Source organism: Cypionkella sinensis, assembly GCF_042646385.1.
Taxonomy (GTDB): domain Bacteria; phylum Pseudomonadota; class Alphaproteobacteria; order Rhodobacterales; family Rhodobacteraceae; genus Cypionkella; species Cypionkella sinensis.
In genome coordinates this window covers 1,235,385-1,461,598 of the sequence record NZ_JBHRTO010000001.1, presented here as the reverse complement: position 1 = coordinate 1,461,598, position 226,214 = coordinate 1,235,385, and the positions used below count along the sequence as shown (strand labels likewise).

214 protein-coding genes, 3 tRNA genes and 1 other RNA gene (2 of these 218 cut by a window edge) are annotated in these 226,214 nt (G+C 61.6%); 115 read left to right on the top strand and 103 right to left on the bottom strand.

From position 1 onward, the window contains the following. Positions 1-87, bottom strand: partial view of a multiple monosaccharide ABC transporter ATP-binding protein gene (gene mmsA, locus ACFOGH_RS07265; protein ID WP_380072403.1) — the 5' portion only. The gene continues 1,443 nt to the left of window position 1, outside the view; only the first 87 of its 1,530 coding nucleotides appear in the window; its start codon is at positions 85-87; its stop codon lies off the left edge, out of view. A gap of 52 nt (positions 88-139) precedes the next feature. Then, entirely contained in the window at positions 140-1,216 is a 1,077-nt protein-coding gene (gene chvE / locus ACFOGH_RS07260; RefSeq protein ID WP_380072402.1) for a multiple monosaccharide ABC transporter substrate-binding protein, read from the bottom strand. A 143-nt stretch (positions 1,217-1,359) separates the two neighbouring features. Here chvE and ACFOGH_RS07255 point away from each other — a divergent pair, with 143 nt between their 5' ends. Next, positions 1,360-2,304: a LysR family transcriptional regulator gene (locus ACFOGH_RS07255; protein ID WP_380072401.1), complete on the top strand. Its 945-nt coding sequence runs from the start codon at positions 1,360-1,362 to the stop codon at positions 2,302-2,304. A 216-nt stretch (positions 2,305-2,520) separates the two neighbouring features. On the opposite strand, the gene ACFOGH_RS07250 is transcribed toward ACFOGH_RS07255, so the two are convergent. From ACFOGH_RS07250 to ACFOGH_RS07235, 4 genes are read right to left on the bottom strand one after another with little or no spacing between them, the layout of a single operon-like run. Next, entirely contained in the window at positions 2,521-3,012 is a 492-nt protein-coding gene (locus ACFOGH_RS07250; RefSeq protein ID WP_380072400.1) for a gluconokinase, read from the bottom strand. Beyond that, the gene (locus ACFOGH_RS07245) at positions 3,009-3,758 is read right to left on the bottom strand and encodes an SDR family oxidoreductase (protein WP_380072399.1); all 750 of its coding nucleotides are present in this window, start codon (positions 3,756-3,758) and stop codon (positions 3,009-3,011) included. Before ACFOGH_RS07245 ends, ACFOGH_RS07250 begins: the two co-directional genes overlap by 4 nt. 36 nt (positions 3,759-3,794) lie before the next feature. After that, a complete protein-coding gene (locus tag ACFOGH_RS07240) occupies positions 3,795-4,214 on the bottom strand; it encodes a globin domain-containing protein (protein WP_380072398.1) in 420 nt (139 codons plus the stop codon). Between the two features lie 9 nt (positions 4,215-4,223). Then, positions 4,224-6,593, bottom strand: a complete 2,370-nt coding sequence (locus ACFOGH_RS07235; RefSeq protein WP_380072397.1) for a DUF1989 domain-containing protein — start codon at positions 6,591-6,593, stop codon at positions 4,224-4,226. Between the two features lie 121 nt (positions 6,594-6,714). On the opposite strand from ACFOGH_RS07235, the gene ACFOGH_RS07230 reads away from it, so the two are divergent. The 5 genes from ACFOGH_RS07230 to ACFOGH_RS07210 all read left to right on the top strand — a co-directional run bounded on the left by ACFOGH_RS07230 (position 6,715) and on the right by ACFOGH_RS07210 (position 12,902). After that, a complete protein-coding gene (locus tag ACFOGH_RS07230; protein WP_380072396.1) occupies positions 6,715-7,557 on the top strand; it encodes an EamA family transporter in 843 nt (280 codons plus the stop codon). Between the two features lie 83 nt (positions 7,558-7,640). Then, positions 7,641-8,891 carry a sarcosine oxidase subunit beta family protein gene (locus tag ACFOGH_RS07225; protein ID WP_380072395.1) on the top strand — a complete coding sequence of 417 codons (1,251 nt, stop codon included), beginning with the start codon at positions 7,641-7,643 and terminating at the stop codon, positions 8,889-8,891. Between the two features lie 273 nt (positions 8,892-9,164). Continuing rightward, positions 9,165-9,452 (top strand): sarcosine oxidase subunit delta, encoded by a 288-nt coding sequence (locus ACFOGH_RS07220; RefSeq protein ID WP_380072394.1) that lies wholly within the window; start codon positions 9,165-9,167, stop codon positions 9,450-9,452. Further along, positions 9,449-12,346 (top strand): sarcosine oxidase subunit alpha family protein, encoded by a 2,898-nt coding sequence (locus ACFOGH_RS07215; RefSeq protein ID WP_380072393.1) that lies wholly within the window; start codon positions 9,449-9,451, stop codon positions 12,344-12,346. Before ACFOGH_RS07220 ends, ACFOGH_RS07215 begins: the two co-directional genes overlap by 4 nt. Further along, positions 12,339-12,902 (top strand): sarcosine oxidase subunit gamma, encoded by a 564-nt coding sequence (locus ACFOGH_RS07210; RefSeq protein ID WP_380072392.1) that lies wholly within the window; start codon positions 12,339-12,341, stop codon positions 12,900-12,902. Before ACFOGH_RS07215 ends, ACFOGH_RS07210 begins: the two co-directional genes overlap by 8 nt. A 305-nt stretch (positions 12,903-13,207) precedes the next feature. Here ACFOGH_RS07210 and ACFOGH_RS07205 read toward each other — a convergent pair whose 3' ends face one another. Continuing rightward, positions 13,208-14,218, bottom strand: coding sequence for a GlxA family transcriptional regulator (locus tag ACFOGH_RS07205; RefSeq protein ID WP_380072391.1), 1,011 nt, complete (start codon positions 14,216-14,218; stop codon positions 13,208-13,210). An 81-nt stretch (positions 14,219-14,299) separates the two neighbouring features. Between ACFOGH_RS07205 and ACFOGH_RS07200 the strand changes: the two genes are divergently transcribed. Then, positions 14,300-14,959, top strand: a complete 660-nt coding sequence (locus ACFOGH_RS07200) for a helix-turn-helix domain-containing protein (RefSeq protein ID WP_380072390.1) — start codon at positions 14,300-14,302, stop codon at positions 14,957-14,959. Positions 14,960-15,148: 189 nt separating this feature from the next. Here ACFOGH_RS07200 and ACFOGH_RS07195 read toward each other — a convergent pair whose 3' ends face one another. The 11 genes from ACFOGH_RS07195 to ACFOGH_RS07145 form a co-directional block, all read right to left on the bottom strand. Continuing rightward, positions 15,149-16,189 carry a heme-dependent oxidative N-demethylase family protein gene (locus ACFOGH_RS07195; RefSeq protein ID WP_380072389.1) on the bottom strand — a complete coding sequence of 347 codons (1,041 nt, stop codon included), beginning with the start codon at positions 16,187-16,189 and terminating at the stop codon, positions 15,149-15,151. A gap of 11 nt (positions 16,190-16,200) precedes the next feature. Further along, on the bottom strand, positions 16,201-17,166 hold the full coding sequence (locus ACFOGH_RS07190; RefSeq protein WP_380072388.1) for a PDR/VanB family oxidoreductase: 966 nt from the start codon (positions 17,164-17,166) through the stop codon (positions 16,201-16,203). Further along, a complete protein-coding gene (locus ACFOGH_RS07185) occupies positions 17,163-17,771 on the bottom strand; it encodes a dimethylamine monooxygenase subunit DmmA family protein (RefSeq protein WP_380073975.1) in 609 nt (202 codons plus the stop codon). The genes ACFOGH_RS07190 and ACFOGH_RS07185 overlap by 4 nt, the downstream gene beginning before the upstream one ends. Positions 17,772-17,889: 118 nt before the next feature. Next, positions 17,890-19,029: an aminomethyltransferase family protein gene (locus ACFOGH_RS07180; protein ID WP_380072387.1), complete on the bottom strand. Its 1,140-nt coding sequence runs from the start codon at positions 19,027-19,029 to the stop codon at positions 17,890-17,892. A 185-nt stretch (positions 19,030-19,214) separates the two neighbouring features. Next, the gene (locus ACFOGH_RS07175) at positions 19,215-20,981 is read right to left on the bottom strand and encodes an APC family permease (RefSeq protein ID WP_380072386.1); all 1,767 of its coding nucleotides are present in this window, start codon (positions 20,979-20,981) and stop codon (positions 19,215-19,217) included. Between the two features lie 195 nt (positions 20,982-21,176). Then, entirely contained in the window at positions 21,177-21,449 is a 273-nt protein-coding gene (locus tag ACFOGH_RS07170; protein ID WP_380072385.1) for a hypothetical protein, read from the bottom strand. Further along, positions 21,446-22,105: a hypothetical protein gene (locus tag ACFOGH_RS07165; protein ID WP_380072384.1), complete on the bottom strand. Its 660-nt coding sequence runs from the start codon at positions 22,103-22,105 to the stop codon at positions 21,446-21,448. The genes ACFOGH_RS07170 and ACFOGH_RS07165 overlap by 4 nt, the downstream gene beginning before the upstream one ends. A 52-nt stretch (positions 22,106-22,157) precedes the next feature. Then, positions 22,158-23,582, bottom strand: a complete 1,425-nt coding sequence (locus tag ACFOGH_RS07160; RefSeq protein ID WP_380072383.1) for an APC family permease — start codon at positions 23,580-23,582, stop codon at positions 22,158-22,160. Positions 23,583-23,584: 2 nt separating this feature from the next. Next, complete coding sequence (locus ACFOGH_RS07155) at positions 23,585-23,758, bottom strand: hypothetical protein (RefSeq protein ID WP_380072382.1); 174 nt, start codon at positions 23,756-23,758, stop codon at positions 23,585-23,587. Between the two features lie 9 nt (positions 23,759-23,767). Beyond that, positions 23,768-24,148: a hypothetical protein gene (locus ACFOGH_RS07150; protein ID WP_380072381.1), complete on the bottom strand. Its 381-nt coding sequence runs from the start codon at positions 24,146-24,148 to the stop codon at positions 23,768-23,770. Beyond that, positions 24,149-24,439, bottom strand: a complete 291-nt coding sequence (locus ACFOGH_RS07145; protein ID WP_380072380.1) for a hypothetical protein — start codon at positions 24,437-24,439, stop codon at positions 24,149-24,151. Positions 24,440-25,010: 571 nt separating this feature from the next. Here ACFOGH_RS07145 and ACFOGH_RS07140 point away from each other — a divergent pair. The 5 genes from ACFOGH_RS07140 to ACFOGH_RS07120 all read left to right on the top strand — a co-directional run bounded on the left by ACFOGH_RS07140 (position 25,011) and on the right by ACFOGH_RS07120 (position 30,392). Next, a complete protein-coding gene (locus ACFOGH_RS07140; RefSeq protein WP_380072379.1) occupies positions 25,011-25,907 on the top strand; it encodes a class II glutamine amidotransferase in 897 nt (298 codons plus the stop codon). Between the two features lie 2 nt (positions 25,908-25,909). After that, entirely contained in the window at positions 25,910-26,602 is a 693-nt protein-coding gene (locus ACFOGH_RS07135) for a GltB/FmdC/FwdC-like GXGXG domain-containing protein (RefSeq protein WP_380072378.1), read from the top strand. A gap of 7 nt (positions 26,603-26,609) precedes the next feature. Then, positions 26,610-27,935, top strand: coding sequence for an FMN-binding glutamate synthase family protein (locus ACFOGH_RS07130; protein WP_380072377.1), 1,326 nt, complete (start codon positions 26,610-26,612; stop codon positions 27,933-27,935). Between the two features lie 87 nt (positions 27,936-28,022). After that, a complete protein-coding gene (glnT, locus tag ACFOGH_RS07125) occupies positions 28,023-29,330 on the top strand; it encodes a type III glutamate--ammonia ligase (protein ID WP_380072376.1) in 1,308 nt (435 codons plus the stop codon). A gap of 294 nt (positions 29,331-29,624) precedes the next feature. After that, positions 29,625-30,392: a type 1 glutamine amidotransferase gene (locus tag ACFOGH_RS07120; RefSeq protein ID WP_380072375.1), complete on the top strand. Its 768-nt coding sequence runs from the start codon at positions 29,625-29,627 to the stop codon at positions 30,390-30,392. Positions 30,393-30,534: 142 nt separating this feature from the next. On the opposite strand, the gene ACFOGH_RS07115 is transcribed toward ACFOGH_RS07120, so the two are convergent. Next, entirely contained in the window at positions 30,535-31,878 is a 1,344-nt protein-coding gene (locus ACFOGH_RS07115) for an NAD(P)-binding domain-containing protein (protein ID WP_380072374.1), read from the bottom strand. A 224-nt stretch (positions 31,879-32,102) separates the two neighbouring features. On the opposite strand from ACFOGH_RS07115, the gene speB reads away from it, so the two are divergent. Next, a complete protein-coding gene (gene speB / locus ACFOGH_RS07110; protein WP_380072373.1) occupies positions 32,103-33,062 on the top strand; it encodes an agmatinase in 960 nt (319 codons plus the stop codon). Between the two features lie 6 nt (positions 33,063-33,068). Here the strand turns inward: speB and ACFOGH_RS07105 are convergent, their stop codons facing one another. Both ACFOGH_RS07105 and ACFOGH_RS07100 read right to left on the bottom strand, forming a co-directional pair. Then, on the bottom strand, positions 33,069-33,353 hold the full coding sequence (locus tag ACFOGH_RS07105; protein ID WP_380072372.1) for a DUF1330 domain-containing protein: 285 nt from the start codon (positions 33,351-33,353) through the stop codon (positions 33,069-33,071). Continuing rightward, positions 33,353-34,030, bottom strand: a complete 678-nt coding sequence (locus ACFOGH_RS07100; protein WP_380072371.1) for a GntR family transcriptional regulator — start codon at positions 34,028-34,030, stop codon at positions 33,353-33,355. Before ACFOGH_RS07100 ends, ACFOGH_RS07105 begins: the two co-directional genes overlap by 1 nt. A gap of 106 nt (positions 34,031-34,136) precedes the next feature. On the opposite strand from ACFOGH_RS07100, the gene ACFOGH_RS07095 reads away from it, so the two are divergent. From ACFOGH_RS07095 to ACFOGH_RS07075, 5 genes are read left to right on the top strand one after another with little or no spacing between them, the layout of a single operon-like run. Beyond that, positions 34,137-34,739: an amino acid synthesis family protein gene (locus tag ACFOGH_RS07095; protein WP_380072370.1), complete on the top strand. Its 603-nt coding sequence runs from the start codon at positions 34,137-34,139 to the stop codon at positions 34,737-34,739. Beyond that, positions 34,711-35,529 carry an alpha/beta fold hydrolase gene (locus tag ACFOGH_RS07090; RefSeq protein ID WP_380072369.1) on the top strand — a complete coding sequence of 273 codons (819 nt, stop codon included), beginning with the start codon at positions 34,711-34,713 and terminating at the stop codon, positions 35,527-35,529. Before ACFOGH_RS07095 ends, ACFOGH_RS07090 begins: the two co-directional genes overlap by 29 nt. Continuing rightward, positions 35,526-36,440 (top strand): flavin reductase family protein, encoded by a 915-nt coding sequence (locus tag ACFOGH_RS07085; RefSeq protein WP_380072368.1) that lies wholly within the window; start codon positions 35,526-35,528, stop codon positions 36,438-36,440. Before ACFOGH_RS07090 ends, ACFOGH_RS07085 begins: the two co-directional genes overlap by 4 nt. 9 nt (positions 36,441-36,449) lie before the next feature. Next, positions 36,450-37,487 (top strand): LLM class flavin-dependent oxidoreductase, encoded by a 1,038-nt coding sequence (locus tag ACFOGH_RS07080; RefSeq protein ID WP_380072367.1) that lies wholly within the window; start codon positions 36,450-36,452, stop codon positions 37,485-37,487. Between the two features lie 9 nt (positions 37,488-37,496). Next, the gene (locus ACFOGH_RS07075) at positions 37,497-38,960 is read left to right on the top strand and encodes an aldehyde dehydrogenase (protein WP_380072366.1); all 1,464 of its coding nucleotides are present in this window, start codon (positions 37,497-37,499) and stop codon (positions 38,958-38,960) included. Between the two features lie 9 nt (positions 38,961-38,969). Here the strand turns inward: ACFOGH_RS07075 and ACFOGH_RS07070 are convergent, their stop codons facing one another. Both ACFOGH_RS07070 and ACFOGH_RS07065 read right to left on the bottom strand, forming a co-directional pair. After that, positions 38,970-40,364: a sensor histidine kinase gene (locus ACFOGH_RS07070; RefSeq protein ID WP_380072365.1), complete on the bottom strand. Its 1,395-nt coding sequence runs from the start codon at positions 40,362-40,364 to the stop codon at positions 38,970-38,972. Continuing rightward, a complete protein-coding gene (locus tag ACFOGH_RS07065; RefSeq protein ID WP_380072364.1) occupies positions 40,361-41,038 on the bottom strand; it encodes a response regulator in 678 nt (225 codons plus the stop codon). Before ACFOGH_RS07065 ends, ACFOGH_RS07070 begins: the two co-directional genes overlap by 4 nt. Before the next feature lie 76 nt (positions 41,039-41,114). Between ACFOGH_RS07065 and ACFOGH_RS07060 the strand changes: the two genes are divergently transcribed. The 4 genes from ACFOGH_RS07060 (at position 41,115) to ACFOGH_RS07045 (ending at position 45,245) form a co-directional block, all read left to right on the top strand. Next, positions 41,115-42,179: an ABC transporter substrate-binding protein gene (locus ACFOGH_RS07060; RefSeq protein ID WP_380072363.1), complete on the top strand. Its 1,065-nt coding sequence runs from the start codon at positions 41,115-41,117 to the stop codon at positions 42,177-42,179. A gap of 114 nt (positions 42,180-42,293) precedes the next feature. Next, positions 42,294-43,238: a Bug family tripartite tricarboxylate transporter substrate binding protein gene (locus ACFOGH_RS07055; RefSeq protein WP_380072362.1), complete on the top strand. Its 945-nt coding sequence runs from the start codon at positions 42,294-42,296 to the stop codon at positions 43,236-43,238. Beyond that, complete coding sequence (locus ACFOGH_RS07050) at positions 43,235-43,726, top strand: tripartite tricarboxylate transporter TctB family protein (protein WP_380072361.1); 492 nt, start codon at positions 43,235-43,237, stop codon at positions 43,724-43,726. The genes ACFOGH_RS07055 and ACFOGH_RS07050 overlap by 4 nt, the downstream gene beginning before the upstream one ends. 1 nt (position 43,727) lies before the next feature. Beyond that, positions 43,728-45,245: a tripartite tricarboxylate transporter permease gene (locus tag ACFOGH_RS07045; protein ID WP_380072360.1), complete on the top strand. Its 1,518-nt coding sequence runs from the start codon at positions 43,728-43,730 to the stop codon at positions 45,243-45,245. 147 nt (positions 45,246-45,392) lie between these two features. On the opposite strand, the gene ACFOGH_RS07040 is transcribed toward ACFOGH_RS07045, so the two are convergent. The 9 genes from ACFOGH_RS07040 to ACFOGH_RS07000 form a co-directional block, all read right to left on the bottom strand. Then, positions 45,393-45,468, bottom strand: a tRNA-Phe gene (locus ACFOGH_RS07040). A 109-nt stretch (positions 45,469-45,577) separates the two neighbouring features. After that, complete coding sequence (locus ACFOGH_RS07035) at positions 45,578-45,754, bottom strand: DNA gyrase inhibitor YacG (protein ID WP_380072359.1); 177 nt, start codon at positions 45,752-45,754, stop codon at positions 45,578-45,580. Further along, positions 45,751-46,776 (bottom strand): ribonuclease E/G, encoded by a 1,026-nt coding sequence (locus tag ACFOGH_RS07030; RefSeq protein WP_380072358.1) that lies wholly within the window; start codon positions 46,774-46,776, stop codon positions 45,751-45,753. The genes ACFOGH_RS07035 and ACFOGH_RS07030 overlap by 4 nt, the downstream gene beginning before the upstream one ends. Then, a complete protein-coding gene (locus ACFOGH_RS07025) occupies positions 46,773-47,348 on the bottom strand; it encodes a Maf family protein (RefSeq protein WP_380072357.1) in 576 nt (191 codons plus the stop codon). The genes ACFOGH_RS07030 and ACFOGH_RS07025 overlap by 4 nt, the downstream gene beginning before the upstream one ends. A 60-nt stretch (positions 47,349-47,408) precedes the next feature. Continuing rightward, complete coding sequence (infA, locus tag ACFOGH_RS07020) at positions 47,409-47,627, bottom strand: translation initiation factor IF-1 (protein WP_054005112.1); 219 nt, start codon at positions 47,625-47,627, stop codon at positions 47,409-47,411. Between the two features lie 390 nt (positions 47,628-48,017). Next, complete coding sequence (locus ACFOGH_RS07015) at positions 48,018-48,902, bottom strand: carbon-nitrogen hydrolase family protein (RefSeq protein WP_380072356.1); 885 nt, start codon at positions 48,900-48,902, stop codon at positions 48,018-48,020. 201 nt (positions 48,903-49,103) lie between these two features. Then, the gene (locus ACFOGH_RS07010) at positions 49,104-49,700 is read right to left on the bottom strand and encodes a GNAT family N-acetyltransferase (protein WP_380072355.1); all 597 of its coding nucleotides are present in this window, start codon (positions 49,698-49,700) and stop codon (positions 49,104-49,106) included. Continuing rightward, positions 49,697-50,104, bottom strand: coding sequence for a ketosteroid isomerase-related protein (locus ACFOGH_RS07005; protein WP_380072354.1), 408 nt, complete (start codon positions 50,102-50,104; stop codon positions 49,697-49,699). The genes ACFOGH_RS07010 and ACFOGH_RS07005 overlap by 4 nt, the downstream gene beginning before the upstream one ends. 118 nt (positions 50,105-50,222) lie before the next feature. Continuing rightward, positions 50,223-51,059, bottom strand: coding sequence for an SDR family oxidoreductase (locus ACFOGH_RS07000; protein WP_380072353.1), 837 nt, complete (start codon positions 51,057-51,059; stop codon positions 50,223-50,225). Between the two features lie 102 nt (positions 51,060-51,161). Between ACFOGH_RS07000 and ACFOGH_RS06995 the strand changes: the two genes are divergently transcribed. Next, positions 51,162-51,524: a winged helix-turn-helix transcriptional regulator gene (locus ACFOGH_RS06995; RefSeq protein WP_380072352.1), complete on the top strand. Its 363-nt coding sequence runs from the start codon at positions 51,162-51,164 to the stop codon at positions 51,522-51,524. 119 nt (positions 51,525-51,643) lie between these two features. Here ACFOGH_RS06995 and ACFOGH_RS06990 read toward each other — a convergent pair whose 3' ends face one another. The 4 genes from ACFOGH_RS06990 to ACFOGH_RS06975 form a co-directional block, all read right to left on the bottom strand. Continuing rightward, complete coding sequence (locus ACFOGH_RS06990) at positions 51,644-52,099, bottom strand: arsenate-mycothiol transferase ArsC (protein WP_380072351.1); 456 nt, start codon at positions 52,097-52,099, stop codon at positions 51,644-51,646. Continuing rightward, complete coding sequence (locus ACFOGH_RS06985) at positions 52,099-52,578, bottom strand: UPF0262 family protein (protein ID WP_380072350.1); 480 nt, start codon at positions 52,576-52,578, stop codon at positions 52,099-52,101. The genes ACFOGH_RS06990 and ACFOGH_RS06985 overlap by 1 nt, the downstream gene beginning before the upstream one ends. Then, on the bottom strand, positions 52,575-53,885 hold the full coding sequence (hisD, locus tag ACFOGH_RS06980; RefSeq protein ID WP_380072349.1) for a histidinol dehydrogenase: 1,311 nt from the start codon (positions 53,883-53,885) through the stop codon (positions 52,575-52,577). Before hisD ends, ACFOGH_RS06985 begins: the two co-directional genes overlap by 4 nt. 207 nt (positions 53,886-54,092) lie before the next feature. Next, positions 54,093-55,100, bottom strand: coding sequence for a GlxA family transcriptional regulator (locus ACFOGH_RS06975; RefSeq protein ID WP_380072348.1), 1,008 nt, complete (start codon positions 55,098-55,100; stop codon positions 54,093-54,095). Between the two features lie 185 nt (positions 55,101-55,285). Between ACFOGH_RS06975 and ACFOGH_RS06970 the strand changes: the two genes are divergently transcribed. Further along, the gene (locus ACFOGH_RS06970) at positions 55,286-56,068 is read left to right on the top strand and encodes a sulfite exporter TauE/SafE family protein (protein WP_380072347.1); all 783 of its coding nucleotides are present in this window, start codon (positions 55,286-55,288) and stop codon (positions 56,066-56,068) included. Positions 56,069-56,181: 113 nt separating this feature from the next. On the opposite strand, the gene metG is transcribed toward ACFOGH_RS06970, so the two are convergent. The 3 genes from metG to ACFOGH_RS06955 form a co-directional block, all read right to left on the bottom strand. After that, positions 56,182-57,900, bottom strand: coding sequence for a methionine--tRNA ligase (metG, locus tag ACFOGH_RS06965; RefSeq protein WP_380072346.1), 1,719 nt, complete (start codon positions 57,898-57,900; stop codon positions 56,182-56,184). Between the two features lie 64 nt (positions 57,901-57,964). Next, positions 57,965-58,504 (bottom strand): cytochrome b, encoded by a 540-nt coding sequence (locus ACFOGH_RS06960; RefSeq protein ID WP_380072345.1) that lies wholly within the window; start codon positions 58,502-58,504, stop codon positions 57,965-57,967. Positions 58,505-58,520: 16 nt separating this feature from the next. Next, a complete protein-coding gene (locus tag ACFOGH_RS06955) occupies positions 58,521-59,081 on the bottom strand; it encodes a YceI family protein (protein ID WP_380072344.1) in 561 nt (186 codons plus the stop codon). A gap of 150 nt (positions 59,082-59,231) precedes the next feature. Here ACFOGH_RS06955 and ACFOGH_RS06950 point away from each other — a divergent pair, with 150 nt between their 5' ends. The 3 genes from ACFOGH_RS06950 to ACFOGH_RS06940 are packed head-to-tail and all read left to right on the top strand — an operon-like array spanning position 59,232 to position 61,300. Beyond that, positions 59,232-60,275, top strand: coding sequence for an aldo/keto reductase (locus ACFOGH_RS06950; RefSeq protein WP_380072343.1), 1,044 nt, complete (start codon positions 59,232-59,234; stop codon positions 60,273-60,275). Between the two features lie 12 nt (positions 60,276-60,287). Next, positions 60,288-60,821, top strand: coding sequence for a hypothetical protein (locus ACFOGH_RS06945; RefSeq protein WP_380072342.1), 534 nt, complete (start codon positions 60,288-60,290; stop codon positions 60,819-60,821). Then, positions 60,809-61,300, top strand: a complete 492-nt coding sequence (locus ACFOGH_RS06940) for a lipocalin family protein (RefSeq protein WP_380072341.1) — start codon at positions 60,809-60,811, stop codon at positions 61,298-61,300. Before ACFOGH_RS06945 ends, ACFOGH_RS06940 begins: the two co-directional genes overlap by 13 nt. Here the strand turns inward: ACFOGH_RS06940 and ACFOGH_RS06935 are convergent. Continuing rightward, on the bottom strand, positions 61,294-62,154 hold the full coding sequence (locus ACFOGH_RS06935; RefSeq protein WP_380072340.1) for a helix-turn-helix domain-containing protein: 861 nt from the start codon (positions 62,152-62,154) through the stop codon (positions 61,294-61,296). The two genes, ACFOGH_RS06940 and ACFOGH_RS06935, sit on opposite strands and share 7 nt — an antisense overlap. A gap of 107 nt (positions 62,155-62,261) precedes the next feature. On the opposite strand from ACFOGH_RS06935, the gene ACFOGH_RS06930 reads away from it, so the two are divergent. The 14 genes from ACFOGH_RS06930 to recN all read left to right on the top strand — a co-directional run bounded on the left by ACFOGH_RS06930 (position 62,262) and on the right by recN (position 77,351). Continuing rightward, positions 62,262-63,179 carry a fatty acid desaturase gene (locus ACFOGH_RS06930; protein WP_380072339.1) on the top strand — a complete coding sequence of 306 codons (918 nt, stop codon included), beginning with the start codon at positions 62,262-62,264 and terminating at the stop codon, positions 63,177-63,179. Positions 63,180-63,351: 172 nt separating this feature from the next. Further along, positions 63,352-64,515 (top strand): peptidoglycan glycosyltransferase FtsW, encoded by a 1,164-nt coding sequence (locus tag ACFOGH_RS06925; protein ID WP_380072338.1) that lies wholly within the window; start codon positions 63,352-63,354, stop codon positions 64,513-64,515. After that, positions 64,515-65,594, top strand: a complete 1,080-nt coding sequence (locus tag ACFOGH_RS06920; protein ID WP_380072337.1) for a UDP-N-acetylglucosamine--N-acetylmuramyl-(pentapeptide) pyrophosphoryl-undecaprenol N-acetylglucosamine transferase — start codon at positions 64,515-64,517, stop codon at positions 65,592-65,594. The genes ACFOGH_RS06925 and ACFOGH_RS06920 overlap by 1 nt, the downstream gene beginning before the upstream one ends. A gap of 9 nt (positions 65,595-65,603) precedes the next feature. Then, positions 65,604-67,028 (top strand): UDP-N-acetylmuramate--L-alanine ligase, encoded by a 1,425-nt coding sequence (murC, locus tag ACFOGH_RS06915; RefSeq protein WP_380072336.1) that lies wholly within the window; start codon positions 65,604-65,606, stop codon positions 67,026-67,028. Continuing rightward, positions 67,025-67,291, top strand: coding sequence for a DUF2484 family protein (locus ACFOGH_RS06910; protein WP_380072335.1), 267 nt, complete (start codon positions 67,025-67,027; stop codon positions 67,289-67,291). Before murC ends, ACFOGH_RS06910 begins: the two co-directional genes overlap by 4 nt. Further along, positions 67,291-67,533 carry a DUF2484 family protein gene (locus ACFOGH_RS06905; RefSeq protein ID WP_380072334.1) on the top strand — a complete coding sequence of 81 codons (243 nt, stop codon included), beginning with the start codon at positions 67,291-67,293 and terminating at the stop codon, positions 67,531-67,533. Before ACFOGH_RS06910 ends, ACFOGH_RS06905 begins: the two co-directional genes overlap by 1 nt. A 48-nt stretch (positions 67,534-67,581) precedes the next feature. Next, positions 67,582-68,523, top strand: coding sequence for a UDP-N-acetylmuramate dehydrogenase (gene murB, locus ACFOGH_RS06900; protein WP_380072333.1), 942 nt, complete (start codon positions 67,582-67,584; stop codon positions 68,521-68,523). Positions 68,524-68,566: 43 nt separating this feature from the next. Then, positions 68,567-69,487, top strand: coding sequence for a D-alanine--D-alanine ligase (locus ACFOGH_RS06895; protein ID WP_380072332.1), 921 nt, complete (start codon positions 68,567-68,569; stop codon positions 69,485-69,487). Further along, positions 69,475-70,377: a cell division protein FtsQ/DivIB gene (locus ACFOGH_RS06890; protein WP_380072331.1), complete on the top strand. Its 903-nt coding sequence runs from the start codon at positions 69,475-69,477 to the stop codon at positions 70,375-70,377. The genes ACFOGH_RS06895 and ACFOGH_RS06890 overlap by 13 nt, the downstream gene beginning before the upstream one ends. Next, entirely contained in the window at positions 70,374-71,708 is a 1,335-nt protein-coding gene (ftsA, locus tag ACFOGH_RS06885; RefSeq protein ID WP_380072330.1) for a cell division protein FtsA, read from the top strand. Before ACFOGH_RS06890 ends, ftsA begins: the two co-directional genes overlap by 4 nt. A 213-nt stretch (positions 71,709-71,921) precedes the next feature. Then, positions 71,922-73,562, top strand: a complete 1,641-nt coding sequence (gene ftsZ, locus ACFOGH_RS06880) for a cell division protein FtsZ (RefSeq protein ID WP_380072329.1) — start codon at positions 71,922-71,924, stop codon at positions 73,560-73,562. A 201-nt stretch (positions 73,563-73,763) separates the two neighbouring features. Then, positions 73,764-74,681, top strand: coding sequence for a UDP-3-O-acyl-N-acetylglucosamine deacetylase (gene lpxC / locus ACFOGH_RS06875; RefSeq protein WP_380072328.1), 918 nt, complete (start codon positions 73,764-73,766; stop codon positions 74,679-74,681). Between the two features lie 126 nt (positions 74,682-74,807). Beyond that, the gene (locus tag ACFOGH_RS06870) at positions 74,808-75,662 is read left to right on the top strand and encodes an outer membrane protein assembly factor BamD (RefSeq protein ID WP_380072327.1); all 855 of its coding nucleotides are present in this window, start codon (positions 74,808-74,810) and stop codon (positions 75,660-75,662) included. 51 nt (positions 75,663-75,713) lie between these two features. Further along, positions 75,714-77,351: a DNA repair protein RecN gene (gene recN / locus ACFOGH_RS06865; RefSeq protein WP_380072326.1), complete on the top strand. Its 1,638-nt coding sequence runs from the start codon at positions 75,714-75,716 to the stop codon at positions 77,349-77,351. Between the two features lie 67 nt (positions 77,352-77,418). Here the strand turns inward: recN and ACFOGH_RS06860 are convergent, their stop codons facing one another. The 3 genes from ACFOGH_RS06860 to ACFOGH_RS06850 form a co-directional block, all read right to left on the bottom strand. Continuing rightward, the gene (locus tag ACFOGH_RS06860; protein ID WP_380072325.1) at positions 77,419-78,057 is read right to left on the bottom strand and encodes a DUF1638 domain-containing protein; all 639 of its coding nucleotides are present in this window, start codon (positions 78,055-78,057) and stop codon (positions 77,419-77,421) included. Beyond that, entirely contained in the window at positions 78,048-78,203 is a 156-nt protein-coding gene (locus tag ACFOGH_RS06855) for a hypothetical protein (RefSeq protein WP_380072324.1), read from the bottom strand. Before ACFOGH_RS06855 ends, ACFOGH_RS06860 begins: the two co-directional genes overlap by 10 nt. 118 nt (positions 78,204-78,321) lie before the next feature. Then, positions 78,322-79,017 carry a corrinoid protein gene (locus tag ACFOGH_RS06850; protein ID WP_380072323.1) on the bottom strand — a complete coding sequence of 232 codons (696 nt, stop codon included), beginning with the start codon at positions 79,015-79,017 and terminating at the stop codon, positions 78,322-78,324. A gap of 177 nt (positions 79,018-79,194) precedes the next feature. Here ACFOGH_RS06850 and ACFOGH_RS06845 point away from each other — a divergent pair, with 177 nt between their 5' ends. After that, positions 79,195-80,256, top strand: coding sequence for a PA0069 family radical SAM protein (locus ACFOGH_RS06845; RefSeq protein ID WP_380072322.1), 1,062 nt, complete (start codon positions 79,195-79,197; stop codon positions 80,254-80,256). Between the two features lie 90 nt (positions 80,257-80,346). On the opposite strand, the gene bmt is transcribed toward ACFOGH_RS06845, so the two are convergent. Together bmt and ACFOGH_RS06835 are read right to left on the bottom strand one after the other, a co-directional pair. Beyond that, positions 80,347-81,363, bottom strand: a complete 1,017-nt coding sequence (bmt, locus tag ACFOGH_RS06840; RefSeq protein ID WP_380073974.1) for a betaine--homocysteine S-methyltransferase — start codon at positions 81,361-81,363, stop codon at positions 80,347-80,349. A gap of 206 nt (positions 81,364-81,569) precedes the next feature. Beyond that, positions 81,570-81,884 carry a DUF1476 domain-containing protein gene (locus tag ACFOGH_RS06835; protein WP_380072321.1) on the bottom strand — a complete coding sequence of 105 codons (315 nt, stop codon included), beginning with the start codon at positions 81,882-81,884 and terminating at the stop codon, positions 81,570-81,572. 205 nt (positions 81,885-82,089) lie between these two features. On the opposite strand from ACFOGH_RS06835, the gene ACFOGH_RS06830 reads away from it, so the two are divergent. The 7 genes from ACFOGH_RS06830 to ACFOGH_RS06800 all read left to right on the top strand — a co-directional run bounded on the left by ACFOGH_RS06830 (position 82,090) and on the right by ACFOGH_RS06800 (position 91,551). Further along, positions 82,090-82,854: a phosphoribosylaminoimidazolesuccinocarboxamide synthase gene (locus ACFOGH_RS06830; protein ID WP_380072320.1), complete on the top strand. Its 765-nt coding sequence runs from the start codon at positions 82,090-82,092 to the stop codon at positions 82,852-82,854. A gap of 181 nt (positions 82,855-83,035) precedes the next feature. Beyond that, a complete protein-coding gene (gene purS, locus ACFOGH_RS06825) occupies positions 83,036-83,275 on the top strand; it encodes a phosphoribosylformylglycinamidine synthase subunit PurS (RefSeq protein ID WP_380072319.1) in 240 nt (79 codons plus the stop codon). Between the two features lie 126 nt (positions 83,276-83,401). Further along, on the top strand, positions 83,402-84,439 hold the full coding sequence (locus ACFOGH_RS06820; RefSeq protein WP_380072318.1) for a zinc-dependent alcohol dehydrogenase family protein: 1,038 nt from the start codon (positions 83,402-83,404) through the stop codon (positions 84,437-84,439). A 132-nt stretch (positions 84,440-84,571) separates the two neighbouring features. Beyond that, a complete protein-coding gene (gene purQ, locus ACFOGH_RS06815) occupies positions 84,572-85,240 on the top strand; it encodes a phosphoribosylformylglycinamidine synthase subunit PurQ (protein ID WP_380072317.1) in 669 nt (222 codons plus the stop codon). Positions 85,241-85,286: 46 nt separating this feature from the next. Next, positions 85,287-87,050, top strand: coding sequence for an ATP-binding protein (locus tag ACFOGH_RS06810; protein WP_380072316.1), 1,764 nt, complete (start codon positions 85,287-85,289; stop codon positions 87,048-87,050). Positions 87,051-87,057: 7 nt separating this feature from the next. After that, positions 87,058-88,386, top strand: coding sequence for a sigma-54-dependent transcriptional regulator (locus ACFOGH_RS06805; protein ID WP_380072315.1), 1,329 nt, complete (start codon positions 87,058-87,060; stop codon positions 88,384-88,386). A gap of 423 nt (positions 88,387-88,809) precedes the next feature. After that, complete coding sequence (locus ACFOGH_RS06800; RefSeq protein ID WP_380072314.1) at positions 88,810-91,551, top strand: Rne/Rng family ribonuclease; 2,742 nt, start codon at positions 88,810-88,812, stop codon at positions 91,549-91,551. Between the two features lie 61 nt (positions 91,552-91,612). On the opposite strand, the gene ACFOGH_RS06795 is transcribed toward ACFOGH_RS06800, so the two are convergent. Next, positions 91,613-91,843, bottom strand: a complete 231-nt coding sequence (locus tag ACFOGH_RS06795; protein ID WP_380072313.1) for a sulfurtransferase TusA family protein — start codon at positions 91,841-91,843, stop codon at positions 91,613-91,615. Between the two features lie 137 nt (positions 91,844-91,980). Between ACFOGH_RS06795 and ACFOGH_RS06790 the strand changes: the two genes are divergently transcribed. The 3 genes from ACFOGH_RS06790 (at position 91,981) to ACFOGH_RS06780 (ending at position 95,344) form a co-directional block, all read left to right on the top strand. Next, the gene (locus ACFOGH_RS06790; protein WP_380072312.1) at positions 91,981-92,721 is read left to right on the top strand and encodes a cytochrome c biogenesis CcdA family protein; all 741 of its coding nucleotides are present in this window, start codon (positions 91,981-91,983) and stop codon (positions 92,719-92,721) included. Positions 92,722-92,783: 62 nt separating this feature from the next. Further along, the gene (locus tag ACFOGH_RS06785; protein ID WP_380072311.1) at positions 92,784-94,004 is read left to right on the top strand and encodes a hypothetical protein; all 1,221 of its coding nucleotides are present in this window, start codon (positions 92,784-92,786) and stop codon (positions 94,002-94,004) included. Beyond that, entirely contained in the window at positions 94,001-95,344 is a 1,344-nt protein-coding gene (locus tag ACFOGH_RS06780) for a cytochrome P450 (protein WP_380072310.1), read from the top strand. The genes ACFOGH_RS06785 and ACFOGH_RS06780 overlap by 4 nt, the downstream gene beginning before the upstream one ends. Positions 95,345-95,387: 43 nt before the next feature. Here the strand turns inward: ACFOGH_RS06780 and ACFOGH_RS06775 are convergent, their stop codons facing one another. From ACFOGH_RS06775 to ACFOGH_RS06735, 9 genes are all read right to left on the bottom strand, one after another. Continuing rightward, a complete protein-coding gene (locus ACFOGH_RS06775) occupies positions 95,388-95,579 on the bottom strand; it encodes an N-(5'-phosphoribosyl)anthranilate isomerase (RefSeq protein WP_380072309.1) in 192 nt (63 codons plus the stop codon). A gap of 61 nt (positions 95,580-95,640) precedes the next feature. Further along, positions 95,641-95,859 (bottom strand): ribbon-helix-helix domain-containing protein, encoded by a 219-nt coding sequence (locus ACFOGH_RS06770; protein WP_380072308.1) that lies wholly within the window; start codon positions 95,857-95,859, stop codon positions 95,641-95,643. Next, positions 95,856-96,044: a DUF4169 family protein gene (locus tag ACFOGH_RS06765; protein WP_380072307.1), complete on the bottom strand. Its 189-nt coding sequence runs from the start codon at positions 96,042-96,044 to the stop codon at positions 95,856-95,858. Before ACFOGH_RS06765 ends, ACFOGH_RS06770 begins: the two co-directional genes overlap by 4 nt. Beyond that, a complete protein-coding gene (gene fumC, locus ACFOGH_RS06760) occupies positions 96,044-97,438 on the bottom strand; it encodes a class II fumarate hydratase (protein WP_380072306.1) in 1,395 nt (464 codons plus the stop codon). The genes ACFOGH_RS06765 and fumC overlap by 1 nt, the downstream gene beginning before the upstream one ends. A gap of 90 nt (positions 97,439-97,528) precedes the next feature. Beyond that, positions 97,529-98,083 (bottom strand): class I SAM-dependent methyltransferase, encoded by a 555-nt coding sequence (locus tag ACFOGH_RS06755; protein WP_380072305.1) that lies wholly within the window; start codon positions 98,081-98,083, stop codon positions 97,529-97,531. A 25-nt stretch (positions 98,084-98,108) separates the two neighbouring features. Next, positions 98,109-98,567, bottom strand: coding sequence for an SspB family protein (locus tag ACFOGH_RS06750; RefSeq protein WP_380072304.1), 459 nt, complete (start codon positions 98,565-98,567; stop codon positions 98,109-98,111). A 63-nt stretch (positions 98,568-98,630) separates the two neighbouring features. After that, the gene (gene chrA / locus ACFOGH_RS06745; RefSeq protein WP_380072303.1) at positions 98,631-99,872 is read right to left on the bottom strand and encodes a chromate efflux transporter; all 1,242 of its coding nucleotides are present in this window, start codon (positions 99,870-99,872) and stop codon (positions 98,631-98,633) included. A 78-nt stretch (positions 99,873-99,950) separates the two neighbouring features. Further along, positions 99,951-100,308, bottom strand: a transfer-messenger RNA (tmRNA) gene (ssrA, locus tag ACFOGH_RS06740). Between the two features lie 147 nt (positions 100,309-100,455). Further along, positions 100,456-101,505, bottom strand: a complete 1,050-nt coding sequence (locus ACFOGH_RS06735) for an ABC transporter substrate-binding protein (RefSeq protein WP_380072302.1) — start codon at positions 101,503-101,505, stop codon at positions 100,456-100,458. Positions 101,506-101,931: 426 nt separating this feature from the next. On the opposite strand from ACFOGH_RS06735, the gene ACFOGH_RS06730 reads away from it, so the two are divergent. The 5 genes from ACFOGH_RS06730 to ACFOGH_RS06710 all read left to right on the top strand — a co-directional run bounded on the left by ACFOGH_RS06730 (position 101,932) and on the right by ACFOGH_RS06710 (position 107,541). Continuing rightward, a complete protein-coding gene (locus ACFOGH_RS06730) occupies positions 101,932-103,164 on the top strand; it encodes an aminotransferase class V-fold PLP-dependent enzyme (protein WP_380072301.1) in 1,233 nt (410 codons plus the stop codon). A gap of 119 nt (positions 103,165-103,283) precedes the next feature. Then, positions 103,284-104,735, top strand: a complete 1,452-nt coding sequence (locus ACFOGH_RS06725) for a cryptochrome/photolyase family protein (RefSeq protein ID WP_380072300.1) — start codon at positions 103,284-103,286, stop codon at positions 104,733-104,735. Continuing rightward, positions 104,735-105,964: a class I SAM-dependent methyltransferase gene (locus ACFOGH_RS06720; protein ID WP_380072299.1), complete on the top strand. Its 1,230-nt coding sequence runs from the start codon at positions 104,735-104,737 to the stop codon at positions 105,962-105,964. Before ACFOGH_RS06725 ends, ACFOGH_RS06720 begins: the two co-directional genes overlap by 1 nt. Positions 105,965-105,991: 27 nt before the next feature. Next, positions 105,992-106,432, top strand: a complete 441-nt coding sequence (locus tag ACFOGH_RS06715; protein ID WP_380072298.1) for a TrgA family protein — start codon at positions 105,992-105,994, stop codon at positions 106,430-106,432. Next, positions 106,408-107,541, top strand: a complete 1,134-nt coding sequence (locus ACFOGH_RS06710) for an NUDIX domain-containing protein (RefSeq protein ID WP_380072297.1) — start codon at positions 106,408-106,410, stop codon at positions 107,539-107,541. The genes ACFOGH_RS06715 and ACFOGH_RS06710 overlap by 25 nt, the downstream gene beginning before the upstream one ends. A gap of 53 nt (positions 107,542-107,594) precedes the next feature. Here ACFOGH_RS06710 and ACFOGH_RS06705 read toward each other — a convergent pair whose 3' ends face one another. Genes ACFOGH_RS06705 through ACFOGH_RS06695 form a run of 3 tightly spaced genes read right to left on the bottom strand, consistent with a single transcriptional unit; the run spans position 107,595 to position 110,855 of the window. Then, positions 107,595-108,755 (bottom strand): Gfo/Idh/MocA family protein, encoded by a 1,161-nt coding sequence (locus tag ACFOGH_RS06705; protein ID WP_380072296.1) that lies wholly within the window; start codon positions 108,753-108,755, stop codon positions 107,595-107,597. 3 nt (positions 108,756-108,758) lie between these two features. Next, positions 108,759-109,814 (bottom strand): sugar phosphate isomerase/epimerase family protein, encoded by a 1,056-nt coding sequence (locus tag ACFOGH_RS06700; protein ID WP_380072295.1) that lies wholly within the window; start codon positions 109,812-109,814, stop codon positions 108,759-108,761. Positions 109,815-109,823: 9 nt separating this feature from the next. After that, positions 109,824-110,855 (bottom strand): LacI family DNA-binding transcriptional regulator, encoded by a 1,032-nt coding sequence (locus ACFOGH_RS06695; protein WP_380072294.1) that lies wholly within the window; start codon positions 110,853-110,855, stop codon positions 109,824-109,826. A gap of 330 nt (positions 110,856-111,185) precedes the next feature. Here ACFOGH_RS06695 and ACFOGH_RS06690 point away from each other — a divergent pair, with 330 nt between their 5' ends. From ACFOGH_RS06690 to ACFOGH_RS06645, 10 genes are all read left to right on the top strand, one after another. Then, positions 111,186-112,415: an ABC transporter substrate-binding protein gene (locus ACFOGH_RS06690; RefSeq protein ID WP_380072293.1), complete on the top strand. Its 1,230-nt coding sequence runs from the start codon at positions 111,186-111,188 to the stop codon at positions 112,413-112,415. 69 nt (positions 112,416-112,484) lie between these two features. Then, on the top strand, positions 112,485-113,378 hold the full coding sequence (locus ACFOGH_RS06685) for a carbohydrate ABC transporter permease (protein ID WP_380072292.1): 894 nt from the start codon (positions 112,485-112,487) through the stop codon (positions 113,376-113,378). Next, positions 113,371-114,288: a carbohydrate ABC transporter permease gene (locus ACFOGH_RS06680; RefSeq protein WP_380072291.1), complete on the top strand. Its 918-nt coding sequence runs from the start codon at positions 113,371-113,373 to the stop codon at positions 114,286-114,288. Before ACFOGH_RS06685 ends, ACFOGH_RS06680 begins: the two co-directional genes overlap by 8 nt. A gap of 3 nt (positions 114,289-114,291) precedes the next feature. Continuing rightward, positions 114,292-115,374: an ABC transporter ATP-binding protein gene (locus ACFOGH_RS06675; RefSeq protein ID WP_380072290.1), complete on the top strand. Its 1,083-nt coding sequence runs from the start codon at positions 114,292-114,294 to the stop codon at positions 115,372-115,374. A 2-nt stretch (positions 115,375-115,376) separates the two neighbouring features. Beyond that, complete coding sequence (locus tag ACFOGH_RS06670; RefSeq protein WP_380072289.1) at positions 115,377-117,764, top strand: beta-mannosidase; 2,388 nt, start codon at positions 115,377-115,379, stop codon at positions 117,762-117,764. 9 nt (positions 117,765-117,773) lie between these two features. Then, the gene (locus tag ACFOGH_RS06665) at positions 117,774-118,523 is read left to right on the top strand and encodes a sugar phosphate isomerase/epimerase family protein (protein WP_380072288.1); all 750 of its coding nucleotides are present in this window, start codon (positions 117,774-117,776) and stop codon (positions 118,521-118,523) included. Between the two features lie 10 nt (positions 118,524-118,533). Next, a complete protein-coding gene (locus tag ACFOGH_RS06660; protein ID WP_380072287.1) occupies positions 118,534-119,667 on the top strand; it encodes a Gfo/Idh/MocA family protein in 1,134 nt (377 codons plus the stop codon). Between the two features lie 54 nt (positions 119,668-119,721). Continuing rightward, entirely contained in the window at positions 119,722-121,305 is a 1,584-nt protein-coding gene (locus ACFOGH_RS06655; RefSeq protein WP_380072286.1) for a glycoside hydrolase family 43 protein, read from the top strand. Positions 121,306-121,359: 54 nt separating this feature from the next. After that, positions 121,360-122,028 (top strand): GntR family transcriptional regulator, encoded by a 669-nt coding sequence (locus ACFOGH_RS06650; RefSeq protein WP_380072285.1) that lies wholly within the window; start codon positions 121,360-121,362, stop codon positions 122,026-122,028. A 120-nt stretch (positions 122,029-122,148) separates the two neighbouring features. Then, positions 122,149-123,534, top strand: a complete 1,386-nt coding sequence (locus ACFOGH_RS06645; RefSeq protein WP_380072284.1) for an aspartate aminotransferase family protein — start codon at positions 122,149-122,151, stop codon at positions 123,532-123,534. Between the two features lie 291 nt (positions 123,535-123,825). Here ACFOGH_RS06645 and ACFOGH_RS06640 read toward each other — a convergent pair whose 3' ends face one another. Next, positions 123,826-124,362, bottom strand: a complete 537-nt coding sequence (locus tag ACFOGH_RS06640) for a hypothetical protein (RefSeq protein WP_380072283.1) — start codon at positions 124,360-124,362, stop codon at positions 123,826-123,828. A 199-nt stretch (positions 124,363-124,561) separates the two neighbouring features. Between ACFOGH_RS06640 and ACFOGH_RS06635 the strand changes: the two genes are divergently transcribed. The 7 genes from ACFOGH_RS06635 (at position 124,562) to ACFOGH_RS06605 (ending at position 133,278) form a co-directional block, all read left to right on the top strand. Beyond that, entirely contained in the window at positions 124,562-125,170 is a 609-nt protein-coding gene (locus tag ACFOGH_RS06635) for a hypothetical protein (protein WP_380072282.1), read from the top strand. A gap of 196 nt (positions 125,171-125,366) precedes the next feature. Then, positions 125,367-126,401, top strand: coding sequence for a cysteine synthase A (locus ACFOGH_RS06630; RefSeq protein WP_380072281.1), 1,035 nt, complete (start codon positions 125,367-125,369; stop codon positions 126,399-126,401). Further along, positions 126,398-128,965: a DUF3772 domain-containing protein gene (locus tag ACFOGH_RS06625; protein ID WP_380072280.1), complete on the top strand. Its 2,568-nt coding sequence runs from the start codon at positions 126,398-126,400 to the stop codon at positions 128,963-128,965. Before ACFOGH_RS06630 ends, ACFOGH_RS06625 begins: the two co-directional genes overlap by 4 nt. Continuing rightward, positions 128,962-129,684, top strand: coding sequence for an alanyl-tRNA editing protein (locus ACFOGH_RS06620; protein ID WP_380072279.1), 723 nt, complete (start codon positions 128,962-128,964; stop codon positions 129,682-129,684). The genes ACFOGH_RS06625 and ACFOGH_RS06620 overlap by 4 nt, the downstream gene beginning before the upstream one ends. A gap of 243 nt (positions 129,685-129,927) precedes the next feature. Then, a tRNA-Ser gene (locus ACFOGH_RS06615) sits at positions 129,928-130,017 on the top strand. Positions 130,018-131,734: 1,717 nt separating this feature from the next. Then, positions 131,735-132,046, top strand: coding sequence for a helix-turn-helix domain-containing protein (locus ACFOGH_RS06610; protein WP_380072278.1), 312 nt, complete (start codon positions 131,735-131,737; stop codon positions 132,044-132,046). Beyond that, on the top strand, positions 132,043-133,278 hold the full coding sequence (locus ACFOGH_RS06605; protein ID WP_380072277.1) for a type II toxin-antitoxin system HipA family toxin: 1,236 nt from the start codon (positions 132,043-132,045) through the stop codon (positions 133,276-133,278). Before ACFOGH_RS06610 ends, ACFOGH_RS06605 begins: the two co-directional genes overlap by 4 nt. A 108-nt stretch (positions 133,279-133,386) precedes the next feature. Here the strand turns inward: ACFOGH_RS06605 and ACFOGH_RS06600 are convergent, their stop codons facing one another. Further along, positions 133,387-134,598: a hypothetical protein gene (locus ACFOGH_RS06600; protein WP_380072276.1), complete on the bottom strand. Its 1,212-nt coding sequence runs from the start codon at positions 134,596-134,598 to the stop codon at positions 133,387-133,389. 337 nt (positions 134,599-134,935) lie between these two features. Between ACFOGH_RS06600 and ACFOGH_RS06595 the strand changes: the two genes are divergently transcribed. Continuing rightward, complete coding sequence (locus ACFOGH_RS06595) at positions 134,936-135,346, top strand: XRE family transcriptional regulator (RefSeq protein ID WP_380072275.1); 411 nt, start codon at positions 134,936-134,938, stop codon at positions 135,344-135,346. A 613-nt stretch (positions 135,347-135,959) separates the two neighbouring features. Here the strand turns inward: ACFOGH_RS06595 and ACFOGH_RS06590 are convergent. Both ACFOGH_RS06590 and ACFOGH_RS06585 read right to left on the bottom strand, forming a co-directional pair. Next, complete coding sequence (locus tag ACFOGH_RS06590; RefSeq protein ID WP_380072274.1) at positions 135,960-137,228, bottom strand: tyrosine-type recombinase/integrase; 1,269 nt, start codon at positions 137,226-137,228, stop codon at positions 135,960-135,962. A gap of 134 nt (positions 137,229-137,362) precedes the next feature. Beyond that, positions 137,363-137,446, bottom strand: a tRNA-Tyr gene (locus tag ACFOGH_RS06585). A 142-nt stretch (positions 137,447-137,588) separates the two neighbouring features. Between ACFOGH_RS06585 and rlmB the strand changes: the two genes are divergently transcribed. Both rlmB and ACFOGH_RS06575 read left to right on the top strand, forming a co-directional pair. Beyond that, positions 137,589-138,374: a 23S rRNA (guanosine(2251)-2'-O)-methyltransferase RlmB gene (rlmB, locus tag ACFOGH_RS06580; protein WP_380072273.1), complete on the top strand. Its 786-nt coding sequence runs from the start codon at positions 137,589-137,591 to the stop codon at positions 138,372-138,374. A gap of 282 nt (positions 138,375-138,656) precedes the next feature. Continuing rightward, positions 138,657-139,100 carry a CoA-binding protein gene (locus tag ACFOGH_RS06575; protein WP_380072272.1) on the top strand — a complete coding sequence of 148 codons (444 nt, stop codon included), beginning with the start codon at positions 138,657-138,659 and terminating at the stop codon, positions 139,098-139,100. Between the two features lie 51 nt (positions 139,101-139,151). Here ACFOGH_RS06575 and ACFOGH_RS06570 read toward each other — a convergent pair whose 3' ends face one another. The 3 genes from ACFOGH_RS06570 to ACFOGH_RS06560 all read right to left on the bottom strand — a co-directional run bounded on the left by ACFOGH_RS06570 (position 139,152) and on the right by ACFOGH_RS06560 (position 140,725). Further along, positions 139,152-139,391, bottom strand: a complete 240-nt coding sequence (locus ACFOGH_RS06570) for an Ada metal-binding domain-containing protein (RefSeq protein WP_380072271.1) — start codon at positions 139,389-139,391, stop codon at positions 139,152-139,154. Continuing rightward, positions 139,382-140,254 (bottom strand): DMT family transporter, encoded by an 873-nt coding sequence (locus ACFOGH_RS06565; RefSeq protein WP_380072270.1) that lies wholly within the window; start codon positions 140,252-140,254, stop codon positions 139,382-139,384. Before ACFOGH_RS06565 ends, ACFOGH_RS06570 begins: the two co-directional genes overlap by 10 nt. Positions 140,255-140,332: 78 nt before the next feature. Next, complete coding sequence (locus ACFOGH_RS06560; protein ID WP_380072269.1) at positions 140,333-140,725, bottom strand: DUF2147 domain-containing protein; 393 nt, start codon at positions 140,723-140,725, stop codon at positions 140,333-140,335. 132 nt (positions 140,726-140,857) lie between these two features. Between ACFOGH_RS06560 and hisA the strand changes: the two genes are divergently transcribed. From hisA to ACFOGH_RS06545, 3 genes are all read left to right on the top strand, one after another. After that, positions 140,858-141,577 carry a 1-(5-phosphoribosyl)-5-[(5-phosphoribosylamino)methylideneamino]imidazole-4-carboxamide isomerase gene (gene hisA / locus ACFOGH_RS06555; protein WP_380072268.1) on the top strand — a complete coding sequence of 240 codons (720 nt, stop codon included), beginning with the start codon at positions 140,858-140,860 and terminating at the stop codon, positions 141,575-141,577. A gap of 99 nt (positions 141,578-141,676) precedes the next feature. Beyond that, complete coding sequence (hisF, locus tag ACFOGH_RS06550; protein ID WP_380072267.1) at positions 141,677-142,438, top strand: imidazole glycerol phosphate synthase subunit HisF; 762 nt, start codon at positions 141,677-141,679, stop codon at positions 142,436-142,438. After that, positions 142,435-142,743: a phosphoribosyl-ATP diphosphatase gene (locus tag ACFOGH_RS06545; protein ID WP_380072266.1), complete on the top strand. Its 309-nt coding sequence runs from the start codon at positions 142,435-142,437 to the stop codon at positions 142,741-142,743. Before hisF ends, ACFOGH_RS06545 begins: the two co-directional genes overlap by 4 nt. Positions 142,744-142,896: 153 nt before the next feature. On the opposite strand, the gene ACFOGH_RS06540 is transcribed toward ACFOGH_RS06545, so the two are convergent. The 3 genes from ACFOGH_RS06540 to hisB form a co-directional block, all read right to left on the bottom strand. Continuing rightward, positions 142,897-143,802 carry a glutaminase gene (locus ACFOGH_RS06540; RefSeq protein ID WP_380072265.1) on the bottom strand — a complete coding sequence of 302 codons (906 nt, stop codon included), beginning with the start codon at positions 143,800-143,802 and terminating at the stop codon, positions 142,897-142,899. Beyond that, positions 143,803-144,441, bottom strand: coding sequence for an imidazole glycerol phosphate synthase subunit HisH (hisH, locus tag ACFOGH_RS06535; protein WP_380072264.1), 639 nt, complete (start codon positions 144,439-144,441; stop codon positions 143,803-143,805). 66 nt (positions 144,442-144,507) lie between these two features. Next, a complete protein-coding gene (gene hisB / locus ACFOGH_RS06530) occupies positions 144,508-145,095 on the bottom strand; it encodes an imidazoleglycerol-phosphate dehydratase HisB (RefSeq protein WP_380072263.1) in 588 nt (195 codons plus the stop codon). 137 nt (positions 145,096-145,232) lie between these two features. On the opposite strand from hisB, the gene ACFOGH_RS06525 reads away from it, so the two are divergent. Beyond that, the gene (locus tag ACFOGH_RS06525; protein WP_380072262.1) at positions 145,233-146,606 is read left to right on the top strand and encodes a phosphomannomutase; all 1,374 of its coding nucleotides are present in this window, start codon (positions 145,233-145,235) and stop codon (positions 146,604-146,606) included. A gap of 125 nt (positions 146,607-146,731) precedes the next feature. Here the strand turns inward: ACFOGH_RS06525 and ACFOGH_RS06520 are convergent, their stop codons facing one another. After that, entirely contained in the window at positions 146,732-148,255 is a 1,524-nt protein-coding gene (locus tag ACFOGH_RS06520) for a UxaA family hydrolase (RefSeq protein WP_380072261.1), read from the bottom strand. 52 nt (positions 148,256-148,307) lie between these two features. On the opposite strand from ACFOGH_RS06520, the gene ACFOGH_RS06515 reads away from it, so the two are divergent. Then, positions 148,308-149,039, top strand: a complete 732-nt coding sequence (locus tag ACFOGH_RS06515) for a GntR family transcriptional regulator (protein ID WP_380072260.1) — start codon at positions 148,308-148,310, stop codon at positions 149,037-149,039. Between the two features lie 122 nt (positions 149,040-149,161). Here the strand turns inward: ACFOGH_RS06515 and ACFOGH_RS06510 are convergent, their stop codons facing one another. Beyond that, positions 149,162-150,181, bottom strand: coding sequence for an aldo/keto reductase (locus ACFOGH_RS06510; protein WP_380072259.1), 1,020 nt, complete (start codon positions 150,179-150,181; stop codon positions 149,162-149,164). 92 nt (positions 150,182-150,273) lie between these two features. Here ACFOGH_RS06510 and ACFOGH_RS06505 point away from each other — a divergent pair, with 92 nt between their 5' ends. The 4 genes from ACFOGH_RS06505 to ACFOGH_RS06490 are packed head-to-tail and all read left to right on the top strand — an operon-like array spanning position 150,274 to position 154,203. Beyond that, a complete protein-coding gene (locus tag ACFOGH_RS06505; RefSeq protein WP_380072258.1) occupies positions 150,274-151,083 on the top strand; it encodes a BtpA/SgcQ family protein in 810 nt (269 codons plus the stop codon). Beyond that, complete coding sequence (locus tag ACFOGH_RS06500) at positions 151,083-152,168, top strand: M42 family metallopeptidase (RefSeq protein WP_380072257.1); 1,086 nt, start codon at positions 151,083-151,085, stop codon at positions 152,166-152,168. The genes ACFOGH_RS06505 and ACFOGH_RS06500 overlap by 1 nt, the downstream gene beginning before the upstream one ends. Beyond that, positions 152,165-153,658 (top strand): FGGY-family carbohydrate kinase, encoded by a 1,494-nt coding sequence (locus ACFOGH_RS06495; RefSeq protein WP_380072256.1) that lies wholly within the window; start codon positions 152,165-152,167, stop codon positions 153,656-153,658. The genes ACFOGH_RS06500 and ACFOGH_RS06495 overlap by 4 nt, the downstream gene beginning before the upstream one ends. After that, entirely contained in the window at positions 153,655-154,203 is a 549-nt protein-coding gene (locus ACFOGH_RS06490) for a 6-phospho-3-hexuloisomerase (protein WP_380072255.1), read from the top strand. The genes ACFOGH_RS06495 and ACFOGH_RS06490 overlap by 4 nt, the downstream gene beginning before the upstream one ends. 175 nt (positions 154,204-154,378) lie before the next feature. On the opposite strand, the gene rbsK is transcribed toward ACFOGH_RS06490, so the two are convergent. The 3 genes from rbsK to ACFOGH_RS06475 are packed head-to-tail and all read right to left on the bottom strand — an operon-like array spanning position 154,379 to position 156,866. Next, positions 154,379-155,311 (bottom strand): ribokinase, encoded by a 933-nt coding sequence (gene rbsK / locus ACFOGH_RS06485; protein ID WP_380072254.1) that lies wholly within the window; start codon positions 155,309-155,311, stop codon positions 154,379-154,381. Position 155,312: 1 nt separating this feature from the next. Beyond that, complete coding sequence (locus ACFOGH_RS06480; protein ID WP_380072253.1) at positions 155,313-155,768, bottom strand: RbsD/FucU family protein; 456 nt, start codon at positions 155,766-155,768, stop codon at positions 155,313-155,315. A gap of 45 nt (positions 155,769-155,813) precedes the next feature. Next, positions 155,814-156,866, bottom strand: coding sequence for an ABC transporter ATP-binding protein (locus ACFOGH_RS06475; protein WP_380072252.1), 1,053 nt, complete (start codon positions 156,864-156,866; stop codon positions 155,814-155,816). Positions 156,867-157,114: 248 nt separating this feature from the next. On the opposite strand from ACFOGH_RS06475, the gene ACFOGH_RS06470 reads away from it, so the two are divergent. From ACFOGH_RS06470 to ACFOGH_RS06455, 4 genes are all read left to right on the top strand, one after another. Further along, positions 157,115-158,752 carry an ABC transporter substrate-binding protein gene (locus ACFOGH_RS06470; RefSeq protein ID WP_380072251.1) on the top strand — a complete coding sequence of 546 codons (1,638 nt, stop codon included), beginning with the start codon at positions 157,115-157,117 and terminating at the stop codon, positions 158,750-158,752. A gap of 85 nt (positions 158,753-158,837) precedes the next feature. After that, the gene (locus ACFOGH_RS06465; RefSeq protein ID WP_380072250.1) at positions 158,838-159,950 is read left to right on the top strand and encodes a carbohydrate ABC transporter permease; all 1,113 of its coding nucleotides are present in this window, start codon (positions 158,838-158,840) and stop codon (positions 159,948-159,950) included. Continuing rightward, a complete protein-coding gene (locus tag ACFOGH_RS06460) occupies positions 159,947-160,882 on the top strand; it encodes a carbohydrate ABC transporter permease (RefSeq protein WP_380072249.1) in 936 nt (311 codons plus the stop codon). The genes ACFOGH_RS06465 and ACFOGH_RS06460 overlap by 4 nt, the downstream gene beginning before the upstream one ends. Then, positions 160,882-161,337 (top strand): RbsD/FucU family protein, encoded by a 456-nt coding sequence (locus ACFOGH_RS06455; protein WP_380072248.1) that lies wholly within the window; start codon positions 160,882-160,884, stop codon positions 161,335-161,337. Before ACFOGH_RS06460 ends, ACFOGH_RS06455 begins: the two co-directional genes overlap by 1 nt. 70 nt (positions 161,338-161,407) lie before the next feature. Here ACFOGH_RS06455 and ACFOGH_RS06450 read toward each other — a convergent pair whose 3' ends face one another. From ACFOGH_RS06450 to ACFOGH_RS06425, 6 genes are all read right to left on the bottom strand, one after another. After that, positions 161,408-162,223 (bottom strand): ATP-binding cassette domain-containing protein, encoded by an 816-nt coding sequence (locus ACFOGH_RS06450; RefSeq protein ID WP_380072247.1) that lies wholly within the window; start codon positions 162,221-162,223, stop codon positions 161,408-161,410. After that, positions 162,216-163,085, bottom strand: a complete 870-nt coding sequence (locus ACFOGH_RS06445) for an ABC transporter ATP-binding protein (RefSeq protein WP_380072246.1) — start codon at positions 163,083-163,085, stop codon at positions 162,216-162,218. The genes ACFOGH_RS06450 and ACFOGH_RS06445 overlap by 8 nt, the downstream gene beginning before the upstream one ends. Next, entirely contained in the window at positions 163,082-163,933 is an 852-nt protein-coding gene (locus ACFOGH_RS06440; protein WP_380072245.1) for an ABC transporter permease, read from the bottom strand. Before ACFOGH_RS06440 ends, ACFOGH_RS06445 begins: the two co-directional genes overlap by 4 nt. Then, complete coding sequence (locus ACFOGH_RS06435; protein WP_380072244.1) at positions 163,926-164,936, bottom strand: ABC transporter permease; 1,011 nt, start codon at positions 164,934-164,936, stop codon at positions 163,926-163,928. The genes ACFOGH_RS06440 and ACFOGH_RS06435 overlap by 8 nt, the downstream gene beginning before the upstream one ends. A 107-nt stretch (positions 164,937-165,043) precedes the next feature. Further along, positions 165,044-166,564 (bottom strand): ABC transporter substrate-binding protein, encoded by a 1,521-nt coding sequence (locus ACFOGH_RS06430; RefSeq protein ID WP_380072243.1) that lies wholly within the window; start codon positions 166,562-166,564, stop codon positions 165,044-165,046. Between the two features lie 33 nt (positions 166,565-166,597). Then, positions 166,598-168,163, bottom strand: a complete 1,566-nt coding sequence (locus tag ACFOGH_RS06425) for a phytoene desaturase family protein (RefSeq protein ID WP_380072242.1) — start codon at positions 168,161-168,163, stop codon at positions 166,598-166,600. 99 nt (positions 168,164-168,262) lie between these two features. Between ACFOGH_RS06425 and ACFOGH_RS06420 the strand changes: the two genes are divergently transcribed. From ACFOGH_RS06420 to ACFOGH_RS06370, 11 genes are all read left to right on the top strand, one after another. Next, positions 168,263-169,051 (top strand): cyclase family protein, encoded by a 789-nt coding sequence (locus ACFOGH_RS06420; RefSeq protein WP_380072241.1) that lies wholly within the window; start codon positions 168,263-168,265, stop codon positions 169,049-169,051. Positions 169,052-169,054: 3 nt separating this feature from the next. Continuing rightward, positions 169,055-170,626, top strand: coding sequence for a phytoene desaturase family protein (locus ACFOGH_RS06415; RefSeq protein WP_380072240.1), 1,572 nt, complete (start codon positions 169,055-169,057; stop codon positions 170,624-170,626). Continuing rightward, entirely contained in the window at positions 170,623-171,093 is a 471-nt protein-coding gene (locus tag ACFOGH_RS06410; protein ID WP_380072239.1) for a MarR family winged helix-turn-helix transcriptional regulator, read from the top strand. Before ACFOGH_RS06415 ends, ACFOGH_RS06410 begins: the two co-directional genes overlap by 4 nt. Continuing rightward, positions 171,094-173,238 carry a thiamine pyrophosphate-dependent enzyme gene (locus ACFOGH_RS06405; protein ID WP_380072238.1) on the top strand — a complete coding sequence of 715 codons (2,145 nt, stop codon included), beginning with the start codon at positions 171,094-171,096 and terminating at the stop codon, positions 173,236-173,238. Continuing rightward, positions 173,235-174,761 (top strand): indolepyruvate oxidoreductase subunit beta family protein, encoded by a 1,527-nt coding sequence (locus ACFOGH_RS06400; protein WP_380072237.1) that lies wholly within the window; start codon positions 173,235-173,237, stop codon positions 174,759-174,761. The genes ACFOGH_RS06405 and ACFOGH_RS06400 overlap by 4 nt, the downstream gene beginning before the upstream one ends. Positions 174,762-175,188: 427 nt before the next feature. Then, the gene (ytfQ, locus tag ACFOGH_RS06395) at positions 175,189-176,157 is read left to right on the top strand and encodes a galactofuranose ABC transporter, galactofuranose-binding protein YtfQ (protein ID WP_380072236.1); all 969 of its coding nucleotides are present in this window, start codon (positions 175,189-175,191) and stop codon (positions 176,155-176,157) included. A gap of 97 nt (positions 176,158-176,254) precedes the next feature. Continuing rightward, positions 176,255-177,772, top strand: a complete 1,518-nt coding sequence (locus tag ACFOGH_RS06390) for a sugar ABC transporter ATP-binding protein (RefSeq protein WP_380072235.1) — start codon at positions 176,255-176,257, stop codon at positions 177,770-177,772. Beyond that, positions 177,769-178,767 (top strand): ABC transporter permease, encoded by a 999-nt coding sequence (locus tag ACFOGH_RS06385; RefSeq protein WP_380072234.1) that lies wholly within the window; start codon positions 177,769-177,771, stop codon positions 178,765-178,767. Before ACFOGH_RS06390 ends, ACFOGH_RS06385 begins: the two co-directional genes overlap by 4 nt. Beyond that, positions 178,767-179,744 (top strand): galactofuranose ABC transporter, permease protein YjfF, encoded by a 978-nt coding sequence (gene yjfF, locus ACFOGH_RS06380; RefSeq protein ID WP_380072233.1) that lies wholly within the window; start codon positions 178,767-178,769, stop codon positions 179,742-179,744. The genes ACFOGH_RS06385 and yjfF overlap by 1 nt, the downstream gene beginning before the upstream one ends. 1 nt (position 179,745) lies before the next feature. After that, complete coding sequence (locus ACFOGH_RS06375) at positions 179,746-180,480, top strand: FadR/GntR family transcriptional regulator (protein WP_380072232.1); 735 nt, start codon at positions 179,746-179,748, stop codon at positions 180,478-180,480. Between the two features lie 3 nt (positions 180,481-180,483). Beyond that, a complete protein-coding gene (locus ACFOGH_RS06370) occupies positions 180,484-181,479 on the top strand; it encodes an aldose epimerase family protein (protein WP_380072231.1) in 996 nt (331 codons plus the stop codon). Here the strand turns inward: ACFOGH_RS06370 and ACFOGH_RS06365 are convergent. The 5 genes from ACFOGH_RS06365 to ACFOGH_RS06345 form a co-directional block, all read right to left on the bottom strand. After that, positions 181,458-183,011, bottom strand: a complete 1,554-nt coding sequence (locus ACFOGH_RS06365; protein ID WP_380072230.1) for a CRTAC1 family protein — start codon at positions 183,009-183,011, stop codon at positions 181,458-181,460. The genes ACFOGH_RS06370 and ACFOGH_RS06365 overlap by 22 nt on opposite strands. Positions 183,012-183,014: 3 nt before the next feature. Continuing rightward, the gene (locus tag ACFOGH_RS06360; protein WP_380072229.1) at positions 183,015-184,313 is read right to left on the bottom strand and encodes a vanadium-dependent haloperoxidase; all 1,299 of its coding nucleotides are present in this window, start codon (positions 184,311-184,313) and stop codon (positions 183,015-183,017) included. A 51-nt stretch (positions 184,314-184,364) separates the two neighbouring features. Then, positions 184,365-185,123 (bottom strand): ATP-binding cassette domain-containing protein, encoded by a 759-nt coding sequence (locus ACFOGH_RS06355; RefSeq protein WP_380072228.1) that lies wholly within the window; start codon positions 185,121-185,123, stop codon positions 184,365-184,367. 11 nt (positions 185,124-185,134) lie between these two features. Continuing rightward, positions 185,135-186,490 carry a sugar ABC transporter permease gene (locus ACFOGH_RS06350; protein WP_380072227.1) on the bottom strand — a complete coding sequence of 452 codons (1,356 nt, stop codon included), beginning with the start codon at positions 186,488-186,490 and terminating at the stop codon, positions 185,135-185,137. A 197-nt stretch (positions 186,491-186,687) separates the two neighbouring features. Continuing rightward, positions 186,688-187,713 (bottom strand): substrate-binding domain-containing protein, encoded by a 1,026-nt coding sequence (locus tag ACFOGH_RS06345; protein ID WP_380072226.1) that lies wholly within the window; start codon positions 187,711-187,713, stop codon positions 186,688-186,690. A 213-nt stretch (positions 187,714-187,926) separates the two neighbouring features. Between ACFOGH_RS06345 and ACFOGH_RS06340 the strand changes: the two genes are divergently transcribed. After that, positions 187,927-189,204 carry an ROK family transcriptional regulator gene (locus tag ACFOGH_RS06340; protein WP_380072225.1) on the top strand — a complete coding sequence of 426 codons (1,278 nt, stop codon included), beginning with the start codon at positions 187,927-187,929 and terminating at the stop codon, positions 189,202-189,204. A 60-nt stretch (positions 189,205-189,264) separates the two neighbouring features. Here ACFOGH_RS06340 and ACFOGH_RS06335 read toward each other — a convergent pair whose 3' ends face one another. Beyond that, positions 189,265-189,423, bottom strand: coding sequence for a hypothetical protein (locus ACFOGH_RS06335; protein ID WP_380072224.1), 159 nt, complete (start codon positions 189,421-189,423; stop codon positions 189,265-189,267). 290 nt (positions 189,424-189,713) lie between these two features. Between ACFOGH_RS06335 and ACFOGH_RS06330 the strand changes: the two genes are divergently transcribed. Beyond that, the gene (locus ACFOGH_RS06330; RefSeq protein ID WP_380072223.1) at positions 189,714-190,178 is read left to right on the top strand and encodes an RrF2 family transcriptional regulator; all 465 of its coding nucleotides are present in this window, start codon (positions 189,714-189,716) and stop codon (positions 190,176-190,178) included. A 174-nt stretch (positions 190,179-190,352) separates the two neighbouring features. Here ACFOGH_RS06330 and ACFOGH_RS06325 read toward each other — a convergent pair whose 3' ends face one another. The 5 genes from ACFOGH_RS06325 to ACFOGH_RS06305 all read right to left on the bottom strand — a co-directional run bounded on the left by ACFOGH_RS06325 (position 190,353) and on the right by ACFOGH_RS06305 (position 195,942). Beyond that, a complete protein-coding gene (locus ACFOGH_RS06325; protein WP_380072222.1) occupies positions 190,353-192,416 on the bottom strand; it encodes an oxidoreductase in 2,064 nt (687 codons plus the stop codon). Positions 192,417-192,506: 90 nt separating this feature from the next. Then, positions 192,507-193,451 carry a LysR substrate-binding domain-containing protein gene (locus tag ACFOGH_RS06320; protein WP_380072221.1) on the bottom strand — a complete coding sequence of 315 codons (945 nt, stop codon included), beginning with the start codon at positions 193,449-193,451 and terminating at the stop codon, positions 192,507-192,509. A gap of 107 nt (positions 193,452-193,558) precedes the next feature. Further along, entirely contained in the window at positions 193,559-194,230 is a 672-nt protein-coding gene (locus tag ACFOGH_RS06315; protein WP_380072220.1) for a DUF1028 domain-containing protein, read from the bottom strand. A gap of 143 nt (positions 194,231-194,373) precedes the next feature. Beyond that, positions 194,374-194,790, bottom strand: coding sequence for a RidA family protein (locus ACFOGH_RS06310; RefSeq protein WP_380072219.1), 417 nt, complete (start codon positions 194,788-194,790; stop codon positions 194,374-194,376). Between the two features lie 18 nt (positions 194,791-194,808). Then, positions 194,809-195,942: an aromatic ring-hydroxylating oxygenase subunit alpha gene (locus ACFOGH_RS06305; RefSeq protein ID WP_380072218.1), complete on the bottom strand. Its 1,134-nt coding sequence runs from the start codon at positions 195,940-195,942 to the stop codon at positions 194,809-194,811. A gap of 240 nt (positions 195,943-196,182) precedes the next feature. Here ACFOGH_RS06305 and ACFOGH_RS06300 point away from each other — a divergent pair, with 240 nt between their 5' ends. Continuing rightward, entirely contained in the window at positions 196,183-197,430 is a 1,248-nt protein-coding gene (locus ACFOGH_RS06300; RefSeq protein WP_380072217.1) for a flavin-containing monooxygenase, read from the top strand. Between the two features lie 297 nt (positions 197,431-197,727). Here ACFOGH_RS06300 and ACFOGH_RS06295 read toward each other — a convergent pair whose 3' ends face one another. Next, positions 197,728-198,747 (bottom strand): ACP S-malonyltransferase, encoded by a 1,020-nt coding sequence (locus tag ACFOGH_RS06295; RefSeq protein WP_380072216.1) that lies wholly within the window; start codon positions 198,745-198,747, stop codon positions 197,728-197,730. Beyond that, positions 198,744-200,924: a dehydrogenase E1 component subunit alpha/beta gene (locus tag ACFOGH_RS06290; RefSeq protein ID WP_380072215.1), complete on the bottom strand. Its 2,181-nt coding sequence runs from the start codon at positions 200,922-200,924 to the stop codon at positions 198,744-198,746. Before ACFOGH_RS06290 ends, ACFOGH_RS06295 begins: the two co-directional genes overlap by 4 nt. Before the next feature lie 203 nt (positions 200,925-201,127). Here ACFOGH_RS06290 and tpa point away from each other — a divergent pair, with 203 nt between their 5' ends. The 11 genes from tpa (at position 201,128) to ACFOGH_RS06235 (ending at position 216,222) form a co-directional block, all read left to right on the top strand. Next, the gene (gene tpa, locus ACFOGH_RS06285) at positions 201,128-202,510 is read left to right on the top strand and encodes a hypotaurine--pyruvate aminotransferase Tpa (protein WP_380072214.1); all 1,383 of its coding nucleotides are present in this window, start codon (positions 201,128-201,130) and stop codon (positions 202,508-202,510) included. A gap of 240 nt (positions 202,511-202,750) precedes the next feature. Beyond that, positions 202,751-204,211, top strand: a complete 1,461-nt coding sequence (gene pdxR / locus ACFOGH_RS06280) for a MocR-like pyridoxine biosynthesis transcription factor PdxR (protein WP_380072213.1) — start codon at positions 202,751-202,753, stop codon at positions 204,209-204,211. A gap of 64 nt (positions 204,212-204,275) precedes the next feature. After that, positions 204,276-204,668, top strand: a complete 393-nt coding sequence (locus ACFOGH_RS06275) for a hypothetical protein (protein ID WP_380072212.1) — start codon at positions 204,276-204,278, stop codon at positions 204,666-204,668. Positions 204,669-204,780: 112 nt separating this feature from the next. Beyond that, positions 204,781-206,553, top strand: a complete 1,773-nt coding sequence (xsc, locus tag ACFOGH_RS06270; protein WP_380072211.1) for a sulfoacetaldehyde acetyltransferase — start codon at positions 204,781-204,783, stop codon at positions 206,551-206,553. After that, positions 206,553-207,293 carry a TSUP family transporter gene (locus tag ACFOGH_RS06265; protein ID WP_380072210.1) on the top strand — a complete coding sequence of 247 codons (741 nt, stop codon included), beginning with the start codon at positions 206,553-206,555 and terminating at the stop codon, positions 207,291-207,293. Before xsc ends, ACFOGH_RS06265 begins: the two co-directional genes overlap by 1 nt. Continuing rightward, positions 207,294-208,364 (top strand): acetate/propionate family kinase, encoded by a 1,071-nt coding sequence (locus ACFOGH_RS06260; RefSeq protein WP_380072209.1) that lies wholly within the window; start codon positions 207,294-207,296, stop codon positions 208,362-208,364. It abuts the gene before it with no gap. A 149-nt stretch (positions 208,365-208,513) separates the two neighbouring features. Next, positions 208,514-211,297: a molybdopterin-dependent oxidoreductase gene (locus ACFOGH_RS06255; protein WP_380072208.1), complete on the top strand. Its 2,784-nt coding sequence runs from the start codon at positions 208,514-208,516 to the stop codon at positions 211,295-211,297. Next, positions 211,294-212,031, top strand: coding sequence for a 4Fe-4S dicluster domain-containing protein (locus tag ACFOGH_RS06250; protein WP_380072207.1), 738 nt, complete (start codon positions 211,294-211,296; stop codon positions 212,029-212,031). The genes ACFOGH_RS06255 and ACFOGH_RS06250 overlap by 4 nt, the downstream gene beginning before the upstream one ends. After that, a complete protein-coding gene (locus tag ACFOGH_RS06245) occupies positions 212,031-212,900 on the top strand; it encodes a dimethyl sulfoxide reductase anchor subunit family protein (protein ID WP_380072206.1) in 870 nt (289 codons plus the stop codon). Before ACFOGH_RS06250 ends, ACFOGH_RS06245 begins: the two co-directional genes overlap by 1 nt. Before the next feature lie 9 nt (positions 212,901-212,909). Continuing rightward, complete coding sequence (locus ACFOGH_RS06240) at positions 212,910-213,782, top strand: phosphotransferase (protein WP_380072205.1); 873 nt, start codon at positions 212,910-212,912, stop codon at positions 213,780-213,782. A 7-nt stretch (positions 213,783-213,789) separates the two neighbouring features. Further along, the gene (locus tag ACFOGH_RS06235; protein WP_380072204.1) at positions 213,790-216,222 is read left to right on the top strand and encodes a GcvT family protein; all 2,433 of its coding nucleotides are present in this window, start codon (positions 213,790-213,792) and stop codon (positions 216,220-216,222) included. Here ACFOGH_RS06235 and ACFOGH_RS06230 read toward each other — a convergent pair whose 3' ends face one another. The 11 genes from ACFOGH_RS06230 to ACFOGH_RS06180 form a co-directional block, all read right to left on the bottom strand. Beyond that, the gene (locus ACFOGH_RS06230) at positions 216,223-216,537 is read right to left on the bottom strand and encodes an L-rhamnose mutarotase (protein ID WP_380072203.1); all 315 of its coding nucleotides are present in this window, start codon (positions 216,535-216,537) and stop codon (positions 216,223-216,225) included. A gap of 2 nt (positions 216,538-216,539) precedes the next feature. Then, entirely contained in the window at positions 216,540-217,349 is an 810-nt protein-coding gene (locus ACFOGH_RS06225; RefSeq protein WP_380072202.1) for a sugar phosphate isomerase/epimerase family protein, read from the bottom strand. A 1-nt stretch (position 217,350) separates the two neighbouring features. After that, positions 217,351-218,400, bottom strand: a complete 1,050-nt coding sequence (locus tag ACFOGH_RS06220) for a Gfo/Idh/MocA family protein (protein WP_380072201.1) — start codon at positions 218,398-218,400, stop codon at positions 217,351-217,353. A gap of 1 nt (position 218,401) precedes the next feature. Next, entirely contained in the window at positions 218,402-219,118 is a 717-nt protein-coding gene (locus ACFOGH_RS06215) for a FadR/GntR family transcriptional regulator (protein WP_380072200.1), read from the bottom strand. Continuing rightward, entirely contained in the window at positions 219,115-220,065 is a 951-nt protein-coding gene (locus tag ACFOGH_RS06210) for an ABC transporter permease (protein ID WP_380072199.1), read from the bottom strand. The genes ACFOGH_RS06215 and ACFOGH_RS06210 overlap by 4 nt, the downstream gene beginning before the upstream one ends. Further along, entirely contained in the window at positions 220,062-221,072 is a 1,011-nt protein-coding gene (locus ACFOGH_RS06205) for an ABC transporter permease (RefSeq protein WP_380072198.1), read from the bottom strand. The genes ACFOGH_RS06210 and ACFOGH_RS06205 overlap by 4 nt, the downstream gene beginning before the upstream one ends. Further along, positions 221,072-222,565 carry a sugar ABC transporter ATP-binding protein gene (locus ACFOGH_RS06200; RefSeq protein WP_380072197.1) on the bottom strand — a complete coding sequence of 498 codons (1,494 nt, stop codon included), beginning with the start codon at positions 222,563-222,565 and terminating at the stop codon, positions 221,072-221,074. The genes ACFOGH_RS06205 and ACFOGH_RS06200 overlap by 1 nt, the downstream gene beginning before the upstream one ends. Before the next feature lie 57 nt (positions 222,566-222,622). Then, a complete protein-coding gene (locus tag ACFOGH_RS06195) occupies positions 222,623-223,663 on the bottom strand; it encodes a rhamnose ABC transporter substrate-binding protein (RefSeq protein WP_380072196.1) in 1,041 nt (346 codons plus the stop codon). A gap of 70 nt (positions 223,664-223,733) precedes the next feature. Then, a complete protein-coding gene (locus ACFOGH_RS06190) occupies positions 223,734-224,687 on the bottom strand; it encodes a C-terminal binding protein (RefSeq protein WP_380072195.1) in 954 nt (317 codons plus the stop codon). After that, a complete protein-coding gene (locus tag ACFOGH_RS06185) occupies positions 224,684-225,463 on the bottom strand; it encodes an acetoacetate decarboxylase family protein (RefSeq protein WP_380072194.1) in 780 nt (259 codons plus the stop codon). The genes ACFOGH_RS06190 and ACFOGH_RS06185 overlap by 4 nt, the downstream gene beginning before the upstream one ends. Then, a protein-coding gene (locus ACFOGH_RS06180; protein WP_380072193.1) for a mandelate racemase/muconate lactonizing enzyme family protein crosses the window boundary here: on the bottom strand, positions 225,460-226,214 show its 3' portion. Its footprint extends 373 nt past the window's final position; the window shows 755 of its 1,128 coding nt (coding positions 374-1,128); its start codon lies beyond the right edge, outside the window; it ends in the stop codon at positions 225,460-225,462. Before ACFOGH_RS06180 ends, ACFOGH_RS06185 begins: the two co-directional genes overlap by 4 nt.

The window sequence follows — 226,214 nt, the reverse complement described above, 5'->3', positions numbered from 1 at the left end:
CGGTGCGACGCTGAGCGACACGTTGTCCAACGCCCGCACGCCCGGGAAGACCTTGCTGATCCCCCGCATCTCCAACAATGCTGTCATGGTTTCCTCCCGAAAGCCCGTGCCCGCCCGGATAGGCGGGCACGAGTTAAGCTTACTTCAGCTGATCAGCGGTGTAATAGCCCGAAGTGACCAACACAGCTTCGTAGTTGCTGACGTTGACCGGCTGGCTTTCCAGCAGATAGGACGGCACGACTTTCACGCCGTTGTCGTAGGTTTTGGTGTCGTTGATTTCCGGCTCGGCGCCCGAGAGAACGGCGTCGACCATCTTGACGGTGACTTTTGCCAGCTCGCGGGTGTCCTTGAAGATCGACGAATACTGCTCGCCCGCGATGATCGACTTGATCGACGGGATTTCGCAATCCTGGCCGGTGACGATCGGCATCTTCAGATCGCCCGAGCCATAGCCCACGCCCTTGACCGAGGACAGAATCCCGATCGACAGACCATCATAGGGCGACAGCACGCCGTGCAGCACCTTGTCGCCATAGTTCGACGACAGCAGGTTATCCATGCGGGCTTGTGCTACGGCAGCATCCCAACGCAGGGTGCCGACCACCTTCATGCCGGTCTGGCCCGAGGGGATCACGATCTCGCCCGAGTCGATCATCGGCTGCAGCACCGACATTGCGCCATCGTAGAAGAAGAAGGCGTTGTTGTCGTCGGGCGAGCCGCCGAACAGTTCGACATTCCACGGCTTGGTGTCGGCGAAACGCTCTTTCAGGCCTTCCACCAGGCTGGTGGCCTGCTGCACGCCGACTTTGAAGTTGTCGAAGGTGGCGTAGTAGTCGACCGAGCCGGAATCGCGGATCAGACGGTCATAAGCGATGACCTTGATGCCAGCTTTGTTGGCAGCATCGAGCGCGTTCGACAGGGTGGTGCCGTCGATGGCCGCGATCACCAGCGCCTTGACGCCGTTGGTGATCATGTTTTCGATCTGTGCCAACTGGTTCGGGATGTCGTCTTCTGCGTATTGCAGATCGGCGGTGTAGCCCGCTGCGGTGAACTGATCCACCATCGACTTGCCGTCCGAGATCCAGCGTGCCGAGGACTGCGTCGGCATCGCGATGCCGATGGTGCCCTTGTCTTGCGCGAAAGCCGGCAGACCGAACACGCTTGTTGCAGCCGCAGCGCCGCCCAGCGCCAGAAGCGCCCTTCTTGAAACTTGCATTCTCTATCCTCCCAAGCAGCACATTGGCTGCGATAACCCGACGGCTGGCGAAGGCGGACCCTCCCAAGACCGTGCGGCACTCTTGCAACAGCGATTTATATCGGTCAAATGATGAAATCTTATATACACATGGCGGGAATGATATGCCAAAACCTCTGAGCGCCGATCTTCTGGCACAGCGTGGGTTGAAACTGAGCCATCTGCGGCTGATGGCGGCTTTGGCCGAAAGCGGGCAGATCAGTCTGGCGGCGGGGCAGATCGGCACGACGCAGCCTGCCGCCTCGCGCCTGCTGGCAGAGGTGGAGCGCATCGTCGGCACCCCGGTGCATCAGCGCACCGGGCGCGGGATGAGCCTGACGGCGGTGGGGCAGGCGCTGGCCGCCCGCGCCCAGCGTATCCAGATGGAGTTGCGCGATGCCGCCCGCGATATGAGCGAGGTCGCGTCGGGCAGCGCGGGGCATGTGCGGATCGGGTCTGTGACCGGGCCTGCCATTGACCGCGTGCTGCCGACGCTGCGCAACGCGCGGCTGACCGCACCGCAGGTGACGGTCGAGGTTGTGGTGTCGCCCTCGGATCTTCTGTGTGAGCAACTGCTGGCAGGGCGGCTGGATTTTGTCATTGGCCGTCTGCCCGAAGGCCCCAGCCGCGATTTGTTCACACTCGCCCCGATTGCGACGGAGCCTGTCAGTCTGGTGGTGCGCAAGGGGCATCCCTTGGCCAATCATCCGAACCCGACACCGCAAGACCTGCTGGCCTATGACTGGGTGATGCCGCCGCCCGAATCCTTGCTGTCACGCGCCGTCCACGCCCGCCTGCGCGCCAGCGGCATGCCCAGCCCGCCGCAACGGCTGTCTACCGCGTCGTTCCTGCTGATCTTCGCCTTGCTCCAGCAATCCAACGCCATCGCGCCCTTGGCCCGCGCCGTTGTCACCAGCTTTTCGGCGCATCCTGACGCGCCCTATGTCGAACTGGCGGTTGATCTGGGGATCGAGGTGGAAACCTTCGGCCTTGTCACCCGCGCCGATGCGATCCTGCCGCCGGTTGCAGCGCGGTTGGCGCGAGAGATACAGAACATGGTGATCGTGTAACGAGCCTTCGCCAGGTGGAGCAGCCAAGCAAACTGTCCAGGCCCGGAATCAAGGCGCGAATGCGCCGCCGGGCAGCGCCCGACCGCCCCCTCGGGCGGGCGCTATTGCCATGTCTCGCTTAGAACTTCTGGCGGATTTCTTGAGGCATAAAGCGCCTAGAATTTCTGTGGCTCGCCCACCCGGCGGTCGGGCGCTGCCCTGTGGGGCATTGGTTCGTCAGCCGCCAGACATTCCCCGCAGCTTGCCAACAATCTCGTCCACCACGTCCGCCAATGGCTGATCAATATCCACCGCCACCGCCCGCTCATCCGGCCCCGGCGCCTCTAGCGTGGCGAATTGGCTGTCGAGCAGGGCGGGGGGCATGAAATGGCCTGTGCGCGCGGCCATGCGGGCCTCGACCACTGCGCGCGATCCGGCCAGATGCACGAAGAAAACACCGCCGCCGGCCTCTTGGTCGATCAGCGTGCGGTAGCTGCGCTTCAGGGCCGAGCAGCCCACAATCCCCGGCGCGGTCAGCGCCTGACCCACCAGCCGCAGCCACGGCCAGCGGTCGTCATCGTCCAACGCTTCTCCGCGTGCCATCTTGGCGATGTTCTGGGCCGGGTGCAGATCGTCGCCATCGCCGTAGGGCAGGGCGATGGCTTGGGATAGTGCCTCCCCGACCGAGGATTTACCGCAGCCGGAGACCCCCATCAGGATGATCTTCACAGCGAGACCGTGATGCCGCCGTCCACATGCAGGCATTGGCCGTTCACGAAACTCGATGCCGCCGAGGCGAGAAACACGCAGGCCCCCACCAATTCCTCCACCCGGCCCCAGCGCCCGGCGGGGGTGCGTTTGATCAGCCAGTCGTTGAAGGCGGGGTCGGCGATGAGGGCGGCGTTCAACGGCGTTTCAAAATACCCCGGCGCAATCGCATTGCATTGCAGCCCGTGCTTGGCCCAATCGGTTGCCATGCCTTTGGTCAGGTTGCCGACAGCGCCCTTGGTGGCGGTATAGGGTGCAATGCCGGGCCGCGCTAAAGCGGTCTGCACCGAAGCGATGTTGATGATCTTGCCCGCGCCGCGCGCGATCATGTGGCGGGCGACGGCTTGGCCGACGTTGAACACACTGGCGACATTGGTCTGCAACAGGCGTTGGAAGGCGTCTTCGGGGAAGTCTTGCAGCGGGCCGCGATGCTGCATGCCTGCGTTGTTCACCAGAATGTCGATCGGGCCGATGGCGGCCTCAAACCCATCGACCGCCGCGCGCGCGGCTTTGTAGTCGGTGACGTCAAACACCAGCCCGCGCGCGCCCGGCACCTGCGCCACCGCCGCATCAAGCCGCGCCTGATCGCGGCCGTTCAGCACCACTTCGGCCCCCGCCTCGGCCAGCCCCTTGGCCAGCGCAAAGCCGATGCCCTGTGACGCCCCGGTGATCAGCGCCCGCTTGCCCGTCAGATCAAACAGCTTCATTTTGTTCCCCTTTGCCAGCCCGCAGTTATGTTGGCGCTAACTGCGGCTGTCAATCTCGGGCGGTGTCGTGGTGGCGGGGCGGTTGATCAGCGCATGGGCGGCGCTCTGGAAGGCCGCGAACACTTGGGCCCGCACGGGTTCGGGCACGCCGGTATCGCGCAGGGCCTGCGCCATGCAGGCCAGCCAATCTGCGGCGTCTTCGGGGCGGATCGGCACATGGCCGTGCTGATCCTTCAGGTTCAGCGCGCCGGGGCGCAGCATGTAATCGCGTCGCCCGCCGAGAAATCCGCAGAGAAATTCGAACTGAGCGGCGCGCACATGCGCGATGCCATGGCCACGAAAATGCAGGTGCAGGATGTGCCTCCCCGCAGGCGCGGTCTCGATCAGGTCGTAGAAGCGGTCCACCAGCGCGCGCAGCACCGCCTCGCCGCCCATGCGGTCGATGACCGAGGTCATGCCCCACCCTCAGGATTGCGGGCGGGTTTTCTTTGGATCATAGGCCGAGGTTGCCGTCACTATCGCGGGCAGGCGTTTCTGCTGTCCGTCAAGCTTACCGACCTCTACCGCCGTGCCTGCCGCGGCATGGGCGGAGTCGATGCGGGCGAGGGCGATGTTCTTGCCCAACAGCGGAGAGCGCATGGCCGAGGTGACAACGCCGACCTGCGCGCGCCCGATATAGATGCCATCGCCGTGGCCAACATCGACCGCCGCATCAATCTCTAACCCGACAAACTTGTCACGCGGGTTTTCCTTGCGGCGGATCAGCGCGTCACGCCCGATGAAATCATCGGTTTTCGATTTCAGGGGCACGGTAAAGCCGATGCCAGCCTCGAACGGGTCGGTCTGGTCGCTGAAATCATAGCCGGCAAAGATCAACCCGGCCTCGATCCGCACCATATCGAGCGCCGCCAGACCCATCGGGCGCAGGCCCTGATCGGCACCGTTTTCCCAGACCGCATCCCAGACCGCCGCGCCATCTTTCGGGTGGCAGAAAACTTCATAGCCCAATTCGCCGGTGTAACCTGTGCGCGACACCACGACTGGCGCGCCGTTCGGGCCGCCGAGGCGACCGATGGTCAGGCGGAACCAGCCGAGTTCGGCAATCGTCGGCTGATGCGGGGCGGTCCAGATCATTCGCTTCATGATCTCGCGGCTGTTCGGCCCCTGCACGGCCAGATTGTGCAACTGATCGGTGGATGAGCGCACCATCACCTTCAGTCCCAGCTTTTCCGCCTGTTCGCGCAGCCAAATGCCGGAATAATCATCACCGCCGATCCAGCGGAACTGATCTTTCCCCAAGCGGAACAGGGTGCCGTCATCAATCATGCCGCCGTGTTCATAGCACATCGCGGAATAGACCACCTGACCGATGGAAAGCTTTTTCACATCGCGCGTCAGGCAATAGTGCAGCAGGACTTCGGCATCGGGGCCGGTGACTTCGAACTTGCGCAGGGGCGACAGATCCAGCACCACGGCCTTTTCGCGGCAGGCCCAGTATTCTTCAATCGCGCCGTTGCTGGAATAGGTCTGCGGCAGCCAGTAGCCCTTGTATTCCACCAGATTGCGGGTTTTCTCGGCAATGCGGGCGTGGAAGGCGGTTTCCTTGGTCATCACAGGCTCCGATTTCGGGGTGGGGCGGTAGGCGATGGACCGCTGGAAAGTCTCGGCACCGTCGTAGGTGCGCACGTGGATATCCGACAGATACCAGCCATTCGCGGGCGAGGTATCGTCGGGGCAGGCAGAGTTGACGCAGACCAGATCGGTCAGCGCGCGCAAGAGAACGTAGTCGCCGGGGCGCGACCATGGCTCATCCGCGATCAGCACGCCATGGGCGTCGATGTTGGTGTTGAAGAACATGTTCACCGCCATCCAGCCGGGGCGGGCGGTCACACCATGCGGGGCGAGGGCGTGGTTGAAATTGTCCGAGCAGTTGACATGGCCGGGATAGCCGATGTCGTCATAGTATTTCGACGCACAGGCCATCGCAAAGGCGTCGTGGCGGCCAACGGTATCCTGGATCACCTCGACCAGCGGCAGCCAATCCTGATCATAGTATTTCGCGTGCAGGCCAGGCATCGAATAGGCATGGCCCATCAGCGTGCGCGAGGTGGTCACATCCAGCGGATGTTCCAGCCCCTTATCCAGCTTGCGGGCAGAAAAGCATTGGAAATCCGTGCATTGGCGGCCTTCGACATCAATGATCTGGATATAGTCGCCTGCCTTGACGAAGTAGCTTTCCGCCGTTGCCGATTTGACGCGCAGATCCAGCACTGGGGTGGCCAGCGGATCGGGGAGTTCTGGTTTCTGCACGCCCAGCACGGTGGAGCGTTGCACGCGCACGCCGATCGGCGTCGCGGTATCCTGTGCGTCGGGCGACATCGCGCCACCGGGGGCGGCGATGATCAGCACGCCGTCGCGGGTAGCGGTGAAGGACTCGGTGTCGCCTGCGGGCGAGTCTGCGCCGAACAGGGCGACTGCGCGGGCGTCTGCAAGGTTGATGCCGCGCCGCTCGATCCCCAAACGCAGGCCTGCGATCCCGGGGGCGCGAGATTCGGCCAGCAGGGCCTTGAGGCCCGCCGCATCGGCATTTCCGTTGGTGCCCAGCATCCCCGGATCAACCCGGCCTGTGGCGTCTGCTGCCACCAGCTCGGCCCGCTGGCCGCCTTCAAGGTTGACCACCGTGACCTGATCGCCGGTGTTCAGCCGGATCAGCCATCCACCGCCGCCCGGCACCTCGAACCGTTCCAGCCCCATGCGGGTGCCGAAGGGTTCAGGCGTGAGGATCTGGCTGGGGCGCGGCGGGCCGGGGCGCACTGTCGGGTATGAGTCGAGCATCGGAGCCTCACTTTTTGCATACACGGCAAATTTGTTTCTTTTGAAGAATATCGCGGATCAGGAATTGCGCAAGCGTTTTGCGCGGCTAACCTGCGGAGTGACCTAACAGCGGAGGACCCTTGTGCAATCGCTTTTCCTTGGCCTGACGGCGGCGCTGCTGTGGGGGCTGCATGACTTTACCGTGCGCAAGATCGGCGCGAAAGCCGATGCGGCGGCGCTTTACCTGATTGTGCTGGTCGTCGGCGCGGTTTTGCTGATGCCGCTGGCGCTGGGCGCGGGCGGGTGGGAGACGCTGACGCCTGCCGTGCTGGGCCTGTGTGCTGCGGCGGGCGTGGTGGCGGCGGTGGCGGGTTATGGGCTCTATCGTGCTTTTGCGATTGGCCCGGTGCGGCTGGTGGCGCCCATCTGCGGCGCGTTTCCGCTGCTGTCGGTCGGATATGCGGTGGCGCGCGGGGCCGAGGCGGGGCCGATGGTCTGGCTGGGGGTGATTGCGGTGGTGGGCGGTATCGCGGTGGTGGCGCGAGGCGAGACGGCAGAGGGTGAGGGTGCGCCCCGTGCAGCGGTGGCTTGGGCGCTTATGGCCTGTGTCAGCTTTGCCGCGACCTTTGGGCTGTTGCAGGCAGCGGCAGAACAGGCAGCGGATTTGCCGGTATCGCTGATCTCACGTCTGGCGGCCTGTGCGGCGATGCTGATCTGGGTTGTCGTGCAACGCATTGATTTGAAACCGGCCTTGGCGCTGTGGCCGACGCTGTCGCTGATGGGCGCGCTGGATGTGACCGCGCTGACGGCTGTCACCGTGGCGGGCGGCTTTGCGCGGCCCGAGTTTGCCTCGGTCGCGGCGTCGATCTTTGGCATTGTCACCATCCTGCTGGCGTGGCGCTTTTTGGGCGAAGCGTTGAAGCCGCTGCAATGGGCTGGGGCGGTGGTGGTGTTCGCCGGGATCGCCATCTTGGGGCTTGTCTGAAATGAAAGGTTGCTTGTCGGAAATGAAAGCAACTATCGGGGCGCTTCGCGTCATATTCCTGTCAAGAAAGACATGAGGGCGAAATGCGCTATTCGGGTTTCAAGGTAATTGCCGAGGCTTTGACCGGGCATAAGGGTTGGAAACCAGCATGGCGTGATCCGGCCCCGCAGGCGGCTTATGATTACATCATCGTCGGCGGTGGTGGGCATGGCTTGGCCACGGCCTATTATCTGGCCAAGGAATTTCAGCAGGCGCGGATTGCGGTGTTGGAAAAGGGCTGGATCGGTGGCGGCAACGTCGGGCGCAACACCACGATTGTGCGCTCAAACTATCTGCTGGATGGCAATGAGCCGTTCTACGAATTCTCGATGAAGCTGTGGGAGGGGTTGGAGCAGGACTTCAACTACAACGCCATGGTCAGCCAACGCGGCATCATCAACCTGTTTCACACCGATGCGCAGCGCGATGCGGCGACGCGGCGCGGCAATGCGATGATCATGCACGGCGCGGATGCGGAATTGCTGAACAAGGAACAGGTGCGGGCGATGTATCCGTTCCTGAACTTTGAAAATGCCCGCTTCCCGATCAAGGGCGCGCTGATGCAGCGTCGCGGTGGCACAGTGCGGCATGATGCGGTGGCCTGGGGCTATGCGCGCGGCGCGGATTCTCGCGGTGTGGACATCATCCAGAACTGTGAAGTCACGGGGATGCGGATTGAAAATGGCCGCGTGCTGGGGGTGGAAACCTCGCGCGGGTTCATTGGCGCGAAGAAGGTCGGCGTGGCGGTGGCGGGATCGTCGTCAAAGGTGATGTCGCATGCCGGGATGCGGTTGCCGATGGAAAGCCATGTGCTGCAAGCCTTTGTGTCCGAGGGGTTGAAGCCGCTGATCGACGGCGTGATGACCTATGGCGCGGGGCATTTCTATGTCAGCCAGTCTGACAAGGGCGGATTGGTGTTTGGCGGCGATATTGATGGCTATAATAGCTATGCCCAACGCGGCAACCTGCCGGTGGTCGAGGATGTGGCCGAGGGCGGCATGAGCCTGATGCCGATGATTGGCCGCGCGCGTCTGCTGCGGATGTGGGGCGGGATCATGGATATGTCGATGGACGGCAGCCCGATCATCGACAAGACCCATATTGACGGCCTCTATTTCAACGGTGGCTGGTGCTATGGCGGCTTCAAGGCGACCCCCGCCAGCGGCTGGGCCTTTGCGCATCTGCTGGCCAAGGATGCCCCGCACAAGACCGCGACGGCCTACCGTTTTGATCGTTTCGCCAAGGGCCTGATGATCGACGAAAAGGGCCAGGGTGCCCAGCCGAACTTGCATTGAGGGCGTGATGCAACTGATGCGCATCATGTGCCGCTCTTTGCTCGATTTGTCCCGCGACAAATCGGGCCGCGCCTGCCTGCCCCCGGCAGGCGCGTTTCTCGCGCCCGCCCAGTCAGGCGCGCCCCGATTTCCCAAACGCAGGGTTTACGCACTACGCCCCTTGGCCAACGGCCTCCGGCCTTTTGGCCAACGCACCGGCAAACTCTGCCCCGCAGAGTTTGCTGTCGGTGCGGCCCCCACCTTCACAACGTTGTCGCCCGCAAGGAGCCTGACATGATCATCCATCACCCCCTTCTCGGCCCGCGCGACAGCCAAGAGTTCATCTACCTCGGCGATGCCGCCCTGATCCACCGCCCCGATGGCATGGCGGAAGGCGCGTTGGAGCGTTTTGTCGATTACACCTATCTGCGCGACAACCCCGCCGGGGTTCACCGCGAGCTTTGGTATCACGAGCAGGGCGACCGATCGTGGCTGGTCGTCACCCGCAACACTGTCACCCATGAAATCACCGCAGTCGAGATGGCGCGTGACGTCGCCCGCAAGGAAGGCCGCAGCAAATGAGCCGTATCTCTGGCGGTCAGATCGACCGCAGCAAAACCCTGCGCTTTCAGTTCGACGGGCAAAGCTTTACCGGCCATCCCGGCGATACTTTGGCCTCGGCGCTGTTGGCGAACAATGTGCGCCTGATGGGGCGCAGCTTCAAATACCACCGCCCGCGCGGGGTGATCGCTGCTGGGTCGGAAGAACCGAACGCGATTGTCGAGTTGCGCACCGGCGCACGGCAGGAACCCAACACCCGCGCCACGGTGATCGAGCTGTTTGACGGGTTGAGCGCGCAAAGCCAGAACCGTTGGCCGTCGCTGAAATTCGACGCGATGGCGATCAATGATCGCCTGTCGCCGTTCTTTGCCGCAGGGTTTTACTACAAGACCTTCATGTGGCCGGCAGCCTTCTGGGAAAAGCTTTACGAGCCGATCATCCGCCGTGCCGCTGGTCTGGGCAGCCTGTCGAAACAAGACGATCCCGATGCCTATGACAAAGGTTTCCTGCATTGCGACCTGCTGGTGATCGGCGCTGGCCCCGCTGGCCTGTCTGCCGCATTGACCGCAGGTCGGGCAGGGGCGCGGGTGATCCTCGCCGACGAAGATTTCCGCATGGGCGGGCGTCTCAACGCCGAAACGCTGGAGGTCGGCGGGGCTGCGGGGGCCGATTGGGCGGCACAGGCGGTGCTGGAACTGGCATCGCTGCCGAATGTCCGCCTGATGACCCGCACCACGGTGATCGGCGCTTTCGATCACGGCATCTATGGCGCGGTTGAGCGCGTCTCGGACCACCTTGCCACGCCACTTCCCGGAAAACCACGTCAAATCCTGTGGCGCATTTACACCAAGCGCACGATCCTTGCAGCTGGAGCCATCGAGCGCCCGATTGCGTTTGAGAACAACGACCGCCCCGGCATCATGCTCGCGGGGGCGTTGCGGGCCTATGCCAACCGCTGGGGCGTGGCCGTGGGCGAAAGCGTTGCTGTGTTCACCAACAACGATGACGGGTTGCGCACGGTCGCTGACCTGAAAGCCAAAGGCCTGAACGTCGCCCTGATCGACGCCCGCCAAGGCGATGAGGTGATTGATTCCGCAGGCCGTCTGGGCCTGAAAAGCATCACAGTGCGTCGCGGCAATGGCCGCACCGAAACCCTGCACGTTACCGCGCTGGGCGTTTCGGGCGGCTGGAACCCCAACCTCAACATCGCGTCGAACCATCGTGGCCGCCCGGTTTGGGATGATCAGATCGCGGCCTTCATCCCCGCGCCGGAAAGCATCGCGGGCCTGTCGGTTGTGGGGGCCGCTGCAGGCGCGTTCTCGACCCATGCCGCGCTGAGCATGGGGGCCACCCATGCCACCGCGGCCCTCGCCGATCTTGGCATCACTGCCCATGCCGATACGCCAATGGCCGAAGATGCGCCCCTGAACCTGAAGCCGGTCTGGTATGTGCATTCCGGCAAGGGCCGCGCTTGGGTTGATCCGCAGAATGACGTGACGGTCAAGGATGTGAAGCTGGCCAAGCAGGAAGGCTTCATCTCGGTCGAACATCTGAAACGCTACACCACGCTTGGGATGGCGACCGATCAGGGCAAGACCGGCAATGTCTTGGGCCTTGCGGTGATGGCCGAACTGACCGGCAAGACCATCCCCGAAACCGGCACAACGATCTATCGCCCGCCTTATACTCCGGTGGCGATGGGCGCTTTGGGGGGCCGTGCGCGGGGCGAAGATTTCAAACCCACACGCCAGACCCCCAGCCACAAATGGGCCGAGGAACAAGGTGCGGTGTTTGTCGAGGTTGGCTACTGGCTGCGCACCCAATGGTTGCCGCGCAAGGGCGAGACCACCTGGCGGCAATCGGTGGACCGTGAAGTGCTGCAAACCCGCAAATCGGCGGGCATCTGCGACGTGACCACCTTGGGCAAGATCGACATTCAGGGCACCGATGCGGGCCTGTTCCTTGACCGGGTATATGCCAATAACTTCGCCAGCCTTGCGGTCGGCAAGACCCGCTACGGCTTGATGCTGCGCGAAGACGGCATGGTGATGGACGATGGCACCACCGCGCGGATGGGTCAGAATGAATATGTGATGACCACCACCACCGCCAATGCGGTGCCGGTGTTCCGGCATCTGGAGTATTGCCGCCAAGTGCTGTGGCCGGATCTGGACGTGCAACTGATCTCGACCACCGAGGCTTGGGCGCAGTATTCGGTCGCTGGCCCCAATGCACGGAAATTGCTGCAAAAACTGGTGGATCAGGATATCTCTGACGCGGCCTTCCCCTATATGGCCTGCGGAAATATCACCGTGCAAGGCACCCGCGCGCGGCTGTTCCGCATCAGTTTCTCGGGCGAATTGGCCTATGAGATCGCGGTGCCGACCCGCTATGGCGATGCGATGATCCGCGCCTTGGTCGAGGCTGGGCGCGAGTTTGACGCGGTGGTTTATGGCACCGAGGCGCTGGGCGTGATGCGTGTCGAGAAAGGCCACGTGGCAGGCAATGAGTTGAACGGGCAGTCGAGCGCGCTGAACATGGGCCTTGGCAAAATGGTGTCGAAGAAGAAAGACGCCATCGGCATGGTGCTGTCACAGCGCGAGGGCATGACTGCCCCGAATGGCTATCGCCTTGTCGGCGTCAAACCTGTGGACCCGGCGCAAAGCCTGACCGCTGGGGCGCATTTCCTTGCCAAAGGGGCCGAGGCGGTGGCGGCCAACGATGGTGGCTGGCTGACCTCGGTGGTCTATTCGCCGCATCTGGGGCATTCCATCGGCCTCGGCTATCTGAAATCCGGGGATAGCCGGAAGGGTGAGCGGCTGCGCAGCGTCAACCTGCTGGCGGGCACGGATGTTGAAATTGAAATCGTCAGCCCGCATTTCTTTGATCCGGAAGGGGAGCGTCTCCGTGGCTAATCCGTTGAAACCCCTCACCGCCTTGGGATCGCCCACCGCGCAATCCGACACGATCGGCGCGGTCACGATCACCGAAAACCCCAATACCGCGCTGGCCTCGCTCGCATCCCGTCTGGGGCGCGAGGCCGAGGTGGTAAGCCTTGCGGCCAGCGCTGGCATCCCGCTGCCAGGGCCCGGTCGGGCCGAGGCCGCTGCGACCTATGCAGCACTTTGGCTTGGGCCAGAGCAGTGGATGGTCGAAGCCCCCGTTGCCACGCATGAGGACATCACGGCGATCCTGAAGCCGATCTTCGGCGAGGCCGCTTCGATCACCGAGCAAACCGATGCTTGGGTGCGCTTTGACATCACCGCCAGCGATCTGCCGGGGTATTTCGAGCGGCTGAGCAACTTTGACCTCGCCCGCGCCGGGGCAGGGGCCGCCACCCGCACCGTGATCGACCATCTGGGCTGCTACATCATCCGCCGCAGTCAAACGCTGGTCAGCCTGCTGGGGCCGCGTTCCTCGGCGCACAGCCTGCATCATGCGCTGGTGACGGCGGCCAAGGCGATCTTGTAGGGATTCGTTTCGGCGCAAAGCGCGCATCGGAGTGCCGAAGATTGATCCCGGACAATCTGGCGAAGGCCATCGCCTTCGCCAAGCGGTGCGAGGGCCGCTGAAACCGCCGGGCCCCAAAGGCCCGGCCAGCGCCCGACCCGCCGATGGCGGGCGCTTCTCGCCCGCCGGGTCGGGCGCTGGCCTCTGCGTTCTCTCGCTGACGTGACTACAGGATCGAGCCGCACGCGCGGGCGGGGAAACGCAATGCGTTTCCTGTTTCCGCCCGGACTTTGGGCGCACTCAAACGGGTGACTCGCCATGCCACCCTAATCGTTTGGCGGCATAGCCCCCGCCAGCCCCCGCAAGCCCACCAACCGCCGCCGCTCGTCATTCGGGTTCACGCCAAAGGCCTCGGCGTAGTGTTTGGTCATCGGGGTCGAACTGGCATAGCCCACCGATTGCGCAATCTCGCGGATGCTTTGGGTCGAATAGAGCACGCGCTGGCGGGCTTTCCGCAACCGCATCAGGCGGTAATATTTCAGCGGGCTTTGCCCGGTCGCCTGCTTGAAGCACCGCTCCAGATGGCGTTCTGACATCGCCAAAGCCTCTGCCACATCGGCGATCTGCAACGGGTCTTCGATATGCTCGGCAAAGATGGTGATTGCGGCGCGCACGGTGTCGGGCAGCAGATCATCGGTGCCGCCCTGCTTTTGCACCGGCACCTTTTGCGCGGCATCCTCGGTGCGCACAAACGGATGCTGGAACCAGCAGGCCACTTCCGTCATCGTATCGCGGCCCAAGCGTTCCTCGATCAGCCGCAGCATCAGATCGAACACCGCACCTGCGCCCGAGGCGGTGTAGCGCCGCCGATCCCGCAGGATCACGGCTTGGCTGGCTTGCATATCAGGAAACTCGGTCTTGAACGCCGCCTCATAACACCAATGCACCGAAACCGCGTGCCGCTCCATCACGCCGGAGCGCACCAGCGGAAAGATCCCGCCGGAAAACCCGCCCAGCACCACGCCAGAACGATCCAGCCAGCGCACCTGCGCATTGCCGCGCTTGGGGTTCTGGAACTGCGCGGTGGGGGCCGATAGGAAGAACAGATAGTCCAGCCCCACCGCATCTTGCAGGGTGACATCGGGGTCAAACCGCACCTCGGCCGAGGACCGGATCGGGCTGGCCGCCTCGCCAATCAACTGCCAGGAAAATTCGCGCCGACCAGTGATTTCGTTGGCGGCGCGCAACGGCTCGATAGCCGAGGTCAGACAGGCCATCGGAAAGCCGGGGAACAGCAAAAAGCCAAGGTTGGCGGCGGTATCGCGGTGTATGTTCATCGCAGCCGATTTTCTGTTGAGTGGGCTTCTGTTTCACGGTAGTAAACAAGCGTAAGAGTGATCGCAGACAGAGCCGTTTTCATGGACAACACCGCAGACGACCCCATCCTGCCCCGCGCGAAACCGGCGTTTGACCAGGACCCGCACCGCGTCCGCGAATTGTCCGAGCGCAATCTGGAAATGGCCATCGGGCGATCCGTCCGTGCATTTCGGCGGGCACAAGGCATGACGGTGGCCGATTTGGCCGGCGTCACCGGGCTTTCCATCGGCATGTTGTCAAAGATCGAAAATGGCATCACATCGCCCTCGCTGACCACGCTGCAAATCCTGTCACACGCGTTCTCCACGCCCGTCACCTCGTTCTTCCGTGGCTTTGAGGAACGCCGCGAGGTGCAGCATGTCAAGGCCGGGGATCATATCGAGATCGAGCGCCGTGGCACCCGCGCGGGGCATCAGTATCACTTGCTGGGCCATATCGGATCGAACGATTCCGGCGTGCTGGTTGAACCCTATCTGATCACGCTGACCACCGAGTCCGACACATTCCCGGCGTTTCAGCACGACGGGATCGAGCTGTTGTATATGCTGGAAGGTGAGGTCGAATACCGTCATGGCGATCAGCTTTTCCATTTGAAGCCGGGGGATAGTCTGTTCTTCGACGCCGATGCCCAACATGGCCCTGAAGTTCTGGTCAAACTGCCCGCGCGCTATCTGTCGATCATCTCCTACAAGCAGGCCTGAGTTATCCTGATCGCCCGAACCGAAAGAAAACGCTTCAGTGGAGCGTTTTCCGGTTCGTTGCCCATAAGCCTGAAAGGCGTTGGGCAAGTGGCGATGTGCCACAAACCGTGGGGATGAAAATCGGGGCGCGCCTGCCGGGGCGAGGCAGGCGCGGCCCGATTTGGCGCGGGCCAAATCGGGCAAGGGCGGTCATTCCGGCGCAAAGCCGGGGCTGGTCGGCAAGCCATCGTCAAACTGCGCCAGATAGTCCAGCATCAGCGGCTTGTTGCGGATAAAGCCCTTGTAGGTCGCCAACTCATCCGGGATGGTCTGCACAACCCGATGCATCCGCCGTGCCCATTTCGGCACCGTCACCAGATCCTGAAAGCTGATCAGATAGCAGCGGATCGGGAAGGCGATAGCGTTGGAGCGCGGCAGGCGGTGCAGCGTCTGCAACTCGACCCGCAGATGCTGACGGCGGCCCACCGTCTCGGGCGTCATCGTGGTTTTCGACGGGCCCCATTTCGGATAATTCTCGGGGCTGGTGTCCAGCAGCGGATCCACCGTCATCGTCCAGTTGAACCGCCGCACCGGCACGCCGTGCTGCAACTTCAGCAGGAACTTCAACGCCCGATCAAAAATCCCCAGCTGATGCGCCAAGGGCACCGGGGCGTGCCATTGCTTGAAGCTCATGCCGATGTCGAAATCCAGGCTCCAATCGGCCTGCGTCGTCACCATCCCGGCTTCGATCCACAGATCCTCATCACGCTGATCTTGCAGGGTAAAATCGCCCTGCGTCTGCCGGGTGATGTATTCCATCGGCCCACACGGCAGGGTCGAGGCATCAAGGAAGGTGAACTTCTGCTCAATCTGCAAGGGCCGGTTGACCCAATGCCACTGATTGCCGTCCTTGGTCAGCGAAAACCAGTGCGGATAATCCAGCGCCTTGCTTTCCATGATCAACTCCAGCAGATCCCAGCCCGCCAGTTCCATATGCGGCAGGCTTTGGCAGCGCAAAGGATCATCCGCCAGCACCTGCGCGCGGTCGCGCATTTCCGAGACGTAATGCTCGTCCACATCGAACATATGCTCGAACACCGAGCCGACCGGCCCCGGCACATGCGGCTCCATATTCACCGAATACATGTAATTGTCTTCGGGGAAGGGGAACGGGAAGCGTTTGATCGCGCGTTCCGAGTTGCGATAGGTGAAATCGCCGCGAAAGGTTTCGTCGTTGAAATCCAGTGACATGCGTGTCCCCCTTATCTGTCCAGCACAAGGCCCGCACCGCGAAACCGCGAGACGCAGGGCATGATCTTGGTATTGCTGGCTTTTTGTTCATCGGTCAGCCAGTGGTCGTTGTGTTCGATATGGCCGTCGCAGCGCAGAACATCGGTCTCGCATTGCCCACACGCGCCGCCCCGGCACAGGTAGGGCGCGTCCACGCCCGCAGCCTCGATCGCCTCGAGCAGCGATTGGTTCGGCTGCACGGTGATGCTTTTTCCCGAAGCCGCAAGGGTCACATCAAACGCCTGACCCACGGGGGGCGCGAGGAATTCTTCCGAATGCACCGCACGATCCGGCCAGCCCATCGCCTTTGCTGTGGCATGAACCCAAGCGATCATCCCCTTCGGCCCGCAGACATAGACATGCGTGCCAAGCGGCTGGGTTTTCAACAGGTTGGCAAGCTCGATCTTTTCGTCAAACTCGTCATGATAGACATGCACGCGGGGCCCGTAATGGCGGCGCAGGTGATCAACATAGGCCCCAAGCGCGGGCGAGCGCACGGAGTAATGCAATTCGAACCGCCCGCCCATCGCCTCTAGCTGCGCCATCTGCGCCACGAACGGCGTGATACCGATGCCGCCCGCGATCAGCAGGTGTTTCTTGGCGCGCGCATCCAGCGGAAACAGGTTGACCGGCTGGCTCAGCACCATCTCCATCCCCGGCCGGACATGGTTGTGCATGTAAAGCGAGCCGCCCCGGCCCGCCTCGTCGCGCCGCACCGAGATTTCATAGCCGCTGGTTTCGCCCGGAGAACTCATCAGCGAATAAGGGTTCATCCGGCGGGTGCCATGGTCGTCCATCTCGACCACCACATGCGCGCCACCGGAAAACACCGGCATCGCACCGCCGTCACGGCGCTGAAAGCGAAAGCGTTTGATCAGATCATTGACCTCAACCACCTCGGCCACCACCACCGGGATTTTGGGCGCACCGACACTCATTTGAAGCGCTCCACCGCAGCCGGAACCAATCCGGGGTCTTCCGCATCAATATTCACGCCCTGAAATGCCGCCAACCGGCGCGAGAAATGGTCGCGCACGAACAGGCTTAGCCCGCAATGGCTGCACACGAAGGGATCAAGCGTGACATTCTCGGTGATGCCCTTGCAATGCACGCATTGCACCCGGCGTGCCAAGGATCCGCGATGCTCCATCTGCACCGCCTCGTAGGGCAGCCCCGCGGCCTGCGCGCAAGCCGCGACCTGCGCCATCAGCCCCTCGGTGCCAGCGGCGTAAATCTGCATCCCCATATGGCCATCGGCCAGAACCTTGGTCAGCCGGGGCAGGGCGGCGGCAAAGCTGGGCGCGCGGTGAAATTGCGCAACCCCCAAGGCCTGCAGCGCAGAGGTCTGATCGTAGCCGTTCACACCGGGAATATAGATGACATGCGCGCTGGATTTCAGCGCTGGCGCTGCGGTCAGCACATCACAGACAGCACCCGCACCTTCGCCATCGGCCACGAACAGATGCGCAGACCCCACGCCCGGTGTCAGCACGCCGTAAACCGGGCGGCTTGGAATAGCTGGCTCAAACTCGGTCTTGGTCATCGTCACGTCAACCCTTGCGTATGCTAGCGACTTCATCTTGGTCTAAATACTCCCGCCGGAGGCTCCTGAGGCTCGCGCCGGATGCCTCCGGCGGGAGTATTTTTGCCAAGATGAAGCCTTAGCCCTTTGCCGTCCGGCGTTTCTTTTCCACATCGAAGAACGGCATCGCGTGGGTGGTGGCGGCAAACTCGCCGTGGGTGGCGCAGTTGACCACCAGCTTGGTGCCGTTGTTGGCGCAATCCACCGGCAGGCGGGCGATGGCGATGGTCCAGTCGTTCAGCGGCGAATACATCGCTTGGGTGACGACGCCGACCTTCTTGCCGTCCTTGAACACCGGCGCGCCATTGCCGGGAACATTCTTGCCTTCCAGCTTCAGGCCCCAGATTTTGAAGCGTTCTTTGCCCTTCAGGCGGTAATGTTCTTCCGCGCCGCGAAAGCCCTGCTTGCCGGGCGAGACGGTGAAATCGAGGCCGAGTTCCCACAGGGTATCGCCGGGGCCTTCGTTCTCGAACGGATACATCTCGGAATTGTCGAAGGGGAAGAACAGCAGGTAGGACTCGGTGCGCAGCATGTCGAGGGTGGTAAAGCGGCAGGGGATGATCCCCATGTCTTTTCCTTCCTCAAGGATGCGATCCCAGATCATCGGCGCATCTTGGCCGCGACAGAAAATCTCATACCCCCGCTCGCCGGTATAGCCCGTGCGCGAGATCATCACCGGCTTGCCAAACAGCGAGGTCTGCATCTGGCTGAAATAGGCCAGATCGCGGATACCCGGCACGTGCTTGGCGAGGTAATCCACCGCCAGCGGGCCTTGCAGCGACAGATCGTGCAGGTTGTCATCAAACCGCACTGACACATCGCGGCCTGCAGCGGCCATGGTCAACTGCTCAAAGCCTTGGCCCGAGCCATGCACCACCATGAAAGCATTCGGCCCGGTGCGGTAGATCACGCAGTCATCGACGAACTTGCCGGCATCGTTCAGCATCGTGGCGTAAACCGACCGCCCCGGCATCAGCTTTTCCATGTTGCGGGTGGTGGCACGTTCAATCACGTGGCTGGCGGCGTGACCGACGATATGCACTTTCTTCAGCCCGGAGACGTCCATCAACCCGGCCTTGGTGCGGATCGCCATATATTCGGCATCCGCGTCGCCCTTTTCATACGACCATGCCGTGCCCATGCCCGACCAGTCTTCCAGATTGGACCCCAATGCGCGGTGACGGTCAGCGAGCGTTGAGAATCGCCAGGAATTTGTCATGGTGCCCCCCTAGAGCGGTTTTGTTTGCTGGCAACAGTCTGCGACCGGGTTTTGCTAAAATCAACCTTCTTGTGCAAAATTATTTCCTGACAGGGAATTTTCTGGGCGGGTCTGCGCCAAAATCAAACGGGCGGCCCGATGACCGCCCGTTTGCCTAAATCATCAGCATTTTCAGGCCGGCAGCGTTAGCTTGGCAGCACGAAGAACCAGTTTGACCACAGCACCATCGCCGCACCCGCAACCAGCGCCAGATAGGGCAGCATCCCGGCCTTGCGCGGCCCCAGATCGCCGTGATCGGTCAGGCCCAGATCCTCCATCGCCTCTTTCGGGAAGTGGCCTTTGTCTTGCACATAGTGGCGGAACCAGAACACCGGCAGGATCAGGGCGGCAAACACCAGCCCTGACCACAGGGCGTTCTCATAGCCCCAGACCTTCGCCCCTGCGCCAAGGAACAGCGCGTTGACGAAAGCCAGCACGGTGTTGACGCCGATCAGCCAGTTAGGCGCCTTCCACGGGCGGTTCAGATGGCCTGAGTCGATGCGGTGAATCCAGCCCGCGTTCAGGTTCAGGAAGTTGAACAGGATGTAGCCGACGTTGGAAATCGCCAGCACGTAGAAATAGCCGCCGGCATCTGAGGCCAAAGCCAGCAGGATGACGTTGAAGCCAAAATCCGTCCACATCGCCCCAACCGGCGCGCCGTGTTCGTTGGTTTTCACCAGATATTTCGGCAGCCAGCCATCGCGCGAGCCTTGATAGAGCGTGCGCGACGATCCGGCCATGGCCGTCATGATCGCCAGAAACAGCGCCATGATCATCAGGATCACGAAGATCTGGATGAACACCGGATTGCTGCCCACCATCGCGCCCAAAGCCGCAGCCACGCCGGTGCCATCAACGATGCCGGTTTCCAGCATACCGCCCAGACCGTAGACGCCCTGGAACGAGAACGGGATCAGGAAGAAGAACACGATGCACAGAAGCCCCGAATAAAAGATCGCCCGGAATGTATCGCGCTTGGGGTCTTTCAGCTCGGCCGTGTAGCAGACGGCGGTTTCAAAGCCGTAGGTCGACCACGCGGCGATATACATACCGCCCAGAAACAGCGTCCAGCCGCCGATGTTCCACTCACCATTCACGCCCGAATAGGCGGCGGTGGGGGGCACGATGCCGGTGACGTTCATCGTGTTGATCTCGCCGGTGATGATCGGGATCAGGCCGACCAGCAGCAACGGGATCAGCACGATCACCGCCAGCACCTTCTGCGCACTTGCCGTGGCGGCGATGCCGCGGTGCTGGATCGCCAGCATGATCAGCATCAGCACAACGCCAATCACGAAGGTCGAGTTGAAATGCAGCGTGCCGAGACCGGGGACGTTCAGGGCATAAGCCTCCCACACGCGGAAGGCCGGGGTCAGGGCTGCCACGCCATCGGCACTGGCCACGGCTTGAATCGCAGCCTCGGGCGTCACACCGGGATTGGCGGCGATGTAATCGACCACCGATTGTGTGGTGGCGGTATAGTCGGCCATATGGGCTGCGACCCAAGCCACCACCTGCGGCGCGGTATCCAGCGGGATCGGGAACAAGGCGTTCAGGATATAGCCCGCCGCGATGGCGCAACCCAAGGACAGCACGGGCGACCAGGCAAACCAGTTGCACCACACCGACAATGGCGCGATCAGCTTGGAATAGCGCAGCCAAGCGGTGGCCCCATAAACGGATGTGCCGCCGGATTTATTCCCGAACATGCCCGCCATCTCGGCATAGGTGAAGCTTTGCGAAAAGCCCATGATCATCGACAGCATCCACACCACGAAGGCGGCTTGCCCGGCCACCCCCGCGATGCCGCCGATGGAAAACAGCACAAGCGGCGGCACCCCTGCGGCGACCCAGAAGGCGCCCTTCCAATTCAGCGTGCGATGCAGATCGCCCGCTTTGCTTTCAGTTGACATGAAGTTTTCCTTTATCCCTGTTGCTGCCCGGCCTTCAGATGGCCCGGTCGTTCGGTTTCAGTTGCGTCACATTGTAGCGGCTCTGGCCGTGCGCAAAGCAATATTTCACCTGAGGGGAATAATTTTTAACTTTCGGTTGTATGTGAATCTCGAATCTGCCGTTTCCGCCAGCCGGAGTGCCGTAAAATCTGGCGATCAGCCACGCGCGCCGTGCCGCCAGACCTCGAATCGGATGCGCGCGGTCTTGTAGGCATCCATCATCGCCAGCGCCCAGACGAACAATCCCCCCGCAAGCTTGCCGACCAGCGTGACCTCTGGGGCGGCGGTTTTCAGGGTGAACGCGCCCAAGAGGATGATGAAGAACACAAAGGTCAGCCCGCGGATCGGCTGGCGGTTCAGCACTTGGCCAGATCCCGGCAGGATCGTTGCGGCCAGCAAGACCAGATGCGGGTTTGGCGGTTGGCTCATGGCAAGTCCTTCAGATCATCGCGCAAGCGCAAAAGCGCATTCAGCAGCGGTTGCAACAGGGCAGGGGGCAGCGGGCTGCGGCCCATCTCGGCATCGCGGAAGGCCAGATAGCGGGTGCGGTCGGCCTCTTCGGCCAGCCAGACCAGCCGCAGGCCTTTCGGCGCGATCACCAGTTCTTTCAGCAGGTCGGGGCTTAACCGCCGCAGATGATCCAGCACCAGATCGGCGGGCGGGGCGGCTTCGGGCGCATCGCTGCGGATGGCGCAATCTTCGGGGAAACCGGCGGGCAGGGTGATCTGATGCGGCAAATCGCGGAAGTTGCTGAAGGGCTCGACCCCGCGCGGGCGCAGCATCACGTCCAGCGTGGCGCGCGCCGCCGTCGGCTCGGCCAATGTCACCAGCAGCCACAAAGCGGGCAGTTTGCGATAGGTCAGCGTGTCGGGCACCACTTGCAGATCAAACAGCGCGCCCTGATGGCGGCCCGACAGGCGCGGAAATCCGGTGGGGGCGGTGGCGATCAGGGGGGCGTCGAACAGGCCTGCGACATCGGCGAAATACTGGCCGCGCAAGGCCAGACGCGTGGCACTTTGCCCGCGTAGCCGCAGGGCAATGCCAAGGCCCATCGCAATCACCAAAGCCCAGATCAGAAAGGTCATGCTTTATCCTGAAAAAATCCGGCCCGCAGAGGCTGCGGGCCGGAAGCTGTTGTCAGTATCCGCGCGGGCGCGGCCAAGGCATCGTGAACTGATCGGCGCGTTTCACAAAGCGATAGCGCCAGAAGTGGAACCACAGCGACACCACGATATAGAACCCGATCATCGCGATTAGCTGCGTGCCATAGCCCAGGAACACCGCGAAATACGTCACAGAACACAGCAGGATCAGCGAAATCGCAGGCAGCGGATGCAAGGGATGCTCATAGCCGCGCTTGATCGTGTCGAGCGGCCATTTCTTGCGGAACATGATCATGTTGATCGGCATGAAGGTGTAACCGAGCAGCCCCGACAGGATCGAGAAGGTGATCACCTGATCCAACGGCGCGCCCAAAGCGAAGATCAGCGCGATCGGCACCAGAAAGATGATCGCGCGGTAGGGCGTGCGGTAGACCGGATGCACCGCGCCAAACCACGCGGGCAGATAATGGTCACGCCCCATCGAGAACCATGCGCGGCTGGCGTCGTTGATACAACCATTGGCGCTCGCCAAAGTGGCGAACAACGTGCCAATCCCCAAAAGCCAGACCAGCGCGCTTGATCCCGAAATCTGCGCAGCCGAGAACAAGGGGGCCACCGCGCCGTTCACGCCGTCCCCCAGATATTCCCAAGGCAGCAGGCCGGAACAGACATACCAGGTCAACGTCGCTGCAATCAGCAGCGTCATGATCCCGGCAAGCGTGCCAAACGGCAGCGACCGCGCCGGCGAGCGGACTTCCTCTGCCGCCTGCGTGGTGCCTTCGATCCCCAGATAATACCACAGACCAAAGTGCATCGCCGCAAGGATGCCCAACCAGCCATAGGGCAGGGATGCCTGACCGCTCATCAGATCCTTGTGCAGCATCTCTCCGGCACCCAGCAGGGGCGAAGTGGCCAGAAAGATCACGATGATCGCCGTAAAGGCAAAAGCGGTGATCACCAGATTGAACGTCAGCGTCGCCAAAACGCCGCGATAGTTCAGCCATGCCAGAAACATGATCGCGAGCACAATGAACGGCCGCTGATCCAGCCCGCCCTCATGCCCTGTCATGCCCGCCACGGTATCCACCAAGAACCCCAGCGTGATCGCATTGCCAGCCTCAAGCATCGTATAGGCGAACACCAGATAAAGCCCGACGTTGAACGCCATCAGCGGCCCGATGATATGCTTGGCCTGAGTATATTGGCCCCCGGCGGCGGCGACGGTCGATGTCACCTCCGAGTCGATCATCGCCACGCAGGAATACAAGATCCCCGCAAACCAGCAGGCGATCAGCGCGGCATAAGCCCCGCCTTTGCCCACCGCAAAGTTCCACCCCATATACTCGCCCACCAACACGATGCCGACGCCGAGCGCCCAGACATGCGCAGGCCCCAACACCCGCAAGAGGCCCATCGACTGGCCGTGCGCTGTGTGGTCCACGTCTTCAGAATGTGCCATCCTCAGCCCTCCAGCCGGTGTTTTTCGGTCATCGCTTCCAACTCGCCCTCACGCGACGAGGTCAGCATTTCCTCGGAATAGGTGGTGTCCACCTTGATCCAGTCGATGACAATCAGCAGGCCGAACAGCGCCGACAGGCCCCAGGCGGCGTATTCGATGTAGTTCCAGGTATCCATCATGCGCCCCTATTTCTCGCCAAACTTCTCGGCGATGACTTCGCGGTATTCCTTGTCGGACAGCCGGATCATCATCACGAAATAGCCCACGATCACGATCACCATCACCGCCAGCGACATCCAGCTGAAGCTGTAGTCATAGCGCGCGGTGATGATGTCATGCGCCGAGGCTGCATCTGGGAAGCCCAGCTTGTTCCACTGCGCTACCATGATCTCGTTTTGGCCAAGGCTTTCCCATGTCGGGTTTTCCACCGGCACCGGCAGCTTGGCCGAGCCTGCCATCTTCAGCCACAGCGGCACGAACAACGCGCCGACCGACAGCACCACCAGCACGATCACGTCAATGATCTGGCCCAGCTTGCTTTGAACAGGGGGGATATAGCGTGCCATCTATTTCCCCTTTGCCGCGCGGGCGGCATCCAGAAACTTGATGTCCAGCCCATACATGAAGTCGCGGTCCTCGCGGTAATGCCGCAGCATCGCCATGATCGCGGCGGTGTTGTAGATCAACACCAATGTCCCGCCGATCAGCAGCATCACCCGTGCGCCACCCGAAGGTGCAAGCCCCCAGGTGCCCCACATCACAAACCCGATAGCCAACCAAAGGCCGATGACAAAAGCCCACGCAACCCGCGTGTCGCTTTGGTGCATCGCCTTGATCCGTGTGTTCAGATCAGACAAAATTTCCTCCCAAGTGGCCCCCTCCACCTGCGCGCGCTTAGGGCCATAGCGCGGCAGTCGCGGCGGTTTTTGTCCGCCTGTATTCTTTGGTGTGAATTTTATTTTCTGACAGGAAACACTGCCCGCGACATTCTGTCAAAGCATTTGATGAAAGAATGGGCGAAATGATAACTTTGGCTTTCAGTGGACTGGACGGGAAAAGCAAACTCTCCAGTGGAGAGTTTGCCCCGGCCATGTGGAAACGGATCGGGTAAACCACTTAAGCACCACTGGCAGAGGGCAGCGCCTGACCCGGCGGGCGAGAAGCGCCCGCCGAGGGCGGGGCGGGCGCTGCCCGGGGGCTTTTGGCCCCCGGGGGGCAAGTTGCCACGTTCCGACTTTGGCCACTGCAAGCGCATTGGCCAAACTCAAGCCTAGGACCACAGCTCTTCGCTTGAGGCTTCACGCCTCCGCCCACAAAACCAGCAAAATGAAAATCATTACCCACGGTGAAAAAAAGTTTCTTCACAGTTGACGAAGTTTTTTGCCGTGATAGCCTTGCACCATATCCACACGACAAGGAGTCGTCGCCATGTGCGGAATCGTCGGGCTTTTCCTGAAAGACCCCAAGCTGGAGCCTCAACTGGGGGCGATGCTGACTGATATGTTGATCACCATGACGGATCGCGGCCCCGACAGCGCCGGGATCGCGATCTATTCCAACAGCAAGGTGGGCCACGGCAAACTCACCGTGCAATCCGCCACCCCGGATACAGATTTCAAGAACCTCGACGCCGATCTGAAAGACGCGCTTGGCGCGCCGGTGTTGATGCTGGTGAAATCCACCCATGCTGTGCTTGAAGTGCCTGCGGGTCAACTCGACGCCGCCCGGTCGGCGATTGCCAAACTGCGCCCCGGCATCAAGGTGATGTCGTCGGGCGAAGGCATTGAAATATATAAAGAAGTCGGCCTGCCCAAAGATGTGGCTGCCCGCTTTGAAGTGGCCAAGATGCATGGCACCCACGGCATCGGTCACACCCGTATGGCCACCGAATCCGCCGTCACCACCATGGGCGCGCATCCGTTCTCGACCGGGGCGGACCAGTGCCTTGTGCATAACGGCTCGCTGTCGAACCACAACGGTGTGCGCCGCGTGCTGAAACAGGCGGGTATGACGTTTGAAACCGAAAACGACACCGAAGTCGGCGCGGCTTTCGTCAGCCACAAATTGCAACAGGGCGAAAGCCTCGGCAATGCGCTGGAAGCCACCCTCACCGATCTTGACGGCTTCTTCACCTTCGTCGTTGGCACCAAAGACGGCTTTGGCGTGGTGCGCGATCCGATCGCCTGCAAACCTGCCGTGATGGCCGAAACCGACCAATACGTTGCCTTCGGGTCAGAATACCGCGCCCTCGTCAACCTGCCGGGCATCGAGACCGCCCGCGTCTGGGAACCCGAGCCCGCCACCGTTTACTTCTGGGAACGCTGAACATGCAGACTTTCGATCTTGAAGCGCAGGGCCTGCGCGCGCTGAACCAAGCGCTTCACAACCTCAAAGACGCCAATACCAACGAAACCGCGTGGGAAGTTATCAATCCCAAGGGTAGCCATGCGATTGCCGTCGGCGTTGATGCCCCCATCGACATCACGGTGCGCGGTTCGACCGGCTATTACTGCGCGGGCATGAACAAACAGGCGACGATCCGCGTCAAAGGCTCGGCTGGCCCCGGCGTGGCCGAGAACATGATGAGCGGCACTGTGATCATCGACGGCGACGCCAGCCAATACGCCGGTGCCACCGGGCGCGGCGGATTGCTGGTGATCAAGGGCAATGCAAGTTCGCGCTGCGGCATCTCGATGAAGGGCATCGACATCGTGGTGCATGGCAACATCGGCCATATGTCCTGCTTCATGGCGCAATCCGGCAACATTCTGGTGCTGGGCGACGCGGGCGATGCTTTGGGTGACTCGCTGTATGAGGCGCATCTGTTCGTGCGCGGCTCGGTCAAATCTTTGGGCACCGACTGCATCGAAAAAGAGATGCGCCCCGAGCATCTGGAAATCATCGCCGATCTCTTGAAGCGCGGCGAGGCCGAGCATCTGGCCAAGCCCACTGATTTCAAACGCTACGGCTCGGCCCGCAAACTCTACACCTTCAACATCGACAACGCGTCGTCCTACTGAGGCATATATGAGCGATTTTCCCCATACCCCGCCAAAGCAAAGCTGGACCTATTCCAACGACGTGAACGCCGAAATCCGCCGCGCCGCCGCGACCGGGATTTATGACATCCGCGGTGGTGGCAGCAAACGCCGCCTGCCGCATTTTGATGACCTCTTGTTCCTTGGTGCCTCGATCTCGCGCTATCCGCTGGAAGGCTACCGCGAGAAATGCGCCACCGACGTCTGGCTTGGCACCCGTTATGCGAAAAAGCCGATCCACCTCGACATCCCCGTGACCATTGCAGGCATGTCGTTCGGCGCTTTGTCCGGCCCCGCCAAAGAAGCCCTTGGCCGTGGCGCAAGCGCCGCAGGCACCTCGACGACCACCGGTGACGGTGGGATGACCGAAGAAGAACGCGGCCATTCGAAATCCCTCGTTTACCAATACCTCCCCTCCCGCTACGGCATGAACCCCGACGACCTGCGCCGCGCTGACGCCATCGAAGTCGTGGTTGGCCAAGGGGCAAAACCTGGCGGTGGTGGTATGCTCTTGGGGCAAAAGATCTCTGACCGCGTTGCCAAAATGCGCAACCTTCCCAAAGGCATCGACCAACGATCCGCCTGCCGTCACCCCGACTGGACCGGCCCGGATGATCTGGAAATCAAGATCATGGAGATCCGCGAGATCACCGATTGGGAAAAGCCGATCTACGTCAAGATCGGCGGCGCGCGCCCCTATTACGACACCGCCCTCGCCGTGAAAGCTGGCGCTGACGTGGTGGTGCTGGACGGGATGCAGGGCGGAACCGCTGCCACGCAGGACGTGTTCATCGAAAACGTCGGCATGCCGATCCTCGCCTGTATCCCGCTGGCGGTGAAAGCGCTGCAAGACCTTGGCATGCACCGCAAAGTGCAACTGATCGTCTCGGGCGGTATCCGCACCGGCGCAGACGTGGCCAAAGCCATGGCGCTCGGCGCTGACGCCGTCGCCATCGGCACCGCCGCCCTGATCGCACTGGGCGACAACGACCCCCGCCTTGAGGCCGAATACAACAAACTCGGCACCACCGCAGGCGCTTACGACGATTGGCACGAGGGCAAAGACCCCGCCGGCATCACCACCCAAGACCCCGAGCTGTATAGCCGCTTCGATCCGATCCTCGGCGGCCGTCGCCTGAAGAACTACCTCAAGGTGATGACGCTCGAGGCGCAAACCATCGCGCGGGCTTGCGGCAAGAACCACCTGCACAACCTTGAACCCGAAGATCTTTGCGCGCTGACCATTGAAGGCGCGGCCATGGCGGGCGTGCCGCTGGCTGGCACCAACTGGATCCCCGGCAAGAACGGTTTCTAAGCTTTCGGGCCGCTCATCCGGCGGCCCGCATCCTACGGGGCCAGACGATCAACGCCTGACCTGATAAAATCAACTGGGAGTGACCAAATGGTCAAAGATCTAGCCGCCTACGCCAAGGAAAAAGGCGTCAAATATTTCATGGTGTCCTACACCGACCTGTTCGGCGCGCAGCGTGCCAAACTGGTGCCCGCCCAAGCGATCAACGATATGGCCGTCGATGGCGCAGGCTTTGCCGGCTTTGCCACCTGGCTTGACCTCACCGCCGCCCACCCCGACATGATGGCCGTGCCCGATCCGTCCTCGGTCATCCAACTGCCGTGGAAGAAAGAGGTCGCATGGCTGGCCAGCAACTGCGTGATGGAAGGCAAACCCGTCGCCCAAGCCCCGCGCAACGTGCTGCGCAAACTGGTCGATGAAGCCGCAAAAGAAGGCCTGCGCGTCAAAACCGGGGTCGAGCCAGAGTTTTTCCTGCTGACCCCCGAAGGCGACAAGGTGGCCGACCCCTATGACAACGCCGAAAAGCCTTGCTACGACCAGCAAGCGATGATGCGCCAGTATGATGTGATCTCGGAAGTCTGCGATTACATGCTGGAACTCGGCTGGGAAGCCTACCAGAACGACCACGAAGACGCGACTGGCCAGTATGAGATGAACTGGAAATACGACGACGTTCTGCAAACCGCCGACAAGCACTCTTTCTTCAAGTTCATGATGAAATCGGTGGCCGAAAAGCACGGCCTGCGCTGCACCTTCATGCCGAAACCGTTCAAGGGCCTGACGGGTTCGGGCTGCCATGCGCATATCTCGGTCTGGGATCTGGATGGCAAGAAGAACGCTTTCTCGGATGATACCAAAGAGTTGGGCCTGTCGGATCGCGGCCGCACCTTCCTAGGTGGCATCATGAAACACGCCTCCGCTTTGGCTGCGATCTGCAACCCGACCGTGAACAGCTATAAACGCATCAACGCACCGCGCACCTCGTCGGGCGCGACCTGGGCACCGAACACGGTGACATGGACGGGCAACAACCGCACCCATATGGTCCGCGTGCCGGGGCCGGGCCGGTTTGAGTTGCGCCTGCCCGATGGCGCGGCCAACCCCTATCTGATGCAGGCGGTGATCCTTGCTGCTGGCCTTGACGGCGTGCGCACCAAGGCCGACCCCGGCCCGCGCTATGATATTGATATGTATACCCAAGGCCACACGGTCGAAGGCGCGCCGAAGCTGCCGCTGAACATGCTGGACGCGCTGCGGTTCTACGACAAGGACACCACGCTGAAGTCGATGATGGGCGAGGAATTCTCGGCCGCCTATCTGAAACTGAAGAACAAGGAATGGGACAGCTACGTCAGCCATTTCTCGAAATGGGAACACGAGAACACGCTGGATATCTAAGCGCAGGCTTGTAGGGTGCGTGAAATCACGCATCCTACAGCGCTGCGAAACGATTGGCCTTACTTGCCCGATTTGTTCGAAAACAAATCGGGCCGCGCCTGCCTGCCCTCGGCAGGCGCGTTACCGCGCCAGCCCAGTCAGGCGCGCCCCGATTTCTATAGCGAAGGTTTGCGGCACAAGGCCCCTTGTTCAACGGCGTTCCGCCTTATGAACAACTCACCGAGAAACGCTCCCCCAGAGCGTTTCCAATCGGTTCGGGTCACGGCGACAAGCGTTGCATGAAAAGGATAAGTGATGAAAATCCTGATCTTCCAGCACCTTGCTTGTGAAACTGCCGGGATATTCACCGAACTCTGGACCAACGACGGCCATAGACTTCACGTCATAGCCCTCGACGAGGGCGGTTCGATTCCAGCCCTCGAACCCTACGACCTGCTCGCCGTGATGGGCGGCCCGATGGATGTCTGGCAAGAGGCCGAACACCCGTGGCTGATCGCCGAAAAGGCCGCGATCAAGCATTGGGTGCAAACCCTGAACCGCCCCTATTTCGGCATCTGCCTTGGTCACCAACTGCTCGCCGTCGCCTTGGGCGGCGAAGCCCGCCCGATGGCCAAGCCCGAGGTTGGCCTTGCGCAGATCAGCCAAACCGGGGCAGGGCGTGCTGATGCGATGTTCGCCCACCTGCCCGCGACGATGACCACCCTGCAATGGCACAGTGTCGAAGTCACCAAACTGCCGCCGGATGCCGAAATACTGGCCGCCAACCCCGCCTGCGCGGTGCAGGCCATGCGCGTCGGCAAACACGCTTACGGCGTGCAGTATCACCTTGAAATTCTGCCCTCGACCGTCGCCGACTGGCAAGCGATCCCCGCCTATCGCACGGCTTTGAACGCCGCGATTGGCGTTGAAGCCGCGCAGCGCTTGCAGGCCGATGTGGCGCCGCATCTGCCCGATTTCCACAGTTTTGCTGTGCAGATCACGGCTGGTTTGACGGCGTTGATGGCTTCAGATTTCAAGCGTCGTGCCAATGGCCAGCGCGAAGCCTCCGGCGGGGATATTTAGGCGCAGAGGATGGCCTGAAAGCCAGATTTGTTAATTTTTGCTTAAAATGGATTTTTAAGCGATTGAATCTATTACCATAAAAAAGGTCCCGAGTTGGGACCAGGCAAAAGGCCCCGGAAACTCCGAGGCCTTTTTTCTCAGCTCAGTTGCGCAGGTAAGCTTCCAGACTGTCCTCCAGCGCGTCTTTCCACGGCGTGTGGTGGACAGGGGCCATCGACCCGGTGATCACCGATTTATAGGCATGGTTGCGGAAGGTCATGATCCCCGCAGCCTTGTGTTCCTTCCACTCAAAGAACGCCTCGCAAGCCCCATCCACGTCAAAGCTGGGATAGTCAGTCTCGGCGATCAGTTCCTTGACGTAATCGCCCTGATAATGGATCGCATCATGCGCGTCCTGCCCCGCATCCTCGCGCTCGACGCGGTCCACTACATCGGCCTGCATCACCGCCTTATCCGTCGGCAGCGCAATCCGCCCCATGATCACATCGCGCACCCACCAAGCTTGGGCGTCGAACATGTTGAAGGTGAACCACTGATCCTGCATCCCGATATAGAACAGCTTCGGATTGTTGACCCACACCACCCCCTTGTACAGATCCGCCGCCGCCAGCCGGTTCGCAGTTTTCAGCCGCAGATCGTCGGGCAGGAACGGGAAGTGATGCTTGTAGCCGGTGCAAAGAATGATCGCATCCACCCGCTTGCTGGTGCCGTCCTTGAAGTAAGCGGTCGTCTCATCCACCCGCTCCAACGCCGGAACTTCAACGAAGTTTTCCGGCCAGTCATACCCAAGCGGGGCGTTGCGATAGGCGACAGTGATCGACTTCGCGCCATATTTCCAGCATTGCGAGCCGATATCTTCCGCCGAATAGCTGGAACCCAGCAACAGGATATCCTTGCCGTGAAACTCCATCGCGTCGCGGAAATCATGCGCATGCAAAACCCGGCCACCGAACTTGTCGAACCCCGGATATTCCGGCACGTTCGGGGTCGAGAAATGGCCCGACGCGACGATCACGTTGTCGAATTCTTCCTCATACATCCGGTCGGTTTTCATATCATGTGCGGTAACGGTGAAATTGCCCTTGTCGGCATTATATTTCACGAACCGCACCGGCGTCGAAAACCGGATCCAGTCACGCACACCCGCCTTGACCACCCGGCCCTGAATATAGTCGAACAGCACCGCGCGAGGGGGATAGGACGCGATCTGCTTGCCGAAATGCTCCTCAAAGGAATAGTCTGCAAACTCAAGACCTTCCTTCGGGCCGTTCGACCACAGATAGCGATACATCGAGCTGTGAACCGGCTCGCCATTCTCATCCAGCCCGGTGCGCCAGGTGTAATTCCACAGGCCCCCCCAGTTGGATTGCTTTTCAAAGCAGACCACTTCGGGAATCTCGGCGCCCTTCATCTTGGCCGATTGAAAGGCGCGCAGTTGCGCCAGACCGGACGGGCCCGCGCCGATGACTGCCACACGTTTTGCCATGTTTTCCTCCGAGTTGTTCGCGCCCGGTTCGGGCTGCATTCCTGTTGCCAGCAGGCTAGCGAAAGCATTGCGCTTGTGTCAAATTATATTCCTGTTGGTAAAAAGGTGAATGCGGCGAATCTTTTACTTGCCTGAAAATTCGGCACAACCGCGTCTGTTATTGGACTTTCCCCGCGGCCAAGCTTGCGGCTAGACTTGCTGTGAACATCAGGAGAGTGCGGCAAATGTCCAAATTCAACCAACCGCTGGGCGGCAATGAGATGGCGCGGTTTGGCGGGCCCGCGACGATGATGCGGCTGCCGACGCAAGACACGGCGGCGGGTCTGGATGTGGCCTTTATCGGCATCCCGATGGATATTGGCACCTCAAACCGCTCGGGCACACGGCACGGCCCGCGTCAGATCCGTGATGAGTCGCGGATGCTGCGGCCTTTCAACATGGCGACGGGGGCGGCACCGTTTGATCATTTGCAAGTGGCCGATATCGGCGATGTGCCGATCAACACGTTTGATCTGAAAAAATCGGTCGACATCATCACCGACTACTACAACGGCGTGCTGGCGCATGGCGCGCTGCCCTTGACCTTGGGCGGCGATCACACGCTGACTTGGCCGATTTTGCGGGCGATCAAGGCCAAGCACGGGCCGGTGGCGCTGATCCATGTCGACGCCCATGCCGATATCAATGACACGATGTTCGGCGAGAAAGTCGCCCATGGTTGCCCGTTCCGCCGTGCGTTTGAGGACGGGTGTCTGCAGAATGACAAGGTGTTCCAGATCGGTCTGCGCGGCACCGGCTATAGCCCCGACGATTTTGATTGGGGCCGCAAAAACGGCTGGACGGTGGTGCAGGCCGAGGAATGCTGGCACAAATCGTTAAAGCCGTTGATGGCGGAAATCCGCGCCAAGATCGGCGACGCGCCGGTGTACATCAGCTATGACATCGACAGCCTTGATCCGGCCTTTGCCCCCGGCACCGGCACGGTAGAGCCGGGTGGGCTGACGATCTGGCAAGGCCTTGAAATCGTGCGCGGATGTGCCGGTTTGAATATCGTCGGCGGCGATTTGGTCGAGGTCTCACCGCCCTATGATCCGTCGGGAAATACCGCGCTGATCGGGGCGAATTTGCTGTATGAGATGCTCTGTGTGCTGCCCGGCGTGCCGCAGGGCAAGCATGTGGGGTGAGCGGGGCTAAAGCCCTTCGGTGATGGTGATCATCACCTCGGCGGCACCCGCGCGCTCTGCCTTGGCCGCCTGATATTCGGGCGAGGCATAGCAGGCGCGGGCTGATTCCAGATCGGGAAACTCGATCAGCACATGGCGCTGATAGATGGGGCCTTCGAGCGCGTCGGACGACCTGCCACGGGCGAGAAACTTCGCATGAAATTTCGCAAATGCCTGCGGGGCAAGGCTTTGATAGCCGGTATAGCGGCTGGGGTCGGTGACGGTCACATGGGCGATCCAGTAGGCGGGCATCAGATGGCCTCTTTCAGCAGGCGGCGGGCGATTTTTGCGGCGTCTTCCAGATGATCGAACACGGCTTGCGCCGCGGCGTCTGGATCATTGGCGCAGATCGCGGTGCAAATCTGCGCCATCCGCACCGGGCCGGGAACCCGGCGCTCGGTGGTGGCGAGGGTCATCAGGCGCAGGCGGCTGATCCGGCCATTCAGGCGCCGAACGACTTCCCAAGCGATGTGATGGCCTGCGGTGGTGAAGATCAATTCGTAGAACCCGGTGGTGGCGGCAATCAGCGCGGGGCTGTCATCGGCGGCTGAGGCGGCTTCGATGGCTTTGGTCGCTGCCATAAGCTTCTGTTTCACGGCGGCATCGGCCTTGATGGCGCAGGCGGCTGCGGCGTTCTGTTCTAAAAGTTGTCTGATTTCATAGATTTGCTCGGCCTGCGCCCAATCCATCAAGGCAACCATCGGGCCCTTGTTCGGCATGATCTCGACCAGCCCCTCGGCCTCAAGGTAGCGGATCGCCTCGCGGATCACCGAGCGGCTGACGCCCAACTGATCGCAGAGGGTGCGTTCAACCAGACGTTCGCCCGAGGCGAAGCGGCCCGCAAGGATGGCATTGCGCATCCTGTCCAGCACGATCTCGCGCAGGGTTTGCGGCGGCTGGGTGATTTTCAGATCTTCAAGCTGGTCCATGGCCTGAGGCTAGCGAAATCTTGCCCGCATCGCAACTGGTTCTTGACATGCGGTCGTATGGTATACCAGCATACCATTAAAGAAACCCAGCGATTCTGAGGCCCCAATGCCAGCCGTTATCCGCAAGACCCTGTTGCAGGTTGAAACCACCCTGATCGAAGGCGGCAAGGCTGCCGCTGTGCCGTTGAAGATGATCGCAGCGGTGGCTGTGGTGAAAAACCCGTGGGCGGGGATGGGGTTTGTTGAAGACCTCAAGCCCGCTATCCATGATGTCGCGCCGGAACTGGGCGCGCTGCTGACAGCGATGATCCTGGATGCTGCAGGCTCGGGTGCGGCGGTCGAGGCTTATGGCAAGGCGGCGGTCGTGGGTTTGGATGGTGAGGTTGAACATGCCTCGGCGCTTATCCACACGCTGCGCTTTGGCAATCACTATCGCACGGCGGTGGGGGCAAAATCCTATCTGGCCTTCACCAACATCCGGGGCGGGGCGAACACGCCGATCTTGATCCCGCTGATGGACAAGAACGACGAAGGGCGCCGCTCGCACTACCTCACCATGCATTTCGCGATCCCGGATGCGCCGGCTGCGGATGAGATCGTTGTCGCTCTGGGTGCGTCGATCGGCGGGCGTCCGCATCACCGGATTGGTGATCGCTATCAAGATCTTAAGGATTTGGGACATGACGCTGCAAACCCTGCGGCTGTCTGACGGGCAGCAGATCAGCTATCTGGAATTCGGTCAGGGCGAGCCTTTGGTGCTGCTGCACGGCGTCGGCATGTGTGCCGAGGCCTGGGGGCCGCAGATCGCGCATTTCGCCAAGACCAACCGGGTGATCGCGCTGGATATGCCGGGGCACGGGTTGTCTGATCTGTTGCCGGGGCAGCCGGAGTTAAGCGATTATGTCGCTTGGGCGGCCAAGACGTTGCGGCAGTTGGGCTGTAGCTTTGTCAATGTGGCGGGTCACTCGATGGGCGCGCTGATCGCGGCGGGGCTGGCGGTGGATCATCCCGATCTGGTGCTGCGGCTGGCGGTTCTGAACGGCGTTTACCGTCGCACGCCGGAGGCGCGGGCAGCGGTGCAGGCGCGTGCGCGGGCTCTGGCCGAGGGTGCCAATGACATCGACGTGCCGCTGACGCGCTGGTTTTCGGGTAGCCCCTCCGATCAGGCGGTGCGGGCGCAGGTGGCGGGCTGGCTGAAAACCGTCAACCTGCAGGGCTATGCGGCGGCCTATCGCGCCTTTGCCAATGGCGATCTGGCCTATGCCGATGCCTGGCCGCAGATCCAAAGCCCCGCCTTGGTGCTGACAGCTTCGGGCGATGCGAACTCTACCCCCGAAATGGCAAAGGCGATGGCGCAGGCGGCCCCCATGGGGCAGGCTGTGATCATCGAGGGCCATCGCCATATGGTCAATCTGACAGCGCCCGCGCAGGTCAACGCTGCCCTTGCGGCATGGCTTGCGGTGCCGCTGTTCACCGCAAAAAGAGGAGCGCGCGCATGACACTGGAAAACCGCCGCCTGCTGCGCGATGCCTTTGGCACGTTCATGACGGGTGTCACCGTTGTGACCACGCTGGATGAGGCGGGCGCGCCGATTGGCTTTACCGCCAATTCGTTTTCCTCGGTCTCGCTGGACCCGCCGCTTTTGCTGGTATCCATTGCGAAAACCTCGGGCAACTACGCGCGGTTCATTGCGACAAAGGGATTTGCGATCAATATCTTGGCTGAAGGGCAAAAGGATGTGTCCAACACCTTCGCCAAGCCGGTCGAGGATCGTTTCGCCACGGTGCCTTGGCAGCTTGGCCCGCATGGTGCGCCGATCCTGGGTGGGGTGTCGGCCTGGTTTGATTGCCGGATGCATCAGGTGGTGGATGCGGGCGATCATGCCATCCTGATCGGTCAGGTCGAGGCGTTTGAGGCATCTGGCCTGTCAGGTCTGGGATATTATCGCGGCTCGTATTTCACCCCGGCGCAGGCGGGGGCGCAACTGGCCAGCGGGCCTGCGGTGGTGGTCTCGGCGCTAATCGAGCAGAACGGCCATGTGCTGTTGCAGGATGATGGGCGCGGCGGGTTGAGCCTGCCAACGGCGCGGGTGGGGTCCAATGGCGCAACCGCCACCTTGCAGGGGTTGATTGATGCCGCAGGCGTGCAGGCCACGCCGGGGACGATCTATTCGGTCTACGAAGATGTCGGCGCAGGCCAGCAGCATATCGCGTTTCTGTGCCCCAGCACGGGCGGCTCACCCTGCAAGGGCGGCTTTGTCGAGTTGAATCCCGATGGTTTTGATGACGTGACCGACCCTGCCATGCGGATCATGCTGGAACGCTTGGCGGAAGAGGCCCGTGTTGGTGATTACGGCATCTATTTCGGAAATCAGAATACGGGTCGGGTTGCTCCGGCGCGCAAACTCTAAGGAGCCGCCATGAAATTCTCATTGTTCGTGCATATGGAGCGGGTCAGCGCCGATGAGCCGCAACAGCGTTTGTATGAAGAAATGCTGGAGCTGTGTGAGATTGCCGATCAGAACGGGATGCACGCGATCTGGACGGGCGAGCATCACGGCATGGATTTTACCATCGCACCAAACCCGTTCCTCAATCTGGTCGATCTGGCGCGGCGCACCAAGAATGTGCGGTTGGGCACGGGCAATGTCGTGGCTCCGTTCTGGCATCCGATCCGTCTGGCCGGAGAGGCTGCTATGGCCGATATCATCATGGATGGCCGGCTTGATCTGGGTATCGCGCGCGGGGCCTATACGTTTGAATATGACCGGATGAGCCCCGGTCTGGATGCCTGGAATGCAGGCCAAAAGATGCGCGAGTTGATCCCGGCGATCAAAGGCCTGTGGGCTGGCGACTATGAACACAATGGCGAGCATTGGCAGTTTCCGAAAACCACATCCGCTCCGAAACCCGTGCAGCAGCCGTTCCCGCCGATCTGGGTGGCTGCGCGTGATCCGAACAGCCATGATTTCGCGGTGGCCAATGGCTGCAACGTGCAGGTGACGCCGCTGCATCTGGGCGATGAGGAGGTCGTCAGCCTGATGGAGCGTTTCAACGCCGCCTGTGCCAATCACCCGGAAGTGCAGCGCCCGAAGATCATGGTACTGCGTCACACCTATGTCGCCGATAGCGAGGCCGATGCGCAGCAGGGTGCCGAGGAGTTGAACCTGTTCTACAACTATTTCGGCGCGTGGTTCCTGAACAAGCGTCCGATTTCGCAAGGTTTGATCCAGACCCTGACGCCCGAGGAAGTCGCCACGCATCCGTTCTATTCGGCTGCGGCTATGCGCAAGAACAACATTGTCGGCGAGGCCCCCGAGGTGATCGCGCGGATCAAAAGCTATGAGGCGATGGGCTATGACGAATTCAGCCTGTGGATTGACAGCGGCATGAGTTTCGCGCGCAAAAAGGCGTCGCTGACGCGGTTTGTGCAAGACGTTATGCCAGCTTTCGCCTGAGGAGGCCTTATGCAGCGGTTCCAGCAGTATATCGGCGGGGTTTTTGAAGATGGCGCGGCCAGCTTTGAAAGCCTTGATCCGGCAACGGGTGCGCCTTGGGCGGTGATGCCAGAGGCTTCGGCGCAGGATATGGGCCGCGCGGTGGATGCCGCTTGGGCTGCGTTTCGTGGCCGGGAATGGGCGGGGCTGACGGCTTCGGCACGCGGCAAGTTGCTGCATCGGCTGGCCGATCTGGTGCAGGCGGCGGCACCGCGTCTGGCGGCTTTGGAGACGCGCGACGCCGGCAAGATCATACGCGAGACTTCTGCGCAGATTGCCTATGTCGCAGAATACTATCGCTATTATGCCGGGTTGGCGGACAAGATCGAGGGCGCGCATCTGCCGATCGACAAGCCGGATATGGAGGTTTGGCTGCGCCGTGAACCCATCGGCGTGGTGGCGGCAATCGTGCCGTGGAACAGCCAGTTGTTCCTCTCGGCGGTGAAGCTTGGCCCTGCGCTGGCTGCGGGCTGCACGGTGGTGCTGAAAGCCTCTGAGGATGGCCCCGCGCCGATGCTGGAATTTGCCCGGCTGGTGCATGAGGCCGGTTTTCCGGCGGGCGTGGTCAATATCCTGACCGGCGGGCCTGCGGCGGGCGTGGCGCTGACCACGCATCCAAAAGTTGCGCATATCGCGTTTACTGGCGGGCCAGAGACCGCGCGGCATGTGGTGCGTGGTTCGGCTGAAAATCTGGCTTCAACGTCGCTGGAATTGGGCGGCAAATCGCCGTTTATCGTGTTTGAGGATGCCGATCTCGACTCGGCGGTGAATGCGCAGATTTCAGGGATTTTTGCGGCGACGGGGCAAAGCTGCGTCGCAGGTTCGCGGCTGATCATTCAGGCCAGCATCAAGGATGCGTTTCTGGCCAAGCTGAAGGCGAAGGCCGAGGCGATCAGGATTGCCGCACCCGATCAGATGACCACAGAAGTCGGCCCACTTTGCACCTATCGCCAGCGCGCCCGGATCGCCGATCTGGTGGCGCAATCGCTGGGGCAGGGGGCGAAACTGGTGACGGGGGGCGTGGTGCCGGATGGGCCCGGTTTCTACTATCCGCCGACGATCCTAGATTGTTCGGGCCTGCCGGATGCGGCGGGGCTGCGGCAGGAGTTTTTTGGCCCCGTGCTGTCGGTGATCAGCTTTGAGACCGAGGAACAGGCCTTGGCGCTGGCGAATGACACGGTTTATGGGCTGGCTTCTGGCGTGTTCACCCGCAGCCTGACCCGCGCGCATCGGATGATCCGGGGCATTCGGGCGGGGGTGGTTTGGGTCAACACCTATCGCGCGGTCTCGCCGATTGCGCCGTTTGGCGGGCACGGGTTGTCGGGACATGGGCGAGAGGGTGGCCTTGCGGCGGCACTGGATTACACTACGGTAAAGACGGTGTGGCTGCGCACCTCAGATGATCCAATACCTGATCCGTTTGTGATGCGCTGACCGACGGAGCTAGAGGGGCAGGGCTGGAAAGCGCATGCGGGCCAGCACGCCGTGGCCTTCTGCGACGTTCTGCACCTGAATTTCTGCCCCAAACAGCGCGGCAATCTCGGCGGTGATTGCCAGCCCCAAACCAAAGCCGGTTTCCTGATCGGCTGACAAAGCGCGGGCCGGGGCGGAACTGCCGCGTTTGCGCTGGGCTGCGCGTTCAAGCTGGCGTGGGGTCAGGCCGGGGCCGTTGTCTTCCACCTCAAGCGTGGCGGCACTGCCATCCATGCGCACCCGCACTGTTACCACCGCTCCTGCGCCCGCATAGGCAATCGCATTGGTCAGCAGGTTCTTCAGCAATTCGGTCAGCAGCACAGGTTCCGCCAGCGAAAAAGCCTCGGACGCGCCTTCATAGCCAAGGTCGATGCGGTAATGCAGCGCCAGCGGCACCATTTCGGCGGTCAGCTCTTTCGCCACAGCGACGATATTGACCCGTTGCAACGCCGCAGCCCCCGTCGCCGCATCCACCCGCGCCAGCACCAAAAGCTGCGCCAGCACCCGCTCGGCACGCTCCAGCGCGTTTTTCGCCTTGTCGGTCGCAGCCGCAGTTTGATCCGCGGTGGCGCTGCGGTCGATCAGCGCCAGTTGTGCGCGCACCACCGCCAAGGGCGTGCGCAGCTGATGGCTGGCATTGCCGGTGAAGTGGCGCAAAGCCTCAAGTGCGGTATCCAGTCGCTTCATGAACGAGTTGATCGCCAGCACCAAAGCCTCGACCTCTTGCGGCGTGTCGGCGCTGATCGGGCGCAGATCGTCGGGCGAGCGTTCGGCGATGGTGGCACCCAAGCGGTTTAGTGGCCGCAGTGCCAGCGTCACCGCCACCCAGACCACCCCGCCGCCGCACAGGATCAGCAGCGCCAGCCGAAATGCCGAGCGCAGCAGGATCGCCTGCGCCAGTTCCGCCCGCGCCCGCGTCGATTCCGCCACCGTCACGCTGAAGGCAATCGAGCGGGCCCCGGTTGAAACTTCGCGCATCAGCGTGGCACTGCGAATGCTGACATCGCCATGCCTGCCATCGGCAAAAGCCACGCCGCCCGCTGGGGCCGGGTTGATCGCAAGATCCTCATATCCCGTCAGAAAATGTCCGATCGGGCCATCGACCCGGTAAAACACCTTGTCCTGCGCGGTCGAGGTCAGCATTTCCAGCGAAGAATAGGGCAGATCAACCTCTAAACCGCCCGATACGTCCACCGTCACCCGCTCGGCAATTGCCAGGGCCGAGCCGACCAGCACCCGATCCGACACGCTTTGCGCGGTGCGCAACGCCTCGCGCCATGTGTCCAGCAGGGCCAGCACGCCCAACACCGCCGTCGCCAGAAAGAGCCAAAGCAAAAGGCGGCGGCGCAGCGAATAGGGTTTCATCCTCGGTCCGCCGCTTTTTCCAGCAGATAGCCGATGCCGCGCACCGCCCGCAGCCCCAAACCAAACGGCGCAATCCGGCGGCGCAGACGTGAGATATATTGCTCAATCGCATTGTCCGACAGCATGTCATCGAGTGAGGTCAGCGATTGCACGATGGCCTCTTTCGTCACCACCTTGCCCGCGCGGGTCAGCAGCAGTTCCAGCAGCGCGCGCTCGCGGGGGGGCAGGTCAAGCGGTTGATCTGCGCCCGAAAACTGCCGCGTGGTCAGATCTAGCGTTACCGCCCCCAATGTCACCGTGGCCGAACGCAATCCCGCCTGTCGGCGCAGCAAGGATCGCACGCGGGCCTCAAACTCGCGCACATCGAACGGCTTGGCCATATAGTCATCCGCGCCCAGATCCAGCCCGCGCACCCGGTCTTCCGCCGCGCCGCGCGCAGTCAGGATCATCACCGCCGCCGGATTGGCCCGCGCCCGCATCGCACGCAGCAGGGAAAGGCCATCCATCTGCGGCAGGTTCAGATCAAGGATCACCAGATCGAACTGCTCGACCGCCACCAGCGCCTCGGCCGACGCGCCATCATGGACGCAATCCACCGCATAACCGGACGAGGTCAGCAAAGCCACCAACGACTCGGCCAAGGGCAGATCGTCTTCAACCACCAACAAGCGCATATGCAGCCTCCCTACCGCCACGCTAGGCAGAAACTGCCCCGTTGTGAACGCCACTTGCATCGGGCAAGGTGAAATGATGCGCCAAATTATTGCACTCGCCCTGTTCTGTGCGGGCCTTGCTGGCCCATCGCCAGCCGAGGTGGTCAATTATCCGCCACCCATCGGCCCCGCGACGGCAGAACTGGTGATCTACTCAACCCTCGACAACCGTCTGGCAGAGCCGTTGATTGCGGCGTTTCAGGCCGAACATACGGGCGTTGCGGTGCGCTATGAAGACCTGCTGGCGGGCGAGATTTCGGCGCGGGTGATTGCCGAAACCGAAGCGAGCGCGCCGACGGCTGATTTCGTGTTTTCCTCGGCGATGGATATGCAGATCAAGCTCGCCAATGACGGCTATGCGCAGGCGGTCGATGTGCCCGCCGCGCAAGGCTGGCCAGACTGGGCGAACTGGCAGGACACCGCCTTTGCGCTGACATTCGAGCCGGGCGTGCTGGTCTATCACAAGCCCAGTTTCCCCGATGGGCCACCGACTTCGCGGCTGGAATTGATGCAATGGCTGCGCAATGCCCCCCCTGACATGCGCAGCAAGATCGGCACCTATGACATCGAACGCTCGGCGGTGGGCTATCTGTTTCTGGCCCGCGATACCGAACATTTCCCCGATATCTGGTCACTGTTGCGGGTGATGGCGCAGGCCGGGTTGCAGACCTATCCCACCAGTCAGGACATTATTGATCGCGTGGCAGATGGGCGTTTGGTGCTGGGTTACAACATCTTAGGCTCTTACGCTGCCGATCAGGCCCGCAACGCGCCCGATCTGGGGCTGGTGCTGCTGCGCGATTTTACTGTGGTGGTTTCGCGCGTGGCGCTGGTGCCGCGTGCTGCGGCCTCGCCTAAGATGGGGGCGGAATTTCTGGCATTTCTGATGAGCAAGCAAGGCCAGACCCTGCTGTCGGAAAAGCTGCGGATGCCATCGGTGAGCCTGGAAGTGTCGGGGGCCAACTCTGGCCGCGCCATGCAGGATGCCTTGGGCGATCAGTTGCGCCCGGTTGCGGTCAGCCCCGGCGTGTTGGTTTACCTTGATCAGGCCAAGCGTCAGCGCCTGATCCGGCTGTGGCGGGCGGCTTTGGCGGGCGAATAGGCGACTGTCAGCCAGTTGACAGCTTTGTGTGCTGAAATTCCGGGCAGGGACGACACGAGGAGGTGTCGCCCAGAAGAAACGGCACGAAATCCGTGCTTTGGGAGGAGAATCACAATGAAACACACGCTTTTGAGCGCGCTGTTCGTGGCTGCACTGGCGGCTCCGGCGCTTGCGACCGATTACATGATCATGGCGCCTGCGGCACCGGGTGGCGGCTGGGACAGCACCGCGCGGTCGATGCAAGAGGTGATGCAGGCCGAAGGCATCGCCGGTTCGGTTCAGGTGCAAAACGTCCCCGGCGCGGGCGGCACGGTGGGCCTGGCGCAGTTCGCCTCGACCGCAGCGGGCGATCCCAGCCAGTTGATCGTCGGCGGCTATGTGATGGTCGGCGCGATCCTCACCAACGCCTCGCCCGTATCGCTGGCCGACGTCACCCCGATCGCACGCCTGACCGGCGAAGCTGAAGGCATCGCGGTTCCGGCCTCGTCGCCGATCCAGACCATTGGCGAATTGGTCGAGATGATGAAGGCCGATCCGGGTTCGGTTTCCTGGGCGGGCGGCTCGGCGGGTGGCGTTGACCACATCACCGTAGGCTTGCTGGCTAAAGCCGCTGGCGTTGATCCGACCAAGATCAACTATGTCGCCTTCTCGGGCGGTGGTGAGGCTTTGGCGGCGATTCTGGGCAACCAAGTCACCGTCGGGATTTCCGGCGTGGGCGAGTTCTTGCCGCAGGTCGAGGCAGGCACCATGCGGATGCTGGCGGTTTCAACTGCCGAGAAATGGCCGGGCACCGACGCGCCGACGCTGATCGAGGCGGGCTACGATGTGAACGTGCAAAACTGGCGCATGGTCGCCGCAGCCCCCGGCCTGTCGGCAGAACAAAAGGCCGCCGTCGCGGCTGATATCGACAAGATGGTGAACTCGGCTGGCTGGAAATCCATGCTGGAAACCAAAGGCTGGGCCAATACCTATCTGGCCGGTGCTGATTTTGATGCGCAACTCGCCAAGGACATCGACTCGACCACGGTTGTCCTGAAGGACATCGGTCTGGTGAAATGAACCAGTTTTACACCGCAACCAAACGTCGCCCCAATGGGGCGGCGTTCATCATCGCGGCCATACTGGCGGCACTCGGGGCCTTGCTGATCTGGCAGGGCTTTGCGATCCCCGACAAGGGCGGCTATGCGGGCATCGGCTCGGGCGCTTTGCCGAAGTTTGTCGGCTACGCCCTTTTGGTGCTGGCGGCATTGCACATCATCACGGGCCTGCGCGATGCGGCGCCGGCGATGCCCCGCCCGCATTGGCCGCCGGTGATCTGGACTATTGCAGGCCTTGCGCTGCAAGTGATCCTGCTGAAACCGCTGGGGTTTTCCATCGCCTCGGCCCTGCTGTTTGCCTGCACCGCTGCGGGCTTTGGCAAAAACAAGCTGGCGCTGACCGTACCGATTGGCCTTGCGCTGTCGCTGCTGATTTTCGGGGTGTTCGACCAGCTGTTGCGCCTGAAACTGCCAGCAGGCCTGCTGGAACGCCTGATTTTCGGGGGCTGAGATGACCACATTTGACTTCTTGCTACAGGGTCTGGCCGTTGCGATGGACCCGATGATCCTGTTTTACGCGCTGATCGGGGTGACATTGGGCACCGCCGTTGGCGTGCTGCCCGGCATCGGTCCGGCGTTGACTGTGGCGCTGCTGCTGCCTGTCACTTATGGGCTGGACCCTGCCGGTTCGCTGATCATGTTCGCCGGGATCTACTACGGCGGCATGTATGGCGGCTCGACCACGTCGATATTGCTGAACACCCCCGGCGAAAGTGCATCCATCGTCACGGCGCTGGAGGGCAACAAGATGGCGCGCGCGGGGCGGGGTGGCCCGGCGCTGGCAACGGCGGCGATTGGTTCGTTCGTGGCGGGGTTACTGGCGACCTTGGCGCTGGCCTTCCTTGCGCCCTATGTGGTGAAACTGGCGCTGGTGTTCGGCCCGCGCGAGTATTTCGCGCTGATGATGCTGGCCTTCGTCACCGTCTCGGCGGCGTTTGGCGATAGTGCCATGAAGGGGCTGACCTCGCTGTTCGTGGGCCTTGCGCTGGCCTTGGTGGGGATTGACCAGTTGACCGGGCAGGCGCGCCTGTCGTTCGGCGTGCCCGAATTGCTTGACGGTGTCGAAGTCACCACCCTTGCCGTTGCCCTATTCGCGATTGGCGAGGCGCTGTTCGTGGCATCGCAAGGCAATACCGCAGCGGATAAGATCGAGGCTGTGAAAGGCTCGGTCTGGATGAGCCGCGCGGATTGGGCGCGCTCGTGGAAGCCGTGGCTGCGCGGCACTGCGATTGGCTTTCCGATTGGGGCAATGCCCGCAGGTGGGGCCGAGATTGGCACGCTGCTGTCTTACGCCACCGAAAAACGGCTGTCGAAGCACCCCGAGGAGTTCGGGCACGGCGCAATTGAAGGTGTTGCGGGGCCAGAGGCTGCCAACAATGCCTCGGCTGCGGGCACTTTGGTGCCGCTGTTGACCCTGGGCTTGCCGACATCTGCGACGGCTGCGATCATGCTGGCAGGCTTTCAGCAATTCGGCCTGCAACCGGGGCCATTGCTGTTCGCCACCTCGCCCAAGCTGGTCTGGGGCCTGATCTCTAGCCTGCTGGTCGCCAATGTGATGCTGCTGGTACTGAACCTGCCGCTGATCCGGCTGTGGGTGAAGCTGCTGACCATCCCGCGCCATTGGCTTTACGCGGGCATCCTGCTGTTTGCCACACTCGGCACCATCGGGATGAACCCCTCGCCAGTGGAATTGGGCATGTTGCTGCTGTTTGGCGTCATGGGCTTTGCAATGCGGCTTTACGGCTATCCGATTGCCCCTGTGGTGGTCGGCCTGATCCTTGGCCCGATGGCCGAACAACAGTTGCGCCGTGCCTTGGCAATCTCGCAAGGCGATTGGACGACGCTGGTCTCAACACCGGTCGCGGCGGGCATTCTGCTGCTGGCGACGCTGGCACTGGTGGTGCCCTTGATCATGCGGATGCGCGGCAAAGGTGCCGTGTTGGCGCAGATTGCCAGCGACGAGGATTAAGCTTTGAGCCGAAAAAGAAAAACGGGGCCGCACCAAGCGGCCCCGTTTGCGTTTAGAGACTGCAAGGCAGTGATATTTTGGCTGCGACGGACGTTTGTGCAGCACGTTAAGAAACTGCGACAAAGATCTGAGTTTGCGAGATTAAAGTGGTGCCCGGAGCCGGAATCGAACCAGCGACACGCGGATTTTCAATCCGCTGCTCTACCAACTGAGCTATCCGGGCACTCTGTCAAGGTGCCGATCTGGCATATCCTTGCTTGGTGGGCGGGTGATACGTTACGGGCGCGGGGCTGTCCAGAGGGTTTTGGCAGAAAAATGCATCGTCGCGCAGATCATTGTGGGCGGTGTTTCGGATCGTCCAAATCTTCGGGGTTTTCGTCGTCGATGGCTTGCGCCGGGATGGCGTAACTGCCCGTAAGCCATTTGCCCAGATCAACATCTGCGCAGCGGCGTGAGCAGAAGGGTTTGTATTTCTCATCCGCTTTGCGGTTGCAGATTGGGCAGTTCATGCCAGCAACTCTGCCAGTGGCAAGCGGTCGCGCTTGCGGGTCATCTCATACAGGCCCAGCGTGGTCCAACCGGCCAGATTGACCTCTGACTCGGTCTTGAACGCGGCGCGGATCACCTGATCGAGGATGGCGCGGTCTTTCTTTGGCATCGGGGCGAAGTCGATCACGACCTGACCGCCCAAACCGCGCAGCCGCAACTGGCGCGGCAGTTCGCGGGCGGCGGCGATGTTGACCTTCAGCGCGGCACCGGGCGAGGTATCGTTGCCGGTGTTGACATCGACGGCAAGCAGGGCACGTGTCGGTTCGATCATCATATGGCCTTGGCCGAGACCCACGCGCGGGGTCAGCAGGGCGTCGATCATCTCGAGCACGTCATGATCGGCGAAACCGCCCTCGATCACTTCGTCCGGTTCAGGATCGGCCCAGTCGCGCCATGCGGTTTCGTGCGCGCCTGCACCCTCGACCAGCAGTTCGGCATTGCCCTGAACATCCGCCAGCACTGCCTGCGCCAGTTCGCGCATCGCGATGATATCTTCGGCGATCTCGTCATCATTGGCGCCCGCGCAAGCCGAGCGCAAGATCAGGCCGAGGGTTTCATCGGCGCCCTGCATCGCGGCTTTTGCCAGCGACTCAAGCTGATCGCGCAGGGCTTCGTCTTTCAGGCGGCGCGAGATGTTCAGGCCGGGGGCATCGGGGGTGACGATGGCGTAGCGCGATTTGAACAGCAGGCGCGTCGTCACCGGATAGGCTTTGCCCGCCTCGGCGGGGCCGGTGATCTGCACCAGCAGGCGCTGGCCGGGGGCGATGCCTGCAGTCTGGCGCAAAAAGCCCGAGCCTTCGGGGAGTTTCACGAACAGCCCACCCTGGCCCTTCATCGGGCGGTCGGCGACGGCGCGGTAGATGGCACCGGGAAGGGGGGCATCGGTGATCGGGTCGATCGCCAGATCCTGCAACTGGCCGTCCACCACCAAGGCGGCGGCGGGGCGGTCTTTCAGGGTGTCGAGCAGAACAGTGCGGGTCATGGGCGGTTCCAGACGGGATAGCCTGCGGCGGCAAGCAGGGCGGCGGTTTCGGCCAAGGGCAGGCCGACGATGCCGGTGAAGCTGCCGGAAATCCACGGGATGAACGCGCCTGCGGCACCCTGGATCGCGTAGGCTCCGGCCTTGCCTTCCCATTCGCCACTGGCGAGGTAGCTGTTGAGTTCGGCGTCAGACATTCGCTTCATCTTGACGGCCGAGACGCTCTCACGGCTCCAGATTTTGTCGCCGCGTTTCACCGCGATGGCGGTGATCACTTGGTGACGGCGGCCGCCGAGATCGGTCAGAAACCGCGCGGCCTCGCCCGCGTCGGCGGGTTTGCCGAGGATTCGGCGGCCAAGCGCGACGGTGGTGTCGGCGGTCAGAATGATATCATCGGGATCGGCCGGGATGGCCGCGGCCTTTTCCCGCGCAAGGCGCGCGCAATAGGGGCGGGGCAATTCGCCCTTCACCGGGTCTTCGTTGATGTCGGGGGGGAGGATGGCGTCTGGGGTGATGCCAAGCTGCGCCAGAAGTTCCTTCCGGCGCGGGCTGCCTGATCCGAGGATAAGTTTCATCAGAGGTTCCCGCGCTTTTGGGCCCGAAAACCGGTGCCCACTTTTCGGAAAGCGCTCAATTTACTTGAAGCGGTAGTTGATGCGGCCCTTCGACAGATCGTAGGGGGTCATTTCGACCTGCACCTTGTCACCTGCCAGAACACGGATGCGGTTCTTGCGCATCTTGCCTGCCATCACCGCGATCAATTCATGGCCGTTGTCGAGTTCAACCTTGAATGTCGCGTTGGGCAGGAGTTCCTTCACGACACCGGGGAATTCGAGGATATCTTCCTTGGCCATGGTCTCTCCAATAGGGTTCAGCCCGCGGGAACCGCAGGCATCGGCGCGGATATGCGCCTGTTGGGCCGGATTTTCAAGCGGAAAATCGGGGGCAGTTTGGTCGGTTTGGATGTTCGTGGCGGCTTGCGCCTTCACGGGCGAATGTCTTCCCATCTGGGAATGACTTGTGTGTTGCGGCCTGTTTTATGGGGTTAGGCACAACATGTTGTGTCTGGTTGCAAAAGTGCCCGGGTTTGCTTTGATTTAGTGCAACGGCTGTCAGATCAATCGCCGATCATTTTCATGCACCGGGTTGGCGCTGGACCTGAAGTTTTTGCGCAGAGGATGACCGTTGGTGGGCCATGGACATGGGGGCTACTTCTGGAAACTTGGAAGGATCGTCAGCCGTGTTCAGAGCTGTTTCACGATTGCGACGGTTTGCGCGGCGCGGTCGGCTTGTTCGGGCCAGTGTTGGTGATTGAACACCGAACCTGTCGCGCGAACGGTTTCAACGGCGGAAAGCTCGATTTCGGCAATCGCCCAGCCGGGTTGGTTCAGCGCGGTTTCGGCCAAAATTCCGGTCTCGGGGAAGCCTTTGTCGGGCGGGCCATAGATGGCGGCAGCACCGACGTTTTCATCGACGGCGGGGCAGAAATCGCACAGGCCAACGGTGGGCGCGTGGACGACGACGCATTGGCCCTCCAGCGCGCGGGCCATCGCGCCGACCTTGACGCGGGTGTATCCGGCGAGGGTGTCGGTGCAGGAGGGCACGAGGATGATCTGCGCGCCCGCCTCGATCAGGCTGCGGGCGAGCAGGGGAAACTCGCTGTCATAGCAGATCAGCACGCCGATCTTGCCCAATGGCGTGTCGAACAGTTGCAAGGGGTTGCCTGCGACCACGTCCCAAGTTTCACGCTCAAAACGGGTCATCATCTGTTTGTCTTGATGGCCGATGATGCCTTGGGGGCCGTAGAAGGTGGCGCGGTTGGTGGGGCGTTGGTTGCCGAAATAGGGGGCTGACGCGCCGAGGATATAGATATTGTGCCGGGCCGCGAGTTGGCAGAGCAGGGCATCGACCGCAGGGCCGTGGCGGGCGACCTCGTGCAGCGCGGCTTCCAGATCTTCGGAGACTGCGCGCGGGGCAAGGGAGGCCAGCTCCATGCTGCCGTATTCCGGGAACACCAGAAGCTGCGCGCCCAGTGCCACGGCATCTTCGACCCAGATGGTCAGCTTGTTGGCATACTCCGCGAAATCGACGAGGTTGGAGAGCGGGTAGGCGGCGGCTGCGAGGATCATGTGGGGGCCTTGGGGTGTGAGGGCTTTGCGCATTATGGCAGGATGTGCTGCGGTTGAAAGACTGGACCGAACCGAAAACAAACTCTGCGGGGCAGAGTTTGTCGGTTCGTTGCGCATAAGGCTGAAAGCCGTTGCGCAAGGGGCGTTGAGCCACAAGCCGAGATTTGTCACGGGACAAATCGGGCAAGTGGGAAGCGTCCGTTAGAGCTTGCGCATCCAGAATTGCAGGGGCTTTACGGTTTCCTCAGTGTCGCCCAGATCTTTCCACGAAAATTCTGCCAGCACACCGGGCAGCGGTTGATAGCCGCGACCCTGCCAGAAGGCATCGTTGCTGCGGGCATGGGCGGGCTTGGCGGGGTGGTTTTCGGGGCGTTTGACCGAGCAGAACGCGACATAGGCGCGGTGATGGGCGCGGGCGTGATCCTCGCGCAGGTCAATGAAGCGGTGGCCCAGACCGATGCCGCGATATTCCGGCAGCAGCACGGATTCGGCGCCGTAGAGGATATTGCTGAGGGGGATGTTCAGCGCGCGGAAGGGGGCGGAAAACGCCTCGGCGTGATCCTCCATCAGGGTCGAGGTTGAGGCGCCGACCAAGCGGCCCTGATGAAACGCGCCAACCAGCAGCGCGCCGGGATTGTCGCGGTAGGTTTTGAGATAGGCGCGCTCATACTCGAGGTTTCCGTCGTAAAGATATGGCCAGTCACGAAAAACCGCGATGCGCAGGGCGGCGACGCCATCAAGGGCAGCTTCCAGCGCGGGGCCGGTCAGGGCGCGGACTTCAACCTCGGATGGATTCATTTCGAGACCTGAGCGATCCAGTCGTTAAGATTGTAGAAGGTGGTGATGCGGCTGATCTTGCCATCTTTCAGATCAAAGAACGATCCGGCGGGCAGGATGTATGTTTGGCCATGCGCCTCGGGCAGGCCGGGATCGGTTTTCAGATATTCACCATGCACCACAAATTCGGCGGCGGCACGGGTGCCGGTGTCGTTGACGAAAATCTCGATGTCGCGCAACTGCTCGCGGTAGGACACGCCCATGTGGGCGCAGAATTCGGCAAATTTGGCGGTGCCGCGGCGGATGCCGCCCTCGTTGACGCGGTGTTCGATGTCATCGGTGACGCAGGCCAACATGCCTGCCGGATTTTCGGCATTGAAGGCGGCGTAATAGGCGGCGACGGTGGAGCGGGCGGTATTGGTCATGCGAGCCTCATGCAGAATTTGGGCTGCATGGTGGCACGCGGGGGCGGCATGGTCCAGACCGGGATCGGCAGGTTGCGGGCGGTTTGCGACAGCGCTGGGGGCGCTGTCGCAGGCGATTTCAGAGCGCCGCCTTGATCGTGTCGGCGATCGGCGTGGTGGGGCGACCGATCAGCTTGGACAGGGTGCGGCTTTCATCCAGCAGCGACCCGCGCGATGCGGTATCGTCGCTGTCGGCAAGAACGGCCGCGAAGGCTTCGGGCAGACCAAAGCTTTGCAGGATGCCCGCGTAGGTGTCTTTCGGCAGGTTGTTGTAGGGGATGGCTTTGCCAGTTTGCTTCGAGACCTCTGCGGCAAAGTCGGCCATGCTGTGCGGGATATCGCCCGCCAGTTCATAGACCTTGCCCGCATGGGCGTCGTCCAGCGCCGTCACCGCGATGGCTTCGGCGTAATCGGCACGGGCGGCGGATGCGATAAGGCCTGTGCCCGAGGCACCAATCAGCGCGCCATGTTCGACCGAGGCTTTCAGGCTGCCGGTGTAATTCTCGGTATACCAGCCGTTGCGCAGGATGGTGGCGGGGATGCCCGAGGCTTTCAGGGCGGCCTCAGTCGCGATGTGATCCTGCGCCAGGATCATCGGCGAGGCATCGCCCTTCAGGACCGAGGTGTAGATGATCCGCTTGACGCCAGCGCTGCGGGCCGCGTCGATCACGGCGCGGTGTTGTCCGGCGCGGTCGTTGAAATCGTTGGACGAAATCAGCACCAGCATATCCACGCCTTGCAGTGCGGGGGCCAGGGTTGCGGGCTTGGTGTAGTCAAAGGCGCGGGCCGGGGTGCCGTTGATCTTGGCCGGATCGCGCACGAGGGCGACCACATCGGCCTGCGGCGCGCGGGCTTTCAGGGCGGCAAGAGCCAGTTGGCCGAGGGCGCCCGAGGCGCCGGTGATGGCGATGGTCATGGTGTTCTCCGTTGGTTGATGGTGCAGAGATACGCCTTTACTTACGAAAGGGAAGTACATACATTTTTGTTAGTATCAGATTTTTGCCGCAAGGGGCGCAGGATGAACGCAGAGATCGGGTTTCCGCCGAATGTGCTGGCGGCGGAATGTCCGTCGCGGGCGGTGTTGAAGCATTTGACAAGCCAGTGGGGGGTGTTGGTGATGCTGGCCTTGCAGGACGGCACGCTGCGGTTTTCGGCGCTGCGGCGGAGGGTTGGTGGCGTGTCAGAGCGGATGCTGGCGCAAACCTTGCAGGTGCTTGAAGGGGATGGGCTGGTGCGGCGGGTGGCGCATCCGGTGGTGCCGCCGCATGTCGAGTATTCGCTGACAGGGCTTGGCGTAGAGGCCGCGGCGCGGGTGGCGGCTTTGACCGGGTGGATTGAGGCTAATCTCGATCAGATTCTGGCGGCGCGGGTTGAGGCGTAGAATTGGGGGTTTCACACCCCCCGCTCCGAAGTTTCTTCGCTCCTTCGGAGCAAACTTCTTCGCACCCGCGTTGGATATTTGAGCAGAGAGGATGACAATTTTAGGTAAATTTGAAGGGTTTACCCCTCGGTGGGCGGGCCGAAGCGGTCGAGCATCCGGGTTTTGATCTGATCACGGGCTTGGCGGTAGGCGGACAGCTTGGCGTCGCGGCCTTCGCCCAAGGCGGTGGGGTCGATGATTGGCCAATATTCGACCTCGAGGTGATAGGATTTCGTCAGATCAAGCGCTGCGTGCTGGCTGGCTGAGGACAGCGCGATGATCAGATCGAACTGGCCCAGATCATCGCCCAAGCCTTGCATTTCATCAAACGAGCGGGCGCGGTGGCGCGACAACTCGATGCCCAGTTCGGCGCAGACGGCAATGGAGAAGCCGTCAATCTCCATATCATTCTTCACGCCCGCCGATTGCACATAGGCGCGCTGGCCGTAGAACTTTTTCATCATCGCCTCGGCCATTGGCGAGCGGACGGCATTGTGATCGCAGCAGAACAGCACGGCTTGCGGAAATGCCATCATCAACCCCAATGCAAGACGCAGATCAGGGTGAACAGACGCCGCGCTGTGTCGATGTCCACCGCAGCCTTGCCTTCCAGCCGTTCCTGCAACACCCGCGCGCCTTCGTTGTGGATGCCGCGACGGGCCATGTCGATGGCCTCGATCTGGCTGGGCGGCAGCCGTTTCACCGCGTCAAAATACGACTCGCAAATCTGGAAGTAATCCTTCACCACCTGCCGGAAAGGCCCCAGCGAAAGATGAAATTCGCCCAGCTTTTCCGAGGCTTCGCTGGCAATGTCGAACACCAGCCGCCCCTCGCGGATCGCGAGGCCCAGACGATACGGCCCCGGCACCGCAGCGCGGCCCTCGCGCTGCGGCAAGGCAAAGGAATTATCCTCGAGCAGATCAAAGATCGCGACGTTGCGTTCCTGCTCGATGGTCGGGGTGACGCGGGCAAGACCTTTTTCGTCGATATCAATGGCACAGATGCGGTTGCTCATGCGGCCCCCCCGTTCAGACGATCCAGCCGCGCGCGCACCGAAAGGCCATGCGCTTGCAGGCTTTCCGAGATCGCCAGCCGTTCAGCCGCAGGGCCGATCTGCGCCAGCGCTGCCGGGGTCATTTTGGCCAAAGTGGTCCGCTTGACAAAATCCATCACACTCAATCCCGAAGAAAACCGTGCCGAGCGCGCGGTGGGCAACACATGGTTCGGCCCGCCAACGTAATCGCCAATCGCTTCCGGTGTCCATGCCCCAAGGAAGATCGCGCCGGCATGGGTGATCTGGCGCGACAGGCCCTCGGGGTCGGCGGTGCAGAGTTCTAGATGTTCTGGGGCGACACGGTTGGAAAGCGCTGCGGCTTCGGCCAGATTGCGGGTGATGATCACCGCGCCGTTGTCGCGCCACGACGCGCCCGCGATGTCGCGGCGTTGCAGGGTGGCGAGACGTTTTTCCACCGCCACCGCCACTGCTTCACCGAAGCGCGCATCATCGGTGATCAGGATGGACTGCGCCGAGGCGTCATGCTCGGCCTGGCTGAGCAGATCAAGTGCGATCCAGTCGGGATCGTTGTCGCGATCGGCGATCACCAGAATTTCCGAAGGCCCTGCGATCATGTCGATTCCGACGCGGCCAAACACCCGGCGTTTGGCTGCCGCCACATAGGCATTGCCCGGCCCGGTGATTTTATCAACCGGCGCAATGGTTTCGGTGCCATAGGCAAGGGCTGCCACCGCTTGTGCGCCGCCGATGCGGTAGATCGTATCAACGCCTGCGATGCGCGCAGCTAACAGCACCAGGGGGTTGACCACGCCGTCGGGCGTCGGGCAGGTGATCACCAGACGCTGCACGCCAGCGACCTTGGCGGGGATGGCGTTCATCAGCACCGAGGACGGGTAAGACGCGGTGCCGCCCGGCACATAAAGCCCCGCTGCCGATACCGGCGTCCAGCGCCAGCCGAGTGTGGCGCCTGCGCCATCGGTCCAGCTTTCATCCTGCGGCATCTGACGGGTGTGGTAGGCACGGATGCGCTCGGCTGCGAGTTCGAGTGCGGCGCGGTCTTCGGGGGAGACCTTGGCGCATTCGGCCTCGATTTCCGCAGCGGTAAAGGCCAGTCTGTCTGCCGTCAGCGTCAGGCGGTCGAACTTGGCTGTCAGATCCAGCACCGCCTGATCGCCACGGCTGCGCACATCGGCGATGATCGCGGCGACGGCGGTGTCGACATCCTCGGCTTCCTCGCGCTTCATGCCCAGAAGGGTGGTGAAGCGGGCCTCGAAATCGGCGTCACGGGTGGACAAAAAGCTGGGCATGGCGGGCTCCGGGAATTGCTGCGCTTGCATAGCGGTTGGCTGGCCTTGCCGCAACAGGGGCGTTGCCCCTCGCGCATGCGCGCTCACCCCAGAGTATTTCTGCCAAGATGAAGCGCGGGGTTGGCTTCATCTTGGCAAAAATACTCCCGCCGGAGGCATCAGCGCGGTAGCGCTGAAGCTTTTGTTGTGGCGCGCAAGATGGCAGCATTAGCCGCCGAAATGCGAAAACCGATAGGGCGAGGTGCCGTATTTCTTGCGGAAGCTTTTCGAGAAATGCGAGGTCGAGGCATAGCCGCAGGCCACCGCGACCTCTGTCACCTTCATATCGGTTTCCGCCAGCAATGACCGCCCGCGCGCCAGCCGCAGATCATTCATGTAGCGGACGGGGGTGATGTTGAGATAGCGGTTGAACAGCCGCTCGATCTGGCGGCGCGACAGCGACAGGTGTTCGGCGCAGGCATCAAGGTCGAAGTCTTCCTCGATATGCGCCTCCATGAAGGCGGCGGCTTGCAGCAATTTGTCATGCCGGGTGCCAAGGCGGGCGGCGAGTGAGGTGGTTTGCAGATCTTCTTCCTGCCTGCGCTGTGTCAAGAGGCACATGTTCATCACCTCTTGGCCCAAGGTGGCGCCGAAGCGGTCGTTGATCAGTTTCAGCATCAGATCGGCGGCGGCGACACCGCCTGCGCAGGTCATCACCCGGTCGTCGATGCAGAACACCTGGCGGGCGGGTTGCAGATCTGGGTGGTTTTCGGCGAAGGCGTCGATATTGTCCCAATGCATGGTAAAGCGGTGGCCCTTCAGAATGCCTGCCTGTGCCAGCGCATAGGCCCCGGTGCACAGCCCGCCCACCACGCGGCCGCGCCGCCACAGGCTGCGCAGCCAGTCGCCCAAAGCGGCCGAGGCCTTGCCCTCGGGTTCCACGCCAGAGCAGACCAGCACCAGACCTTCGGGCTTGGCGGTGGCCCATGCGCCATCGACCATCACTGGCACGCCGTTCGAGCAAGCCACAGGCGCGCCATCCTCTGACAGAACCTGCCAGCGGAACAGCACCTGCTGCGCCAGTTGGTTGGCCATCCGCAGCGGCTCAATGGCGGATGAAAATGCCAGCATGGTGAATTTCGGCAGCAGCACGAAGGCCACATCCAGCGGCTCCAGCCCGGCGGGCAGTGTCACATGCGCCGAGCCTTTGGCGACGAATTTGGCAATGTCGTTCATCGCGTCTCCTTTACAGTGATCCTAGCAGAGCTGGTGGGCGAACGCATCTGATTATGGTGCCGGCTGATTGTGGTGGAGGTGGTCGAAGCACATAATCTCGGTAAAATCTATAGAGATTAAAAGTTTCGTTGACGAATGCCAATTTCCTGCCAAACAAGGCGCATGCAGTGGGGAGATTCTCTGAAATGGCATTTGCGGATATAAATCTTCTCTATTCGCTGTCGGGGCTCGTGGTCGGCATGATCGTGGGCTTTACCGGGGTTGGCGGCGGATCGCTGATGACGCCGCTGCTGGTGCTGTTGTTTGGTGTGCATCCGGCGACGGCGGTGGGCACCGATCTGCTCTATGCGGCGGCCACCAAATCGGTGGGGGCTGCGATTCACAACAAGGCCAAATCGGTGGATTGGCGGATCGTGCGGCGCTTGGCCATGGGTTCGGTTCCGGCGACCTTTGTCACATTCGCGGTGATGCACCATTACGATCTGCACGCCAGCAAGGGCGGGCTTTTGGCGGTGATGCTGGGGGTGGTGTTGCTCGCGACCTCGGCCACCTTGTTGTTTCGCAACCAGATTGTCGAGTTTTTCAGCCGATTTGCCAGCACCAATGAAACCCGCGTCGCGGCGCAAACCATTGTGACCGGGGTGGTGCTGGGCGCGCTTGTCACCACGACTTCGGTGGGGGCGGGGGCGATTGGGGTGACGGCGCTGTTGATCATCTATCCGCGCCTGCCCGTGCTGCGGATTGTCGGGTCTGACATTGCCCATGCGGTGCCGCTGACGCTGATTTCGGGGCTTGGGCATTGGTGGTTTGGCGATGTCGATTTTGCCATGTTGATCTCGCTGCTGATCGGCTCGATCCCGGGCATTGCGCTGGGCAGCAGTCTGGCCCCGCGTCTGCCGGAAAAGGCGCTGCGGGTGTTTTTGGCGGTGGTGCTGGTGCTGGTCAGTTTGAAGCTGATTTTCAGCTAACGGGCTGAAATAAAATCCTGACCGTGATTCATAGACGCCCCGCCGCCCCGGACCTGATCCGGGGGCCCAAGGTCTGACCGGAGGCCCCGGATCAAGTCCGGGGCGGCGTGGTTTCAGGTGCGGATGCCGGCGAAGCGTTGTTGCCAGTCGGCGCGCTCTTCGTCGGTGATCTTGCGGAACAGGTTTTCCGGCACGGTGAAGGCGTGGCCTGCGGGCAGGGTCGCCATCGCGGCCGCCACATCATCCGGCCATGTCCAATCATCCGAGCCCATCGCCGTCATCATCGCGGCTGCCGCGTCGGGGATGAACGGGGCCGACAGGATCGCATAGACCCGGATCAGGTTCAGGCTGAGGCGGATCATGGCTTGCGCGCGCTCGGGGTCGGTTTTGACCACCGACCAAGGGGCCGCCGATTGCAGATATTCGTTGCCGATCACCCAGATTGCGCGCAACTCGGCGCTGGCCTTGCGCACCTCCATCGCGGCCATGCAGGCGGCGTAATCCTTGATGCGGGTGGAGAGTTCTTCGATCAGACGCTCTTCCTGCTCGCCAAAGCTGCCGGCGCTGGGCACTTCGTTGCCAAACTTCGACACGCAGAATTTGGTGACGCGAGAGACGAAATTGCCCAGGACATCGGCGAGATCCTTGTTCACCGATACTTGGAAATTCTCCCACGTAAACTCGCTGTCCGCCGATTCCGGGGCGTGCGACAGCAGCCACCAGCGCCAGTAATCCGACGGCAGGATCGACAAAGCCTGATCCATGAACACACCGCGCCCGCGCGAGGTGCTGAACTGGCCGCCATCATAATTCAGGTAATTGAACGACTTGAGGTAATCGACCAGCTTCCACGGCTCGCCCGAACCCAGAATGGTCGCGGGGAAGGAAAGCGTATGGAAGGGCACGTTGTCTTTGCCCATGAACTGATAATAGGTCACGTCGTGCGCGCCCATATCGGTTCGCCACCAGCGCTGCCACGCCTCATCGCCCAAGCCTTGCGCATCGGCCCATTCGGCGGTGCAGGCGATGTATTCGATGGGGGCGTCGAACCAGACGTAGAAGACTTTGCCTTCCATGCCGGGCCAGATCTGATCGCCCTTTTTCACCGGGATGCCCCAGTGCAGATCGCGGGTGATGCCGCGATCTTGCAAGCCGTCGCCATCGTTCAGCCATTTCTTCGCAATCGAAGTGGTCAGGATCGGCCAGTCTTTCTTGCTGTCGATCCAAGCCTCGAGCTTGTCGCGCAAAGAGCGTTGGCGCAGATACAGGTGCTTGGTGCTGCGCACTTCCAGATTGGTCGAGCCGGAAATCGTCGAGCGCGGGTTGATCAGATCGGTCGGATCCAACTGCTTGGTGCAGTTGTCGCATTGATCGCCGCGCGCGGATTCGTAGCCACAGTTCGGGCAGGTGCCTTCGATATAGCGGTCGGGCAGAAAGCGGTGGTCGTCGATCGAATAGACCTGCTGTTCCTCGACCTCGCGGATCAGGCCAGCATCGGCCAGTTTCCCCGCAAAATGCTGGGTCAGCGCGTGGTTGCGCTGGCTGGACGAGCGGCCAAAGTGATCGAACGACAACCGGAAGCCCTGCGCGATCTCGGCCTGAACCTTGTGCATTTCGGCGCAATATTCGGCGACGGGCTTGCCCGCCTTGGCGGCGGCGAGTTCGGCGGGGGTGCCGTGTTCGTCGGTGGCGCAGATGAACATCACCTCATGCCCGCGGGCGCGGTTGTAGCGCGCGAACAGATCGGCGGGCAGTTGGCTGCCGACCAGATTGCCGAGGTGTTTGATGCCATTGATATAAGGAATGGCCGAGGTGATCAGAATCCGTGCCAAGCTGTGCCCTTTCCGTCCGTTGCGCTTCGTTTAACGTATGGCGCAGGCAAGGGCTAGACGCGGATTATGAGCCTTTTGTGATGCGGCGCAGCGTGCCGTCGTGTTTCAGGCCGCGTAAGCTGGCCCCGGCGATATGAGCCAGCAACAGCGCCATCAGCAGTTTGGTCAGGATGCCGTGGATGGCAAAGCCTGCGTTTTCAAGGGATTCCGAGGTGTGCGTGATAGCGGGCAGGGTGATCTGGCCAAAGATCACCACATCAAGGCCAGTGGCAGAACTGGCGATCCAGCCTGACAGGGGGATGGCCAGCATCAGCAGGTAAAGCGCGACATGCACGGCGCGGGCGGCGCGGTTGGCCCATTGGTTTGGCGGGCCGATGGGGGCGGGGGTCGGGCTGATGCGGTGCCAGATCAGCCGGATCAGCGCGAGCGTAAGCGCGCAGAGCCCCAGCGTTTTGTGCAGGCCATAGAGCCAAAGCGTTGAAAGATCGGGCTGTATGCGCACCAGCACCGTGCCAAGCACCAGCAGGGTGAGGATCAGCGCCGCCATCAGCCAATGCAGCAGCCGTGTGGTCAGGCCAAAGCGGGTGGGGGTGTTGCGCCACATCTTTGCCGCCCTTGGTCTATTCGGCCCGCGCGATACGGGCGAGAATATCCAGCCGCACCTGATCGCCGACCATATCCGACCAACCCACCGCGCCGAAATCGGAACGGTTGACGGCCCCGGTCAGCCGGATCGTCAGATGGCTGAGATCGCCCGCCTCGGTGCCCTTCTGCCGCCAGATCATCGCCTGCATCACCATCGGCTTGGTGACGCCGCGAATGGTGACATTGCCCGCAACCTCGGCCCCGTCGCCTTTGGCTTTGACGGATGAGCTTTCAAAGCTGATCTGCGGGAAGTCCTTGGAATCCAGCACTTTCGGCCCTTTCATCGCCTGTGCTGCAAAGGGAAACGAGGCGTCGGCATGGGCGGCGTCCAGCGTGACTGAGACATGACTGGCGCTGACATCGTTGAAATCCAGCGTCAGATCGGCGCGGGTGATCGGCATCTGGCCGCTGATCTTGTCGCTGCCGAAATCGGTCTCAAACCCCACAACCGACGCTTCGGGTTGCAAGGTATAGTTTGAGGGAGCAGCCCAGACGGGCCCGGCGCAAAGGGTCAGCAGCATCAGCAGACGGCGCATGGAAATCTCCTTATCCTGCCGCAGTGTAACACCAAAGTGTGCGAAACCGTGCACATTCGTGTGAGACTGGACTTCAGTCTGAACCGCTTGGCCGCGGGGGCTTTCCTTGTCCGGGCGCGCCGCCTAGTCTGGGCAAAACAGGAGGGCGCGATGCGGCAGGTGCGATTGGGGCAGACCGGGTTTTCGGTCTCGGCGATAAGCTTGGGCACGATGACCTGGGGCAGCCAGAATTCAGAGGCCGAGGGCCATGCCCAGATGGATATGGCGCGCGCGCAGGGCGTGAATTTCTGGGACACCGCCGAGATGTATCCGGTCAATCCGGTGCGCGCCGAGACGGTGGGGCGGACTGAGGAGATCATCGGCACATGGCTTGCTGCACGGGGCGGGCGTGATCAGCTTGTGCTGGCCACCAAGGTCACGGGTGAGGGGCAGGACGCCGTGCGCGGTGGAGCGCCGCTGACAGGGGCGGTGATGCGGGCGGCGGTGGAGGATTCTCTGCGCAGGATGCAAACGGATTATATCGACCTTTATCAACTGCACTGGCCCAACCGCGCCGCCTATCACTTTCGCGACATTTGGCACTTTGACCCCAGCGGCGGGCGCAAGGCCAATATCGAAGCACATATGCTTGATATACTTCGCGTTTCTGCCGAATTGATTGCCGAAGGCAAGATACGCCATATTGCACTTTCCAATGAATCGGTCTGGGGGGCAGGACGCTGGCTTGCCTTGGCCGATCAGCATGGATTGCCGCGCATGGCGACGGTGCAGAACGAATATTCGCTGCTGTGTCGGCAGTTTGACAGTGACTGGGCCGAGCTTTCGGCGTTGGAAGATATGCCGTTGCTTGCGTTCTCGCCACTGGCGACGGGCTTGCTGACTGGCAAATATGCGGGCGATGTGATCCCCGAAGCCACGCGCCGCGCGCTGAACCCGACGCTGTCAGGGCGGATCACGCCGCAGGTGTTTCCGGCGGTGGCGGCCTATCTGGGCATCGCCGCGCGACATGGGTTGAACCCGGCGCAGATGGCGATTGCTTTCTGCATGACGCGGCCGTTTCCCTGCATTCCGATCATTGGGGCGACCAATCTTGATCAGTTGCAAACCGCGCTTGGTGCCGCAGATCTGGTGCTGGACGCCGAAGTTCTGGCTGAAATTGATGCCGCCCACCGCGCGCATCCGATGCCATACTGAGGGGCGGGCGCGATGCGGTATGTTCTGGTTCTGGCTTTGGTTCTGGCTTTGGTTCTGGCGGGCTGCACTCTGGGGGGCGGCAAACTGGCCAAACCTGCGGATACGGCCAATCCGATTACCGGCGATCCGATTGCGGTGACGTCACTGGACAAGCCTGCCACGGTGGCGCCCGCCGGCGAGGCCAAGCCTGCGGCGGAAAACCCAGCGTCCGACATCGCGAAACCATTGGCCGATAAGCCCGTGGCTGATCCTGCACCAGCACCAGCACTAGCACCGGCGCCCGAGCCTGAAAAACCGGCGCGGGTGCTTGGGCCGGAAGAACTGGCTTGTCAGAAATCCGGCGGGCAATGGTCGGTTGCCGGCAAGGCGGGCGGGATGACTTGCATCCGCACCCTGCGTGATGCCGGGAAATCCTGCCGCAAGAAAAGCGATTGCGAAGGCGATTGTCTCGCGCGATCAAATACTTGCGCGCCGATCTCGCCCCTGTTCGGATGTAATGAGATTTTGCAGGATAATGGCGCGATGGTGACACTTTGTATCGACTGATTGCGCTTTTGCTATTGGCGGCCTGTGCCACGGCCCCGAAAACTGTGGCCGTGGGCCGCTACCGTGCGCCGGATGCGCCGATCTATTCCAATGCGGTGATGGACCAAAACCGGCTGGTCGGCACTTGGCAACAGGTCGCGGCCTTTGGCGGTGAGGCCTGCAAGCCGGGCGGGGCCGAGATTTCCAAGGGCGCGGGCGGGCTGAACATCCGCTATCGGCTCTGCGAGTCGGGGGTTGAGATGGCGGGGGCGGGACCGATGGCGTCTGATACCGTCGGGCGCTTTACCGTGCCGGGGCAGCCCGGGCCGTGGTGGATCTTGTGGGCGGACGGCGACTATCGCACGCTGGTTGTGGGCAGCCCGAACGGACGGCTGGGCTTTATCCTGAACCGGGGCGCTTTCCCGCCGGATCGGCTGAAGGCGGCCCGCGATGTGCTGGAGTGGAACGGCTATGATGTGCGGCGGTTGGTGGTTTATTGATCCATGCTGCGCTGCAACCGCGCCAGATGATCACGCACGCCGCGCGCGCCAAAGGGCGCGGCGCGCACCAGACCATCAAAATGTTGCAGGATCGCCTGCACCCGATCGGGGTCGCGGAACACGATATACTGATGGCCAAGATAGACCGCCGCCAAATGCGGGCCAAACACCGTGACCGGGCTGGAATAGACCTGATGGGCGTCAAACAGATAAAGCCGTAGCGCGGGGTAAAGCGTGTCGCATAGGGTTATCAGTTGATCCATCTGGGCGTGGCGCGCGACGAATGACAGGCCCGACCAATAGCCCAAGCCTTTGGCAAAGTTTGAGATTTCATGCAATGGCATGGCGATTTCATAGTCGGAATGCGCCGATTTCATCCATGCCAACTGATCTTGAAACGCTGCCAGTGCCTGATCGGCGTCATGCGCCAAATCATCGGCATATTCCCAGGCCACCACCTCGGGCGTCTTGAGCATGTCGGGCAGGCTGGCGGGGACATGGCGGATCTTGTAACCCGCAGCCGCCCGGTGCCAGCCGATCAATTCCTGATCGAACAACGCGCGCGGTGCTTCCGAAAGCGTGACGGACCGTGCCAGCAGTTCATCGACAGGTTCGGGTCGGTCGGTCAGGCCCAGCAACCAATCGCAGGACACACCCAGCGCTGTGGCGCAATCGGCGGTCAGTTGCGCGTTGGGCAGCCGGATACCCGGTGCCAACAGCGCCGAAACCGTCGAGCGGTCGGCACCTGTGGCGCGGGCCAGCGCCGCTTGGCTGATGCCGCGCTGTGCCATCGCCTCGGCCAAGCGGGTGCGAAACAGCGGTGCGCGCAGGCGTTTGTCGATAAAATCCGTCATGTGTTTTGTTTTATCTGCAACGGTGATGTTATGTTGCATATCCTCTGAGTTCCTGGACCTATTGGCAAGTGGTAGCTTGCCGCCATAACCCTTTGACGAGGAAAGATATGCCGCAAGGACGTGGAGTCGAATGGCCGACAGTGGCGATGCTGGTGGCAACTTACACGGTTTTTGCGGTGGGTGGTTGGCTTTGGGCCGATACGGCCACGCTTTCGGTGGTTCTGACTGGCATTGCGGTGGCACAGTATTCATCGCTGCAGCACGAGGTGCTGCACGGCCACCCGTTCCGCGCGCAATGGCTGAATGAAGCTTTGGTCTTTCCTGCCCTGATGCCGTTTGTGCCCTATATGCGCTTCAAGGACACGCATCTGCAGCATCACTTCGACCCGTCGCTGACCGACCCCTATGACGACCCAGAGTCGAACTATCTTGACCCCGAGGTTTGGGCGCGCACTTCACCAGTGATGCAAAGATTGCTGCGCTGGAACAATACCTTGGCGGGGCGCATCGTGTTGGGGCCCGCGCTGGGCACCTATATCTTCTTGCGCGATGAATGGATTTTGCTGCGCCGGGGCGATGGCCGGGTGCAGCAGGCTTGGGGGCTGCATCTGATTGGGCTGGTGCCTTTGGTGCTGTGGCTGGAGTGGGTGGGGATGCCGGTTTGGGCCTACCTTTTGGCGGTCTATCTGGGCACGGCGCTGTTGAAGATCCGCACTTATCTGGAACACCGCGCGCATGAGGCGTTTCGGGCGCGCACCGTGATCATCGAAGACCGCGGCCCTCTAAGCTATCTGTTTTTGAACAACAATTTCCACGTGGTGCATCATATGCACCCCGCTGTGCCTTGGTATGAGCTGCCCGGTTTGTATGCCAGTCGGCGCGAGCATTATCTGCGGCGCAACGAGGCTTATGTCTATCGCAACTACGGCCAGATCATCCGGCAATATCTGTGGCGCGCGAAAGATCCGGTGCCGCATCCGATCTGGCCGGTGCGGCAGGGCGAGGGCGGGCGGGACAATCTCTGACGGCGCGGTCTGTGATCGGCCGAGAATCGCCATAGAAGTGATTCGCCACCGCCTGTTTCTGCTGGCCTTTGTGATTCGATTTGGCTAGTCTTGTGCTTAGACCGGGCGAACCCGGCGCAATCGGGGCGACCCGGTTTTTGGCAGAGCAGACGGCAAGACAGGCGGATTTTCCATGACTGAGATGGTCTATGGCTCGATGCCCTCACGGGTATCAGAACCGGTGATTCCCCGCTGGTGGCGGACGATTGACAAATGGTCGCTGACGGCGGTGCTGGTGTTGTTCGCCATCGGGCTGCTGCTGGGGCTTGCGGCCTCGGTGCCCTTGGCGGAACGCAACGGGCTTGATCCCTACTATTACGTCACCCGACAGGCGTTTTTCGGCGGCATGGCGCTGGCTGCGATTTTCGGCGTGTCGATGATGTCGCCTGCGATGGTGCGGCGGTTGGGGGTGTTGGGCTTTGCGCTGTCGTTTTTCTCGCTGATGATGTTGCCGATTTTCGGCACCGATTTCGGCAAGGGCGCGATCCGTTGGTTCAGCTTTGGCTTTGCCTCGGTGCAGCCATCCGAGTTTCTCAAGCCCGGTTTCATGGTGGTAATCGCCTGGTTGACGGCATCGAGCCAGGATCTGAACGGCCCGCCTGGCAAGTTTATCTCGTTTGCGCTGACGGTGACGGTGGTGCTGTTTCTGGCGTTTCAGCCGGATTTCGGCCAAGCCATGCTGGTGCTGTTCGGTTGGGGCGTGATCTATTTCGTATCAGGCGCGCCGATGATTTTGATCGTCACGGTGATGGGGTTGACGGGCGTGGGAGGTTTTGCGGCCTATCATTCGTCGGAACACTTCGCGCGCCGGATTGACGGCTTCCTGAACTCGGACGTCGATCCGCGCAGCCAGATGGGCTATGCCACCAGCGCCATTCAAGAGGGCGGTTTCTTTGGCGTCGGCGTGGGCGAGGGGCAGGTGAAGTGGACGCTGCCTGATGCGCATACCGACTTCATCATCGCGGTGGCGGCCGAAGAATATGGTCTGGTTCTGGTGCTGGTGATCATCGCGCTTTACGCGACGGTGGTGGTGCGCAGCCTGATCCGGTTGACGCGCGAGCGTGATCCGTTCACGCGGCTGGCAGGCACAGGGCTTGCGTGCATCTTTGGCGTGCAGGCGATGATCAATATGGGCGTGGCGGTGCGCTTGCTGCCTGCGAAGGGCATGACCTTGCCGTTTGTGTCTTATGGCGGGTCTTCGGTGATCGCGGCTGGGATCACGGTAGGGATGTTGCTTGCGATGACACGCTCGCGTCCGCAAGGGGAAATGGCCGATATTTTCCGGCGGGGGCGTTGATGCCGCTGTTACTGATCGCAGCAGGCGGGACGGGCGGGCATATGTTTCCGGCGCAGGCCTTGGCCGAGGCGATGATCGCAAAGGGCTGGCGGGTGAAGCTTTCGACCGATGCGCGGGGAGCGCGCTATGCCGGGGGCTTTCCGAAGGCGGTGGAGATTGTCGAGTTATCCTCGGCGACCTTCGCGCGGGGTGGCGTGCTGGCGAAGCTGGCGGTGCCGTTTCGGATTGCGGGCGGGGTATTGGGCGCGCTGATCTCGAGCTTGCGCGACAAGCCTGATGTGGTGGTCGGCTTTGGTGGCTATCCTTCTATTCCGGCGTTGACGGCAGCTTGGGTGCTGCGCAGGCCGCGGATGATTCACGAGCAGAACGGCGTTTTGGGCAAGGTGAATTCGGTGTTCGCGGGCCGGGTGGACAAGGTCGCTTGCGGCACCTGGCCCACCGCTTTGCCTGCGGGTGTGACGGGCGAGCATACCGGCAATCCGGTGCGGGCTTCGGTGTTAGAGCGGGCGGGGGCGGGCTATATTGCGCCCGGCGATTACCCGATGGAATTGCTGGTGATCGGCGGTTCTCAGGGCGCGCGGGTGTTGTCGCAGGTTGTGCCTGCGGCAATTGCGGCGCTACCCGAGGCCCTGCGCGGCCATCTGCGGGTGGCACATCAGGCGCGGGCCGAGGATTTGGCGGCGGTGGTGCAGGCCTATGCTGAAGCGGGTATTCGGGCCGAGGTGGAGCCGTTCTTTACCGACATTCCGCGTCGTTTGTCCGAGGCGCAGCTGGTGATTTCCCGCTCGGGCGCATCATCGGTGGCAGATATTTCGGTGATCGGGCGGCCCGCGATTCTGGTGCCGTTTGCGGCAGCGACGGGTGATCACCAGACCGCCAATGCGCGCGGGTTGGTTGATGCCGGGGCTGCGGTGTTGATGCCGGAGCTGGGGCTGAGCCCCGCGTCGCTCGCCGCCGAGATTGCGGCCATTCTGGACAATCCGGCACGGGCAGAAGATATGGCGCGCAAAGCGCAAGCGCAGGGGCGGCCGGATGCGACGACGCGTCTGGTGGCGCTGGTTGAGGCTTTGGCGGATTAGGGGACTACGATGAACGCGACGAAACTTCCGATGGAACTGGGGCCGATTCACTTTGTGGGCATCGGTGGCATCGGCATGTCGGGCATCGCCGAAGTGCTGATGACGCAAGGCTTTGCGGTGCAAGGCTCGGACGCGAAGGCCAGCAAGATCACCGATCGGCTGGTGGGTTTGGGTGCGGTGTTCTTTGAAGGTCAGCGCGCCGAGAATATCGGCGAGGCTGCGGTGGTGGTGATCTCCTCGGCGATCAAAAAGGGCAACCCGGAACTGGAGGAGGCGCGGCGGCGCGGTCTGCCGGTGGTGCGGCGGGCTGAGATGCTGGCCGAGTTGATGCGTCTGCGTTCCAACATCGCCATCGCGGGGACGCATGGCAAAACCACCACGACGACGATGGTGGCAACCTTGCTGGACAAGGGCGGGTTTGACCCCACGGTGATCAACGGCGGGGTGATCCACGCTTATGGCTCGAACGCGCGGGCTGGGGCGGGGGAGTGGATGGTGGTTGAGGCCGACGAATCTGACGGCTCGTTCAACCGCCTGCCTGCCACCATTGCCATCGTCACCAATATCGACCCCGAGCATATGGAGCATTGGGGCACCTTTGATGCCCTGCGCAAAGGCTTTTACGATTTCGTCAGCAACGTGCCGTTCTACGGCCTTGCCGTCTGCTGCACCGATCACCCGGAGGTGCAGGCGCTGGTGGGAAAAGTGACCGACCGCCGCGTGGTGACGTTTGGTTTCAACGCGCAGGCCGATGTGCGCGCGGTGAACCTGCGGTTTGAGGCGGGTGTGGCGCATTTCGACATCGCTTTGCAGGGCGAGGGGCTGGACGAGAACGGCCAACCTGCGGTGATCGAGGGCTGTGTGCTGCCGATGCCGGGGGACCACAACGTCTCGAACGCGTTGTCGGCGGTGGCGGTGGCGCGGCACCTTGGCATGAAGAAGGATGAAATCCGCGAGGCTTTGGCCGGGTTTGCAGGTGTGAACCGTCGCTTTACCAAGGTGGCCGAGGTGAACGGGGTCACGATCATCGACGATTACGGCCATCATCCGGTGGAAATCGCCGCTGTGCTGAAGGCGGCGCGGCAGGCGACCAAGGGCCGGGTGATCGCGGTGCATCAGCCGCACCGCTATTCGCGGCTGTCGAACCTGTTTGAGGATTTCTGCACCTGCTTCAATGAGGCCGATGTGGTCGGCATCGCTGATGTTTATGCGGCGGGCGAGGACCCGATCCCCGGCGCATCGCGCGATGATCTGGTGGCGGGGCTGATCGCCCACGGCCATCGCCATGCCCGCGCGGTGATGGATGAGGCCGATCTGGCGCGGTTGTTCCGCGAACAGGCCCGCCCCGGTGATCTGTTCGTATGCCTTGGTGCGGGGTCGATCTCGGCCTGGGCGAATGGTCTGCCCGCACGGCTGGCGGGACAAACCGCATGAGCCTGCCGCTGATCATGGGCTGCGTTTGGGTGATCGCTGCAACGATCACCGCGATGCTGCCGATGAAGCAACAAATGGTGCCGGGGATGACTCTGCTGGTGCTGGCCCCGGTGTTGCTGCTGTGGATCGGGCTGGCGCATGGCTGGCTTTGGGTGGCGGTGGGGCTGTTTGCGTTTCTGTCGATGTTCCGCCGCCCGCTGATGTATTTCGCCCGCCGCGGGCTGGGGTTGGCGGTGGAATTGCCGCCGGATTTGCGCAAGTGATGGCACTGGTGGCAGGGCTGATCTGGCTGGTTGCGGCCAATGTGATCGGGATGCTGCCCAGTAAGGATTACCATTGGCGCAACGCCTATATCCTGATTGCGGTGGGTGTGCCGCTGCTGATCTGGCTGGTTTATGAAAACGGCCCGTGGTGGGGGCTGGCGTTTTTGATCGCCGCCGGGTCGGTGCTGCGCTGGCCCTTGCGCTATCTGTGGCGCTGGATCAGGGCGCGGGTGGGGGCTTGATGGCTGATCGCGCTTGAGCATCACGGCAAATCGCCTAAAAAGGCGGGCATGACACATAACCTTCCCCCCGCTGAACTGCCTGCCGTGCGCGGCACCTTGACCCCCCATCGCCCCTTGGCGGATCTGACATGGCTGCGCGTCGGCGGGCCGGCGGATTGGCTGTTTCAGCCTGCGGACGAGGCGGATCTGTGCGATTTCCTCGCCGCACTCGACCCCTCGGTTGCGGTATTCCCGATGGGGGTGGGCAGCAATCTGATCGTGCGCGATGGCGGTATCAATGCAGTGGTGATCCGGCTGGGGCGGGGATTTAACGGCATCAGTTGCGAAGGCGGCACGGTGACGGCGGGGGCTGCGGCGCTGGATGCGCATGTGGCGCGCCGCGCGGCAGAGGCGGGGTTGGACCTGACCTTTCTGCGCACCATTCCCGGCAGCATTGGCGGTGCGGTGCGGATGAATGCTGGGTGTTATGGGTCTTATGTGGCGGATCATCTGATTTCGGTGCGCTGTGTCACGCGGGCGGGGCAGGTTGTGGAATTGCCTGCCGCCGATCTGAAGCTGGCGTATCGGCAAAGCACTTTGCCCGAGGGCTGGGTGGTGGTTGCGGCCACTTTCCGCGCGGATGCGGGTGATCCGGCGGCGCTTGAGGCGCGGATGGCCGATCAGATCGCCAAACGCGACGCGAGCCAACCGACGAAAGACCGCTCGGCAGGCTCGACCTTCCGCAATCCGGTCGGCCATTCCAGCACGGGCCGCGCCGATGACAGCCACGAATTGAAGGCGTGGAAGGTGATTGATGATGCCGGGATGCGCGGGTTTACGCTGGGCGGTGCGCAGATGTCGCCGATGCACTCGAACTTCCTGATCAATATCGGGGGGGCAACTGCCGCTGACCTCGAAGATTTAGGCGAGGAAGTGCGAAAAAGGGTTTTCCAACAGAGCGGTATCACGCTAGAGTGGGAAATCATGCGGGTCGGCAAACGTAACGCGTGAACAACAATATCATGGGCCGCAAAAGGTCTGGATGAGGCAGTAAATGGCGGGCGGCTTTTTGAAAGCGGCTTCCAAAGTGGCGGTTTTGATGGGTGGGCCTTCCGCAGAGCGGGAAGTCTCGCTGGTCTCGGGGCGCGAATGCGCGGCGGCACTTCGGGAAGCAGGGTATCAGGTGGTAGAGGTCGATTGTGGCCCCGATCTGCCTGCGCGGCTGGCCGAAATCAAACCCGATGTTTGCTTCAATGCCCTGCATGGCCGCTGGGGCGAAGATGGCTGTGTGCAGGGCCTGCTGGAATGGCTGCGCATCCCTTACACGCATTCGGGCGTTCTTGCCTCGGCCATGGCGATGGACAAGGCGCGCGCGAAAGAGATTTTTGCCGCTGCCGGGCTGCCGGTGCTGCAATCGGTTCTGGCCAAGCGCGAGGATGTCAGCTTGGGCCATATCCTGCCGCCGCCCTATGTGGTGAAGCCGAATAACGAAGGCTCGTCTGTTGGCGTGTATATCGTGCGCGCGGGTTCGAATGCGCCGCGTCTGGCCGAAACCATGCCGGAACGTGTGATGGTTGAAACCTATGCGCCGGGGCGGGAATTGACCTGCGCGGTGATGGGGGATCGCGCGCTGTGCGTCACAGATATCATCACCGATGGCTGGTATGATTTTGACGCCAAATACAAAACCGGCGGTTCGCGCCATGTCGTGCCTGCCGATCTGCCTGAAGAGATCACCGCGGCCTGTCTGGATTACGCCCTGCGCGCGCATCAGGCTTTGGGTTGCCGCGGTGTCAGCCGCACCGATTTTCGCTGGGACGACACGCGCGGCTTAGATGGCCTGATCCTGCTGGAAACCAACACTCAGCCGGGGATGACGCCGACCTCGCTGGCACCAGAACAAGCGGGCACGCTGGGGATTTCCTTCCCCGCATTCTGCGCCTGGATGGTGGAGGATGCCTCATGCAATCGCTAGGCCGTGCGCGTCCTGTCCAAACGGGTATCCGCCGCGATCCGGCACCGACCCGTTGGCAATACCGGATGCAGCGGCTGTGGCTGACGCCGCTGTTCCGCGTGCTGTTCCGGTTGGGTCTGCCGCTGACCGTGGTGGCCCTGATCGCACTGGCGGTGCTGTATAGCGACAGTCGCCGCGCGGCCATCGTGCAAAGCTTTGTCGATCTGCGCACCAAATTCGAACAGCGCCCGGAATTTCGCGTGGGGCTGCTGTCGGTTGAAGGCGCGTCACGCGATCTTTCTGACGCAGTGCGTGCCAAGCTGGCACTGAAGCTGCCGCAATCCTCGTTCGATCTGGATATGACCGAGCTGCGCGCCCGCGCCGAAAGCCTTGACGCGGTGGCCTCGGCCGAATTGCGCGTGCGTTCGGGTGGTGTGCTGCAGGTGCTGCTGACCGAGCGGGTGCCGGTTGCGGTTTGGCGCGGCACGGCTGGCCTGCAACTGCTGGATGCCACCGGGCATCGGGTGGCCGGGCTATCGGCCCGCGCTGACCGTGCCGATCTGCCACTGGTGGCGGGCGAGGGCGCAGATGCCGCCATTCCCGAAGCCTTGGCGATCTTTGACACCGCGCGCCCGCTGAGCGATCGCGTGCGCGGGCTGGTGCGGGTGGGTGAGCGGCGCTGGGATCTGATCCTTGACCGTGATCAGCGCATCATGCTGCCCTCGGTCAACCCTGTGGCGGCGGTCGAGCGCCTGCTGGCGCTGAACGCGGCAGATAAGCTGCTGGAACGTGACATTCTTTCGATAGACCTAAGAAATCAAGACCGCCCGGCGATCCGGCTGGCTCCGTTCGCGATGAACGAAGTCCGCCGCGCGCAAGGGCTGGCACCGACGACGGAGAGCGGATTATGACAGACCTTTACCAATCCCAACGGGCGATGCGCCACATGCGGCGGGCAGCAATGCAACGCGGTGTGGTGGCGATTTTGGATGTGGGCACGTCGAAGATTGCCTGTCTGGTGCTGCGGTTTGACGGCATCGAGGACGACCGCGATCAGGATGGCGTCGGCCCGATGGCGGGGCAATCCAGCTTCCGGGTGATTGGCGCTGCCACAACACGGTCGCGCGGGGTGCGGTTTGGCGAAATCGCGGTGATGAATGAAACCGAGCGCGCCATTCGCACCGCCGTGCAGGCGGCACAGAAGATGGCGAATGTGCGGGTTGATCATGTGATCGCCTGCTTCTCGGGCGCGGAACCGCGCAGCTACGGTCTGGCAGGCGAGTGGGAATTGCAGGATTCCGTGGTGACGGAACAAGACGTGGCCCGCGTGCTGGCCTCGTGCGATGTGCCGGATTTCGGCGACGGGCGCGAGATTTTGCACGCCCAGCCGGTGAACTTTGCGCTGGATCACCGCTCGGGTCTGGGCGATCCGCGCGGGCAGATCGGCAACCGTCTGGCCTGCGATTTGCACATGCTGTCGGTGGACGCATCCGTGGTGCAGAACCTGCTGTATTGCATCAAGCGCTGCGATCTGGAACTCGCCGGGATTGCGTCATCGGCTTACGTTTCGGGAATTTCCTCGCTGGTTGAGGATGAGCAGGAACTGGGCGCTGCCTGCATTGATATGGGCGGTGGTGCCACTGGCATCTCGATCTTCATGAAGAAGCATATGATCTATGCCGATTCTGTGCGGATGGGCGGCGATCATGTGTCGTCGGACATCTCCAAGGGCCTGCAAGTGCCGCTGGTGGTGGCCGAGCGGATCAAGACCAAACACGGCGGCGTGCATGCGACGGGCATGGACGACCGCGAGATGATCGAGATGGGCGGCGATTCGGGTGATTGGGAGAAAGACCGTCGCCAGATTTCGCGCACTGAACTGATCGGCATCATGCGCCCACGGGTCGAGGAGATCTTGGAAGAGGTCCGCGCGCGTCTGGATGCAGCGGGTTTTGACAGCCTGCCCAGCCAGCAGATCGTGCTGACGGGTGGGGCCAGCCAGATCCCCGGCCTTGACGGATTGGCCAGCCGAATCCTTGGCCAACGCGTGCGCATGGGTCGCCCGCTGCGTGTGCAGGGCCTGCCGCAAGCGGCGACGGGTGCGGCTTTTTCAAGCGCCGTCGGGCTTTGCCTGTTCGCCGCACATCCGCAAGATGAATGGTGGGATTTCGACATTCCGACTGAACGTTATCCGGCGCGATCCCTCAAACGGGCCTTCCGGTGGTTCAAAGATAACTGGTGATCCGCTAAATCCGGTAACTTTGGCGAAATACCGCTAATATCGACATCTCTGGCCCCATATTTTGTGGGGCCAGTATGTTTTTTGCGTGACCTTTTTGCTATCTGTGGATAGAATCGAGGATAATTCGGCGGACTCTGCTTCGGGACAGGTGGGGAACAGACCGATACGGCAAACCGGCGGCAGAAGCCCGCGTATAAGAACAGGCGGATAAAAATGGCATTGAATCTGATCATGGCCTCGGCACGCGAAGAGTTGAAGCCGCGTATCACGGTGTTTGGCGTTGGTGGGGCAGGCGGCAATGCCGTCAACAACATGATCGACAAGCAGCTTGAGGGTGTCGAGTTCGTTGTGGCGAACACCGACGCGCAGGCGCTGCAGCAAAGCCGTGCTACGGCGAAAATCCAGATGGGTCTGAAAGTGACCGAAGGTCTGGGGGCAGGCGCGCGTCCGACCGTGGGTGCGGCTGCGGCTGAAGAGACCATCGAAGAAATCGTCGATCATCTGGCGGGCGCGCATATGTGCTTCATCACCGCTGGCATGGGTGGCGGCACCGGCACTGGCGCTGCTCCGATCATCGCGCAAGCCGCGCGTGAATTGGGCGTGCTGACTGTGGGCGTTGTCACCAAGCCGTTCCAGTTCGAAGGCAACAAGCGGATGAAGCAGGCCGAAGACGGCATTACCGCGCTGCAAAAAGTTGTCGATACGCTGATCATCATTCCGAACCAGAATCTGTTCCGTCTGGCGAACGAACGCACCACCTTCACCGATGCTTTCGCGATGGCGGATGATGTGCTGTATCAGGGTGTCAAGGGTGTGACCGATCTGATGGTGCGCCCCGGCCTGATCAACCTCGACTTCGCCGACGTGCGCGCGGTGATGGATGAGATGGGCAAGGCGATGATGGGCACTGGCGAAGCCACCGGCGACAACCGCGCTGTGGAGGCTGCCGAAAAAGCCATCGCCAACCCGCTGCTGGACGAAATCAGCCTGCACGGCGCCAAGGGTGTGTTGATCAACATCACCGGCGGCTATGATCTGACGCTGTTTGAATTGGACGAAGCCGCGAATATCATTCGTGAAAAGGTTGATCCTGACGCGAATATCATCGTCGGCTCGACGCTGGACACCACAATGGAAGGCACGCTGCGGGTTTCCGTGGTCGCCACCGGCATTGACGTTGGCCAGAACCGGGCTGAGATGCCGGCGACCCGTCGCAGCATGGCGCAGCCGCTGACCCCGCCCGCACCGGCACCCGAGCCGAAGCCGGTCGCGCAGGCCCCGGCACCGCAGCCGGCCCCCGTTCCGCAATACCAGGCCCCGGCGCAGGATCTGTTTCAGACTCAACAGCCCAGCTTCCATGATCATGCCGAAGAGATGATCGAAGACGAAGTGCCTGCTCCGGTCTATCGCCCGGCAGCGCAAGCCCCGGTTCAACAGCCCGTGCAGCAACCGCGCGCGCAGGCCCCGGCACCGCTGTCGCTCGACAATGATGCGGGCAGCTTCGTCGCCCCGCGCCCGCGCGCCGCTGGCACCCCGTCGCCCGAGGCTTTGGCCCGCCTGCAAGCCGCTGTGTCGAAATCGCCGTCGCAAGCAGGTGCGCCGCGTCAGCCGATGCAGCAGCCGCAACAGCGTATGGCTGCCCCGGCGCCCGCGCCGAAACCGGCCGAGCGTCCGCGCTTTGGCATCGGCAGCCTGATCAACCGCATGGCCGGTGGTGCCGCTGAGCAAGCGCCCGAGCGCGCGCAATCGGCACGCCAGCAACCGCCCGTCACTGCCTATGATGACGAGCAGGAATTGTCGGCAGATCAAGAGCGTATCGAGATTCCGGCCTTCTTGCGCCGTCAAGCCAACTGAGTCGAACGCCGACAGGTGTTGACGTGAACGTAACAGGCCCGGAGCGATCCGGGCCTTTTTCATTGTAAATCAGCATGTTGCGTCGTTGGAATCCTGTTACACTCCGTTACAAACTGTGAGTTGAGATAAAAGCCCCACACACCTAAATCATTGCTGCGGCCACAGGTCTGGCCAAAATGATGAACGTGTCGGAGAACTTCGTTGCAATATACGCTGAAAACCACGGCTGTCTTTACCGGCTTCGGCTTGCACTCGGGTGCTGCCGTTACGATGAAGGTGCATCCGGCGGCAGCGGGCCACGGTGTCTGGTTCCGCCGCTCGGACGTTGCAGGCGACGGGCTGATCCCGGCGCTTTGGGATGCCGTGGTGCCGTCAAAGCTTTGCACACTGGTGGCCAATGCCGCAGGCGCGACGGTTTCCACGATTGAACATGTGATGGCGGCTTTGGCGGGTTCGGCGATCAGCAATGCGCTGATCGAGATCGACGGGCCGGAAGTGCCGATTCTGGATGGCTCCGCCGCACCTTTCGTCGAAGGTTTTCTGAACGCAGGCATCGTCGCACAAGCGGCCCCGGTGGCAGCGATCCGGGTGTTGCGCGCGGTTGAGGTGCGCGATGGCGCGGCTTTCGCGCGGCTGGAACCCTCGGATATGCTGGAAATCGACTTCAAGATTGATTTCGAGGATGCCGCGATTGGTCGTCAGGCCAAAGTGTTGAACATGTCGAACGGCGCTTTCGTGCGCGAATTGTCCGACAGCCGCACCTTCTGCCGCAATGCCGATGTGATGGCGATGCAGGAACGTGGGCTGGCTTTGGGCGGCACTTTGGAAAATGCGGTGGTGTTTGATGGCGCGAAAGTGCTGTCGCCGGGGGGCTTGCGCCACTCGGATGAACCCGTGCGCCACAAGATGCTGGATGCCTTGGGCGATCTGGCCTTGGCGGGCGCGCCGATCTTGGGCCGCTATACCGGGGAGCGTGCGGGCCATGCCATGACCAACCGTTTGTTGCGCAAGCTTTTCGCGACTCCGGGTGCCTGGATGCTGCAGGATTGTGAAGGACTTGCGGGCGGAAAGCTGCCCGGCGTCGGCGTGCATCGCGGCGATCTGCCTTTGCGCGGCTAAAACCATTCGGCAAAGCGTGAAAGCCGTTTTGCGCCTGCGATTTTTCTGTGCTACGAGAGGCAAAAGCGCGGTGAACGCGGCCCAAGGTTTCGGGCCCTCGGCGCGGGTTATTGGGGTAGGCGGAAGATGGCAGGCGGACAGTCGGGCAAAGCTCTGCGGATGCTGGGTATGGTGGTGCTTGTGGCCGGTTTGGCCGCCTGTTCACAGAAAAAGCAAAACGATACTGCGGCGTTAGACAGCCTGACGGCTGAACAACTTTACAAGCGTGGCGAATTGGCCCTGCAGGTGAAGCGCGGCAAGAACGAAGACGCGCTTGCAGATTTCGAAGCGGTCGAGCGGCTGTATCCCTATTCCGAATGGGCGAAGCGCGCGTTGATCATGCAGGCGTTTACCCAGCACAAGAACAAGAAATATGAAGAAGCCCGCGTCGCGGCGCAGCGCTATCTTGATTTCTATCCCGGTGATGAAGATGCGGCGTATGCGTCTTATCTGCTGGCTTTGTCCTATTATGATCAGGTTGACGAGGTTGGCCGCGATCAGGGCCTGACCTATCAGGCCCTGCAAGCCCTGCGCGTGGTGATCGAGGAATATCCCGACAGCGAATATGCCAAATCGGCAACGCTGAAGTTCGATCTGGCGTTCGATCACTTGGCCGCCAAGGATATGGAAATCGGGCGTTATTACCTCAAGCGCGGCAACTATACGGCGGCGATCAACCGCTTCCGTTCTGTGGTGCAGGATTTCCAGACCACGACTCACACCGCTGAGGCACTGGAGCGTCTGGTCGAAGCCTATCTTGCCCTTGGTCTGACGAATGAGGCGCAGACGGCTGGCGCGATCCTGGGCTATAACTATCAATCCTCGCCGTTCTATCAGGATGCCTTCAATCTGTTGAAAAAGCAGGGCCTGTCGCCAGAAGCCAAGGGCACAAGCTGGCTGTCGCAGATTTATCGGCAGACGATCAAGGGCGAATGGCTGTGAGCCCCCTGCGCTGCGGCGCGGGGCCAAGGCAGCAGCAGGTCGGGGCGGGATATGCTGCGCAGTCTTGATATCCGCGATGTGCTGATCATTGATCGGCTGACGCTTGAATTTGCCCCCGGCCTGAATGTGCTGACCGGCGAAACTGGGGCGGGCAAGTCGATCTTGCTCGATGCCTTGGGCTTTGTGCTGGGCTGGCGGGGCAGGGCCGAACTTGTCCGCGCTGGCGCGGCACAGGGCGAGGTGGTGGCCGAGTTTGACCTGCCCGCAGGCCATGCCGCCCGCGCCGTGCTGGCCGAGGCAGGGTTTGACCACCCCGAAGATTTGATCCTGCGCCGGGTGAATACCGCTGATGGCCGCAAGACCGCCTTTGTCAATGATCGCCGGGTGTCCGGCGATGTGCTGCGCGCGCTGTCCGATACGCTGGTCGAATTGCACGGCCAGAACGACGACCGTGGTCTTTTGAACCCGCGTGGCCACCGCAGCCTGCTGGATGCCTTCGCAGGCTTGGATGTCAGCGCCGCCCGCAGCGCCTGGCGCGCGCAAGCACAAGCGCGCGAGGCTTTGGCCAGTGCCCGCTCTGCGCTGGAACGCGCGCAGGTCGAGGAAGACTTCCTGCGTCATGCCGTGACCGAGTTGGACAAGCTGAACCCGGAAGCGGGCGAAGAGGCCAGCCTCGACGCCCGCCGCCGCGCCATGCAGGGGGCCGAGCGCATCCGCACCGATGTGCAACGCGCGCATTCCGCTTTGGGCGAGGGGGCCGAGGGCGCGATCAGCGATGCCCTGCGCTGGCTGGAAGCTGCCTCAGACCGTGCCGAGGGCCGGCTTGATGCTGCCCTTGCCGCCTTGGGCCGCGCTTTGGTCGAGTTGGGCGAGGCGCAGGATGGCATCGAATCCTGCCTGCGCGGCCTCGATTTTCGCCCCGGCGATCTGGAAGCGTTGGAGGAACGCCTGTTCGCGATCCGCGCGCTGGCGCGCAAACATGGCGTGCTGGCGGATGATCTGGGCAATTTCGCCGAAAATGCCCGCGCGCGGCTGGCGGCGATTGACGGCGGTGCTGCGGGTCTTGCCAAGCTGGAAAAGGCTGTGGCCGAGGCGGAACTCGGCTATCAGCGCGAAGCGATGGCGCTGACGAAAGCTCGCAAAGCCGCCGCCACCCGGCTGGACCGCGCCATGGCTGCCGAACTCGCACCCCTCAAGATGGAACGCGCCGTGTTCAGCACAGAGATCAGCGCTGGTGATCCCGGCCCCGACGGCATGGATGCGGTGCAATTCACCGTTGCCACCAACCCCGGCGCGCCCGCGGGGGCGCTAAACAAGATCGCTTCGGGGGGCGAGCTTTCACGTTTCCTGTTGGCGCTGAAGGTCTGCCTGACCGCCAACACCCCTGGCCTGACGATGATCTTCGACGAGATTGACCGCGGCGTAGGTGGCGCTACTGCGGATGCGGTGGGGCGCCGCCTGAAAGCCCTGTCCAGCACGGCGCAGGTGCTGGTCGTCACCCACAGCCCGCAGGTTGCGGCTTTGGGCAATCATCATTGGCGGGTAGAAAAGCGCGTCAGCAAGGGTCAGACCCTGTCGACCGTGCTGGCGTTGGAACCCGACGCCCGCATTGAGGAAATCGCCCGGATGCTGGCGGGGGACCGTGTTACCGAAGCAGCCCGCGACGCTGCCCGTGCGTTGTTGGAGTAAGCCGAGCGCCGCCGCCAAGCCGGAATGCGCGTGCATTCCGTAGCCGATTTCTGCGTAGAAATTGCCCTTAGCCTGCGGCCTTTGCCATCACGCCAGTCAAATCGCCATAGCCGGTAAAGCGCCGCTCGTAAGCCAGCCCCAACCGCCGCGCGCAATCTTCGGCCTTGGCATCTAAGCTGGGATCATTGGTTTGCGCCTGATACACCAGCTTGGTATAATTGCCGAAATACATGTCGCGCAGTTGCGGATGTTTGTCCAAACCCATCGGGCGCCAGACAAAGGCATCGAACTGCCGCACCAGAAAATCGGTCAGATAAAACGCGGTGAACTCATCAGGGTGTGCGGCAAAGGCGGCATTGCCTTCAAAAAACGAATAACAATGCGGGCCCTCGATCATCTCGACGCCCAATTCCTTGCACTTTTCCAACAAAAGCCCGCCCGTGCCGCAATCGGCATAGAGTACGAAGACACCGGCGTAATCCGCCCGTTGCGCCAAAACGGCTTTCTCGACGGCGGCAGTTATACGCTCGGGATAAAGATGCAAATTGGCGGGCAGGCATTGCAGATCCAGATGATCCCAGCCATTCGCCCGCTTCAGCGCCAATACCTCATGCGCCAGCGCGCCGCAGGCGATCAGCAATACCCGGCCCTGATGCGTGGGGGCCAGCCCCTCGGCCGTCAGAATCTCGTCAGAAATCAATGCCATCGCAGCGTGCGCACGAACAGCGCCAGACAGAGCGCGAACAACCCAAGCCAGGCAAGTGACAACCCCGCCACCTGCACCACCGCAATCGACGCCCCGGCGGCAAGGATCACCCCGAAGATCAGGGCCAGAAAGGTTGGGAGCGGCATGGCATCCTCCTTATGTCGCGGCGCGTGACCGATCACCCGCACCGCTATCCCGTTAAGGTGGCAACTAAAAAGCCCCGGGGCAAGACCCCGAGGCTGTCATCGCACGCTGAAGGCCGTATCAGGCGTTCAACTGATTGTGCTTGCGCAACACCAAGGCCTTGGCAGTTTCCACGGCCACAGCGGCGTCACGGCAATAGGCATCCGCGCCAATCGCCTTGCCGAATTCTTCGTTCAACGGCGCGCCGCCGACCAGAACGATGTATTCCTCGCGCATGCCCTTTTCCTTCATCGTGTCGATCACGACTTTCATATATGGCATCGTGGTGGTCAGCAGCGCCGACATGCCAAGGATATCGGGCTTTTCGGATTCCAGCGCCTCAAGGTATTTCTCGACCGAGTTGTTGATGCCCAGGTCTTTGACCTCAAAGCCCGCGCCTTCCATCATCATGCCGACAAGGTTCTTGCCGATGTCGTGGATGTCGCCTTTGACGGTGCCGATCACCATTTTGCCCATACGCGGCGCGCCGGTTGCGATCAGCAGCGGCTTCAGAATGAACATGCCGCCCTTCATCGCATTCGCAGCCAGCAGCACCTCTGGCACGAACAGGATGCCATCGCGGAAGTCTGCGCCCACGATGGTCATGCCAGCGACAAGCGCCTTGGTCAGCACGTCGTAGGGGGCCCAGCCGCGTTCGATCAGGATGTGGACGCCATCCTCGATCTCTTCTTTCAGACCATCGTAAAGGTCGTCATGCATCTGCAGGACAAGTTCGTCATCGGAAAGATCAGCGAGGATGATTTCGTCGTCGGCCATCTGGGAACTCCTTGGGCGGTTGACAGTGTGATGGGGCCAAAGCCCGCAAGACACTTTGCGAATAGCGACATGCGCCAACAGAAAGCCGACTTCAAGCCGCGCGGCAAGCAGAAAACGCTTGGGATTGTTGCTGTTTTGTTCTAGTTTGGCTGGATGGACAAGCCGGACAGCACAATCATGCCAGGGGTGCGCCCACGCGGGCGCGGCGCGTTGGGCAATGCGGTGGGGCGGTTTGAGGCGGCCACGCGGCTGGCGTTCGAGGATGGCTGGGAGCCCCCGGAAGAGCGGGTTTTGCGCACTGAGGTCCGCACAGAAGCACCACGTTCGGCGATCAGCTACAACCGCTCGCCCGACCTGCCGTTTGATCGCGCGATCAACCCCTATCGCGGCTGCGAACATGGCTGCATCTATTGCTTCGCGCGGCCCAGCCATGCCTTTCTGAACCTGTCGCCCGGATTGGATTTTGAAACCAAACTGATCGCCCGCCCTGGTATCGGTGTTGTGCTGGAGCGTGAGTTACGCGCGAAATCGTATCGGGTGGCGGTGATGGCTTTGGGCACCAACACCGACCCCTATCAACCGATCGAGGCCGAATATCGCGTGATGCGCGAGGTGTTAGAGGTGCTGCGGGCGTTCAAACATCCGGTGGCGATCACCACCAAGGGCACGCTGATTGAGCGCGACATGGATCTGCTGGCGGATATGGCGGCGCAGGGCCTGTGTCGGGTGGGCGTATCGGTGACGACGCTGGACGCCGATCTGTCGCGGCGGATGGAGCCTCGGGTGGCGGCCCCCAAGCGCCGCTTGCAGACCATCGCGCGGCTGGCCGAGGCGGGGATCCCGGTGCGCGCGATGGTGTCGCCGGTGATTCCCGGCCTGACCGATCACGAGTTGGAACCGATCCTGCAAGCCGCGCGCGAGGCGGGCGCTACGGCGGCCAGCTATATCTCGTTGCGACTGCCGCGCGAGGTGTCGGGGCTGTTTCAGGAGTGGCTGGCCGAACATGTGCCAGACCGGGCCGCCAAGGTGATGGGGCGGGTGCGTGCATTGCATGGCGGTATGGATTACGACCCGGCTTTTGGCAAAAGGATGCGGGGAGAGGGCCCTTGGGCAGATCTGCTGGCGCGCCGGTTTCGCGTAGCGGTGGATCGGCTGGGCCTGTCGGTGAAACTGCCGGCGATGCGCTGCGATCTGTTCGCGGTGCCGGCAAGGCCGGGCGATCAGTTGACCTTGTTCTGAACGCCCGCGCAGGGAGCCGATTTCTGCATCAGAAATCGTGCCGGAATTGGGTAAATTCCGGGGCGCTTGGCTCAAGCGCCCCGCATCATATCAGCCGCGCCGCCCGCGCCGCTCGCGCTTGGGATCGCCCGAGGTATCGCCGGTGCCATCCGAAGCCGAGGAAAACGCGCCCAGCTTGGCGGTGATGTCCTCTGGCGAGGGCACCGGGCCTTTCGGTGTGTTCTCCAGCGCGGCGCGCATCGCTTTCAGATGTTCCGGCATGGTGCCACAGCATCCCCCAATGATCCGCACACCGGCGTCGCGCGCCAGCACGGCATATTCGCCCATCAGTTCCGGCGTGCCGTCGTAATGGATATGGCCATCGTGATATTTCGGAATCCCGGCATTGCCCTTGGCGATCAGCGGACGGTGTGAGCCTGTTGCCGCAAAGCCCAACACCGTGCGCATCAGATCCGAGGCCCCAACACCGCAATTCGCGCCAAACGCGATCGGCGGATTGGCCAGCTTCTCGACCATCTCCGCCATCGCCGCCGAAGTGGTGCCCATCATCGTGCGGCCTGCGGTATCAAAACTCATCGTGCCGCACCACGGCATGCCCGCCAAAGCCGCCGCCTCTGCCGCCGCCGCATATTCCTCGGGGGCGGAAATGGTTTCCACCCACAACACATCCGCGCCGCCTTCTTTCAGCCCTTCGGCCTGCTCGTGAAACATCTCAACCGCCGCGCGGTGGGTGAGCGTGCCCATCGGCTCGAAAATCTCACCCGTCGGCCCGACCGAGCCCGCAACCACCACCACACGCCCCGAGGCATCGGCAATCTCACGACCCAAGGCGGCACCCACCCGGTTCAACTCGCGCACCCGGCCTTGCGCGCCGTGCAGCTTCAAACGGCTGGCGTTGCCGCCAAAGGTGTTGGTCAGGAAAATGTCCGATCCGGCATTGACCGCATTGCGATAGAGCGTGCGGATATTGTCCGGCTTGTCGGTGTTCCAGAACTCTGGCGGCTCGCCCGAGGACAGGCCCATGTTGAACAGATTGGTGCCGGTGGCCCCATCGGCCATCAGCCAATCCCGGCTGGCAAGCAGTTTTGAAAGCGCGTCTTGGGCCATGCGATCCTCGTTCATTCGTTCCAGAAACGTGAATTTCACGGTTCAGGTGAACTTCACTTTGAGCCTGTATGTGCCACGCAGGGCAGGGCGAGGCAAATCCATAATCCGCATAACACTATGCGGCGCGGCGCATGTTCGCGAAACCAAAAGGGCCGCGCCCGATCTGGCAGCGGCCCTGATGTGATCGCACGCTTGCGCGAAGGCGATCAGAATTCGTTCATCAACTCGGCTTTGGCGACCGGCAGCAGCTCGGCCATCTTGGCGCGCACCGCATCCGGGCTGGACAGGCTGCCCAGATCGCCCGCGACCTTGCGCACCACATCCTCGATACCGGCTTCTTCGAAATCGGCATTGACCACCGACATGGCGTATTCCGCCGCCGCATCGCCGGTTTTGCCCAACAGGCCCGCAGCCCAAAGCCCGGTCAGCTTGTTGCGGCGTGCCTCGGCGCGAAACTGCATTTCGGCATCATGGGCGTATTTCGATTCAAAAGCGTTTTCGCGGTCGTCGAATGTGGTCATGGCTGGCCCTCTGGGTCATGGAAAGTTACCCTCCATATGCCCATCCCGCGCCCGCCGTTCAAGATAAAAAGCCATTCCCCCGCTGGGGCGCTATGGCTCTGCCCAATGCCCAAGCCTTGCCCCCAGCGGGCGCATCGCATATAGGCTCGGAAAAAGGGCAGGGGTGGCTGGGCCGCCCCCGTTTCCTATTGGTATCGGAGCATCCATGGCGCGCAGGAAGAAGGTTTACGAGGGCAAGGCGAAGATCCTTTACGAAGGGCCGGAACCGGGCACTCTGATCCAGTATTTCAAGGACGATTCCGCGCCCACCGCCGCCGAGGCAACGCCTGCAGCGGTCGAGGGCAAGGGAGTGCTGAACAATCGTCTGTCGGAATTCTTCATGGCTGGGCTGAATGCCATCGGGGTGCCGACGCATTTCATCCGCCGGGTGAACATGCGCGAGCAGCTGGTGCGGATGGCCGAGATCATCCCGCTGGAAGTCGTGGTGCGCAACTTTGCCGCGGGCGAGATTTCGGCGCGATTGGGCATCCCCGAGGGCACGCCGCTGCCGCGCCCGATTGTCGAATACTATCTGAAGGATGATCGGCTGTCGCTGCCGATGGTCGCCGAGGAACATATCGTCGCCTTCGGCTGGGCCACCCAGCAGGATCTCGATGACATCATCGCGCTGGCATTGCGGGTGAATGATTTCATGTCTGGCGTTATGCTGGGCGTGGGCATCCGTCTGGCCGATTTCCGCATCGAGGTGGGCCGGATCTGGGAAGGCGATTACATGCGCCTGATCGTCGCCGACGAGATCAGCCCGGATAGCTGCCGGCTGTGGGATTTGCGCGGTCTGGTTGATCGCGGCGACGGCCAGCCGATCCCCGAACCGGGGCCCTTGGCCGATGTCTACACCGAACTGGCGCGGCGCTTGGGGGTTCTGCCCTCGAATGTGACGCATACGGTAAAGCCGACGTTGATCAACTAGCACTGCGCTCTTCGCTTGGCACTGGGGGCTCGCCCCCAGACCCCGAGGATATTTAAGCAGAGAGGATGACCAAAGGCTCGGCCATCCCGCGATGCCGCGCGCATGCTCCTCTGCGCTTCCACCCTTGTCGAAACCGCCCGATCACGCTAAGGGGGCGCAACCCCCATTTTCGGAGAATGCCATGAAAGCCCGTGTCACCGTCATGTTGAAATCCGGCGTTCTGGATGTGCAGGGCGAGGCGGTGCGCCACGCGCTTGGCACCTTGGGCTTTGCTGGGGTCAATGGCGTGCGTCAGGGCAAGGTGATCGAGCTTGATCTGGCGGAAACCGACAAGGCTGCCGCCGAGACTGCCGTTAAAGCGATGTGCGAAAAGCTGTTGTCGAACACCGTGATCGAAAGCTACCGGGTCGAGTTGCTCTAAACCTGTCAGCTCAAAGGTTAAGGATTGGTTAAATCAGAAAATCAAGCCTTTGAAATATAAAGACTAAAAATAGGTCCCAACTCGGGACCCGCCCTGTCGGGCGTTGCCCTTCATCCGGAGTGCCCCATGCGAGCCGCGATCATTCGGGACTACAACGCCGATCTCAGCCTTGAATCCGTGCCCGATCCGGTCTGCGAAGCCGATGGGGTGGTGCTGAAAACCCTCGCCTGCGGCATTTGCCGGTCAGATTGGCACGGCTGGGTCGGCGAGCATCCAAAGGTGAAACCGGGCGCGATCCCCGGCCATGAATATTGCGGCGAGGTGGTCGAGGCTGGCCCGCTTTCCAAATGGCGGGTGGGGGATCGGGTGATCGCGCCGTTTATCCTGTCTTGTGGGGCCTGCCCGGAATGTCAGTCCGGCCAGACCACGATCTGCAAAAACCAGCGCGTGCCGGGGTTTGGTGAGCCGGGGGCGTATGCCGAATATGTCAGCGCGCCGCATGCCCACAACCTTGCCCGTCTGCCGGATAGTCTGACCCCCGCCTTGGCCGCAGGTCTGGGCTGCCGGGTGACCACCGCCTGGCACGCCCTGACGGGCCGTGCGGCGGTGCAGGCGGGGGAGTGGCTGGCGGTGCATGGCACCGGCGGGATCGGTCTGTCGGTGCTGCTGATCGGTCGCGCCTTGGGCGCGCGGGTGATCGTGGTGGATGTGGTGCCGGAACGGTTGGAACACGCGCTTTCGTTGGGTGCCGAGGCCGCGATTGACGCCCGCGGCGGCGATGCGGCGGCGCAGATCGTGGCACTGACCCAAGGCGGCGCGCATGTCAGTGTCGAGGCTTTGGGGATCGAAGCCACCACCAACGGCTCGATCGAATGCCTGCGCCCGTTGGGGCGGCACGTGCAGGTTGGGCTGCCGGTGGGCCATACCGCGCGGATGGAGATCAACATGAACGCGGTCTATATGAAGCAACTGGCTTTGTATGGCACGCGGGGGATGCCAAGCTGGCGTTATCCGTCCTTGCTGTCGATGATCGAGACGGGCCGCATCGACGTGCGCCCCATCGTGGCGCGGCAGGTTGGGCTGTCGCAGGCCAGTGCTGAGTTGCGGATGTTCAACGCGCCGATGCCGCCCGGTGTGGCGGTGATCACCGATTTTGCCGCCTAGGCGATTTTTTTGACACAACAGTCGCAGCCGGAATTCGTGCGAATTCCGACCGTGGCGACGGGTGTTTTGGGCTGGATGCGGCGCGCGGTTTGCGTTATCCGCAAGCCATCCCAAACTTTCGGAGTGCTGCCCATGAAAGCCGCTGTCGTTACCTTTCCCGGTTCGAACTGCGACCGTGACCTTGCCGTGGCGTTTGAGCGCGCGGGGTTTCAGGTGTCACGGGTTTGGCACAAGGACACCAGCTTGCCCGCAGGGGTGGATGTGGTTGGCGTGCCGGGTGGGTTCTCGTTTGGCGATTACCTGCGCTGTGGGGCTATCGCGGCGCAGTCACCGATTGCGGCGGCCATTCGCGGCCACGCTGGGCGCGGCGGCTATGTGCTGGGGATTTGCAACGGTTTTCAGGTGCTGACCGAGATGCAACTGCTGCCCGGTGCCCTGATGCGCAATGCCGGTTTGAAATTCATCTGCAAAACCATTGGCTTGCAGGTGGCCACCACCGACAGCGCCTTCACCAGCGGCTATGCCAAGGGACAACAGATCGCGGTGCCGGTGGCGCATCATGATGGTAACTACACGATTGATGCCGACGGTCTGGCCGCCCTGCAGGCAGAAGACCGCGTTGCGTTCCGCTACAGCCAGAACCCCAACGGCTCGGCTGCGGATATTGCCGGTGTGCTTTCGGCCAACCGCCGGGTGCTGGGCATGATGCCGCACCCCGAGCGTGTGGTGGATGCCAAAGCGGGCGGCACCGACGGGGCGGCGCTGTTTGCCAGCTTGATGGGCGGGATGGCGCTGGCCTGAGTGCCATCGGCTTGAGGCGGCGCTTGGGCGGGCCTAAACTTGCCCCATGCAAAGCCGCAGCCGATCCAAACGCCAGTCAGACGCCGCACCGGGAAAATCCTGGCGCATTCGATTGGCGGCCACCCTGTTGATATTGCTGGCAATCGGCGTGGTGCTGATCACCAACCGCTGGCTGTCTGAACGCTTTACCGAAACAACCCGAAATCGGGCTGAACTGCGGCTTGCGCTGTATTCGGGCAACATGTTGTCCGAAGTGCAGCGGACGGCAGTGGTGCCGCTGCTGCTGGCCGATGATCCGGCGATTCGCGACTCGCTGAAAAAGAACACCTTTGCGCGCACCAGCTTGCGGCTGATCGAGGTGCAGAAGGAAATCGGCGTGGCGTCGATCCTGCTGCTGGACAAAGACGGCTGGACGGTGGGGGCGACCAACCGCAACCTGCTGGGAACCTCGCACCGCAATGACAGCTATTTTGTTGATGCCAAGCGCACCAAGGACACGGTGTTTTCGGTCACGCCGCAACCCGGCGGCGCCTATGATTTCACCTATTCGCGGGTGATCGAGGCGGATGGTCAGGCCTTGGGTGTGATTGTCGTCGCCGTGGATATGATGAAGCATGAACGCGCTTGGGCGGGCTTGCAGGATGCGGTTCTGGTAACAAATTCCGAGGCCAAGGTGATCTTGGCGACCGAGCCTTCGTGGCGCAGCAAACCCGTGGCCGAGGCACTTTCGCCCACTGACAGCCCCTCGGCACTCGACCGCGCGTTGAAGGGGGCAACGGATTGGGCGCAAAATCCGCCCGATGCCTATGTCTCGGGCGAGGCAGTTTTGCGCACCGAGGCGCGGGTGCCGTTTCAGGGCTGGAAGATGGTGACATTCACCGCCTACGATTCGGTGCGTGAGCGGGTGAATGGCGTGATCGCGCTGGAAATCATGGGTTTCGCGATTCTGACGGCTTTGACGTTTTATGTGCTGTCGCGGCGGGCTTGGTCGCAATCGGTATCGTTCCAGCGCGAGTCGGCCGAGTTGCGCTTATTGAACGCGCGGCTGAGCCGCGAGATTGCCGAGCGCGAAAAGGTGCAGAAGACCTTGGAAGTGGCCGAGTTGACGTTGGCACAATCGTCGAAACTCGCGGCTTTGGGCGAGATGTCAGCAGCCGTCAGCCACGAGTTGAACCAACCGCTTGCCGCGATGAAAACCTACCTCGCGGGGGCACGGCTGCTGTTGCAGCGCAAGCGCCCGGATGAGGCTTTGTCGTCTTTCCAGCGGATTGACGATCTGATCGACCGCATGGGCGCGATCACGCGGCAATTGAAATCCTATGCCCGCAAGGGCGGCGAGGCTTTTGAGCCTGTCGATCTGCGCGCCTGTGTGTCTTCGGCATTGGCGATGATGGAACCACAGTTGAAGCAGCGCGTTGTCAAGATAACCCGCACTGTGCCGCGCCAACCTGTGATGGTGATGGCAGACCGGCTGCGGTTAGAGCAGGTGATCATCAACTTGTTGCGAAATGCCCTGGATGCCACGAAAGACACGCTTGATCCGCACATCGACTTGCTGTTGACGATGGGGGAAAGCGCCACTTTGGCTGTGCATGACAATGGCACTGGGATTGGCGACATCGGCTCTATCTTCGAGCCTTTCTATACGACGAAGAAGCCGGGCGAGGGCGTGGGCCTTGGCTTGGCGATTTCCTCGGGCATCGTGACCGATCTGGGCGGGCGTCTCACAGCGCATAACGCCGAAGCGGGGGGCGCGGTGTTCGAGGTGCAACTGCCCTTGTTGGGCAATCAAGCAAAAGCAGCGGAATGAGGACGGCATGGCACGGGCAATGAAAGTGGCGATTGTGGACGACGAGGCCGATATGCGCGCGTCGATCAGCCAGTGGCTGGCGCTGTCGGGGTTTGACACGGAAACCTATGCGAGTGCGGAAGAGGCGCTGAAGGTGCTGGGGCCGGAATGGCCGGGGGTCGTGGTGTCTGACATCAAGATGCCGGGCATGGATGGCATGGCGTTTCTGAAGCGCCTGATGGGCATGGATTCGGGCTTGCCGGTGATCCTGATCACCGGGCATGGTGATGTGCCGATGGCGGTCGAGGCGATGCGGGTCGGGGCCTATGACTTTCTGGAAAAGCCGTTCAACCCCGATCGGATGACCGAGCTTGCTAAGCGCGCCACAATGGCGCGGCGGCTGACGCTGGACAACCGCGCCTTGCGCAAGGAGTTGTCGGATGGCTCGATCCTGATGAAAAAGCTGGTAGGGGCCAGCCTGGCGATGGAACGGCTGCGCGAGGATATTCTCGATTTAGGTCAAGCCGATAGCCATGTGCTGATTGATGGCGAAACCGGCACAGGCAAGACCTTGGTGGCGCATGCGTTGCATGCTGTGGGGCCGCGTGCTGCGAAGAAGTTCGTCACCGTGTCCTGTGCGGCATGGAGTGAGGATCAACTGGCGGCCAAGCTGTTTGGCCCGTCGGATGACGGCAATCTGCCCTTGGTCGAGGAAGCACGCGGTGGCACACTGTGTCTTGAGGATATCGAGGCGCTGAGCCATCCGCTGCAATCTCGGCTGTTGACGCTGATCAACGAGCAGGGCACGCCGCCGGAAACCCGCATCATCGCGATCTGCAACGAACATGCGCCGGACAAGACGCTCGAGGATGTTCTGCGCTCGGATCTGTTCTACCGCTTGGGAGCGATGACGATCATCTGCCCGCCGCTGCGGGCGCGGGGCGAGGATATTCTGACCCTGTTCACCCGGTCTTCGGAACAATTCGCTGAGGAATACGGCTGCGATGCGCCACAAGTGACGGCACAAGAGGCGGCACAACTGTTGCAAGCGCCTTGGCCGGGCAATGTGCGGCAGTTGGTGAACATCGCCGAACGTGCGGTGCTGCAGAACCGGCGCGGCTCTGGCTCGATCGCCAGCCTGCTAATGGCCGATAACGAGGCTTCGGGGCCGGCGCTGACCACCGAAGGCAAGCCGCTGAAGGATTATGTCGAGGCGTTCGAGCGCATGTTGATCGACAACACCATGCGTCGCCACAAGGGCAGCATCACAAGCGTGATGGATGAACTCTGCCTGCCACGCCGGACGCTGAACGAGAAAATGGCCAAATATGGCTTGCAGCGTCAGGACTATGTGTAGGGTGGGGTTGATCCTGCCTTACAGCACATCCAACACAAATCACCCATTGTCATGGCTGGCTGTTTCCCGTTAGGGTCATAGTCAGGCGACAACATGTCGCCACGGAATTCTCTGCCCTGATGATCTGGCGCGCAAAGCTGCCGAGATTCGGGGTGGTCGGATCGGCTGTAAGGCCGGATTATTGCCCGTAAGTGACTGATAATACAGGAACAGACCGGGCTTTTTAAGGTGGGCCGTGCAAGCGGCCCAAACGTGAACCGCGATGATGTGCGCGACATTGGCAATTCAAGGCGAGGGGTGCCCACCGGGCACGGCCCGCCTATTTGCGTTGCGCGCAGCCGCCCGAACAAGCCGCCTCTTTATGAGAAACAACCCGTCTGGTCCGCCAGACGGGTTTTCGCATGACAGGCGCAATGGATTGATATGTCAAAGAAAATGCTTATCGACGCCACCCATGCCGAGGAGACTCGGGTTGTTGTGGTCGACGGAAACAAGGTCGAAGAGTTCGATTTTGAAACTGTAAACAAGCGCCAGCTTGCTGGTAATATCTACCTTGCAAAGGTCACGCGAGTAGAGCCTTCGCTGCAAGCGGCGTTTGTTGATTATGGCGGCAACCGCCACGGCTTCCTCGCCTTCGCCGAAATTCACCCGGATTATTATCAGATCCCAGTGGCCGACCGCAAAGCCCTGCTGGAGGAAGAACGCGCCTACAACAAGGCGCAGGACGAAGAAGACAACCGCCGTGCGCGTCCGCGTCCGCAGTCGAAACCGCAACAGCGTCCGCGTGCTGAAACGGTCGATGGCGATGCAGTGCAGGTCGCTGAAATCAGTAGCATGGATGTGGTGGATCTGGGCGAAGAAACCGGTGCGGATGCGCTGGTGCAGTCTGCCCCGGCTGAAGTGGCTGAGCAACCGCACCACGATCACGACCACCACGACCATAGCCACACGCATAACGTGGCCTCGGTTGATAATGAGGACGGCGATGCACCGTTCCGCTCGATTGATCACGCCTCGGACACCGATGACGAGATTGAATCGATTGCCGAAGAAGATGTGTCGGAAGAAATCTCGGCCCCGCGCAAACCGCGCGCGCGTCGCTATAAAATTCAGGAAGTGATCAAGGTCCGGCAGATCATGCTGGTGCAGGTGGTCAAGGAAGAACGTGGCAACAAGGGTGCTGCGCTGACCACCTATCTGTCGCTGGCGGGTCGCTACTGTGTGCTGATGCCGAACACCGCCCGCGGTGGCGGGATTTCCCGCAAGATCACCCAAGCCGCCGACCGCAAGAAGCTGAAAGAAATCGCCACCGAAATCGAAGTGCCGGAAGGCGCGGGCCTGATCATTCGGACTGCGGGTGCGAAACGCACCAAGCCCGAGATCAAGCGCGACTACGAGTATCTGATGCGGTTGTGGGAACAGATCCGCGAATTGACCCTCAAATCCATCGCGCCCGCCGCGATCTACGAGGAAGGCAACCTGATCAAACGCACGATCCGCGACCTTTACAGCCGCGAGATTGACGAGATTCTCGTCGAGGGCGAGGCGGGTTATCGCACCGCGAAAGACTTCATGCGGATGATCATGCCCAGCCACGCCAAATCGGTGGTGCGCTATGATGAGCAAACGCCGCTGTTTGCGAAATATCAGGTTGAAAGCTACCTTGGCGGCATGTTCAACCCGACGGTGCAGTTGAAATCCGGCGGCTATATCGTGATCGGCATCACCGAGGCGCTGGTCGCCATTGACGTGAACTCGGGCCGTGCTACGAAAGAGGGGTCCATCGAGGACACCGCTTTGAAGACCAACCTTGAGGCGGCTGAAGAAGTGGCGCGTCAGTTGCGTCTGCGTGACCTCGCGGGCCTGATCGTGATCGACTTCATCGACATGGAAGAGCGCCGCAACAACGCCGCCGTCGAGAAACGCTTGAAAGACAAGCTGAAAACCGACCGCGCGCGGATTCAGGTGGGCCGGATTTCCGGCTTTGGCCTGATGGAAATGTCGCGCCAGCGCCTGCGTCCGGGGATGCTGGAAAGCACGACGCAGCCTTGCTCACATTGCCATGGCACTGGCCTGATCCGCTCGGACGACAGCCTTGGTTTGCAAGTGTTGCGCGCGCTGGAAGAAGAAGGTACCCGCAAGCGCAGCAAGGAAGTGCTGCTGCGCGCGCCGATTGGAATCGTGAACTTCCTGATCAACGGCAAGCGCGAGCATATCGCACTGATCGAGGCGCGATATGGCATGTCGGTGCGGATCGAATGTGATCCGATGATGATCTCGCCCGATTTCTCGATTGAGAAGTTCAAGACCGCGACGCGGGTGGTGCCGGAAGTGTCTTCGGTGATCTCGGGCAATGCCTCGCTGATGGGCGCGCCGGTGGCGGAAGAAGAAGACGAAGATATCATCGACGACGTGGATGAGGTCGAAGAGGCCGAAGTTGCCGAGGTTGCGGCAAGCGCTGTGCCTGCACCTGCTGCGGGAGAGGGTGGCACCAAGAAGCGCCGCCGTCGCCGTCGCCGCAAGAAACCCGGTCAGCCCGGCGAAGCGGTGGTTGGCTCGGATACCGAAGCCGATGATGGCGAGGAAGATGACGGCGACGATGAGGCTGGCAGCGATGCTGGTCACGACGCCCCCACCGCCTTGACCGAAGCGGTGGCTGAAGCACCCGTGGTGCCGGTGGCCGAAGCCCCGGCGAAAAAGCCGACCCGCACCCGCGCGCCGCGTGGCAGCAAATCGGCAGCCGCGCAGGCAGAGGCAGCAGTCGTGGCAGACGCTCCGGCTCCGGTCGATGCGCTGGAAGCCGAAGCTGCCGCAAAGCCTGCCCGCAGCCGTTCGCGCAGCCGCACCGCCAAGGCAGAAGCCGTGGCAGCGGTCGAAGCCCCCGCTGTTGAAGCGGCGCGTGAAGATCTGGTCGCAGCCGAGGAAAAGCCGAAATCCACGCGCAGCCGGTCCAGCCGCAGCAAGCCCAAGGCGGAAGCGGCGGCAGAGAGCGTCGTGTCGGAACCCGCCGCAGCGGTTGAGGCTGCGCCGGTTGTCGAAGCGCCGGTGGTGCAGGCCGAGCCTGTCGCCGCTGCGCCGGTTGAAGCGCCGGTCGCGGTCGAGCCCGCCGAAGAAGATGGCCCGCCGAAGCCGAAGAAACGCGGCTGGTGGTCGCTGGGCCGCTAAGAGGTTCGCGCCAAGTGATACGGCGGCAGGGAAATCTGCCGCCGTTTGCATGTGCGGCGGCTCAGGTGCCGCGCCGGATCAGATAGGCGCTGCCGCCCGCAATCTCGCTTGCGCCCAGAAATTCATGCCCCGCCTCGGCACAGAAATGCGGCAGATCAATCGCCGCCATCGCATCGCTGGCCAGCACCCGCAGCACCTGACCCGCCGTCATCGCCAACAGCCGCTTGCGGGCGCGCAACACGGGCAAGGGGCAGAGCAGCCCCAGGCAATCGACCTCGATATCCCAATCCATGTCTTGCACCCATCCTCTGCGCCCCAATATCCCCGCCGGAGGCGCTGACGCCAGCCCAAAATGCCGCACGCAGACGTGAGGCCCTGCCGCGTGACCTTTGCCGACATCTGCGCTAGGTCAGTCAAAACGGAGTTCGCATGTTCGGCATCGACATCTTTGACGCAAGCCTAATCCCAGCCATGCTGGTGGCGCTGGTTGCGGGAATCCTCTCATTCCTCAGTCCCTGCGTTTTGCCGATTGTGCCGCCATATCTGGCCTATATGTCGGGCATTTCGGTGGCCGAGATGAAAACCGGACGCTCACCGTTGCTGGCCGCGCTGTTTTTCGTGCTCGGGCTGTCCACGGTGTTCTTGCTGCTGGGGCTTGCGGCTTCGGCCTTTGGGGCGTTCTTTCTCGGTAATGCCAGCACATTCGCCACACTGGCGGGCGTGGTGGTGATGATCTTTGGCGCGCATTTTCTGGGCATCTATCGCATCGGCTTTCTGGATCGTGAGATGCGGCTGGACGCGGGCGATCACGGTGGTTCGGCCTTTGGCGCTTACATTCTGGGGCTGGCCTTTGCCTTTGGCTGGACACCCTGCATCGGCCCACAACTGGGCGCGATCCTGTCGCTTGCGGCGCAAGAAGGTAATGTCGAGCGTGGCATGATGCTGCTTGCGGTTTATGCCGCCGGTTTGGGCATCCCATTTCTGCTGGTGGCGGCATTCTTTGCCCGACTTCAGCCGTTTGTCAGCTTTATGAAGCGCCATGCCGAGCGGATCGAAAAGATCATGGGCCTTCTGTTGTGGACAATTGGCCTGTTGATGCTGACCGGCGGCTTTTCCTCATTCTCTTACTGGCTGTTAGAAAATATGCCGTTCCTGGCGGCCTTGGGCTGATTTCTTCCCCTTAGAATCGCCCAATTCCTCTGCCATGATGCTGGCAACGGAACAGAGGCGTAATGGAACCGATCAGTCAGAGTGATAATGCCGATCAGCGCGTGCATCGCCGCCGGGTGTTCTACATCCCCGGCTATGATCCGATTCACCCACGCCGGTACCGTGAGCTTTATCGCAAGGAAGGTCAGGAACAGGCACGCATTTCCGGCTATAAGCTTGACCTGAAACCAAAAAAGACCGGCGGGCCTTATGGCTGGCATGTCACCGGCAGCATCGACTGTGCCGTCACCGAGGCGGATGTCGAGGTGTTGGTCTGGGCGGATATTGTCAAAACCTCGATGGCGCGCGGGATTGCCGCCACCTATCTGCAACTGATGCGCACCGCCTATGCCTATATCGGTTCTGGCGCGTTGTTCCGGCTGGCGGGTTTGCGCAAGGGGCCGATGATTGCGGCACTGTATCCGATCGTGTTCCTGCTGACGCAACTGCTGATCGCCTGCCTTGCCGGTTGGGGCATCGGCGAAGTTGTCAGCCTCGTGCATCCGGCCTTGGGCTGGGCTGCAGGGCTTGGCGTGGTCTGGGCAATGCTGCGCGCCTTCAAACGCTGGGATAACAAGGTTTTTGCCTATTACCTGATGCATGACTACGCCTATTCAGCGCAGGCCGGGGGGGCGAACCCGCCCGAATTGGAAGCCCGCATGACCGCGTTTCGCCTGTCGATCCGCAACGCGCTGACCGCGGGGTTTGATGAGGTTTTGGTGGTCGGCCATTCCTCGGGCGCGCATCTGGCGGTGTCTATTCTGGCCGATCTGCTGCGCGAAGGCCTGCCAAAGGATGCGGCGCGCTTGGCCTTACTGACGCTGGGGCAGGTGGTGCCGATGGTGTCGTTCCTGCCACAAGCCAAGCGGTTGCGCGGTGACTTACGATATCTCTCGGCACAGGATGCGCTGGTTTGGGTCGATGTGACCGCCCCCGGCGACGGCTGCGCCTTTGCATTATGCGACCCGGTGGCGGTGACAGGGGTGGCCCCGCCAGACAAGCTTTGGCCGTTGGTGATCTCGGCGGCTTTCACGCAAACCCTGTCGCCCGAACGCTGGAAAGAGCTGCGTTGGAAGTTTTTCCGCCTGCATTTCCAATATCTGTGCGCGTTTGATCGGCCCGGTGATTACGACTACTTTCAGATCACCGCGGGGCCGCGGACCTTGGCTGATCGATATCGCACCCGCGTGCCATCGAAAAGCCGCATCACCCGGCCGGCGTCGGGCTATCGAGACGTCGTATGATCCCGCCCAAACCCCAGCCACGGGCGGATAAAGTCTCATTGCTGCAATATCTGCGGCTGTTTCGCGCCGATATCCTTTCGGCGCAGCCCGCGCGACTGTATCGCGCGTGGATGGCGGCGTTTCGCACACCCTTTTTCCGCAGCTATCTGTGCAACGATCCCGCTTTGGTCAACCGCGTGCTGGTGGAACGCCCTGATGATTTCCCGAAATCCGACCGTATCCGAGAGGGGCTGAACCCGCTCTTGGGCAATTCGGTTTTCGTCACCAATGGTGATGTCTGGAAGCGCCAACGCCGCATCATTGATCCGGCGTTTGAGGGCGGGAGGTTGCGCGATACCTTTCCGGCAATGGTTGCGGCAGGGCAGGCGGCGGTCGCGCGGATGCCGCTTGGCACAGTGGAAGTCGAAGAAGAAATGAGCCATGCCGCGGCGGATGTCATTTTCCGCACGCTGTTCTCGATCCCGATTGAACATGAGGTGGCCGCGGAAGTCTTTGCCGAGTTCCGCCGCTATCAGCGCACGCAACCATTGCTGAACCTTGCCGCTTTCTTGCCGCTGCCGAAATGGATGCCGCGCTTTCATAAGCGGGCCACCAAGCGCTCTGCCGCGATCATTCGCAGCTTGATCACCCGGCTGACCGAGGCACGCGCGGCAGAGATTGCGGCGGGCACGGCACCCGACGATCTGGCAACTAAGATCATGACAACCGCCGATCCGCTGACCGGGGCGCGGTTTGAGACGGTGGAAATGGTGGATCAGGTGGCGATCTTCTTTCTGGCCGGGCATGAGACCAGCGCTTCGGCGCTGTCATGGGCCTTGCTGATGTTGGCGATGGATCCCGCAACACAGGAAAGGGTCGCAGCCGAGGCGCAGACTTTGGGCGATGCGCCGGAATTTTCGGCGATCTCAAAGCTGCGTTTCACCCGCGATGTGTTCCGTGAGGTGCTGCGGCTTTATCCGCCCGTGCCGATGATGGTGCGCGAAAACACCTGCCCCGAAGATCTGCGAGGCCGTGCTGTCGCCCCCGGTGCGCAGATTGTGCTCAGCCCCTGGCATTTGCAGCGGCACGAGCGTATCTGGGATCGCCCGGATGAGTTTGATCCAAGCCGTTGGCAAACCGAGGAAAACCGCGTCTGCGCCCGCGATGCCTATATGCCGTTTTCCGCAGGGCCACGGGTTTGCACCGGGGCGGGGTTTGCGATGGTTGAGGGTGTTCTGCTGCTGGCCCTGCTGGCGCGGGCGTTTCGCTTTGAACTGGCAGGCCCGTTGCCAGTGCCGGTGGCACATCTGACAGTGCGCGCCAAGGACGGCATCCACCTGCGCATCACCCGCCGAACCTAGTGTCTGCGCAAACTCTAGCATCGAATTCTGCGCGCAGAATGCGCTATTCCAACCGGCGGATCGGTTCAGTATTGTAAAACACTAGGAATTGCCCGGCATTCTCGACAACTGGAAAGCCGCGCCTTGCCATTTCATCCAGAAACGCCCGCCTGCCAAAATGGCGTTCCACATACCGCACCCGACGGCGCACCACGCCGCCGTCCAGCGCGGCTTGCGAGGCGAACAGATGGCGCAACCAGCCATCGGGAACAGGGGACGCAGAGCATGTTTCATGCCGCCACTGTCCCAAATCGTGATTAAAAATCGGTTAACTGCTTCAGCACAAACACCCGGATCGCCGAGGCAAGGCCGACATCGCTTTCGCGGCCGGCATCCACTTCGGCAGCCAAGGCGTTCAAAGTCTGCCCGCGCGCCACCGCAATCTTGCGAAACGCATCCCAGAACGCCGCCTCGAGGGAGACCGAAGTGCGATGGCCCTTCAGCGTCAGCGAATGCTTCACGGGCCGCCCGCTCATTCCGGCTCTTTCGGCGGCAGCACATGGCCGTCAAGGTCGCGCCTCGCTTTTTCAAGCTGCGCGGCCTCCAAGGCTTTATCCCCCTTGCGGCGACCGAATTTCACCGCATTGGCATCCGCCTGCGCGCGGGCATCGGCCTTGTCTTTGGCCTTTCGCACGCTGCGCAGGTTGATGATTTCGGCCATCAGCCTTTCGGCCCGACCATGTCTTCGGGCCGCACCACGCGGTCAAAGGTTTCGCCGTCGACATAGCCCAAAGCGATGGCTTCCTCGCGCAGGGTTGTGCCGTTCTTATGCGCGGTTTTGGCGACCTTGGTGGCGGCATCATAGCCGATGGTCGGGGCCAAAGCCGTGACCAGCATCAGCGATTCCTTCATCAACTTGTCGATCCGCACGGTGTTGGCTTGGGTACCCACCACCATGTTATCGGTGAACGACCCCGCCGCATCGCCCAGAAGCTGCATGCTTTGCAACACGTTATAGGACATCATCGGGTTATAAACGTTCAACTCGAAATGCCCCTGCGATCCGGCAAAGCCCACCGCCGCGTCATTGCCCATCACCTGCGCGCAGACCATGGTCAGCGCCTCGGCCTGTGTCGGGTTGACCTTGCCCGGCATGATCGACGAGCCCGGCTCGTTTTCCGGCAGGATCAACTCGCCCAGACCCGAACGCGGGCCAGAGCCCAGCAAGCGCAGGTCGTTGGCAATCTTGAACAGGCTGGCCGCCACAGTTTTCAGCGCCCCCGAGAACATCACCATCGCGTCATGCGCGGCCAAAGCCTCAAACTTGTTCGGGGCGGTAACGAAAGGCAGGTCGGTGATCTCGGCAATCGCCGCGGCGACCCGAGTATCCCAGCCGACGCGTGTGTTCAGCCCGGTGCCGACAGCGGTGCCGCCCTGCGCCAGTTCGTAAATGTCGGGCAGGCACATCTTCACCCGCGCGATGCCTTTTTCCACCTGCTTGGCATAGCCGGAAAACTCCTGCCCCAAGGTCAGCGGCGTTGCATCCTGCGTGTGGGTGCGGCCGATCTTGATGATATCCTTGAACTCAACCGCCTTGGCATCCAGCGCCGCGTGCAGCTTTTCCAGACCCGGCAGCAGCACATCGCGCGCCACCATGCCGATCGCGACATGCATCGCGGTGGGGAAAGTGTCATTCGACGACTGCCCCATGTTGACATGGTCATTCGGATGCACCGGCTTTTTGCTGCCCTTCACGCCGCCCAGCATCTCAATCGCGCGGTTCGAGATTACCTCATTGGCATTCATGTTCGATTGCGTGCCCGACCCGGTCTGCCAGACCACCAGCGGGAAGTTATCATCAAACTTGCCGTCGATCACCTCTTGCGCAGCTTTGGCAATGGTTTCACCCAAAGCCGCATCAATGTCGCCCTGCGCGATATTGACCAAAGCGCAGGCCTTTTTGATCACGCCCAAAGCGCGGACGATGGCGATCGGCTGACGCTCCCATCCGATCGGGAAATTCTGGATTGAGCGCTGGGTCTGTGCGCCCCAGTATTTGTCGGCGGGAACTTCAAGCGGGCCAAAGCTGTCAGTTTCGGTGCGGGTGGCGGACATGTGCAAGCCTCATGGATGGAATGGCTGCGGCATAGCGCGGACAGCACGTGAATTCAATTGGTATGCGCCGGTATACCGAAATATACCCACTCAGATGCGGTGGAAATGGTAAACCCGTGCAGGCGGAATGTTCAGCCAGACTTTCGGGCCAGCGCTGACCTTGATGCCCAAACGGCTCATCTGTTCGGCAGAAAGGGCGGGTTTGGTGCCGTAGGTGAACTGCACGTAAACGCCATCTGGGGCGAGAATATCAAACGCGGCTTTGACGATGGATTCGCGCACCGCCAGCGGCATCGACAGCAAAGGCAGACCAGAGATTACTGCCGAAACGCCGGGTTCCAGATTGCTGACAGCGGCCTGAGCTGCCGCGTTGTGGATGGTCACGCCGGGAAATTTCGCGCGCAGCAACTTGGTAAAGCTTGGGCTCATCTCATACAGCGTCAGGTTTTCCGGGCGCACGCCCGCCGCCAGAATACCTTCGGTCAAAACCCCAGTGCCGGGGCCAAACTCGACAACCCGGCCTGAGTCCGGGCCAAGGCCCTGCGCCATCGCGCGCGCCAACCAGCGCGAGGAGGGGACGACAGACGACACTTGCAGCGGGTTGGTCAGGAATTGACGCAAGAACAGCGCAGCTTCTTTGGCCATGTCAGCCTCCAGCTAAATAAATCGACTATTGCTTGCGGAATTTGTCCAGCCGCAAGATTTGCGCATCGCCCTGCGGCGGGGTCGGATCGTCTTCGGGGTCTTCCTCGTCTTCGTCCTCGTCGTCGTCTTCCTCGTGGGTTTCAAACCGCAGACCGAATTCGACGGATGGGTCAACAAAGGTGCGAACCGCATCGAACGGGATCACCAGATGTTCGGGTTTATTGCCGAAATTCAGCGTGATTTCAAAGCCTTCATCGCTAACGATCAAATCCTCAAACCAATGCTGCACGACAATCGTCATCTCGCCCGGATAGCGCGAGCGCAGCCAATCGGCCATTTCAACACCGTCAACTGTGGTGTCAAAGGTGATGAAGAAATGATGTGCGCCGGGCAGTCCATTGGCCGAAACATCCTTGAGAACGGTCTGAATCAATCCCCGCATCGCGCGGTGCATCAGGTTTCCGTAATCAATAGACTTCGTCATGAGCCGCCCCTTCTGAATGTTGCCACCATAGGGGATTCAGTTTCAAAGGGAAGGGGGGCCAAGTCAGAATGCTGCAACTGCAGCGGAAGTTATCGCACATATCGCCAGCACCAAAGGCAAAGGCCAATGCCGCCGCAGCAACAGATAGGCGGCCAGCAGGGCCAGAACCGTGGGCAGCGGTTTCAGGCTGAACGGGTCAGGGGCAATCAGGTGCAGCGGGCCATAGGTAAATGGTGGCACGTTGGCAAAGATCACATGGGCTGCGAACCACAGCGACAGGTTGGCGATGACGCCCACTACGGCGGCGGTAATGGCTTTCAGCGCTTGGGCAAGGCGGGGGGCGTGGGTCAGCCGCGCGATCCACGGCGCACCGGCGAAGATCCACAGAAAACACGGGGCGAAGGTCATCCAAAGCGTGATCAGCGCGCCGGCAAGGCCCATTAGCAGGCCGTGTTTGGCTGCGGCAAGATAGCCGACAAACTCGGTCACAAGGATCAGCGGGCCGGGTGTCGTCTCGGCCAGACCCAACCCATCGATCATTTGCGGCAGGGTCAGCCAGTGCTTTTGCTGCACGACATCCTGCGCCATCCATGTCAGCACAGCATAAGCGCCGCCGAATGTCAGCATGGCGAGTTTTGAGAAGAACAGGGCAATCTGGCCCAGAATGGGCGGTGCCAGCAGCAGGGTCAGCCCCAGCGGGATCAGCCAGACCGCGCCCCAAATCGCCGCAGCGCGCAGGGATTCTCCCCAAGGCGCGGGCGCGGGGCTTGGGGGGGCGCTGGCTTTGCAGAAGAAAAATCCCCACAGACCCGCTGCCAGAATGACGATGGGAAAGGGGGTGGCAAAGCAGAACAGGCCAAGAAAGGCGAGCGCGGCGATGATCCATTGCACCCGCGATTTCAGCGCGCGTTTGGATACCCGCAGCAGGGCCTCGATCACCACCGCCAGTACGGCGGCTTGAACCCCGGTGAACAGGGCGGCGACCAGCGGCAACGTGCCCCAGGCGGCGTAGATCATCGACAGGGCCAGCACGACCATCGCCCCCGGCAGCACAAACAGCCCACCTGCGATCAACCCGCCCAAGGTACCATGCTTGCGCCAGCCGATCCATGTCGCGAGCTGCATCGCCTCGGGCCCCGGCAGCAGCATGCAGAAGGACAGGGCAGAGAGGTATTCCTCCTCGGACACCCATTTCTTTTCCTCGACCAGTTCGCGGTGCATCAGCGCGATCTGGGCGGCTGGTCCGCCGAAAGACAGCAGGCCGATGCGCGCGAAGGCGCGGATGAGTTCGGGGAGGGTGGGCATCTTCCGCATCCTGTGGTCTGCGCATCGCAGTCTTAGACAGCGCGGCGGGATGGGTAAAGTCGGTTATGAGAAAGATAAAGTGCCGGATTCTGTTGCCAGGTTCCGGCGGACCCCGCCTTACGCGGCTAAGCGCAAGGGCTTAGTTTCGGCGACCCGAACTGCTTACGCAGCCAGAGCCATTGCCGGAGCACGGTTGTCATTTGCAACTGTACGTTTGGACCGATAACGGTAGTACCTCACCGAGCGAAAGCTGGCCCCTTTAGACGTTCGTCGATCCTGTTTCGACCCCACACGCCCCAAATGAAAGGGTGAATTGGTGGAGTCGCCGGGTACCGCCCCCGGGTCCGAGCCGTTTATTATGGGTGCGTTTATCGCCATAGTTGGGGTTGCCCCCGACAGGCTGAATATAGGTCGGGGGGTGGACTTGTGCAAGGCGGGCCATGGTCCCAACTCGGGACCTTTTTTATCTTATGGAAATCAATAGCTTGACTGGGTCGAATTAAGGATTTGTTAAGAAACAACCCTGGCTATGCAAACCGGGGGAGGGTCAGGGAGGGGCTTGGCCCCTCCCTTTCGCAGGCGATCAGAAGCCGGATTTGATCATCTCAAACTCTTGGGTCATCCGGTCACGCATCGCCGGATCAATCGGAACCTGCGACAGCAGAGTGCCGTTCACCGGATCAACGTCATGGGCTTTCAACTCTTCCAGCGAGATGTCTTTCATCGCAGCGTCATTGGCGTGAACGTAGCCGAAATTGTCGAGCAAGCCCTTGGCCGAGCCGTGATCCAGCCAAGCATTAATGAAATCATAGGCTTTCTCTTCCTTGCCCGGACCATCCTTGAAATTGACGTAGCCGCAGAACCAGTTCGCAACCCCCTCTTTCGGGGTGCGCTGGAAGGCAACCGGCACGCCTTCTTTCTTCATGTTGGCCACGCCGTCGTTCCAAGTCCAGGCGATCACCACCTCGCCGGTTTTCATCAACTGCGCCAGTTCGGAAGGGTCGGCCCAATAGGTGCGGACATTGGCATGGGCCAGACGCAGCCATGCGGCGGCGGCGGCGAATTGCTCGTCGGTGATGTTGGTCCAATCCGAGACACCCGTGGCCAGCAGCGCCAGCGACCAGGTATCATCGGTGTTGTCGGGCAGCGAGATTTTGCCCGCGAAGGCCGGATCGGTGAACACCTGCAGCGAGGCCACCTGTTCGGGCTTCACAAGGTCGGTGTTATAGGCAATGGCGGTATAGGCGCCATCGGTGGGGATATACCAGACGCCGGTATCATCGGCGAAAATCTTGGAATTCTTGTAACGCTCGCCAATCTCGCCATAAAGCGGGATCTTGCTGACATCCCAAGGCTCGATCAGGCCAGCGTCACGGTATTTCTGCACCATCTGCGCGCAGGGGTGGGCGACATCGGCCTTGAAGCCGTTCGAGACTTTCTGGAACGCTTCGTCATCATCGCCATAGAAGGAATAAGTCGGCATCTGGCCGTTCTTGGCGACATAGGCTTCGATCAGCGATTGATTCTCAAAACCGGCCCAATCGAACACGGTCAATTCGGGATCGGCGGCGTGGGCAAGGCTGGCAAAGCTGAGCGCAATGGCCGTGCTGGCGAAAAGGCGGGTAAGACGCATGGGATTCCTTCCGGCTGTTGGGGGCCGCTTATCTGTGCTGCGACCTTAGGATGATGAAAGGCTAGAGCGGGTGGCAGTTCGGCTCAAGTCGTTATTGCGTGATCGGCGATGGTTGGGCAGGGTTTGGTCGATTTTTGATCAAATCGGGTCAGCTTTGCTGGCCGGGGAAGCGGGGGTTTCACACCCCCTGCACCCCCGTGGAGTATTTTTGCCAGGATGAAGGCAAATTTTAGATGAATTTTAGCGGATGGGGCGGGGGGTTTACGGCGCGAAAAACCTTGGTTAGGTTTCCTGCGAACCTGCATTGTGCAGGGTCTGCCACAGCACCTGCGCGGGGCTGCGGCTTGGCTGGAAGACCTGCCACGGCCTTTGCTATCCGTGGAACCAGCTTGGGCCGTTGTCTTGAAACGCGAAAAAGGTGTCTGAATGAGCAAACTTGATCTGAACTTTGTCCGCAGCCAGTTTCCGGCGTTTGACAGCGCCGTGTTGGGCAGCCATGCGTTCTTTGAGAATGCGGGCGGGTCGTATCCCTGCCGTCAGGTGGTGGATCGGCTGCATCGGTTCTACATGGATCGCAAGGTGCAGCCTTATGGCCCCTATCCGGGGGCGCAGGCGGGCGGGGCTGAGATGGACGAGGCGCGCGCGCGTCTGGCGGCGTTGATGGCGGTAAAGCCGCCGCAGGTGTCATTCGGGCCTTCGACCAGCGCCAACACCTATGTGCTGGCGCAGGCGGTGCGGGTTTGGCTGAAGGGGGCCAATGCCGCGATTGTGGTGACAAATCAGGACCATGAGGCGAACTCGGGCGTTTGGCGGCGGCTGGCCGATGAGGGCATCGAGGTGCGCGAGTGGCAGATTGATCCGCAGACGGGCAGTCTGGATCCGGCGGATTTGTCGGCGCTGCTGGCGGATGGCCGCGTGCGGCTGGTGTGTCTGCCGCATTGTTCGAACGTGGTGGCAGAGATCAATGATGTGGCGGCGATTTCGGCGCTGGCCAAGGCTGCGGGTGCGCGGGTGGTGGTGGATGGGGTGTCTTATGCGCCGCATGGGCTGCCGGATTTCCCGGCCTTGGGCTGCGATGTCTATCTGTTCTCGGCCTATAAAACCTACGGGCCGCATCAGGGCATCATGGTGATCTCGGAAGATTTCGGCGCGGAATTGCCGGCGCAGGGGCATTATTTCAACGCAGGGTCGTTGTATAAGCGCTTTACGCCTGCCGGGCCGGACCATGCGCAGATCGCGGCTTGTGCCGGGATGGCGGATTACATTGATGCGCTGCATGCGCATCATTTCGGGGCCGAGGCGGATGCGGCGGCGCGCAACCGCGCGGTGCATGATCTGATGCGCACGCATGAGGTGGCGGTGGTGGCCCCGCTGCTGGATTATCTGGCCGCGCGCAACGATGTGCGGCTGATCGGGCCGCGCCGGGGTGAGGATCGTGCGCCAACGGTGGCAGTGGTGCTTGACCGCGCGGCAGAGCCGGTGTCCGAGGCGCTGGGGCGTGAGGGGATTGCGTGCTGGGCGGGCGACTTCTACGCGGTACGACCGTTGCAGGCGATGGGGGTTGATCTGGAGCAGGGTGTGCTGCGGATGTCTTTGGTGCATTATACCTCGGCGGCTGAGGTTGCGCAGTTGGTCAGCGCGCTCGACCGGGTGCTGTAAAGCCAAGGGCGGGGGGCTGCGCACCCCCCGCACCCCCGCACGGCGTTTCGCGACAATCGTGTGGGAACTTGTGATCTGATCCGGTGTTTGCCGCGTAAGCATTTGAAACACTGTGGGATGTGATGAACGATCAACCTTTGATATTGTGGTTCCGGCGCGATTTGCGGCTGTCGGATCATCCGATGCTGGCGGCGGCTGTGGCCTCGGGGCGGCCTTTGCTGCCGGTGTTCGTGCTGGACGCGCAGGCCGAGGCTTTGGGGGCGGCGGCGAAGTGGCGGCTGGGGTTGGGGCTGGCGCGGTTTGCTGAGACGCTGGCGGGGATGGGGCAAAGGCTGATCCTGCGCCGGGGTGAGGCTTTGGCGGTGCTGCAGGGGTTGATCGCCGAAACCGGGGCTGCGGGCGTGATGTGGCAGCGGATGTATGATCCGCAAGCCGTCGCGCGCGATACCAGCGTAAAAGCGGCGCTGAAGGCGCAGGGGTTGGTCGCCGAGAGTTTTCCGGGCGCGCTGCTGATCGAGCCCTGGGAAGTGGCGACCGGGCAGGGCGGCTTTTACAAGGTGTATTCGCCGTTCTGGAAAGCGGTGTCGGCGCGCGGCTTTGCGGCGCCGGTGCCAGCGGTGAAGGCTTTGCGCGCGCCGCAGGTCTGGCCCGCCTCGGACAATCTCGATGATTGGCAGATGGGCGCAGCAATGCGGCGCGGGGCGGCGGTGTGTTTGCCGCATCAGCGGGTCGGCGAAGAGGCGGCACTGGCGCGGTTGGATGAATTTATCGACAGCGCGGTGGATCGCTACAAGGCCGAGCGGGATTTTCCGGGGCAGATTGGCGCGACCTCGGGGCTATCTGAAAACCTTGCCTGGGGTGAGATCGGGCCGCGCACCATCTGGGCGGCGGGGCAGCGGGCGATGCATCAGGGCGATGCCGGGGCCGAGCATTTCTGCAAGGAATTGGTCTGGCGCGAGTTTGCCTATCATCTGATGCATCACTCGCCGCATATCCTGACCCGGGCCTGGCGCGAGGAGTGGGACAGTTTCCCTTGGCGCGGCGACAATCCACAGGCGGAAATCTGGCGGCACGGCATGACCGGAGAGCCGTTTGTCGATGCCGCAATGCGTGAGATGTATGTGACCGGCAAGATGCACAACCGGGCGCGGATGATCGTTGCATCTTACCTGACCAAGCATCTGATGACCGATTGGCGGTTGGGTCAGGCGTGGTTTGCCGATTGTCTGACCGATTGGGATGAGGCCAGCAATGCGATGGGCTGGCAATGGGTTGCGGGCTCGGGTCCCGATGCGGCCCCCTATTTCCGGGTGTTTAACCCTGCTGGACAGGCCGAAAAGTTTGACAGCGACGCAGCATATCGGCACCACTGGATTGCCGAACTTTCGCTCCGGCCGGGTGCCGCAGCGCTCAGTTACTTTGATGCTGTGCCAAAACGCTGGAAACTGTCACCAGCGCAGGCTTATCCTGCGGCGATGATCAATCTGGCTGAGGGGCGCGACAAGGCTCTGGCCGCTTATGCCGCGCGCGCAACGACTGACGGCGACACCAAGACAGCCGAGAGGGCATAATGCAGGTTTTGACGACCACCAAAGGACAAAAACAACTGCCCCGCTATTTTTCCGCCGTGTTTGAGCAGGCGCAAAAGCTGCAAAAGGGGCGGCTGGATTTCACTTTGCCCGATGGCCGCCGTTTCCGGGTGGAAGGGAAAAACCCCGGCCCGGTGGCGGAAATTGCGGTTCATGATACCGATCTGTTCGCACGCCTGATCCGCGAGGGCGATCTGGGCTTTTGCGAGTCTTATGTCGAAGGCGGCTGGTCGAGCCCCGATCTGATGACCTTCATGGATCTGGTGCATGAAGGCAATGCCGAGGTGTATGATGCTTTCCCCGGCATGGCCCTTGTGCGGGCCTATGAGAAATTCCGGTTCTGGTTGCAATCAAACTCGAAACGTCAGGCCAAGAAGAACATCGCGCATCACTACGATCTGGGGAATGACTTTTATCGGCTTTGGCTGGACGACAGCATGACCTATTCCTCGGCGATTTATCGCAGCGGGCAAGAAAGCCTTGAGACGGCGCAGGCGCAGAAATATGCCTCGATGGTCGATCAGATGGGTGCGAAACCCGGCGATCATGTGCTGGAAATCGGCTGCGGTTGGGGCGGTTTTGCCGAATATGCCGCGAAGGAACGTGGCCTGCGCGTGACGGCGCTGACGATCAGTCAGGCACAACATGATTTTGCCGTGGCGCGGATGCAACGGTTGGGGTTGCAGGACAAGGTTGAGATCAAGCTGCAAGACTACCGCGACGAAACCGGGCTTTACGACGGCATTGCCAGTATCGAGATGTTCGAGGCGGTGGGCGAGAAATACTGGCCGGTGTATTTTGACACCGTGCGCGACCGTCTGAAACCGGGGCGCAATGCGACGTTGCAAATCATCACGGTAGAGGATTCACGGTTTGAAACCTACCGTAAGGCCGTGGATTTCATTCAGAAATATATCTTTCCGGGTGGCATGTTGCCAAGCCCATCGGTGCTGAAGCGCGAGGCAGAGCGTGCAGGGCTGAAGGTGAAAGGTTCGATCGAATTTGGCAAAAGCTACAGCCAGACCTTGCGGCGTTGGTATGACGCTTTCAATGCGCGCTGGGCTGATGCTGCGCGGCTGGGCTTTGATGATCGGTTTCGGCGGATGTGGAACTTTTATCTCGCCTCTTGTGCTGGCACGTTTGAGGGCGGAAACTGTGATGTGACGCAAATCACGCTGACCCGTCCGATGGCTGATGCGCCGGGGGTGTGATCGCAGCCACAGCGATGAAGGACCGCCATGCCCACTGCCTCGAAACTTGTTGCCGCGATAACCTTTGCCTTGTTGGGCTTTGTCGCGGCGCAGACCTTTGTGAAGTATCTGCCTGAGGGCACGCCGGTCGGTTATTTCCGCGAGATCACGGCGGCGATCGGGTTTGTGGTCGGCTGGCTTTACATGGGCAAGCTGACCCGCAAGGGCTACCGCGAGGCGATCAATTCTGGGCTGGTGACTGCACTGTTGGTGGTGTTCTGGGCGTTGCTGGCGTTTTCGCTATATTACATGCTGAAAAAGTCGATGCGGATGATGTATGACAACCCGATGGAAGCGGTGTTGGGTGTGTTCCAGCTTATGCTTGATTACGGCAAGATGTTGCTGGTGCCGGATATGCTGGGCGTGATCCTGGTGGGCGGGATCCTGGCGGGCCTGATCACCGAATGGGCCGGGAAACGCTGGTCTTGAGCGGTTCGTATTTCTTTTACGGCCCGCTGCGCGATCTTGATCTGTTAGAGCAGGTGCTGGGCCGTGCGGTCCGCGTCACTGCAGCGTGGTTGCCGGATCATTCGGTGCAAGGTGACATGGACGCGGCCTTTCCGGTGCTGTTGGCGCAGTCAGGCGCGCAAGTTGCAGGCGTTGTGCTCGCAGGCGTGTCGGCTGCGGAAGTGGCGCGACTGGAGTTCTTTGCGGCAGCGGTGGCTGCTACGGCACAGGCCATGACGGTGATGCAGGCCGAGGGCGCGGTTGACGCGCAGGTGTTCTGGCGGGCGGGTGCTGGCTCTGGCGATGCTTGGCTGTTTGAGGACTGGCAACGGCATTTTGGCGCGGAACTGCGGGCGATGGCTGGCGATGTCATGGCGCTGTTCGGGGTGAAGCCTGCAGAGGCGGTGGCGGCACGCCGCGCGCAAATGCTGACGCGCGGTGCATCGAGGGTGCGGGCAGGACAGGCCGCGCCGACGCTGCTGCGGTATCAGGCGGGGCAGGGGGATGTGGCGGTGGCGGCACTGCGCGAACCCTACGCGCGGTTTTTCGCGATGGAAGAGGTTGATGTCAGCTTTCGCCGGTTTGATGGCAGCATGAGCCCGCAAGTGACGCGGGCAGGGTTCATCGCTTGCGATGCGGTGACGGTGCTGCCCTATGATCCGGTGCGTGACCGGGTTCTGGTGGTCGATCAGTTCCGCGCTGGGCCCTACCTGCGCGGCGATCCGCAGCCGTGGCAGATTGAGGCGATCGCCGGGCGGATTGACGCGGGCGAGACGCCGGAAGATGCGGCACGGCGCGAGGCGGTGGAAGAGGCTGGGCTGGCGTTGGACGATCTGCTGCCGGTGGCCAGTTACTACCCCAGTCCCGGCTGTTCGTCAGAATTTCTGTATTCCTTTGTCGCGCTGACCGATCTGCCCGACACCGCAGCGGGGGTTTTTGGCGTTGAAGGCGAGGCGGAGGATATTCGCGGCCATGTCATTGGGTTTGAGCGGCTGATGGCGCTGGTGGCATCGGGTGAGATTGGCAACGCGCCCACGGTGCTGAGCGCGTTGTGGCTGGCGCAAAACCGCGCGCGGTTGCGCAAGGCCTGACCCCTGCGCAACCGGAACTTTCGTAAGAATTCCGGTTGCGCCGGGGTTGGGCGTTACAGTGCCAGCTTTGTCCACGCCCCGTTTTTGCGCGACGAGCGCACGCAGGCATCGACGAAGGCCACGCCGTCGAGCCCTTCTTTCAGGCCCGGAAAGCTGACCGCGCTGTCCAAGGCCGAACCGTCACGCCGGGCGATGATGGCGCGACCGGCTTCGGCGTAGATATTGGCGAAGCCTTCCAGATAGCCTTCGGGGTGCCCCGGCGGGATGCGGGTGACGCGGGCAGCGGCCTCGCCTGATCCCGCACCGCCGCGGGTCAGCCGGTAGCGCGGCGCACCGATTGGCGTGACCCACAGGTAGTTCGGGTTTTCCTGTTCCCATTCGATCCCAGCCTTGGTGCCGTAGATCCGCAGGCGCAGGCCGTTTTCCTGACCTGCCGCGACCTGGCTGCACCACAGCATTCCGCGCGCGCCGGTGTCGTAACGCAGCAGCACATGAGCGTTGTCATCGACACGGCGGCCAGGGACGAAGCTTTGCAGATCGGCGGCGAGTTCGGTGAGGGTGAGACCGCTTACAAAATTCGCCAGGTTGAAAGCATGGGTGCCGATGTCGCCCGTTGATCCACCCGCACCCGAGCGCGCAGGGTCGGTGCGCCAATCGGCTTGTTTGTTGTCGACCTCATGCGCCAGCCAGTCTTGCGCGTATTCGACCTGCACAAGCCGGATGTCGCCCAAATCGCCCGCCTCTACCATGGCTTTGGCTTGGCGGATCATCGGGTAGCCGGTGTAGTTGTGCGTCAGCGCGAAGACCACGCCAGAGGCTTCGGCGGCTTTCGCCAGCTTTTTGGCCTCGGCCAAGGTCGCGGTCAGTGGTTTGTCGCAAATCACGTGGATGCCGCGCTTCAGAAACTCCAAAGCCACCGGGGCGTGCATGTGGTTTGGGGTGACGATGGCGACGGCTTCGATGCCGTCTTTGCGCCGCGCTTCTTTCTGCGCCATCTCGGCGAAAGAGCCATAGCTGCGTGCCACGCCCAGATCGGCGGCAGAGGCGGCAGAGCGGTCGGGGTCAGATGAAAACGCGCCCGCGACGAGTTCGTATTGGTCGTCAATGCGCGATGCGATGCGGTGAACAGCGCCGATGAAGGCGCCACGGCCGCCGCCGACCATGCCAAGACGGATGCGGGGGCTGCGGGCGGTATGTGCTGCGGTGATCGCCATGGTTTACTCCAATCCCAACATGCGGCGGTTGGCGGCGCGGTCGGTGCCCGCGTCGGCGAAATCGTCGAAGGCTTTTTCCGTCACCCGGATGATCTGCTTAGCGACGTAGGCCGCCCCTTCGCGGGCACCGTCTTCGGGGTGTTTGATGCAGCATTCCCATTCGACCACCGCCCAACCGTCAAAGCCGTATTGGGTGAGTTTTGAGAAGATGCCGCCGAAATCGACCTGCCCATCGCCGACCGAGCGGAAGCGGCCCGCGCGGTTCACCCAAGATTGGAAGCCACCGTAAACGCCTTGGCGGCCCGTCGGGTTCAACTCGGCGTCCTTGACGTGGAACATCTTGATCCGTTCGTGATAGATGTCGATATGCTCAATATAATCAAGGTGTTGCAGCACATAATGGCTGGGATCATACAGCATGTTGGCGCGCGGGTGGTTGTTCACACGCTCCAGAAACATCTCGAACGTCACGCCATCGTGCAGGTCTTCGCCGGGGTGAATCTCGTAGGCAAGATCAATGCCGCAGGCATCGGCGTGGTTCAATAGTGGCGTCCAACGGCGGGCGAGTTCGTCAAACGCTTCTTCGACCAGACCGGCAGGGCGTTGCGGCCATGGGTAAAGATAGGGCCAAGCCAGCGCGCCCGAGAAAGTCGCATGGGCGGTAAGGCCAAGGTTCTTGCTGGCGCTGAGCGCCTTTGTGACTTGATCAACGGCCCATTCCTGCCGCGCCTTCGGATTGCTGCGCACCGAGGGGGCGGCGAAGCCATCGAACTGTGTGTCATATGCCGGATGCACGGCGACCAACTGGCCTTGCAAGTGGGTCGAAAGTTCAGTGATTTCCACGCCGTTTTGGGCGGCCACGCCCTTCAATTCGTCGCAATAGGTTTTCGAGGTCGCGGCCTTGTCCAGATCAATCAGCCGCGCATCCCATGACGGCACTTGCACGCCCTTGTAGCCACAATCGGCGGCCCATTTGGTGATGCTATCAAAGCTGTTGAACGGCGCTGCATCGCCTGCGAATTGCGCCAGAAACAGCGCTGGTCCTTTGATCGTCTTCATGGTCTCTCCCTAGTTTCCCGTGCGGAAGTCCGTGGCTTGCGGTACTTCCAAAGCTTGCCCCTGATCGGCAGCGCGACCCTCTATCGCGGCCATCACGGCGCGGGCCAGAAAGTTTCCGGCGCGCGCCACATCCTCTTGCACAACGATCATCTCTTTCCGAAATCTGTGCAACAGGCGGATCGCTTCTTTTGCTGCAATGTCGAAATCTTGCCCGATGTGCAGCCCATTGCGCTCGGCCCCCGCGACGGCGGCAATGGCCCCGGTGGTCGAGCCAGAGATGATCGCATCGGGCGGATTGCTGGCAAAACGGCAGGCAATGTCAATCTCGATCGCGTCGGCGGAACTGTCAGAGGTGATATCATCGGCCAGCTCGAACCGCATGCCGCGGGCGGCGGCCTCTTGGCTGGCACCCATGATCATGTGACGGGCATACATGTGGTTGCGCGGTGGCGCGATCATATAGACATGGCGGCGGTTGCGCTCGGCCAAGGCTTGCACGGCAAGGCGGCCATAGCTTTCGTTGTCGTAATCAAAATAGGGGTGGTCCAGCCCCATATCGGTGCGGCCATGGGTGGCGAAGGGGATGTGGTGTTCGGTCATATAGCGGATGCGCGGATCGTCGGGCTTGGTCTGGTTCAGGATGATGCCATCCGCACTTTCGGTTTCCACGATGTAGCGCACCGGGTCCATCGGGTCTTGATCGCGGAAGAATGGCATCACCACCAGATGATAGGCAGTGCCGCGCAAAGCATCGGCGATGGAATAGAGCAGCTTTGAGGTGTGGTTCATCACATCGGATTCGGTGGATAGCAGCAGCGCGATCACGTTGGTCTTGCCTGTGCGCAAACGCACAGCGGCGCGGTTTTGGCGGTAGCCAAGGCGGAGGGCGGTCTCGCGCACCCGGCGCTTGGTTTCCTCGCCAATGTCGGGCGCGTCTTTCAGGGCACGGCTGACCGTGGCAATCGCAAGGCCGGTGGCGGCTGCGATGGTCTTCAGCGTGGGCCGCTCGGCCCCAACGGGGGGCGGGGGTGATTCTGTCATCGCTTCCATTTCCGAAACTTGACCCAAAGATGTGGCCTTATTCCGCGCATTCTTCCAGCCATGTGATTCGCTGAAATGCCGGGTTGCGGCGTTTTGCACGCCGTGGTTGAGTGGGCGGGCAGCGCACCAACTATGCCGATATTTCAGAGACTTCCGTGAAAATCGTGATCCAAACCGCAGCGGGAATCTCCCCGATACCACCCCCGATGAAGGCGCAGAAAACCCAGTGCTACAAGCGAAAAGATTGCTTGATCGAAAAATCTATAACGTTATAGGATAGAGCTATAACGATTTAGACGGCAATAAATCGACATGATCTGGGAGGATCCTATGAAAACGTGGAAATTGGCCGCTGGCCTTCTGCTGAGTGTTGCGCTGCCTTCAGCGGCCATGGCGACCGATCTGGAAGTGACGCATTGGTGGACATCGGGCGGTGAGGCGGCTGCGGTGGCCGAACTGGCCAAAGCATTTGACGCCAGTGGCGATCACTGGGTGGACGGCGCGATTGCGGGTGGCGGCGATACCGCGCGCCCGGTGATGATCGCGCGGATCAGCGGCGGCGATCCGATGGGGGCGACGCAGTTCAACCACGGCCAGCAGGCGCTGGAGCTGGTGCAGGCCGGGCTGATGCTGGATCTGACCGATGTGGCCGAGGCGCAGAAATGGCGCGACGTGATCAACCCGATCTCGTTGCTGGATGGCTGCACGATTGACGGGAAGGTCTATTGTGCGCCAATGAACATTCACTCGCCTGAATGGCTGTGGATCAACAACAAGATCTATGAGGACCTGGGTATTCCGGTGCCGCAGAACTGGACGGAATTTGTCGCCAGCGCGCCGCAGGTTGAGGCGGCAGGGAAAATCCCGTTGGCCTTGGGGCGGCAGGCCTGGCAATCTAACCTTGCGTTCAACGCGATCACTGTCGGCGTTGGCGGCTTGGATCTGTGGAAGAAAGTCAACCTCGACAAGGATATGGACGCGGCCGCTGGCCCCGAGATGCTGAAAGTGTTCCAGGCAGCGGCAGAGGCGCGCAAGCTGGCGGCGAAATCCACCGTGCAGGATTGGAATCAGGCCACCAATATGGTGATCAACGGCGATGCCGCCGGGCAGATCATGGGTGACTGGGCGCAGGGCGAATTTGCCGTGGCGGGCAAGGTTGCCGGCAAGGATTACACCTGCCTCCCGGGTTTGGGGCTGAATGCTTACCTGTCGACCGGCGGCGATGCGTTCTATTTCCCGAAGCTGGATGATCCCGACAAGGAAGCGGCGCAAAAGCGTCTGGCCGCTTTGCTGGTCAGCCCCGAGGTGCAGGTCGCGTTCAACCTGAAAAAAGGTTCGCTGCCGATCCGGGGCGACATTGATATGTCGTCAGCCAACGACTGCATGAAGAAGGGGCTGGAGATCTTGAAATCCGGCAATGTCGTGCCCTCTGGCGATCAGGCGTGGTCGCCAGACGTGCAGACCCAGTTGGGCGATATGCAAAGCGAATTCTGGAGCGGCGAGATGACCCCGGAAGACGCGCAGGCGCGTTACGTCGAAATCCTGAAATCCGGGCTGTAAGCCTGACAGAGCAGGGGCCGTCCGGCCAGTTCGGGCGGCCTTTTTGTCACCGGGGGGAGGCGACGCAACATGGCCGGAAAACCAGTGGGCTGGCGACCATTTCGCAACCTGAACGCCAAGATCGCGGCAGTGCCGATGGTGCTGACGACCTTGGTGGTCTTTGTCGGCGGCACGCTGTGGACGGTGCTGTATTCTTTCACCAATTCCAAGCTGTTACCCCGGCTGGAGTTTGTGGGCTTTGATCAATACCGCCGCTTGTGGTCTACCGATCTGTGGAATGCGGCGATCTGGAATCTGGCGTTTTATGGCGTGATGTCGCTGATCTTCACCATCAGCATGGGCTTCATGCTGGCGGTGCTGCTGGATCAGAAAATCCGGTTTGAAGACACGTTCCGCACCATCATGCTCTATCCGTTTGCTTTGTCTTTCATCGTCACCGGCCTTGTCTGGCAATGGATTTTGAACCCCGAAATGGGGATTCAGGAAGTGGTGCGGCGGATGGGCTTTGAAAGCTTTACCTTCGATCCGCTGCACAACCCGAATACCGTTTTGTATGGACTGCTGATCGCAGGGCTGTGGCAGGGCACGGGGTTTACCATGTGCCTGATGCTGGCGGGCCTGCGCGGCATTGACGAGGATATCTGGAAAGCTGCGCGGGTGGATGGCATCCCAAAGTGGAAAACCTATCTGTTCGTGGTGATCCCGATGATGCGCCCGGTGTTTATCACCACGCTGGTGATCGTCGCGGCGGGCATCATCAAGCTGTATGATCTGGTGGTGGCGCAAACTTCGGGCGGGCCGGGCAATGCCAGCCAAGTGCCTGCGATGTATGTCTATCGCTATATGTTCACCGCGCAGAACCTGGGCCAAGGCTTTGCGGCCAGCACGATGATGCTGCTGTCGGTGCTGATCGTGCTGATCCCCTGGGCCTATCTGGAATTCGGAGGCAAGAAGCATGGCTGATGTCAGCATGGCCAGCGCACAGCCGCACAGCGTTCAACCGCGCGGCGCGAAGCCCCGGCGGCGGTTTTCCGGCAGCAACATTATGCTTTATGGCGTGCTGTTCGTGGTCTCAGTTTACTACCTGTTGCCGCTTTGGGTGATGGTGATGACCTCGCTGAAGGGGATGCCGGAAATCCGCATGGGCAACATCTTTGCGCCCCCGGTTGAGATCACCTTTCAACCATGGGTCAAGGCGTGGTCCGAGGCTTGCACGGGGTTGAACTGTGATGGGCTGTCGCGGGGGTTCTGGAACTCGGTTCTGATCACCGTGCCATCGGTGATCATCTCGATCATTGTGGCATCGGTGAACGGCTATGCGCTGGTGAACTGGCGCTTCAAGGGCAGTGAAGTGTTCTTCACTATCCTGATTTTCGGCAGCTTTATCCCCTATCAGATCATGCTGTATCCCATCGTGATCTTGCTGCGCGAGTTGGGGATTTACGGCACGCTTTACGGCTTGATCCTTGTGCATACCATCTTTGGCATGCCGATCCTGACCCTGCTGTTCCGCAATTATTTCAGCAGCTTGCCGGAAGAATTGTTCAAGGCCGCGCGGGTCGATGGCGCCGGGTTCTGGCGGATTTACTTTCAGATCATGGTGCCGATGAGCCTGCCGATTTTCGTGGTGGCGCTGATCCTGCAGATCACCGGCATATGGAACGACTTCCTGTTCGGCGTCGTGTTCACCAAGCCGGAAATCTACCCGATGACGGTGCAACTGAACAACATCGTCAACTCGGTCCAGGGGGTGAAGGAATACAACGTCAACATGGCGGCGACGCTGCTGACGGGGCTTGTGCCGCTGGTGATCTACTTCGTCTCTGGCAAACTTTTTGTGCGCGGCATTGCTGCGGGTGCCGTGAAAGGCTGACCTATGACCCATTCCATCCAAGTCAAAGACCTGAGCCTGAGCTTTGGTTCGGTTTCCGTGCTGAAGAACATGAATATCGACGTGGCCGAGGGCGAATTTATCGTGCTGCTGGGGCCGTCGGGCTGTGGGAAATCGACGTTGCTCAACTGTCTGGCGGGGCTGCTGGACATCACCGATGGCGAGATCTGGATCAAGGGTAAGAACGTCACCTGGGCAGAGCCGAGCGAGCGCGGCATCGGCATGGTGTTCCAATCCTACGCGCTTTATCCGCAGATGACGGTGCGCGGGAACCTGTCGTTCGGGCTGAAAAACGCGCGGATGCCGAAGGATGAAATCGACAAGCGCATCGCGCGGGCGGCCGAGATTTTGCAGATCGGGCCGCTGCTCGACCGCAAACCTGCGGCGCTTTCGGGTGGGCAGCGGCAGCGGGTGGCGATCGGGCGGGCGCTGGTGCGCGATGTCGATGTGTTCCTGTTTGACGAGCCTTTGTCAAACCTTGACGCCAAGCTGCGCAGCGAACTTCGGGTGGAAATCAAGCGGCTGCACAGCCGGCTGAACAACACCATGGTCTATGTGACGCATGACCAGATCGAAGCTTTGACGCTGGCCGACCGGATTGCGGTGATGCGCGGCGGGATCATCCAGCAACTCGCAGCACCGCAGGAAATCTACAACCGCCCGTCGAACCTGTTCGTGGCAGGGTTTATAGGCAGCCCGTCGATGAACTTCCTGCACGGCGCCACGGTCGAAGCTGGGCGGGCGTTTCAGTTCGGGGCAACCCGGATAGATCTGGCGGGATATGAGGGCGGCGCGGTGCTGGATCGCCCGAAAGCCATCCTTGGCCTGCGGCCCGAGCATCTGATCATTCAGGATAAGCCCGAGCCGGGGCTGACGATCCCGGCGGTGGTCGAGATTGACGAGCCGATGGGGGCGGATTCTCTGGTGTGGCTGGAGGCCGAGGGCGGGCTGAAAATGTCTGTTCGGGTGCCGGTAGAGCGTCGGCTGGCTGCGGGCAGCAAGGTGCATCTGAAGGTCGATATCGCCAAGGCCTCGATCTTTGACACGGCCTCTGAGCAGCGGGTGTAGCGGTGGATCTGGCGACCGGCTGGATACTGTCGGACGGCGGCGATCATGCCGTGCCGTTCAGCCTGCCAGGCGATGGCATCTCGGCGCTGCATGCCGCAGGGGCGATCCCCGATCCCTATTGGGGCCGCAACGAATATGAGCTGCGCTGGATTTGTGGCCGCGATTGGGTGGCACGGCGCAGGTTTGCGGCGGCGCGCACCGATCTGGTGCTGGTGGTTTCCATGCTGGATACCGTGGCCGAGGTTGCAGTGAATGGTGTGGTGGTGTTGGCCTCCGACAACATGTTCCGCAGCCACCGCGTTGATCTTTCGAGCGTGCTGCGTTTGGGCGAGAATGACATCGCGATCACCTTCCGCTCGCCTGCGGTCGAGGCCGCCAAGCGGCAGGCGGCGCAGCCCTACTTCGTGCCGTTCTCGGCCAACAACACCCCGATCCATAATGGGAATATGCTGCGGAAACCCGCCTGCGATTTCGGCTGGGATTGGAACATCGCGCTGGGCAATTTTGGGGTTTATGGGGATTTTTACCTTGAGCCGCTGACCCCGGCGCGGATGGCATCGGTTGTGATCTCGCAAGCTCACAGCCCGGGGCGAGCGGTGGTGACGGTGACGGCAGAGCTGGAGGGCGAGGCAGAGGGCGCAAGCGTTTCCATGGCACTTTGCGGTGTCACGGCGCAGGCCGTGGTGCGGCGCGGTCGGGCCGTGGCGGAATTGGTGGTGGATGACCCCGCGCTGTGGTGGCCAGTTGGGCAGGGCGCGCAGGTGTTGCATGATCTGGTGATCAGCTTTGGCGATCAGCGCGTGACGCGGCGGATTGGTCTGCGCGAGGCCGCCTTGATCACCGAGAAGGATGCGGCGGGCCTTGGCTTCAAGTTTCGCATCAATGGTCGCGATGTGTTTGCCAAGGGCGCGAATTGGATACCGCAGGATGCGCTGGCGGGGCGGATCACGCCCAAGGCCACCCGCGATCTGCTGCAATCGGCTGTGGACGCCAACATGAACATGATCCGGGTCTGGGGCGGTGGGCGGTATGAGGCCGACTGGTTCTATGACCTCTGCGATGAATTGGGCCTGATGGTCTGGCAGGATTTCATGTTTTCCTGCCACATCTATCCGGCTGACCGTGCCTTTCTAGACAATGTGGCGATTGAGGTGGCCGAGCAGGCGCGTCGGCTGCATCACCATGCCAGCCTTGTGCTATGGTGCGGCGACAATGAGTTGATCGGCGCGCTGACGTGGTTTCCCGAAACCCGCGCCAATCGTGACCTCTATCTGGTCGGATATGACCGCCTGAACCGCAGCATTGAAACCGCGCTGAAGGCGACGGTGCCGGATGCGGTTTGGTGGCCATCCTCGCCCAGCCCCGGCCCGATGGATTTCGGCGACGCCTGGCATGACGACAGCAAGGGCGACATGCATTTCTGGAGTGTCTGGCACGAGGGCCGCGATTTCGACCATTACCGCGATGTCAGCCCCAGGTTTTGCAGCGAGTTTGGCTTTCAAAGCTATCCGTCAATGGATGTGATCCGCAAATTCGCTGATCCAAAGGATTTCAACATTGCCGCCCCGGTGATGGAAAGCCATCAGAAGAACGCAGGCGGCAATGCCCGCATCGCCGAAACCATGTTCCGGTATTTCCGCTTTCCGGTGGATTTTGAGAATTTTGTTTACCTGTCCCAAGTGCAGCAGGGCTTGGCGATCAAAACCGCGGTCACGCATTGGCGCAGCTTGCGTCCACATTGCATGGGCGCGCTGATCTGGCAGTTGAACGACACTTGGCCAGTCTGTTCGTGGTCGAGCCTCGATCACGGCGGCGGATGGAAGCTGTTGCACCATATGGCGAAGCAGTTTTTCCAGCCGGTGCTGGTCTCGGCGGTGCCGGTCGTGGGTGGCATCGAATTGCGCGCGGTGAATGATGGCGCGGCGCTTGATCTGACAGTAAAGGCGATAGCGGTGGCGATGGATGGCCGCACGCGGGACTTGGGCGCGGCGACGGTGCCTGTCGCGGACAGCGCGGTTCCGGCGCTGCATATCGGTGCCGATCAGATCGGCCCGCAGGAAATGCTGGCCTACACATGGTCAGACAGCAACGGGCTGATTTCTGGCGATACTTTCGCGCCAAGGTCTTACAAGCATTACGATCTTTTGCCTGCGGGGCTGACGCATCGGATTCAGAAAAACCCCAGCGGCTATGAAATCACCCTGACCGCCGAGGCGCTGGCGCTGTTCGTGACGGTCGAGGCCGATCAGCCGGGGCGGTTCTCGGCCAACAGCTTCACCCTATTCCCCGGCCACCCGGCCACGATCACCTTCACCCCCGCGCAATCCGGTGCGGCCCCCCGTTTCACCATCCGCGACCTTCAATCCGCGACCTATGGTCCGACCGCCTGAGGAGGCATCATGTTCAGCTATCAACTCTATTCGTCGCGCAACTTCCCGCCTTTGGCGAAGACCTTGCAGATGCTGGCCGAAACCGGCTACCGCGCGGTCGAAGGCTTTGGCGGGCTTTATGCCGATCAGGCAGGATTGACCGATCTGCACGCGGGGCTTCAGGCTTGCGGGCTGAAAATGCCGTCAGGGCATTTCGGGCTGTCACAGGTGGAAGATACCCCAGATTGGGCGATCACTGTCGCCAAGACTTTGGGCATGGAGCAGGTGATCGTGCCATGGATTCACCCGGACGAGCGCCCGACCACCGGCAAAGGCTGGCACGATCTGGGCGCGCGGTTGCAAAAGGCAGGCGCGCCGATCCGGGCCGCCGGGTTGAAGTTTGGCTGGCACAACCACGATTTCGAGTTTGTGAAAACCGCCGATGGCGCGATGCCGCAGACGGCGTTGTTTGAAGGCGGGCCGGATCTGGCTTGGGAAATGGACGTGGCTTGGGTGGTGCGCGGCGGCGCGGACCCGCTGGCGTGGATTGCCGATCACAAATCCCGCATCGTCGCGGCGCATGTGAAAGACATCGCAGCCAAGGGCGAAAATCTGGCCGAGGATGGTTGGGCCGATGTCGGGCACGGCGTGGTGGATTGGGCCGAGATCCTGCCCGCCTTGCGCAAGATTGGCGTGACGAATTTCGTGATGGAGCATGACAACCCCGCCGATCATGCGCGGTTTGCACAACGCTCGTTGGCCTCGGCCGAAAAGTTCTAAGGGGAAAATCATGGCAAATCTGGGCATTGGCATCATTGGCTGCGGCAATATCTCGACCTCTTATCTGCGGTTGGCACCGCTGTTCAAAGGGCTGGAGGTGCGCAGCGTTGCCGATATGAATATGGCCACCGCGCAGGCGCGGGGGGCGGAGTTTGGCGTCAAGGCGGAGTCGGTGGATGATCTGCTGGCGAATAACGACGTGGATGTGGTGATCAACCTCACCATCCCCGACGCGCATTACGGCGTGACCAAACGCATCCTTGAGGCTGGCAAGCACGCCTATTCGGAAAAGCCGCTTGTGCTGACGCTGGCCGAAGGCGTGGAATTGCGCGATCTGGCGGCCAGCAAAGGGCTGGCGGTGGGCTGTGCGCCGGATACGTTCCTGGGCGGCACCCATCAACAGGCGCGCGCGCTGATTGATGAGGGCAAGCTCGGCACGATTACGACGGGTTGCGCGGCCATTCAGGGCCATGGCCCGGAAAGCTGGCATCCGTCGCCCGAGTTCTTCTATCTGCCCGGCGCAGGCCCGATCATGGATATGGGGCCTTACTACATTGCCAATCTGATCAACCTGCTTGGCCCCGTGCGGCGGGTGGGGGCGCTGACCTCTGCGGCGACGCCGACGCGGGTGATCGGATCGGGTGATCGCGCGGGGCAAGAGATTGCGGTGAAGACGCCTTCCAACATTCAGGCATTGCTGGAGTTTCATTCGGGTGCAACCATCAGCTTTTCGGCAAGCTGGGACGTGTGGCACCACAAGCGCAACCATTTTGAACTCTATGGCACCGAGGGCACGCTTTACGTGCCCGATCCGAATTTCTTCGGGGGACCTTTGGAGATTGCGGGGCGGGACGGGGTGCTGACGCAGGTCGCGCCTTGGGATCATCCCTTCGGCGTGGTCAATCAGAAGGGCCATCGCGGCGAGGATCAGGCGAATTACCGCACCGCAGGCATGGCCGATATGGTGCTGGCGGTGACAGAAGGGCGCGATGCGCGTTGCTCGCTGGAGCGGACGCTGCATGGGGTCGATGTGATGACCGCCGCGCTGAAATCGGGCGAGACCGGCGAATTCATCACCCTGACCACCACCTGCACCCGCCCCGCCGCTTTGGGGCCTGATCAGGCGCGGGCGCTGTTGCGTTAAGCAAAAGGCCGGGGGGCACGCCCCCCGGACCCCGTGGATATTTGAGCGCAGAGGATGACCATGATCGAGAACCCGGTTTTGCGGGGTTTCAACCCCGATCCTTCGATCTGCCGGGTTGGGGATGATTACTACATCGCCACCTCGACCTTCGAATGGTATCCGGGCGTGCAGATCCATCACTCTCGCGATCTGGTGAATTGGCGGCTGGTGGCGCGGCCCCTGAGGCGCGCAGGCCAGTTGGATATGCGCGGCAACCCTGACAGTTGCGGGGTGTGGGCCCCGTGTTTAAGCCATGCCGATGGCAAGTTCTGGCTGGTTTACACCGATGTGAAACGGCTCGACGGGGCGTTCAAGGATGCGCACAACTATATCGTCACCTGTGCCACGATTGATGGCGATTGGTCTGACCCGATCTATGTGACCTCCTCTGGCTTTGATCCGTCGCTGTTTCATGACGACGATGGCCGCAAATGGTTCACCAACATGCGCTGGAACCATCGGCCGGAAGGGTCAGGCCTGAACCCGGCACAAGATCGTTTTGACGGCATCGAGTTGCAGCAATGGCACCCCGAGCGCGGCTTGATCGGTGAACCTGCAACGATCTTCACCGGCACCGGGTTGGGGCTGACGGAAGCGCCGCATATCTTCAAGCGGAACGGCTGGTATTACCTGACCACTGCCGAGGGCGGCACCGGATATGATCATGCGGTGACGATGGCGCGGTCGCGGTCAATCTTTGGCCCGTATGAGACGCATCCCAATCAGCATCTGATGACAGCCCGCTTCGCGCCCGGCAATCCGATCCAGCGCGTTGGTCATGGGCAATATGTCGAGACTCCACAGGGTGAGGCCTATCACAGCTATCTCTGCGGGCGACCCGTGCAAGGCCCACACGGTCTGTTCTGCGCAACCGGGCGTGAGACCGGCCTCGCCAAATGTGTCTGGGTCGAGGATTGGCTTTATCTGGAAAGCGGCGGGCTGGTGCCGCCCGCTGTCTTGCCGGGGCCAGAGCGCGCGGCTGATGCCGCAACGGTGCATGCTCTGACGGACGCGCTGCCGCCCGAGTTTCAATGGTTGCGCACGCCCCATGCTGATCGGATTTTCCAGATGACCGGGCAGGCGCTGCGGCTGATCGGGCGGGAAAGCCTGGGCTCATGGTTTGAACAGGCGCTGGTGGCGCGCAGGCAAGAGCATCAGGCCTACCGTGCCGAGACGACATTGCACGCAGATCCGCCCAACTGGCAGCGCGCAGCGGGGCTGACCACCTATTACAACCGCCACAAGTTTCATGCGGCGCTGGTCACGCATGAGCCTGCCGTTGGGCGCTGTCTGCGCGTCATTTCCTGCGCGGGCGATGTGACCGAGGCGCTGACCTTCAGCGATCCGCTACCGATCCCGGATGGTCCGATCACCCTTTCCGTCGTGGTGGATCGTGCCACACAGCAGTTTTTCTGCTCGCAGGGTGGCGCGGCCCAACCGCTTGGCCCGCCGCTGGATGCCTCGGTGATCTCGGATGAGGGCGGGCGGGGCGAGCACGCGTCATTCACCGGGGCATTCGTCGGGATGGTGGCGTATGATCTGACAGGGCAGGGGTGGAGTGCCGATTTTACACGCTTTGGCTATCATCCGGGCCTGTGACAAACGCCGGGCTTGCAACGTGGGCGATTGGCGTCATAAACGGCGCTCAGATCCATGAGTGCAGGCCGCATGACCGAAGACGCCCGAAAAATCCCGACCCATGAGGTGACATACGCCCGCCTGCGCGACATGATCCTGTTTGGCGTGCTGGAACCGGGTCAGCCGGTGACGATTCAGGGCCTGACCGCAGGGTTAGAGGCCGGCATGACCCCAGTGCGCGAAGCCATCCGCAGGCTTGCGGCTGAGGGGGCCTTGCTGCCGCAGGGCAATCGCCGGGTGACGGTGCCGCGGCTGAGCGCCACCGATCTCGATCAAGTCGCCTTCGCCCGCCTGACCATCGAGCCGCATCTGGCGGGCCTTGCGGTGATCACGCCTGCCCTGATCGCCAAGCTTGAAGCATTGGATGCCGCCGTCGACGCCGCGATCCGCGCCGATGATGTATCTGGCTATCTGAAAAGCAACCACGCCTTCCATTTCGCGCTGTATGAGGCGGCGGGGGCCGGGGTGTTGTTGGATATGGCGCGCTCGCTTTGGCTGCGGTTCGGGCCGAGTTTGCGGGTAGTCTCCAGCCGCTCGGGCGCGACCAGCCTGCCGGATTCGCATAAAGAGGCGCTGGCGGCCATGCGGGCGGGCGATGCGGTGGGGTTGTCGGCTGCGATGCAGCGCGACATTGCGCAGGGCGTTGATCAGGTGCGCGCCGCTTTGCAACGCGGCGAAATCTAGCGACGGCTGCGGCCGCCCAAGTAATTTGATCAAATTTCTTGAACGCTCTGGCGTTTGATCATATCGTGATGCAAAGGCCGGCGGATTCGGGGCGGGCTTAGCATTTCAAGAGGTCATGCAATGAACAAAATCACCAACCATATGCCAACGGCGGAATTGCAGGCGCTGGATGCAGCCCACCACATGCACCCGTTCACCGCCAACGGCGCGCTGGGCAAAAAGGGCGCGCGGATCATGACGCAGGGCAAAGGCGTCTGGTTGACCGACAGCGAGGGCAACAAGATCATCGACGGCATGGCGGGGCTGTGGTGCGTCAATATCGGCTATGGCCGCCCGGAGTTGGGCGAGGTGGCCAAGCGGCAGATGGATGAGCTGTCGTATTACAACACGTTCTTCCAGACCAGCCACGTGCCCGCGATTGCTTTGGCTGCCAAGATCGCCGAACTGGCGCCTGAGGGCATGAACCACGTGTTCTTTGCAGGCTCGGGGTCGGAAGCCAATGACACCAATATCCGCCTTGTGCGCCGCTATTGGGACATCAAGGGGCAGCCGGAAAAGCGCGTGATCATCGCGCGGACCAATGGCTATCACGGCTCGACCATCGGCGGCGGCTCGCTGGGCGGTATGTCGGGCATCCACGCCCACGGTGGCAAGCTGGCCGGGATCGTCCATATCGGCGAGCCGAACTGGTGGGAACAGGGCGGCGATATGACGCCGGAAGATTTTGGCCTGATGCGGGCGCAGGAACTGGAAAAGATGATCCTGAACCTGGGCGTCGAGAACGTCGCGGCGTTCATTGGCGAGCCCATTCAGGGCGCGGGCGGGGTGATCGTGCCGCCGTCGACCTATTGGCCCGAGATTCAGCGCATCGTTGACAAATATGGCATCCTGCTGATCGCGGATGAGGTGATCACCGGGTTTGGTCGCACTGGCAACTGGTTCGGCAGTCAGACTTTTGGCATCAAGCCGCATATCATGACCATCGCCAAGGGCTTGTCCTCGGGCTATCAGCCCATCGGCGGCTCGATTGTCTGCGACGAGGTTGCGGCGGTGATCGGCACGGATGAATTCAACCACGGCTACACCTATTCCGGGCATCCGGTGGCGGCAGCGGTGGCGCTGGAGAACCTGCGCATCATGCAGGAAGAGAAGATCGTCGAGCATGTCCGCGATGTCGCCCATCCCTACCTTGCGACCAAATGGGCTGGCCTGACCGAGCATCCGATGGTCGGCGAGGCCAAGCTGGTGGGCCTGATGGGTTCTATTGCGCTGACCCCGAACAAGGCCACGCGGGCGAAGTTTGCCGCCGAAACCGGAACGGTTGGCTATCGCTGCCGCGAGCGCTGCTTTGCCAACAATCTGATCATGCGGCATGTCGGCGACCGGATGATCATCGCGCCGCCGTTGGTGATCAAGCCGGAAGAAATCGACGTGCTGATCGAGCGCGCGTGGAAGTCTTTGGATGAATGCTACGCCGGACTGAAGGCTGACGGGCTGTTCAAGTAAGCGCAGAATAGGTTTTCTCGGAAAGCTGGGGCGGGGCTGTACGGCCTCGCCCTTTTCTGTGGCGTTTGTGCGCAAGCTGTGTGCCGTATTGAGCGTTGTTTGGGCCTTGGGACCACTGCCGACTAAAACCTTCCCAACTGGGATGGACTTGTGTTTTTCGGTCGATTTATGCCAGTTTTACACAACATATGGTAGTGGTTTCGGTTTTGGCTGAATTCAAGCAGCCGCGCGACTGAGTTTTGGTCGCGGATTAAAGGCTTGGCAGCAGGTCCAGTCAAAGACTGGATAAGCCTATGGTGTTCGTTCGATGCCGCATTGCTCTAACCAGTTTGGCGGCAGCACATTGATCGCCACATTCGGCGGCAGTTTGTAAAATGCCATCTCACGATAGCTCCACGCGTAAGGTTGGCAGTGCTTCATTGCCGCGCCGTGCAGAAAGAATTGGAAGTCACGCGGCGCATTTCTGAACGACGCGAAAACAGAGGAGCGGATCTCCAGATCTGGGGAAAATTTTTCAACAATCTGGGCACGTTGGGCGGCTGCGTAGCTTCCCACCATTAGGGCCGAAAGACCCATAGAGATGACAATGAAAAACGCGGGAAGGACAGCGCGCGGCAGCCCAAACCGGGCAGCGACCATGGTCAGCATCAGTGCAAGCAGGATGGCAACGAGAACGAGCGCACGCCAGTAGGCCAGCCCCAATCTGTCATTCCAGATCGTGAACAGCGCTATCGCCCGAAAAGGCCCGCCAAACAAAACAGTCGACGTAAAACAACAGGCCAGCACGGCAATGATACCAGCACCTAAGAGGGCCGAGGTTTTTGTCATCTGAAGTTTCGCACAGCTGTTCCTGTTTGCAGTTAGACAGCATTGGCTATCAGCCGTAAATCACGACAATCCGTTATGCGTCCGGTGACTATCGAGAATGTCCTGTCTAAACACGGTTTCTGACAGCAGTTGTCATGCGTCTTTTCGCGGAAACTTGGCTAGCCTGCAGCGCATTGTAACCCACATTGGACCCAACACCATGACCCGCTTTGCTCTGACCGCCTGCCTGCTGCTGACCGCGATGCCTGCCGCAGCCGATTGCGTGACCGCGAATGACCTGAGCAAAGGCGTCGTCTTTGCGCGTGCCGATGGTCACAAGGGCCGGGTGATTGCCAAGGGCAACGGGGTGTTTGTGGATTATGCCGCTGGCGCGCCGGTCTGGTCGGACAATCGCCAGACGCTGCTTGGGATTTACGAGCTGTCCAGCACGCATTACCGCGTCGAAGACCCGAATATGGTGGGCGGTGGGTCAACCGATACGGTGCAAAGCTTTCGCGGCAAGCCGCCGGTGCCGGTGGCAGGGCAGGGGTGGTCGGGCGTCGTCAAGGCGCACACCCGGCAGAACAACAGCTCGGAGAGCGGCGGCTATGATTACGATGACCGCTTCAAGGTAAGCTATGCGTTTCTGGCGGAAAGAACCGTCAAGCTGTCGGGCTGTTCCTACAAGGCGATCCCGGTCGAGGCCAATTTCGTTGGCAAGGATAACAGCCATACGCAGCGTTGGCTGTATTTCCCCGATCTGGGCTTTGGTCTGGAGACGCGGGAGAATGGCGTGGACAATGGTTTGACCGCGCTGAAGCCCGCCTGAGCGGCTATTGCAACCGGGATTTTTGCTGCCCGCACGGGACTTTGGCCAAAGCGGCGTTTGCGCCAAACGGCTTTGGCTGGAACAGGGTTCAGGCTGGCGCGGACAAGCGCTGCCGATTTCCTTTTCGGCGGTGCTGTGCTTGAGTTTGCCGGTGCGCTCGCCTATTCCTTTAGCAACGGCATAAAGGACAAGCCCCATGCGGATTCACTCTGATCTGGCTGACACAATCGGCAACACCCCGCTTTTGAAGCTGAAACGTGCGTCAGAGATGACGGGTTGCACGATTTTGGGCAAATGCGAGTTTCTCAACCCCGGCCAGTCGGTGAAAGACCGCGCGGCGCTGTATATGATCCGCGATGCGGTGGCCAAGGGGCTGTTGAAGCCGGGCGGCACGATAGTGGAAGGCACGGCGGGCAATACCGGGATCGGCCTTGCGCTGGTGGGTGCGAGCATGGGATTCCGCACCGTGATTGTCATTCCTGAGACGCAGTCGCAGGAGAAAAAGGACATGTTGCGCCTGGCGGGCGCGGAACTGGTGCAGGTGCCAGCGGCGCCCTACAAGAACCCCAACAACTATGTGCGCTATTCCGGGCGTTTGGCGGAGGCCTTGGCGCGGACCGAGCCGAACGGCGCGATCTGGGCCAATCAGTTTGACAATGTCGCCAATCGGCAAAGCCATATCGAAACCACGGGGCCTGAAATCTGGGAGCAGACAGGTGGCAAGGTCGATGGCTTTATCTGTGCGGTCGGCTCGGGCGGCACTTTGGCAGGCGTCGGGATGGCGTTGCAGCCGAAGGGCGTGAAGGTCGGGCTGGCTGACCCGGAAGGGGCGGCGCTGCACGCGTTCTACACCACCGGCAAGTTCGAAAGCCCCGGCACCTCGATCACCGAAGGCATCGGGCAGGGGCGGATCACCGCCAACCTCGAAGGCTTTACCCCCGATTTCAGCTATCGTATCCCGGATGCCGAGGCGCTGCCCTTGGTGTTTGAGATGCTGGAAGATGAGGGGATCTGTCTGGGCGGCTCGTCGGGCATCAATATCGCGGGTGCGATCCGCATGGCGCGCGAGATGGGGCCGGGTCATACCATCGTCACCATCCTGTGCGATTACGGCAATCGCTATCAGTCCAAGCTGTATAACCCCGCGTTCCTGAAGGAAAAGGGCTTGCCGGTGCCGGAATGGCTGGACCGCGCGCCGTCGAACATCCCCACGGTGTTTGAAGACGCATGATCGGGGCGATGCTGCGCAGGCTGCTGCTGGTTCTGGTGCTGGGGGCAGCGTTGGCGCAATCCGTGCCAGCGCTTGCGCAGGATGCGCCGACGGCAGACGATTACACCACCTTCGACACCACGGCGTTGCAGATTGATGATCTGGTCGCAAAAGCCCAGATTGATGACGAGCGGCTGACCGCGATGCGCGCCGAGATGGTGAAATGGCGCACGACGTTCAGCACGGCGCAGGCCAGCAATGCCGATCAGATCACTACGGTGAAGAACCAGATCGCGGCGCTGGGGCCGCTGCCCGCCGATGGGCAGACCGAAGATGCGATGATCGCCAAGCGGCGCGGCGAGTTGACCGAGGCATTGGCCAAGCTGCAAGCGCCGGTGTTGGCCGCGACCGAGGCCGCGACCCGCGCCGACAGCACCATCGCCGCAATCGACAAGCTGATCCGCGAACGCCACGCCGACAAGCTGCTGCGGCTGTCGCCCTCGGCGCTGAACCCGGTGAACTGGCCGACGGCGGTGTCGATGTTCCGCTGGATGGGCCAGTGGATTTATGACGAAACCCGCTGGCGGTTCACCCGACCGATGAACGTCGATCAGTTGCGCGACAATGCGCCGCTGATCGTGGTATTGCTGCTGGCGGCGGTGGTGTTGCTGGCACGCGGCGGTGCCTGGATGCGGCGGCTGACCTATTGGCTGCTGACCAAGACCCATATGCGCGGGCGCAATCTGATCTCGGGCATCGTGTCGCTGGGGCAGGTGGTGCTGCCGTTTGCGGGCGCGGTGATGCTGTATCTGGCGATGGAGCGGGCCTCGCTGTTCGGGCCGATCATCCTGTCGCTGTTTGAAACCCTGCCCGCCGTGGTGCTGGTGATTTTCCTGACCCGGTGGCTGGCGCATCACATCTTTCCGCTGGACCCTGACGAGGAAAGCGCCATCGGCCTTGGCACAGAAGGCCGCGCCGAAGGCCGCCTGCAGGCGGTGCTTTTGGGGATCTCGGTGGCGCTTTATGATCTGGTGGCGGCATGGATCGTGCCGCGCGCCAGCAACTTTCTGGGCGGCGCTGCCACCAACATCGGCGCGGATCGCGCGCAGCAGGTGGCACAGGCCACGGACGCGGCGATTTCGGTCATCGTGGTGCCGTTGCAGATCTTCGCGGCGCTGGCGCTGTTCCGCTTGGGTCGGATCCTGCGGCGCGAAAGTGCCAAGGCGCGCAGCGGTGGCGAGGGTGCCTTCCGCTTTGAGTTGATCTATTGGGTGTCGTCTGCCGCCATCGCAATTTCGGTGATTGCGCCTGTGCTGGGCGTGATCGGCTATGTCAGTGCCGCCAATGCGCTGATCTGGCCCGCGATCAACACGCTGTCGCTGTTTGCGATGGTGGTGGTGCTGCAAGGCTTCTTTGCCGAATTGTATGTGACGATCGCGCGCAACCCCGACGCCCGCAAGGATGGGCTGTTGCCGGTGATCGCAGGGCTGGTGTTCACCTGCGCCGCCTTGCCGCTGCTGGCGCTGATCTGGGGGGCGCGGGTGGTCGATCTGGCCGATCTGTGGACCTCGTTCCGCACCGGCGTCTCGCTGGGCGGTGTGCGGATTTCGCCGACAAGCTTTATCATCCTCGTGGCGGTGTTCGGCATTGGCTATGCGGCGACAAAGCTGGTGCAGGGCGGGTTGAAGGCCTCGATCCTGCCGCGCACCTCGCTGGATCAGGGCGGCAGAAACGCCATCGTTTCAGGCGTCGGCTATGCCGGGATTTTCCTGTCGGCGCTGCTGGCGATCACCGCGGCGGGCATTGATCTTTCCGGCTTTGCACTCGTGGCATCGGCGCTGTCGGTCGGCATCGGTTTTGGCTTGCAGACCATCGTGTCGAACTTTGTGTCGGGCATCATCCTGCTGGTCGAACGCCCCGTTTCGGAGGGTGACTGGATCGAGGTTGGCACCACATCGGGCATCGTCAAGGCGATCTCGGTGCGCTCGACCCGCATCCAGACCTTTGACCGCTCTGACGTGATCGTGCCCAACTCTGATCTCATCACGGGGCGCGTCACGAACTGGACACGCTTCAACCTGTCGGGCCGGGTGATCGTGCCGGTCTCGGTGCCGTTCACGACGAACAGCCGCCGGGTCGAGGCCGTGCTGCGCGAGATTGTCGAAGCGCAGCCACTGGCGATTCTGAACCCGCCGCCGGTGATTGCGCTGATGGGCTTTGGCGCCGAAGTGATGAACTTTGAAATCCGCATGATCATCCGCGACATCAACTTTCAGGTCGCCGTGCGCTCGGAAATCAACCACCAGATCGCCGAGCGCTTCCAGGCCGAGGGTATCCTGTTCTCGAACGCGCATCGCGATTATCTGAAGCGGATCGCTGATGAAGCCGCGGCCGAAGCCGAGAAAAAGGCCGAAGAACAGGCGGCGCAGGAGGCGGTGGCGATGTTCATGGCCCCCGCGCCGCATCCGCTTGCTGCCCCCGATGACGAAAATCTGGACGATGCAGGTGCCATCGACGCCAAGCCGCTGAAAAGCGGCTCTGTCAAAAGCTCCCCCGTTCAGAAGCCCAAGGACCCCCGCGCATGACCACGCACCTGCTGTTTCGCGATGATCCCTATCTGCGCGAGGCCGAGGCCACCGTGCTGGCCCACACGCCCGAGGGTGGCATCGTGCTGGATGCGACGATCTTCTACGCCACCGCAGGCGGGCAGCCGGGAGACTGCGGCATGATCCTGTGGCCGGGCGGACGGATGCCGATTGCCACAGCGGTGAAGGTCGAGGGTGGGCTGATCGCGCTGGTGCCTGCCGACGCCACAGCCTTGCCCCCCGTGGGCGCGCAGGTGACGCAGCGTCTGGATTGGACGCGCCGCCACCGCCATATGCGGGTGCATACCGCGCTGCATCTGTTGTCGGTGGTGATCCCGCTGCCGGTGACGGGCGGGCAGATCGGGGCCGACAAGGGCCGTCTCGACTTCATGATGCCCGAGCCGCCCACGGATATCGCCGCGCTGAATGCAGCCCTGAACCTGCTGATCGCGCGCGATCTTCCGGTGACAGACAGCTATATCAGCGAGGCCGAGCTTCTGGCCAATCCGGGGCTGGTCAAGACGATGTCGGTCAGCCCGCCGATGGGTCAGGGCGCGATCCGCCTTGTGCGGATTGGTGACGCTGCGACGCAAATTGATCTGCAACCCTGCGGCGGCACCCACGTCGCCCGCACCGCCGAGATCGGCCATGTCGAGATCGGGCGCATCGAAAACAAGGGCAAACAGAACCGCCGGGTGAACCTGCTGCTGGTCGACTGAAGCGCAGGAAGTTGGACGGAAACGGGGAGTGGCGGCAGGTTTTGCTGCGGCATTTATCGAAGCTGCGACCGATGCTGCGGCAGGAAATTTTACCGAAGCCGAGACGGAAACTTTGTAAAAGTTTTCCCCAAAGCTACGACAGAATATGCCCCGGAAACCCGGCAGAAAATCCCACACCCGCCCCGTAAATTCCAACCCGCCCCCCTTGCGCCCCGCCTGTGTTGCAGGCTAAACACCCGCAACGGATCGGTGGCCGAGTGGTCGAAGGCGCACGCCTGGAAAGTGTGTAGGCGGGGAACCGTCTCTAGGGTTCGAATCCCTATCGATCCGCCACTTGCCCTAGCGAAAGCGTTCTCCTGATCCGGCTGCCGCCGGATTTTTCCGTTGTTTTCGTGGCTTATGCGGGTAGTGCTGAGCACCGGCCCGGCCTCCAAGATGGCCAGAAGGCGTCTCTCACGGCCGATATTCTCCGAAGCTGATGACTGTGCGGTTTTGGTGAAGTTCTGTAACGTAATGAAAAATAATAAATTTCTGCGGCCAAGGCGTTAAGGTTTTGCATCTGTCGCGTTAGATCTTCTGCGACTGGGAGCGAACTTCTTTGCTGAATCGTGAAACTGGGGAGATGGCTTCCAGTATCTGCGCCTCTCAGACCGATGCCGTTGACTACCGGAAACACCAATGGATGTGTGCGTTCACGCAACGCAACGCAACTCAACACGACAAAGCGTCGTCAAATATTCCGGAACCCATGTCGTACTCCAAAGGACGTTTCACACTAGACGAAATTGAGTTCATTCAAGTCGCAACGGTTCGTGTCCTAGTTGCAGTAAGCAAAGGAGAATTGGACCTGAACAACTTGGCGCGTGATGAACTGGCAAGCCGCGGCTTGGACCAGAACGGAATCTGGGTTGGCTTTGAACGCGCGCGGCACCAGAGGCTTGAAGCGCGGGGCAGGCTAGATTCTGAGGATTCATGAGAATACGGTGCACGGCCAGCACGAAGTAGTTCATTTGCGCCCGGTGGACGATGCGCCTGCTTTCCTGAACCGCCCCGGGTTTACCGGAGGGCAAAGCGCGCGGAGAATTGCCCGTTATGGAACAGACATCAAAAAAGAAGACCTCGAAGCCGTATTCACCCGAGTTCCGCGAACGTGCGGTGCGGCTGGCGATGGAACACCGCGATGAGTATCAAAGCGAAGCCAACGACAGTGGACCGAGCCGAACTTCCACCCGCTCACTGCGATAATGCGCCGACCAAGGAGGCCGTCACTGGCCAAGACATTGCTACACATGCACTCCGCACGCTGCCAGACTCAATGGGGCGACCGCTAAGGTGCATCCGTAGTGTCGGTGATGTCGACAGTGCTAAGAAGGTGAGGACGCTGCCCTTGGCCGCCTCCTGCACGCTGGCACGAAAATGGGCCGCCTTGCTCCGTGTCACTGTTGGACATGGAGTTTGTTAAATACATGAGGCGACGTGCTCTTGCGAATACACGCATGTGGATGACCAAGCCCTGATGCCGCTGCTTAGTAGAAGGCTAAGGTTGCGCACGCATCGCCGCGTCCATCGTCCTCATGTGCTTTGTCGGTCCTGAATACATCAGACCGGTCGATGGCGATGTAGCGTTTTTCGATTCCCGATGCCCATACCACGGGTCCGTCTCTTCGGAAAAAGAGATTTCGAGGGTCGTTTTGTAAACTTCGCGTCTGGTTTCGCTCACTCGGATCAACAAAATAAGGGGTTTTCTACCGCTGAAACTTAACATTAGTCGTGAACTATGGACATCATATCTTGCATTTACGTCTCGAAATGCGACGTTTTTGAACGGTAATTTAACATCGGTGGACCAGAATGTAACATTTTGCTTTCCGACTGTTTTTGTCGGAAAGCGCTTTTGTCCACGTGATTGCGTCAGAAATACCAGAGCGCGGCCGCAGGCATCCAGCGATGTGAACGAACAACGTGTCGCAAGAATAGATCACATGTTAGCTAAAACTGTGCTATTAGTGCGCTTCAAGCTAACATACGAGCCAATGACTCGAAGGACGCCATGATTCCGAACTTTGATACAGCCACCGAAATCCGTGAAGCCATCCGTATCCGCGCGCGATCCCGCAGGAACGCGCTTGGGCTGACGCAAAATGTGTTAGCGGCTCGTTCCGGTGTTTCTCTGGGCACCTTGAAACGGTTCGAACATACCGGGGAGGTGTCGTTCACAACGTTGCTTGCACTTGCCGAAGCACTGGATGCGCTGGACGGGTTTCATAGTGTGTTCCCGATGATTGAGGCGCGCACGCTGGAAGATGTTGAGCGTCAGTCGCAACCACCAAAGCAGGTCCGGGCGCGAAGGAAGATCGCATGATCCGCAGACTGTCCGTCTCGCTTGATTTCGGCGGACCGGCTCTCTTGCCCGTTGGCCGAATGGGCTGGGACGCAGCTGCCCGTCAGGCCGCTGTTGAATGGGAAAGCACGTTCATCGTCCAGCCGCTGCCGGTCAGCCCGCTTCTGGTCAAGACCTACACAGGCCTGCTGCGACCGCGTGGACGCGCGTTTGGCGACCTGCCGAGTCTGTTCGGTGACAGTTTGCCTGACGGTTGGGGGCGGTTGCTGATCGACAGAGATCTCGCCGCGCGCGGGCGTTCGGCGGTGGACATCACGGATCTGGACCGGCTTGCGATGGTCGGCCGCGATGGCATGGGTGCGCTGACCTATCAACCCGAAGAGCAGTCCGAACCACACGACGAAATCAGCCTCGATTGGTTTGACCGGCTGGTGCCTGAGGTAGGCGGCGCTGCCACCGCAGATGACCTGGAACGGCTGCGCATGATGGCTGGCGGCTCGCAGGGTGCACGGCCTAAGTTCGTCGCACAAATCTCGAGCGATAATTCGCGTCTGCGAAGCCACCGGCTGGCGTGGGAGCCAGGTTGGAGGCACGTCTTGGTCAAGCGGCGTGCCCTCTCGGATGAGGTGGGCGCGGTCGAGGCTGAAGCCGCTTATGCCGCGATGGCCCGTGCCGCCGGGATCGACATGGCCCCCGTGGAAGTGTTGCGCGCAACATCCGGCGAGGCCTTCTTTGTCACGGATCGTTTTGACCGCAACGGTGCAGGTCGGCTGCACATGCAGACCGTCGCTGCGCTGCTGGACGTGGATTTCCGCACCGCCACACTCGACTATGCAGAACTGCTGAAGGTCGTGCGCTTGATGACCCGCGATCAGCGTGCTGTCGAGGAGATGTTCCGGCGCATGGTCTTCAACGTCCGCGGCCTGAACCGCGATGACCATTTGAAGAACCACGCCTTCCTGATGGAACGAAATGGTGCGTGGCACCTTGCACCAGCTTACGACCTCAGCTTCAGCCGCGGTCCAGGTGGCGAACATACGCTGCTGGTTGGTGGTGAGGGGCGCTGGCCAGGCCCGGCCCAGTTCGAAGCCGTGGCCGCGAAGGTAGGGATCAAGCCGAAGCGAGCGGTGGAGATAGTTGAGGAAGTAGATGCGGCGGTTTCGGGCTGGATGGGCTTCGCGAACAACTCAGACGTTCCTACAAAGCTGAGCGCCGACATCGGCAATCTCCATGGTTTCGCCAGAGGGTGGTGACAAAGAGCTGGTCCTCGAAGGGTGCACGAGGTTGTCGCGAAGGTGGGCGATTGTCTGCTTGCGAGGCTGAAGCCAGTTTTCACTTGGTGGCTGAACCCGGATGAAGCTCTAAGCGCCCAGCTTTTGATTTAACGCGATGAAATTCTGATCCAACATCTCGCCATCGAGTGGCAGCAGTTCAGGCGTGCTGAGTCCCATAAGGGCTTCATATTCCGATGTATTGCTGAACATCTCGGCGGATAGGCCGAAAACACCCTCGAGCGTCTTTAGCGTGTTGATCGCAACTGCAGCCTCGCCTTCAGCCATGGCAAGACCACGCAATGTGTTCTGGCGTCTCTTCTCGAGTAGATTTTGATATACGCCAATCGCCTCACGTGTCTTTTCCTGAATACTGAGATTATTCTTGAGCTGAGCACGCTGGGTCTGGGCCTTTGCCTCGCTGATGGAGGTGCGCGTGGCCGCCATCAGTTGCGTATTCTCGGCCTCTATTTCAGCCAACCGCGGAAGCCAGCGAGCCTCGTATTGCTCCAAATGGAGCTGATACATGCGCACCAGCATCAGTCGGGAGATCGCCGCGACACTATAATAGCGCTGCACGGTAGCGGCACTGCTTTGTTCATCCAGCCCGACACGCAGGTGCTGCTCCAAGGCAACTATAGTTTCGAAAACGATCTTTGATTGGACGATGGAGTAACCATTGACCTGATAAAGCAAAGCAGTCGCCTGCTCTTGCGGCAAGATGAAGCCAAATCTCTCGGCCATCACGTCCACAAACCCAGCGACAGCGTTAGCTCTGGCCGTTTTTGCCGTGTCGATCGTGGCCTGGGTGGTCGCCATCTCCTCCTTGATTGCGTTCTCACTCCCAGAGGCTGCGTCACGCATCATTGCACGATCAGCTATGGAGAGCTGGCCATTGCCTTTTGGGGCCAGTCGCAGATCGCTTTTAAGGCGCTCAAGCTGGTCTTCGCCGGTCGTGATCGCCAGATCGGCCTCGGCCAGTTCTGTTTGGGCCTTTGAATACTCGTTGCCGCTGAATGTATCGAGTAGCGCCTCTAACTCCGAATTCAGTTTAGCCTGATAGTCTGCTTTTCCGTTGGTCAGCAAACCTCCATCCGAATCCGCTTTTTCGAATTTGTCCAACAAGCCCCGAATGTCAGTGAGTGCGTCTTCAAGCTCTGCAAGGTTTTCAGGCACAAGCAGCATCGCGCGCTCTTCGGACTGCACCGCTGTTTGTGCCGATACAGGGGTGCATGATGCGAGAGAAGTGCAGAAAATGGTGAGAGCAGTGCACAACGATCCAAAACCTGTAAGCGCTTTCATCCTGAACTCCCGGTAGCTGCACATATTGTGATCAACGTATTCCTCCGTTCTCATTGCGACAAGCTAGAATGGCGGCGTCCGAGAAGAGGGAGGGCAAACAGGTTCCGCAACATCCTTCCATTCGTGACCCGCATCAATTTTCTAAGCGCGACCACGTTTATCGTGTCGGTCTAGGACAGGGAGTGGAAGGTTCAGGCGCCCCCGACCTGCGGACACCGGGTGCATCCCCAGCGTTTTCGTGTGGTTTTTCTAGGACTTCGCAGATCCCAACCTCTCAGCGCAACTCCCACCCGACCGCGCTGCTACGACTCGGTAAGTAAGTCATGTAACCAACAACATGAGCGAGAACATGACCAACCCCTACCAGAACACCGCTACCGCGAAGCTGATCGCTGATCGTGTCCGCGACCTGTCGCACCGCAAGACCCAGGCTGAAATCGCGTCAGAAGCGGGCTTTGCAAATGCGAACATGATGACCTTCCTGAAGAACGGTCGCAACAAAGTGCCGCTCGACCGCGTCCCGTCTCTGGCGAAGGCGCTGGAGGTCGACCCTGCTTACCTGATGCGCCTCGCCCTCGATCAGGCTGTGGGTGCGACGGCAGCTAAAGCGATCAACGAGATATTCGGCACGCCCGCAACCGAGAACGAGCGCGGTTGGCTGAACGAACTTCGCGATGCGTCGGACAACACCGATCCGCGTCTGACTGCGCGGTCACGCGCTGCACTGAGAGGAGTGTTCGGTAAATGAGCGATAGCGATAGCGTGTTCACCCTTCCGACGGCCCCGGCGGGACCATGGGACCAGCTGACCTCGAACGAGCAGGCTTGGGTCGAGTTTATCAGGGTCATCTCGTGCGGCAGCGACCCGAAGATCACCACGAGCCGCGTCAGGGCGTTGAGGGCGCTTCTCGACGCGGGATGAGGCGTCGGCGTGAAAAATGTCACCCGGTTCCCGATGTCAGGGAAGTCACCTCAAGGCGCTGAAGTTGCCGACCTTCCTCCGATAGCATCAGAAATTTGCCCGAAGGCATGAAGCACGTTGCCTGCTCGGTGGCAGGTCTCAACCGAGTGGTGCCGATAGGATCTTAAAGGGCAGGGCGAAAGCCTTGCTCATTTCTTCATCCCAGCGAACAGATTCCGACCACGCGCATAAAGGCTTAGGGTAACAACCCGAGTTTGCCCCATGCCTGCACCCGTCACTCTATCCGATCTGCAAAGACTACACGCTGCCCAAGCCAAGGTCGCGAAGCTGGTAGTTTCCGACCCCGCCTATGCGCCGATCTTTGTTCGCCTTGAACACGAAATTTCACTCGCGCAAGCAGAGGGTGACGTCATGGCCCGCGCCCGTGCCGTAGTCGCGCGTCAGAGCGCTATGGCTTGAATCGGCGAGTGTAGGTGCGCAAGATCAGCACCTTCCCCATAGCGTTCCCGCGTGAGCCGATGGCCCATAAGGTCGCGCCGGATGCGCTCATCTACGCCCGCTTTCAACATGCGATCTTCAAACGAATGCCGAAGCGAATAGAGGCTATGGGCGGGCGTCTCACGCAGGTTGTTCGCTGTCATGTAGTCGCTTATGGCCTTCGATAACCCTTCGCTTTCCCGGTAGTGCGGGAAGCCATCTGCGAAGCCACGCATGGCCTCTAGGCTGGCACCCACAAGCGGAATTTTCCGGCGCGCATGTTTGGTTTTCAGTTTTCGACCATCCGGTTCGATGCTGATGTGTGGAACGTTGGATGTAAGGTGGATCGTGCTTTTAGTGAGGGCGCGTATCTCGGAAGGCCGCGCGCCGGTGTTCACCATGATCAGCAAAATCGCGCGCGCTTCGGCGTCCAACCCATCCAATGCACCCGGCTTCAACAGTTCGTTCTTGATCCAATCCACCGAGAAGGGTGGGCGAGTGTTCTTTTCGCCTTCCTCTAAGCGCAGCCCGCCAAGGGGCAGCACCAGTTCAAGTCGCTTTTCCTCGTTCACCAGTTTCAGCACCTTGCCGAAGTGATCCATATTCTTGTTCACGGTGGACGGGTTCAGGTCTTCCGTTTCGATGCGTTCAAGCCACCAGTCGCGGAACGACCGAACGTCATCTCGGGTGATCTCATGTATCGCCTTATCGCCAACAACCGCGATGAAGTCGCGGATTGCCTGCTTGATCGGGCTTTTCCATTTCTTGACCTGCGCCTCTGACTTTCCCAGCGTCTTGGCCTTTGCCAGCGTCCAGAACAGCTCTAGTGCGCGGGAAACGGTGATCGCGGGTTCCGCCACTACACCCAAGATCGCAGCCGCTTCGGTCTTTACAGGTGCATCGCCCGAGGTCTGGACGGCTTCAATGCGCTGCAACAGTTCTTCCCGAGGCAGCTTCGCTACTCGGGAAGCGGGCAGGTATCGAAAGCCCCGCATGGCAGCGAGTTCCTTGGCAGCATCAAATCGAGTTTCGGCATCTTGGGAATCGCCCGCCAACCTAGCCTCCCACGCCTCAATCATCTGCGCCCAAGCTAAAGGTGCTTTGACCTTGGCTGCGGTTTCGCTGTCGGTGTGCAGGCTTATCCAAACGGTTTCGCGCGCCTCTACCGGCTGGTAGCGCCGGGGGACACGTTGAACGAGTTGGTATATCTTGCCGCGTTTCTTGATTGCCATGTGCAAGAAATGCATCGGAATCGCCGTGTAATCAAGGGAGGGTGCCTAGCAGATTGTGCAGCGAAATGTGCAGCACTTTTGGCCTCGGCGGCTGGCTGATCTACTCAAATCTGCCGTAAGTCATTGATTTTATTTGGTGGGCGATCTTGGAATCGAACCAAGCATGAGTCGCCTCGGCGGAGTTACAGTCCGCTGCCGCACCTTGCAGCATATCGCCCACTGCGGCGGTGATTACCGAAGCGCGTCGGGGGCGTCAAGGGCGGATCGGCGGCTTATCTTCGGATTTTTCAAAGCTTTCACCTTGCGCCCAATCCCGCCAGCCCGCATTGTCGCGCCCGCAGGATATGGGGCTGAAACGCGATGTCGGGTGACAAAAAACCGTCTTGGGTGGTGGATAAAGAGCGCAATCGCCGGGCCGAAGCGCGGGAGACCGTTTGGCTGTTCGGCCTGCATGCGGTGCGCGATGCGCTGATGAATCCCAAGCGTGAGAAAATCCGTCTGGTCGTCACCAAGAACGCGCTCGACAAGCTGGAAGAGGCGGTGGCGTTTTCCGGCATGGCACCTGAACTCTCGGACCCACGGCATTTTTCGGTGCCGATTGACGAAGGTTCGGTGCATCAGGGTGCGGCACTTGAGGTCAAGGCGCTGAACTGGGGCAAACTGGCCGATGTGGCGATTTCGGGGGCGGGTGAGCCGCTGATCGTGCTGCTTGACCGTGTCACCGATCCGCATAACGTCGGCGCGATTCTGCGTTCGGCCGAGGTGTTTGGTGCCCGTGCGGTTGTGGCCCCGCGCCACCATTCGGCGCCCGAAACCGGCGCGCTCGCGAAAACCGCCAGCGGCGCGCTCGAGCGTCAGCCCTACCTGAAAGTCACCAATCTAGCCGAGGCGATGGTCGAGTTGAAGGCGATGGGCTACACGCTGATCGGGCTGGATGGCGATGGCACGGTGCCCCTGTCCGAGGCGATGGCACAGGTGGGCAAGCGTCCGGTTGCCCTGGTGCTGGGCGCCGAAGGCCCCGGCCTGCGCGAAAAGACGCGCGAAACCTGCGACGTGATCGCGCGCATCCCGTTTGTCGGCGAATTTGGCAGCCTGAACGTCTCAAATGCTGCGGCTGTTGGCCTATATGCGGCGGCGACTCGCTAAACATCAGCTAAACTTTATCTAAAATTGTCATCCTCTCTGCTTAAATATCCTGGGGGTTTGGGGGCTAGCCCCCAATACCGCCCCCAAGCTTGCCGCAGCCGCATCATCACAAAATTGCGATCCCCTCTTAAATCCGCGCTTGTGGCATCCATATCATAGTCACGCGAGCCGGAACCCTCGCGGTGCCTGTTTACTGTCCCTCGTTCCACACCTTGACGTCCGGCGCAGGTTGATCCTGTGACCCGGACGTCTTTTTATCTGCCCATCAGATCGAGGCTTGCCATGCAGACCAATTCCGATGCCGAAATCCGCGCTGTTCTTGAACGTGCCCGCACGATTGCCGTGGTGGGCTGGTCGCCCAAGCCGGAACGCGCCAGCCATGGCGTCGCGGCTTATCTGGCGCAGCAGGGTTATCGGGTGATTCCGGTCAATCCGGGGCAGGCAGGGCAGGTGGCTTTGGGCGAGGTCGTGCGCGCCAGCCTGTCCGAAATCGAAGGCGGCGTTGATATGGTGGATATTTTCCGCCGCTCGGAAGAAGCAGGTGCGGTGGTGGATGAGGCGCTGGCGACATTTCCCGATCTGCAAGCGGTCTGGATGCAGCTTGGCGTCACCGATCCGGCTGCAGCCAAACGCGCGACAGACAGGGGCGTCACTGCGGTGATGAACCGGTGCCCAGCGATTGAAATCCCCCGGCTTGGCATCGTGCCGAAATCGCAAGGCAGATAGGGGCGGCGTCGCAGATACACCGCAGTTACGTCCCGGTATTCCGCTGATCTGTCAGGGTTTTATACGCGCATCCCGCGCCGCACAGCGTTTGCAGCGGCGATAGCCGCAGGCCTCGGCAGCGGCCACCGTCTCGAACATCCGCAGGTTTTTGCGCAGCGGCGGACGTGACGGGCAACCGAAATCGCAGCAGATGCCGGTGCTGGCCACGCCGTAGACGCCCGCGCGGGCGGTCTTTGTCAGCAAATCCTGCCAATCCTGATCTGTGGGCTGACCGCCGCCGCTTAAAGCCATTTCAACACCCTTCCATCCAGCGCCGCCAATCCCAAAGCGATCAGTCCAAAGCCTGCAAGCTGACGCGCGACAATCGGCTCGGCCAGAAACACCGCGCCCAGCAGGCAGGCCGAAACCGGCACCAGAAATGTCACCAGCAAAAGGTTGCTCGGCCCCGCCGATGCCAGCAGGCGGAAATAGATCAGATAGGCCAAAGCGGTGGAAAACGCCGCAATCGCCAGCACAGCACCGATCACATCCAGCGGCGGCATCGGCAGATGCCAAGGCTGATCCACCACCAGCCAGATCGGCAACAGCAGCGCCGCAGCCGACGCCACCTGCCCAAACGCGGTGGCCAGCGGCGGCACGCCGAGCGCGCGAAACCGCCGACCCCAAACCCCGGCAAGGCCATAGGAAAACGCAGCCCCCAGACAAGCAAGGCTGGCCCACAGATCGCCGACAGCAGCGCCGCCCATCATCACCACCACCCCGGCAAAGCCGCAGGCCAACCCCAAAGCCTTGGCCAGCGTGATCTTTTCGTCCGTCAACATATGCGCCAGCAGAACGCCCCACAGCGGCGTTGTGGCGTTCAGGATCGAGGCCATACCGCCCGAAATCCGCCCCTGCGCCAGCACGAACAACGTAAACGGCACCGCGTTGTTCAGAAGCCCCATCACCAGCAGCGCCCGCCACACTGGCGCACCACGCGGAAACGCCGTGCCACTCAGCCACAAGGCCAGCGCCAGAAATACCGCGCCCAAACCGACGCGGCCCCAGACCACACTCAGCGTCGGCAGGCCGCGCAACGCCACCGCCACAAAGAAAAACGAGCCACCCCACAACAGGGAGAGGCTCGCCAGACGTATCCAATCTTTACCCGACATCGGCGGCTCCTGCTTTGACCGCCAGATAAACCGGGCCGCCTGCGAAAGGCGACCCGGTTTATGCTATTTCACGCTGGCCTATTTCACCCGGGTCCAGGTGCCGCCATCGCGGCAAATCCCGATCACACAGCCACGCACCGACAGTTTGTTGCCCGACAGGGTCATGTCCGAATTGTAGGTCTTGTCGCGATCGGGCGACCAGATTTGCCCGTCGTCATAAAGCCCGTCCGGGTAAGCGACCATATCCCAGACAATCTTTTTGCCGATGTTCTCGCTGGCCTTTTCCTTGCCATCGGCGCCAAACGCCTTGATCAGCGTGCCGCAGAACATGGCGCCACAGGGCTTGATCTGCACATAGCCGAAATTGCCGTTGTCGTCAGGCTTGGTCTTCCACACGCCCTCCACAGGGTCGGCCAGTGCGGCCCCTGCGCCAAAGCTCAGCACGGCGGCGAGTAGCAGTTTCTTGATCATGGTCATCCTCCCTCAAGGTCTGCGCCAAGCTTGCGCGCAATTTGGCGCAAATCAACTCTGACGTAGGGTCGCGCGGGTCTTGGCAATCGCGGCCATGCGGCCTAAAGCCTGTCGCAACAGATGGAGACAGCGATGATCCTATATCCGGCGATTGACCTGAAAGACGGCCAATGTGTGCGGCTGCTGCGCGGCGAGATGACGGCGGCGACGGTGTTTGGCGATGATCCGGCGGCGCAGGCGCTGAAGTTTCAGCACGCAGGCTGCGCGTGGCTGCATCTGGTCGATCTGAACGGTGCTTTCGCAGGTGCCCCGGTGAATGCGGCGGCGGTTGAGGCGATCTTGGCAGCGGTCAAGGTGCCAGCACAACTCGGCGGCGGTATCCGCGATATGGCGACCATCGCGATGTGGCTGGAAAAGGGCCTGTCGCGGGTGATCCTCGGCACGGTGGCGGTGGAAAATCCAAGCCTGGTGCGCGAGGCGGCAAAGGCTTTCCCCGGCAAGGTCGCCGTGGGCATTGATGCGCGCAAGGGCATGGTGGCCACCAAGGGCTGGGCGGTTGAGACCACGGTGAAAGTCACCGATCTGGCCCGCAGCTTTGAAGATGCAGGCGTTGCCGCGATCATTTACACTGACATTGATCGCGACGGCGCGATGCAGGGCCCGAACCTTGAAGCGACCGAGGCTTTGGCGCGGGCGGTGTCGATCCCGGTGATCGCCAGCGGTGGGGTCAGCCGGATGGATGACCTGATCGCGCTGCGCGATACCGGCGTGATTGCCGGGGCAATTTCGGGCCGCGCGCTGTATGATGGTGCGATTGATCTGGCGGCGGCATTGAAAGCGTTGCAAGCCTAGTCCATCCTCCGCCTGCCGTGGCCCTTGGGGGTGAGGCGGCAGCCGAGGGGGAGGGATCCGCCCCCTGACCCCCACCGGCCCCAATTCCAAGGTTCGTCCATGCTGAAAACCCGCCTGATCCCCTGCCTTGATGTGGCCGATGGCCGTGTGGTCAAGGGCGTGAATTTTGTGTCCTTGCGCGACGCGGGCGACCCGGTAGAGGCCGCGCGCGCCTATGATGCCGCGGGCGCGGATGAGCTGTGTTTCCTCGACATCCACGCCACCCATGAAAATCGTGGCACCATGTTTGATCTGGTGACGCGCACGGCTGAGGCTTGTTTCATGCCGCTGACCGTGGGCGGCGGGGTGCGCACCCACGCCGATGTGCGCGCGTTGCTGCTCGCTGGGGCGGATAAGGTTTCGTTCAACTCGGCGGCTGTGGCGAACCCCGATGTGGTGGCCGAAGCGGCGGATCGGTTCGGCAGCCAGTGCATCGTGGTGGCAATTGATGCCAAGACCGTCTCACCGGGGAAGTGGGAGATTTTCACCCACGGCGGGCGCAAAGCCACCGGGATTGATGCGGTGGAATTTGCGCGAACGGTGGTCGCCAAGGGGGCGGGAGAGATCCTGCTGACCTCGATGGACCGCGATGGCACCAAGGCGGGTTTTAACCTTGGCCTGACGCGGGCGGTTTCGGATGCGGTGTCCGTGCCGGTGATCGCCTCCGGTGGCGTGGGCACGCTGGAGCATCTGGTGGAGGGTGTGACCAAGGGCGGCGCGTCGGCGGTGCTGGCGGCGTCGATCTTTCACTTTGGCGAATTTACCGTTGGTGAGGCCAAACAGTATATGGCGGCGGCGGGTATTCCGATGAGGTTGACATGAACGCGTTGCAACGGTTGAGCGAGACAATCCTTGCCCGAAAATCGGCCGACCCGGAGTCTTCCTGGACGGCGAAGCTGCTGGCCAAGGGGCCGGAGAAATGTGCCGAGAAATTTGGCGAGGAAGCCGTGGAGGCGATCATCGAGGCGGTGAAGGGCGACCGCGCCAAGCTGACCGCGGAGGCGGCGGATGTGGTCTATCATTTGCTGGTGATGCTGGCTTCAAGGGATCTGACGCTGGCGGATGTGGTGGCCGAATTGGAGCGGCGGGAAGGCGTTTCGGGGATCGCGGAAAAGGCGGCGCGGTAGAGGTCCCGAGTTGGGACCGCGCACAGGCTGTGCGATATCAGTGGGTTGCGCGCGTGACTTAAGGAAATGTTAACGATTGCGCGGGTTTTGGCCGGGGAAGCCTCCGGCGGGGATATTTGAGAACAGGTGAAATTGTAGCGGTGGTTTCGGGAGTTACCCGAACACCGACCAGCCCATACCGCGTGCCAGCTTCTCAACCGCCAGCGTGCCGAGTTGTGAGTTGCCGTTGGCGTTCAGGCCCGGCGACCAGACGGCGATGCTGGCTTTGCCGGGGGCCACGACGAGGATGCCGCCGCCGACGCCGGATTTTCCCGGCAGGCCAACCCGGTAGGCAAATTCGCCCGAAGCGTCGTAGTGGCCGCAGGTCATCATCAGCGCGTTGATGCGGCGGATGCGGGCGAGGGACACCAGACGCGGTGCGCCGGGCACGCCCAAGAGAAAACGGCCGGCGCGGGCGAGTTGGGTGGTGGTCATCTCGACCGCGCATTGATGCACATAGGTGCCGATGGTCAGCGCTGCCGGGTTGCGCAGGTTGCCCATCGCCGCCATGAATTCGGCCAAGGCGATGTTGCGATGCGCGGTGGCCTGTTCGGATTTTGCCACCGCCTGATTGATGGTGATGCTGTCATCTTCGGCTGCCGCCTGAATGAAGCGCAACAACTCGGCCAGAACCTCGCGCGGCTGGCGGTTTTGCAAGATGGCATCGGTGACGGCAATCGCGCCCGCATTGACGAACGGGTTGCGCGGGATGCCGTTTTCCTGCTCCAGTTGCAGGATCGAGTTGAAGGCAAGGCCAGAGGGTTCGCGCCCCACCCGCGCCCAGATCTGATCACCCAAGCGGCCCAAGGCGATGGCCAGCATGAACACCTTGGAAATCGACTGGATCGAGAATGGTGTGGCCGCATCGCCCGCGCTGTAGACCTCACCCGAGGGCAGGGCGACGGCGATGCCGAACTGCTGCGGGTCGATCTTGGCGAGTTCCGGGATGTAGCTGGCCACGCGGCCGCGATCGGGGGCGGTGGCCATCTCGGCGGCGATCTGATCCAGCAGCGCCTGCATTCAGGGCGTCCATCGCAGGAAGTTGCCGATCAGCCGCAGGCCGGTGGCTTGCGATTTCTCGGGGTGAAACTGCATCCCCAGCATATTGTCGCGTCCGATGATCGCGGTGATCTCGCCCGCGTAATCGGCATGGGCAAGGCGGTGGGCCGGGTTTTCGACGCGGAAATGGTAGGAATGCACGAAATAGGCATGATCGCCCGTGCGGATGCCTGCCAGAACCGGGTGCGGGTGATCAAGCACCAGATCATTCCAGCCCATATGCGGCACTTTCAACGCAGCATCGGCAGGGGTGATTTTGACCACTTCGCCAGCGATCCAGTCAAACCCCTTGGTGTCTTGATATTCGCGGCCCCAAGTTGCCATCATCTGCATCCCGACGCAGATGCCCAGAAACGGGCGGGCGCGGGTGGTGACGGCTTCCTCAATCGCTTCGAACAAGCCGCCATAGCTGCCAAGCGCGCGGCGGCAGGCCGGGAAAGCGCCATCGCCGGGCAGCACGATACGGTCGGCGCGGGCGACATCCTCGGGGCGCGAGGACACCAGCACTTCGCCAGCACCCGTCTCCAACGCCATGCGCTGAAAGGCTTTTTCTGCCGAGTGCAGGTTGCCGGAATCGTAGTCGACGAGGACGGTGAGCATAGGGGGCCCTTCGGTTGCTGGCGGCGTCGGAGCCTCCGGCGGGGATATTTAAACAGAGAGGATGACCTAGAGCGCGCCTTTGGTGGAAGGCAGAACGCCTGCCATGCGGGGATCAGGCTCCACCGCTTCGCGCAGGGCGCGGGCGACGGATTTGAAGGCGGCCTCGGCGATGTGGTGGCTGTTCAGCCCATGGATAAGGTCAACATGCAAGGTGATGCCGCCGTGCGTGGCCAGCGCCTGGAAGAATTCGCGCACGAGTTCGGTGTCAAAGCTGCCGATCTTGGCGGCGGTGAACGGCACTTGCCAGACCAGATAGGGGCGGGCGGAAAGGTCGAGTGCACAGGCCACTTGCGTGTCATCCATCGCAAGGCGGAAATGGCCATAGCGGCGGATGCCCTTCTTGTCGCCCAAGGCGCGGGTCAGCGCCTGGCCGAGTGCGATGCCGACATCCTCGACGGTGTGGTGATCGTCGATATGCAGATCACCCTGCGCCTGAACGCTGAGGTCGATCAGCGAGTGGCGGGCGAGTTGATCGAGCATATGGTCGAAAAAGCCAACCCCGGTCTTGATCTCGCTGCGCCCGGTGCCGTCGAGGTTGATGGCAACGGCGATCTTGGTCTCGTTGGTGTTGCGGGTGATCTCGGCGCTGCGCATCGCGGGCTCCTTGCTGGGGTTGCGGCCTTATAGGGCGGGGGGGCGGAGTTGAAAAGCGCCGCTGCACGCAAATCGGGTGGACGTTGCGCGGATGATGCCTATGGTGGCGCGCAACTTTGGCGTCACACTGGTGGAACATGACGAACTATACCTGCTTCAAGGCCTATGACATTCGCGGCAAGTTGGGCGACGAGTTGAACCCAGAGATTGCGCGCCGGATCGGTCGGGCCTTTGCGGAAGGTTTGGGCGCTAGTCGCGTGGTGTTGGGGCAGGATTGCCGGGCATCCTCGGCAGAGCTTGCGCGGGCGGTGGCCGAAGGGCTGGTGGCGGCGGGGGTCGAGGTGCTGGACCTTGGCCTATGCGGCACCGAGGAGATGTATTTTGCCACCACGGCGCTGGATGCCGATGGCGGGATCGAGGTGACGGCCTCGCATAATCCGATGGATTACAATGGCATGAAGATGGTCCGCCGCGGGTCGGCTCCGCTGGATGCGGCCACGGGGTTGGCGCGGATCAAGGCGCTGGCGGAAAGTGGCGCCTTTGCACCGGATCAGCCCGGTGGCCGCGTCGTTGATGCCGCGGCGGTGCGGGCGGGCTTTGTCGACCGGGTGCTGTCGTTTGTCGATATCAGCGCGCTGCGGCCGTTGAAGATCGTGGTGAACGCGGGCAATGGTGCTGCGGGGCCGACCTTTGATGCGATTGCGGCAGGCTTGGCGGCGGCGGGGGCTCCGCTGGAATTCGTACGGATGCATCATCAGCCGGATGGCAGTTTCCCGAATGGCATCCCCAACCCGCTGCTGCCGGAAAACCAGCCGGTGACGGCAGAGGCGGTGGTGGCCGCAGGGGCCGACATGGGGGTGGCCTGGGACGGTGATTTCGACCGCTGCTTCCTGTTTGATGCCAGCGGTGGCTTTGTCGCCGGGGAATATCTGGTCGGGCTTCTGGCCGAGGTGTTTCTGGCGAAAGAGCCGGGGGCTGTGATCATCCATGATCCGCGCGTGGTCTGGAACACGCAGGATGTGGTGACGCGCGCGGGCGGGCGGACGGTGGCGGCCAAGACCGGCCATGCGTTTCTGAAGCAAGCCCTGCGCGACACCGGGGCGGTTTACGGCGGCGAGATGTCGGCGCATCACTATTTCCGCGATTTCATGGCCTGCGATTCCGGCATGATCCCGTGGCTGCTGGTGGCCGAGTTGATGGGGCGGACGGGGCTGTCGCTGGCCGATCTGTTGGCGGCACGGCGGGCGGCGTTTCCGTCGTCGGGTGAGATCAACTTCCGGGTCAAGGACGCCCGCGCCGTGGTGGCGAAGATCGAGGCGGCCTATGCGCCACGGGCGCAGGCGCGGGATGATCTGGACGGGCTGAGCCTTGAGTTTGGCGATTGGCGCTTCAACCTGCGCTCGTCGAATACCGAGCCACTGTTGCGCTTGAACGTGGAATCGCGCGGGCGGGTGGATCTGGTGGAGCAGGCTGTGGCCGAGATTTCGGCCTTGATCCGCAGCGAGGGCTGAGGCGGCAGAAGCCTCCGGCGGGGATATTTAGGCAGAGAGGATGACCAAAGCGGCACGCTTCAACTTCATCTTGGCCTAAATACTCCCGCCGGAGGCTTCAACAGGCGTGCAGGGCGCTGAGGTGGCTACATCACGGCACCAATCTGCCATGGCACGAACTCGGCGCTACCAAAGCCCAACTCTTCCGAGAAGGTGCGCTGGCCGGAGGCCACGGCGATGACTTTCTCAAGGATTTCAGCACCTTTCGCGGCGATGCTCACACCGTTTGTGAGGATGTCGCCGCAGTTGATGTCCATATCCTCGGCCAGGCGATTATACATTTCGGTGTTGGTCGCCAGCTTGATGCAGGGGCTGGGTTTATAGCCCGAGACCGAGCCTCGGCCCGTGGTAAAGATGATCATCGTGGCGCCAGAGGCGATCTGGCCGGTGACGGAACAGGGGTCATAGCCGGGGCTGTCCATATAGGTGAAGCCGGGGGTGGTGATGGGCTCTGCGAATTTATAGACGCCAACCAAGGGGGCGGTGCCGCCCTTGGCAACCGCGCCCAGCGACTTTTCCAAGATCGTTGTCAGGCCACCTTTCTTGTTGCCAGGGGAAGGGTTGTTGTCCATCTCACCACCGTTGCGGGCGGTGTAATCTTCCCACCACTTGATGCGCTCCAGCAGTTTCTCACCAACCTCGGTCGAGACTGCGCGGCGCGTCAGCAGGTGTTCCGCCCCGTAAATCTCGGGCGTTTCCGACAGGATGGTGGTGCCACCCATCTGCACCAGCATGTCGGACATATGTCCAAGTGCCGGATTGGCGGTGATGCCGGAATAGCCATCCGAGCCACCGCATTGCAGGCCGATCATCAGCTTGGAGACGGGCGCAGGCGCGCGGGCGGTTTGGGCAGCGACCTCGGCCATTTCGCGCAAAACCTTCAGCCCCGCCGCGATGGTGGCGCGGGTGCCGCCGGTTTGCTGGATCGTCATGTAGCGAAAATTGCCATCCGGGCGCAGTCGGCCTTGGCCGACCAGATCGGGCACCTGCATCACCTCGCAGCCCAGACCCACCAGCAGGATACCGCCAAAATTGGCGTTGCGGGCATAGCCTTTCAGCGTGCGCATCAGGGTGTCGTAACCCTCATTCACCCCCGACATGCCGCAGCCGGTATTGTGCACAATCGGCACAAAGCCGTCGATATTCGGCATCGACGACAGCACCGGGTCTTTCTCGGCAGCTTCGGCGATAAAGCGCGCGACGGAACCCGAGCAGTTCACCGAAGTCAGAATCCCGATGTAATTGCGGGTGCCGACTTGGCCGTCGGCGCGGTGATACCCCATGAATTCGCGCGGCGGCAAAGCGGGCAGGGCGTGGCTTTCGCGGCCTATGGCGTAATCGTCGGTATGCGGCCCCATGCCAAGATTATGGCTGTGAATATGCGCCCCGGCCGCAATATCGCAGGTGGCTTCGCCGATGATCTGGCCGTAACGGATCACCTGTTCGCCCGCAGCAATCGGGCGGGTGGCGATTTTGTGGCCACGGGGAATCGCTTGGGTGGTGGCGATATCCAGCCCGCCGGGCTGTGTGCCGCTGGGCAGATCGACGAGGGCGATCACCAGATTATCGGCTGGATTCAAGCGTATCACACTTTGATTGCTTTGTAACATTTTGCTGTCGCCTTTGCTTGATCCCGAGGCTTGGCTCGGCTAACATGTTAGCATGTTACAGTCCGAAGATGCCTTCTCACAAGACCCGATCGCGGCAAACCACCGCTTGCAACCGCTTGAGATGTTCGTGGGTTCGCTGGGGTCGAAGGTCTATCAGACCCTGCGGCAAGCGATCTTGTCGCTGAGCTATCGCCCCGGTGAAATCCTGCGCAAGCCCGAGATTTGCGCCGAACTGGGCGTGTCGCGCAGCCCGGTGTCGGATGCGGTGGCGCGGCTGGCCACCGAGGGGTTGGTGGATGTGATCCCACAAGCGGGCACCTATGTGGCGCGCTTCTCGATGGATGAAATCCGCGAAGGTGCCTTCGTGCGCGAGGCCATCGAGTTGCAGGCGATCGAGCGCGTGGCCGAAACCATCAGTGATGAGCAGTTGGTGGCGCTGCGCCGCAATATCACCGTGCAGGCGGCTTTGCTGGCGGATGGCGATTTCCCCGGTTTCTACCAGTTGGACGGCGAGATGCACGATCTGATCCGCAGCTTTACCGGCTATCGCAAGCTGTCGGTGGTGGCGGAGACCGCTTGGGTGCATGTCGAACGCGCGCGCCGGTTGGTGCTGCCCGTCGATGGCCGGGTGGCGGCAACCTTGGAGGAGCATCGCGGGATTCTGGCGGCACTCGAGGCCCGTGATCCGCAGGCGGCGCGGGCGGCGATGCGCGGGCATCTGCGCAAACTGCTGACCTATCTCGAGCCGCTAGAGCGCAGCCACCCAGATCTGTTCAACCCCTGATGTGCCGAATTATACCACATCTTGTGGAAAATGCGGAAAATACAAGGCAAAACCACAAGTCATTCCCAGATGGGAAGATACGGCGCCTTGATCACCCTGCCTTGATTGCCCGATCCGGGCTGTCAGATCGGGGCCTCTGGATGCAGCAGGCCCTGCGCCTTCAGATCAGCCCAAAGGCTTGCGGGAACCTGCGCAGTTGCGGCGGCGGCGTTGCTGTCCATCTCGGCCACGCCTTGCCCGCCGGGGATCACCGAGACCACCGCCGGATGGCGCAGCGGAAACTGGAACGCAGCATCGACAAGCCGCACGCCATGGGCCGCACAGACGGCTTGCAGGGCGGCGGCGCGGGTCAGGATGTGGTCAGGGGCGGGGTCGTAGTTATAGAAAGCGCCGGGTTTCGGGCCTGAGGCAAGGATACCGGAATTGTAGGGCCCGCCAATCACAATGCCCACACCGCGCCGTTGCGCCAGCGGCAGGAAGCTGTCCAGCGCGGCTTGCTCCAGCAGGGTGTAGCGGCCCGCCAGCAGGAACAGATCGAAATCACCACGCTCCAGCAGCCATTGGCAAGGCTCCCACGCGTTCACGCCCGCGCCGAAGGCCTTGATCACGCCTTGCTCGCGCAACTCCAACAAGGCGCGGTAGCCGCCAGACATGAACTCGTTCAGCCGCGCATCAAGGGCAGATGGGCTGTGGTGGTTCGCCAGATCGAGATCATGGGCATAAAGGATGTCGACGCGGTCCAGCCCGGTGCGCTGCAGGCTGGCATCAAGGCTGCGCAGCACGCCGTCATAGCTGTAGTCGTATTCTTCACGCCGGGCGGGCACGTCGAACCATTTGCCGATGCCGTCGCGCTGATCGGGCGGGCAGGGGCGCAGGTGGCGGCCGATTTTGGTCGAGATCACATAGGAATCGCGCAGTTTGTCACGCAGGAAATGGTTCAGCCGGGTTTCCGACAGACCAAGCCCATAAAGCGGTGCGGTGTCGAAATAGCGCACGCCAGCCTCCCATGCGCGGGCCAAGACGGCTTGCGCATCTGCCTCCGATATAGCGCGGTAAAGGTTGGCGATGGGGGCGGCACCAAAGCCGAGTTCGGTGAAATCAAGGCCGCCGTTGCCCAAACGATCCCAATGTCTGATGCGCATCTTTGCCCCCTGATTTTCACTGACATGCTAGTGTGTTCCACCTTTCCAGCCAATCGCTTTCGCCTTAGCCTGCCGCAAAACAGGAGGAATTCATGACACGGTTTGCGCAGGTTTTCGGGGCGAAAAAGCCGGTGATTGCGATGGTGCATCTGGGGGCGCTGCCGGGCACGCCGCTGCACGATCCCGAGGCCGGGGTAGAGGGCATCATTGCAGGCGCGGCTGCTGATCTTGCGGCATTGCAGGCGGCGGGTTTTGATGCGGTGATGTTCGGCAATGAAAACGACCGCCCCTATGAGCTGAAGGTCGATGCCGCCAGCACCGTGACGATGGGCTATGTGATTGGCCGTCTGCGCGCGCAGATTTCCGTGCCGTTCGGGGTGAATGTGCTGTGGGACCCGATGGCGACGATGGCCTTGGCCACGGCCACAGGCGCGCAGTTCGTGCGTGAGATTTTCACCGGCACCTACGCCAGCGATATGGGCGTCTGGGCCCCTGACGCCGGGGCGGCCCTGCGCTATGGCCAGCGGATTGGCGCGGGCGGGGTGGCGAAACTCTACAACGTCTCGGCCGAGTTTGCAGGCTCGCTCGATCCGCGCAGCTTGCCCGACCGGGCGCGCTCGGCGGTGTTTTCCTCGATCCCCGATGCGGTGCTGGTGTCGGGCGCGATCACCGGCGAGGCTGCGAAGATGGTCGATCTGGAATCGGTCAAACGTGTGCTGCCGAATACCCCCGTGCTGGCGAATACCGGGGTGAAGCATGACACGGTGGCCGAGGTGCTGCGGGTCGCCGATGGCTGCATTGTTGGCTCGGCCTTGAAGCATGGTGGCGACACGTGGTCGGCGGTTGACCCGTCCCGCGCCCGCGACTTCATGGACCGCGTCCGCGCAGTCAGGGGGGCGTGATGCGGGATTTGCTGAAGGAACTGATGCTGATCCCCGGCCTTGCGGGCTACGAAGACCGTGTCGCCGCCTGCATCGCCGGGCATCTCGACGCCTTGGGCCTAGCCCATCGCTGTGATCGTTTGGGCAACCTGATTGCGACCATTCCCGGTGATCCAGATGCGCCTTCAGTGATGATGTTCACCCATATGGACCAGTTGGGCTTTATCATCCGCAAGGTTGAAGACTCTGGCCTGATCCGGCTGGAACGCCTGGGTGGCGTGCCAGAACGCGCCTTGGCGGCGCAGGCGGTGCTGATCTGCACCGATCACGGCGATGTGCCGGGGCTGATCGCCAACAAAAGCCACCACGCCACCACCCCGGATGAGAAATACCGCGTGGTGCCCTATGCCGAGCTTTACGTCGATGCGGGCTTTGCCAGCCGCGCCGAGGCCGAGGCGGCGGGCGTGCGCATCGGCTGCCCGGTGATTTATCTGCCGCGCGTGCTCGACTTGGCTGGTGATCGGCTTGCTGGCACCTCGGTGGATGATCGCGCGGGTTGTGCAGCGCTGATTGATCTGGCGCGGCGACTGGTGGGGCGCGCGTCTGGCCCGACCGTGCATCTGGTCTGGTCGGTGCAAGAGGAATACAACCTGCGCGGCGTCCTGCCTGCGGCGACGGCCTGCGCCCCCGATATCGCCTTGCAGATTGATCTGCTTCTCGCCTGCGACACGCCGGACATGACCCAGCGCGGCGAGGTGACTTTGGGCGGCGGGCCGGGGATATCGCTCTATTCCTTCCACGGGCGTGGCACGCTGAACGGCGTGATCCCTCACCCCGCCTTGGTGCGGCTGTTCGAGGTGGCAGCCGCAGCGCGCGGCCTGCCATTGCAACGCTCCGCCCATACCGGGGCGCTGACCGATCTGTCCTATATACAGTTCATGGGAACGGAAGGCGTGGCCTGCCTCGATGTCGGTTTCCCAATGCGCTACAGCCATTCCGCGCTCGAGGTGCTGGATATGCGCGATCTGTCGGGCATGGTCGATCTGCTGGAACAGGCGCTGTCGCAGATCGGTCCGGGGTTTGATCTGTCGCGGGGCCTGCGATGAGTTACACCCTTGGTGTCGATATCGGCACGTTTGAGACCAAGGGCGTGCTGGTTGATGGCGCAGGCGTGATTGTCGCGCAGGCGACGCGCGCCCACAAGATGCTGGTGCCGCAACCGGGTTGGGCCGAGCATCGCGCCGAGGAAGATTGGTGGGGGGATTTTGTCCATGTCACCAAGGCGTTGCTGCATCTGTCTCAGGTAAAGCCCGAAGATATCATCGCGGTGGCGTGTTCGGCGATTGGCCCCTGTATGCTGCCAGTGGATGCGGCAGGCAAGCCGCTGATGAACGGTGTGCTTTACGGGGTGGACACGCGGGCTGCGGCGCAGATTACCGAACTGACAGAGAATATCGGTGCCGAACTGATCATGGCCCGCTGCGGCAATGCGCTGACCTCGCAATCGGTGGGGCCAAAGATTTTGTGGCTGAAACAGCAGCGGCCCGAGATTTATGCGCAGACCGCGATGGTGCTGTCGGCGACGCCTTACCTTACATGGAAGCTGACCGGGGACTATGTGATCGACCATTATACGGCGGCGAATTTCTCGCCGTTGTATGATGTGAACCGGCTGGCTTGGACGCAGGAACTGGCGGCAGATCTCATCCCGTTGGACCGCCTGCCACGGCTGGCGTGGTCTACCGAGATTGCGGGCCATGTGACGGCAGCGGCTGCGGCGGAAACCGGGCTAGCGGTTGGAACGCCGGTGACGATAGGCACGATTGACGCGGCGGCCGAGGCGGTCTCGGTCGGGGTGAAAGACGCGGGCGAGATGATGATGATGTATGGCTCGACCATCTTCATCATCCAGTTGACGGCGCTGCCGGTGCGCGACGCGCGGATGTGGTATGCGCCCTGGCTTTATCCGGGGCAACATGCCTCGATGGCGGGTTTGGCGACCTCTGGCACGCTGACGCATTGGTTCCGCGACCAGTTTGCGCGCGAGTTGAGCGAGGGTGCGTTTGGCATTCTGACCGCCGAGGCGGCGGCCAGCCCGAAAGGGGCGAAGGGGCTGCTGTGCCTGCCGTATTTCTCGGGTGAGCGCACGCCCATCCATGATCCGGGCGCGGTGGGGACGTTCTTTGGCCTGAACCTCACTCACAGCCGGGGCGATCTGTTCCGCGCGGTGCTGGAGGGGATCGCATCCGGCACCGCGCATGTGATGGAGGTGTGCCGCGAGTTGGGGGCCGAGCCGCTGCGCGTGCTGGCGGTGGGCGGTGGCACGAAGAACGCGGTGTGGATGCAGGCGACCTCGGACTTTGGCGGCGTGCCGCAGATCGTGGCCGAGAAAACCATTGGCGCCAGCTATGGCGATGCGTTTCTGGCGGCTGTGGCGGTGAGGGCGGTGCTGCCCGAGGAGATCAGCGAATGGAACCCGGTGGCGCGGGTGGTGCAGCCTGTGGCCGAGCCGATCTATGCGCGGCAATATCCGCTGTGGAAGCGGCTTTACCAGCAAAGCCGCGATATTGCGCATGAATTGGGGGGTGGGCAGTGAAAGATCTGATGCAGGGCGCGCTGGCAGAACTCGCGGCGGTGGCGGACCGGATGGATGCGGCGGCGGTCGAGGCCGCTTGCGCGCGGATCTTGGGCGCGCGCCGGGTTATGCTTTACGGCTGCGGGCGCGAGGGACTGATGATGCGGGCGCTTGCGATGCGGCTCTATCATCTGGGGATCGCGGTTTCGATGCAGGGCGATCTGACCGCGCCGCCGCTGGGGCCGAATGATCTGTTCTTCGCCGCCTGCGGGCCGGGCGATCTGGCGACGGTCACGGCTTTGGCTGGCGTGGCGCGGGCGGCGGGGGCTGGGGTGCTGATGGTGACGGCAGAGGGTGCCGGGCCTTCGTTGGCGCTGGCGGATCAGGTCTTGCTGATCCCGGCGCAGACGATGGCGCGCGATGTGGGGGGAGCCTCGGTGCTGCCGATGGGGTCGCTGTTTGAGGGCGCGATGTTTCTGGTGTTTGAAATCATGGTGCTGCGCCTGCGCGATCTGAAGGGCGAGGCGGCAGAGGATATGCGGGCGCGGCATACCAATATGGAATAACCAGCCAAAGCTGGCTTGGCTTGCGCGGACAGGGCCTGACGCCCCCTCGCATTGGGCCAGCGTCGAAGCCTCCGGCGGGAGTATTTTTGCCAAGATGAAGTTGTGGTTCTTATCGCTTCATCTTGGCTTAATTACTCCCTGCGGAGCATCCCGAGCCATCCGCCCCAAGGCGGTTTCAGGATTTCGCCAGCAGCGCGTCAATCTCGGCCCGCGACGGCATCGAAGGGGCGGTGCCGGGTCGGGTGACGGAAATGCCTGCGGTGGCACAGCCGAAGCGCACCGCGTCGATCACATCGCGGCCTTCCGACAGCGCCACGGCGAAGCCGCCGTTGAAGGCATCGCCCGCGCCGGTGGTTTCCACCACTTTACCCGCCGAGATCACCGGGATATGCACCGACCGGGTTTTGTCGCGGTAAAGCGCGCCTTTGTCGCCCAGGGTCATCACCACGGCCCTCACGCCACGCGCAAGCAGCGCGTCAGCGGCGATTTCTGCTTCAGAAATCGTTGTGACCGGCAGGCCAGTGAGGGCCTCGGTTTCTGTCTCATTCGGGGTGACGTAATCGCAGAGTGCCAGAATATCGTCGTCCAGCGTGGCGGCGGGGGCGGGGTTGAGGATGGTTGTCACTCCGGCAGCACGAGCAATTTCCAGCCCATGTTTGGCGGCGGGAATCGGTTGTTCCAACTGGGTGATGAACACCGCAGCCGAGCGGATCAGATCGGCTTTCTCGGCCACATCTTCCACCGAAACCCGGCCTGCGGCCCCCGGCGAGACGATGATGGCGTTGTTGCCGGTGGCGTCTTCCAGAAAGATAAAAGCCGCACCAGTGTAGCTTTCGGCGTCGATCTTGACCTCGGGCACCACGCCAGCCTTGGCCCAGGTGGCGCGGGCGATGTCGGCGAAGGCATCATCGCCCAGACGGGTGATGAAATGCGTCTTGCCGCCCGCCATAGCTGAGGCGACGGATTGGTTCGAGCCTTTGCCGCCAGGCCCCAGCACGAACGATTTTCCCAAGATGGTTTCGCCCATCTTCGGCATGCGGTCGGCGCGATAGGCGGTGTCTGCGACGAAAATGCCAAGGTTCACAATGGGTTTTGTGGCTTTGCTCATGTTACTTGGCCTCTGGCGGGATCACGCCCTTGCGCAGCATGAAGCAGCCGTAGAAGCGGCGCTCGCCGGTCTGGATCACGGCATAGGCTTGGCGGGCCATGTCGTAGAACGCAAAACGCTCGATCGAGATCATCGGGCGGTCGGCACCTTCGGCGGCGTTGATTTCGGCCTGCACCTCGGCCTGCACCGGCGGCACGTCATTCGGCGCGCCGACCACTTCCATACGGCCTGCGAAATCGGGCACGAAGGTGTCCAGCGGATAAACCGACAGGATGGCTTGTGCGGCTTCGGCGCTGGTCAGGTTATCCATCCGCAACAGTTTGCCGGTAACGGTGGCGCGGGCGACCGAGTCGGATGGAAAGTTGGTGTCGGCCAAGATCAACACATCGCCGTGGCCCATCGCCCGCAGGCAATGCAGCACTTCCGCGTTCAAGCGCGGGTCAATTCCTTTGAGCATGATGCCCTCCCCTTTGGGTTAACTGTGCTGGATTTGCGCGAAGGGTCAAGAGATGCGCTGGCCCGTCGTCTTGTCGAACAGATGCGCTTTGCTGGCATCCGGGGCGAGGGTGACGGCATCGCCGGGGCGGAAGCTGACGCGGTCGCGGAACACAGCGGTCACTTCGCGCTCGCCCAGCCGCACGATGACATGGGTTTCCGATCCGGTGGGTTCGACCACGGCGATGCTGCCTGCCAAGCCTTCGGCAGCGGTGGTGAAGGTTTCCGGGCGCACACCGTAGACAACGGCTTGGCCCTCGCTGGCGGTGGAGCCGGGCGGCAGTGTAAGGCGCGCGCCGTTCACATCTACCATGCCGCCTTTCACCACGCCGTCGATCAGGTTCATCGAGGGTGAGCCGATGAAGGTGGCGACAAAGACATTGGCGGGGCGGTCGTAGAGTTCCAGCGGAGCGCCGACTTGTTCAATCCGCCCGCCTTGAAGGACGACGATCTTGTCAGCCATGGTCATCGCTTCGATCTGATCGTGGGTGACGTAGACAGTGGTGGTTTTCAAACGCTGGTGCAGTTCTTTGATCTCGGCGCGCATCTGGACGCGCAATTTGGCGTCAAGGTTCGAGAGTGGCTCATCGAACAGGAACACTTTTGGATCGCGCACGATGGCGCGGCCCATGGCAACGCGCTGACGCTGACCGCCCGACAAAGCGCGCGGGAAGCGATCCAGATAGGGGGTAAGGCCCAGGATTTCGCCCGCACGTTCGACCTTGGCCCGAATCGCCCCGGCCTCCATCCCGCGCATTTTCAGCGCAAAACCCATGTTGGCGGCGACGGTTTTATGCGGGTAAAGCGCGTAGTTCTGGAACACCATGGCGATGTCACGCTCGGACGGTGGGAGATTGTTCACACGCGCCGACCCGATGTTGATATCGCCGCCAGTGATCTCTTCCAGCCCTGCCAACATGCGCAAAAGCGTGGACTTTCCGCAGCCCGATGGACCGACCAGCACAACAAACTCGCCGTCCTTAATATCAAGGTTCAAGCCGCTGATCACCTGCACCCCGCCATAAGATTTGCGCAGATCGCGGATTGTGACTTCGGCCATGTGGTTCCCCCTTGTTGTTGCCGCAAGAATAGTCAGGCCGGCGGGCGCTGTCTATCTGCTGATCATACTAACATGTTAGAATCTTGACACAGCCATTGGCAGAGGCCAAGCTGACCCCGAGGATTGTGTTTGCTGCGGGAGGGGAGGCCTGTTTGCAGGGTGGGCCAGAGCGGCCGCCACGTTTCTAAGACGTTCAGAAAACAGCCCCCGGCCATGCGCCGCGAAGGGCAACCAAGGGAGGAGACGTTTTGAAAGTAGAACTTTATCAGGCCGCCGTTCAGGCCACACTCAGCCGCCGTCGCATGTTGCAGGGCGCGACTGCGCTGACGGCGCTGGCCGCGATGCCGCGTGTGATGGGCTATGGCCCAGCTGCGGCGCAGGATTCGGTGCGTGCACAGATCCTGCAGATTCCCGGTGTGGGCAAGGGCAGCCCGACCGATGCCGATTGGCAGAAGGTGGGCGAGATGTGTCTCGACAGCACCAAGGCCAATGTCGCCGAGGGCGAATTTGCCGGGGTTGAGCTGACCTTCTTTGGCATCAACAACAACGGCTTGCATAACATCCTGTTCCGCGGGCTGCTGAAAGGCTGGGAGGCTTATACCGGCGCCAAGATCAACTGGATCGACCTTGCACAGGCTGATTACAACGGGCGCTTGCAGCAAAGCATCGCAACTGGGACGGTCGATTTCGACATTCTGGCGATGGGTGCTCCGCTGGAGGGCGACACCGCCAGCAAGGGCCTGCTGGATGAGATGCCGGATTGGGTGAAAACCCAGATCGACATGGACGATTACGTGAACTACCTCAAAGCCCCGGTCGGCACGTGGGATGGCAAGACCTACCGCATCTCGATCGACGGCGATTGCCACACCTTCGCTTACCGGACCGATTACTTCGGTGACGGCGCTATTTCCGGCATGGCAGAGCCGCCGAAGACCTGGCAAGAGGTCAACGCCTATTCCAAATCCATCGTTGGCAAGACCGATCCGCTGACCGGCCAGCCCGCGATTGGCTATCTCGACCCGCTGAAGGGCTGGGGTGGCTTTGGCTTCTACTTCCTGGAAAACCGCGCGACCGCCTATGTCAAGCATCCGTCCGATCCGGCTTGGCTGTTTGACCCGGACACCATGAAACCGCGCGTCAACAATCCGGGTTGGGTGCAGGCCATCCAAGACGTGATGGACCTGATCGCCACCCCCGGCGCCTATCCGGCAGACCAGATCAACGCCGATCCGGGCACCACGGCGTTCTCGCAGTTCCTGGCCGGCACGGGTTCCAGCCTGATGTGGTGGGGCGATGTGGGCTCGAACGCGCGCACGTCCGATACTTCGGTGGTGGGCGATGTGGTGGGCTTTGGCATCAACCGCGGCTCGGACAAGGTGTATAACTCCAAAACCGCGGCTTGGGAGGAGACTTACAACGAGTCCCCCAACATGGCCTTCCTTGGCTGGGGCGTTTATGTGACCAACCGCGTCTCGGCGGATGAGAAAAAGCGCAAAGCGGCTTGGTCGGCGGCGGCGCATCTGGGCGGCAAGGATATCTCGCTTTGGATGGCGGCCTATCCGTCGGGCTTCCAACCCTACCGCAACAGCCAGTTCCAATACGACGAATGGGTGGCCGCAGGCTATGACAAGGCGTTCATCGAGGATTATCTCGGCTCGAACCTTGACAGCTACAACCACCCCAACGCCGCGATTGAACCGCGTATCCCCGGCATCTTCCAATACTATTCGGTCGCCGAGGATGAATTGGCCAAGGGCTATTCCGGCCAATACAAATCGGCACAAGAAACCGCCGATGCGATTGCGGCGGCTTGGGAGAAGATCACCGACCAGATCGGGCGGGATGCGCAGATCAAGCTGTATAAGGCCAGCTTGGGGATGTGATCCTTCTGGGTGCGTGAAATCACGCACCCTACAATGACACCGTAGGGTGCGTGATTTCACGCACCTTACTTTTCTCAGGCGGGGCATGGCTTTGAGCGGTTCAGGCGATCTTTTACACGTTGTCAGCAATGACAATATCTCGGATCAGCGCCGTGCGCTGGGGCGGGGCATCATCTGGGGCTCGGCTGCGCTGATGCTGCTGGTGGCAGCGGCGCAACTGTTGCAGTTGCAGGGTGTGCATGACTTTGGCCTGACGAATTGGCGCCCAACGCTTTACGCTTACATCCTGTGGGCATTTTGCCTGAGTTGGGGGCAGGTCCTGCTGCATGGCGAGCATGGCAAGCGCACGTTGTTCGTGCTGCCTGCGGCATTGTTCGTAATCTCGTTGACCGTGTTTCCGCTGCTGTTCGGGCTGGTGATTGCGTTTTCGGATTGGAATCTTTCCAGCCCTGATGGTCGCCATTTCAACGGTCTGACCAATGTGCGGCAGATGTGGGCGGACCCGTTTTACTGGAACGCCTTGTTCAACATGTTCTGGTATGTGCTTGCTATTCTTGTGGAATATACCATCGCCTTTGGGCTGGCGCTGGCGCTGAACGCCGAGATCCGTGCGCGCAAGTTCTTTCGGGTGGCGTTTTTGCTGCCGCTGATGCTGTCGCCGATTGCGGTAAGTTGGATGATCGGCAAGTCGATGCTCGAGGCGCGTTTTGGCCCGGTGGCGCGGCTGGCGCGGTTTTTCGGCTGGGAGACGCCTTCGTTCTTCGGCACGCCCGGCGTGGCCAAAGCGACGATCATGCTGATGGACGCCTGGACGTTCATCCCCTTCATGATGATCATGATCTTGGCCGGGTTGCAGGCGATCCCGAAGGAATTGAACGAGGCCGCCAAGGTGGATGGTGCGAACGGCTGGAGGGCATTCTGGGAGGTGACTTTCCCGATGATGCTGCCGGTGTCGATCACCGCGATTTTGATCCGCATCATCTTCAAGCTGAAACTGGCCGATATCGTGATTGCAGTCACCTCGGGCGGGCCGGGCGGGGCAACGGATACGGTGACATCCTTCATTTTCCGCGAGTATCGTGACCGCTCGAACGTCGGCTACGGCACACTTCTGGCGATGTTCTATCTGGTGGTGATCATCATCTTCATGACGGTGCTGATGAAATTGGCTGACCGGTTTGCGAGGCCCCGGACATGAGTAACGCTGGCATGAGTGATGTGCAGATTTTCAAGGATTCAGCAGCAGATCGCAGCTTTCGCCCGAAATGGTTCACGGGGCGGCTGTTTGTCTATGCGCTGTTGTTGCTGTGGGCGTTTATCTGTTTGTTTCCAATCTATTGGACGCTGACCACCAGCTTTAAGATGGCGCCTGACGTGATGAAGGGCAATCTGGTGCCGTGGTGGGATTTCACCCCAAAATGGCTGGGCTGGAAATCTCTGGGCCTGTCGCCTGACACGATTTGGGCCGAAAGCACGGTGCGGGATGAGTTTCTGAAACGCTTCACCAATTCGGTGATCACCTCGGTGACATCCTCGGTGCTGGCGGTGGCTTTGGGGTCTTTGGCGGCCTATGGGCTTAGCCGGTTCAACTATAAATTCCTCTGGATGGGCAACAGCGACATTTCGTTCTTTTTCCTCAGCCAGTTGATCTTGCCGCCAGTGGTTTTGGCGCTGCCGATGCTGGTGCTGTATAAGGAACTCGCCCTTCTGGATACCCGTATCGGGTTGATTTTGCTCTATACTCTTTCGGTGCTGCCGATTGTGATCTGGATCATGCGCGATCAGTTTTCTTCGATTCCCACCGAGTTGGAGGAGGCGGCTTTGGTCGATGGCCTGTCAATCTGGGGTGCGTTTGTCACCATCATCCTGCCGATTGCTTTGCCGGGGATGGTGGCGGCGTTCATCCTTTCCTTGGTGCTGACGTGGAATGAGTATTTCTTCGCGGCGCTGCTGACCTCGACCCATGCCAATACCTTGCCGGTGATGGTGGCTTCGCAAACTGGATCGCAGGGGATCAGTTGGTGGTCGATGGCGGCTTTGTCTTGGGCGGCGATCCTGCCGCTGATCGTGATCGGTGTGGTGCTGGAGCGCTATATCATCAAAGGCATGGCTGCGGGGGCGATCAAGTAATGCTCAAAGGGATCGACCGGCACCTGTCGGCAGAGCTGGTGCATGTGCTGATGCTGATGGGGCATGGCGATACGCTGGTAATCTGCGATGTAAACCATCCGGCGGCCAGCATTGCCGCCAAGACCACGCATGGCCGTATCGTCGATATGGTGGGCTGCGATATTCCCACAGGGCTCGCGGCGATTTTAACCCTGATGCCGCTGGATACCTTTGTGGATGCGCCTGTGGCGCGGATGCAGGTGGTGGGCGATCCGGGCGGGCAGGTGCCGGTGTTCGGGCTGGTGCAGGCGGTGCTGGATGCCGCCGAGGGTCGCGCGGTGCAGGTCGAAGCGCTGGAGCGGTTTGCGTTTTACGAGGCGGCAGGGCGGGCGTTTGCCATCGTGCGCACCTCTGATCCGGGGCCGTATGGCTGCTTTATCCTGAAAAAAGGCGTGGTGGATTTGCCCCGGCTTTGACATCGGCTGTTGCGCCTGCCGCACTTGTAGGTTGCCTCCGGCGGGGATATTTAAGCAGAGAGGATGACCATTAAGCCCAGACCTGGTTCGGGTCTGGCAGCGGGATCGCATCCAGCAGATCGCGAGTATAGGCGGCTTGTGGGTTGGCGAACAGATCGGCGGTGGCGGCGTTTTCGACGATTTGGCCGTGGTGTAGCACAAGGATGCGGGTGCAAAGCCGGCGGATCACGCTCAGGTCATGGCTGATGAAGGCCAGCGTCAGGCCGAGGTCTTTCACCAATGTTTCCAACAGGTTCAGGATCTGCGCCTGGCTTGAAACATCCAGACCCGAGACGATTTCATCCGCCAGAATGAAATCGGGTTGCAGCGCAATCGCGCGAGCGATGCCGATGCGCTGACGCTGGCCACCAGACAATTCATGCGGGTATCGCGCGGCGAAATTGCGCGGCAGACCGACATGATCGAGGGCTTCCAGCGCGCGCAGTTTCGGGTTGGATAGGCCGTGAAGCCGCAAGGGGGCTGCGATGATTTGCCCGACGCGGTGGCGGGGGTTCAGGCTGCTCATCGGGTCTTGGAAGATCATCTGAAAGCGGCGGCGCAGCGGGCGCAGGGCGGCTTCAGGCAGATGGGTGATGTCTTGGCCGTCGAAGCGGATACTGCCTGCCGAGGGTTCCAGCAGGCGCACCAAGGCGCGGCCCAGGGTGGATTTGCCCGAGCCAGAACCGCCGACGATGCCCAGAATCTCGCCCTTGGGGATGCTGAAGGTCAGCCCTTTCAAGATTTCCAGCCGGGGCGCGGCGCCGATCAGCGGTTTGCGAGTCATATCGGCCAAAGACAGCCGCAGGTTAGCGATTTCGTAAAGATTTGCGGCGAGAGTGTCAGGCATGTGCGCTCCGATCGCTGGCTTCGACTTCGGCACGCGTGGCGGCGATCACGGCATCTGGCACCGGGGTCAGGCTGCCGTCTGGGTCGGTGTATTTCGGGGTCGCGGCCAGCAGGGCGCGGGAATAGGGGTGTTTGGGGGCCTGAAAGAATTCAGGGATCGTGCTGTCTTCCAGCACCAGTCCGGCATAAAGCACCGACAGGCTTTGGCAGACCTTGCTGACCACGCCCAGATCATGCGTGACGAACAAAAGGGCCGTGCCATGGCGGGCCTGCATCGCAGCGATCAGTTTCAGGATCTGCTTTTGCACCGTGACATCCAGCGCGGTGGTCGGCTCATCCGCGATGATCAGTTTGGGTTCGGCAGCAAAGGCCGAGGCGATCAGGATGCGCTGGCGCATACCGCCGGAAAGTTCGTGCGGATAGCAGCGCATCACCCGCGCGGGGTCGGGGATTTGCACCTCGGCCAGCAGATCAAGCGCGCGTTTGTCGGCATCGGCGCGGCTCCAGCCGAGGATATCGACCAGACGATTTGTGATCTGCGGCCCGATCCGGCGCGAGGGGTTGAGTGCTGTCAGCGGGTCTTGCGGGATCAGCGCGCATTTCGCCCCGATCAGGCGACGGCGCTGCATGGGCGGCAGGGTCAAAAGGTCAGTGCCGTCCAGCATGATCTGCCCGCCGCTGATTTCCACCGATTGCGGCAGGGTGCCCAGAATAGCCTTGCCGATCATCGACTTGCCCGCGCCGGATTCGCCGACCAGCCCGCGCACTTCGCCCGCCGCCACCTGCAACGACACCCGACGCAGGATAGGATCGGAGCGGTCTTTCAGGCGGGCGGACAGGTTGTGAATGGTCAGAAAACTCATCTCAGCACCGGATCAAAGCGGTCTTTCAAGCCGTCGCCCAATTGCGAAAAGCTCAGCACAGTCAGGAACAGGGTGATCAGCGGGAACACCAACACCCACCAGGCTTGGTGGATGCTGGCGCGGCCCTCGGCGATCATGCCGCCCCATGTCGGATCATCGGTGGCGATCGAGAGGTTGACGAAAGACAGGATGGCTTCGACGATGATGGCGATGCCCATTTCCAGCGTCAGCAGCACGATGATAGTGGGCAGGACGTTGGGCAAAATCTCGGTCAACATGCTGGAAATGCGGCTGCGCCCGACGATCTGGGCAGAGGCGACGTAATCCATTGCGCCCTGGCTCATCGCCTCGGCCCGGATCACACGGGCAAAGCGGGTCCAGTCGATCACCACGATGGCAATGATGATCGAGCTCAGGCTAGGGCCAAGCACGGCGATCAGCAGGATGGAAAACAGCACAGGCGGAAAGGCCATCCAGATATCAATCGCGCGGCTGATCACAATATCGACCCAACCGCGCAGAAACCCGGCGAGCAGACCCATGATTGCCCCAATCAGGCAGGTGATGCTGCCCGCCACCAGCGCCACGGTCAACGCCAGCCGCGCGCCGTAAAGGATGCGCGACAGCACATCGCGGCCCAGGGAATCGGTGCCGAGGTAATAACCCGGCTCGTGCCCCTGCAGCCAGAACGGCGGCAACTGGCCCAGAAACAGGTCTTGTGCGAGCGGGTCATACGGCGCGATCAGCGGCGCGCAAATGGCGGCCAATGCCAGCAGGGTCAGCCATGTGGCCGATAAAACCAGCCGGGTGGGCAGTTTGCGTTTGATTGTGCTGCGTCCGTCAAGCATGGCGCAACCTTGGGTTCAGCGCGGCATAGGTAAGATCCACCAGCAGGTTCACTCCGGTGAAGATCACCGCGAACAGGATGACAATGCCCTGAATCAGCGGCAAGTCCCGGTTGATCACTGCATCAATCGCCATATTGCCAAGGCCTTCGTAGGAAAACAGCCGCTCGATGATCACGGTGCCGCCGATCAGAAAGGTGAACTGCACCCCAACCAGCGTCAGCGTCGGCAGAATGGCATTCGGCAGCGCCTCACGCAGGATGACATGGGTTTCGCCATAGCCCTTGGTGCGCGCGAGGGTCACGTAATCGAGATGCATGGTTTCCTTAAGCGATTGTTTGAGAAGTTGGCCGATGATGGCAGCCAGCGGAATCGCAAGCGCGAGGGCAGGCATGAACATATGCGCGGCGATATCCAGCCACAGATCAAACCGCAGGCGGAGGAGGGATTCGGTCAGATAGAAATTCGTGGTAAATGGCAGCGCAAGCGATGGCGTCACCCGGCCCGAGATATGAAAGATCGGCATCAGCACGCCAAAGGCCAGGATCAGGATCAACCCCCACAGAAAATCCGGGATCGACAGCGCCATGCCATTGCCGATGTCAATCGCGGCCTCGGTGTTGGTGCCGCGCTGGCGGGTGCCCGTCAGCGCCATGACGCTACCGATGGCAATGGCGATGGTCAGCGCCATCACCGAAAGCTCTAGTGTCGCGGGCAGTCGGCTGAGAACAAGCTGCAACACCGGCTGTTTGGTGGTGATCGAGGTGCCAAAATCCCCCTGCACCACGCCCGACAGCCAGATCACGAATTGCTGCGGGATGCTCTTGTCCAAGCCATAAAGCGCGGTCAGCCGGGCCACATCGGCATCGGTGGCGCCGGGGGGCAGCATCATGGCGATCGGATTGCCGGGCACCACGCGCACGGTGAAGAACACGATCACCGCCACCCCGATCAGGGTGATCAAGGTCGTGCAAAGCCGCAGGATAACCGATTGAAGAAATTGCATTAAGTTCGTCTTCCGCAAGGGATGCAACACGGGGCGCATCGCGCCGGATGGGCGCGACGGTTGCGCGGGGGGCTGGGGGACGCGAAGTCCCCCAGCTTTTGCGGCGCTCAGGCCCGCTTCATCAGATAGGGCAACAGCGCACCCGAAGCATGCGGCGTCACCACCACGCCCTTGGCCGACAGGATCGGCTGCACATATTGCAACAGCGGGATCACCAGCGCGTTTTCGGCGATATAGGCATCGACCTTTTTCCAGCCGTCGATGCGTTTCGCCTCGTCCTTTTCACCCCACAAAGGCCCGATCATGTCGATCAGATCCTTGCCATCCCAAACCGAGTGCGGGCTTGGGCCGAACATCGCAAAGCCGGTCGAGGTGGTCGGGTCGCCAACCGAATTGCCCCAGTTGTAGAAGGCGGCGGGGGCGAGTTGGTCGGCGGCGCGCAGCTCGTAATGCTTGGCGATCTCGTAGGTTTCGATCTCGGCCTCAATGCCGACCTTGCGCCACAGGCCGACGATGGCCTGGATCATTTCATAGTCTTTCGGCTTGAAGCCCTTGGTGGTCTGGATCTTGAATTTCACAGGTTTATCAACCGAATAACCCGAATCTGCCAGCAGCTTCATCGCCAGATCCGGGTCGTAGGGCACCTTGATCGACGGGTCGTAAGCGTCATACTCCGGGGTTTCCAGCGTATCAATCGCCACGCCGTAGCCCTTCAGCAGACGGTCGATGATGGTCTGCTTGTCGATGGCATGGGCGGCGGCTTTGCGCACGTTCGGGTCCAGCATCACTTCGATATCATTGAGGAAAATCATGCCGATGTCAGAAATCGGCGTCGCGGTGCCGGTCAGTGTGGCTTTCAGGCGGTCGTATTCCTCATAGGGCACCTCCAGCGTGACATGGGCATTGCCGGATTCCACTTCGGCCACGCGGGCGGCGGCGTCGGTGACGAATTTGATTGTTACGGTTTCAAAATCTGGCTTGCCGCCCCAGTAATTCGCGTTGGCTTTCAGGCGGACGTAAGCGTCACGCTCGAATTTCTCGACCATATAAGGGCCAGAGCCGATCGGCGCGGCCTCAAACCCGGCCGCACCGACTTTGGTGTAATAGGCTTTCGGCAGCACATAGCCGGTCAGGAAATACATCCATTTGAAGATGGTGGGGTCGAATTGCGCGACATCGGCAAGCACCTTGTTGCCCTCAACCCGATGGTTGGTCAGCGTGCCCCAGACGAACTGGATCGGGCTGCCGGTGGCGGGGTCGGCGACGCGCGCAAGGCTCCATGCAACATCTTCGGCGGTCAGCGGCGAGCCATCGTGCCAAGTCACGCCATCGCGGACGGTCATCCAGATTTGGGTTTTGTCATCATTCCAGCCCCATTCGGTCAGGATACCGGGGGCGGGTTTCAAATCGGGCTTTTGCAGGATGAACTGGTCGAACACCGATTGGTAAATGCCCTGAATGGTCGGGTTCACCGCGGAAGGCCCGGTGGTCGGGTCCCATGCGGGCAGGTTGACGTTGTAGGCGATGACCAGTTCTTCGATGGCCTGCGCGCGGGCGGGCAGGCCAAGGCTTGCCACCGCGATGGTGGCACCGGAGAGTTGCAGTAAGGCGCGACGATTAAGTTTCATAACGGTTCCCTGTGGTTAAGTTGCAAGCCGGGGTTATTTTCCGGTCAGTTTTTGGGCGAGAAGATAGCCAGAGCCTGCGCCAAGACCAGCACCGGGCCAAACGGCGGCCCCGGTCAGGTGCAGGTTCTGGATCGGGGTGGCGCCGTCGGCATGGCCGCGCAACGGTCGGAACAGGAAGTTCTGCGACAGATGATGGCTACCGCAAATCTGATCGCCGCCCACCAGATTGGGGTTGTCGGCTTCCAGTTCGGTGGGCGGCACGATGCGCTGGCCGAGGATTTTCGCGCGGGTGCCGGGGGCGTAGGATTCGAGAATATCCAAGGCGCGATTGGCAAAGGGCAGGGCGGCCTCGCCCCAGTTGGTCGCGGTGATTTCGCCCTTGGCATCGCCGATGATCTGCCCCGGTGCCATGCGCACTTGCAGCCAAAGCGTGTGCTGGTCTGCGGGCGCGCGGCTGGGGTCAACTGTGGTGGGTTGGCCGACGACAAGGATCGGCTCATCCGGCAACAGGCCCGCCTTGGCCTGCTGATAGGTGCGCGCCATCTGATCCAGACTGGGCGCGAGATGCACATAGGCAAAGGATTTCAAGGCGTTGCCTGCTGTCCAATCCGGCAGATCGGACAAAGCCAGATGGATCATCATCGTGCCGGGGGCATGGGCGAAGGCGGTCAGTTTGGCGTCAAAATCGCTGGCAGTGCCGGTCAAACGCGGCAGATTGCGCGGCGCTACATTGGCGATCACCGCACGGCGGGCGGTGATTTCGCGGCCATCGGCAAGCTGGATGCCGGTCGCTTTGCCGCTCGTATGCTGGATGCGGCTGACGCTTTGCCCGGTTTCAATCCGCCCGCCGCGCGCGTTAATCGCGGCACACAGCGCGCGGATGATGGTATCCGCGCCGCCCTTGCCCAGAACCATGCCAAAGGCCTGACCCGCCATGCCTTCGAGATACGGAAACAGCGCGCCGCCCGCGATATCGGGGGCGAAATCCAGATGCATCCCCCAAGCGCCCAGCATCGCCTGCACTTTTGGCGAGGTGAAGGTCTGCGTCAGCCACTGGCGCGGCGATTGCAGCAGGAACTGGCCCATGTCCAACGTGCCGTTGAGGCCTTTGGCGCGGAGTGTTTTGAACATGAAATATGCAAGCGCACGCAATTTCATCTTGGCACCCAGAAGGCCGAACAGATGCGGCGCTTCCGCGCCAAAGCTGGCGCAAAGCCTGTCCCATGTCGCGGCGTCGGTCGGCGACAGCGCTGCGATGCGCGCATGGGTGGCGGCGGCATCGGTGGACACACCGCACCATGTCCCATCGGGAAAGACGCTGGCGAAAGGGTTTGCAACAGGGGCAAATTCCAGCCCATTTTGCGCCAATTCAGCGCCATAGGCCTTCATAAAGGTCGATCCTGCGAACAAGGACAAGTTCATTGCGGCCCAGTCGTGCTGAAAGCCGGGCAGGGTATAGGCCCCGGATTTCACCGCGCCGCCCGCCACACTTGCCTGCTCAAACACCGCAACCGACCAGCCCTTTGCGGCCAGATGCAGTGCAGAGGCAAGGCTGTTATGGCCCGCACCGATAAAGACTGCATCATAGGTGTCGGACATATTTGACTCCGGTTGACGCAGGGATATTTGCAAATGCATTTAATTCTGTCTAGTCTGATTCCGTAAGGCGGGACAGCCGCCGTAATCAGGGAGATCGCGATGAGTTCAACGGATGTGTTGGCCAGTCTGGCCGGGATGCTCGCCTCGGGTGGCGTGGAAGTGGTCGATTGCACCGGAGTGCTGGGGCCGAATACGCCGCTGCTGAAGCTGCCACCGGATTTTGCTAAGGATACGCCCAAGATCGAGATTCACCGGATTTCGGAATATGATCAGGACGGGCCGTTCTGGGCGTGGAACTGGCTGAAGGTGGGCGAACATTCCGGCACGCATTTCGACGCGCCGCATCACTGGATCACCGGCAAGGATTATGCAGATGGCTACACCGACACGCTGCCGGTGCAGCGGCTGGTGGCGCCCGTTAACGTTTTGGACTTCGCGGCGGAATGTGGGGCGAACCCAGATTTCCTGCTTACGATTGATCACGTCAAGGCGTGGGAGGCCAAGCATGGCGCGATCAAGGCGGGTGAATGGGTGGTTCTGCGCAGCGATTGGGACAAGCGCAGCCATTCCGAAGATCTGTTCCTGAACGCCAATGAAACCGGCCCGCACACGCCGGGGCCAACTGCTGAAGTCATCGAGTATCTGATTTCAACGGGAATTGTTGGCTGGGGCAGTCAATGCATCGGCACTGATGCGGGGCAGGCGGGCGGGATGACGCCGCCGTTTCCGGCGCATAACCTGCTGCATAAGAACAACTGCTACGGCTTGGCCAGCCTTGCCAATCTGGACCGTCTGCCAGCCAAGGGCGCTATCCTGATTGCGGCTCCGTTGAAGATCGAGAACGGCACTGGCAGCCCGATCCGGGCTTTGGCGCTGGTGGCGCGTTAACCAATGGCCGCCGATCCGGGGAAGTTTGATCACATCATCATCGGTTCTGGCATCAACGGGCTGGTTGCGGCCAGTTTGCTCGCGCTGAAGGGCGCGCGCGTGCTGGTGTTGGAGCGCGAGGACCGGATCGGCGGCTGTCTTTATACCGATGAAATCACGCTGCCGGGGTTCCGGCATGATGTGATGGCGGCGACCTTCGTGCTGTTCATGACCTCGCCCGCCGGGGCGGCTTTGGGGCCGCACCTGGCCAAGCACGGGTTTGAGTATTGCCATTCCCCGCATCCGACAGCGGTGCTGCGTCCGGATGGGCAGGCCTTGGTGCTGACGATGGATCAGACGCTGAATGTCAGCAAGTTCAATGCTTTGGCGGCGGGAGATGGCGATCAACACGCCCGCGACGTCGGGCAGATCGCCGCTGATGCGCCGTTCTTGTTCGCGTTGCTGGGCGGTAATTTATGGTCTTGGGCCACGGCAAAGCTGCTGTGGGGCCAGGTGCGCAAGCGGGGTTTGCGGGGGCTTGCGGCCTGGATGGGCAGCGCTTTGGCCCCGGCGCGGGGCTGGCTGGAGGCCAATTATCAAAGCCCGTTGGTCCAGGCCCTGTGGGCGCCGTGGGTTCTGCATTGTGGCCTGACGCCGGAGTCTGCCTATTCGGCGCAAATGGGCAAGGTGATCGCCTTCGCGTTGGAAGCAGCCGGCGCGCCGATTGCCAAGGGCGGCGCGGGGCAGGCGGCGGCGGCGTTTCGTGGGCTGATCGAGGCGCAAGGCGGCGTGATCCGCACCGGCGCGGATGTGGCAAAGATCACCACTCGCGACGGTCGGGTGACGGGTGTGCGACTGGCCTCGGGTGAGGCAATCGCCAGCAAGTCGGTGCTGGCCTCGGTTGCGCCGAGCCAGCTTTATGGACGGTTGCTGGATGTGAACCTGCCGGAAGATCACGCGGCAGTTCGGCAGTTCCGGCATGGGCGCGGCAACTTCCAGTTGCATTATGCGCTGGATCGCGTACCCGAATGGTTAACGCCGGGGCTGGCGGATGTGGCGCTGATCCATCTTTCGGATGGCGTGGATTCGGTGTCAAAATCCGCCAATGAGGCCGAGCGCGGGATGCTGCCAGCCGTGCCCACGATCTGCGTCGGGCAACCCAGCCGTCTGGACCCAAGCCGTTGCCCCGATGGCAAGGCGATCCTGTGGTTGCAGATCCCTGATGCGCCGCGGGTGATCAAAGGCGATGCGGGCGGTGAGATTGCAGCACAGGACTGGGACATCGCGCGTGAGGCGTTTGCTGACCGGATCGAGGCGATTTTGGCAAGCCATATCAAGGATTTCGACCAGATCAAACTGGCCTGCCGCGCCTATTCTCCGGCCGATCTGGAGCGGATGAACTGCAACCTCGTCGGCGGTGATCCCTATGGCGGCGCGTGTAGCTTGGATCAGTTCTTTATCTGGCGGCCATTTGCGCATTCGACCAACGGCGCCGGGCCGGTGCGCGGTTTGATCCATATCGGGGCCTCAACGCATCCGGGGCCGGGCCTTGGCGGTGGATCGGGCTTTAACGCGGCGAAGAGGCTGGGCGCATGAACGACGAAACCCCAACGGTGCCGCGTCTTGGCGAGATCGGGTTAACCAATTTCGCGCCGTATCTGATGAACCGCATCATGGGCCGCTACAACGCGAGCTTGCGCGAAGAAATGGCCGAGCAGGGGCTTTCGACGCCGAAGATGCGCGCCCTCGCGGTGCTTTCGGTTGTGGAAGGTCCGCTGATTCGGGAATTGGCGGTTTATACTGTGGTCGATCCGTCGACGCTGAGCCGCAGCTTGGATCAGTTGCAGGCCGATGGCTTGGTCCGGCGCGAGGCCGACAGCGCCGACAGTCGCGCAGTGCGGGTGTTCATCACTGAGGCTGGACGCAGCACATTTGAGGCGCTTTGGCCGCACATGGCCAAGGCCCAAGCCCGGATGTTTCGCGGGATCCCCGAGGCCGAACGCCAAGCCTTTACCGCTACACTCCAGAAAATGCTGACAAATATCAGAAAGCACGAGATTTAGATGGCAGAGCGTTCTTTCAAGGCCGAAGTCGAAGACCTGCGTCTGGGCGCGGGGGAAACCTTCACCGGCGAGGGGATCTTGGCGCTGACCAAGGCGCTTTTAGAGAACGGCGTGGCCTATGTCGGCGGTTATCAGGGCGCGCCGATTTCGCATCTGATGGATGTTCTGGCCGATGCGCAGGATCTGCTGGCCGAGTTGGACGTGCGGTTTGAGGCCAATGCCAATGAAGCGGCGGCGGCGGCGATGCTGGCTGCGAGCGTGCATTACCCGATGCGCGGTGCGGTGACATTCAAAGGCTCGGTCGGGGTCAATGTCGCATCGGATGCTTTGGCCAATCTGGCCTCGTCCGGGGTGACGGGCGGCGCTTTGGTGATCGTGGGCGAGGATTACGGCGAGGGTTCCAGCATCATGCAGGAACGCACCCATGCTTTCGCAATGAAATCGCAGTTCTGGCTGCTCGATCCGCGACCCAATTTGCCCTCGATTGTGCAGGCTGTGTCGGATGGATTTGAGCTGTCGGAGGTTTCGAACACCCCTGTCATGCTGATGGTCCGCATACGGTCGTGTCACGTGACGGGGAGTTTTCAAACCCGTGACAATCAGCGCCCGAAACTGTCGGTGAAACAGGCTTTGTCGAACCCGCGCTCTGATTTCGCGCGGGTGGTTCTGCCGCCGATGTCTTTCGCGCATGAACAGGACAAGGTGAAAAACCGCTGGCCTGCGGCGGAAAAGTTCATCCGCGAGCGCGGGCTGAATGAGGTGTTTGGCCCGAAAGCGGGCTTTGGCATCGTGGTGCAGGGCGGCATGTATAACGGACTGATCCGCGCGTTGCAGCGGTTGGGATTGGCGGACATTTACGGTGATTCCGCCGTGCCGATCTATGTGCTGAACGTGACTTACCCGTTGATTTCCGGGGAGTTTCTTCAGTTCTGCGACCGTAAGGATCATGTGTTGGTGATCGAGGAAGGCCAGCCGGAGTTTATCGAAACCCAGCTTGGCTCATTCCTCTATCGTGCCGGGTCGGCGGTGAAATTGCATGGCAAGGGGCTGTTCCCGCTGGCAGGCGAATATACCGGCGCGGTGATGCTGGATGCCGTGACGGGGTTTCTGAAAACCGCAGCGCCCGAGATGTTGGCGGCACGGGTGCGCGCGCCGAATATCGACGCGCCTGCCATTCCTGACCTGAGCAAAACCGTGCCAATCCGCCCGCCGGGTTTCTGCACCGGCTGCCCGGAGCGGCCTATTTTCGCGGCGATGAAGCTGGTGGAGAAGGAACTCGGCAAGCATCAGATCGCCGCCGATATCGGCTGCCATCTTTTCGCGTCGTTGCCGCCGTTCGAGATTGGCGGGGCTACGATGGGCTATGGTCTGGGGCCCGCGGCGAATGCGGCCTTTGATGGCGGCGGAGAGCGGCGTCCGGTGGCGATCATCGGCGACGGCGGGTTTTGGCACAATGGTCTGAGCAGCTCGTTTACCAATATGGCGTTCAACAAATCCGACGGCGTGGCGATTGTGGTGGATAATTTCTACTCGGCGGCGACGGGCGGGCAGGATGTGATGTCGTCGCGTGCCGACAATGCGACAAAGGCGACGAAGAACCCGATTTCCAAGGCATTGGGTGGCATCGGCATTGATTGGGTGCGCCAGATTGACCGCACCTACGACGTGAAAAAGATGCGTGACACCATCCGCGAGGCGCTGACGACAGATGCGCCGGGGCCGAAGGTGATCGTGGCGTCAAGCGAGTGTATGCTGAACAAGCAACGCCGCGAAAAACCGCTGCGGGCGGCGGCGATCAAGCAAGGTCGGCGGGTGGATGTGCCCCGCTTTGGCGTCGATGAGGCGGTTTGCACCGGCGATCACGCCTGTATCCGGCTGTCGGGCTGCCCGTCTTTGTCATTGAAAAAGCTGGACGATCCTTTGCGCGATGATCCTGTGGCCTCGATTGATCAGTCTTGCGTCGGTTGCGGCAATTGCGGCGAGGTCGCCGATGCGGCGGTGCTGTGTCCCAGCTTTTACCGCGCTGATGTGGTGCATAACCCCTCGGCGTTTGAGATGCGTTTGGCCGGATTCCGCGCCCGTGTGATCGGCTGGTTGCAGCGCAGACGGGATGCTAAGCGGTTGGTGTTCGGAGGTGCGGCATGACGATGCAACAGGCGATCCCTTCGGGCGGCAAGGGCATGGATGGCGTGATCAAACTGGCGCTTTTGGCCGTGGGCGGGCAGGGCGGTGGCGTGCTGACGGGCTGGATTGAAGCTGTGGCGCGGGCGAATGGTTATGTTTGTCAGGCGACGAGCGTGGCGGGCGTGGCGCAGCGGACGGGGGCGACGGTTTACTATATCGAGATGGCCCCGGCTGGGCCGCGTAATCCGGTATTCTCGCTGATGCCTGCGGCGGGCGATGTCGATATCATGGTGACGGCGGAGATGATGGAGGCGGGGCGCTCGATCATTCGCGGCTTTGTGACGCCGGATCGCACCACTCTGATCACCTCGACCCACCGCGCGCTGGCGGTTTCGGAAAAGATGGTGCCGGGGGATGGCATCGCCTCATCCGAGGAGGTGATCGCGGCGGCGGAAGTGGCGGCGCGGCGGTTCATCGCGGCGGATTTCGATGCCTTGGCGATTGGGCAAGGCTCGGTGATTTCGGCAAGCATGTTTGGCGCGATTGCGGGTGCCGAGGTGCTGCCCTTTCCGCGCGAGGCGTTTGAGGCGGCAATCAAGGCGGGCGGCAAGGGGGCGGAGGCTTCGCTGCGGGCGTTTGCGGCGGGGTTTGCGGCGGCGCAGGGGCCGATCAGTTTGCCTGCGGTGGCGGCGGCGGTCACGGCAGCGCCGACAGGTTCGGCGCGGCTGTTGGCGGAATGGCAGGCGCTGGCGGATCGGGCGGGGCGGATGCCTGCTGCGGTGGCTGAGATGGCGGTTCTTGGGCTGCGCAAGGTGGTAGAGTTTCAGGATCTGGCCTATGGCGCGACTTATCTGGATCGGGTGGAGGCGGTGCTGGCGCGGGATGGCGGCAGCTTTGAGTTATCGAAGCAGGCCGCGAAATATATTGCCAATGCGATGGCCTATGATGATGTGATCCGGGTCGCCGATCTGAAAACCCGTGCGGGGCGGGCGGAGCGGATTGCGGCCGAGATGGGTGCGAAGGCCGGGAATGTGGTGCAGTTGACTGAGTTTCTGCATCCTCGGGCGGAAGAAATCGTGGGGTTGCTTCCGGCGAAGCTGGGCGCGAAGGTGGAGGCCAGCCCGGTTTGGATGGCGCGGTTGGATCGCTGGTTCAACAAGGGGCGGCGGATGCGGACGGATTCCTTGCGCGCCTATCTGATGCTGTATGTTCTGGGGGGGATGAAGCGGCGGCGGTTGGGGTCGTTGCGGCACACCCAAGAGGTCGCGCATCTGGAGCGTTGGCTTGCTACAGCGATGGGGTATCTGGAGCGGAATTATGACCTCGCGGTCGAGGTGATCCGCTGTCGGCGGCTGGTGAAGGGTTACTCAGACACCCACGCGCGGGGGCTTTCCAAGTTTGATCGGGTGCTGGGCGGCATTGCTTTGGTGGCGGGCCGCGCCGATGCGGCGGATTGGGCGCGGCGGTTGCGGGAGGCGGCATTGCAGGATGAAGAAGGCCGGGCGCTGGATGGGGCCTTGGCTACGGTGAAAAGCTTTGTTTAGGGGTGGTCCCAACTCGGGACCATTTTTAATATAACTATATCAATAGCTTGACTGCTGCATTTTAAGGATATTTTAACTTTTGACGGAGCGCCACCGCAGTTCAGCAGGTGGCGGCAGGGGTGTCGTTGGCTAGGCCGACCTGCGCTGAAATCGTTTTTCAGATGGTAGCTGCAACCTCGCCTTGCTGATTCTTCACTGCCATCTTTTTCCCGCAAGGACCGCCATGATGCTGCGGGGCCGCGTGAAAATGCTGCGCTTGCGTCGCCAACCTGTGCGCGAAATCTTGTCTGAATTTCCAAGGACTTGGCTTCACATTTCGCCCAAAAATCCAGCGCAAACTTCGCATTTTACATATAGTAATACTTTTGCTAGCCTCATCACAGGCTGGTGAGGGAAGACACCTGCCACAAAATCCTAGGGAGGGATCATGTCCATTATCAAAAAACTCGCGCTCGCCGCGGGTGTCAGCGCCCTATTGTCTTCGGCGGCCTATGCCGATCTGTCGGGCAAGGTCATCGGCTTTTCGCAGATCGGCTCCGAGTCGGGCTGGCGGGCGGCTGAGACTTCGGTGACGAAATCCGAGGCTGAAAAGCTTGGCGTCGATCTGAAATTCGCTGATGCGCAGCAAAAGCAGGAAAACCAGATCAAGGCGATCCGGGGCTTTATCGCGCAGGGCGTCGCGGCGATCCTGATCGCTCCGGTCGTGGCGACGGGCTGGGAAGAAGTGCTGACCGAGGCCAAGGAAGCCAATATTCCGGTGATCTTGCTGGACCGTGGCATTGATGCGCCGCAGGATCTGTATCTGACCTCGGTGGCGTCGGATCAGGTCAAGGAAGGCCGCGTTGCTGGCGAATGGCTGGTGGGCGCTGTCGGCGACAAAGAGTGTAAAGTTGTGGAACTTCAAGGCACTGTGGGGTCGTCTCCGGCGATCAATCGCAAGCAGGGCTTTGAGGAAGGCATCAAGGGCCACGCGAACCTGTCTATCATCCGCAGCCAGACCGGCGACTTTACCCGCGCCAAGGGCAAGGAAGTTATGGAAGGTTTCCTGAAAGCCGAAGACGGCGGCAAGGGCATCTGCGCGGTTTATGCGCATAACGATGACATGGCGGTTGGGGCCATTCAGGCGATCAAGGATGCGGGCCTGAAGCCGGGCAGCGATATTCTGGTGGTGTCGATTGACGGCGTGCCGGATATCTTCCAGGCGATGGTGGCAGGTGAGGCCAATGCCACGGTCGAGCTGACGCCGAACATGGCAGGCCCGGCCTTTGCGGCGCTGGATGCTTATCTGACCGATGGCACGCAGCCTGAGAAGTTCATCATCACCGAGTCGAAACTCTATACACCGAAGGATGATCCGCAGGGCGAATATGATCGCCGCAAGGGTCTGGGCTATTAATCTGGTCTAGCATTGGCATCGGCCAGAGCGATCTGGCCGATGTTGCTTTATCTGGGCTTTCGCGCAGAGTGAGCCACGGGAATTTGGGGAGCAGGGCATGGTCGAGGGCGCAGAACCCGTCGTGCAAGCGCGCGGCATTGTGAAGATTTTCGGCCAGCACAGGGCTTTGGATGGGGTGGATTTTACCGTGCGACCCGGCGAGGTGCATGCGCTGCTGGGCGAGAATGGCGCAGGAAAATCCACACTTATCAAGATCTTGACCGGGGCTTATCAGCCTGACGGTGGCGAGGTGGTGCTTGACGGGGCGGCGGTGCGGTTTTCCGATCCGCTGGATGCGCAGCGCCACGGCATTGGCACGGTCTATCAGGAAGTGAATCTGCTGCCCAATCGCTCGGTCGCTGAAAATCTTTTTCTGGGCCATCAGCCGACGCGGTTTGGCATCGTGCAGCGGAAGGTGATCGAGGCGCGGGCGCGCGAATTGCTGGCCGGGTATGGGCTGGAAATCGACGTGCGGGCGGAACTGGGCAGCTATTCGGTGGCGGTGCAGCAGATCGTGGCGATTGCGCGGGCGGTGGAGCTTTCGGGCAAGGTGCTGGTGCTGGACGAGCCGACGGCGAGTCTGGACCGCAACGAAGTGGCCAAGATGTTCGAGGTGGTGGCGCGGCTGAAGGCGCGCGGTCTGGGGATTATCTTCATCACGCATTTTCTGGATCAGGTGTTTGAGATCGCAGACCGGGTGACGATTTTGCGCAACGGCAAGCTGATCGGCACCAAGGCGCTGTCGGAAGTGACGGCGACGGATGTGGTGCGGATGATGCTGGGCAAGGATCTGGCGTTTGATCATGGCGGCGTGGGCGTGGCCGAGGCGGTGCAAGGCCCGGTGCGGGTAGAGTTCAAGTCCTTGGGGCGGCAGGGTAAAGTGGCTCCATTTTCTTTGACGTTGCATGAGGGCGAGGTTGTGGGCGTGGCGGGGCTGCTGGGGTCTGGTCGCACCGAAATGGCGCGGCTGATGTTTGGCGTGGACAGCGCGGATGGTGGTGAGATCACCGTCGGCGGCAAGGTGGTCAGCATCCGCAATCCGGCGCAGGCGGTAGCGGCGGGGTTTGGGTTTTGCCCCGAGGATCGCAAGCTGGACGGGATTTTTGGCGAATTGTCGGTGCGCGAGAACATCATCATCGCGCTGCAGGCCAAGCTCGGCTGGTTCCGCGCGCTGAACCGCGATGAGCAGAACGAGATTGCAGGCAACTATGCCGAGGCTTTGGACATTCGCGCGGCGGATTACGAGATGCCGGTGAAGCTGCTTTCAGGTGGCAATCAGCAAAAGGCGATTCTGGCGCGCTGGCTGGCGATTGATCCGAACTTCCTGATTTTGGACGAGCCGACGCGGGGGATCGACGTGGGCGCCCATGCGGAAATTGTGCGCACGATCAATCGCTTGCGCGAGGAGGGGTTGGCGTTGCTGGTGATTTCGTCGGAGTTAGATGAGGTGGTGGCCTATTCCAACCGCATCGTGGTGATGCGGGATCGCGCGATGGTGGCGGAGTTGAGCGGCGCGGATATTGCGCCCTCGGTCATCGTGGCGGCGATTGCGGAAAACCCGGGGGTGCCGGTATGAAGCGGGTGCATTGGAAGGCGGCGCTGCTGCGGCCGCAATTTGTGGCGCTGGCAGCGGTGTTGTTGATCAACTGGCTGCTGTTTCCGGGGTTTTTCGACATCACCTTGCAGGACGGGCGGCTGTTTGGCAGCGTGATCGACGTGCTGAACCGTGGCGCGCCGGTGGCGATTTTGGCGATTGGCATGACGGCGGTGATCGCGACCAAGGGGGTGGATCTGTCGGTTGGCGCGGTGATGGCGATTGCCGGAGCGGTGGCGGCGGTGCTGGTGACGGGCGGGGCCTCGGGGCTGGTGGCGGTGGTGGCGGCGCTGGCGGTCGGGGTGTTGTGCGGGCTGTGGAATGGCGTGCTGGTGACGTATCTGGAAATCCAGCCGATCATCGCGACGCTGGTGCTGATGGTGGCGGGGCGCGGTTTGGCGCAACTGGTGACAGAGGGCTCGATCGTGACGTTTTCCGATCCGGTGCTGATTTTCATCGGCACGGGGGCGTTGTTTGGCATGCCGATGCCGATCGTGATTGCGGCGGTGCTGGCAATTGGGGCGACCTTGATTGTGCGGAAAACCGCGTTGGGGCTGTTGATCGAGGCGGTGGGGGTGAACCGTTCGGCTGCCAGATTTGCGGGGATTTCCAGCGGCTTGCTGCTGATGGTGGTCTATACATTCGCCGGGTTCTGTGCGGCGACCTCGGGGCTGATCGTGGCGGGCGATATTCGCGGTGCCGATGCCAATAACGCAGGGTTGTGGCTGGAGCTGGATGCGATTTTGGCGGTGGTGATCGGCGGCACATCGCTGCTGGGCGGGCGGTTTTCGATCCCGATGTCGGTGGTGGGGGCGTTGATCATTCAGGCGATGAACACCGGCATTCTGATCTCGGGCTTCTCGCCAGAGTTTAATCTGGTGGTGAAATCCGGGGTGATCATCCTGATTTTGGTGTTGCAAGCGCCCTTGGTGGCACAAGCCCTGCGCAAGCGCTTTATGGCGGAAAGGAAAGCCTGATGAACCGCGCTTTACGGCCCCTTGTGGCCACGACGGCGATCTTCGCGCTGGCCTATCTGGCCGCCATCCTGCAATTTCCGGCGATGTTTTCCACCCGCGTGCTGGGCAATTTCCTGACCGACAACGCTTTCCTGGGGATCGCGGCGGTGGGGATGACCTTTGTGATCATCTCGGGCGGGATTGATCTGTCGGTGGGGGCGGTGATTGGCTTTACCACGGTGCTGAACGCGGTTTTGATCATGTGGCTGGGGCTGCATCCGCTGTTTGCCTTTGCGATTTCGCTGATGGTGGCGGCGGCGTTTGGCGCGGTGATGGGGGCGGCGATCCATTACCTGAAGGTGCCGAGCTTCATCGTCACGCTGGCGGGGATGTTTCTGGCGCGGGGCGGGGCCTCGGTTTTGTCGCCGGATAGTATCGGCATCAAACACGAGCTTTATACAACGATTTCAAAAAGCTACATCCTGTTGCCGGGGGGCGGGCGGTTGACGGTGATCGGCATGATCATGCTGCTGGTGTTCGTGTTCGGCATGATCCTTGCGCATCGCACCCGGTTTGGCAGCTATGTTTACGCGCTTGGCGGATCAGAGGTTTCAGCCGGGTTGATGGGGGTGCCTGTCGCGCGCACCACCATTCTGATCTATACGCTGTCGGCGACGCTGGCGGGCCTCGCCGGGATCGTGTTTTCGCTTTACACCTCGGCGGGCTATTCGCTGTCGGCTTTGGGGGTCGAGTTGGACGCGATTGCGGCGGTGGTGATCGGCGGCACGCTGCTGACCGGGGGCTATGGCTTTATCGCGGGCACGTTCATCGGGGTGATGCTGCAGGGGCTGGTGCAGACCTACATCGTGTTTGACGGCAGCTTGTCGAGTTGGTGGACGAAAATCGTGATCGGCGGCTTGCTTTTCCTGTTCATTCTGTTGCAAAGGCTGGTGTTCTCGGCGGCAGCCCCACGCAGGAAAGTGTTTTGGAAAACCTAGCATGAGCGAACCCGGCAGCCTCGTCCGTGCGCTGTCCGGGCGGCAGGTGGCGCGCAATTTCCACTCCTATGTGATCAGCGAAGTCGGCATTGGCATCGCTTCGGGGCGGCTTGCGGTGGGTGCGATCCTGCCGAATGACGCGGAAATGATGGACCGCTACAACGTCTCGCGCACCGTGTTGCGCGAGGCGCTGAAGACGCTCGAGGCCAAGGGGCTGGTCGAGGCGCGGGCCAAGGTGGGCACACGGGTTTTGCCGCGCAACCGCTGGAATCTCTATGATCGGCAAGTGCTTGGCTGGATTCAAGAGGCGGGGCCAGAGCCTGCTTTTCTGCAAGCTTTTGTCGAATTGCGTGAGATGATCGAGATGCAGACGGCGCGGCTGGCAGCGCAAAGACGCTCGGCTGAACAGTTGCGGATGCTGCTCTATTGGTTGCAACAGCGCAGCATGACGGCGGCGCTGGTCGAACCATTCGCGCTGGCCGAGTTCGAGTTTCATCGGATTTTGTGTGAGGCGAGCCAGAATCCGTTTCTGCGCGCGGCGCAGGCTTTGGTGGAATTTGGCGTGGTGCAGGCGATTGCGCCGCAAATCCGCGCCGGGGTGGTCGATTTCGCGGGCGAAAAGGCGGCGCTGTATCAGGCCTTGGCCGATGCGGTGGCGCAGGGCGCGGTGGAGGCTGCGGGGGTAGCGATGGGCGCGATTCTGGCGGCGGATCGGGTTTGGATTTTGGGGGCATGAGGATTGGCTGAGGTTTTCAAGATCAGTGACGGCGCGGATTGTTCTGCGGTTGTAACGGCTTACGGCGCGCGGTTGATGCAGTTGTGGGTGCCGGGGCGCGGTGGGGTTTTGGCCGATATCGTGCTGGGGCATGATGATGTGCAGGGCTATCTGGATCATCCGGGGACGTATTTTGGCGCGATTTGTGGGCGCTATGCCAACCGGATTGCGGGCGGGCGGTTTGATTGGCAGGGCGGCGTGGTGCAACTGGATTGCAACGAGGGTGGCAACCATCTGCATGGCGGCGCGCAGGGGTTTGACAAAAAGCTGTGGCAGGTGGTGCAGGCGGATGCGCGCGGCGTGACCCTTGCGCTGCATTCGCCGGATGGTGAGATGGGTTTTCCGGGCGCGCTGGATGTGGAGGCGCGGTATGCGTTCACCGCGCCGGGGCAGTTGCGCATCGAGATGGTGGCGCGGGCTGCGGCGGATAGCGTGGTCAATCTGGTGAACCATACCTATTTCAACATGGCGGGGCAGGGCAGCGGTGAGGCTGACCGCCAGATGTTGCAGATCGCGGCGGATCGCTATCTGCCGGTCGATGCGGCACTGCTGCCCCTGGGGGCGGCGGTGGATGTGACGGGAACGCCGTTTGATTTCAGGGATTTGCGGGCACTGGATGCGGCGGTGCCAGCGGGCGGCTTTGATCACAACCTGTGTCTGAATGGGGGCGCGGGGCCTGCGGTGGTGGCGGTTGATCCGGCCTCGGGGCGGGGGATGCGGCTGTATACCGATCAGCCGGGGGTGCAGCTTTACACCGGGTCGTATCTGCCGGAAGGGCTGCCGGGCAAAGCGGGCGCGGTTTATGGTGCGCGGGCTGGGTTCACGCTGGAGACGCAAAAGTGGCCGGACAGCCCGAACCATGCCGATTATCCTTCGGCTGTGGTCCGGGCCGGGGATGCGTATCGGCACCGGATGGATTTTTCGTTTTTCGTGGCCGATCAGGGCTTTTGCAAGCGATAAGCGGCGTCGGCTTGCAGCGTTTGCCACGCGCCTTCGGTGCCATCGGGCCAGATGACCCGCACCTCGGCTTGGGTCAGATCACCCAGACCGAAATGCGCAGGGCCAAGGTTGCCGCCCGCCTGACCGCCGCCGACGGTGATCTCGCGGCGTTGGATGTGGTCTTGCATCTTCACCTCGACCCAAGCGCCGATGGCGTCGGTGTTGGGGGCGGTTTGCGCGAGGGTCAGGGCAAGCCAGTGGTTCGGGCTTTCGGTGGTGTTGCGCCATATTTGCGCAGGCTCGCGGCGGTTGACCACCACCAGATCCATCCGGCCATCGGCGTTCAGATCGGCCAAGGCAGCACCACGTGACAGGCCGGTGGCGGCGACACCGGCGCGGTCGCCGGCTTCCTCAAAGGTGCCATCGGCGCGTTGCAGCAGCAGGTTGTTGGGGTCTTTCAGCGCGAAATCCGGCATCGCATCGACATTGCCCTTGGCGATGAACAGATCGGCGAGGCCATCGTTATTAACGTCTTCAAACTGCGCGTGCCAGCCGGTAGAGGGGTTCAGATCGGTGCCGGTAAAGGGGCGTTGTGCAATGGCGTGTTTGGCAAAGGCCACGTCCTTGAAGGTGGCGGCTTTGGTTTCAGTGTTTGCCATGGTTTGCAGCTTGTTATCGGCCATCGAGGTCACGAAATACTCAGGATACCCGTCGAAATCGAGATCATAGCTGGCGATGCCCATGCCCCAGATGCGCAGGCGTTTCCAGCCTTCTGCCTCGGTGTAAAGCGCGGGGGGCTTGCCGGGGTCGATGTGCCAGAGTTGTTCTTGCCCGCCCTTGTAGTATTCGCGGTCGTTGGCGATGCGCAAGCTGGGGGTGCCGGAACGGTTCCAGTCGGAAAACAGCATCGACAGGGCACAGAAGCTGGGTTTCAGTGGGGTGGGGGCGGCGAATTTCTGGCCATCGGGGCGGTGCAACCAGTTGTCCGTGCAGCTTCCCCACGGAAACATGTCTTGCGTGGCGTCGATGTAGTTGCCTATGGCGAGGGTGGGCCAGTTTTGGCCCCTCTCCCATGTGGCGGCGAAGGCGGCGGACCAAGCGGTGCCGCCGTCAAAGCCCCAGGCCTTGTTGGCGTTCTCAAACTTGCAGTTGCCAAGGCCGCGCATCACCTGATTTTCGCCTTGGCGCAAAAGAACGATGTCGGGCAGGCCATCGCTATCAATATCAAGGGCATAGGCACCCAAGACTGCGGTTTGCTCTAGGCCGCTTTCGGTTTCGACGAAGCGCAGATCGCCGCCAGCTTCACTTTGGTTGATGAACAGTTTCGCCGGATTGGTGCCGCCTGCGATGATCAGATCGGGGCGGGCATCGGCGTTGCAGTCGAAGGTCGAAACCCCGCCGCCGACCATGTATTCCCAATCGCCTGCGTAGATTTGGTTCACGCCAGCAGTGGCGGTTGCTTCGGCAAAGCTGGGGACCAAGGGCGCAGGCGGGGCGGTTTCGGCGAAGGCAGGGAAGGGCAGCAGGGCGAGGGCGAGGGCGAGGTATTTCATCTCTTAGGCCAATGATTTCAAAGCGTTGATGAAAGTGCCAACCTCGGCGCCCTGGCGCAGACCGTTCTCATTCGCGGCGCGGAAGTGGATGCCGCCGTAGAGACGCGACAGGGCGGCCTCGGCGGCGGCGCTTTGGAAATCGCTGAAATGGCGCGGTTTGATGCCATCATCAGCGTGGGTGGCATCGTCGAAGGCGAAATCCGCGCCAAACACCTGCGCTAGCACCACGGCGGCAGCACCGGATTGGGTGGAATGGCCGGAGGGGTATTCGGCGAAGGGCGGGGTGATCAGCAACGGCTCCCATGTCTTGTCGATCACGCGCTTTATGTAGGTGACGGGGCGCAGGCGGTTGTAGTGAATCTTGTCGTTCCAGCAGGCGATGAAGGCGTCGTTCACCGCCATGCCGACACGCGCGAGGGCGTCGGCGGCGTGAAGGGCATCGGTGCCGTCGCGGTGCAGGATTTGCAGGGTGATCGAAATCCAGTGGCCGGGCGGGGTGGGCGACAGCATCGGGTCGTCCGACCAGAAGCGGGCGATGGCTTTCTGCTCTTCGGTGAGGGTTTTCGAGGTGTCGTAGACCTCTTTCGCCTGTTTGTAGAACTCGGAAGTGGGGTCTTCGGAATAGGCGGGGGGATCGCCTGCGGTGCAGGGCGCGCCCACGGGCATGGCGAAGGGGCGGTTTTTGCCCCATTCGGGCAGCAAGGGCGCTTGTTGCTGGACGATCACGCTGGTTGGCACCCAGTATTCCGGGCCTTTTTGCAGCGCCCAATCCATCGGGAAGCCCATGTTCTTCACATCATGGCCGCCGTCGGTTTTGCTATAGTCTTCAATATGCTGGGCAACGGCGAGGCCATAGGCTGCCGAGCGTTCTGCCACATCAGCGGCTACGCCTGCGGAAAGCTTCGTGCCAAGTTTGTCGCGCATCGCGGCCATCGCGCGCTGGCCGGTGGGGCCGGTGTTGCCGAAGAAGGTTTCCACCGCTTCGGACATGACGGCATGGAGGACAAGGGATTCATCGTAAGCGCCTGCGGGGCGCGCGGGCAAGGCGGTGAGGCCGTTGATCTGGCCGGCAAGGCTGGTGGCTCCGCTGGCTGAGGCGAGGGACTCGTAGGCGGCGAGCCCCAGATAGCCAAAGGCGCGGGCGGCAACCGGGGGGGTGTAGGTGGCGGTATGGCGCACCAGCTCCAGCACCAGCTTATACCATGTCAGCAGCGTGTCGCTGGGCGAGGTGGCTGCGTGCAGCGGCAAAGCGGGCAGGGCGAAAGCGGCCCCGGTCAGGGCGAGGAAATGGCGGCGCTGCATGGCGGCTCCTACAAGGAAAAGCGGCGCGAGGTGGCCCCCGCGCCGGATGTTTTACACGGCTTGCGGCGGTTTTTTACCCATAATGATCATGCCGAGGATGTCTTCATCGGTGACTTCACCCACGTTCACTGTGCCAACCCGCTGGCCGTTCTTCATCACCACGGCGCGGTCGCAGAGATCCATCACGGCATGAATGTCGTGTTCGATCAGGAAGATGCCGAGGCCCTGCTTTTTCAGCTCTTGGATCAGCTCGGCGACCATCTGGGTTTCTTGCGGACCCAAGGCGGCGGTGGGTTCATCCATGATCAGGATCTTGGCGTTGAAATAGACCGCGCGGGCGATGGCGACGGATTGGCGCTGGCCGCCCGACAGCGCCGAGACCGGCACGTTGAACTTGCGGAAGTTCGGGTTCAGCCGCGCCATGATCTTGCGGGTTTCGGCCTCCATCGCGCTATCGTCGAGAAAGCCGCCCGCGCCGACGATCTCACGCCCCAGAAACAGGTTCGAGGCAGCGTTGAGGTTATCGGCAAGGGCGAGGGTCTGGTAGATCGTCTCGATGTTATAGTCGCGGGCGTCGCGGGGGGTGGTGATCTCGGCCTTGGCCCCGTTGATGTAGATTTCGCCCGAATCCGCTTTGTAAGCGCCGGAAAGGCATTTGATCAGCGTGGATTTGCCCGCGCCATTGTGGCCCAGCAGGCCGACAACTTCGCCGGGGTGCAGATCAATGGTGACGTGGTCGACGGCCTTGATGCCGCCGAACGCGATCGAGATGTCGCGCATCTCGACCAGAGGTGTGCCTGTGTTTGCCATGGTATCACCCCTCACTTGGTTTTCTGACGGTAAAGGTTGTCAAGATAGACGGCCAGCACCAGTGCCACGCCCACGGCGATCATGCGGTAAGAGCCGTCGCCATAGCCAATCAGCACCATGCCGGTTTGCAAAGACTGCATCACCAAGGCACCGATGATCGCGCCATAAATGGTGCCGACACCGCCAGCGAGCGAGGTGCCGCCGACCACGGCCGAGGCGATGACGTAAAGCTCGTCCAGCGTGCCAAGCGCGTTGGTGGCAGCGTTCAGGCGGGCGGAGGCCACGACTGCGGCAAGGCCCGACAGCAGGCCCATCAGCGCGAAGATCTTCAGCGTCATCCATTTTGTGTTGATGCCGGACAAAGCTGCCGCCTCCGGGTTGCCGCCGATTGCAAAGACATAGCGGCCAAAGCGGGTGCGGGTCATCAGGATGGTCATCAGGATGCCGACGACGACAAGGATCAGCACCGGGATCGCGAAGCCGGTCGAGATCACCAGACCGCCTTCTGGCACGACGACATCCGGGTTGGCTTTGACATAGGCATCCACGATGCCTTTCGGCCAGGTATAGGCGTTGACCACCATGACAGCGCCAATCAGCACGCCGCAGCCAAGGATCGCCAGCACGGTTTCAGCCCAGATCGGGCGTTGCGGAAAGCCGTGTTTGGTGCGGGACTTGCGGCCGGCTTGGATGATCCACAGTACAGCGACGCAACCCAAGATACCGACGATCCAACTGCCGACTGCACCGACCGAGCCATTCGGGCCGCCGCCGAGCAGGGCGAAGGTGGTGTCCATCGGGGCGATGGTCTTGCCGTCAGCCGTGAGGAAGGCCGCGCCGCGCCAGACCAGCATGCCGCCAAGGGTCACGATAAAGGACGGGATGCCGCGATAGGCGATCAGCCAGCCATGAAATGCGCCGATCAACGCGCCGAGCACGATGCCGATCAGGGCGGTGATGATCCAGATCACCGGGCTGCCAAGGCCCAGCATCGGCGGCAGGATGTTCACCTGCACGATGCCCATCACCATGCCGGTCACACCGACAATCGAGCCCACGGACAGGTCGATGTTGCGGGTGATGATCACCAGCACCATGCCCGTCGCCATGATCCCGGTCATCGAGGTTTGCACCGACAGGTTCCACAGGTTGCGCGGGGTGATGAACAGGCCAAGGCCCATGTTCAAACCATTGCCGCTGAGCAGATTGGCGATGATCGGGTAAAAATGGAAACTGGCCCAGATCAGCAGCAGAGCGCCGACCATGCCAAGCATACGGGTGTCAAGTTCGGTGTCGCGGATAAAACGCGCGATGGGGCCAAGTCTGGCATCGCTGCCCTGAGGGGAGTGGGTGGGGGTAACTGTCATATCCTCGTCCGGCTTGTGAGAGGGGGAAACGCGTGTGGCCTGTGGGGCCTTTGACCTGTTCAACTCGGCAAACGGTCACAAGGGTGAGGGGCGCTTTGCGTTTGGGAAAGCCCGACGCCAGCAAAAGGCTGACGCCGGACCATTAGTTCAGGGCGATGGCCAACCCGCGCTGTGCGCGGATCGGCCTGCTGTGCCGATTATTGGCAGGCAGCAACGCCTTCCATAGCGCCTTCGCAGGCTTCGGCTTTGGTGATGTGGCCACCGTCGATCGCCAGGTTCAGCGTGTCTTTGGTGATCGCGGTCGGGGTCAGCAGGATAGCGTTCATTTCAACGCCTTTTTCGCCGCCCGAGAACTTGGTAGCCCCCGCAATCGCGTCAAGCGCGGTGCCAGCTGCCAGTTGTGCTGCGATCTCGCCTGCTGCTTTGCCGAGTTGACGCGAGTCTTTCCAAACCGAAACGGTCTGGGTGCCACGTGCCACACGGTTGATTGCAGCCAGGTCGCCGTCTTGGCCACCCAACGGAACCACCAGGCCCTGAGCCGACAGAGCTGCCGATGCGCCGCCTGCCATACCGTCGTTTTCAGCCAGAACGGCGTCAACGGCGTTGTTGTTGGCGGTCAGGATCTGCTCCATGTTCTTCTGAGCATTTTCCGGCTTCCAACCATCGGTGTAGACTTCGCCGACGATCTTGATGGTGCCAGCCTTGACAGCCTCACCAATGACTTGCTCCATCCCTGCGCGCAGGAAGTCAGCGTTCGGATCACCCGGGTCGCCCTTGATGATGGCGTAGTTGCCATCGGGTTTGGCCTTCATCACTTCTTCTGCGATGATTTTGCCCACACCGACGTTGTCGAAGGTCAGATAGAAGGCGCGGTTGTCTTCGATCAGACGGTCGTAGCCGACAACCGGGATACCTTCGGCAGCGGCTTTCTCGATGGCCGGACCGATGGCGTCTTTGTCCCAAGCGTTGATGATCAGAACATTTGCGCCCTGAGCGATCAGCGCGTCAACGTCCGACAGTTGTTTTTCCGACGACGACTGAGCGTCAGCCGAGATGTATTCATCGCCAGCGGCTTCGATCGCGGCCTTCATTGCGGCTTCGTCGATCTTCCAACGCTCTTCTTGGAACTGAGCCCAAGACACACCGATCTTCTTGCCTTCTGCCAAAGCAGCCGACGAAAAACCTGCTGCGGCGATGACCGCAAGCATAATGACCTTACGCATTTTTATCCTCCCTATGGATTCGGCCAGCGTATGACCTGTTCCGCAGATTCGCTAGAACTGCCGGAAAATTGCCGCGAATAAATTCAGTTGTCAAAATAAAACTGATGCGCGAGAACAAGTGAGCCAGATTTTCTTGCAAATCCGCGCTGCATTGCAGCAATAATAGATCGCGCATGAACAATCCTGCCATTTTTTTATTCGGAGATCAAATAAATGCCGAGTTTTGGCGCAGCGGATGAGGCAGAGATGGCGACGAGGGGCTGCGGCCCACTGATTCCGCCTTTGTCCGAATCAATGCGCCCCTTGCGCCAGCAGGTGTTTGAACGGGTGCGCGCGTCAGGCTTGATTCCGCGGGTGCAGGTTGCCAAGGATCTGGGTGTTTCGCCCGCATCGGTGACAACGATCACCTCAGAATTGATCGAGGCCGGGCTGATCGAAGAGGTGAGCGCGCCGCGTGATCCGGAACTGGGGCGCGGGCGTCCTGCCGTGGCGCTGGGGGTGCGGGCGCAGGCGCATATGGTCGCCGGCATGAAGATGTCGGACCGCGAACATTCGGCGGTGATCGTCGATTTCGCCGGCAATCTCTTGGCGAATGAGGTGGTGCCGCGCAGGCCGGGACCAATGCCCTTGCCGGAGATGCTGGACGCGATGGCGCTACTGCTGGACCGTGTTTGCGACAACGCAGGGATTGCGCGTTCGGCTTTGTCGGGGGTGGGTGTGGGCCTGCCGGGGTTTGTCGATCAGGCCGAGGGCGTGGTGCTGTGGTCCTCCACCCTGACGGAACGCGCGGTGCCCTTGGCTGATGCGGCGCAGGCGCGGTTGGGCCTGCCTGTCAGCATCGACAATGACGCCAATCTGGTGGCTCTGGCCGAGTTGTGGTTCGGCGCAGGCCGCAGTCTGGCCGATTTCGCGGTGGTGACGTTTGAACATGGCGTCGGCATGGGCTTTGTGATGAACCACAAGATTTATCGCGGCTCGCAGCGGCTGGGGATGGAGTTGGGCCATACCAAAGTGCAACTGGATGGTGCCCTGTGCCGCTGTGGCCAGCGCGGTTGCCTAGAGGCCTATGTCGCCGATTATGCACTGGCACGCGAGGCGACCACGGCGCTGAACTGGGGGCATCGCGAAGGGCAGTCGATCTCGGTGCTGCTGGAAAGCCTGTATGATCACGCGCAAGCAGGTGATGCCACGGCACGCAGCATCTTTCGGCGGGCGGGGCGCTATCTGGCGGTGGGGTTGGCGAATGTCGTCAATCTGTTCGATCCGGCGCTAATCATCCTGTCGGGCGAGCGGCTGAAGTTCGATTATCTCTACGCCGCCGAGACTTTGGCCGAGATGGACAATCTGGTGATCAACACTGGCAGGCCGCGCCCGCCGATTGAAATCCATGCCTGGGGTGATCTGCTTTGGGCGCATGGGGCTGCGGCCTTGGCGCTGTCGGCGGTGACAGAGCGGATTCTGATGGCGCCGCGCGAGATTGCCGCGCAATAGGGGCCATGAAAAAAGGCAGGCCGCTGTGGCCTGCCTTAGTGTTTTGTTCAATCAGTGTGGCTATTCGGTGGTTTGGGCCGACATCACCGGGTTTCGGCTGGAGAGGCTACCTTCGGGGGCGAAAATGATCGCCATCACACCAAGATAGGCCAGACCAAACACCACCAGAGCAACATAAGTGGCGCGCCGTGTCGGGCGCTGTGACAACATTTGTGACATGTGAGCATCCTGTGCAGCTTTGGATGGATCGTGCTGTCACGTTATCAAGCTTTTGTGAGTCGCGAAAGCATTATTAATCTACCAAATATATCGTGATTGATTCGGATGGGCAGTTGCGGCGGATTTCACAGGAATTTCTGGGGTTTCAGCGCAGGCAACGCATCGGCGATTGTCAGCTTGCACTGCCTGTGCAGGCTTTACACCGGGGGTTTCAGCTTTGCTGTCAAGATTTTTCGCAAACCCGCCAGACGCGGATTGATTCCTTTTTAAGCGCCAGTTAGGTCTTGGACATGATTACACAAAAAATGAAATATGCCCTGAAAGCGCTGTTGGTGCTGGCGGATGCGGCGGCGCAGGCGACGCCCGAGGCCTTGACGATCGAAGCGATCGCCAAACGCTCTGGTACGCCGAAGCGGTTTCTCGAGCATATTCTTCTGGAAGTGCGCAATGCGGGCATCATCGCCTCGACCCGTGGGCGCTCGGGCGGCTATCAACTGATCAAACCGCCAGCTGAGATTTCGATTTCGGAACTGCTGCGGCTGATCGACGGGCCGATTGCGCCGCTGCCGTGTCTCTCGCGCCGGGCCTATCAGCGCTGCGAAGATTGTGTGGACGAGGAAAGCTGCCGCATCCGCAAGGTGTTCGCCGATATTTTCTGGTCTTACCTGCTGCTGATTGAATCGCTGACCTTGGCCGACATGCTGCGCTCGGGGGCTGTGGCAGCGCAGGTCTTGACCGAACCGCTGGCCTCCTGAGTTTCCAGATCAAGATTGCGTCCCGCCCCGGCGGCCTCGCCCCGTGCCGGGTCTTGGCCGCTGGTTCCGGGCTTTCATCTTGGCTTAAATACTCCCGCCGGAGGCATCCGACATATGCCGCAGAAGCCTCCGGCGGGAGTATTTAAGCCAAGAAGAAGCGGCTTTGCCGCGCACCTAATCCTGCAAGGCGGTGACTTCGCGGCGGAAGGGCAGGGCGTCGCCGATATCGGGGGTGTCGAGTTCTCGGGCATAGCGGTGGCCTGCGTAGGTGGCCCAGGCGATCGGGCCGGGGGCGTTGGCGTCGCCGATCAGTTTGACCGACAGGATGCCAGCGTCGGCCCAATCGGCCGCGCGGGCTTGCAGGTCGCGGTAGAGTTGGTCTTGCGATGTGCGGCTGGCCACCATCACCACGGCGTCGGTTTCGGTTTGGGTTTCAGCGCCTGTGTAGACGCAAGCGGTGGTTATGCTTTGCGGCTGCATCGAGATCAGGCCGGTGTTGAGGGTGATTTTCACTCCCGCCGCGGCCAGCCTGCGGTGGATCGCGCCTTGCTCGAGGGTGTTCAGTGTCCAGTCTGACACATAGGCCGATGGGGTGATCAGCGTCACATCGCAGCCTTGTTGCGCCAGAAGCTCGGCCAGCACGCCGCCCATGTAGTAGTGATCGTCGTCAAACACCGTCACACGACCTTTCGGCAAGCGGCCTGCCATCAGATCATCCGGCGTGAAGACCTGCATGCCGCTGTTGGGGATTGCTTCGACATGCATTCGCGCCACGCCATCGGCCCGCCACAGCGCCCCGGTGGCGATGGCGATGTTCTGGAAGCCGAAGGCGAGGATATCGTCGGCGCTCAGGCGGCTGTCGAAATAGGTCTCAATATTCGGACGCTGGCTGATCTGATAGGCGCGGTAATCGGCAACCCGACCCCAGGCGGAAAGCCCCGGCAGCAGGCGCTCTTTGGCGACGCGCCCGCCCAAGGTGGTTCCGGCCTCGGCCAAGGCCACGTCATAGCCGCGCAAAGACAGGGCGCGGGCGGCCTCCAGCCCGGCGGGGCCTGCGCCCACGATCAGCACGTTCTGGCTTGCGCCCTTGGCATTCATGCGTTCGGGGTGCCAGCCTTTGCGCCATTCCTCCATGAAGGTCGGGTTCTGGGTGCAGCGCGAGATGCTTTGCGTCATGTCGCCGGTGACGCAGATATTGCAGCCGATACATTCGCGGATGTCTTCGATGCGGCCTTCCTCGATCTTTTTGGGCAGGAACGGATCGGCAATCGAGGGACGGGCGCAGCCGATGAAATCCAGCGTGCCTTGGCGGATCATTTTCGCCATCACATCGGGCGAGGTGAAGCGACCGACACCGACGACGGGGCGGGTGGTGAGGTCTCGGATGCCTTGCACAAGGGTTTGCTGGGCGGCTTCTTCCTTGAAGCGCGACGGGCCAGAGCAATCTTCCCAAGTGCCTTGGGCGAGATCCCAAAGGTCGGGCAGATCACCGTTCATCGCGATGAAATCGCGCAATTCGGCGTTGGAAAAGCCGAGGTTGCCGATGTTTTCATCAAGGCTGACGCGCATGGTCAGCGCCATGGTGTCGCCGACGGCGTCGCGCATATCGGCGATCACCTCGCGGGCGAAACGCGAGCGGTTCTCAAGGCTGCCGCCGTATTCGTCGCTGCGCTGGTTGGTGGCGCGTGAGAGGAAATGTTGAAAGATGCCAAAGCCATGCGCGCCGTAGAGGCAGATCAGATCGAAGCCCGCCAGTTTGGATCGTTTGGCGGCGTTCACAAACCAGCGGCGCAGGTTCTTGATGTCGGTCTTGTCTAGCCCGCGCGCCTGCACCGGGTCATTGGTAAAGGTGCGGATCGGGCCGGGCGAGACAGCCATCGGGACTTCCTTGGTGTAGAAATTCGGACCATTGATGCCGGAATAGGCCAGTTGGATGCCCGCCAGCCCGCCGTGGGTTTTCATCGCTGCCGCCATTTTTGCGATGGCGGGTATGTCTTGGTCTTCCCACAGCCGCAACTCGATGAAGGGGGTGATTTCAGAGGTGTGGTGCATCTCGGTCTGTTCGGTGAAGATCACGCCCCAGCCCCCCTCGGCCTTGATGCCACGCATCGCTGCCGCCGCAGACGGATCGCGATAGCCTGCGCCATTGCAATGCGGCACCTGATAAAAGCGGTTTTTAGCGGTCAGCGGGCCGATCTGTTGCGGTTGAAACAGAATGTCATAGCGGGGATCGCGCATTTTCCGGCCTTTCGGGTGGGGTTGCGGCACTTTGCCGAGCTTGGCCTTGCGGTAAAGCACGCGATGACAAAGCCTGACTTAGGTTTTCCCTTAGCTGCTGCGCGGCACGGTCAGATGCAGGCCGGGGGTAGAGTTCAGCGTGATCTCGGCGCGGGCGTGGTCGATGAAGGCCTGCACGGTCAGCGAGATGCCAGCGCCTTCGGCAAGTGCCAGCCCCAGCTTCATCGGGCGCACCGATCCGGTCAGGGGAATGTAGCGCAGGCGGCGGCCATCTGGTGCGGCGTCGGTCAGCGGGCGGATGTTGGCGATGGAATAGCCAAAGCCATTGGCGACCATGGATTGCATCACCCCCATGTCGCGGGTGCGCTCGACAATATGCGGGCGCAGGGCGTTGGCGGTGAAATGCGACAGAAAGTAATCCGAGGACAACGGCAGATCGAGCAGGATCATCGGATATTCGGACAGATCGCGCGGGGTGACCTGGTCGCGGCTGGCCAGCGGATGGTTGGGTGGCATCACCGCATAGGGCGGCAGGGTGACCAGCGGGATGAAGCTAAGATCAGATGGAATATCAAGATCATAGGTCAGGGCGATGTCGAGCTTGGCTGAGCGCAGGGCCGCGAAAATCTCAACCTGATTGTGTTCAACTTGCGTGAAATCGACCTCGGGGTAGGCTTGGATGAAGCTGTGGCGCAGTTGCGGTAGGACCATTTGCGCGAAGGTGACAAGGCAGCCGACACTAAGGGGGCCGCGCACTTTGCCGGTGATCTGATTGGCGAGTTCGTTCAGTTTCGCGGCCTCGGCCAGCACTTGTTTGGCTTGGGCGACGAATTGCTTGCCGCCTTGGGTCAGCGACAGCCCGTGGGCGTGTTTGCGCACGAACAGGGCGAGGCCGAATTCGGCCTCAAGCTGCGAGATCGCCGCTGAGATTGATGGGCTGGAGACGTTGACCTTCTCGGCAGCCATCGCAATCGAGCCGCTATCGCCGACGGCCACGAGATATTCCAACTGGCGCAGGGTGAATCGCAAGGGCATTGGGGCTGTTCCGGGTGTTGGGTTAGGAACAGGCTAAGCATATTGCGATATCTGGCGCAAATCTATTCGCGATAGGCCTTTGCGTCGCTGGTTTATGCGTCGTGGGTCTATTCGTCTCCGGGCACGCCGTAGGATGGGGCTAGCGTCGGGTCTTGCGCGCGCTGGACATAGGCTGCCATTTGTGGGCGGTAGACGGCCCAAGCGGCGGCGAGGTCTTCAATCGGGCTGTCGGACCAGTCGATGCGCAGATCGACCAGCGGCCAGTCGAGCTTATCCGCAATCTTCATCCCTGCGGAATGCACCGGGCCAGCCTCGCCACCCGCCGCCAGACCTGCGTTGAGCGCCGCGATCAGCCGGTCGCCAAGGTGGCCGGTGGTGGTTTCAAACCCTGCGATCATCGCGCTAGGGATGCTCGCATTGGCCAAAAGATTGCCGCCGCTGGCGCAATCGGAGCCCTGCGCTTCACCCCAGTTGCCAAGCACCTGGGCGCCGGAATGGATGGCGGTGCGGCCTGCTGTGTCGATCACCAGAAGCTGACGGTAGTCGATATGCTCGCGGCCTTGGGTGACGCTGGCCAAAGCCTGATCTGCGGGTTTGCCCCGTGCAAGGGCATCCAGCAGCAAGGGGCCGAGCGCCGGATCGGTGATGTTCTGGCTGGCAACAGCCCCCACGCCCGCGCGGGTATGGGCGCAGCGGGCGGCGACGGCGGGTGAGGACGAGGAAATCACCATGCCGAACTGGCCGGTTTTTGCGCAGCGGGCGATCAGCGAGAAGGTCATGTTGGGCCTATTTCTGCAAGGCCGGGGGCTGTCTGCCCCCGGACCCCCGAGAGTATTTTCGCCAAGGCGAATGAAGGGTTTGGCTTCATCTTGGCAGAAATACTCCACGGGGGTCCGGGGGTGTGAAACCCCCGGCTTTGGGATCAATCCGGGATCACGGCGGTGGCGTCGATTTCCACCAGCCAATCGGGGCGCGCGAGGGCGACGACGGTCAGGCCAGTGCAGACCGGATGCACGCCTTTGATATATTCGCCCATCACGCGATAGACGGGTTCACGGTGGCGCACATCGGTCAGGTAGACCACCAGTTTCACCAGATGCTCCATCCGGCCACCGGCTTCTTCGATCATCTGTTTGATATTGCTCATCACCTTATGGGTCTGCTCGGCGGGATCATGGCTGCCGAGGTTGACGGCGGTATCCAGATCCTGCGGGCAGGCACCGCGGAAATAGAGCGTGGTGCCGCCGCGGGTGGCAACCAGATGGCACAGGTCGTTGTCGAGGTTCTGTTCGGGATAGGTGACTTTGGTGTTGAACTTGCGGTATCGGGTGATGGACATGGGGTTTCCTGTAGGGTGTTAAGCAGGGATGCGGCTGGCAAGGTATTGCGCGAATTCGTAATTAGGCCGCTCGAGGTGGCTGAGAGGGCCGGGGCTGGCCATGCCTGAGAGCAGGCCACGATAGACTTTCTCGGTGCAGCCTTTGTCCTCGATGTTCACATCGTCGAGCAGGGCTTTGACCTTAGCGAGGTGGGCAGCGGCTTCGGGATCGGCGAGCCAATCGGCGCTCATTCCCATGCCGAAAAGCACGTTGACGCGACCGGGGCCGTCGGGTGTCAGCGACAGATACCAGAAATAACCGGGGGTGAGGGTGATCAGCAGCGACGGGTAGATCGCCAACAGCCAAGTCTTGCGGCGGTCGTCACCTTGTAGGGAGGTGTTCGCCGGATGCGCGAGCGCGAGGGGGACGGAATCGTTTTTCAGAATCCAGTGATAGTTGAAGGCCTCGGTGCCTTCGGGGCAGATCATCTCATCCAGTTTTGACGCACCGCCAATGGTGCCCGCGTGACACATCGGCAGGTGGTAGGATTCCATGAAATTCTCGGCCAGCACCTTCCAGTTGGTCGCCCAGTTGAAGCTTTCCTGATAGGTCTCGGTATAGGTGGACATATCGAGATTGGGGATAAGATCGCGCACCCCGGCGAGTTTGGTCTCGGGGTCTTCGGCGTCGGGATTCAGGCTGACCATGATCCAGCCTTGCCAGACCTGGCAGCGGATTTGCGGCAGGGAAAGCTGCTCTTTGCAGAAGCCCTCGTTCTGGTTCATCGCGGCGGCCCCGCGCAAGGAACCGTCGAGATTATAGGTCCAGGCATGATAGGGGCAGATGATGGCGCGGGTATGGCCCCGGCCTTGCAGCAGGGTGGACATGCGGTGACGGCAGACGTTGGACATGGCGCGGATGTCGCCGTCGCGGTCACGCAGCACGATCACAGGCTCGCCCGCGATCTGCATGGTCAGATAATCGCCGGGGTTGGCAAGGGTTTCGGCGCGACCCGCACAAAGCCAATCCTGCGCGAAGATGTGTTTTTGCTCGGCTGCCAGAAACGCCTCGGAGGTATAGAGCGACTTGGGCATCGCATGGGCCTGATGGAACGGCACCGCGACATTGGCGTGCAACTCGGCGGCGGGGGTCAGGCTGTGATGTTGGTTCATGGCTGGCTCGCGGCTGAGGGATTTGACCTTGAGTTTTGCCCCAAACTGCGACGCGGGGCTATCAGTGTTTTGCTCAGCTTTGCTTAGGAAGGGCTTAAGTCGATCTGCGGCGGGTCTTTGGGCTTAGCCTAATCAATGCTGCATGAAATCCTTATTTTCGCCTGTGACGCTCTGGCCTAGACCACAGGAAAGCGCCCTCACGCTAAGTTTAGGGGCCTGCCAGATGCAAAGGATGCCGCGATGCCGACCGAGAAAATTGACACGCTGATCATTGGTGGCGGACAGGCCGGGCTTGCGATGAGCGCCCAGCTTGGCGCGCGCGGGCAAAGCCATCTGGTGCTGGAGCGGCACCGGATTGCCGAGCGTTGGCGGAGCGAGCGTTGGGATTCGCTGGTGGCGAATGGCCCGGCTTGGCATGACCGCTTCCCGATCCTGACCTTTGACGATCTGGACCCGGATGCCTTTGCCCCGAAAGAGCGGATTGCGGCCTATTTTGAGGCGGTGGCCGAAAAGATCGCCGCCCCGATCCGCTGCGGGGTGGAGGTGACTTCGCTGGAGCCTTCGGGCGATGGGTTTGTGGCCGAGACATCGCAGGGCCGGATCGAGGCGCGCAATGTGGTGGTGGCGACGGGGCCGTTTCAGAAGCCGCTGATCCCGACCTTGGTGCCGGAAAGCGCGGGGGTCGTGCAGATGCATTCCAATGCTTACCGCAATCCCGGCCAGTTGCCGGAAGGCGCGGTGCTGGTCGTGGGGGCGGGGTCTTCGGGGTCGCAGATTGCGGATGAATTGATGCGGGCAGGGAAGAAGGTGTTCCTCTCGGTCGGCCCGCATGACCGCCCGCCACGCGCCTATCGCGGGAAGGATTTCTGCTGGTGGCTGGGTGTGTTGGGGCAGTGGGATCAGAAGGTGAAGGCGCCGGGGACCGAGCATGTCACCATTGCGGTTTCGGGTGCGCGGGGCGGGCATACGGTGGATTTCCACGAGCTTGCGGCTCGGGGGATGACGCTGCTGGGGCGGGTTGGTCAGTATCAGGATGGGGTGCTGGCGGTTGGCGACGATCTGGGGCGGAATGTGCGGGCGGGGAATGAGAATTATCTCGCCACGCTGGCGCTGGCCGATGCTTACGCGGCTGAGAAGGGCCTCGATTTGCCGCTGGAGGAGGAGGCCAAGGTGATCGGGCCAGAGCCGGATTGTGTGAGCAATCCGATCCGGGCACTGGATCTGGCGGCGGAGGGGGTGACTTCGATCATCTGGGCGACCGGGTTTGGGCTGGATTATGGCTGGCTGAAGGTTCCGGCCTTTGACGAGCAGGGGCGGCCTGCGCATGATCGTGGCATCTCGACGGTGCCGGGGCTGTATTTTCTGGGGCTGCCGTGGCTGTCGCGCCGGGCCTCGCCGTTCATCTGGGGGGTCTGGCACGATGCTGACTATCTGGCCGAGCATATCGCGGCGCAGGATGTGTCCACGCGTGGACAAAAAATCGCGTGAATTAAATCAATGAGTTAGCAAAGGGTGATTCATTGACTGTTAAGGTTTGCGCGCAATACCAAGAGGCCCCGGATCAAGTCCGGGGCGGCTTAGCAAGGGGTGGCGAGTGCTTTGCACTTGCCATGCGGGCGGTTTCAGTTTGAACCCCGGTGGCCCCAAGCCACCGGGCCGCGCCCGACCCGGCGGGCGCGGCCCTCTGACAAGGATACCGGAACCGGTTTACCGAGCCGTTTCTCTGTGGCCGGGGCAAACTCTCCACTGGAGAGTTTGCTTTTCCCGTCCAAGGTGGGGGTGACTTCAGACTACCAGAGCGCGCTGTTCGGGCAGGCCCATCGAGATCAGCATGGGCGTGGCGGCTTGGCGGGATTGGAAATCCTGTTTGCTTGCCATGCCTTGCCAATGCGACAGGATCAGGCATTGCGCCACCGCGCCGCCAAGGGTCGTGCCGGGGCCTGCGATGATGAACAGGTCGGGGGCGAATTCGCGCGCGGCGGTGCGGATGGCGGCGGTGAAGTCGTAGGGTTCCGTCACCTGATGGCCGAGGGTGTAGTCGTAGAGGTCGGCTTTGCGGGCGGCACGCGGCCACCAGATCTGGCCGCGCCCGTCGATCAGCGGTTTTTGTGGTTGGCCGAACAGACTTTCCGGCAGCGCCGCGCGGCCTTGGGCGGCGACGGGCGCTTGCAGGGCGGTGTGGAAGGCGGCGTGATTGGCAAGGCGCATAGGGAAGCGGCCTTGTTCGGGCGGAACGGCGGCCTCAAAGGCTTTCAGGCCCGCTTCATTGCCTGCCAGCACCAGCATACCGCCGAGGTCGATGGAAAGGGTCAGGGTGTGATCGGGGCGGGTGTTGATCTCGGCAGCAATGCGCAGCAGTTCGGCTTTGCGGGCGGGGTTCGGGTGCCAGTTTTCGTCCATAAACGGATGGATGATCTGGCCGCCGATCAGGCTTTGCTGCATCAACGTGCCCATGGTGTTGACCAGTTCAAAGCCGTTCTGCGGGGTGAGTGCGCCGGAGCAGGCAAGGGCGGAATACCAGCCCATCGAATTTCCGGTAACGGCCACGATTTCAACGCCTTGCAGGGCGAGGCTATCGCCCAGAGTGCAGGCATAGATCAGCGCCGAGGCATTGTCGCCGCGGGTGTGTTTCGATACCGAATAGCTGGCGGCACTATCGAGTGCAGTCAGGGTTTCTTGATTTAGTGCCGTGCGGCGGGCGTCGAAATGCGCCAGCAGATTGCGGTCGAGGAAGCGGGTAAGGCTGCCGAGTTCGGTCTTGGTATAGGTGCCACGGCCGGGGCAGATCAGGACGGCTTTTCTCATTTGCACAAATCCAATGCGGCGGCGGTGATACTGGCGGCGCTGGGCATTGTGGCGGCATACGCGGGGCCGGTGGCGATGAAACTGTCGGTCGCGGTGAGGCGGGCGAGTTTCGCTGGGGAAACCTCGTGGAAATGCGCCATCAGTGCCTCGGCGACGCCGCCGGAGTGGCGGGTCTCGTCCACGATCAGGATGTGTTTGCAGCCTTTGGTGGCTTTGGTCAGCGCGTCTTTCGGCAAAGGCGACAACCAACGGGTGTCAATGATGCGGGCTTTGACGCCTGCTGCCTCGATCTGCGGCAAAGCTTGCTGCGATAGATAAGTGCCGTTGCCGAAGGTGACGATGGCGAGATCTTGGCCGTCGCCATGCTGGCCGACTTCACCGAAGGCAATGACCTCATCCGGGGCGGGGTAGCGCTGCATCCATAGGCCGTCTTTCTCGCCATGCAGATCGCGCATCGGATAAAGCGCGATGGGTTCGAGAAAGACGACAAGGCGCTGTTCCTCGCGTGCTAGCCGCGCACATTCGCGCAGCATTTTCGCGGCATCGGCCCCGTTTGAGGGCACGGCGAGGATCAGGCCGGGGATGTCGCGCAGCACGGCGACGGAATTGTCGTTGTGGAAATGGCCGCCAAAACCCTTTTGATAACCAAGGCCCGCGATGCGCAGCACCATTGGGTTGGAGTATTGGCCGTTGGAGAAGAACGGCAAAGTGGCGGCCTCACCGCGCAACTGGTCTTCGGCGTTGTGCAGATAAGCGAGGAACTGGATTTCCGGGAAGGGGATGAAGCCGTTCTGCGCCATGCCGATGGCAAGGCCAAGGATGCTTTGTTCATCCAGCAGGGTGTCGATCATCCGGGCGGCACCAAAGCGCTGGGTCAGCTTTTGGGTGACGCCATAGACGCCGCCCTTGCGGCCCACATCTTCGCCCATCATCACGATTTCCGGGTGGGTCAGCATGAGGTCGGTCAGTGCCCAGTTGATCAGGCGCGACATGATTTGCGGCTCGTCCATCTGTTTCAGATCGCCGCCGAAGGCTGCCGCGCGAGCTTCGGGCGTGGGGCCGTTCGTGGGCTTGCAGGGGCGTTTCGGCGGGATGATCGAAGCCATCACATCGGCGGCGGTTTTCAGATGCGGGCGGGTGGTGGCCTCGGTGGCGATGCGGGTGATGCGGTCGGCGGTGTCGTTGTAGATCGCGAGTGCCTCGGCTGCCGGAAGCGCGCCGCTGGCGTCGAGTTGGCGGACCATGTGCAGGAGGGGATCGTGCGCCTCTTCGGCCTCGACTTCTTCGCGCGGCAGGTAGGTGGTGGGCATGTCGGCCCCGGCGTGGCCGTAAAGGCGGATGGTTTTCAGATGCAGGAAGGCGGGTTTGCGGCGGCTGCGGACGTAATCGGTGGCTTCCTGTGCGACCTTGAAGGTGTCGTAGATATCAAGGCCATTAGCGTGGAAATACTTCAGGCCGGGGCGGTGGCGGAAGGAATTGGCGATCCAGCCGGTGGGGGTTTTGGTGGAAATGCCGATGCCGTTGTCTTCGCAGACGAACAGCAGCGGCAGCGGGATGGATTGATAGGAGGTCCAGCCTGCAGCATTGAACGCCCCTTGGGCGGTGGAATGGTTGGCGGAAGCATCGCCGAAGCTGCAATAGACCAAAGCATCATCGGGGAGTTCGGCATGTTCGGGGCGGTTTTTCTTGGCAGCGCCAATCGCATAGGCAGCGCCCACGGCTTTCGGCAGGTGGCTCGCGATGGTCGAGGTTTGCGGCGGGATGTTCAGCGCTTTGCTGCCCAGAACCTTGTGACGCCCGCCTGAGATCGGGTCTTCGGACGACGCTGCGAAGCTGAGCAGCATGTCATAGGCGATGGTTTGCCCCGGCACTTGCCCCGCGCGGGCGATCTGGAAGGCGGCGTCGCGGTAGTGCAGGAAGGCCATATCGGTGGGGCGCAGGGCGAGGGCTACGGCGGCAAGGCCTTCATGACCCGAGGAGCCGATGGTGTAGAACCCTTTGCCCTGCCGCTGCATCTCACGCGAGGTGCGATCCAGCGCGCGGGAGGTGCAGGCGGCGCGGTAGGCGGCGACGGCGTCTTCGGGGGGCAGTGGGCCAGAGGGAGCCGCACCTTGCGGGAAATCGCGGGCGGCGACGCGGCGCAGGAAATTCTCGTGAACGATGACAGACCGGCCCATGGCTTTCCCCTTTTTCGGCAAGGTTTAGCCGATTGCGCGGGACCATGGAAACGAGAAGAAGGCATGGGGGCATGTGGAAACGGCATAGGGTGCCGCTGGCCTTATCGGCGCATATGGTCTGGACATAAGAGGTTGCGCCGCAATCCCCGATCATGGCGCCAAATCACGCCGCCTTTGCGGCCAATCTGGAATGAGGTCGGATCATGGAAGGCTATACCAACGCCAATGACATTTCTGCGGTGGTTGCCGCCGACAAGGCGCATGTCTGGCACCATCTGAGCCAGCACAAGGGCTATGAGACGCCGGATGTCGATCCGCGCATCATCGTCGAGGGCAAGGGCCTGCGGGTCTGGGACGCGCGCGGCAAGGAATTCATCGACGCGGTGTCGGGGGCGGTCTGGACGGTGAATGTCGGCTACGGGCGCGAAAGCATCGCCAATGCGGTGCGCGATACTTTGTTGAAAATGAACTATTTCGCGGGCGTGGGTGGTTCGATCCCCGGTGCTTTGTTCGCGGAAAAGCTGATCTCGAAAATGCCGGGGATGAGCCGGGTTTACTATTCGAACTCGGGGTCCGAGGCGAACGAGAAGGTCTACAAGATGGTGCGCCAGATCGCGCACAAGCATCACGGCGGCAAGAAGTGGAAGATCCTGTATCGCGAGCGCGATTATCACGGCACCACGATTGGCGCGCTGGCTACCAGCGGTCAGGCAGAGCGTGCGATCCAATACGGGCCTTACCCGGATGGCTTCGTGATGGTGCCGCACTGCCTTGAGTATCGCAAACAATGGGATGTCGAGAACTACGGCGAGCGTGCGGCGGATGCGATCGAGGAAGTCATTCTGCGCGAAGGCGCTGACACCATTGGCGCGCTGGTGCTGGAGCCTGTGACCGCAGGCGGTGGCGTGATCACGCCTCCGGTTGGATACTGGGAGCGGGTTCAGGAAATCTGCAAGAAATACAACATCCTGCTGCATATCGACGAAGTGGTCTGCGGCGTGGGCCGCACCGGCACCTGGTTTGGCTATCAGCACTACGGCATCAAGCCGGATTTCGTGACGATGGCGAAGGGTGTGGCCTCGGGCTATGCGGCGATTTCCTGCACCGTGACGACGGAAGCCGTGTTCGACATGTTTAAGGATGCGGGCGATCATCTGTCGTATTTCCGCGATATCTCGACCTTCGGCGGCTGCACGGCGGGGCCCGCTGCGGCGCTGGAGAATATGCGGATCATCGAGGACGAGGGCTTGCTCGACAACACTCTGAAGATGGGCGCGCGGGTGATTGATAACCTCAACGCGCTGATGGAAAAGCACAAGGTCATCGGCGATGTGCGCGGCAAGGGACTGTTCTGCGGCGCGGAATTGGTGGCAGACCGTGTGACCAAGGAGCCGATGGACGAGAAAAAAGTCGCTGCCGTCGTGGCCGCCTGCAACGCGCAGGGCGTGATCATTGGCATGACCAACCGTTCGATCCCCGGCCTGAACAACACCCTGTGCCTGTCGCCCGCGCTGATCGCCACGGCGGACGATATCGACCAGATCACCGGGGCGATTGATAACGCGCTGACGACGGTGTTTGGCTAAACTTTAGTTAAAATTTGCGCCTTTTAGCCCCCGCGCCCGAAATGGTGCGGGGCTTTGTGTTTGGTTCATCCTCTCTGCTCAAATATCCCCGCCGGAGGCATCCGACATTTGGGTAAGGAGCCTCCGGCGGGGATATTTGAGCAGAGAGGATGACCAAGCGCCAAAAGGCGATGCAGGTGCTTGACATTCCGCCGCTGCACTCAGCCTATAAGTCCAGAGCTGATCTGGAATGAGGCCAGAATGTCGATCCCTGCCGAAGCTTTTGTCTTGCCGCCCGCCGCGCGCGGCACGTTGCAGCAACGTATCCGGCAGATGGTGACGGAAGGGGTGTTGTCGGGGCGGTTTCGGGCGGGGCAGAAGATGCCGTCGTCGCGGGGGCTGGCCGAGCATCTGGGGATTTCGCGGATCACCGTGACGCTGTCATATGCCGAACTTGTCAGCGCCGATTACCTGATGGCGCGCGGGCGGTCGGGGTATTTCATCTCGGAAAACGCGCCGCGTGCGCCAGAGTTGCCTGCCCGCGCGCCGCGCGCCGAGGGGGTGGATTTCGCCGCGCTGACGGGCGCACGGTTTTCCGGGCTGGCGACGGTCAAGCGGCCGCTCGATTGGGAGAATTACCCCTATCCGTTCATCTATGGGCAGGCGGACGCCAGCCTGTTTGATCACCAGAACTGGCGGCTCTGTGCTTTGCGCGCACTGGGGCGCAAGGATTTCGCGGCGTTGACCAGCGACATGTATGACCGCGATGATCCGTTGTTGATCGAGCATCTGTTGCGCTCGATCCTGCCGCGCCGGGGGATTGCCGCGCGCGAGGATGAGGTGCTGCTGACGATGGGCGCTCAGAACGCGCTGTGGATCACCACCGCCGTGCTGCTGGGTGCGGGGCGGCGTGCGGTGGTGGAAAATCCGGGCTATTCGGGGTTGAGGGGCGTGTTGGAGCCTTCGGGGACGCAGATCATTGCGGTGGATGTGGACGCCGACGGCTTGCCGCCTGACCGGGTGCCTGCGGGGGTGGATGTGGTGTTTACCACCGCCAGCCACCAATGCCCGACCAACGCGACGATGCCGCTGGAACGGCGGTTGGCTTTGCTGGAGGCAGCCTCGGCGGAGAATTTCGTGATTGTCGAGGATGACTATGAATTCGAGATGTCGTTTCTGAAGCCGGTCTCACCTGCGCTGAAGTCGCTCGATAGCGAGGGGCGGGTGATTTATGCCGGGTCGTTCAGCAAGAGCGTGTTTCCGGGGATGCGGCTGGGCTATCTTGTTGGTCCGGCTAGCTTTATTCGGGAGGCGCGGGCGTTGCGGCTGATGATGTTGCGGCATCCGCCGGGGCATATTCAACGCACGGTGGCGTATTTCCTGTCGCTTGGGCATTACGATGCGCTGATCAACCGGATGCGCAATGCCTATCGGCGGCGACGCCAGGTGATGGAGGAGGCGATCCGCGAGCATGGGCTGACGGTGGCGGGGCAGGGTGGCTTTGGCGGCTCGAGTTTCTGGATGCGCGCGCCTGCGGGGGTGGATACCGAACGGCTGGCCGAGGGCTTGCGCGCGGAGGGCGTGTTGATCGAGCCGGGGCGGGCATTTTTTGCGCCCGATCAGGCGCCACGGAATTTCTATCGGCTGGGCTATTCCTCGATTGCCCCGGCGAGGATCCCTGAGGGGATTGCGCGGATCGGGCGGGCGATACGCGGCGTATAGGGCGGCGGAAAGCGGAACCCGATCGCGCGCGCGTGGTTTGCCTTCTGTGAAGAAGGAGATGGATATGACCCGTTTTGCGCTGTTGGTGCTGCCGTTGGCTTTGGCGGCTTGTATGCCCGAGGACACCCAAAGCTCGGATTCGACGACAATTCCCATTGCGATACAGGGGCGGTGGGGGCTTGCGGCCAATGAATGCACCGCCGATCCGTCGATTGCCAAGGGGCTGTTGGTGATTGATGCGACAACGCTGAAATTCTACGAGTCGCGCGCGACGCTGGCTGCGGTGAAATCCACGACGCCCACGCGGCTGGAGGCGACGTTTGACTTCAGCGGTGAGGGCCAAGCCTGGCAGCTGGATCAGGTGCTGGATGTGCAGGACGGTGGCAAGGTGCTGATCCGGCGCGAGTATGGTGTCGAAGCCATGCCGGGCGCGCTGCGCTACGTCGCCTGCGACTAGACGAGCGGCGCAAGAGTTTCTGGACTTATGGCGGGGTAGGCTCTGGCCCTATGGGCTTTATTGGGCCGGAGTAGAAGTGCATCAGCCATTTCTGCCTTGAAGGAGAGCCCCCATGCGGATGACCACGGAAGAAGCCTTTGTCAAAGTGCTGCAAATGCATGGCATTGAACATGCGTTCGGCATCATCGGCTCGGCGTTCATGCCGATTTCTGATCTGTTTCCGCGCGCGGGGATTACCTTCTGGGATTGCGCGCATGAAGGTTCGGGCGGGATGATGGCGGATGGCTATACGCGGGCCTCTGGCAAGATGAGCATGATGATCGCGCAGAACGGGCCGGGGATCACCAACTTTGTGACGGCGGTGAAGACGGCTTACTGGAACCACACGCCGCTGCTGTTGGTGACTCCGCAGGCGGCGAACAAGACCATTGGCATGGGCGGCTTTCAGGAAGTCGAGCAGATGGCTTTGTTCAAGGATATGGTCGCCTATCAGGAAGAAGTCCGCGACCCGTCCCGTGTGGCTGAGGTGCTGAACCGGGTGATCATCAATGCCAAGCGGGCCTCGGCCCCGGCGCAGATCAACATGCCGCGCGATTACTGGACTCAGGTGATCGACATCGACCTGCCGGCGATTGTGGAGTTTGAGCGGCCTGCGGGCGGTGAGGCGGCGGTGCAGGCGGCGGCGGATTTGCTTTCCTCTGCGAAGTTTCCGGTGATCCTGAACGGCGCGGGTGTGGTGTTGGGCGGGGCTATTCCGGCCAGCATGGCGCTGGCCGAACGGTTGGATGCGCCGGTTTGTGTCGGCTATCAGCACAACGACGCCTTCCCCGGCAGCCATCCGTTGTTCGCGGGGCCGTTGGGCTACAACGGCTCAAAGGCCGGGATGGAGTTGATTTCTGCTGCAGATGTGGTATTGTGTTTGGGAACCCGGCTTAATCCGTTCTCAACGCTTCCGGGCTACGCGCTGGATTACTGGCCCAAGACGGCCAAGATCATTCAAGTCGACATCAACCCCGATCGGATCGGGTTGACCAAAAAGGTAACTGTCGGGATCGTCGGCGACGCAAAAAAGGTCGCCGAGGGCATTTTGGCGCGTCTGCATGCGGGCGCGGGCGATGCCGGACGGGCCGAGCGCAAGTCGAAAATCGCACAGACCAAATCGGCTTGGGCGCAGGCGCTGTCCAGCATGGATCATGAAGAAGACGATCCGGGCACCACTTGGAACCAGCGCGCGCGGGCGGATAAGCCCGAATGGATGAGCCCCCGTATGGCGTGGCGGGCCATTCAGGCGGCGCTGCCGAAAGAGGCGATCATCTCGAGCGATATCGGCAACAACTGCGCGATTGGCAATGCTTATCCGACGTTTGAGCAGGGGCGGAAATATCTCGCCCCCGGCCTGTTCGGGCCTTGCGGTTATGGCTTGCCTGCGGTTGTGGGCGCGAAGATCGGCTGCCCGGATGTGCCGGTGGTGGGCTTCTCGGGCGATGGCGCGTTTGGCATCGCGGTGACGGAACTGACGGCGATTGGCCGGGGGGAATGGCCAGCGATCACGCAAGTGGTGTTCCGCAACTATCAATGGGGCGCTGAGAAGCGCAACTCGACGCTGTGGTATGATGACAACTTTGTCGGCACCGAGTTGGACACGCAGGTGTCCTATGCGGGCATCGCCAAGGCTTGCGGGCTGCAAGGCGTGGTGGCGCGCACGATGGACGAGTTGACGGCCGCACTGCGCAAGGCGATTGAGGATCAGAAGGCGGGCAAGACCACGCTGATCGAGGCGATGATCAATCAGGAATTGGGTGAGCCGTTCCGCCGCGATGCGATGAAGAAACCTGTGGCGGTGGCGGGGATTTCCGCCAGCGATATGCGCAAGCAGGTGGTTTGATGCCATTTGATCTGGGGCTGGGCGCAAGCCTCTGGATGGGGTGTGCCATTCTGGTGGCGGCCTTCATCCGGGGCTATTCCGGCTTTGGTTATTCGGCGATGGTGATTGCGGCTTCGGGCGTTGTCACCAATCCGCTGCTTTTTGTCGCCGTGGTGGTGATCCTGGAAACCGCGATGAGCCTGCAAGCCGCGCGGGGGATCGGCGCGGATGTCGATTGGCGCAGGGTCTGGCTGATGCTGGCGGGGGCGATGGTGGGCCTGCCGCTGGGGCTGTGGGCGCTGACCGGCATCAGCGAAGAAGCGGCGCGGGCGGTGATTTCGGTCTATATTCTGGTGATGTGTGGCGTGTTGCTGGCCGGATGGCGGCTGCGGGCCGAGGTGCGGGGCGCGGGCAATCTGGCGGCGGGGGTGGTATCCGGCCTTGCCAATGCGCCAGGGATGGGCGGCTTGCCGATTGCGGCGTTCTTTGCGGCGCAACCGATGCAGGCGGCGACGTTTCGCGCCACGCTGATCGCGTTTTTCCCGCTGCTCGATCTGTATTCCGCGCCGTTGTATTGGTGGCACGGGCTGGTGACATGGGATACGCTTTGGGCGTCTTTGGCGGCGCTGCCTCTGACATTCCTGGGCAACTGGCTGGGATCGCGGCATTTTCTGAACACCGATCCGCAGGATTTCCGCCGCTTTGCCATTCTGCTGCTGGGGGGGCTCGCCACGTTGGGGCTGCTCAAGGCGGTGCTGTAAATGCTGTTGGTGGTCAATGCCGGATCATCCTCGATCAAGCTTGCGGTGTTTGATGCGGGCTTGCGGGCGGTGCTGGCCGGCTCTGTGACTGAGATCGGCGGCGCGGGGCGGCTGACGGTGGGGGCGGTGGCGCAGGACTGTGCAGCGGCGGATCATCAGGCGGCCTTGGAACTGGTGTTCAAGGCGATGGCGGCGCAGGGCGTGGGGTTGGTCGATCTGACCGCGGCGGCGCATCGAGTGGTGCATGGCGGTGAGGCGCTGGTTGCGCCTGCGCGGGTGACAGAGGCGGTGATTGCGGGGATCGAGGCTTGCGTGCCGCTGGCCCCCTTGCACAACCCCGGCAATCTAACGGCGATCCGGGCGCTGGCGGCACTTGCGCCGGATCTGCCGCAATATGTCAGCTTTGACACCGCGTTTCATGCGACCAACCCCGATGTGGCGGTTAGCTATGCCTTGCCTGCGAAAGAGCGCGCGCGCGGGCTGCGGCGCTATGGCTTTCACGGCATCAGCTATGGCGGGCTGGTGCAGCATTTGCAGGACCGGGGCGCGTTGCCCGCGCGGCTGCTGGCGCTGCATCTGGGCAATGGTGCCTCGCTTTGTGCGATTCTGGACGGGGCCTCGGTGGCCACAACCATGGGCTATTCGCCGCTGGATGGCATCACCATGGGCACGCGGACCGGGGGCATCGACGGCAATGCGGTGCTGCGTCTGGCGGAGGTGCATGGCATCGCGGGTGCCGGGCGCATCCTGAACCGGGAATGCGGGCTGCTCGGTCTGGGTGGGCATAGTGATATGCGCGCCCTGCACGCGGCGGGCACGCCAGAGGCGGCTTTTGCGGTGGATCATTTCTGCTATTGGGCGGTGCGGCATGCGGGGTCAATGATCGCGGCGATGGGCGGACTAGATGCCATCGCCTTCACCGGCGGTATTGGCGAGAATGATGCGCTGGTGCGGGGCCGGATTGTAGCGGGTTTGGCTTGGGCGGGGGATGTGCCCGTGCATATCGTAGGGGCTGAGGAAGAGCGCACGATTGCAGCACAGGCCTTGGCGTTGCTGCGGGCGGGTCTGTAACCGCATGGTCCGGTGCGTTTTTCTGAATTTTCTGCCGTGTGACGGCGTTTATTCCGAAACTTGCAGGATTGTCGCGACCACGTGTCGCAATCAGGCTTGTTCGGTGAAAAACTTCCGTCCAGACTGTGCCTAACACCGAAGGGGGAGCAATGACAGTTCAGCCGAAGATTGACACCTCTCCCCCTGTGTCTGACGAAATCCGCAAGACCACCTGCTATATGTGCGCCTGCCGCTGTGGCATCAATGTGCATCTGAAAGAAGGTCGGGTCAGCTATATCGAGGGCAACCGCGACCATCCGATCAACAAGGGCGTGCTTTGTGCGAAGGGTGCATCTGGCATCATGCAGGTGACGGCGCCCTCGCGTTTGCGCGCGCCTTTGCGGCGTGTGGGGCCAAGGGGATCAGGCGCGTTTGAGGAGATTTCCTGGGACGAGGCTTTGGCGCTGGCCGTGTCATGGATGAAGCCGTTGCGCGAGACAGCGCCTGAGAAGCTGGCGTTCTTCACCGGGCGCGATCAGAGCCAGAGTTTTACCGGCTGGTGGGCGCAGGCGTTTGGCACGCCGAATTACGCGGCGCATGGTGGGTTTTGTTCGGTGAACATGGCAGCCGGCGGAATTTACACCATCGGCGGCGCGTTTTGGGAGTTCGGTCAGCCGGATTGGGAGCGCACCAAGCTGTTCGTGCTGTTCGGCGTGGCCGAAGATCACGACAGCAACCCGATCAAGATCGGTCTGGGCAAGCTGAAGGCCCGGGGCGCGCGGGTGATCGGCGTCAACCCCATTCGCACCGGCTATAATGCGGTGGCCGATGACTGGCTGGGCATCACGCCGGGCACCGATGGGCTGCTGGTCCTGTCGCTAATCCATTGCCTGCTGGAGGCGGGCAAGGTCGATCTGGACTATCTCGCACGCTATACCAATGCGCCGCTGCTGGTGGTCGAAGACGGCCCCGAAAAGGGCATGATCGCCAAGAACGCCGAAAGCCAACCCTTTGTGATTGATCGCAAAACTGGGATGCCTGCGCCTTGGGATGGCAGGGGCGTGCAGCCCGATCTGGGGGCCAGCTATCAGGGCAACCGCACGGTGTTTCAGCATATGGCGGAACGCTATCTGGCCGCCGAATACGCCCCCGAGGCGGTGGCGGCGCGCTGCGGTATTGCGGCGGATCGTATCCGGGCGCTGGCGGCGGAGCTCGCGCATGTGGCGTTTGATCAGGCGATTGAGATCAAGCAGCCGTGGACCGATTTTCGCGGTGATCACCACGACACCATGCCGGGGCGTCCGGTATCTTTCCACGCGATGCGCGGGATTTCGGCGCATTCCAACGGCTTTCAGACCGCCCGCGCGCTGCATCTGTTGCAGATCGTCCTCGGCACGGTCGAGGTTCCGGGGGGCTATCGGTTAAAGCCGCCCTATCCGAAACCGATGGAGGCGCATCCGACGCCGCATTTCGTCACCGCCCCCGGCAAGCCCCTGTCTGGTCCGCATCTGGGCTATGTGCGCGGGCCGGAAAATCTGGCGCTGAAGGAAGACGGCTCACCCGCGCGGATCGACAAGGCGTTTACCTGGGAAAACCCGTTTTCGGCGCATGGGCTGATGCATATGCTGATCCCCAATGCCCATGCCGGCGACCCTTACCGGATTGACACGCTGTTCCTCTACATGGCCAACATGGCGTGGAATTCCTCGATGAACTCCGCCCGTGTCATGGAGATGCTGACCGACAAGGGCCCCGATGGCGAATATATCATTCCGCGCATCATCTATTCCGATGCCTATGCGTCGGAAATGGTGGCCTATGCCGATCTGATCCTGCCGGACACCACGTATCTTGAGCGGCACGATTGCATCAGCCTGCTGGATCGCCCGATTTCCGAACCCGATGCGGCGGGGGATAGCATCCGCTGGCCGGTGGTGGAACCTGACCGCGACGTGCGGCCTTTCCAATCGGTCTTGCTGGATCTGGGCGCGCGGCTGGGGCTGGTGCCGATGGTCAATGCCGATGGCAGCCCGAAGTATCGCGACTATGCGGATTACATCACCAACCACATCCGCCGCCCCGGCGTTGGTCCGCTGATCGGCTTTCGCGGCGATGGCACGGCAGAAGGGCGGGGCGAGGCCAACCCTGATCAGATTGCCGCCTACATCGCCAATGGTGGCTTCTATCAGGCGAATATCCCCGAGGAGGCCGCGTTTTATAAGCCGTGGAACATGGCCTATCAGGATTGGGCGGTGAAAACCTCGCTGTATGAGACGCCGCAGCCCTATCTGTTTTCGATATGGTCGGAACCGATGCGCAAGTTTCAGGCCGCCGCCGAAGGTCTGGGGCCGATCCAGCCGCCGGATCATCTGCGCGAACGGTTGAAGCTGGCGATGGACCCGCTGCCGGTCTGGCATCCGCCGTTTGGCGATCTGGAGGCGACAGGATGGGGCTATCCGGTGCATGCGATCACCCAGCGCCCGATGGATATGTATCACTCCTGGGGCAGCCAGAACGCTTGGCTGCGGCAAATCCGGGGCACGAATTTCCTCTATCTGCCGACGAAAATATGGGCGGAGCAGGGCTTTGTCGAAGGCGATTATGCCCGCGTGATCTCGCCCAATGGCGGCATCACTGTGCCGGTGGCGCATATGGCGGCGCTGAATGAAAACACCGTCTGGACGTGGAATGCGATTGGCAAACGCAAAGGCGCTTGGGCGCTGGATGAGAATGCGACAGAGGCCACGACCGGATTTCTGCTGAACCATCTGATTTCAGAACTGCTGCCCGACAAGGGCGACGGCGCGCGGCTGTCGAATTCTGATCCCGTCACGGGCCAAGCGGCGTGGTTCGATCTGCGGGTGCGGATTGAGCGGGTGGGGCCGAAAGATCACGCCGAGCCGGTGTTTGCCGCCGTACCGCGCGTGGTGCCGCAAGGAAAGGCGCGCGCATGACGACTCTGCCCACCCATACCGAGAAAAAGCTGGGGCTGGCGATTGATCTGGATACCTGCGTTGGCTGTCAGGCCTGTGTGACCGCCTGCAAGGGCTGGAACGATCAGGGCTATGGCGTGCCATTATCGGATCAAAATCCTTACGGATCAGATCCTTCTGGTGTATTCTTAAACCGTGTTCACAGCTATGCAGTGCAACCCGTTGACGGATCTGCGCAAACCATCAACTTCCCGCGTTCCTGCCTGCATTGCGAGGATGCGCCCTGCGTTACCGTCTGCCCGACGGGTGCAAGCTACAAGCGGGCTGAAGATGGCATCGTGCTGGTCAATGAAGATGCCTGCATCGGCTGCGGTTTGTGTTCTTGGGCCTGCCCCTATGGCGCGCGCGAGATGGATCAGGCGGCTGGCGTCATGAAGAAATGCACGCTTTGCGTCGACCGCATTTATAATGAAAATCTGCCCGAAGAAGACCGCGAGCCTGCCTGCGTGCGCGGCTGCCCGACCGGCGCGCGGCATTTCGGCGATTTCGCCGACCCTGACAGCAAGGTCAGCCGCCTGAGCGCCGAACGCGGTGGCTATGCGCTGTTGCCCGATCTGGGCACCAAGCCGGTGAACCGCTATCTGCCGCCACGCAAGAAAGATGTCCGGCACGAGGCCAGCGTGCTTGCGCCGTTGCTGGATATCAAGGCCAGCGGTTTTGCCGGATGGCTTGACCGCGTGTTGGGGAAGATCTGATGCATCCAGCGCCTTCTGTCATTCTGTTTTCGGTGCTGTCGGGGGCGGGCTTTGGCCTGCTGTTCTACCTTGGCTTTGGATTTGCACATCCGTCCGACTGGCTGGCGTTCTGCTGGTGGGGCTTGGGCTATGGCCTTGCAGTGATTGGGCTTTTGGCCTCGACCTTCCACCTCGGCAATCCACAACGGGCGATGCTTGCGTTCTCGCAATGGCGCACAAGCTGGCTGAGCCGTGAGGCTTGGACTTCGGTTGCAGCGCTGGTATTGCTTGCCCCGATGGCGCTGTCGGATTGGCTGGGGCTGGGCCTGCCGCGCCCATTTGGTTGGTTGGGCGCGGTGCTGGCGCTGGCGACGGTGTTCACCACTTCGATGATCTACACCCAGATCAAGGCGGTGCCGCGCTGGCATCATTGGTTAACGCCGGTAATGTTTCTGACCTTCGCCTTGGCGGGCGGTGCGGTGCTGGCGGGACAGAGCTTTGCGCCGGTTTTGCTGGCGCTGCTGCTGGTGGTGTTGCTGGCGATCTGGCAGGTCGGCGATGGCCAGTTCGCCCGCCGCGCGCAGACCTTGGGCACCGCCACCGGGCTCGACCGTATTGGCGAGGTGACGGTGTTTGAACAAGCGCATACCGCTGGCAACTTCCTGCTGCGCGAGATGATGTTCGTGGTCGGGCGCAAACATGCGCAAAACCTGCGGGCGATTGCGCTGGTGCTGGTCTGCCTGCTGCCTGCAGTGTTGCTGGCAGTGTCTGGCACCTGCTGGGCCTTTGCGGCGGCGGCGATCTGCCATCTGGCGGGGGCTTTGGCGGCGCGCTGGTTGTTCTTTGCTGAGGCCGAGCATGTGGTAGGGTTGTTCTACGGCAAGCGCTAGGGAGGCGTGATGACTCCACTGGAAAAGGTGCAAAATCTGCCGATCTGGCGCGGCGCTGTTCGGGTAGCACCCTTGGGCGGCGGCATCACCAATGTCAATTTTACCGCCGAAGATGATGCGCAAAAGGTTGTGGTGCGGATCGGCGATGACATCCCGCTACATCAGATTTTGCGGTTCAACGAACTCTCGGCCAGCCGCGCCGCCCATGCCGCCGGGGTGTCCCCTGCGGTGTTTCACCATGAACCAGGTGTGCTGGTGATCGCGTTTGTCGAAGGCCGCACCCTGACTGCTGCCGATTTTGCCGATGATGCGGTGCTGGATCAGGCACTGGATCTGGTGGCGCGGGCGCATCGCGATATCCCGCAGCATCTGCGCGGCCCAGCGATGGTGTTCTGGGTGTTCCATGTGCTGCGCGACTATGCGGCGACTCTGCGCGATGCGGGCTCGGGCTATGCCGCGCTGCTGCCGGATCTTCTGGCGCAGGCGGCGCGGCTGGAGGTGGCGGTGGGCCAGATTGATCTGGTTTTCGGCCATAACGACCTGCTGCCGGCGAATTTTCTGCATGACGGGCGGCGCCTGTGGCTGGTGGATTGGGACTATGCCGGTTTCAATGCGCCGCTGTTTGATCTGGGCGGGCTTGCTGCCAACAACGGGCTGACCGCGGCACAAGAGGCTCGGATGCTCACGCGCTATTACGACCGCGCGCCGGATGCGGAATTGTGGCGCAAATACAAGGCGATGAAGGCAGCGGCGGCTTTGCGCGAAACGCTGTGGAGCATGGTTTCCGAAATCCATTCTCAGATTGATTTCGATTATGCCGCCTATACGGCAGGCAATCTTTCCACCTACAGGGCGGCCTATGCCGCTTTTGAAAACGCTTGAGGATCAAATGGTTGACCTACCCACTACCGCCCGCGCGGTGATCATTGGCGGCGGGATTATCGGCTGCTCGACGGCGTATCACATGGGTAAACTCGGCTGGACCGACACGGTTCTGCTGGAGCGGAAAAAGCTGACCTCTGGCACCACCTTTCACGCGGCAGGGCTTGTCGGGCAGTTAAGAACCTCGGCTAACATCACGCAACTGTTGGGGTATTCGGTTGACCTCTACAAACGGCTGGAGGCGGAAACTGGGCTGCAGACCGGCTGGAAGATGAACGGCGGCCTGCGGTTGGCGTGTAATGAAGCGCGTTGGACGGAGGTGAAGCGGCAGGCCACCACGGCGAAATCTTTCGGGTTGGAGATGCACCTGCTGACCCCGCAAGAGGCGCAGGATCTGTGGCCGTTGATGACGATTGATGATCTGGTCGGCGCGGCCTATCTGCCGACCGACGGGCAGGCGAATCCGTCGGACATCACGCAAAGCTTGGCCAAGGGCGCGCGGATGGCCGGGGTGAAGATTTTTGAAGATACCCCGGTGACGCGGGTGATCGTGGATCAGGGCCGTATTCGCGGGGTGGAAACACCGTTCGGGGTGATCGAATGTGAGAAGGTGATCTGTTGCGCCGGGCAATGGACGCGGGTGCTGGCGGGCTCGGTGGGGGTGAATGTGCCCCTCGTCTCGGTCGAGCATCAATATATGATTACCGAACGTATTGAAGGCGTTACGCCGGGTCTGCCCACCTTGCGCGACCCGGATCGCCGCACCTATTGGAAGGAAGATGTCGGCGGGCTGGTCTGGGGTGGCTATGAGCCGAACCCGAAGCCTTGGGCGGTGAATGGTATCCCCGAAGGCTTTCACTTTGACCTGCTGACCTCGGATTACGACCACTACGCGCAGTTCATGGATGATGCGATTGCGCGGGTGCCTGCCTTGGCACATTCCGGGGTGAAGCAGCTTTTGAACGGGCCGGAAAGCTTCACGCCCGATGGCAATTTCATCTTGGGCGAGGCGCCAGAGTTGAAGAATTTCTATGTCGGCGCAGGGTTCAACGCCTTTGGCATCGCCTCGGCGGGCGGAGCGGGCATGGCTTTGGCGGAATGGGCCGCGAAGGGTGAAGCGCCCTATGATCTGTGGCCGGTGGACATTCGCCGCTTTGGCCGGGTGCATCAATCGACCGATTGGGTGCGCGCGCGCACGCTGGAGGCTTACGGCAAGCACTACACCATCGCTTGGCCATCCGAGGAAATGCGCTCTGCGCGGCCCACCCGGCGCTCGGCTTTGTATGCGCATCTGAAGGCGGCGGGGGCGTGTTTTGGCGAAAAGCTGGGGTGGGAGCGGCCAAACTGGTTCGCCGATCTGTCAGTTGGTGAAGTAGCCGAGGACGTCTATTCCTATGGCCGCCCCGGTTGGTGGGATCAGGTGCGGCGCGAGCATTTGGCCTGTCGGTCGGGGGCGGTGCTGATTGACCAATCCTCGTTTGCCAAGTTCATGCTGAAGGGGCCGGATGCCGCCAAGGCATTGAATTACATCACAGCGGGCAATGTGGATCGCGCGGTGGGCAGCCTGACCTATACGCAAATGCTGAACGCCAAGGGCGGCATTGAGGCCGATGTAACCGTGGTGCGGCGGGCTTGGGATGAGTTTTACATCGTCACCGGCACCGGCTTTGCGACCCATGATTTCGACTGGATCAGCCGCAATTTGTCTGGAAATTGTCAGTTGGTCGATGTGACCTCTGGCTCGGCGGTGTTGTCGCTGATGGGGCCAGAAGCGCGCAGGGTGCTGGCGCGGGTTTGCCCGGATGATCTGTCGAATGATGGCTTCAAATTCAGCACCGCGCGGCAGATTTCGGTGGCGGGCTGCCCGGTTCTGGCTTTGCGCGTGACATATGTCGGCGAACTCGGCTGGGAACTGCACATGCCGACAGACATGGCGGTGACGGTTTATGAGGCGTTGATGGCGGGTGGTGGCGTGGTGAACGCGGGCTACCGTGCGATTGAAACCTTGCGGCTGGAAAAGGGCTATCGCGCTTGGGGCGCGGATATCGGGCCGGATCACACGCCGGTCGAGGCCGGATTGCTTTGGGCCTGCAAGATGAAATCGGGGGTGGATTTTCTGGGCCGCGCGGCGCTGGAAGCCCAAGTTTCGGCCGGCGTCAATAAGCGTCTGGCGGCGTTTACGGTGGATGATCCGCGCGTGATTTTGCTTGGCCGCGAGACAATCTATCGCAATGGCGAACGGGTGGGCTGGCTGTCGTCCGGCGGCTACGGCCATACGATCGACAAACCGATTGGCTATGGTTTCGTGCGCAGCAAGGGCGTGGATGAGGCGTTCATGACCTCTGGCAACTATGAGTTGGAGGTTGCCGCCGAGCGGGTGCCTGCTCGGTTGCATCTGGCCCCGCTCTATGATCCGACCGGCAGCCGGATCAAGGCGTGATCAGGCCATATAGAACTGTTTTGGCAGCAAATACGGGTAGTTGGTGGTGGGGTCGATCTCTATCTTCATGATCGGCGCCATCCATTCGCCCCAACGCTTATCGGTTTCCGATGTGCGCAGATAGGCCTTGGTCGCCTCCAGATCATCAGTTTCGAAAAAGCCGAACAGGGTCAGTCCATGCCGGAAGATGTTGTAATTGCGGATACCCGCCTCGCGCAGGGCTTCCAGCATTTCCGGCCAGATTTCGTCATGGCGTTTGAGGTATTCAACCTCGTATCCGGGGCGGACTTCCAGCACCCAAGCGTATCCGGGCATGGTTAACCTTTCCAATTCTGGAAACAATCCCGCATCAGGATGGTTTCGGTCAGCACGTCTTCGGTCAGCGTGTTCATGTAATCCTGATGCACGGCCTCAAGCGCCAAGTAGCCCTGATAGCCAGCATCGCGCAGGGTGGCGAACATTGCAGGAAAATTCAGCGTGCCTTGGGCGAATTTGGCTTGCAGATGGCCCATTTTCGCCTGCCGCAGATGCACATGGGCGGCGTGCTGCGCTAGCGGGTCGATTTCGTCCTGACGATAGCCGAGGCAGGCGAAGTGGCTGTAATCCAACGCCAATTTCACCCCGGTCTGATCCACCAGCCGCTGCACGAGGGCAGGGCTTTCTGCCCAGCTTTGCACATGCGGCTCGATACAAAGTTGCGCTTTGTGGTGGCTGGCGACTTCGAGCAGCGCTTTCAGCGATTCCGCCGACTGTCCGCCCGCCTGATCGCGCGACTGGCCGGGGTTGATCACCCCTGGCAGGATGAAAACTGTAGCAATATCAGCGGCATCGGCAAAGGTCAGGATGGCTTCAGTGTCTTTGATATTTTGGGCGATTGTGCCGGGGAGGGAGAGATTTTGGCCGTCAATCCCCTCGCCGAAAAGATGGTAGTAATTCGGTATGGTGACGCCAAGATTGCGCAATGGCTCGGCCGCAGCCTTTGGATCGGCGAGAATTTCCGATTTGTTAAGACCTGAGCGGTAAAACAGGCCGACATCCAGCGCGCCTATCCCCAAAGCGCGGCTGATGGCGGCAATTTCTTGCAGTGAACAGGCGGGGAACGACCATGAGGTAAGCGACAGTTTCATCTTAAGCCCCGATCTGCACAGGCTGGCCAGAGGCGGCAGAGGCATACATCGCGGCAATCGCCTCGGTCACGCGGGCACCGTTTTCGCCATTGGCGGGATTGCCGACGGGACGGCCGGCGCAGAGTGCGGCGAAATGGCTAACGGGAAGGCTGCCGTCATAATCGGCCTCGCCGGGGGCCATCTGGTAGGTCTCATTGCTGCCATCAAGGCGGGAAAGCTCCAGCCGTGCGCGGCCTGCTTCGCAATCAAACCAGATCACGCCCTCGGTGCCATAGATGCGGACATCGGTGTGCATGCCGCGCTGTTTCGGCACGGTCGAGGCCCCCGACAGCGCAACAGAGGCGCCATTGGTGCAGCGGCCCACCGCGGCATCGTAGTAATCGACGCCGGTTTTCGATTTGGTATCAAGGCAGTAGATCGACTGGAACTGCACATCTGCGACATAGCAGAGCCAGGCGAGCGAATGGCTCATCTGCCCCCAAGCATAGCCGCCCGCCTTGGCCGGATCGGCCCAGGTCGAGGCCGGGGGGCGGAACAGGTGGTTCGCGGTCTCCAGCATCGGCTCGCCCGCCATCAGATCATCCAGCGCCGACCCCATCTGGCATGCGGCGTGGCGGACCTGCCCGATTTTCCCTGCGCGCACCCAATCGGCGGCTTGGGCAGAGAATTTGGTGTAGTTGAGGCCAGTGGAGATCAACACCTCACGCCCCGCCGCAATCCCTGCGGCGGCGATCGCGCGGCCATCGGCGGCCGTTGTGGCCATCGGTTTTTCCACCAGCACATGCGCGCCCGCTTGCAGGGCGGCAAGTGCGGGCTTGGTGTGGGCGATATGGGGGGTGGAGATGATCACGCCATCCAGGCCTTCGGCTTTAACCATTTCGGCCACGTCGCTGTAGCGCGCGGCGATGCCGAACTGATCGCCAACCAGCGCAAGCCGCGCGGGGTCGAGATCACAGATGGCGATTTTCTCAACATCGCCAGAGGCTTGCAGCGTAGGGATGTGGTTGAAACAGGCCCACCAGCCGATGCCGACGACTCCGATCTTTGCCATGCTATTCTTCCTGCGCAACGGTGGATTGGTAAACATTCTGCATATGCGCCTCGGCCGCCGCCGCCGCTGCCGCAGGGTCGCGGGCCTTGAGCGCATCCAGCAGACGGCGGTGATCTTGCAAGGATTGCTGCAACACGCCGGGGCGTTCCGAGGCGCGTTTGCGGAATTCAAGGCCGATCACGTTCAGGCTTTCGCCGATGCGCTTCAGAAAGGCATTGCCCGAGCCGATCCAGATGATTTCGTGAAACTCGAAGTCGGATTTGCGGAACGCCAAAGCATCGCCGATGGTGTCGTGCTGGGTCGCGAGCAGTGCTTCAAGCCGCGCCAGATCGGGCTCGGTGATGTTGACGGCGGCGCGGCGGGCGACATCGGATTCGATCAGCGCGCGCGCGTCGTACAGCTCGCGGATGTTCATCTGCTCAAGCGACAGGTAGAATTGCAGCGGGCCGAGCAGGGCATCGGGGCCAAGATCGCTGATGTAAGCCCCGCCGCCTTGGCGCGATTTCACCACGCCCAAAACGGCAAGCCCGCGCATCGCCTCGCGCACCGAAGGCCTTGATACGTCAAGCGAAAGTGCCAGATCACGCTCGGGTGGCAGCGCGTCGCCTGCTTTCAGCACGCCGGATTTCACCATGTCGAGGATGCGGCGCACCACCATTTCGGCGACGGATTCGCGCTGGATTGGGGTTTCAAACTCGATGCGGATGGGATCGGTCATGCGGCGGCCTCGGGTTTGAGGGAGGGGAGTTTGATGCGTGGGATGACCACAGAGGCGATCAGCAACAGGCCAATCACCCCAGTCTGGATATGCCCTGTGATGTTCAAAAGCGCCATGCCGTTGCGCAGGTTCAGCACGATCAGGATCGACAGCAGCGTGCCCACCAGCGTGCCTTTGCCTCCGAAGATGCTGACGCCGCCCAGAAGGACGATGGTGATCACGTCCAACTCGAAGCCACTCGCGACATCGCCACGCACGGCCCCGACACGGGCGGCGTAAAGCAGGCCTGCGAATGCGGCGGCAAGGCCGGACATGGTGAAGATGATGATCTTGTGCCGCGCGGTGTCGATGCCCGCGAAATCAGCCACATCGCGGTTTGATCCGATCACATAGGTCTTGCGGCCAAAGCCCGAGCGTTCCAGCAGGATGTACAGCGCCACGAACAGCGCCACAAAGGCGATCAGCGCGAAGGGCACGGGGCCGATCAGGCCGCGTTGGCCAAGGGCCGCGAACCAATCGGGAAAGCCGCCGATGCCGCGATCTTCCAGCATGACGCGGGCCAGACCGCGAAAGCCGATCAGGGTGGCAAGCGTGACGACAAGGCTGGGCAGGCCAAGGCGGGCGGTGAACCAGCCGTTGAAAAACCCGCCCGCGACGCCGATGGCCAGGCAGATCAGGATCACTAGCGGGGCGGGGGTGCCCATCTGCACCAGATAGCCAAAGGTGCAGGCCGACAGACCCATCATCGAGCCGACCGAAAGGTCAATCTCGGCGTTGATGATCACGAAGGTCATCACCAGCGCCAGAATGATCTTCTCGATGGAAAGCTGGAACAGATTGATCTGGTTGGAAATGCTGAGGAAATCGGGTGCTGCCACGGCGTTGAAGGTGAAGATCACCGCAAGGCAGGCAAACAGGAATCCTTCCCAAGAGAACAGGCGGCTCATTTGGTGTCTCCTTTCTTGGCGCGCAGGCGGGCCAGGCGGCGCGACAGCAGGGTGTCGGTGGCGACAGCGAGCAGGATCAACGCGCCGAGGACGGCCTCACGCCAGAATTCGGAAACCACCGCCCAGCGGACAAGGCTGGTTTCCAGCAGATCCACCAAGATCGCGCCGAGGAACGCCCCGATCACCGAGCCGGAACCGCCGAAGATATTGACTCCGCCGACGACCGAGGAGGCGACGGATTTCAACTCGAACCCCAGCCCTGCGACCACGGTGATGGTGCCGAAACGCGCCAGAAACATGAAGCCCGCCAGCCCCGCCATCAGGCCCGACAGCGCGAAGGCGGCAAACACCACGCGCTTGGCGTCGATGCCCGCCATATCGGCGGCTTCGGGGTTAGAGCCGACCGCGAACAGGGCGCGGGCGGGGCGCAGCCGGGTCAGGCACAGATGCACAAGGATCACCACCGCAAGGCTGGCGGTGAAACCGGCGCGGAACTCCATCGCGCCAATCGAGAACACCGGCAGGTTGGGGAAATCGGTCAGCCAGCTTGGCAGGCTGTTGGTGGTGATGGATTTGGCGTCGGAATATTCCACAAGGAAAGACCGATACAGCGCCATGGTGGCCAGCGTGACGATGATCGACGGCACGCGGGCATAGGCCACCAACGCGCCGTTGATCGCGCCAAACGCGGTGCCAAGCAGCGCGGCATAGGCGAGCAAAAGCAGTGGGTGCAGATCGGGGTGGTTGGTGATGATCGAGCCTGTGGCAAAGGCGGTAAAGCCCACCACCGAGCCGACCGAGAGGTCAATGTTGCGGGTCAGGATCACCAGGGTTTGCCCGGTGGCGATCAGCGCCATGATGGCAACCGAGGACGAGATGCGGTTGAACAGACGGCCGTTCAGATAGCCCTCGATCTGGGTGGCAAAAAAGATCAGCACCACGGCCAGCACGGCCAGCAGGGCGAGGATACGCAGGGCGGCGGGGGAAAGGCGGGAAATCAGGCCCATCAGGCGGCGTCCTTTTGTCCGGTGGCAAGCGCCATGATGGATTCCTGGCTGGCATCGGCGTGGTCGATAATCGCCATCTGGCGGCCCTCGCGCATCACAAGAATCCGGTCGCCAAGCGCCAAGACTTCGGGCAGGTCGGATGAAATCACCAATGCCGTCCCACCCGCAGCGGTAAAGGCGCGGATCAGGGCGTGGACCTCGGCCTTGGCGCCCACATCAATGCCACGGGTCGGTTCATCGACGATCAGCAGGTCGGGGGCCATGTTCAGCCATTTCGCCAGCATCACCTTTTGCTGGTTGCCGCCCGAAAGATTGCCCACGGCGATATCGGTGTTCGGGGTGCGGATGTTCAGCTTTTGCTTGTAACTCCAAGCGGTTGTGATCTCGGCCCCAGTGTTGATCAGCCCCAGCGGCGACAGATATTTCTGCAAGGTCGCAAGCGTGATGTTCCAGCGGATCGGCAGAGCCATCGCCAGCCCCATCTTGCGGCGATCTTCCGAGACGTAAGCGATGCCATTGTCGATGGCTGCGCGGGACGAGGTGATTTTCAGCGGTTGGCCTTTATAGGTGACAGTCCCGGCGCTGGTTTTCAGCATGCCGAACAGCGCCAGCGCCACATCGGTGCGCCGCGCGCCGATCAGGCCCGCCATTGCCAGCACCTCGCCGCGCTTGATATCGAAACTGATGCCTTCAAACACACCATCAACGGCAAGCCCTTGCACGGAAAGCAGGGTTTCGGCGGTGGCGGTCGAGGGCATCTTGGTGAAATAGTTGCCGACCTCACGCCCCACCATCTCGGCGATCAGGGTTTGCGGATCGGTCTCAGAAATCAGCTTGGTGGAAATATGCTTGCCGTCGCGGATCACCGAGACGCGATTGGCAAGCTCAAACACCTCCTCCAGCCGGTGCGAGATATAGACCACCGAGACGCCATCCGCCGCCAAAGCACGGGCAATGCGGCGCAGTTCGGATGCCTCATGCGCCGAAAGGCTGGCGGTGGGTTCGTCCATGATCAGCACGCGCACGTCTTGGCTCAGCGCGCGGGCGATTTCCACCGCTTGCTGCTCGGCAAGCGACAGGCCCGAAGCGATGCGGTCCACATCCAGCGTCATGCCAATGCGGGCGATCAACTCGCGGGCATGGCGGCGCATCGCGGAACGGTTCAACAAAAGGCCGGAAGTGGCGGAAATGAATATGTTTTCGGTAACATCCAGATCGGGAAACACCATCGGTTCCTGATAGATCGCAGCGATGCCACGCAGACGCGCCGCTTTTGATCCGTTCAGCACCACAGGCGCACCGTCCACCTCAACCGTGCCGGAAGTTGGCTGGTGAATCCCGGTCATGATCTTGATCATGGTGGATTTGCCCGCGCCATTCTCGCCGACGATTGCGTGAACTTCGCCGGGGAAAAGTTCCAGCGTCATATCGGTCAGGGCGGCGGTCATGCCGAAATTCTTCGAGACCTGTCGCAGGGCAAGCACTGGTTTCATCGCACCAATCCGTCGGAAAGAAGCGCGGCCGAGCGAACCCGGCCGCACAGAAAAGCCTTACTTTGCAGCGGCTTCGACGTTGTCTTTGTTATAGACAGTGAACGGCCCCATCAGGATGCGCTTGGCCCCTTCACGGCCCGGATCCGCCTCGATCGTGTAATCGCCCATGCGGCCCGCAGTGAAGGTCTCGCCAATGTCACCCTTCAACTGGCCCGTCGCCAGACCGTAAGCGGTGTAATAGGTCAGATACCCCAGATCGCGGAAATCCCACAAAGCGAATTCCGGGGCGCAGCCGTTCATCGTGTAGCTGACCATTTCCGACGGCAGACCAAGGCCCGAGACTTTGACCTTGTCGCACAGGCCTTCATCCTGCATCGCCTTGGCCGAGGCTTGGATGCCCACCGTGGTCGGCGACATGATCAGGCCCAGATCCGGGTATTTATCGACCAGCGCCAACGCGCGGTTATAGGACACCTCGGCTTGGTCATCGCCGTAAACCACGTCAACCAGTTCGATATCCTTATACTTCGGATCGGCGGCGAGGGCGGCTTTCATCGACTCGATCCAGGCGTTCTGGTTCGAGGCATCGGGCGTCGCCGACAGCACTGCCATCTTGCCTTTGCCGCCGAGAATATCCATCGCCATATCGGCCATCACCGTGCCGATTGAACCGAAATCGACCTGTGCCACAAACACGCTTTCGCCCTTGCCGCCGGGGATCGGGCTATCCCATGTCACGACCTTGGTGCCAGCGGCCTGTGCAGCCTCTGCCGCCGGAACGATCTGGTCGCCCGCGTTGTTCGACAGCATCACCGCGCCCTGTTTCTGGGTGCCAGCGGTGGTCATGATCTCAATCTGGCCAGCGGTGGAGTTTTCCGGGGTGGGGCCGGTGAATTCCAGCTTGCCGGGGTTGGCGAGTTCCTTGTGGGCCTCTTGCGCGCCCTCATTGGCCTGATCAAATACCAGAATGCCCAGGAATTTCGGCAGCAAAACCATGTTGGTTTCCTTGCCGGGTTCCAGTTTGATCGTGTCGGCATAGGCGAAATTCGCGGTCGTCAGCATCATCGCGGCGGCTGCGCCAAGTAGAACGTGTTTCATGTTATCCTCCCAGATAAGTTTGGCACGAACCCCGTGCCGGGTTATTTCCCTTGGTTTCCCGCGGGTTAGTTTACTGCGGAACCGGCTTGCGCGGCCCTTGGCCAGCCAGGGCGCGGGTGATGTCACCCGCCACCAGATGCTGAAGCTGATGGATAGCGGCCTCGGAATACCAGGCGGCGTGCGGGGTCAGCAGCAGATTTGGGGCTGTGCGCAAAGGGCTGTCAGTGGGTAGCGGCTCCACATGGAACACATCCAGTGCCGCCGCCGCGATGGTGCCGACCGTCAGCGCCTGCGCCAGATCCGCCTCGTTGATCAACTGTCCACGCGCCGAGTTCACCAGCATCGCGTGCGGCTGCATCGTGGCAAGGCGAGCCGCGTTGAAATATTCGGTGGTCTCGGCGGTGGCGGGGGCGTGCAGGCTGATGATGTCGGCCTCGGCCAGCAGCACCTCGGGTGGGACCTTGCGCACCCCCATCCCGGCGGCGTGCGCTTCAGTCAGGCCGGGATCGGCAGCCAGAAACTGAAAGCCAAAGCCTTGCAGCCGGGCATGAACCGCACGGCCGATATTGCCAAGGCCAAAGAAGCCAAAGTTCGTTTTGTTGAACGGTTTCATCGGCTTGGCGATCTTTACCGCCGCCCATTCCCCGACCCGCACCGACGCATCCATCGGCACCAGCTTGCGTAGAAGGGTCAGGGCGGCTGCAGCGGTGTGGTCGGCGACCTCATCGGCACAATAGTCAGGCACGTAGCCGACTTTCAGGCCATGAGCCTTGGCGGCGGCAAGATCTATGTTGTTATAACCGACGCCATAGCGGATCACCGTCGCACCGGGTTTGACTGCGGCGGCTGCTTCGGGGCCGAAGGGCGCGAATTGCACCACGGCAACATCAGCTCCAGCGACAGCAGCGGCGACTTCGGCGGCGGATTTGCATTGATGTGCGGCGAATTCCGCCCCGGCGGCTTTTGCGGCGGCAGCTTCCTGATCCAAGGCCGGGAAGGTGTAGTCGGTGACGACAACTTTCATGGTTGAACCTTCAGATAGTCGTGAATGATCTCGCCGGGGACGAGGGTGAAATCGGCCCGCCAGTAAAAGCCTTGCAGCGGCTCCAACACGGGCAAGCGGAAGATTGGCAGTTGCGCATTGGCACGTAATTCAACCGTGCAGGGCCCCTCCCAGCACTCATGCACCACCACATCCGACAGGCAGCGCGAGGTGAGTTGGCGAATGGCGGGTGTGCCATCAATATGATCCAACGCTTTCAGGTTCAGATTGGTGGCAAAGTCGAAATAGGGCTTCAGCCGTGCCGGGTCGCAGGGGCGCTGCTTATAGGGCAGGGTGGCCGTCAGCACCTCAATGCCATTCCGCTCGACCGTGGCCACGAACAGATCACCGCGCGCCTCAAGCTGCGGTTTGCCCAGCTTTTTGGGCTGACCATGGGTTTCGCGGCCATGCGCGACGCCGATATCGGACGACAACACCAGATAGGGCGAATAGGCACCTTTCCGGTCGCCCAACGCCGCCCCGAACATCACATTTGCCTCGGTGTAAGGGCCCAGCCAATCTGTGTCGTTCATCTTGTAGATATGGCAGCACACCACATCGCCTTCGGGCCGCAACGGCGGCGGCAGCAGATAGGCCAGCGCCGCCGGGTCTGTGCGCCAGTACACCGTCAGGATCTCGGCATTGCGAAAGCGGAACGGGAAGGGCGGCACCATCGGCGCATCCCAAGGCGTTGAAAAGCCTCCCTTGCGGATATCGTCCTCGCTGGGCGGGGTCAGATAGGGCGGGCGGGTTGTCATGGCATCGCAATCCGGCGCACGACATCTTCCTGCACCTCGATGCCCAAACCGGGGCCGTGCAACGGATAGGCCCAGCCATCCTTGTGCCAGATCTTTTCGGCCACCAATTCGTCTTGCACCACCACAGGGAAGGGTTTGAATTCAAACACCTCGGTATTGGGCGATGCCAACGACAGATGCAGGCTGGCCGCCGTGGTGATCGCAGTAGACCAAGCGTGCGCGTTCACCACCTTGCCATACTGCGTGGCCAAAGCATCGACGCGGCGGAAGCCGGTGATGCCCTCAACCCGCGCCGGATCGACGCCGTAGACGTCAATCGCCTGCACAAACTCCATCTGGCGGCGGTAGCCTGCTTCGGTGAATTCACGCTCTCCCGACGCCAGCCGCACCTTTGTATGGGCGCGCAAGCGGCGATAGCCCGCGTCGTCGGTGACATACAGCGGTTCTTCATACCAGCCGATGCCCAGATCGTGCATCCGGTTGGCCACAGAAATTGCCGTATCAACATCCCAGCGCACGCCGTTGCCGATATCGACCAAAATTCCGGCATCCGGGCCAAGCGCCGAGCGCAAAGCGCGGATGAAAGACACATCCACATCCGGATCGCCGCCGATATTGCTTTCACCCTTCTTCGCAAAGCCCAGCTTGGTGGAGCGGAAGCCGTTGGCAAAGAACCCTTCTACATCGGCAACACAAGCCGCCTCGCCCTTCTTGTTCACATGGCTTGAGGCATTGGCGAGCAAACGCTCAT

Coding starts and splice junctions, on each gene's coding strand:
- ACFOGH_RS06455 (WP_380072248.1), top strand. CDS start 160,882: ATGCTCAAAGGGATCGACCGGCACCTGTCGGCAGAGCTGGTGCATGTG.
- ACFOGH_RS06460 (WP_380072249.1), top strand. CDS start 159,947: ATGAGTAACGCTGGCATGAGTGATGTGCAGATTTTCAAGGATTCAGCA.
- ACFOGH_RS06990 (WP_380072351.1), bottom strand. CDS start 52,099: ATGATGGCATTTCCGCAAGCCGTGCTGTTCTGCTGCGATCACAATGCC.
- murC (WP_380072336.1), top strand. CDS start 65,604: ATGAACGCGACGAAACTTCCGATGGAACTGGGGCCGATTCACTTTGTG.
- ACFOGH_RS06240 (WP_380072205.1), top strand. CDS start 212,910: ATGACTCCACTGGAAAAGGTGCAAAATCTGCCGATCTGGCGCGGCGCT.
- speB (WP_380072373.1), top strand. CDS start 32,103: ATGTCCAAATTCAACCAACCGCTGGGCGGCAATGAGATGGCGCGGTTT.
- ACFOGH_RS06780 (WP_380072310.1), top strand. CDS start 94,001: ATGATCCCGCCCAAACCCCAGCCACGGGCGGATAAAGTCTCATTGCTG.
- ACFOGH_RS06750 (WP_380072304.1), bottom strand. CDS start 98,567: ATGACGAAGTCTATTGATTACGGAAACCTGATGCACCGCGCGATGCGG.
- ACFOGH_RS06475 (WP_380072252.1), bottom strand. CDS start 156,866: ATGGCCGAAGTCACAATCCGCGATCTGCGCAAATCTTATGGCGGGGTG.
- ACFOGH_RS07070 (WP_380072365.1), bottom strand. CDS start 40,364: ATGAAACCCTATTCGCTGCGCCGCCGCCTTTTGCTTTGGCTCTTTCTG.
- ACFOGH_RS06895 (WP_380072332.1), top strand. CDS start 68,567: ATGGCGGGCGGCTTTTTGAAAGCGGCTTCCAAAGTGGCGGTTTTGATG.
- ACFOGH_RS07005 (WP_380072354.1), bottom strand. CDS start 50,104: ATGACCAATACCGCCCGCTCCACCGTCGCCGCCTATTACGCCGCCTTC.
- ACFOGH_RS06925 (WP_380072338.1), top strand. CDS start 63,352: ATGACTGAGATGGTCTATGGCTCGATGCCCTCACGGGTATCAGAACCG.
- ACFOGH_RS06260 (WP_380072209.1), top strand. CDS start 207,294: ATGCTGTTGGTGGTCAATGCCGGATCATCCTCGATCAAGCTTGCGGTG.
- ACFOGH_RS07135 (WP_380072378.1), top strand. CDS start 25,910: ATGCAGACTTTCGATCTTGAAGCGCAGGGCCTGCGCGCGCTGAACCAA.
- ACFOGH_RS07060 (WP_380072363.1), top strand. CDS start 41,115: ATGCGCCAAATTATTGCACTCGCCCTGTTCTGTGCGGGCCTTGCTGGC.
- ACFOGH_RS06450 (WP_380072247.1), bottom strand. CDS start 162,223: ATGCCTGACACTCTCGCCGCAAATCTTTACGAAATCGCTAACCTGCGG.
- ACFOGH_RS07195 (WP_380072389.1), bottom strand. CDS start 16,189: ATGTCACTGGATTTCAACGACGAAACCTTTCGCGGCGATTTCACCTAT.
- ACFOGH_RS07035 (WP_380072359.1), bottom strand. CDS start 45,754: ATGAACTGCCCAATCTGCAACCGCAAAGCGGATGAGAAATACAAACCC.
- ACFOGH_RS07245 (WP_380072399.1), bottom strand. CDS start 3,758: ATGAAGCTGTTTGATCTGACGGGCAAGCGGGCGCTGATCACCGGGGCG.
- ACFOGH_RS07045 (WP_380072360.1), top strand. CDS start 43,728: ATGACCACATTTGACTTCTTGCTACAGGGTCTGGCCGTTGCGATGGAC.
- ACFOGH_RS06325 (WP_380072222.1), bottom strand. CDS start 192,416: ATGCGCGATCCCCGCTATGACATTCTGTTTCAACCGCAACAGATCGGC.
- hisH (WP_380072264.1), bottom strand. CDS start 144,441: ATGCTCACCGTCCTCGTCGACTACGATTCCGGCAACCTGCACTCGGCA.
- ACFOGH_RS06360 (WP_380072229.1), bottom strand. CDS start 184,313: ATGCAGCGCCGCCATTTCCTCGCCCTGACCGGGGCCGCTTTCGCCCTG.
- ACFOGH_RS06960 (WP_380072345.1), bottom strand. CDS start 58,504: ATGTGGCGCAACACCCCCACCCGCTTTGGCCTGACCACACGGCTGCTG.
- ACFOGH_RS06810 (WP_380072316.1), top strand. CDS start 85,287: ATGCAAAGCCGCAGCCGATCCAAACGCCAGTCAGACGCCGCACCGGGA.
- ACFOGH_RS06185 (WP_380072194.1), bottom strand. CDS start 225,463: ATGACAACCCGCCCGCCCTATCTGACCCCGCCCAGCGAGGACGATATC.
- ACFOGH_RS06790 (WP_380072312.1), top strand. CDS start 91,981: ATGTTCGGCATCGACATCTTTGACGCAAGCCTAATCCCAGCCATGCTG.
- hisB (WP_380072263.1), bottom strand. CDS start 145,095: ATGCGCAGCGCCGAGATCACCCGCAACACCAACGAGACCAAGATCGCC.
- ACFOGH_RS06220 (WP_380072201.1), bottom strand. CDS start 218,400: ATGGCAAAGATCGGAGTCGTCGGCATCGGCTGGTGGGCCTGTTTCAAC.
- ACFOGH_RS06675 (WP_380072290.1), top strand. CDS start 114,292: ATGACCCATTCCATCCAAGTCAAAGACCTGAGCCTGAGCTTTGGTTCG.
- ACFOGH_RS06620 (WP_380072279.1), top strand. CDS start 128,962: ATGACCACGCACCTGCTGTTTCGCGATGATCCCTATCTGCGCGAGGCC.
- ACFOGH_RS07235 (WP_380072397.1), bottom strand. CDS start 6,593: ATGCTCGACTCATACCCGACAGTGCGCCCCGGCCCGCCGCGCCCCAGC.
- ACFOGH_RS06600 (WP_380072276.1), bottom strand. CDS start 134,598: ATGAAAGCGCTTACAGGTTTTGGATCGTTGTGCACTGCTCTCACCATT.
- fumC (WP_380072306.1), bottom strand. CDS start 97,438: ATGTCCGCCACCCGCACCGAAACTGACAGCTTTGGCCCGCTTGAAGTT.
- ACFOGH_RS06985 (WP_380072350.1), bottom strand. CDS start 52,578: ATGAGCAACCGCATCTGTGCCATTGATATCGACGAAAAAGGTCTTGCC.
- ACFOGH_RS06935 (WP_380072340.1), bottom strand. CDS start 62,154: ATGACGGATTTTATCGACAAACGCCTGCGCGCACCGCTGTTTCGCACC.
- ACFOGH_RS06685 (WP_380072292.1), top strand. CDS start 112,485: ATGGCCGGAAAACCAGTGGGCTGGCGACCATTTCGCAACCTGAACGCC.
- ACFOGH_RS06845 (WP_380072322.1), top strand. CDS start 79,195: ATGCCAGGGGTGCGCCCACGCGGGCGCGGCGCGTTGGGCAATGCGGTG.
- ACFOGH_RS06295 (WP_380072216.1), bottom strand. CDS start 198,747: ATGAGAAAAGCCGTCCTGATCTGCCCCGGCCGTGGCACCTATACCAAG.
- ACFOGH_RS07105 (WP_380072372.1), bottom strand. CDS start 33,353: ATGCCCGCCTACTGGATCGCCCATGTGACCGTCACCGACCCCAGCCGC.
- ACFOGH_RS07030 (WP_380072358.1), bottom strand. CDS start 46,776: ATGACCCGCACTGTTCTGCTCGACACCCTGAAAGACCGCCCCGCCGCC.
- ACFOGH_RS06385 (WP_380072234.1), top strand. CDS start 177,769: ATGAAGCGGGTGCATTGGAAGGCGGCGCTGCTGCGGCCGCAATTTGTG.
- ACFOGH_RS06860 (WP_380072325.1), bottom strand. CDS start 78,057: ATGGCATTGATTTCTGACGAGATTCTGACGGCCGAGGGGCTGGCCCCC.
- ACFOGH_RS06540 (WP_380072265.1), bottom strand. CDS start 143,802: ATGCAGGCGCTGCTGGATCAGATCGCCGCCGAGATGGCCACCGCCCCC.
- hisD (WP_380072349.1), bottom strand. CDS start 53,885: ATGCCCAGCTTTTTGTCCACCCGTGACGCCGATTTCGAGGCCCGCTTC.
- ACFOGH_RS06800 (WP_380072314.1), top strand. CDS start 88,810: ATGTCAAAGAAAATGCTTATCGACGCCACCCATGCCGAGGAGACTCGG.
- ACFOGH_RS06565 (WP_380072270.1), bottom strand. CDS start 140,254: ATGTCGGGTAAAGATTGGATACGTCTGGCGAGCCTCTCCCTGTTGTGG.
- ACFOGH_RS06805 (WP_380072315.1), top strand. CDS start 87,058: ATGGCACGGGCAATGAAAGTGGCGATTGTGGACGACGAGGCCGATATG.
- ftsA (WP_380072330.1), top strand. CDS start 70,374: ATGACAGACCTTTACCAATCCCAACGGGCGATGCGCCACATGCGGCGG.
- ACFOGH_RS07130 (WP_380072377.1), top strand. CDS start 26,610: ATGAGCGATTTTCCCCATACCCCGCCAAAGCAAAGCTGGACCTATTCC.
- ACFOGH_RS06350 (WP_380072227.1), bottom strand. CDS start 186,490: ATGACAGTTACCCCCACCCACTCCCCTCAGGGCAGCGATGCCAGACTT.
- ACFOGH_RS07100 (WP_380072371.1), bottom strand. CDS start 34,030: ATGGACCAGCTTGAAGATCTGAAAATCACCCAGCCGCCGCAAACCCTG.
- ACFOGH_RS06595 (WP_380072275.1), top strand. CDS start 134,936: ATGAGCGAGAACATGACCAACCCCTACCAGAACACCGCTACCGCGAAG.
- ACFOGH_RS06210 (WP_380072199.1), bottom strand. CDS start 220,065: ATGAGCCGCCTGTTCTCTTGGGAAGGATTCCTGTTTGCCTGCCTTGCG.
- ACFOGH_RS06850 (WP_380072323.1), bottom strand. CDS start 79,017: ATGGCCGACGACGAAATCATCCTCGCTGATCTTTCCGATGACGAACTT.
- ACFOGH_RS06910 (WP_380072335.1), top strand. CDS start 67,025: ATGAGCCTGCCGCTGATCATGGGCTGCGTTTGGGTGATCGCTGCAACG.
- ACFOGH_RS06390 (WP_380072235.1), top strand. CDS start 176,255: ATGGTCGAGGGCGCAGAACCCGTCGTGCAAGCGCGCGGCATTGTGAAG.
- ACFOGH_RS06650 (WP_380072285.1), top strand. CDS start 121,360: ATGAGTGCAGGCCGCATGACCGAAGACGCCCGAAAAATCCCGACCCAT.
- ACFOGH_RS06785 (WP_380072311.1), top strand. CDS start 92,784: ATGGAACCGATCAGTCAGAGTGATAATGCCGATCAGCGCGTGCATCGC.
- ACFOGH_RS07205 (WP_380072391.1), bottom strand. CDS start 14,218: ATGAACATACACCGCGATACCGCCGCCAACCTTGGCTTTTTGCTGTTC.
- ACFOGH_RS06770 (WP_380072308.1), bottom strand. CDS start 95,859: ATGAGCGGGCGGCCCGTGAAGCATTCGCTGACGCTGAAGGGCCATCGC.
- ACFOGH_RS07115 (WP_380072374.1), bottom strand. CDS start 31,878: ATGGCAAAACGTGTGGCAGTCATCGGCGCGGGCCCGTCCGGTCTGGCG.
- ACFOGH_RS07025 (WP_380072357.1), bottom strand. CDS start 47,348: ATGAAACTTATCCTCGGATCAGGCAGCCCGCGCCGGAAGGAACTTCTG.
- ACFOGH_RS06195 (WP_380072196.1), bottom strand. CDS start 223,663: ATGAAACACGTTCTACTTGGCGCAGCCGCCGCGATGATGCTGACGACC.
- ACFOGH_RS06420 (WP_380072241.1), top strand. CDS start 168,263: ATGAGTTCAACGGATGTGTTGGCCAGTCTGGCCGGGATGCTCGCCTCG.
- ACFOGH_RS06335 (WP_380072224.1), bottom strand. CDS start 189,423: ATGTCACAAATGTTGTCACAGCGCCCGACACGGCGCGCCACTTATGTT.
- ACFOGH_RS06795 (WP_380072313.1), bottom strand. CDS start 91,843: ATGGATTGGGATATCGAGGTCGATTGCCTGGGGCTGCTCTGCCCCTTG.
- ACFOGH_RS07185 (WP_380073975.1), bottom strand. CDS start 17,771: ATGACCAAGACCGAGTTTGAGCCAGCTATTCCAAGCCGCCCGGTTTAC.
- ACFOGH_RS07165 (WP_380072384.1), bottom strand. CDS start 22,105: ATGACCTTTCTGATCTGGGCTTTGGTGATTGCGATGGGCCTTGGCATT.
- ACFOGH_RS07155 (WP_380072382.1), bottom strand. CDS start 23,758: ATGGATACCTGGAACTACATCGAATACGCCGCCTGGGGCCTGTCGGCG.
- ACFOGH_RS06525 (WP_380072262.1), top strand. CDS start 145,233: ATGACGAACTATACCTGCTTCAAGGCCTATGACATTCGCGGCAAGTTG.
- pdxR (WP_380072213.1), top strand. CDS start 202,751: ATGTCGATCCCTGCCGAAGCTTTTGTCTTGCCGCCCGCCGCGCGCGGC.
- hisF (WP_380072267.1), top strand. CDS start 141,677: ATGCTGAAAACCCGCCTGATCCCCTGCCTTGATGTGGCCGATGGCCGT.
- ACFOGH_RS06890 (WP_380072331.1), top strand. CDS start 69,475: ATGCAATCGCTAGGCCGTGCGCGTCCTGTCCAAACGGGTATCCGCCGC.
- ACFOGH_RS06500 (WP_380072257.1), top strand. CDS start 151,083: ATGCGGGATTTGCTGAAGGAACTGATGCTGATCCCCGGCCTTGCGGGC.
- ACFOGH_RS06820 (WP_380072318.1), top strand. CDS start 83,402: ATGCGAGCCGCGATCATTCGGGACTACAACGCCGATCTCAGCCTTGAA.
- ACFOGH_RS06755 (WP_380072305.1), bottom strand. CDS start 98,083: ATGGCCAAAGAAGCTGCGCTGTTCTTGCGTCAATTCCTGACCAACCCG.
- yjfF (WP_380072233.1), top strand. CDS start 178,767: ATGAACCGCGCTTTACGGCCCCTTGTGGCCACGACGGCGATCTTCGCG.
- ACFOGH_RS06730 (WP_380072301.1), top strand. CDS start 101,932: ATGAGCAAACTTGATCTGAACTTTGTCCGCAGCCAGTTTCCGGCGTTT.
- ACFOGH_RS06575 (WP_380072272.1), top strand. CDS start 138,657: ATGCAGACCAATTCCGATGCCGAAATCCGCGCTGTTCTTGAACGTGCC.
- ACFOGH_RS06660 (WP_380072287.1), top strand. CDS start 118,534: ATGGCAAATCTGGGCATTGGCATCATTGGCTGCGGCAATATCTCGACC.
- ACFOGH_RS06690 (WP_380072293.1), top strand. CDS start 111,186: ATGAAAACGTGGAAATTGGCCGCTGGCCTTCTGCTGAGTGTTGCGCTG.
- ACFOGH_RS06225 (WP_380072202.1), bottom strand. CDS start 217,349: ATGAAACTGTCGCTTACCTCATGGTCGTTCCCCGCCTGTTCACTGCAA.
- ACFOGH_RS06510 (WP_380072259.1), bottom strand. CDS start 150,181: ATGCGCATCAGACATTGGGATCGTTTGGGCAACGGCGGCCTTGATTTC.
- ACFOGH_RS06855 (WP_380072324.1), bottom strand. CDS start 78,203: ATGCCGCTCCCAACCTTTCTGGCCCTGATCTTCGGGGTGATCCTTGCC.
- ACFOGH_RS06640 (WP_380072283.1), bottom strand. CDS start 124,362: ATGACAAAAACCTCGGCCCTCTTAGGTGCTGGTATCATTGCCGTGCTG.
- rbsK (WP_380072254.1), bottom strand. CDS start 155,311: ATGAGCAAAGCCACAAAACCCATTGTGAACCTTGGCATTTTCGTCGCA.
- ACFOGH_RS06410 (WP_380072239.1), top strand. CDS start 170,623: ATGAACGACGAAACCCCAACGGTGCCGCGTCTTGGCGAGATCGGGTTA.
- ACFOGH_RS06655 (WP_380072286.1), top strand. CDS start 119,722: ATGACCATGATCGAGAACCCGGTTTTGCGGGGTTTCAACCCCGATCCT.
- ACFOGH_RS07080 (WP_380072367.1), top strand. CDS start 36,450: ATGAAATTCTCATTGTTCGTGCATATGGAGCGGGTCAGCGCCGATGAG.
- ACFOGH_RS06495 (WP_380072256.1), top strand. CDS start 152,165: ATGAGTTACACCCTTGGTGTCGATATCGGCACGTTTGAGACCAAGGGC.
- ftsZ (WP_380072329.1), top strand. CDS start 71,922: ATGGCATTGAATCTGATCATGGCCTCGGCACGCGAAGAGTTGAAGCCG.
- purS (WP_380072319.1), top strand. CDS start 83,036: ATGAAAGCCCGTGTCACCGTCATGTTGAAATCCGGCGTTCTGGATGTG.
- tpa (WP_380072214.1), top strand. CDS start 201,128: ATGGAAGGCTATACCAACGCCAATGACATTTCTGCGGTGGTTGCCGCC.
- ACFOGH_RS06365 (WP_380072230.1), bottom strand. CDS start 183,011: ATGAAATACCTCGCCCTCGCCCTCGCCCTGCTGCCCTTCCCTGCCTTC.
- ACFOGH_RS07010 (WP_380072355.1), bottom strand. CDS start 49,700: ATGAATCCATCCGAGGTTGAAGTCCGCGCCCTGACCGGCCCCGCGCTG.
- ACFOGH_RS06930 (WP_380072339.1), top strand. CDS start 62,262: ATGCCGCAAGGACGTGGAGTCGAATGGCCGACAGTGGCGATGCTGGTG.
- ACFOGH_RS06830 (WP_380072320.1), top strand. CDS start 82,090: ATGGCGCGCAGGAAGAAGGTTTACGAGGGCAAGGCGAAGATCCTTTAC.
- chrA (WP_380072303.1), bottom strand. CDS start 99,872: ATGCCCACCCTCCCCGAACTCATCCGCGCCTTCGCGCGCATCGGCCTG.
- purQ (WP_380072317.1), top strand. CDS start 84,572: ATGAAAGCCGCTGTCGTTACCTTTCCCGGTTCGAACTGCGACCGTGAC.
- ACFOGH_RS06665 (WP_380072288.1), top strand. CDS start 117,774: ATGTTCAGCTATCAACTCTATTCGTCGCGCAACTTCCCGCCTTTGGCG.
- ACFOGH_RS06200 (WP_380072197.1), bottom strand. CDS start 222,565: ATGAAACCAGTGCTTGCCCTGCGACAGGTCTCGAAGAATTTCGGCATG.
- xsc (WP_380072211.1), top strand. CDS start 204,781: ATGCGGATGACCACGGAAGAAGCCTTTGTCAAAGTGCTGCAAATGCAT.
- ACFOGH_RS06305 (WP_380072218.1), bottom strand. CDS start 195,942: ATGAACCAACATCACAGCCTGACCCCCGCCGCCGAGTTGCACGCCAAT.
- infA (WP_054005112.1), bottom strand. CDS start 47,627: ATGGCCAAGGAAGATATCCTCGAATTCCCCGGTGTCGTGAAGGAACTC.
- ACFOGH_RS06560 (WP_380072269.1), bottom strand. CDS start 140,725: ATGATCAAGAAACTGCTACTCGCCGCCGTGCTGAGCTTTGGCGCAGGG.
- ACFOGH_RS07075 (WP_380072366.1), top strand. CDS start 37,497: ATGCAGCGGTTCCAGCAGTATATCGGCGGGGTTTTTGAAGATGGCGCG.
- ACFOGH_RS06515 (WP_380072260.1), top strand. CDS start 148,308: ATGTTACAGTCCGAAGATGCCTTCTCACAAGACCCGATCGCGGCAAAC.
- ACFOGH_RS06870 (WP_380072327.1), top strand. CDS start 74,808: ATGGCAGGCGGACAGTCGGGCAAAGCTCTGCGGATGCTGGGTATGGTG.
- ACFOGH_RS07055 (WP_380072362.1), top strand. CDS start 42,294: ATGAAACACACGCTTTTGAGCGCGCTGTTCGTGGCTGCACTGGCGGCT.
- ACFOGH_RS07160 (WP_380072383.1), bottom strand. CDS start 23,582: ATGGCACATTCTGAAGACGTGGACCACACAGCGCACGGCCAGTCGATG.
- ACFOGH_RS06330 (WP_380072223.1), top strand. CDS start 189,714: ATGATTACACAAAAAATGAAATATGCCCTGAAAGCGCTGTTGGTGCTG.
- ACFOGH_RS06405 (WP_380072238.1), top strand. CDS start 171,094: ATGGCAGAGCGTTCTTTCAAGGCCGAAGTCGAAGACCTGCGTCTGGGC.
- ACFOGH_RS06970 (WP_380072347.1), top strand. CDS start 55,286: ATGGCATTTGCGGATATAAATCTTCTCTATTCGCTGTCGGGGCTCGTG.
- ACFOGH_RS07085 (WP_380072368.1), top strand. CDS start 35,526: ATGACACTGGAAAACCGCCGCCTGCTGCGCGATGCCTTTGGCACGTTC.
- ACFOGH_RS06710 (WP_380072297.1), top strand. CDS start 106,408: ATGGGCCGGGAAACGCTGGTCTTGAGCGGTTCGTATTTCTTTTACGGC.
- ACFOGH_RS06610 (WP_380072278.1), top strand. CDS start 131,735: ATGATTCCGAACTTTGATACAGCCACCGAAATCCGTGAAGCCATCCGT.
- glnT (WP_380072376.1), top strand. CDS start 28,023: ATGGTCAAAGATCTAGCCGCCTACGCCAAGGAAAAAGGCGTCAAATAT.
- ACFOGH_RS06945 (WP_380072342.1), top strand. CDS start 60,288: ATGCGGTATGTTCTGGTTCTGGCTTTGGTTCTGGCTTTGGTTCTGGCG.
- ACFOGH_RS06765 (WP_380072307.1), bottom strand. CDS start 96,044: ATGGCCGAAATCATCAACCTGCGCAGCGTGCGAAAGGCCAAAGACAAG.
- ACFOGH_RS06235 (WP_380072204.1), top strand. CDS start 213,790: ATGGTTGACCTACCCACTACCGCCCGCGCGGTGATCATTGGCGGCGGG.
- ACFOGH_RS06215 (WP_380072200.1), bottom strand. CDS start 219,118: ATGACCGATCCCATCCGCATCGAGTTTGAAACCCCAATCCAGCGCGAA.
- ACFOGH_RS06315 (WP_380072220.1), bottom strand. CDS start 194,230: ATGACCTTCTCGCTGATCGCCCGCTGCGCAAAAACCGGCCAGTTCGGC.
- ACFOGH_RS07200 (WP_380072390.1), top strand. CDS start 14,300: ATGGACAACACCGCAGACGACCCCATCCTGCCCCGCGCGAAACCGGCG.
- ACFOGH_RS06645 (WP_380072284.1), top strand. CDS start 122,149: ATGAACAAAATCACCAACCATATGCCAACGGCGGAATTGCAGGCGCTG.
- ACFOGH_RS06835 (WP_380072321.1), bottom strand. CDS start 81,884: ATGACCACATTCGACGACCGCGAAAACGCTTTTGAATCGAAATACGCC.
- ACFOGH_RS06255 (WP_380072208.1), top strand. CDS start 208,514: ATGACAGTTCAGCCGAAGATTGACACCTCTCCCCCTGTGTCTGACGAA.
- ACFOGH_RS07220 (WP_380072394.1), top strand. CDS start 9,165: ATGATCATCCATCACCCCCTTCTCGGCCCGCGCGACAGCCAAGAGTTC.
- ACFOGH_RS06905 (WP_380072334.1), top strand. CDS start 67,291: ATGGCACTGGTGGCAGGGCTGATCTGGCTGGTTGCGGCCAATGTGATC.
- ACFOGH_RS06375 (WP_380072232.1), top strand. CDS start 179,746: ATGAGCGAACCCGGCAGCCTCGTCCGTGCGCTGTCCGGGCGGCAGGTG.
- ACFOGH_RS07065 (WP_380072364.1), bottom strand. CDS start 41,038: ATGCGCTTGTTGGTGGTTGAAGACGATCTGCCCTTGGCCGAGTCGTTG.
- ACFOGH_RS06205 (WP_380072198.1), bottom strand. CDS start 221,072: ATGGGCCTGATTTCCCGCCTTTCCCCCGCCGCCCTGCGTATCCTCGCC.
- ACFOGH_RS06250 (WP_380072207.1), top strand. CDS start 211,294: ATGACGACTCTGCCCACCCATACCGAGAAAAAGCTGGGGCTGGCGATT.
- ACFOGH_RS06995 (WP_380072352.1), top strand. CDS start 51,162: ATGAACGCAGAGATCGGGTTTCCGCCGAATGTGCTGGCGGCGGAATGT.
- rlmB (WP_380072273.1), top strand. CDS start 137,589: ATGTCGGGTGACAAAAAACCGTCTTGGGTGGTGGATAAAGAGCGCAAT.
- ytfQ (WP_380072236.1), top strand. CDS start 175,189: ATGTCCATTATCAAAAAACTCGCGCTCGCCGCGGGTGTCAGCGCCCTA.
- murB (WP_380072333.1), top strand. CDS start 67,582: ATGACACATAACCTTCCCCCCGCTGAACTGCCTGCCGTGCGCGGCACC.
- ACFOGH_RS06425 (WP_380072242.1), bottom strand. CDS start 168,163: ATGTCCGACACCTATGATGCAGTCTTTATCGGTGCGGGCCATAACAGC.
- ACFOGH_RS07215 (WP_380072393.1), top strand. CDS start 9,449: ATGAGCCGTATCTCTGGCGGTCAGATCGACCGCAGCAAAACCCTGCGC.
- ACFOGH_RS07150 (WP_380072381.1), bottom strand. CDS start 24,148: ATGGCACGCTATATCCCCCCTGTTCAAAGCAAGCTGGGCCAGATCATT.
- ACFOGH_RS06705 (WP_380072296.1), bottom strand. CDS start 108,755: ATGGCGATCACCGCAGCACATACCGCCCGCAGCCCCCGCATCCGTCTT.
- ACFOGH_RS06190 (WP_380072195.1), bottom strand. CDS start 224,687: ATGAAAGTTGTCGTCACCGACTACACCTTCCCGGCCTTGGATCAGGAA.
- ACFOGH_RS06290 (WP_380072215.1), bottom strand. CDS start 200,924: ATGGGCCGGTCTGTCATCGTTCACGAGAATTTCCTGCGCCGCGTCGCC.
- ACFOGH_RS06520 (WP_380072261.1), bottom strand. CDS start 148,255: ATGTTACAAAGCAATCAAAGTGTGATACGCTTGAATCCAGCCGATAAT.
- ACFOGH_RS06680 (WP_380072291.1), top strand. CDS start 113,371: ATGGCTGATGTCAGCATGGCCAGCGCACAGCCGCACAGCGTTCAACCG.
- ACFOGH_RS06735 (WP_380072302.1), bottom strand. CDS start 101,505: ATGCGTCTTACCCGCCTTTTCGCCAGCACGGCCATTGCGCTCAGCTTT.
- ACFOGH_RS07000 (WP_380072353.1), bottom strand. CDS start 51,059: ATGACCATCGCCATCACCGGCGCCTCGGGCGCCCTCGGCCAACTGGCT.
- ACFOGH_RS07175 (WP_380072386.1), bottom strand. CDS start 20,981: ATGTCAACTGAAAGCAAAGCGGGCGATCTGCATCGCACGCTGAATTGG.
- ACFOGH_RS06355 (WP_380072228.1), bottom strand. CDS start 185,123: ATGGCAAACACAGGCACACCTCTGGTCGAGATGCGCGACATCTCGATC.
- ACFOGH_RS07015 (WP_380072356.1), bottom strand. CDS start 48,902: ATGATCCTCGCAGCCGCCGCCTACCCGCTCTCCAACCTCGTCGATTTC.
- bmt (WP_380073974.1), bottom strand. CDS start 81,363: ATGGCCCAAGACGCGCTTTCAAAACTGCTTGCCAGCCGGGATTGGCTG.
- ACFOGH_RS06230 (WP_380072203.1), bottom strand. CDS start 216,537: ATGCCCGGATACGCTTGGGTGCTGGAAGTCCGCCCCGGATACGAGGTT.
- ACFOGH_RS06630 (WP_380072281.1), top strand. CDS start 125,367: ATGCGGATTCACTCTGATCTGGCTGACACAATCGGCAACACCCCGCTT.
- ACFOGH_RS07090 (WP_380072369.1), top strand. CDS start 34,711: ATGACGCTGCAAACCCTGCGGCTGTCTGACGGGCAGCAGATCAGCTAT.
- ACFOGH_RS06445 (WP_380072246.1), bottom strand. CDS start 163,085: ATGAGTTTTCTGACCATTCACAACCTGTCCGCCCGCCTGAAAGACCGC.
- ACFOGH_RS06920 (WP_380072337.1), top strand. CDS start 64,515: ATGCCGCTGTTACTGATCGCAGCAGGCGGGACGGGCGGGCATATGTTT.
- ACFOGH_RS06440 (WP_380072245.1), bottom strand. CDS start 163,933: ATGCTTGACGGACGCAGCACAATCAAACGCAAACTGCCCACCCGGCTG.
- ACFOGH_RS07255 (WP_380072401.1), top strand. CDS start 1,360: ATGCCAAAACCTCTGAGCGCCGATCTTCTGGCACAGCGTGGGTTGAAA.
- ACFOGH_RS06505 (WP_380072258.1), top strand. CDS start 150,274: ATGACACGGTTTGCGCAGGTTTTCGGGGCGAAAAAGCCGGTGATTGCG.
- ACFOGH_RS06590 (WP_380072274.1), bottom strand. CDS start 137,228: ATGGCAATCAAGAAACGCGGCAAGATATACCAACTCGTTCAACGTGTC.
- ACFOGH_RS06715 (WP_380072298.1), top strand. CDS start 105,992: ATGCCCACTGCCTCGAAACTTGTTGCCGCGATAACCTTTGCCTTGTTG.
- ACFOGH_RS06695 (WP_380072294.1), bottom strand. CDS start 110,855: ATGACAGAATCACCCCCGCCCCCCGTTGGGGCCGAGCGGCCCACGCTG.
- ACFOGH_RS06545 (WP_380072266.1), top strand. CDS start 142,435: ATGAACGCGTTGCAACGGTTGAGCGAGACAATCCTTGCCCGAAAATCG.
- recN (WP_380072326.1), top strand. CDS start 75,714: ATGCTGCGCAGTCTTGATATCCGCGATGTGCTGATCATTGATCGGCTG.
- ACFOGH_RS06605 (WP_380072277.1), top strand. CDS start 132,043: ATGATCCGCAGACTGTCCGTCTCGCTTGATTTCGGCGGACCGGCTCTC.
- ACFOGH_RS06340 (WP_380072225.1), top strand. CDS start 187,927: ATGCCGAGTTTTGGCGCAGCGGATGAGGCAGAGATGGCGACGAGGGGC.
- ACFOGH_RS07120 (WP_380072375.1), top strand. CDS start 29,625: ATGAAAATCCTGATCTTCCAGCACCTTGCTTGTGAAACTGCCGGGATA.
- ACFOGH_RS06275 (WP_380072212.1), top strand. CDS start 204,276: ATGACCCGTTTTGCGCTGTTGGTGCTGCCGTTGGCTTTGGCGGCTTGT.
- ACFOGH_RS06265 (WP_380072210.1), top strand. CDS start 206,553: ATGCCATTTGATCTGGGGCTGGGCGCAAGCCTCTGGATGGGGTGTGCC.
- ACFOGH_RS06950 (WP_380072343.1), top strand. CDS start 59,232: ATGCGGCAGGTGCGATTGGGGCAGACCGGGTTTTCGGTCTCGGCGATA.
- ACFOGH_RS07180 (WP_380072387.1), bottom strand. CDS start 19,029: ATGACAAATTCCTGGCGATTCTCAACGCTCGCTGACCGTCACCGCGCA.
- ACFOGH_RS06435 (WP_380072244.1), bottom strand. CDS start 164,936: ATGCAATTTCTTCAATCGGTTATCCTGCGGCTTTGCACGACCTTGATC.
- ACFOGH_RS07050 (WP_380072361.1), top strand. CDS start 43,235: ATGAACCAGTTTTACACCGCAACCAAACGTCGCCCCAATGGGGCGGCG.
- hisA (WP_380072268.1), top strand. CDS start 140,858: ATGATCCTATATCCGGCGATTGACCTGAAAGACGGCCAATGTGTGCGG.
- ACFOGH_RS07190 (WP_380072388.1), bottom strand. CDS start 17,166: ATGAGTGTCGGTGCGCCCAAAATCCCGGTGGTGGTGGCCGAGGTGGTT.
- ACFOGH_RS07225 (WP_380072395.1), top strand. CDS start 7,641: ATGCGCTATTCGGGTTTCAAGGTAATTGCCGAGGCTTTGACCGGGCAT.
- ACFOGH_RS07240 (WP_380072398.1), bottom strand. CDS start 4,214: ATGACCTCGGTCATCGACCGCATGGGCGGCGAGGCGGTGCTGCGCGCG.
- ACFOGH_RS06415 (WP_380072240.1), top strand. CDS start 169,055: ATGGCCGCCGATCCGGGGAAGTTTGATCACATCATCATCGGTTCTGGC.
- ACFOGH_RS06345 (WP_380072226.1), bottom strand. CDS start 187,713: ATGCGTAAGGTCATTATGCTTGCGGTCATCGCCGCAGCAGGTTTTTCG.
- chvE (WP_380072402.1), bottom strand. CDS start 1,216: ATGCAAGTTTCAAGAAGGGCGCTTCTGGCGCTGGGCGGCGCTGCGGCT.
- ACFOGH_RS06625 (WP_380072280.1), top strand. CDS start 126,398: ATGATCGGGGCGATGCTGCGCAGGCTGCTGCTGGTTCTGGTGCTGGGG.
- ACFOGH_RS06245 (WP_380072206.1), top strand. CDS start 212,031: ATGCATCCAGCGCCTTCTGTCATTCTGTTTTCGGTGCTGTCGGGGGCG.
- ACFOGH_RS06635 (WP_380072282.1), top strand. CDS start 124,562: ATGACCCGCTTTGCTCTGACCGCCTGCCTGCTGCTGACCGCGATGCCT.
- ACFOGH_RS06400 (WP_380072237.1), top strand. CDS start 173,235: ATGACGATGCAACAGGCGATCCCTTCGGGCGGCAAGGGCATGGATGGC.
- ACFOGH_RS07095 (WP_380072370.1), top strand. CDS start 34,137: ATGCCAGCCGTTATCCGCAAGACCCTGTTGCAGGTTGAAACCACCCTG.
- ACFOGH_RS06320 (WP_380072221.1), bottom strand. CDS start 193,451: ATGCCCTTGCGATTCACCCTGCGCCAGTTGGAATATCTCGTGGCCGTC.
- ACFOGH_RS07170 (WP_380072385.1), bottom strand. CDS start 21,449: ATGAGCCAACCGCCAAACCCGCATCTGGTCTTGCTGGCCGCAACGATC.
- ACFOGH_RS06570 (WP_380072271.1), bottom strand. CDS start 139,391: ATGGCTTTAAGCGGCGGCGGTCAGCCCACAGATCAGGATTGGCAGGAT.
- ACFOGH_RS06720 (WP_380072299.1), top strand. CDS start 104,735: ATGCAGGTTTTGACGACCACCAAAGGACAAAAACAACTGCCCCGCTAT.
- ACFOGH_RS06480 (WP_380072253.1), bottom strand. CDS start 155,768: ATGCTCAAAGGAATTGACCCGCGCTTGAACGCGGAAGTGCTGCATTGC.
- ACFOGH_RS06955 (WP_380072344.1), bottom strand. CDS start 59,081: ATGCGCCGTCTGCTGATGCTGCTGACCCTTTGCGCCGGGCCCGTCTGG.
- ACFOGH_RS06430 (WP_380072243.1), bottom strand. CDS start 166,564: ATGAAACTTAATCGTCGCGCCTTACTGCAACTCTCCGGTGCCACCATC.
- ACFOGH_RS06300 (WP_380072217.1), top strand. CDS start 196,183: ATGCCGACCGAGAAAATTGACACGCTGATCATTGGTGGCGGACAGGCC.
- ACFOGH_RS06975 (WP_380072348.1), bottom strand. CDS start 55,100: ATGAACGACATTGCCAAATTCGTCGCCAAAGGCTCGGCGCATGTGACA.
- ACFOGH_RS07140 (WP_380072379.1), top strand. CDS start 25,011: ATGTGCGGAATCGTCGGGCTTTTCCTGAAAGACCCCAAGCTGGAGCCT.
- ACFOGH_RS06310 (WP_380072219.1), bottom strand. CDS start 194,790: ATGTCCATCACCCGATACCGCAAGTTCAACACCAAAGTCACCTATCCC.
- ACFOGH_RS06700 (WP_380072295.1), bottom strand. CDS start 109,814: ATGAAGACGATCAAAGGACCAGCGCTGTTTCTGGCGCAATTCGCAGGC.
- ACFOGH_RS06465 (WP_380072250.1), top strand. CDS start 158,838: ATGGCTTTGAGCGGTTCAGGCGATCTTTTACACGTTGTCAGCAATGAC.